This is a genomic window from Bacillus halotolerans, from assembly GCF_004006435.1.
Classification (GTDB): Bacteria; Bacillota; Bacilli; order Bacillales; family Bacillaceae; genus Bacillus; species Bacillus halotolerans.
This window is the reverse complement of record NZ_CP029364.1, coordinates 3,608,131-3,834,421: the sequence shown is the minus strand read 5'-3', so window position 1 is coordinate 3,834,421 and position 226,291 is coordinate 3,608,131. Positions and strand designations below refer to the sequence as shown.

General features: G+C 43.8%; 261 protein-coding genes, 1 tRNA gene, 3 pseudogenes, 2 riboswitches and 1 other annotated feature (1 of these 268 cut by a window edge). Of the genes and pseudogenes, 50 read left to right on the top strand and 215 right to left on the bottom strand.

The annotated features are described in order from the left end of the window. From rluB to scpA, 7 genes are all read right to left on the bottom strand, one after another. Positions 1-4, bottom strand: partial view of a 23S rRNA pseudouridine(2605) synthase RluB gene (rluB, locus tag DIC78_RS19865; protein WP_024121903.1) — the 5' end (the start) only. The gene continues 731 nt to the left of window position 1, outside the view; 4 of the gene's 735 nt are visible here — the first part of the coding sequence; its start codon is at positions 2-4; its stop codon lies beyond the left edge, outside the window. A gap of 91 nt (positions 5-95) precedes the next feature. Then, positions 96-632, bottom strand: a complete 537-nt coding sequence (gene spmB / locus DIC78_RS19860; RefSeq protein WP_010334782.1) for a spore maturation protein SpmB — start codon at positions 630-632, stop codon at positions 96-98. A gap of 4 nt (positions 633-636) precedes the next feature. Then, positions 637-1,227: a spore maturation protein SpmA gene (gene spmA / locus DIC78_RS19855; protein WP_127696810.1), complete on the bottom strand. Its 591-nt coding sequence runs from the start codon at positions 1,225-1,227 to the stop codon at positions 637-639. After that, entirely contained in the window at positions 1,215-2,363 is a 1,149-nt protein-coding gene (locus DIC78_RS19850) for a D-alanyl-D-alanine carboxypeptidase family protein (RefSeq protein ID WP_106020041.1), read from the bottom strand. Before DIC78_RS19850 ends, spmA begins: the two co-directional genes overlap by 13 nt. A 120-nt stretch (positions 2,364-2,483) precedes the next feature. Continuing rightward, positions 2,484-3,023 (bottom strand): YpuI family protein, encoded by a 540-nt coding sequence (locus tag DIC78_RS19845; protein ID WP_038954213.1) that lies wholly within the window; start codon positions 3,021-3,023, stop codon positions 2,484-2,486. A 57-nt stretch (positions 3,024-3,080) separates the two neighbouring features. Then, positions 3,081-3,674, bottom strand: coding sequence for an SMC-Scp complex subunit ScpB (gene scpB / locus DIC78_RS19840; RefSeq protein WP_127696809.1), 594 nt, complete (start codon positions 3,672-3,674; stop codon positions 3,081-3,083). Then, a complete protein-coding gene (scpA, locus tag DIC78_RS19835) occupies positions 3,664-4,419 on the bottom strand; it encodes a segregation/condensation protein A (RefSeq protein ID WP_106020336.1) in 756 nt (251 codons plus the stop codon). Before scpA ends, scpB begins: the two co-directional genes overlap by 11 nt. A 214-nt stretch (positions 4,420-4,633) precedes the next feature. On the opposite strand from scpA, the gene DIC78_RS19830 reads away from it, so the two are divergent. Together DIC78_RS19830 and DIC78_RS19825 are read left to right on the top strand one after the other, a co-directional pair. Beyond that, on the top strand, positions 4,634-4,723 hold the full coding sequence (locus DIC78_RS19830) for a YjcZ family sporulation protein (RefSeq protein ID WP_024121909.1): 90 nt from the start codon (positions 4,634-4,636) through the stop codon (positions 4,721-4,723). An 87-nt stretch (positions 4,724-4,810) separates the two neighbouring features. Next, entirely contained in the window at positions 4,811-5,335 is a 525-nt protein-coding gene (locus tag DIC78_RS19825) for a DUF309 domain-containing protein (protein WP_127696808.1), read from the top strand. Between the two features lie 13 nt (positions 5,336-5,348). Here DIC78_RS19825 and ribT read toward each other — a convergent pair whose 3' ends face one another. From ribT to DIC78_RS19780, 9 genes are all read right to left on the bottom strand, one after another. Beyond that, positions 5,349-5,723 (bottom strand): GNAT family N-acetyltransferase RibT, encoded by a 375-nt coding sequence (gene ribT / locus DIC78_RS19820; protein WP_003223910.1) that lies wholly within the window; start codon positions 5,721-5,723, stop codon positions 5,349-5,351. Between the two features lie 111 nt (positions 5,724-5,834). Further along, positions 5,835-6,299 carry a 6,7-dimethyl-8-ribityllumazine synthase gene (ribH, locus tag DIC78_RS19815; protein ID WP_024121911.1) on the bottom strand — a complete coding sequence of 155 codons (465 nt, stop codon included), beginning with the start codon at positions 6,297-6,299 and terminating at the stop codon, positions 5,835-5,837. Between the two features lie 32 nt (positions 6,300-6,331). Beyond that, positions 6,332-7,528 carry a bifunctional 3,4-dihydroxy-2-butanone-4-phosphate synthase/GTP cyclohydrolase II gene (locus DIC78_RS19810; RefSeq protein WP_024121912.1) on the bottom strand — a complete coding sequence of 399 codons (1,197 nt, stop codon included), beginning with the start codon at positions 7,526-7,528 and terminating at the stop codon, positions 6,332-6,334. Between the two features lie 14 nt (positions 7,529-7,542). Then, a complete protein-coding gene (gene ribE / locus DIC78_RS19805; protein WP_103671742.1) occupies positions 7,543-8,190 on the bottom strand; it encodes a riboflavin synthase subunit alpha in 648 nt (215 codons plus the stop codon). Positions 8,191-8,200: 10 nt separating this feature from the next. After that, a complete protein-coding gene (ribD, locus tag DIC78_RS19800) occupies positions 8,201-9,286 on the bottom strand; it encodes a bifunctional diaminohydroxyphosphoribosylaminopyrimidine deaminase/5-amino-6-(5-phosphoribosylamino)uracil reductase RibD (protein WP_024121914.1) in 1,086 nt (361 codons plus the stop codon). 131 nt (positions 9,287-9,417) lie between these two features. Then, positions 9,418-9,565, bottom strand: a riboswitch (FMN riboswitch). A 120-nt stretch (positions 9,566-9,685) separates the two neighbouring features. Continuing rightward, positions 9,686-10,030, bottom strand: a complete 345-nt coding sequence (locus tag DIC78_RS19795) for a hypothetical protein (RefSeq protein ID WP_024121915.1) — start codon at positions 10,028-10,030, stop codon at positions 9,686-9,688. A 236-nt stretch (positions 10,031-10,266) separates the two neighbouring features. Next, positions 10,267-10,821: a signal peptidase I sipS gene (gene sipS, locus DIC78_RS19790; RefSeq protein ID WP_127696807.1), complete on the bottom strand. Its 555-nt coding sequence runs from the start codon at positions 10,819-10,821 to the stop codon at positions 10,267-10,269. Positions 10,822-10,975: 154 nt separating this feature from the next. Continuing rightward, positions 10,976-11,182, bottom strand: coding sequence for a zinc ribbon domain-containing protein (locus DIC78_RS19785; protein WP_010334793.1), 207 nt, complete (start codon positions 11,180-11,182; stop codon positions 10,976-10,978). A 465-nt stretch (positions 11,183-11,647) separates the two neighbouring features. Then, on the bottom strand, positions 11,648-12,079 hold the full coding sequence (locus tag DIC78_RS19780; protein WP_003223931.1) for a peptidylprolyl isomerase: 432 nt from the start codon (positions 12,077-12,079) through the stop codon (positions 11,648-11,650). A 257-nt stretch (positions 12,080-12,336) separates the two neighbouring features. On the opposite strand from DIC78_RS19780, the gene DIC78_RS19775 reads away from it, so the two are divergent. Continuing rightward, positions 12,337-13,209 carry a DUF1002 domain-containing protein gene (locus tag DIC78_RS19775; protein WP_106020047.1) on the top strand — a complete coding sequence of 291 codons (873 nt, stop codon included), beginning with the start codon at positions 12,337-12,339 and terminating at the stop codon, positions 13,207-13,209. Positions 13,210-13,237: 28 nt separating this feature from the next. Here the strand turns inward: DIC78_RS19775 and lysA are convergent, their stop codons facing one another. The 23 genes from lysA to ansA form a co-directional block, all read right to left on the bottom strand. Continuing rightward, complete coding sequence (gene lysA, locus DIC78_RS19770) at positions 13,238-14,557, bottom strand: diaminopimelate decarboxylase (RefSeq protein WP_024121918.1); 1,320 nt, start codon at positions 14,555-14,557, stop codon at positions 13,238-13,240. 106 nt (positions 14,558-14,663) lie between these two features. Beyond that, complete coding sequence (gene spoVAF / locus DIC78_RS19765) at positions 14,664-16,151, bottom strand: spore germination protein SpoVAF (protein WP_059293666.1); 1,488 nt, start codon at positions 16,149-16,151, stop codon at positions 14,664-14,666. Further along, a complete protein-coding gene (gene spoVAEA, locus DIC78_RS19760) occupies positions 16,096-16,713 on the bottom strand; it encodes a stage V sporulation protein SpoVABEA (protein WP_095713213.1) in 618 nt (205 codons plus the stop codon). Before spoVAEA ends, spoVAF begins: the two co-directional genes overlap by 56 nt. A gap of 7 nt (positions 16,714-16,720) precedes the next feature. Then, positions 16,721-17,071 carry a stage V sporulation protein AE gene (gene spoVAE / locus DIC78_RS19755; RefSeq protein ID WP_003230467.1) on the bottom strand — a complete coding sequence of 117 codons (351 nt, stop codon included), beginning with the start codon at positions 17,069-17,071 and terminating at the stop codon, positions 16,721-16,723. After that, positions 17,072-18,088, bottom strand: a complete 1,017-nt coding sequence (gene spoVAD / locus DIC78_RS19750; protein WP_106020049.1) for a stage V sporulation protein AD — start codon at positions 18,086-18,088, stop codon at positions 17,072-17,074. 12 nt (positions 18,089-18,100) lie between these two features. Next, entirely contained in the window at positions 18,101-18,553 is a 453-nt protein-coding gene (spoVAC, locus tag DIC78_RS19745) for a stage V sporulation protein AC (RefSeq protein ID WP_127696806.1), read from the bottom strand. A gap of 12 nt (positions 18,554-18,565) precedes the next feature. Continuing rightward, entirely contained in the window at positions 18,566-18,991 is a 426-nt protein-coding gene (gene spoVAB / locus DIC78_RS19740; RefSeq protein WP_106020050.1) for a stage V sporulation protein SpoVAB, read from the bottom strand. Then, a complete protein-coding gene (gene spoVAA, locus DIC78_RS19735; RefSeq protein ID WP_106020337.1) occupies positions 18,981-19,601 on the bottom strand; it encodes a stage V sporulation protein SpoVAA in 621 nt (206 codons plus the stop codon). Before spoVAA ends, spoVAB begins: the two co-directional genes overlap by 11 nt. A 127-nt stretch (positions 19,602-19,728) precedes the next feature. Further along, positions 19,729-20,496: an RNA polymerase sporulation sigma factor SigF gene (gene sigF / locus DIC78_RS19730; protein ID WP_024121925.1), complete on the bottom strand. Its 768-nt coding sequence runs from the start codon at positions 20,494-20,496 to the stop codon at positions 19,729-19,731. Positions 20,497-20,507: 11 nt separating this feature from the next. Further along, positions 20,508-20,948, bottom strand: a complete 441-nt coding sequence (spoIIAB, locus tag DIC78_RS19725; protein WP_010334803.1) for an anti-sigma F factor — start codon at positions 20,946-20,948, stop codon at positions 20,508-20,510. Continuing rightward, positions 20,945-21,298 carry an anti-sigma F factor antagonist gene (gene spoIIAA, locus DIC78_RS19720; RefSeq protein ID WP_010334804.1) on the bottom strand — a complete coding sequence of 118 codons (354 nt, stop codon included), beginning with the start codon at positions 21,296-21,298 and terminating at the stop codon, positions 20,945-20,947. The genes spoIIAB and spoIIAA overlap by 4 nt, the downstream gene beginning before the upstream one ends. Before the next feature lie 95 nt (positions 21,299-21,393). Further along, the gene (locus DIC78_RS19715) at positions 21,394-22,563 is read right to left on the bottom strand and encodes a D-alanyl-D-alanine carboxypeptidase family protein (protein WP_127696805.1); all 1,170 of its coding nucleotides are present in this window, start codon (positions 22,561-22,563) and stop codon (positions 21,394-21,396) included. A gap of 157 nt (positions 22,564-22,720) precedes the next feature. After that, positions 22,721-23,536, bottom strand: coding sequence for a purine nucleoside phosphorylase I, inosine and guanosine-specific (locus tag DIC78_RS19710; RefSeq protein ID WP_024121928.1), 816 nt, complete (start codon positions 23,534-23,536; stop codon positions 22,721-22,723). 12 nt (positions 23,537-23,548) lie between these two features. Continuing rightward, positions 23,549-24,733, bottom strand: a complete 1,185-nt coding sequence (deoB, locus tag DIC78_RS19705; RefSeq protein ID WP_024121929.1) for a phosphopentomutase — start codon at positions 24,731-24,733, stop codon at positions 23,549-23,551. A gap of 161 nt (positions 24,734-24,894) precedes the next feature. After that, entirely contained in the window at positions 24,895-25,785 is an 891-nt protein-coding gene (xerD, locus tag DIC78_RS19700; RefSeq protein ID WP_095713215.1) for a site-specific tyrosine recombinase XerD, read from the bottom strand. A 7-nt stretch (positions 25,786-25,792) separates the two neighbouring features. Continuing rightward, on the bottom strand, positions 25,793-26,020 hold the full coding sequence (locus tag DIC78_RS19695) for a YqzK family protein (protein WP_010334808.1): 228 nt from the start codon (positions 26,018-26,020) through the stop codon (positions 25,793-25,795). 124 nt (positions 26,021-26,144) lie between these two features. Further along, the gene (gene fur / locus DIC78_RS19690; RefSeq protein ID WP_024121932.1) at positions 26,145-26,594 is read right to left on the bottom strand and encodes a ferric iron uptake transcriptional regulator; all 450 of its coding nucleotides are present in this window, start codon (positions 26,592-26,594) and stop codon (positions 26,145-26,147) included. Positions 26,595-26,706: 112 nt separating this feature from the next. Next, positions 26,707-27,351 (bottom strand): stage II sporulation protein M, encoded by a 645-nt coding sequence (spoIIM, locus tag DIC78_RS19685; protein ID WP_127696804.1) that lies wholly within the window; start codon positions 27,349-27,351, stop codon positions 26,707-26,709. A gap of 97 nt (positions 27,352-27,448) precedes the next feature. Then, entirely contained in the window at positions 27,449-27,670 is a 222-nt protein-coding gene (locus tag DIC78_RS19680) for a hypothetical protein (protein WP_059336651.1), read from the bottom strand. A gap of 114 nt (positions 27,671-27,784) precedes the next feature. Continuing rightward, entirely contained in the window at positions 27,785-29,107 is a 1,323-nt protein-coding gene (locus DIC78_RS19675; RefSeq protein WP_095713217.1) for an NAD-dependent malic enzyme, read from the bottom strand. Between the two features lie 15 nt (positions 29,108-29,122). Then, the gene (gene mleN, locus DIC78_RS19670) at positions 29,123-30,529 is read right to left on the bottom strand and encodes a malate-H+/Na+-lactate antiporter MleN (RefSeq protein ID WP_024121936.1); all 1,407 of its coding nucleotides are present in this window, start codon (positions 30,527-30,529) and stop codon (positions 29,123-29,125) included. Between the two features lie 140 nt (positions 30,530-30,669). Further along, positions 30,670-32,097 carry an aspartate ammonia-lyase gene (gene aspA, locus DIC78_RS19665; protein ID WP_010334814.1) on the bottom strand — a complete coding sequence of 476 codons (1,428 nt, stop codon included), beginning with the start codon at positions 32,095-32,097 and terminating at the stop codon, positions 30,670-30,672. Between the two features lie 45 nt (positions 32,098-32,142). Next, on the bottom strand, positions 32,143-33,132 hold the full coding sequence (gene ansA, locus DIC78_RS19660) for an asparaginase (RefSeq protein ID WP_024121938.1): 990 nt from the start codon (positions 33,130-33,132) through the stop codon (positions 32,143-32,145). Positions 33,133-33,314: 182 nt separating this feature from the next. Here ansA and DIC78_RS19655 point away from each other — a divergent pair, with 182 nt between their 5' ends. Beyond that, complete coding sequence (locus DIC78_RS19655; protein ID WP_024121939.1) at positions 33,315-33,665, top strand: helix-turn-helix domain-containing protein; 351 nt, start codon at positions 33,315-33,317, stop codon at positions 33,663-33,665. Between the two features lie 7 nt (positions 33,666-33,672). Here DIC78_RS19655 and DIC78_RS19650 read toward each other — a convergent pair whose 3' ends face one another. After that, a complete protein-coding gene (locus tag DIC78_RS19650; protein ID WP_127696803.1) occupies positions 33,673-34,836 on the bottom strand; it encodes a TIGR00375 family protein in 1,164 nt (387 codons plus the stop codon). A gap of 2 nt (positions 34,837-34,838) precedes the next feature. Then, entirely contained in the window at positions 34,839-35,390 is a 552-nt protein-coding gene (nudF, locus tag DIC78_RS19645; RefSeq protein WP_044154761.1) for an ADP-ribose pyrophosphatase, read from the bottom strand. Between the two features lie 73 nt (positions 35,391-35,463). Between nudF and mciZ the strand changes: the two genes are divergently transcribed. Next, the gene (gene mciZ, locus DIC78_RS19640) at positions 35,464-35,586 is read left to right on the top strand and encodes a Z-ring formation inhibitor MciZ (RefSeq protein WP_010334819.1); all 123 of its coding nucleotides are present in this window, start codon (positions 35,464-35,466) and stop codon (positions 35,584-35,586) included. Between the two features lie 62 nt (positions 35,587-35,648). Further along, positions 35,649-36,569, top strand: a complete 921-nt coding sequence (locus DIC78_RS19635; protein ID WP_106020055.1) for an aldo/keto reductase — start codon at positions 35,649-35,651, stop codon at positions 36,567-36,569. A 29-nt stretch (positions 36,570-36,598) separates the two neighbouring features. On the opposite strand, the gene DIC78_RS19630 is transcribed toward DIC78_RS19635, so the two are convergent. After that, positions 36,599-36,823 (bottom strand): YqkE family protein, encoded by a 225-nt coding sequence (locus DIC78_RS19630; protein WP_101860570.1) that lies wholly within the window; start codon positions 36,821-36,823, stop codon positions 36,599-36,601. Positions 36,824-36,993: 170 nt separating this feature from the next. Here DIC78_RS19630 and DIC78_RS19625 point away from each other — a divergent pair, with 170 nt between their 5' ends. Next, positions 36,994-37,899 carry an alpha/beta hydrolase gene (locus tag DIC78_RS19625; protein WP_127696802.1) on the top strand — a complete coding sequence of 302 codons (906 nt, stop codon included), beginning with the start codon at positions 36,994-36,996 and terminating at the stop codon, positions 37,897-37,899. A gap of 36 nt (positions 37,900-37,935) precedes the next feature. On the opposite strand, the gene DIC78_RS19620 is transcribed toward DIC78_RS19625, so the two are convergent. The 7 genes and pseudogenes from DIC78_RS19620 to DIC78_RS19590 all read right to left on the bottom strand — a co-directional run bounded on the left by DIC78_RS19620 (position 37,936) and on the right by DIC78_RS19590 (position 42,116). Further along, positions 37,936-38,175, bottom strand: coding sequence for a DUF2552 family protein (locus DIC78_RS19620; RefSeq protein WP_024121944.1), 240 nt, complete (start codon positions 38,173-38,175; stop codon positions 37,936-37,938). Between the two features lie 13 nt (positions 38,176-38,188). Continuing rightward, positions 38,189-38,512: an iron-sulfur cluster biosynthesis family protein gene (locus tag DIC78_RS19615; RefSeq protein ID WP_024121945.1), complete on the bottom strand. Its 324-nt coding sequence runs from the start codon at positions 38,510-38,512 to the stop codon at positions 38,189-38,191. Continuing rightward, complete coding sequence (locus DIC78_RS19610) at positions 38,509-39,540, bottom strand: bifunctional GNAT family N-acetyltransferase/GrpB family protein (RefSeq protein WP_106020057.1); 1,032 nt, start codon at positions 39,538-39,540, stop codon at positions 38,509-38,511. The genes DIC78_RS19615 and DIC78_RS19610 overlap by 4 nt, the downstream gene beginning before the upstream one ends. Beyond that, a pseudogene (locus DIC78_RS19605) lies at positions 39,518-39,875 on the bottom strand (antibiotic biosynthesis monooxygenase family protein). Before DIC78_RS19605 ends, DIC78_RS19610 begins: the two are co-directional and overlap by 23 nt. Positions 39,876-39,887: 12 nt before the next feature. Beyond that, a complete protein-coding gene (locus DIC78_RS19600; protein ID WP_127696800.1) occupies positions 39,888-40,358 on the bottom strand; it encodes a GNAT family N-acetyltransferase in 471 nt (156 codons plus the stop codon). Positions 40,359-40,542: 184 nt separating this feature from the next. Continuing rightward, the gene (locus DIC78_RS19595; RefSeq protein ID WP_127696799.1) at positions 40,543-40,881 is read right to left on the bottom strand and encodes a YolD-like family protein; all 339 of its coding nucleotides are present in this window, start codon (positions 40,879-40,881) and stop codon (positions 40,543-40,545) included. Beyond that, positions 40,878-42,116 (bottom strand): DNA polymerase IV, encoded by a 1,239-nt coding sequence (locus DIC78_RS19590; RefSeq protein ID WP_127696798.1) that lies wholly within the window; start codon positions 42,114-42,116, stop codon positions 40,878-40,880. The genes DIC78_RS19595 and DIC78_RS19590 overlap by 4 nt, the downstream gene beginning before the upstream one ends. Positions 42,117-42,281: 165 nt before the next feature. On the opposite strand from DIC78_RS19590, the gene DIC78_RS19585 reads away from it, so the two are divergent. Continuing rightward, the gene (locus DIC78_RS19585) at positions 42,282-42,488 is read left to right on the top strand and encodes a YqzH family protein (RefSeq protein ID WP_010334838.1); all 207 of its coding nucleotides are present in this window, start codon (positions 42,282-42,284) and stop codon (positions 42,486-42,488) included. A 12-nt stretch (positions 42,489-42,500) separates the two neighbouring features. On the opposite strand, the gene DIC78_RS19580 is transcribed toward DIC78_RS19585, so the two are convergent. Continuing rightward, on the bottom strand, positions 42,501-42,779 hold the full coding sequence (locus DIC78_RS19580) for an MBL fold metallo-hydrolase (protein ID WP_127696797.1): 279 nt from the start codon (positions 42,777-42,779) through the stop codon (positions 42,501-42,503). A gap of 231 nt (positions 42,780-43,010) precedes the next feature. On the opposite strand from DIC78_RS19580, the gene DIC78_RS19575 reads away from it, so the two are divergent. Beyond that, positions 43,011-44,240 (top strand): MDR family MFS transporter, encoded by a 1,230-nt coding sequence (locus tag DIC78_RS19575; protein ID WP_127696796.1) that lies wholly within the window; start codon positions 43,011-43,013, stop codon positions 44,238-44,240. Positions 44,241-44,293: 53 nt separating this feature from the next. Then, positions 44,294-44,455 (top strand): hypothetical protein, encoded by a 162-nt coding sequence (locus tag DIC78_RS21620; RefSeq protein ID WP_024121954.1) that lies wholly within the window; start codon positions 44,294-44,296, stop codon positions 44,453-44,455. Here DIC78_RS21620 and DIC78_RS19570 read toward each other — a convergent pair. The 5 genes from DIC78_RS19570 to DIC78_RS19550 form a co-directional block, all read right to left on the bottom strand. After that, on the bottom strand, positions 44,452-44,838 hold the full coding sequence (locus tag DIC78_RS19570) for a VOC family protein (RefSeq protein ID WP_127696946.1): 387 nt from the start codon (positions 44,836-44,838) through the stop codon (positions 44,452-44,454). The genes DIC78_RS21620 and DIC78_RS19570 overlap by 4 nt on opposite strands. Before the next feature lie 5 nt (positions 44,839-44,843). Beyond that, a complete protein-coding gene (gene coaA, locus DIC78_RS19565; protein ID WP_127696795.1) occupies positions 44,844-45,803 on the bottom strand; it encodes a type I pantothenate kinase in 960 nt (319 codons plus the stop codon). A gap of 88 nt (positions 45,804-45,891) precedes the next feature. Then, positions 45,892-47,238: a D-serine ammonia-lyase gene (gene dsdA / locus DIC78_RS19560; RefSeq protein ID WP_106020063.1), complete on the bottom strand. Its 1,347-nt coding sequence runs from the start codon at positions 47,236-47,238 to the stop codon at positions 45,892-45,894. A gap of 92 nt (positions 47,239-47,330) precedes the next feature. Continuing rightward, positions 47,331-48,110 (bottom strand): SDR family NAD(P)-dependent oxidoreductase, encoded by a 780-nt coding sequence (locus tag DIC78_RS19555; protein ID WP_106020064.1) that lies wholly within the window; start codon positions 48,108-48,110, stop codon positions 47,331-47,333. Between the two features lie 5 nt (positions 48,111-48,115). Further along, positions 48,116-49,075, bottom strand: a complete 960-nt coding sequence (locus tag DIC78_RS19550) for an MBL fold metallo-hydrolase (protein ID WP_024121959.1) — start codon at positions 49,073-49,075, stop codon at positions 48,116-48,118. A 400-nt stretch (positions 49,076-49,475) separates the two neighbouring features. On the opposite strand from DIC78_RS19550, the gene proC reads away from it, so the two are divergent. Beyond that, the gene (gene proC / locus DIC78_RS19545; protein WP_106020065.1) at positions 49,476-50,312 is read left to right on the top strand and encodes a pyrroline-5-carboxylate reductase; all 837 of its coding nucleotides are present in this window, start codon (positions 49,476-49,478) and stop codon (positions 50,310-50,312) included. A gap of 47 nt (positions 50,313-50,359) precedes the next feature. On the opposite strand, the gene DIC78_RS19540 is transcribed toward proC, so the two are convergent. Further along, entirely contained in the window at positions 50,360-51,991 is a 1,632-nt protein-coding gene (locus DIC78_RS19540; protein WP_127696794.1) for a M20/M25/M40 family metallo-hydrolase, read from the bottom strand. Positions 51,992-52,161: 170 nt separating this feature from the next. Here DIC78_RS19540 and namA point away from each other — a divergent pair, with 170 nt between their 5' ends. Both namA and DIC78_RS19530 read left to right on the top strand, forming a co-directional pair. Beyond that, positions 52,162-53,178, top strand: a complete 1,017-nt coding sequence (gene namA / locus DIC78_RS19535) for an NADPH dehydrogenase NamA (RefSeq protein WP_106020066.1) — start codon at positions 52,162-52,164, stop codon at positions 53,176-53,178. A gap of 119 nt (positions 53,179-53,297) precedes the next feature. Further along, positions 53,298-54,068: an alpha/beta fold hydrolase gene (locus tag DIC78_RS19530; protein ID WP_127696793.1), complete on the top strand. Its 771-nt coding sequence runs from the start codon at positions 53,298-53,300 to the stop codon at positions 54,066-54,068. Between the two features lie 34 nt (positions 54,069-54,102). Here DIC78_RS19530 and rpmG (DIC78_RS19525) read toward each other — a convergent pair whose 3' ends face one another. After that, a complete protein-coding gene (gene rpmG / locus DIC78_RS19525) occupies positions 54,103-54,252 on the bottom strand; it encodes a 50S ribosomal protein L33 (RefSeq protein WP_003226511.1) in 150 nt (49 codons plus the stop codon). 74 nt (positions 54,253-54,326) lie between these two features. Beyond that, positions 54,327-55,250 (bottom strand): ribonuclease Z, encoded by a 924-nt coding sequence (gene rnz / locus DIC78_RS19520; RefSeq protein WP_127696792.1) that lies wholly within the window; start codon positions 55,248-55,250, stop codon positions 54,327-54,329. Positions 55,251-55,473: 223 nt separating this feature from the next. On the opposite strand from rnz, the gene zwf reads away from it, so the two are divergent. Beyond that, a complete protein-coding gene (gene zwf / locus DIC78_RS19515; protein WP_010334843.1) occupies positions 55,474-56,943 on the top strand; it encodes a glucose-6-phosphate dehydrogenase in 1,470 nt (489 codons plus the stop codon). 32 nt (positions 56,944-56,975) lie between these two features. Here zwf and DIC78_RS19510 read toward each other — a convergent pair whose 3' ends face one another. From DIC78_RS19510 to DIC78_RS19500, 3 genes are all read right to left on the bottom strand, one after another. Beyond that, positions 56,976-57,656 carry a DUF3885 domain-containing protein gene (locus DIC78_RS19510; protein ID WP_127696791.1) on the bottom strand — a complete coding sequence of 227 codons (681 nt, stop codon included), beginning with the start codon at positions 57,654-57,656 and terminating at the stop codon, positions 56,976-56,978. 64 nt (positions 57,657-57,720) lie between these two features. After that, a complete protein-coding gene (gndA, locus tag DIC78_RS19505) occupies positions 57,721-59,130 on the bottom strand; it encodes an NADP-dependent phosphogluconate dehydrogenase (protein WP_044154734.1) in 1,410 nt (469 codons plus the stop codon). 109 nt (positions 59,131-59,239) lie between these two features. After that, a complete protein-coding gene (locus tag DIC78_RS19500) occupies positions 59,240-60,484 on the bottom strand; it encodes a DNA polymerase IV (protein ID WP_044154732.1) in 1,245 nt (414 codons plus the stop codon). Positions 60,485-60,556: 72 nt separating this feature from the next. Here DIC78_RS19500 and mifM point away from each other — a divergent pair, with 72 nt between their 5' ends. From mifM to DIC78_RS19485, 3 genes are all read left to right on the top strand, one after another. Then, positions 60,557-60,844: a membrane protein insertion/folding monitor MifM gene (gene mifM / locus DIC78_RS19495; protein WP_081638334.1), complete on the top strand. Its 288-nt coding sequence runs from the start codon at positions 60,557-60,559 to the stop codon at positions 60,842-60,844. Between the two features lie 29 nt (positions 60,845-60,873). Continuing rightward, on the top strand, positions 60,874-61,701 hold the full coding sequence (locus DIC78_RS19490) for a membrane protein insertase YidC (RefSeq protein ID WP_127696790.1): 828 nt from the start codon (positions 60,874-60,876) through the stop codon (positions 61,699-61,701). Between the two features lie 127 nt (positions 61,702-61,828). After that, positions 61,829-62,557 (top strand): YqjF family protein, encoded by a 729-nt coding sequence (locus DIC78_RS19485; RefSeq protein ID WP_127696789.1) that lies wholly within the window; start codon positions 61,829-61,831, stop codon positions 62,555-62,557. Between the two features lie 49 nt (positions 62,558-62,606). Here the strand turns inward: DIC78_RS19485 and DIC78_RS19480 are convergent, their stop codons facing one another. From DIC78_RS19480 to mce, 3 genes are read right to left on the bottom strand one after another with little or no spacing between them, the layout of a single operon-like run. Further along, positions 62,607-63,722 (bottom strand): tripeptidase T, encoded by a 1,116-nt coding sequence (locus DIC78_RS19480; RefSeq protein ID WP_044154721.1) that lies wholly within the window; start codon positions 63,720-63,722, stop codon positions 62,607-62,609. Between the two features lie 17 nt (positions 63,723-63,739). Then, the gene (locus DIC78_RS19475) at positions 63,740-65,263 is read right to left on the bottom strand and encodes an acyl-CoA carboxylase subunit beta (RefSeq protein WP_127696945.1); all 1,524 of its coding nucleotides are present in this window, start codon (positions 65,261-65,263) and stop codon (positions 63,740-63,742) included. Continuing rightward, positions 65,256-65,678, bottom strand: a complete 423-nt coding sequence (gene mce / locus DIC78_RS19470; RefSeq protein ID WP_127696788.1) for a methylmalonyl-CoA epimerase — start codon at positions 65,676-65,678, stop codon at positions 65,256-65,258. Before mce ends, DIC78_RS19475 begins: the two co-directional genes overlap by 8 nt. 89 nt (positions 65,679-65,767) lie before the next feature. Between mce and prli42 the strand changes: the two genes are divergently transcribed. After that, the gene (prli42, locus tag DIC78_RS21615) at positions 65,768-65,860 is read left to right on the top strand and encodes a stressosome-associated protein Prli42 (protein ID WP_003226489.1); all 93 of its coding nucleotides are present in this window, start codon (positions 65,768-65,770) and stop codon (positions 65,858-65,860) included. A gap of 19 nt (positions 65,861-65,879) precedes the next feature. On the opposite strand, the gene DIC78_RS19465 is transcribed toward prli42, so the two are convergent. The 6 genes from DIC78_RS19465 to brxB all read right to left on the bottom strand — a co-directional run bounded on the left by DIC78_RS19465 (position 65,880) and on the right by brxB (position 70,427). Beyond that, on the bottom strand, positions 65,880-66,410 hold the full coding sequence (locus tag DIC78_RS19465; RefSeq protein WP_106020071.1) for a L,D-transpeptidase: 531 nt from the start codon (positions 66,408-66,410) through the stop codon (positions 65,880-65,882). Positions 66,411-66,461: 51 nt separating this feature from the next. Next, positions 66,462-67,430 carry an aromatic acid exporter family protein gene (locus tag DIC78_RS19460; protein ID WP_101861176.1) on the bottom strand — a complete coding sequence of 323 codons (969 nt, stop codon included), beginning with the start codon at positions 67,428-67,430 and terminating at the stop codon, positions 66,462-66,464. 71 nt (positions 67,431-67,501) lie between these two features. After that, positions 67,502-68,224, bottom strand: a complete 723-nt coding sequence (gene artR / locus DIC78_RS19455) for an arginine ABC transporter ATP-binding protein ArtM (protein ID WP_024121976.1) — start codon at positions 68,222-68,224, stop codon at positions 67,502-67,504. After that, positions 68,217-68,876, bottom strand: a complete 660-nt coding sequence (artQ, locus tag DIC78_RS19450; RefSeq protein ID WP_014664528.1) for an arginine ABC transporter permease ArtQ — start codon at positions 68,874-68,876, stop codon at positions 68,217-68,219. Before artQ ends, artR begins: the two co-directional genes overlap by 8 nt. 79 nt (positions 68,877-68,955) lie before the next feature. Next, positions 68,956-69,723: an arginine ABC transporter substrate-binding protein ArtP gene (gene artP, locus DIC78_RS19445; RefSeq protein WP_127696787.1), complete on the bottom strand. Its 768-nt coding sequence runs from the start codon at positions 69,721-69,723 to the stop codon at positions 68,956-68,958. 266 nt (positions 69,724-69,989) lie between these two features. Next, positions 69,990-70,427, bottom strand: a complete 438-nt coding sequence (gene brxB / locus DIC78_RS19440) for a bacilliredoxin BrxB (RefSeq protein WP_024121978.1) — start codon at positions 70,425-70,427, stop codon at positions 69,990-69,992. 161 nt (positions 70,428-70,588) lie between these two features. Between brxB and DIC78_RS19435 the strand changes: the two genes are divergently transcribed. The 3 genes from DIC78_RS19435 (at position 70,589) to DIC78_RS19425 (ending at position 73,683) form a co-directional block, all read left to right on the top strand. Then, positions 70,589-71,482, top strand: a complete 894-nt coding sequence (locus DIC78_RS19435) for a YegS/Rv2252/BmrU family lipid kinase (RefSeq protein ID WP_127696786.1) — start codon at positions 70,589-70,591, stop codon at positions 71,480-71,482. A 123-nt stretch (positions 71,483-71,605) separates the two neighbouring features. Further along, positions 71,606-72,775: a multidrug efflux MFS transporter Bmr gene (gene bmr, locus DIC78_RS19430; protein WP_024121980.1), complete on the top strand. Its 1,170-nt coding sequence runs from the start codon at positions 71,606-71,608 to the stop codon at positions 72,773-72,775. 71 nt (positions 72,776-72,846) lie between these two features. Continuing rightward, positions 72,847-73,683 (top strand): MerR family transcriptional regulator, encoded by an 837-nt coding sequence (locus tag DIC78_RS19425; protein ID WP_024121981.1) that lies wholly within the window; start codon positions 72,847-72,849, stop codon positions 73,681-73,683. A gap of 61 nt (positions 73,684-73,744) precedes the next feature. Here the strand turns inward: DIC78_RS19425 and DIC78_RS19420 are convergent, their stop codons facing one another. The 8 genes from DIC78_RS19420 to DIC78_RS19385 form a co-directional block, all read right to left on the bottom strand. After that, positions 73,745-75,010: a dihydrolipoamide acetyltransferase family protein gene (locus DIC78_RS19420; protein WP_127696785.1), complete on the bottom strand. Its 1,266-nt coding sequence runs from the start codon at positions 75,008-75,010 to the stop codon at positions 73,745-73,747. 21 nt (positions 75,011-75,031) lie between these two features. Further along, the gene (gene bfmBAB / locus DIC78_RS19415; protein ID WP_103672249.1) at positions 75,032-76,015 is read right to left on the bottom strand and encodes a 3-methyl-2-oxobutanoate dehydrogenase subunit beta; all 984 of its coding nucleotides are present in this window, start codon (positions 76,013-76,015) and stop codon (positions 75,032-75,034) included. A 13-nt stretch (positions 76,016-76,028) separates the two neighbouring features. After that, complete coding sequence (gene bfmBAA, locus DIC78_RS19410; protein ID WP_024121984.1) at positions 76,029-77,021, bottom strand: 3-methyl-2-oxobutanoate dehydrogenase subunit alpha; 993 nt, start codon at positions 77,019-77,021, stop codon at positions 76,029-76,031. Between the two features lie 21 nt (positions 77,022-77,042). Continuing rightward, positions 77,043-78,467 (bottom strand): dihydrolipoyl dehydrogenase, encoded by a 1,425-nt coding sequence (gene lpdA / locus DIC78_RS19405; protein WP_106022131.1) that lies wholly within the window; start codon positions 78,465-78,467, stop codon positions 77,043-77,045. Between the two features lie 19 nt (positions 78,468-78,486). Continuing rightward, positions 78,487-79,572 carry a butyrate kinase gene (buk, locus tag DIC78_RS19400; protein WP_024121986.1) on the bottom strand — a complete coding sequence of 362 codons (1,086 nt, stop codon included), beginning with the start codon at positions 79,570-79,572 and terminating at the stop codon, positions 78,487-78,489. A gap of 23 nt (positions 79,573-79,595) precedes the next feature. Next, positions 79,596-80,690: a branched-chain amino acid dehydrogenase gene (bcd, locus tag DIC78_RS19395; protein ID WP_024121987.1), complete on the bottom strand. Its 1,095-nt coding sequence runs from the start codon at positions 80,688-80,690 to the stop codon at positions 79,596-79,598. An 11-nt stretch (positions 80,691-80,701) separates the two neighbouring features. Continuing rightward, positions 80,702-81,601, bottom strand: a complete 900-nt coding sequence (gene yqiS / locus DIC78_RS19390; RefSeq protein ID WP_059293634.1) for a phosphate butyryltransferase — start codon at positions 81,599-81,601, stop codon at positions 80,702-80,704. A gap of 124 nt (positions 81,602-81,725) precedes the next feature. Next, positions 81,726-83,804: a sigma-54 interaction domain-containing protein gene (locus DIC78_RS19385; protein WP_127696784.1), complete on the bottom strand. Its 2,079-nt coding sequence runs from the start codon at positions 83,802-83,804 to the stop codon at positions 81,726-81,728. Between the two features lie 151 nt (positions 83,805-83,955). On the opposite strand from DIC78_RS19385, the gene DIC78_RS19380 reads away from it, so the two are divergent. Continuing rightward, entirely contained in the window at positions 83,956-84,198 is a 243-nt protein-coding gene (locus tag DIC78_RS19380; protein ID WP_024121990.1) for a DUF2627 domain-containing protein, read from the top strand. Positions 84,199-84,233: 35 nt separating this feature from the next. Here the strand turns inward: DIC78_RS19380 and prpB are convergent, their stop codons facing one another. The 9 genes from prpB to DIC78_RS19335 all read right to left on the bottom strand — a co-directional run bounded on the left by prpB (position 84,234) and on the right by DIC78_RS19335 (position 92,876). Continuing rightward, positions 84,234-85,139 (bottom strand): methylisocitrate lyase, encoded by a 906-nt coding sequence (gene prpB, locus DIC78_RS19375; RefSeq protein ID WP_127696783.1) that lies wholly within the window; start codon positions 85,137-85,139, stop codon positions 84,234-84,236. Positions 85,140-85,155: 16 nt separating this feature from the next. Continuing rightward, the gene (locus DIC78_RS19370; RefSeq protein WP_106022128.1) at positions 85,156-86,574 is read right to left on the bottom strand and encodes a bifunctional 2-methylcitrate dehydratase/aconitate hydratase; all 1,419 of its coding nucleotides are present in this window, start codon (positions 86,572-86,574) and stop codon (positions 85,156-85,158) included. Between the two features lie 14 nt (positions 86,575-86,588). Then, positions 86,589-87,713, bottom strand: coding sequence for a citrate synthase (gene mmgD, locus DIC78_RS19365; protein ID WP_127696782.1), 1,125 nt, complete (start codon positions 87,711-87,713; stop codon positions 86,589-86,591). A gap of 31 nt (positions 87,714-87,744) precedes the next feature. Next, a complete protein-coding gene (locus DIC78_RS19360) occupies positions 87,745-88,884 on the bottom strand; it encodes an acyl-CoA dehydrogenase (protein ID WP_024121994.1) in 1,140 nt (379 codons plus the stop codon). Positions 88,885-88,912: 28 nt separating this feature from the next. Then, the gene (locus DIC78_RS19355) at positions 88,913-89,779 is read right to left on the bottom strand and encodes a 3-hydroxybutyryl-CoA dehydrogenase (RefSeq protein WP_106022126.1); all 867 of its coding nucleotides are present in this window, start codon (positions 89,777-89,779) and stop codon (positions 88,913-88,915) included. Positions 89,780-89,804: 25 nt separating this feature from the next. Then, positions 89,805-90,986, bottom strand: a complete 1,182-nt coding sequence (locus tag DIC78_RS19350) for an acetyl-CoA C-acetyltransferase (protein WP_106020081.1) — start codon at positions 90,984-90,986, stop codon at positions 89,805-89,807. A gap of 123 nt (positions 90,987-91,109) precedes the next feature. Continuing rightward, positions 91,110-91,853: a glycerophosphodiester phosphodiesterase gene (locus tag DIC78_RS19345; RefSeq protein WP_127696781.1), complete on the bottom strand. Its 744-nt coding sequence runs from the start codon at positions 91,851-91,853 to the stop codon at positions 91,110-91,112. A gap of 89 nt (positions 91,854-91,942) precedes the next feature. Continuing rightward, positions 91,943-92,563: an N-acetylmuramoyl-L-alanine amidase family protein gene (locus tag DIC78_RS19340; protein ID WP_083244528.1), complete on the bottom strand. Its 621-nt coding sequence runs from the start codon at positions 92,561-92,563 to the stop codon at positions 91,943-91,945. A gap of 22 nt (positions 92,564-92,585) precedes the next feature. Then, on the bottom strand, positions 92,586-92,876 hold the full coding sequence (locus DIC78_RS19335; RefSeq protein WP_106022156.1) for a hypothetical protein: 291 nt from the start codon (positions 92,874-92,876) through the stop codon (positions 92,586-92,588). Positions 92,877-93,204: 328 nt separating this feature from the next. Between DIC78_RS19335 and DIC78_RS19330 the strand changes: the two genes are divergently transcribed. Both DIC78_RS19330 and DIC78_RS19325 read left to right on the top strand, forming a co-directional pair. After that, on the top strand, positions 93,205-93,339 hold the full coding sequence (locus DIC78_RS19330; protein WP_024122000.1) for a hypothetical protein: 135 nt from the start codon (positions 93,205-93,207) through the stop codon (positions 93,337-93,339). Between the two features lie 72 nt (positions 93,340-93,411). Beyond that, entirely contained in the window at positions 93,412-94,530 is a 1,119-nt protein-coding gene (locus DIC78_RS19325) for an NADH-dependent flavin oxidoreductase (RefSeq protein ID WP_127696780.1), read from the top strand. 564 nt (positions 94,531-95,094) lie between these two features. Here DIC78_RS19325 and spo0A read toward each other — a convergent pair. The 27 genes from spo0A to DIC78_RS19185 form a co-directional block, all read right to left on the bottom strand. Further along, positions 95,095-95,898, bottom strand: a complete 804-nt coding sequence (spo0A, locus tag DIC78_RS19315; protein WP_010334880.1) for a sporulation transcription factor Spo0A — start codon at positions 95,896-95,898, stop codon at positions 95,095-95,097. 275 nt (positions 95,899-96,173) lie between these two features. Continuing rightward, positions 96,174-97,451: a SpoIVB peptidase gene (gene spoIVB / locus DIC78_RS19310; RefSeq protein WP_024122004.1), complete on the bottom strand. Its 1,278-nt coding sequence runs from the start codon at positions 97,449-97,451 to the stop codon at positions 96,174-96,176. A gap of 174 nt (positions 97,452-97,625) precedes the next feature. After that, positions 97,626-99,356, bottom strand: coding sequence for a DNA repair protein RecN (recN, locus tag DIC78_RS19305; protein ID WP_069487198.1), 1,731 nt, complete (start codon positions 99,354-99,356; stop codon positions 97,626-97,628). Positions 99,357-99,391: 35 nt separating this feature from the next. Continuing rightward, on the bottom strand, positions 99,392-99,841 hold the full coding sequence (gene argR / locus DIC78_RS19300; RefSeq protein ID WP_010334883.1) for an arginine repressor ArgR: 450 nt from the start codon (positions 99,839-99,841) through the stop codon (positions 99,392-99,394). 96 nt (positions 99,842-99,937) lie between these two features. Further along, positions 99,938-100,783, bottom strand: a complete 846-nt coding sequence (locus tag DIC78_RS19295; RefSeq protein WP_127696779.1) for a TlyA family RNA methyltransferase — start codon at positions 100,781-100,783, stop codon at positions 99,938-99,940. Further along, positions 100,780-102,681 carry a 1-deoxy-D-xylulose-5-phosphate synthase gene (gene dxs, locus DIC78_RS19290; RefSeq protein WP_024122007.1) on the bottom strand — a complete coding sequence of 634 codons (1,902 nt, stop codon included), beginning with the start codon at positions 102,679-102,681 and terminating at the stop codon, positions 100,780-100,782. Before dxs ends, DIC78_RS19295 begins: the two co-directional genes overlap by 4 nt. Before the next feature lie 177 nt (positions 102,682-102,858). Further along, entirely contained in the window at positions 102,859-103,749 is an 891-nt protein-coding gene (locus DIC78_RS19285) for a polyprenyl synthetase family protein (protein WP_127696778.1), read from the bottom strand. Then, complete coding sequence (locus DIC78_RS19280) at positions 103,739-103,993, bottom strand: exodeoxyribonuclease VII small subunit (protein ID WP_024122010.1); 255 nt, start codon at positions 103,991-103,993, stop codon at positions 103,739-103,741. The genes DIC78_RS19285 and DIC78_RS19280 overlap by 11 nt, the downstream gene beginning before the upstream one ends. Next, positions 103,990-105,336, bottom strand: a complete 1,347-nt coding sequence (gene xseA, locus DIC78_RS19275; RefSeq protein WP_127696777.1) for an exodeoxyribonuclease VII large subunit — start codon at positions 105,334-105,336, stop codon at positions 103,990-103,992. The genes DIC78_RS19280 and xseA overlap by 4 nt, the downstream gene beginning before the upstream one ends. Before the next feature lie 138 nt (positions 105,337-105,474). Next, the gene (gene folD, locus DIC78_RS19270; protein ID WP_024122012.1) at positions 105,475-106,326 is read right to left on the bottom strand and encodes a bifunctional methylenetetrahydrofolate dehydrogenase/methenyltetrahydrofolate cyclohydrolase FolD; all 852 of its coding nucleotides are present in this window, start codon (positions 106,324-106,326) and stop codon (positions 105,475-105,477) included. Between the two features lie 11 nt (positions 106,327-106,337). Beyond that, positions 106,338-106,733, bottom strand: coding sequence for a transcription antitermination factor NusB (gene nusB, locus DIC78_RS19265; RefSeq protein WP_024122013.1), 396 nt, complete (start codon positions 106,731-106,733; stop codon positions 106,338-106,340). 264 nt (positions 106,734-106,997) lie between these two features. After that, positions 106,998-107,405 carry a fatty acid biosynthesis protein YqhY gene (gene yqhY / locus DIC78_RS19260; RefSeq protein WP_010334891.1) on the bottom strand — a complete coding sequence of 136 codons (408 nt, stop codon included), beginning with the start codon at positions 107,403-107,405 and terminating at the stop codon, positions 106,998-107,000. Between the two features lie 20 nt (positions 107,406-107,425). Continuing rightward, the gene (gene accC, locus DIC78_RS19255; protein ID WP_010334892.1) at positions 107,426-108,778 is read right to left on the bottom strand and encodes an acetyl-CoA carboxylase biotin carboxylase subunit; all 1,353 of its coding nucleotides are present in this window, start codon (positions 108,776-108,778) and stop codon (positions 107,426-107,428) included. A gap of 11 nt (positions 108,779-108,789) precedes the next feature. Then, positions 108,790-109,272, bottom strand: coding sequence for an acetyl-CoA carboxylase biotin carboxyl carrier protein (gene accB, locus DIC78_RS19250; protein WP_024122015.1), 483 nt, complete (start codon positions 109,270-109,272; stop codon positions 108,790-108,792). 152 nt (positions 109,273-109,424) lie between these two features. Beyond that, positions 109,425-110,075 carry a stage III sporulation ratchet engulfment protein SpoIIIAH gene (gene spoIIIAH / locus DIC78_RS19245; protein WP_024122016.1) on the bottom strand — a complete coding sequence of 217 codons (651 nt, stop codon included), beginning with the start codon at positions 110,073-110,075 and terminating at the stop codon, positions 109,425-109,427. Next, positions 110,076-110,765, bottom strand: a complete 690-nt coding sequence (spoIIIAG, locus tag DIC78_RS19240) for a stage III sporulation protein AG (RefSeq protein WP_010334895.1) — start codon at positions 110,763-110,765, stop codon at positions 110,076-110,078. Next, positions 110,758-111,378, bottom strand: coding sequence for a stage III sporulation protein AF (gene spoIIIAF / locus DIC78_RS19235; protein ID WP_044154638.1), 621 nt, complete (start codon positions 111,376-111,378; stop codon positions 110,758-110,760). The genes spoIIIAG and spoIIIAF overlap by 8 nt, the downstream gene beginning before the upstream one ends. Before the next feature lie 13 nt (positions 111,379-111,391). Continuing rightward, the gene (spoIIIAE, locus tag DIC78_RS19230; RefSeq protein ID WP_069487194.1) at positions 111,392-112,591 is read right to left on the bottom strand and encodes a stage III sporulation protein AE; all 1,200 of its coding nucleotides are present in this window, start codon (positions 112,589-112,591) and stop codon (positions 111,392-111,394) included. An 18-nt stretch (positions 112,592-112,609) separates the two neighbouring features. Beyond that, on the bottom strand, positions 112,610-113,005 hold the full coding sequence (gene spoIIIAD / locus DIC78_RS19225; protein WP_081638335.1) for a stage III sporulation protein AD: 396 nt from the start codon (positions 113,003-113,005) through the stop codon (positions 112,610-112,612). 12 nt (positions 113,006-113,017) lie between these two features. Continuing rightward, a complete protein-coding gene (gene spoIIIAC / locus DIC78_RS19220; RefSeq protein ID WP_003153142.1) occupies positions 113,018-113,224 on the bottom strand; it encodes a stage III sporulation protein AC in 207 nt (68 codons plus the stop codon). Between the two features lie 22 nt (positions 113,225-113,246). Next, positions 113,247-113,762, bottom strand: coding sequence for a stage III sporulation protein SpoIIIAB (spoIIIAB, locus tag DIC78_RS19215; protein WP_024122020.1), 516 nt, complete (start codon positions 113,760-113,762; stop codon positions 113,247-113,249). Further along, entirely contained in the window at positions 113,756-114,679 is a 924-nt protein-coding gene (spoIIIAA, locus tag DIC78_RS19210) for a stage III sporulation protein AA (RefSeq protein WP_024122021.1), read from the bottom strand. The genes spoIIIAB and spoIIIAA overlap by 7 nt, the downstream gene beginning before the upstream one ends. Before the next feature lie 75 nt (positions 114,680-114,754). Next, positions 114,755-115,036 (bottom strand): YqhV family protein, encoded by a 282-nt coding sequence (locus DIC78_RS19205; protein ID WP_010334901.1) that lies wholly within the window; start codon positions 115,034-115,036, stop codon positions 114,755-114,757. Positions 115,037-115,179: 143 nt separating this feature from the next. Continuing rightward, positions 115,180-115,737, bottom strand: coding sequence for an elongation factor P (gene efp, locus DIC78_RS19200; RefSeq protein ID WP_024122022.1), 558 nt, complete (start codon positions 115,735-115,737; stop codon positions 115,180-115,182). 24 nt (positions 115,738-115,761) lie between these two features. After that, positions 115,762-116,823, bottom strand: coding sequence for an aminopeptidase PapA (gene papA / locus DIC78_RS19195; protein ID WP_106020086.1), 1,062 nt, complete (start codon positions 116,821-116,823; stop codon positions 115,762-115,764). A 2-nt stretch (positions 116,824-116,825) separates the two neighbouring features. Next, positions 116,826-117,266, bottom strand: coding sequence for a type II 3-dehydroquinate dehydratase (gene aroQ, locus DIC78_RS19190; protein ID WP_024122024.1), 441 nt, complete (start codon positions 117,264-117,266; stop codon positions 116,826-116,828). A gap of 87 nt (positions 117,267-117,353) precedes the next feature. Continuing rightward, the gene (locus tag DIC78_RS19185; protein ID WP_069487192.1) at positions 117,354-117,887 is read right to left on the bottom strand and encodes a YqhR family membrane protein; all 534 of its coding nucleotides are present in this window, start codon (positions 117,885-117,887) and stop codon (positions 117,354-117,356) included. Positions 117,888-118,118: 231 nt separating this feature from the next. Here DIC78_RS19185 and DIC78_RS19180 point away from each other — a divergent pair, with 231 nt between their 5' ends. Both DIC78_RS19180 and DIC78_RS19175 read left to right on the top strand, forming a co-directional pair. Further along, the gene (locus DIC78_RS19180) at positions 118,119-119,072 is read left to right on the top strand and encodes a DUF1385 domain-containing protein (RefSeq protein WP_024122026.1); all 954 of its coding nucleotides are present in this window, start codon (positions 118,119-118,121) and stop codon (positions 119,070-119,072) included. A gap of 39 nt (positions 119,073-119,111) precedes the next feature. Continuing rightward, entirely contained in the window at positions 119,112-119,507 is a 396-nt protein-coding gene (locus DIC78_RS19175; protein ID WP_044154629.1) for an SA1362 family protein, read from the top strand. On the opposite strand, the gene DIC78_RS19170 is transcribed toward DIC78_RS19175, so the two are convergent. The 3 genes from DIC78_RS19170 to lipM form a co-directional block, all read right to left on the bottom strand. Further along, positions 119,504-120,379: a patatin-like phospholipase family protein gene (locus DIC78_RS19170; protein WP_127696776.1), complete on the bottom strand. Its 876-nt coding sequence runs from the start codon at positions 120,377-120,379 to the stop codon at positions 119,504-119,506. The two genes, DIC78_RS19175 and DIC78_RS19170, sit on opposite strands and share 4 nt — an antisense overlap. A 126-nt stretch (positions 120,380-120,505) precedes the next feature. After that, positions 120,506-120,934: a transcriptional regulator MntR gene (mntR, locus tag DIC78_RS19165; protein WP_010334908.1), complete on the bottom strand. Its 429-nt coding sequence runs from the start codon at positions 120,932-120,934 to the stop codon at positions 120,506-120,508. Positions 120,935-121,034: 100 nt separating this feature from the next. Continuing rightward, positions 121,035-121,871 carry an octanoyltransferase LipM gene (gene lipM, locus DIC78_RS19160; RefSeq protein ID WP_024122029.1) on the bottom strand — a complete coding sequence of 279 codons (837 nt, stop codon included), beginning with the start codon at positions 121,869-121,871 and terminating at the stop codon, positions 121,035-121,037. 190 nt (positions 121,872-122,061) lie between these two features. Here lipM and DIC78_RS19155 point away from each other — a divergent pair, with 190 nt between their 5' ends. Then, positions 122,062-122,442 carry a rhodanese-like domain-containing protein gene (locus tag DIC78_RS19155; RefSeq protein WP_024122030.1) on the top strand — a complete coding sequence of 127 codons (381 nt, stop codon included), beginning with the start codon at positions 122,062-122,064 and terminating at the stop codon, positions 122,440-122,442. Between the two features lie 34 nt (positions 122,443-122,476). On the opposite strand, the gene gcvPB is transcribed toward DIC78_RS19155, so the two are convergent. From gcvPB to gcvT, 3 genes are read right to left on the bottom strand one after another with little or no spacing between them, the layout of a single operon-like run. After that, a complete protein-coding gene (gcvPB, locus tag DIC78_RS19150) occupies positions 122,477-123,958 on the bottom strand; it encodes an aminomethyl-transferring glycine dehydrogenase subunit GcvPB (RefSeq protein WP_095713266.1) in 1,482 nt (493 codons plus the stop codon). Next, entirely contained in the window at positions 123,951-125,297 is a 1,347-nt protein-coding gene (gene gcvPA, locus DIC78_RS19145; RefSeq protein ID WP_103672264.1) for an aminomethyl-transferring glycine dehydrogenase subunit GcvPA, read from the bottom strand. Before gcvPA ends, gcvPB begins: the two co-directional genes overlap by 8 nt. Before the next feature lie 28 nt (positions 125,298-125,325). Beyond that, entirely contained in the window at positions 125,326-126,414 is a 1,089-nt protein-coding gene (gcvT, locus tag DIC78_RS19140; RefSeq protein ID WP_127696775.1) for a glycine cleavage system aminomethyltransferase GcvT, read from the bottom strand. A 173-nt stretch (positions 126,415-126,587) separates the two neighbouring features. Beyond that, positions 126,588-126,689: riboswitch (glycine riboswitch) on the bottom strand. Between the two features lie 168 nt (positions 126,690-126,857). On the opposite strand from gcvT, the gene DIC78_RS19135 reads away from it, so the two are divergent. The 4 genes from DIC78_RS19135 to sinR all read left to right on the top strand — a co-directional run bounded on the left by DIC78_RS19135 (position 126,858) and on the right by sinR (position 130,071). After that, positions 126,858-128,531, top strand: coding sequence for a DEAD/DEAH box helicase (locus tag DIC78_RS19135; RefSeq protein WP_127696774.1), 1,674 nt, complete (start codon positions 126,858-126,860; stop codon positions 128,529-128,531). Positions 128,532-128,550: 19 nt separating this feature from the next. Then, complete coding sequence (locus tag DIC78_RS19130) at positions 128,551-129,345, top strand: YqhG family protein (RefSeq protein ID WP_127696773.1); 795 nt, start codon at positions 128,551-128,553, stop codon at positions 129,343-129,345. A gap of 183 nt (positions 129,346-129,528) precedes the next feature. Continuing rightward, entirely contained in the window at positions 129,529-129,702 is a 174-nt protein-coding gene (gene sinI, locus DIC78_RS19125; protein ID WP_127696772.1) for an anti-repressor SinI, read from the top strand. A gap of 33 nt (positions 129,703-129,735) precedes the next feature. Continuing rightward, positions 129,736-130,071, top strand: a complete 336-nt coding sequence (gene sinR, locus DIC78_RS19120; protein WP_003226345.1) for a transcriptional regulator SinR — start codon at positions 129,736-129,738, stop codon at positions 130,069-130,071. A gap of 86 nt (positions 130,072-130,157) precedes the next feature. On the opposite strand, the gene tasA is transcribed toward sinR, so the two are convergent. From tasA to tapA, 3 genes are all read right to left on the bottom strand, one after another. Then, the gene (gene tasA, locus DIC78_RS19115) at positions 130,158-130,943 is read right to left on the bottom strand and encodes a biofilm matrix protein TasA (RefSeq protein ID WP_127696771.1); all 786 of its coding nucleotides are present in this window, start codon (positions 130,941-130,943) and stop codon (positions 130,158-130,160) included. 64 nt (positions 130,944-131,007) lie between these two features. After that, positions 131,008-131,592 (bottom strand): signal peptidase I SipW, encoded by a 585-nt coding sequence (sipW, locus tag DIC78_RS19110; RefSeq protein ID WP_105955579.1) that lies wholly within the window; start codon positions 131,590-131,592, stop codon positions 131,008-131,010. After that, positions 131,564-132,325 (bottom strand): amyloid fiber anchoring/assembly protein TapA, encoded by a 762-nt coding sequence (gene tapA / locus DIC78_RS19105; RefSeq protein ID WP_106020093.1) that lies wholly within the window; start codon positions 132,323-132,325, stop codon positions 131,564-131,566. Before tapA ends, sipW begins: the two co-directional genes overlap by 29 nt. A gap of 276 nt (positions 132,326-132,601) precedes the next feature. Between tapA and DIC78_RS19100 the strand changes: the two genes are divergently transcribed. After that, on the top strand, positions 132,602-132,925 hold the full coding sequence (locus tag DIC78_RS19100) for a YqzG/YhdC family protein (RefSeq protein WP_024122040.1): 324 nt from the start codon (positions 132,602-132,604) through the stop codon (positions 132,923-132,925). A gap of 42 nt (positions 132,926-132,967) precedes the next feature. On the opposite strand, the gene DIC78_RS19095 is transcribed toward DIC78_RS19100, so the two are convergent. From DIC78_RS19095 to DIC78_RS19050, 10 genes are all read right to left on the bottom strand, one after another. Beyond that, complete coding sequence (locus tag DIC78_RS19095) at positions 132,968-133,147, bottom strand: YqzE family protein (protein WP_003236949.1); 180 nt, start codon at positions 133,145-133,147, stop codon at positions 132,968-132,970. Positions 133,148-133,218: 71 nt separating this feature from the next. Then, a complete protein-coding gene (gene comGG, locus DIC78_RS19090) occupies positions 133,219-133,593 on the bottom strand; it encodes a competence type IV pilus minor pilin ComGG (protein ID WP_106020094.1) in 375 nt (124 codons plus the stop codon). Further along, complete coding sequence (comGF, locus tag DIC78_RS19085; protein WP_038954226.1) at positions 133,594-133,977, bottom strand: competence type IV pilus minor pilin ComGF; 384 nt, start codon at positions 133,975-133,977, stop codon at positions 133,594-133,596. It abuts the gene before it with no gap. Positions 133,978-134,002: 25 nt separating this feature from the next. Next, positions 134,003-134,350: a competence type IV pilus minor pilin ComGE gene (gene comGE, locus DIC78_RS19080; RefSeq protein WP_127696770.1), complete on the bottom strand. Its 348-nt coding sequence runs from the start codon at positions 134,348-134,350 to the stop codon at positions 134,003-134,005. Continuing rightward, positions 134,334-134,765 carry a competence type IV pilus minor pilin ComGD gene (gene comGD, locus DIC78_RS19075; RefSeq protein WP_044154579.1) on the bottom strand — a complete coding sequence of 144 codons (432 nt, stop codon included), beginning with the start codon at positions 134,763-134,765 and terminating at the stop codon, positions 134,334-134,336. Before comGD ends, comGE begins: the two co-directional genes overlap by 17 nt. Then, positions 134,755-135,051, bottom strand: a complete 297-nt coding sequence (comGC, locus tag DIC78_RS19070; RefSeq protein WP_010334925.1) for a competence type IV pilus major pilin ComGC — start codon at positions 135,049-135,051, stop codon at positions 134,755-134,757. Before comGC ends, comGD begins: the two co-directional genes overlap by 11 nt. A 13-nt stretch (positions 135,052-135,064) precedes the next feature. Beyond that, positions 135,065-136,102: a competence type IV pilus assembly protein ComGB gene (gene comGB / locus DIC78_RS19065; protein WP_127696769.1), complete on the bottom strand. Its 1,038-nt coding sequence runs from the start codon at positions 136,100-136,102 to the stop codon at positions 135,065-135,067. Then, the gene (comGA, locus tag DIC78_RS19060; protein ID WP_127696768.1) at positions 136,089-137,159 is read right to left on the bottom strand and encodes a competence protein ComGA; all 1,071 of its coding nucleotides are present in this window, start codon (positions 137,157-137,159) and stop codon (positions 136,089-136,091) included. The genes comGB and comGA overlap by 14 nt, the downstream gene beginning before the upstream one ends. Positions 137,160-137,479: 320 nt before the next feature. Beyond that, on the bottom strand, positions 137,480-137,890 hold the full coding sequence (locus tag DIC78_RS19055; protein ID WP_106020097.1) for a CBS domain-containing protein: 411 nt from the start codon (positions 137,888-137,890) through the stop codon (positions 137,480-137,482). 62 nt (positions 137,891-137,952) lie between these two features. After that, positions 137,953-138,906 (bottom strand): magnesium transporter CorA, encoded by a 954-nt coding sequence (locus tag DIC78_RS19050; RefSeq protein ID WP_095713277.1) that lies wholly within the window; start codon positions 138,904-138,906, stop codon positions 137,953-137,955. A gap of 143 nt (positions 138,907-139,049) precedes the next feature. Between DIC78_RS19050 and DIC78_RS19045 the strand changes: the two are divergent. Beyond that, positions 139,050-140,379: pseudogene (locus DIC78_RS19045) on the top strand (hemolysin family protein). A gap of 79 nt (positions 140,380-140,458) precedes the next feature. Here the strand turns inward: DIC78_RS19045 and DIC78_RS19040 are convergent. Further along, on the bottom strand, positions 140,459-141,298 hold the full coding sequence (locus DIC78_RS19040) for an STAS domain-containing protein (RefSeq protein ID WP_127696766.1): 840 nt from the start codon (positions 141,296-141,298) through the stop codon (positions 140,459-140,461). A 96-nt stretch (positions 141,299-141,394) separates the two neighbouring features. Here DIC78_RS19040 and DIC78_RS19035 point away from each other — a divergent pair. Continuing rightward, a tRNA-Gln gene (locus tag DIC78_RS19035) sits at positions 141,395-141,465 on the top strand. 65 nt (positions 141,466-141,530) lie between these two features. Here the strand turns inward: DIC78_RS19035 and mgsR are convergent. Continuing rightward, complete coding sequence (mgsR, locus tag DIC78_RS19030; protein WP_026014741.1) at positions 141,531-141,911, bottom strand: transcriptional regulator MgsR; 381 nt, start codon at positions 141,909-141,911, stop codon at positions 141,531-141,533. 233 nt (positions 141,912-142,144) lie between these two features. On the opposite strand from mgsR, the gene DIC78_RS19025 reads away from it, so the two are divergent. Then, positions 142,145-142,390, top strand: a complete 246-nt coding sequence (locus tag DIC78_RS19025; RefSeq protein WP_003226300.1) for a DUF2626 domain-containing protein — start codon at positions 142,145-142,147, stop codon at positions 142,388-142,390. Positions 142,391-142,429: 39 nt separating this feature from the next. Here DIC78_RS19025 and DIC78_RS19020 read toward each other — a convergent pair whose 3' ends face one another. Continuing rightward, the gene (locus DIC78_RS19020; protein WP_024122052.1) at positions 142,430-143,065 is read right to left on the bottom strand and encodes an MBL fold metallo-hydrolase; all 636 of its coding nucleotides are present in this window, start codon (positions 143,063-143,065) and stop codon (positions 142,430-142,432) included. Positions 143,066-143,221: 156 nt separating this feature from the next. On the opposite strand from DIC78_RS19020, the gene DIC78_RS19015 reads away from it, so the two are divergent. Continuing rightward, positions 143,222-143,395 (top strand): DUF2759 domain-containing protein, encoded by a 174-nt coding sequence (locus tag DIC78_RS19015; RefSeq protein ID WP_010334935.1) that lies wholly within the window; start codon positions 143,222-143,224, stop codon positions 143,393-143,395. 32 nt (positions 143,396-143,427) lie between these two features. Here DIC78_RS19015 and DIC78_RS19010 read toward each other — a convergent pair whose 3' ends face one another. From DIC78_RS19010 to DIC78_RS18955, 12 genes and pseudogenes are all read right to left on the bottom strand, one after another. Continuing rightward, positions 143,428-143,742: an MTH1187 family thiamine-binding protein gene (locus DIC78_RS19010; RefSeq protein ID WP_010334936.1), complete on the bottom strand. Its 315-nt coding sequence runs from the start codon at positions 143,740-143,742 to the stop codon at positions 143,428-143,430. A 3-nt stretch (positions 143,743-143,745) separates the two neighbouring features. Further along, complete coding sequence (locus DIC78_RS19005) at positions 143,746-144,804, bottom strand: YqgU-like beta propeller domain-containing protein (protein WP_106020098.1); 1,059 nt, start codon at positions 144,802-144,804, stop codon at positions 143,746-143,748. Between the two features lie 67 nt (positions 144,805-144,871). Beyond that, entirely contained in the window at positions 144,872-146,002 is a 1,131-nt protein-coding gene (locus DIC78_RS19000; protein ID WP_106022119.1) for a M14 family metallopeptidase, read from the bottom strand. 80 nt (positions 146,003-146,082) lie between these two features. Then, positions 146,083-147,999: an LTA synthase family protein gene (locus DIC78_RS18995; protein WP_106020100.1), complete on the bottom strand. Its 1,917-nt coding sequence runs from the start codon at positions 147,997-147,999 to the stop codon at positions 146,083-146,085. Positions 148,000-148,116: 117 nt separating this feature from the next. Further along, positions 148,117-149,082, bottom strand: coding sequence for a glucose kinase GlcK (glcK, locus tag DIC78_RS18990; protein WP_044154564.1), 966 nt, complete (start codon positions 149,080-149,082; stop codon positions 148,117-148,119). 10 nt (positions 149,083-149,092) lie between these two features. Next, positions 149,093-149,309: pseudogene (locus DIC78_RS18985) on the bottom strand (YqgQ family protein). Positions 149,310-149,435: 126 nt separating this feature from the next. Further along, entirely contained in the window at positions 149,436-150,959 is a 1,524-nt protein-coding gene (yqgP, locus tag DIC78_RS18980; protein WP_106020101.1) for a rhomboid protease YqgP, read from the bottom strand. Positions 150,960-151,047: 88 nt separating this feature from the next. Next, a complete protein-coding gene (locus DIC78_RS18975) occupies positions 151,048-151,221 on the bottom strand; it encodes a hypothetical protein (protein WP_024122059.1) in 174 nt (57 codons plus the stop codon). A gap of 66 nt (positions 151,222-151,287) precedes the next feature. Beyond that, on the bottom strand, positions 151,288-151,851 hold the full coding sequence (locus tag DIC78_RS18970; protein WP_106020102.1) for a 5-formyltetrahydrofolate cyclo-ligase: 564 nt from the start codon (positions 151,849-151,851) through the stop codon (positions 151,288-151,290). Positions 151,852-151,933: 82 nt separating this feature from the next. Then, positions 151,934-152,083, bottom strand: coding sequence for a 50S ribosomal protein L33 (gene rpmG / locus DIC78_RS18965; RefSeq protein WP_003153056.1), 150 nt, complete (start codon positions 152,081-152,083; stop codon positions 151,934-151,936). An 84-nt stretch (positions 152,084-152,167) separates the two neighbouring features. Then, the gene (locus tag DIC78_RS18960) at positions 152,168-153,253 is read right to left on the bottom strand and encodes a glycosyltransferase family 4 protein (protein ID WP_106020103.1); all 1,086 of its coding nucleotides are present in this window, start codon (positions 153,251-153,253) and stop codon (positions 152,168-152,170) included. Further along, positions 153,250-153,720, bottom strand: coding sequence for a hypothetical protein (locus DIC78_RS18955; RefSeq protein WP_223203881.1), 471 nt, complete (start codon positions 153,718-153,720; stop codon positions 153,250-153,252). The genes DIC78_RS18960 and DIC78_RS18955 overlap by 4 nt, the downstream gene beginning before the upstream one ends. Before the next feature lie 179 nt (positions 153,721-153,899). Here DIC78_RS18955 and DIC78_RS18950 point away from each other — a divergent pair, with 179 nt between their 5' ends. Together DIC78_RS18950 and DIC78_RS18945 are read left to right on the top strand one after the other, a co-directional pair. Next, a complete protein-coding gene (locus DIC78_RS18950) occupies positions 153,900-154,253 on the top strand; it encodes a hypothetical protein (protein ID WP_010334943.1) in 354 nt (117 codons plus the stop codon). Beyond that, entirely contained in the window at positions 154,250-154,711 is a 462-nt protein-coding gene (locus DIC78_RS18945) for an MltG/YceG/YrrL family protein (protein ID WP_106020104.1), read from the top strand. The genes DIC78_RS18950 and DIC78_RS18945 overlap by 4 nt, the downstream gene beginning before the upstream one ends. Positions 154,712-154,741: 30 nt before the next feature. Here the strand turns inward: DIC78_RS18945 and pstB (DIC78_RS18940) are convergent, their stop codons facing one another. From pstB (DIC78_RS18940) to DIC78_RS18900, 9 genes are all read right to left on the bottom strand, one after another. Further along, positions 154,742-155,524 (bottom strand): phosphate ABC transporter ATP-binding protein PstB, encoded by a 783-nt coding sequence (gene pstB / locus DIC78_RS18940; protein WP_024122064.1) that lies wholly within the window; start codon positions 155,522-155,524, stop codon positions 154,742-154,744. A 10-nt stretch (positions 155,525-155,534) separates the two neighbouring features. After that, on the bottom strand, positions 155,535-156,344 hold the full coding sequence (gene pstB, locus DIC78_RS18935) for a phosphate ABC transporter ATP-binding protein PstB (protein WP_127696765.1): 810 nt from the start codon (positions 156,342-156,344) through the stop codon (positions 155,535-155,537). Positions 156,345-156,364: 20 nt separating this feature from the next. Beyond that, positions 156,365-157,249 (bottom strand): phosphate ABC transporter permease PstA, encoded by an 885-nt coding sequence (pstA, locus tag DIC78_RS18930; RefSeq protein WP_127696764.1) that lies wholly within the window; start codon positions 157,247-157,249, stop codon positions 156,365-156,367. Beyond that, positions 157,249-158,178, bottom strand: a complete 930-nt coding sequence (gene pstC / locus DIC78_RS18925) for a phosphate ABC transporter permease subunit PstC (protein ID WP_024122067.1) — start codon at positions 158,176-158,178, stop codon at positions 157,249-157,251. The genes pstA and pstC overlap by 1 nt, the downstream gene beginning before the upstream one ends. Positions 158,179-158,246: 68 nt before the next feature. Next, positions 158,247-159,149, bottom strand: coding sequence for a phosphate ABC transporter substrate-binding protein (locus DIC78_RS18920; RefSeq protein WP_024122068.1), 903 nt, complete (start codon positions 159,147-159,149; stop codon positions 158,247-158,249). A gap of 154 nt (positions 159,150-159,303) precedes the next feature. Beyond that, the gene (pbpA, locus tag DIC78_RS18915; RefSeq protein WP_095713286.1) at positions 159,304-161,454 is read right to left on the bottom strand and encodes a penicillin-binding protein 2A; all 2,151 of its coding nucleotides are present in this window, start codon (positions 161,452-161,454) and stop codon (positions 159,304-159,306) included. A gap of 113 nt (positions 161,455-161,567) precedes the next feature. Further along, positions 161,568-162,860 (bottom strand): MFS transporter, encoded by a 1,293-nt coding sequence (locus DIC78_RS18910; RefSeq protein ID WP_024122070.1) that lies wholly within the window; start codon positions 162,858-162,860, stop codon positions 161,568-161,570. Between the two features lie 107 nt (positions 162,861-162,967). Continuing rightward, entirely contained in the window at positions 162,968-163,576 is a 609-nt protein-coding gene (gene sodA / locus DIC78_RS18905) for a superoxide dismutase SodA (protein ID WP_024122071.1), read from the bottom strand. 177 nt (positions 163,577-163,753) lie between these two features. Next, entirely contained in the window at positions 163,754-164,236 is a 483-nt protein-coding gene (locus tag DIC78_RS18900) for a DUF456 domain-containing protein (protein ID WP_010334953.1), read from the bottom strand. 129 nt (positions 164,237-164,365) lie between these two features. Between DIC78_RS18900 and DIC78_RS18895 the strand changes: the two genes are divergently transcribed. The 3 genes from DIC78_RS18895 (at position 164,366) to ispG (ending at position 166,780) form a co-directional block, all read left to right on the top strand. Next, positions 164,366-165,127 (top strand): DUF1189 domain-containing protein, encoded by a 762-nt coding sequence (locus DIC78_RS18895; RefSeq protein WP_127696763.1) that lies wholly within the window; start codon positions 164,366-164,368, stop codon positions 165,125-165,127. Positions 165,128-165,224: 97 nt separating this feature from the next. Next, positions 165,225-165,524 (top strand): LysM peptidoglycan-binding domain-containing protein, encoded by a 300-nt coding sequence (locus tag DIC78_RS18890; RefSeq protein ID WP_095713288.1) that lies wholly within the window; start codon positions 165,225-165,227, stop codon positions 165,522-165,524. A 137-nt stretch (positions 165,525-165,661) separates the two neighbouring features. Then, entirely contained in the window at positions 165,662-166,780 is a 1,119-nt protein-coding gene (gene ispG, locus DIC78_RS18885) for a flavodoxin-dependent (E)-4-hydroxy-3-methylbut-2-enyl-diphosphate synthase (protein WP_173400513.1), read from the top strand. 25 nt (positions 166,781-166,805) lie between these two features. Here ispG and DIC78_RS18880 read toward each other — a convergent pair whose 3' ends face one another. Continuing rightward, positions 166,806-167,195: a DUF308 domain-containing protein gene (locus DIC78_RS18880; RefSeq protein ID WP_082687864.1), complete on the bottom strand. Its 390-nt coding sequence runs from the start codon at positions 167,193-167,195 to the stop codon at positions 166,806-166,808. 132 nt (positions 167,196-167,327) lie between these two features. Between DIC78_RS18880 and DIC78_RS18875 the strand changes: the two genes are divergently transcribed. Continuing rightward, the gene (locus DIC78_RS18875) at positions 167,328-167,909 is read left to right on the top strand and encodes a hypothetical protein (protein WP_106022112.1); all 582 of its coding nucleotides are present in this window, start codon (positions 167,328-167,330) and stop codon (positions 167,907-167,909) included. A 42-nt stretch (positions 167,910-167,951) separates the two neighbouring features. Here DIC78_RS18875 and zur read toward each other — a convergent pair whose 3' ends face one another. Next, complete coding sequence (zur, locus tag DIC78_RS18870) at positions 167,952-168,389, bottom strand: zinc uptake transcriptional repressor Zur (protein WP_010334964.1); 438 nt, start codon at positions 168,387-168,389, stop codon at positions 167,952-167,954. Positions 168,390-168,530: 141 nt separating this feature from the next. Beyond that, entirely contained in the window at positions 168,531-169,412 is an 882-nt protein-coding gene (locus DIC78_RS18865; RefSeq protein WP_010334965.1) for a YitT family protein, read from the bottom strand. Positions 169,413-169,528: 116 nt separating this feature from the next. Between DIC78_RS18865 and DIC78_RS18860 the strand changes: the two genes are divergently transcribed. Next, entirely contained in the window at positions 169,529-169,783 is a 255-nt protein-coding gene (locus DIC78_RS18860) for a DUF2624 domain-containing protein (protein WP_059352365.1), read from the top strand. 33 nt (positions 169,784-169,816) lie between these two features. On the opposite strand, the gene DIC78_RS18855 is transcribed toward DIC78_RS18860, so the two are convergent. Beyond that, the gene (locus DIC78_RS18855; RefSeq protein ID WP_127696762.1) at positions 169,817-170,710 is read right to left on the bottom strand and encodes a deoxyribonuclease IV; all 894 of its coding nucleotides are present in this window, start codon (positions 170,708-170,710) and stop codon (positions 169,817-169,819) included. 9 nt (positions 170,711-170,719) lie between these two features. Further along, positions 170,720-172,036, bottom strand: a complete 1,317-nt coding sequence (gene cshB, locus DIC78_RS18850; protein WP_024122078.1) for a DEAD-box ATP-dependent RNA helicase CshB — start codon at positions 172,034-172,036, stop codon at positions 170,720-170,722. Positions 172,037-172,203: 167 nt separating this feature from the next. On the opposite strand from cshB, the gene vrrA reads away from it, so the two are divergent. Beyond that, entirely contained in the window at positions 172,204-172,911 is a 708-nt protein-coding gene (gene vrrA, locus DIC78_RS18845; RefSeq protein ID WP_103672281.1) for a VrrA/YqfQ family protein, read from the top strand. A gap of 123 nt (positions 172,912-173,034) precedes the next feature. Beyond that, positions 173,035-173,979, top strand: coding sequence for a 4-hydroxy-3-methylbut-2-enyl diphosphate reductase (locus DIC78_RS18840; protein ID WP_024122079.1), 945 nt, complete (start codon positions 173,035-173,037; stop codon positions 173,977-173,979). Between the two features lie 23 nt (positions 173,980-174,002). Here DIC78_RS18840 and DIC78_RS18835 read toward each other — a convergent pair whose 3' ends face one another. The 25 genes from DIC78_RS18835 to rpsU form a co-directional block, all read right to left on the bottom strand. Beyond that, on the bottom strand, positions 174,003-175,124 hold the full coding sequence (locus DIC78_RS18835) for a Nif3-like dinuclear metal center hexameric protein (protein WP_127696761.1): 1,122 nt from the start codon (positions 175,122-175,124) through the stop codon (positions 174,003-174,005). Further along, positions 175,117-175,785: a tRNA (adenine(22)-N(1))-methyltransferase TrmK gene (gene trmK / locus DIC78_RS18830; protein WP_240671150.1), complete on the bottom strand. Its 669-nt coding sequence runs from the start codon at positions 175,783-175,785 to the stop codon at positions 175,117-175,119. Before trmK ends, DIC78_RS18835 begins: the two co-directional genes overlap by 8 nt. A gap of 244 nt (positions 175,786-176,029) precedes the next feature. Continuing rightward, the gene (gene cccA, locus DIC78_RS18825; protein WP_003237051.1) at positions 176,030-176,392 is read right to left on the bottom strand and encodes a cytochrome c550; all 363 of its coding nucleotides are present in this window, start codon (positions 176,390-176,392) and stop codon (positions 176,030-176,032) included. A gap of 328 nt (positions 176,393-176,720) precedes the next feature. Next, positions 176,721-177,836 carry an RNA polymerase sigma factor RpoD gene (gene rpoD, locus DIC78_RS18820; protein WP_003226225.1) on the bottom strand — a complete coding sequence of 372 codons (1,116 nt, stop codon included), beginning with the start codon at positions 177,834-177,836 and terminating at the stop codon, positions 176,721-176,723. A gap of 199 nt (positions 177,837-178,035) precedes the next feature. Beyond that, the gene (dnaG, locus tag DIC78_RS18815) at positions 178,036-179,847 is read right to left on the bottom strand and encodes a DNA primase (RefSeq protein WP_127696760.1); all 1,812 of its coding nucleotides are present in this window, start codon (positions 179,845-179,847) and stop codon (positions 178,036-178,038) included. A 33-nt stretch (positions 179,848-179,880) separates the two neighbouring features. After that, positions 179,881-180,375, bottom strand: a complete 495-nt coding sequence (locus tag DIC78_RS18810) for a YaiI/YqxD family protein (RefSeq protein ID WP_024122083.1) — start codon at positions 180,373-180,375, stop codon at positions 179,881-179,883. Positions 180,376-180,628: 253 nt separating this feature from the next. After that, positions 180,629-181,441 carry a pyruvate, water dikinase regulatory protein gene (locus DIC78_RS18805; RefSeq protein WP_003237056.1) on the bottom strand — a complete coding sequence of 271 codons (813 nt, stop codon included), beginning with the start codon at positions 181,439-181,441 and terminating at the stop codon, positions 180,629-180,631. Between the two features lie 25 nt (positions 181,442-181,466). Continuing rightward, on the bottom strand, positions 181,467-182,105 hold the full coding sequence (ccpN, locus tag DIC78_RS18800) for a transcriptional regulator CcpN (protein WP_024122084.1): 639 nt from the start codon (positions 182,103-182,105) through the stop codon (positions 181,467-181,469). Between the two features lie 133 nt (positions 182,106-182,238). Continuing rightward, positions 182,239-184,278 carry a glycine--tRNA ligase subunit beta gene (gene glyS, locus DIC78_RS18795; RefSeq protein ID WP_127696759.1) on the bottom strand — a complete coding sequence of 680 codons (2,040 nt, stop codon included), beginning with the start codon at positions 184,276-184,278 and terminating at the stop codon, positions 182,239-182,241. Next, complete coding sequence (gene glyQ / locus DIC78_RS18790) at positions 184,271-185,158, bottom strand: glycine--tRNA ligase subunit alpha (protein WP_010334976.1); 888 nt, start codon at positions 185,156-185,158, stop codon at positions 184,271-184,273. Before glyQ ends, glyS begins: the two co-directional genes overlap by 8 nt. Positions 185,159-185,240: 82 nt before the next feature. Then, positions 185,241-185,415, bottom strand: a binding site (T-box leader). 39 nt (positions 185,416-185,454) lie between these two features. Further along, the gene (gene recO, locus DIC78_RS18785) at positions 185,455-186,222 is read right to left on the bottom strand and encodes a DNA repair protein RecO (RefSeq protein WP_127696758.1); all 768 of its coding nucleotides are present in this window, start codon (positions 186,220-186,222) and stop codon (positions 185,455-185,457) included. A 36-nt stretch (positions 186,223-186,258) separates the two neighbouring features. Then, positions 186,259-186,402, bottom strand: a complete 144-nt coding sequence (locus DIC78_RS18780) for a YqzL family protein (protein WP_024122087.1) — start codon at positions 186,400-186,402, stop codon at positions 186,259-186,261. 143 nt (positions 186,403-186,545) lie between these two features. Next, positions 186,546-187,451, bottom strand: a complete 906-nt coding sequence (era, locus tag DIC78_RS18775; RefSeq protein ID WP_101864543.1) for a GTPase Era — start codon at positions 187,449-187,451, stop codon at positions 186,546-186,548. Beyond that, positions 187,432-187,842: a cytidine deaminase gene (cdd, locus tag DIC78_RS18770; protein ID WP_024122088.1), complete on the bottom strand. Its 411-nt coding sequence runs from the start codon at positions 187,840-187,842 to the stop codon at positions 187,432-187,434. Before cdd ends, era begins: the two co-directional genes overlap by 20 nt. Before the next feature lie 113 nt (positions 187,843-187,955). Beyond that, complete coding sequence (locus DIC78_RS18765; protein ID WP_101864544.1) at positions 187,956-188,333, bottom strand: diacylglycerol kinase family protein; 378 nt, start codon at positions 188,331-188,333, stop codon at positions 187,956-187,958. Beyond that, positions 188,314-188,787, bottom strand: coding sequence for an rRNA maturation RNase YbeY (gene ybeY, locus DIC78_RS18760; protein WP_010334982.1), 474 nt, complete (start codon positions 188,785-188,787; stop codon positions 188,314-188,316). The genes DIC78_RS18765 and ybeY overlap by 20 nt, the downstream gene beginning before the upstream one ends. Continuing rightward, a complete protein-coding gene (pgpH, locus tag DIC78_RS18755; protein WP_081638339.1) occupies positions 188,788-190,923 on the bottom strand; it encodes a cyclic-di-AMP phosphodiesterase PgpH in 2,136 nt (711 codons plus the stop codon). Between the two features lie 71 nt (positions 190,924-190,994). Beyond that, a complete protein-coding gene (locus tag DIC78_RS18750; RefSeq protein WP_024122091.1) occupies positions 190,995-191,954 on the bottom strand; it encodes a PhoH family protein in 960 nt (319 codons plus the stop codon). Next, positions 191,951-193,147, bottom strand: a complete 1,197-nt coding sequence (yqfD, locus tag DIC78_RS18745) for a sporulation protein YqfD (protein WP_024122092.1) — start codon at positions 193,145-193,147, stop codon at positions 191,951-191,953. Before yqfD ends, DIC78_RS18750 begins: the two co-directional genes overlap by 4 nt. A gap of 18 nt (positions 193,148-193,165) precedes the next feature. Continuing rightward, a complete protein-coding gene (yqfC, locus tag DIC78_RS18740) occupies positions 193,166-193,447 on the bottom strand; it encodes a sporulation protein YqfC (RefSeq protein ID WP_024122093.1) in 282 nt (93 codons plus the stop codon). Positions 193,448-193,502: 55 nt separating this feature from the next. Next, positions 193,503-193,928 (bottom strand): YqfB family membrane protein, encoded by a 426-nt coding sequence (locus DIC78_RS18735; RefSeq protein ID WP_044154508.1) that lies wholly within the window; start codon positions 193,926-193,928, stop codon positions 193,503-193,505. Between the two features lie 27 nt (positions 193,929-193,955). Next, positions 193,956-194,951 carry a flotillin-like protein FloA gene (floA, locus tag DIC78_RS18730; protein WP_024122095.1) on the bottom strand — a complete coding sequence of 332 codons (996 nt, stop codon included), beginning with the start codon at positions 194,949-194,951 and terminating at the stop codon, positions 193,956-193,958. A 21-nt stretch (positions 194,952-194,972) separates the two neighbouring features. Beyond that, positions 194,973-196,286, bottom strand: a complete 1,314-nt coding sequence (locus DIC78_RS18725; RefSeq protein WP_127696757.1) for an NfeD family protein — start codon at positions 196,284-196,286, stop codon at positions 194,973-194,975. 131 nt (positions 196,287-196,417) lie between these two features. After that, a complete protein-coding gene (locus DIC78_RS18720) occupies positions 196,418-196,864 on the bottom strand; it encodes a GatB/YqeY domain-containing protein (protein WP_010334989.1) in 447 nt (148 codons plus the stop codon). A 14-nt stretch (positions 196,865-196,878) separates the two neighbouring features. Continuing rightward, entirely contained in the window at positions 196,879-197,052 is a 174-nt protein-coding gene (gene rpsU, locus DIC78_RS18715) for a 30S ribosomal protein S21 (protein WP_003152957.1), read from the bottom strand. Between the two features lie 172 nt (positions 197,053-197,224). Between rpsU and DIC78_RS18710 the strand changes: the two genes are divergently transcribed. Continuing rightward, the gene (locus tag DIC78_RS18710; protein WP_127696756.1) at positions 197,225-198,151 is read left to right on the top strand and encodes a Na/Pi symporter; all 927 of its coding nucleotides are present in this window, start codon (positions 197,225-197,227) and stop codon (positions 198,149-198,151) included. Positions 198,152-198,192: 41 nt separating this feature from the next. Here the strand turns inward: DIC78_RS18710 and mtaB are convergent, their stop codons facing one another. The 12 genes from mtaB to gpr all read right to left on the bottom strand — a co-directional run bounded on the left by mtaB (position 198,193) and on the right by gpr (position 212,125). Beyond that, the gene (mtaB, locus tag DIC78_RS18705) at positions 198,193-199,548 is read right to left on the bottom strand and encodes a tRNA (N(6)-L-threonylcarbamoyladenosine(37)-C(2))-methylthiotransferase MtaB (protein WP_127696755.1); all 1,356 of its coding nucleotides are present in this window, start codon (positions 199,546-199,548) and stop codon (positions 198,193-198,195) included. Beyond that, on the bottom strand, positions 199,548-200,318 hold the full coding sequence (locus DIC78_RS18700) for a 16S rRNA (uracil(1498)-N(3))-methyltransferase (RefSeq protein ID WP_106020119.1): 771 nt from the start codon (positions 200,316-200,318) through the stop codon (positions 199,548-199,550). The genes mtaB and DIC78_RS18700 overlap by 1 nt, the downstream gene beginning before the upstream one ends. Positions 200,319-200,340: 22 nt before the next feature. Beyond that, a complete protein-coding gene (prmA, locus tag DIC78_RS18695; RefSeq protein ID WP_106020120.1) occupies positions 200,341-201,276 on the bottom strand; it encodes a 50S ribosomal protein L11 methyltransferase in 936 nt (311 codons plus the stop codon). Positions 201,277-201,300: 24 nt separating this feature from the next. Further along, positions 201,301-202,428, bottom strand: coding sequence for a molecular chaperone DnaJ (gene dnaJ / locus DIC78_RS18690; protein ID WP_024122101.1), 1,128 nt, complete (start codon positions 202,426-202,428; stop codon positions 201,301-201,303). Positions 202,429-202,624: 196 nt separating this feature from the next. Next, positions 202,625-204,460: a molecular chaperone DnaK gene (dnaK, locus tag DIC78_RS18685; protein WP_127696754.1), complete on the bottom strand. Its 1,836-nt coding sequence runs from the start codon at positions 204,458-204,460 to the stop codon at positions 202,625-202,627. 23 nt (positions 204,461-204,483) lie between these two features. After that, positions 204,484-205,047: a nucleotide exchange factor GrpE gene (gene grpE, locus DIC78_RS18680; RefSeq protein ID WP_024122103.1), complete on the bottom strand. Its 564-nt coding sequence runs from the start codon at positions 205,045-205,047 to the stop codon at positions 204,484-204,486. A 72-nt stretch (positions 205,048-205,119) separates the two neighbouring features. Continuing rightward, complete coding sequence (gene hrcA, locus DIC78_RS18675; RefSeq protein WP_095713313.1) at positions 205,120-206,151, bottom strand: heat-inducible transcriptional repressor HrcA; 1,032 nt, start codon at positions 206,149-206,151, stop codon at positions 205,120-205,122. Positions 206,152-206,231: 80 nt separating this feature from the next. Next, a complete protein-coding gene (gene hemW / locus DIC78_RS18670; RefSeq protein WP_127696753.1) occupies positions 206,232-207,371 on the bottom strand; it encodes a radical SAM family heme chaperone HemW in 1,140 nt (379 codons plus the stop codon). 55 nt (positions 207,372-207,426) lie between these two features. Continuing rightward, entirely contained in the window at positions 207,427-209,262 is a 1,836-nt protein-coding gene (gene lepA, locus DIC78_RS18665; RefSeq protein WP_044154493.1) for a translation elongation factor 4, read from the bottom strand. A gap of 133 nt (positions 209,263-209,395) precedes the next feature. Continuing rightward, complete coding sequence (locus DIC78_RS18660) at positions 209,396-209,734, bottom strand: YqxA family protein (protein ID WP_024122107.1); 339 nt, start codon at positions 209,732-209,734, stop codon at positions 209,396-209,398. Between the two features lie 16 nt (positions 209,735-209,750). Further along, positions 209,751-210,956, bottom strand: coding sequence for a spore autolysin SpoIIP (gene spoIIP / locus DIC78_RS18655; protein WP_095713315.1), 1,206 nt, complete (start codon positions 210,954-210,956; stop codon positions 209,751-209,753). Between the two features lie 62 nt (positions 210,957-211,018). Next, positions 211,019-212,125: a GPR endopeptidase gene (gene gpr / locus DIC78_RS18650; protein WP_044154490.1), complete on the bottom strand. Its 1,107-nt coding sequence runs from the start codon at positions 212,123-212,125 to the stop codon at positions 211,019-211,021. Positions 212,126-212,328: 203 nt separating this feature from the next. Between gpr and rpsT the strand changes: the two genes are divergently transcribed. After that, positions 212,329-212,595, top strand: a complete 267-nt coding sequence (gene rpsT, locus DIC78_RS18645) for a 30S ribosomal protein S20 (protein WP_010335003.1) — start codon at positions 212,329-212,331, stop codon at positions 212,593-212,595. A gap of 14 nt (positions 212,596-212,609) precedes the next feature. Here the strand turns inward: rpsT and holA are convergent, their stop codons facing one another. Together holA and DIC78_RS18635 are read right to left on the bottom strand one after the other, a co-directional pair. Further along, positions 212,610-213,653 carry a DNA polymerase III subunit delta gene (gene holA, locus DIC78_RS18640; RefSeq protein ID WP_103672292.1) on the bottom strand — a complete coding sequence of 348 codons (1,044 nt, stop codon included), beginning with the start codon at positions 213,651-213,653 and terminating at the stop codon, positions 212,610-212,612. A gap of 39 nt (positions 213,654-213,692) precedes the next feature. After that, complete coding sequence (locus DIC78_RS18635) at positions 213,693-213,842, bottom strand: hypothetical protein (RefSeq protein WP_003229985.1); 150 nt, start codon at positions 213,840-213,842, stop codon at positions 213,693-213,695. Between the two features lie 40 nt (positions 213,843-213,882). Between DIC78_RS18635 and DIC78_RS18630 the strand changes: the two genes are divergently transcribed. Then, entirely contained in the window at positions 213,883-214,017 is a 135-nt protein-coding gene (locus tag DIC78_RS18630) for a YqzM family protein (protein WP_010335005.1), read from the top strand. Positions 214,018-214,055: 38 nt separating this feature from the next. Here DIC78_RS18630 and DIC78_RS18625 read toward each other — a convergent pair whose 3' ends face one another. From DIC78_RS18625 to DIC78_RS18615, 3 genes are all read right to left on the bottom strand, one after another. After that, positions 214,056-216,386: a DNA internalization-related competence protein ComEC/Rec2 gene (locus DIC78_RS18625; protein WP_127696944.1), complete on the bottom strand. Its 2,331-nt coding sequence runs from the start codon at positions 216,384-216,386 to the stop codon at positions 214,056-214,058. Positions 216,387-216,389: 3 nt separating this feature from the next. Next, the gene (locus DIC78_RS18620; protein ID WP_010335007.1) at positions 216,390-216,959 is read right to left on the bottom strand and encodes a ComE operon protein 2; all 570 of its coding nucleotides are present in this window, start codon (positions 216,957-216,959) and stop codon (positions 216,390-216,392) included. 66 nt (positions 216,960-217,025) lie between these two features. Then, entirely contained in the window at positions 217,026-217,643 is a 618-nt protein-coding gene (locus tag DIC78_RS18615) for a helix-hairpin-helix domain-containing protein (protein ID WP_127696752.1), read from the bottom strand. 83 nt (positions 217,644-217,726) lie between these two features. On the opposite strand from DIC78_RS18615, the gene comER reads away from it, so the two are divergent. Next, a complete protein-coding gene (gene comER / locus DIC78_RS18610; protein WP_024122113.1) occupies positions 217,727-218,548 on the top strand; it encodes a late competence protein ComER in 822 nt (273 codons plus the stop codon). 64 nt (positions 218,549-218,612) lie between these two features. On the opposite strand, the gene DIC78_RS18605 is transcribed toward comER, so the two are convergent. The 8 genes from DIC78_RS18605 to DIC78_RS18570 are packed head-to-tail and all read right to left on the bottom strand — an operon-like array spanning position 218,613 to position 223,623. Further along, a complete protein-coding gene (locus DIC78_RS18605) occupies positions 218,613-219,356 on the bottom strand; it encodes a class I SAM-dependent DNA methyltransferase (RefSeq protein WP_106020124.1) in 744 nt (247 codons plus the stop codon). Then, entirely contained in the window at positions 219,353-219,709 is a 357-nt protein-coding gene (rsfS, locus tag DIC78_RS18600; protein ID WP_044154484.1) for a ribosome silencing factor, read from the bottom strand. The genes DIC78_RS18605 and rsfS overlap by 4 nt, the downstream gene beginning before the upstream one ends. Before the next feature lie 17 nt (positions 219,710-219,726). Continuing rightward, positions 219,727-220,287, bottom strand: a complete 561-nt coding sequence (gene yqeK / locus DIC78_RS18595; RefSeq protein WP_024122116.1) for a bis(5'-nucleosyl)-tetraphosphatase (symmetrical) YqeK — start codon at positions 220,285-220,287, stop codon at positions 219,727-219,729. Then, the gene (locus tag DIC78_RS18590; RefSeq protein ID WP_010335014.1) at positions 220,277-220,846 is read right to left on the bottom strand and encodes a nicotinate-nucleotide adenylyltransferase; all 570 of its coding nucleotides are present in this window, start codon (positions 220,844-220,846) and stop codon (positions 220,277-220,279) included. The genes yqeK and DIC78_RS18590 overlap by 11 nt, the downstream gene beginning before the upstream one ends. Positions 220,847-220,856: 10 nt before the next feature. Continuing rightward, positions 220,857-221,147: a ribosome assembly RNA-binding protein YhbY gene (gene yhbY / locus DIC78_RS18585; protein WP_024122118.1), complete on the bottom strand. Its 291-nt coding sequence runs from the start codon at positions 221,145-221,147 to the stop codon at positions 220,857-220,859. Further along, the gene (gene aroE / locus DIC78_RS18580) at positions 221,147-221,983 is read right to left on the bottom strand and encodes a shikimate dehydrogenase (RefSeq protein WP_038954228.1); all 837 of its coding nucleotides are present in this window, start codon (positions 221,981-221,983) and stop codon (positions 221,147-221,149) included. The genes yhbY and aroE overlap by 1 nt, the downstream gene beginning before the upstream one ends. Before the next feature lie 18 nt (positions 221,984-222,001). Further along, positions 222,002-223,102 (bottom strand): ribosome biogenesis GTPase YqeH, encoded by a 1,101-nt coding sequence (gene yqeH, locus DIC78_RS18575; RefSeq protein WP_024122119.1) that lies wholly within the window; start codon positions 223,100-223,102, stop codon positions 222,002-222,004. 2 nt (positions 223,103-223,104) lie between these two features. Then, a complete protein-coding gene (locus DIC78_RS18570; protein WP_003226126.1) occupies positions 223,105-223,623 on the bottom strand; it encodes a YqeG family HAD IIIA-type phosphatase in 519 nt (172 codons plus the stop codon). A 361-nt stretch (positions 223,624-223,984) separates the two neighbouring features. Here DIC78_RS18570 and sda point away from each other — a divergent pair, with 361 nt between their 5' ends. After that, positions 223,985-224,125 carry a sporulation histidine kinase inhibitor Sda gene (sda, locus tag DIC78_RS18565; RefSeq protein ID WP_003226124.1) on the top strand — a complete coding sequence of 47 codons (141 nt, stop codon included), beginning with the start codon at positions 223,985-223,987 and terminating at the stop codon, positions 224,123-224,125. A 137-nt stretch (positions 224,126-224,262) separates the two neighbouring features. Here sda and DIC78_RS22025 read toward each other — a convergent pair whose 3' ends face one another. The 3 genes from DIC78_RS22025 to DIC78_RS18555 all read right to left on the bottom strand — a co-directional run bounded on the left by DIC78_RS22025 (position 224,263) and on the right by DIC78_RS18555 (position 226,205). Beyond that, a complete protein-coding gene (locus DIC78_RS22025; RefSeq protein ID WP_010335019.1) occupies positions 224,263-224,397 on the bottom strand; it encodes a hypothetical protein in 135 nt (44 codons plus the stop codon). A 77-nt stretch (positions 224,398-224,474) separates the two neighbouring features. Further along, positions 224,475-225,206, bottom strand: a complete 732-nt coding sequence (locus DIC78_RS18560; RefSeq protein WP_105953571.1) for an SGNH/GDSL hydrolase family protein — start codon at positions 225,204-225,206, stop codon at positions 224,475-224,477. 246 nt (positions 225,207-225,452) lie between these two features. Next, the gene (locus DIC78_RS18555) at positions 225,453-226,205 is read right to left on the bottom strand and encodes a peptidoglycan recognition protein family protein (RefSeq protein WP_127696751.1); all 753 of its coding nucleotides are present in this window, start codon (positions 226,203-226,205) and stop codon (positions 225,453-225,455) included. Between the last annotated feature and the right edge of the window lie 86 nt (positions 226,206-226,291).

Below are 226,291 nucleotides of genomic sequence, written 5' to 3'. Positions count from 1 at the left end.
CCATGTCTTTCACCTCAAGTATTATCTTACTTTTTTCAACCTGAACAAACAAGCTTTTTCAGATTTCGCATGCTTTATCTAAAAAAACGCCATTTTCAGGCGCTCCCAAATAATAACGTAACGATGATGATAGATGCAACTACACCGATTAAATCAGCAAGAAGTCCCACCTTTAACGCATCACCCATTTTTTTAATGCCAACAGCTCCGAAATACACCGTCAGCACATAAAGTGTTGTATCCGTTGATCCCTGCATCACAGATGCCAGCCTGCCAATAAAGGAGTCCGGTCCATAAACTGCAATTAAATCGGTCGTCATTCCCAGAGCAGCCGTACCGGAGATCGGACGGATCAGCGCAAGCGGAACCACCTCAGCCGGTATGCCGATGGCGGAAAAGGCCGGCTTTAAAAGATCCATAAAAAAGTCAAGCGCGCCTGATGATCTGAAAACGGTAATTGCAACAAGCATCCCGACTAAATAGGGGATAATCGAAAATGCGATCTCAATTCCTTCTTTTCCGCCTTCAACAAAGGATTCATATGTCGGCACCTTTTTGATTGTTCCATAAAGTAGAATGCCGGCAATAATGATAGGGATCATGGCTAAAGACAGCCAGTTGATAATTTCCATCGGATTACCTCCCCTTCTTTTTACGGCGGTAATAAAAATAACGGTCAATAATAATGGCGCCGATTCCAGAAATAAGTGTCGCCAAAATGCTCGGTCCGACGATATCTGTCGGCGTTTTGGAGGAATAGGCCATTCGCACGGCGATAACCGTTGTCGGGACGAGAGTAATGCACGAAGTATTAACAGCTAAAAAAGTGATCATGGAACGGCTCGCTTCCGAACGGTTTCCATTCAGCTTTTTCATTTGCTCCATTGCTTTAATGCCAAGAGGTGTGGCCGCGTTCCCGAGGCCGAAGAAGTTCGCCATGAGATTTGATAAAATGTAGCCCATTGCGGGATGATCCGGCGGTATGTCAGGGAACAGCTTAGAAATAAAAGGCCTGCACATACGGCTGAAAATATCCAGCAGTCCAGACTGTTCAGCTATTTTCATTAAACCCAGCCAAAAAACAAGCACGCTCATAAGTCCAAATGAGATTGTGACAGCTTCTTTGGCTCCTTTAAACACCGCCTCATTTACATCCTGCAGCGTTCCATTGCACATCGCAAATACTAGCCCGATCACAGTTAAGCTGACCCAGATTATATTGACCATTTTGCCCCGCCAGCCGCATTCAGAAAAATGGATTGAAACGTTTCAAAAAACTTTTTTTTCGGTTTTTGATTTCGTTCGTTTTCGTAATAGATCGGCACTTTTGCGATGGTTTCATTGTTGAACATGACTTTCATATGTCCTACAATATCCGGAATTTTTGAGACATCCTTTTCCCAGGCTTTTTTCGGTTTGAGCAGGGTAGTGTTGATTTTGACATCTTCTTTTTCTTCTTCGGTAAGCAAATAGGTGATGTCCCGTTTGATGAAAGCTTTAGACTCATAAAATGTACCTTTGAGCTTCGGAATATCTCCTTTTTTTGCGATTAAATATGTTTGATAATGATCAAATACATAGTTAAACATATTCATATGATCATCCCAATCGTCGGGGTCATTAATGGTAACGGCTATCAGATTAACGCCGTCCTTTGAAGCGGTTGAAACGAGTGTGCGTTTTGCAAGCTTGGTATAGCCTGTTTTCCCCCCTGTGCTGTATGGATACAGCATCGTCAGCAATTTATTTTTGTTTTTCCATACGCTTTCCATTGTTTCTGCTTTGTATATTTTTGTGCCGGAGATGGTTTGATAGTCTTTGAGCTTCATGGCGTATTTCGTTAAAACAGCCATGTCATAAGCTGTTGAGTAGTGATTTTCATGGTCGTCCAATCCGTGCGGGTTTTGAAAACGGGTATTCTCCATACCGATTTGTTCTGCTTTTTGGTTCATCATATAGACAAATCCATCGAGGCTTCCCCCGACATACTCAGCAATCGCAACAGCAGCATCGTTCCCGGATCTCAGCATCAGGCCATACACAAGATCCTTCAATTTTACTTTTTGCCCTTCGGTTAAATAAATGGCCGAGCCCTCTGTTCTGACCGCATTTGCAGAAACAGTCACGGTTTCTTCCATTTTTCCGGATTCAATGGCGAGAACAGCGGTCATGATCTTTGTAATACTGGCAATCCGCCTTTTTTCATGCTCGTCCTTGGCAAATAACACTCTTCCTGATGTGCCGTCAATGACAATGGCGCTCTTCGCACTGACATTTATAGCTGCATGTGCTGTGTTCACATTTACATTTGCAAATAGAAAAGAAATGATGACTATTAATACAGCTTTTTTAAAAATGCGCATGTTTGTTCACGTCCTTGTGGTGGTTTGTACAAGTTTATGCGCATGTCCATCAGTTATGAATAACAATTGTGTCTTGGCCTGCAAACATAAAAAAACTCTCCCATAAAGGGAGAGTAAGTGTTATCTGATTGATGCCATGCTAGATCCGGACGCTTCGTAATGAGCCAGTTCTTCCCTCATCTTCAGAAACGCTGCGCTCAGCGGCAATAATAATTGCTCCAGAGACTGCGGAACAGCATGGTAGAACTCAATTGCGCTGACTCCGGTATATGACGCCCGGCTGTTTTCACACCAGGTGTCTTTCTTTGGCATAAAGAACTCTTCAATGCATTGATGATACACATTGTAAAGTGTTTTTTCCGCTCTGGTTTCCTGAAATGGCTCTTGCATAAGGAGACGGCGGCATGCTTCAGCGCCTCCTTCACAAAATACTGTCATTCTTCTCAGCGTGCTCAGCACATCACAGCAGTATGCCTCTTCAACAGGCAATTCAGCCTGCATAGACGCCAGTGTGGTTTGATTTAAATAATCATTAACGGTATTGACAACCATTGATAAGAATTCGCCTGTTTTTTGAGTCTGCACTCGCACAATCGAATGTCCCATTTCGTTTGGTATCTTCCCCTCATGTCTTTGTCTCTCACATTTTGCTTCTTTCATGATAGCTACTTCTTCCTTATATCTTATGTTGATGAAAAAGCGCGATTCATTAAATCTCTATTTTATGTCTTCAAAGGTTTGGTTAAAGTTTTCAAAGAATAAATCCGCTTCTTCTTGAAGAACGTCATCTTCCGCATTTTCAGGCAGCGGCGGAAGCTCGTCCAGCGTTTTTAAGCCGAATTGCTCAAGAAAAGTCGGCGTCGTGCCGTATAAAATGGCCCGTCCCGGACCGTCAGCGCGTCCGACTTCACACAGCAGCGCCTTGGCGACAAGGCTGTGTAAAATTCTTTCTGATTTCACGCCTCTGATATCTTCAATTTCCGCTCTCGTAATCGGCTGTTTATATGAAACAATCGCCAGCACCTCCAAAGATGCCTGGGAAAGGCCTTTCGACGGTACTTCGATCAGTTTTTTCAAGTACGGCGCAAAGTCCTTTTTGGTGGAAAGCATGTACGTATCTGCATATTCAATTAGTTCAATGCCTCTTGTAGCATGACGGTAATCGTCTGCGACATCCGCCATAATGGTGTTCAGTTCAGGCTCTTCTATTTCAAGCACTGTTAACAGCTGTTTTTTGGTCAGTCCTTCATCGCCTGCCGCATATAGAAGGGCTTCCACTATAGCTTTCCAATTCACGATATCAAGCCCCATGAATGGATTCACTCCCCATAATGTAAATATCTGAAAAATTTTGCTCCTGCTCAATCAAAATCAGCTGATTTTTCATCAGTTCTAAAACCGCCAGGAAGGTGACAACCAAATGTTCTTTTTGCTCATATGAAAAAAGATCCATAAAATTGATTCTTTTCCCTTTTGATTTCAGGGTGTGCACGATTTCATTCATTCTGTCTTCGATTGGTATTTCCTGTCTTGTAATTGTTGTTTCCATCGGCCTTGTTATTTTTTTTCGCTTCAGCACTTTTTGAAAAGCGCCAATCATATCGTAGACTGTGACTGACAGCTTTTGCTCCGACTGTTTCACTTCTTTTGCATATTCGCTCAAGTCACTCGGCGGTTTCGTGAATGATTTTTGTCTTTCTTCTTCCCGTTCCTTTAATTCCTTCGCCGCGTCTTTATATTTTCTATACTCAATCAGCTTTTCAATCAGTTCCTCCCGCGGGTCTTCTTCCTCAAGCAATTCATCCTCAAACAGCTCTTCCTCTTGCTTCGGGAGCAGCATTCTGCTTTTAATACTGAGCAGTGTGGCAGCCATCACCAAATACTCGCTGGCGATATCAAGCTCAAGCACACGCATCGTATGTACATATAATAAATATTGTTCAGTAATCTTCGCCACAGGTATATCATATATGTCAATTTCAAGACGATTGATTAAATGAAGCAGCAGGTCCAATGGGCCTTCAAACGTATCAATTTTTACTTGATATTCTTCCATCATCTCACCATTTTCAAGTATCACTCTCATTGCCGGATAAACTGGCTACCCTTTAGTATAAGCCACCAAAAAGCTCTCGTCCAATACTATTTCATTTCCTGCATTTCAGGAGATTTGTGCTGAATATTCAAATAACAAGATATCCACCTACACAAAAAAGGGCAGGTGTACATAGGATGCTCGCGTAGACCACAACAAAGGAGGCTGAATGTTCATGGGAGAAAAGTGCTTCAGCGGCGGTTTCGCTTTAATTGTCGTTTTGTTTATTCTGCTGATTATCGTAGGTGCCGCTTGGATTTGCTAGAACTAAAAATGAGCAGGTCCAATGCGCTGTTTTTTCCTTTTATCTGTCCTGTGTTACACTAAAGGCGGATTAAAAGGAGGAAGCATCTTGTACCCGAAAGCTTATATCGATTATCTCGTTGAATTTCACGCAACACGGGATTATTTTGAATGCCATGAAATACTAGAAGAATATTGGAAGGAAGATCCTCCGAACAAACGAAAAATACTTTGGGTCGGCTTTATCCAGCTTGCTGTTTCTTTGTATCATCACAGAAGACAGAATACAGCCGGGGCCAAAAGATTGCTGGCAAACAGCATACGGATTCTTCAAGCGAAAAAACAAGCGGTGGAAGATTTGGGGCTTGATCATACCCGTTTACTGGAGCTTATACAGTCGGTTTACGAACAAATTGAACTGGGATCTTCCTATAAAAGCATCATGCTGCCAATTAAAGATGAGAAGCTGAAGGAAGCATGCCGCATTGAATGCAAGCGAAAAGCTTACACGTGGGGACAGCCCAGCACACTCACTGATAGATTTCTAATTCATAAACATCGTTTGCGGGATCGGACTGATGTCATCCGCGAACGCGAGAAAGAAATTGAACGAAGAAAAAAAAGCAGAGGCTGATAACAGCCTCTGCTTAATTATTGTATGAAATGTCTTGATCCTGCTGACCTTGACAGCGTTCGAAAAAGCTCTGCGTTAATTCATTCGGAACCAGTACCTGCGTTTTGAATAAATGCTTTAAAGCATCCATCATCTGTTTTCCGATTCCTTGATGGCGATGAGAAGGATTCACACTGATATGCCGGATTTCAACCTCGGAATCCTTTTTTTCAACTCCGATTGCTCCGACGATATCCTCGTCCTCTTTCCAAAGAAAGAGCTGGCGGTCTGTATCCGTTTCGTAGTCCTTAATTGTCTGCTGAAGCTGCTTAAGATCTTTTTCATTTGGCATAAATGAAAGAAGTCCCATCGCAATCTTTTCAAACGATTTTTTATAACGAATTAACATAAAAACCCCTCTATATCCTAAATGTCCAGTTCTATCAAACGGATAAGTATAGGTGATCCGTTTTCTCACATTATATCATTTTCGCCATATTTTTAAACTGTTTTCAGCAAATTATTCAAATGAACGGTTTAAATTTGCCATTTCTATGGCAGAAACAGCACAATCTACGCCCTTATTGCCCGCTTTTGTTCCAGCCCGTTCAATGGCCTGCTCAATGTTTTCCGTAGTGACAATTCCAAAGATCACAGGTACGCCTGTTGTGTTCGCTGCTTGCGCGATGCCTTTTGCAGCTTCGTTGCAGACGTAATCGTAATGAGTCGTCGCGCCTCTGATGACAGTGCCGAGTGTAATAACGGCGTCATATTTTTTTGTTTCCGCCATTTTTTTAGCAGCGAAAGGAATTTCAAATGCGCCCGGAACCCAAGCCACATCAATATCGTTTGTATCCACGCCGTGTCTGAGCAAAGCATCTTCTGCCCCGCTCAGCAGCTTGCTTGTAATAAAATCATTAAATCTTCCTACTACGATTCCGATTTTAAGACCTGTACCAACTAAATTTCCTTGTATGATATTCATATGATTCCCATCCTTTTTTGTGATTTTTGTTATTAGAAATGAAGTAAATGACCTAGTTTATTCATCTTTGTTTGCAAATATTTTTTGTTGTGCTCTTTGGCCTCCATTTGAAGCGGCACTCTTTCTGTAATGCTGAGACCATACCCTTCAAGTCCGGCAATTTTTCGCGGATTATTCGTCAAGAGCTTCATATTCCGCACGCCGAGATCGCGTAAAATTTGAGCACCAATGCCGTAATTGCGCAAATCAGGCAAAAAGCCGAGCGCTTCATTAGCTTCTACGGTGTCATACCCTTCTTCCTGAAGCTTATAAGCTTTTAACTTATTGATCAGACCGATGCCCCGGCCTTCTTGGCGGAGATACAAAAGCACTCCCCGGCCTTCTGCGGCAATTTGCGTTAGCGCGGCGTGAAGCTGCGGGCCGCAGTCACAGCGATGAGACCCAAACACATCACCTGTGAGACACTCTGAATGAACCCGGACCAATACTGGTTCTTCATTAAACGGCACATCTCCCATCACAAATGCGACATGCTCTTTTCCATCGATCTCATTTGTGTATCCGTACACCTTAAATGTGCCAAAATCAGTAGGCAAGGTAATATCGACTTCCCGCTCTACAAGTGTTGTCAAGTTGTAGCGGTACTCAATTAAATCTTTAATGGTGATCAGTTTTAATTGATGCTTTTTCGCAATTTCAATGAGCTCAGGTACCCTTGCCATCGTTCCGTCTTCATTCATTATTTCACAAATGACGCCAGCTCCCTGAGAACCGCAGGCTTCAGCAAGATCAACTGCCGCTTCTGTATGGCCCGCTCTTTTCAGGACACCTCCCTTTTTCGCAATCAGCGGAAAAATGTGCCCTGGACGCTGAAAATCTGCCGGCACTGAACCGCTGTCCAGCAAAGCTTTGACAGTAAATGATCTTTCCTGTGCGCTGATTCCCGTTTTTGTCTTACGGTGGTCAATGCTTACTGTAAAAGCAGTGTGGTGGGAATCTGTATTGTGCTCAACCATAGGATGAAGATCGAGCCTGTCAGCGATTTCCTCACTGAGAGGCGTGCAAATCAGCCCTCTTCCGTGCGTCGCCATAAAGTTAATCACTTCAGGAGTCGCATGCTCCGCAAGAGCCACAAAGTCTCCTTCGTTTTCTCTGTCTTCATCATCCACAACAATGATGACTTCGCCTTTTTTTAAAGCGTCTAATGCCTCTTCTATCGGATGAAACATGCAAATCTTCCTCTCTAAAAGCCGTTTTCGCTTAAGAAGGCTTTTGTTATGGTTTGTTGGTTCTTATTTTCATTGGCTTTATGCAAAAATCGATACATATATTTTCCGATCATATCGCATTCGATATTCACTTTAGAGCCGATTGTTTTTTCTGAAAAAATCGTTTCGCTGATGGTGTGAGGGATTAAAGAAATCGTCACGGTATCATCTGTCAGCCCGAAGATGGTTAAACTGACGCCGTCCACGGTAATAGATCCCTTTAAAACCAACGTTTTTGTTAATGACGGATCCATTTTCAAATCATAGTAAACTGCGTTGCTTTTTTCTTCAATACGCGTGATTTCTGCGGTTCCGTCGACATGGCCTGAAACGAAATGGCCTCCAAAACGACCGTTTGCCGCCATGGCTCTTTCCAGATTCACTTTGCTGCCTTTTGATAAATCGTTCAGCGACGTTGCTTTGACTGTTTCAGGCATGACATCAACTGTGAAGTGACTTTTCGTGAAATCAGTAACAGTCAGACAAATGCCATTTACTGCAATGCTGTCGCCCAAATGAACATCCTCTAATATTTTTGAGCATTTAATTGTTAAGGCCATAGAGGGGCCAGCTTTTTTCATGGATTCGATTGTGCCTGTTTCTTCTATAATCCCTGTAAACATGGTCACCATCCTACTCGTTTTTCGGTTTTGCCGTCAGTCTGATATCACGGCCAATTTGGGTTATATCTGTGAATTGTAATAAGGGGACATCTTTCATTGATTGAAAACCTTCACCGGAGATTAAGCTGGGAGCAAGCGTTCCTCCGATTAATTTAGGGGCAAAATAGTAGATGATCTCTTGAAAACAGCCTGCTTTGACGAAGCTTCCGTGAACAGCTGATCCGCCTTCCACATACACCGACATGATGCCTTCTTCCGCAAGGATTTTCAGTACATCGGAAATTGGTATACGATCTGTTTCCAGAGTAAATATTTTCACGCCAAAAGCGGAAAACCGTTTTTTCTTCTCCTCATCAGCACGTGTTGTTGTAAAAATCCAAGTCGGCGCTGCCTGATCGCAAATCACATTGGCGTCATCGGGAATCGAAAGTTCGGTATCAAGTATCACCCTGACCGGCTGTTTTGAAACATTCGGGAGCCTGCAGGTTAAGCTTGGATTGTCAGCCTTCACAGTGCCTGCTCCGACCAAAATGCTTTGATGTGATTTCCTGTATTGCTGAGCATCCTGTCTTGCAGCTTCTGATGTGATCCATTTGCTGTCACCTGTACTGGTCGCTGTTTTTCCGTCTAGGCTTGCGGCAGCTTTTAATGTGACGTAAGGGAGGCCTGTCCTCATGAAATGCAGAAATTTTTCATTCAGCTGTTCCGCCTGATCTGCCAGAATGCCTTCCTTTACTTCGATGCCGGCTTCTTCTATCATGCTGATTCCCCGTCCGGCCACAAGCGGGTTAGGATCTCTCATTGCGACAAATACTCTCTTTATCCCGGACTTGATAATCAGTTCGGCACAAGGCGGTGTTTTTCCGTAATGGCTGCATGGTTCAAGGGTGACATAAATATCAGCGTCTTTCACATGTGCGCCTGCCATATGAATAGCATGGACTTCCGCGTGAGCTTCACCGTATTTTAAATGGGCGCCCATCCCGACAATCTGTCCGTCCTTCACCACAACAGCGCCTACGAGCGGATTCGATTCGGTCTGTCCTTCACCCTGCTTCGCAAGATCCAACGCCAGTTTCATATAATACTCTTCCATCTGTTTTCCCCTCCCTTCTTTATTCATTTACCGTCAAAAAAGCCCCGAATTTAAGAAAAATTCGGGGCTTTAGGTATTTTACGCAATAGGAAATAACACTATGCATGTTGATACATTTTGCATAGCGGTTCTTCATCCTTCTCCCATCCAGACTTTCACTGTCGGCTTCAGCTTAAACTGAATCCACCGCGTACATATGTGCACACGGGTCACGGGCTCTAAAGCGCATGTCGCTTTACTACCGCCGGTCGGGATTTCCACCCTGCCCCGAAGGATACAATCTTTATTCATTTGTCCTTAATGGCTATTATAGCGATCCTTTCTTAAGTACGCAATGAAATAAACTTACAATTTGAGAAATCAAAAAAACACCCATCGTTCCGAAAGGTGTTTTTTCACTTAATCATTTACTTTTGCAACCTTGATTAAACCGTCGATCCGCTTTGATTTGCTGAAGTACGCCTTAATCTTATCGCCTTCTTTTATATCAGACAAATCTTGATTTAACTTTTTTCCGTTGAAGATGATCTTCGTGCCGTTTTCTGCTTCTCCATGATATTCGGTGCCGTCAATTTTTGTCACTTGATATTCCTCGATTGTATACTCTTCTTCTTCGGAGGACAAGGTTTGTCCAATCGCTGTCGGAACGTCTTTCAGTTCAACATCATTTATGTACATATACCCCCCTGCAAGTAAAACCAGTAGCACTAACAGAATGGTAATCTTGGTTTTTATTCTTCCCATTTTAAAAAACCTCCAGCCAATATGAATCTATTCATTCATATGAGTTATTCCTTTTTTTCATGAATAAAAAACCGTAAATTCTCGTAAATTATTAATATAACGATGCATAACGGGAATATGTTTCGCACTTCTGCAAAAATTTCTTTTCTATAGATATACGAATTTATGTTCTGGTTTTAGGGGATGCATGAGAAAAAGAATAAAAAAGCAGCTCCTTTTCAGGAAACTGCTTATACCTAGTTGGTTTTACGAATGTCGTTAAATGGGAAGAAAACAAACTTTGACGTACCCGCAATTTGTTTTTTCGTAAAGAGTCCAAGCCCGTTTCGGCTGTCCATTGAGTATCGGCGGTTATCACCCATCACAAAATATTTGTTATCAGGCACTTTGATCGGGCCGAAATCATCAGTTAGATGGTCATATCCATCTTCTTTTGCTTGCTTTTTATTTGCCTTCAAATAAGGCTCAGCCACTTTTTTTCCATTGATATAAAGCTGGTCGTTTTTCATTTCGACTGTGTCTCCCGGCAAGCCGATCAGCCGCTTGACATAGTGGACATCATCCCCGTTTAGCACGATGATATTCCCTCTCTTAAACTCGCCTATGTACTTAACTGTCATATTGACAAATACCCTTTCATGGTCATGAAGGGTAGGCTCCATGGACTCACCGTCAACGACATACGGCGCAAAAATAAAATTGCGGATGAGTAATGCCAGAACAACTGCGATAATAATCGCTTTGGCCCATTCAAATATTGATTTTTTCTTAGAAACGTTTTCCGATTTCAACTGAGTTCCTCCAATAAACAACGGTCTTCAATTTATGTTATCACGAATCAATAAGAAATCCCATTAGGACCATTGAAGCGAATTTTCACATCTATTTATTCTTTTGCCAGAATCAATTTGTTCCATTTCCTAATGAAATCGGGAGAAGAATTAATCAGCCTCCAAAGAACAAATCCAATATATTGCCGGCAGTTGAAGTTTCTTTATTATAAAACTCCGAATATCCGCATTTCTTACAGTAGACGACGAGAAAACGGTTATGCTGCACATCAAACAACTTTGACAATCCGGTTCCAGTTGTGGCAATTTCTTTTTGGCCAGCTTCAGTGCTTCCGCATTTTATACAGCCCTTGTTGTTCATCAAACGCAGCTCCTTTTCAAAAAAATGACATTGATATTGTTTCATTTTACTACAAATGCCGTTTGGGATGAAACATGTCAACTTTAAAATTTGTTTAATTTTTCCCCGATGGGTGTATCTGACTTTAAGCTATTTCATACGGTCTCTAATATGTATAAAGAGGAGAGGAGAAGAGATAGGGATGATTTTCCCATTACGATGAATCATATTGAAGGGAACAGCGTAGGCAGTGCATTTTCTATAAGCCCGCTGAACGTATCAAAATCAGTGTTTTGGTTCCGTCGGATTGAATACAATTGTGGTTGAACACTTATGACTTGAAACATAGCTATAGGATTCAACTCATATCTCTCTATGCCTCCTCGTTCTACCTTAAAAACGTCTGTTTGTTAACTGCCACAGCCAGATCAGGCTGTGAGCGAAAAGGAAAAGCTCCCTCATATCGGGGAGCTTTCTGCCTGCCTATTAGCCTTCTACGCGAACTTCTTTCATCACGTCACCGTTAGACATGTTTTTCGCGAATTCTAAACCGCTTGTTACTTTGCCGAATACAGTGTGAACACCGTTTAAATGAGGCTGCGGCTCATGGACGATGAAAAATTGGCTGCCGCCAGTATCTTTTCCTGCGTGTGCCATAGAGAGCGCGCCCGCTTCATGTGTGTGCGGGTTTCCTTCTGTTTCACATTTGATTGTGTATCCGGGACCGCCTGTGCCAGTACCGTGCGGGCATCCGCCTTGGCTGACGAAGCCTGGAATTACTCGGTGGAATGTAAGTCCGTCGTAAAATCCTTCGTTTGCAAGCTTTTCAAAGTTTGCAACTGTACCCGGTGCTGCTTCCGGATAAAGTTCAAATTCAATTTTGTTGCCGTCTTCTAATAAAAAGTAACCTGTTTTCAATTGTATGCCCACTTTCTTTATTTTAATTTTCAAAGGAGAAATTTATGTATCATCATTATGGCTTGTCTCTCCTTGTCGCGGCTATTATACCACACCTTTTTTGGGAAAACGACTCTCCCGGCTTTTCTCCAAAATAAAAATGAAACCTGAACCTCTCTATCTCCGTCTAACCTATCGGAACTGTATTTTTCATCATGATTCAGGTCCTCGCAAAGCAGCTTTAACTGCTGCTTGTGAAATGAAGGAGGTCAACTGCTTTGAAAAAAATATGGATTGGAATGCTGGCAGCGGCCGTTTTGCTGCTGACGATTCCGAAAGTCAGTCTCGCGGATGCCGCAGTCGGAGATGTCATCGTGACACTTGGTGCAAATTTGTCAGAATCAGATAAGCAAAAAGTGCTTGATGAAATGAATGTCCCTGATAATGCCACAACCGTGACCGTTACCAATAAGGAAGAACACGAATATTTAGGAAAATATATACCAAGCGCGCAAATTGGCTCAAGAGCGATTTCATCATCGTCTATTACCATTGCCAAAAAAGGCTCCGGATTAAATGTTGAGACACATAATATTAGCGGCATTACGGATGAAATGTACCTCAATGCCTTGATGACAGCCGGCGTTAAGGACGCGAAGGTTTATGTTACCGCTCCGTTTGAAGTGTCCGGTACTGCGGCTTTGACAGGCTTGATTAAAGCATATGAAGTTTCTTCTGACGAAGCGATTTCTGAAGACGTTAAGCAAGTCGCCAACCAAGAGCTTGTGACGACCTCAGAGCTTGGTGACAAAATCGGTGACGAAAATGCGGCTGCGCTGATTGCAAAAATAAAAGAAGAGTTTGCTAAAAACGGTGTGCCTGACAATAAAGCCGATATTGAGAAAAAAGTGGATGATGCGGCTTCCGATTTAAACGTCACACTGACAGACAGCCAAAAGGATCAGCTTGTATCCTTGTTCAATAAGATGAAAAATGTTGATATCGACTGGGGACAGGTCGGTGACCAGCTTGATAAAGCGAAAGATAAGATTAGTAAATTTTTAGACTCAGATGAAGGCAAGAACTTTATCCAGAAAATCATTGATTTCTTCGTTTCCATCTGGAACGCGATTGTTTCTATATTCAAATAAAAAAAGCGCCGAATTCCCGGCGCTTTTTTCATTGCTTCACACTCGTTTTAAATGGCAGATCCAGTTTTACAATATCCTCGTACGTTTCTCTTTTTACGACTAAATGAGCCTCTCCGTTTTCTACAAATACAACAGCAGGTCTTGGAATTCTATTATAATTATTGGCCATGCTGTAGCCATAAGCGCCTGTACAGAAAACAGCAAGCAGATCTCCTTCTTTTACTTCCGGCAGGTCAATATCCCAAATGAGCATATCTCCGCTTTCACAGCACTTGCCGGCAATCGATACCGTTTTATCGTGCGCTTCACCGATACGGTTAGCTGTAACAGCTTCATATTTTGCCTGATAGAGAGCCGGACGGATATTGTCGTTCATTCCTCCGTCAACAGCTACATACTGCCGGACACCCGGCACTTCTTTTTGGGAGCCGACTGTATAAAGTGTTGTGCCTGCGTCTCCTACAAGCGAGCGGCCCGGTTCGATCCAAATTTCCGGTATGTCAAATCCATAGCGGGCTGCATTTGTTTTTACTGCTTCGATAATTTTTTCTACATATTCAGTGGCATGAAGCGGTTCATCTTCTTCCGTATAACGAATGCCAAAACCGCCTCCAAGGTTCAGCACCTTTGAAACAAATGAGTAAGCTTCTCTCCATTCGTCAAGTTTTTTGAAGATTTTTTCTGCCGCTAGCACAAAACCGGCTGTATCAAAAATTTGCGAACCGATATGGCAATGAACACCCAGCAGCTGAATGTGTTCTGATTGTAAAACCTGTTCAATCGCCTGTTCAGTTTGTCCGTTATGAAGGTCAAAACCAAACTTTGAATCTTCCTGTCCCGTTGTAATGTAGTCATGTGTATGCGCCTCTACTCCGGGGGTAATCCGCAGGAGAACATCAATTGAGTGCCCAGTTTCTTTGCACAGGTCTTCAAGTATCGAGATTTCATAGAAATTATCAACCACAATGCAGCCGATACGGTGTTCAAGCGCCATTCGCAGCTCTTCCCTGCTTTTGTTATTTCCGTGAAAGTGAATGCGCTCCGCCGGAAATCCTGCTGCAACAGCTGTGTAAAGTTCTCCTCCAGACACGACATCTAAGGAAAGCCCTTCTTCCTCGGCAAGCTGAATCATCGCAACAGAAGAGAATGCCTTGCTCGCATAAGCGACCTGCGCTGTCAGCCCTGCAGTTATAAATGCCTGCTTAAAGCTTTTAGCACGCTCACGTATTAAAGCCACATCATATACGTAAAGAGGCGTGCCGTATGTTTCAGCTAAATAGAGAGCGTCCACACCTCCGATTTCCAAATGCCCATGTTGATTTTGTCTGCTAGTGCCGTGTAAGAACAATGTCATTCCCTCTTTCTCCGCTTATGGGTGAAAAGGACAGTTTTATGGACTGTCCTTTCATAATTAAGACATACATTATCATACTCTTCAGTCAGTTTCAATGCGATTATGAATTGGTAGGCTGTCTTAAGCGATTTCTTGGGTGAACAATGCTTGGTCTTACTTTCGCACCAGGTTTCGCCGTGCGAATCAGCACCTGCCACAGCGCCTTTCCGTTAAACGGAATGAGTGGCCATAGGTATGGGGTTTGAAGGGATTTTATGCTGGCCATGGCAATAATCAGAACAGTAAATCCTATAACGAGCCCTTTTACATGAAAGAGTGCTACTAATATCATAAGTGTAAGACGGGCCATTTTATTTGCCAGGCTTAATTCATAGCTTGGCGTCGTAAAGGTTCCAATAGCGGCAAGCGAGACATACAGTATGACTTCAGGAGAGAACAGCCCCACATCAATGGCAATTTGCCCGATTAGAACCGCGGCAATTAATCCCATTGCAGTAGATAAAGCGGTCGGTGTGTGAATAGCCGCCATTCTGAGAAACTCAATTCCTAAATCAGCTAAGAAAATCTGCAGAATGATCGGGATGTGCATATCTTTATTCAACCCGATAAATTTTAGATTCTCTGGCAGCAGTTCCGGTTGAAGAACAAAGAGAAACCAGATGGGGAGAAATAAAGTAGAAGCAAGAATGCCGAAAAATCGTACCCATCTTAAAAAAGTTCCCACAGAAGGAGCCTGTCTGTATTCTTCAGCATGCTGAACATGATGGAATAAGGTTGTCGGCGTTATGATCACACTCGGCGATGTATCAACCATAATCACGACATGGCCTTCAAGTACGTGATTGGCCGCCACATCGGGCCTTTCTGTATAACGGACGAGCGGAAACGGGTTGTAGCTTTGTTTGATAATAAACTCTTCGACTGTTTTGTCTGCCATTGTTAATCCGTCGACATCAATGGCGGCAATTTCTTTTTCCACGATGTCAACCAGATCCGGATCAGCAATGTCTTCTATATAACAAATGCTCAGATCCGTTTTTGAACGCTCGCCGACCTTTGTCATCTTGACGCGAAGGCGTTCGTCCCTGATCCGTCTTCTGAGAAGCGCGGTATTGACGACGATATTTTCAACAAATCCGTCTCTGGCCCCTCTGACCACCTTTTCCGTATCCGGTTCTTCCGGATTTCTTCCCGGATAGCTTCTGACATCAATGATAAAAGCAAATCCTGCACCTTCGACAATAACTGCGACTAACCCGGACAGCACCTGGTCGGTGGTTTCATCCAGCGTTTTTACTTTTTCGACCTGGGCGTTGAGCAGCCTGTTTTCAACGATATCGACCAGCTCTTCAGGGTCCTCTTTTCCTGTCCGGTTGTTAATGGCAACTAGCTCTCTCATTAAGTGAATGATAAAGGCAGTGTCACATAATCCATTCAAATAGTACAGCTGAACTTCTCTGTCTAAAATGGTAAGCTTGCGAACACCTACATCATAGCTGATTCCCATTCCGACTCGATTTTTAAAATAAGCTTCATTTTTGTCTGGATTCCGATAAACCCGGATTTTCTCTTCCTGTTTGTCCGGCATGATACCCGCTCCTTTCTAAAATAAACTCGACCGCTTTCATGGTGATTGGCGACCCTTTCGATATATCGTCTTTCCTGCCCATTTTGCCGATATCCCCGATACCAACGATAAGCGGCAGATCAAGTTTATCAAGGCAATAGACCGTATCCCCGTTCATTCTGTGTTCATCGAATTCCCTCTCTCCGATTTTATCCACGCCGTATTCTGTTATCTCTCCATTGCGGTCAATGCTTACGTCAACCCTGGTCCATTCAGCCTGATGGGTTTTCGACGCTACCGCAATCACACCGAGCACTTCAATTGCCGGATGAGTGGCCACATAGGTCAGAGCGGTTTCTCCCGGTCCCTCTCCTTGAAGGCCGGAGTCGTCAAACATGACAAATACAGGGTCATATGGTGCTGATGTAATCAGCCTGACAAGCTCGGCGCCGCTGCGGGTGGAGGGATTTCCTTTTGATTGAGAAATACATCTCCCTCCAACTCTTCTTGCAGCGTATTCAATTGTTTTAGCAGCATACACATCTCCGTCTGTTACCAGTATGACCTTGCGTTTTGTCGTCATCTCGGCATTATCCTTTCGGTTTAAAAATAACAGCGACGATAAAGGCGAATAGAATGGCGGCTGAGATACCGGCAGATGTCAGCTCGAATATCCCCATACCGATTCCGATAAATCCGTGTATATGCGCTTGATGCATGGCACCGTGCAGAAGGCTGTGGCCAAAGCTGACAATCGGAACCGTGGCGCCTCCGCCAGCAAACTCAATAAATTTATCGTAAATGCCAAAACCATCTAAAATCGCCCCGATGACGACAAAGGATGTCATGACGTGGGCAGGCGTCAATTTAAATATGTCCAGCAGCAGCTGCCCGACAATACAAATGGCGCCTCCGCAAACAAAAGCCAAAAGATAGTCCACTTAAGATGCACCTCCTGCACGTTCAAATACAACCCCGTGTGCGATGGTCGGAATGGTTTGTTTTTGCTGGATCATAGTCGGGCTTAACAGCGCCCCGGTTGCTACTACAAACACACGGTTTAATTTTCCTTCTTTCAGCTGCTTGAAAATATGTGAGTAGGTTACAACCGCAGAACAAGCACAGCCACTTCCTCCGGCAAATACCTGCTGATCCGGGGTGTAAATCAGAAGCCCGCAATCATCATGTTTTGTGCCGACCGGATATCCCTCTTCTTTCAAGATATCTTTGACAATAGGAGATCCGACGCCGGAAAGGTCTCCCGTCAGGATCAGATCGTAGTCGTCTGCTGTGCGGTTCATGTCTTGAAAGTGCTGTTTAATGGTATCAGCAGCAGCAGGAGCCATGGCTGATCCCATATCAAACGGGTCGGTAATTCCTAAGTCAGCTACCTTCCCTACAGTTGCACTTGTAATTTGAATATCACTCGGTGTCTGACTGATAACAACCGCACCGCTCCCAGTTACAGTAGATGTCGCAGTATCCGGTTTTTGCCCGCCGTATTCCGTCGGATAGCGGAACTGTCTTTCGGCTGTGGCATTGTGACTGCTTGTAGCAGCAATCGCCCGATTTGCAAATCCGCCGTCGACTAAGGCAGATGCAACAGCAACTGTTTCCATTGATGTTGAGCATGCGCCAAACATGCAAAGAAACGGGATTTTCAGATGCCTTGCCACATAGTTGGCTGTGACATTTTGATTCAACAGATCGCCTGCAAGCAAAAGATCAATATCATCTTTTTTCAAATTGTTTTTTTGCAGCACGGTATTGATGGCGTCCTCCATTAGCTGCCTTTCAGCCATTTCCCAGCTTTTTTGATTACAGTGCATGTCGTCATAGGTTTTATCATATAAAGACCCGAGCGGACCGTCTTTTTCCTTAGGCCCTACTGCTGTTCCCGCTGCATTGACAAATAAGGGATGCTCAAACACCCAGGTTTGCTTTCCTGTTAATTTCATTTCTTTCTCCTCCTATGACATCAGTTTCTCAAAAGCAAACCGAATCATTCCGACGATGTAAGCAGCAACAACACCGAATACGATGACGTTTCCCGCCAGTTTAAACATGTTTGTCGCTACTCCCAATACTAAACCTTCGCTTTTATACTCAAGAGCCGCGCTTGCCATACTGTTGGCAAAGCCGGTGACAGGTACAGCTGATCCTGCGCCTGCAAACTGACCGATTCTGTCATAAATGCCGAATCCGGTGAGCAACGCTGACAATAGGATCAGCGTTGCCGCCGTAGGGTTTCCTGCTGTTTTTTCGTTAAAATCAAAAAAATGGATATAAAAATTCTGCAGACCTTGTCCGATCATGCAGATCAAACCGCCTACAAGAAAGGCTTTTACACAGTTCCATACGTAAGGCGGCTTTGGCTGATATGTTCTTACTTTTGATTTGTAGTTTTCTTTTATGTTTGTCATATTAAAACCTCCTTATGAATGATGAATAAAATACAGCCAATGAAATAAAGATCCCGCGATTTTTCCAATGACAATGGCCATTAATAAAATAATGATTTTACTTCTGAGGCCGATTCGTTTAGCCAAGATCGGCAGGACATTTAACACTTCTGTCAGCGCGGCTGCAAGCATCCCGACAAATACTCCGGCCAACAGCCCGACCGGCACGGCAAGCCATTTTGATAAAAAGAGATGGTGCATATGCAGTGTTTCCCATCCCCCGCAAACCGCACCGAGAATAACAGCCGCTTCATAAGCTTGAACAAATCTCATCGTTTTGGTGAGCTGCATCAGACGCGGAATGATTCCCATCACGGTTAAAAAAGCCACGAAACCAGCCCCGACCGTGATGCCCCCGCCGAGCCCGACAAAAATGATGAACAATACACTAACGATCATGCAGGTCCTTTATTGTTTCTTCATTTTCATGCATGGCCACATATTGATCGAGATCAAGCTGATAGTTAAACATTTCAACCTCCAGCGGGCTAGGCTCTTCATTAAGGCGCTTTTTAAAAATGTGGTTAAAAAACACAATCATCCCCAGTCCCAAACCGATGCTGTAAGGGATTTGAAGTAAATATGGATAGTCATTCCGCTCTCCGGTTATGATTTCATATAGTGCAATATGAACATCCCCCATGCTGACATCCTCATGGAAATTCATGATGGCAAGGCACGATCCGATAAACAGCAACAGCCAGACACCAATAAAGAGAACAGTTGATATGTGCCGTTTCTGATATTGAATTTCAACAATGGTTTCAGCTCCGCCCACAGTTTGAACATCAAGTGTGGGATCCTGCTGATGAATGGCTTTGAGCACTTTTATGATATCCAGAATTACGATATTTTTATCTTTTTCGCTCACCTGATAAAGCGGCATAGCCGAGAGTTTCTTTTTCAGCAGGTGCTGCCCTTCTATTTGCGCGGCATCCCCGACCGTTATGATATCCCCCGGATGTGCCAAAACGCGGTGGCGAAGCCTGATAAATAGTCGTCGTTCCATCATTGATCACCATCTTTCGGTGGTTATATATGTAGTATGTGGTTCGATTTTGTTCTCATTCATCCGCTTGAAAAGACCATAAATTACCACGCTTTCGCAAAACAAAAAGCCAGCCTGCAGTGACAGACTAGCTTTCCGTATGATCCATTTGAACCTTGATCTGCTTTAATATTTTCTTTTCAAGCCTGGATACCTGCACCTGGGATATCCCCAGCCGCTCAGCAACTTCTGACTGCGTCTGATCTTTATAATACCGAAGATAGACGATTAATTTTTCTCTTTCTTCTAAATCGCTTATGGCTTCTTTCAGCGCAATTTTATCAAACCATTTCTCTTCTGAGTTATCGGCGATTTGGTCAAGCAGGGTAATCGGATCTCCGTCATTTTCATAAACTGTCTCATGAATCGAAGACGGGGCTCTTACTGCCTCTTGGGCAAGCACGACATCCTCAGCTTCAATTTCCAAGTGTTCGGCGATTTCCTGTACGGTCGGCACCCTGCCCAGTGTTTTTGAAAGTTCATCTTTCGCTCGGCGGATTTTGTTGCCAAGCTCTTTTAATGATCTTGACACCTTGACAGTTCCGTCATCACGGATAAAACGCTGGATTTCGCCGATAATCATCGGCACTGCATATGTCGAGAAGCGCACATCATAGGTTAAATCAAATTTATCAACAGATTTTAACAGCCCGATGCAGCCAATCTGAAAGAGGTCATCAGGCTCATATCCTCTGTTTAAAAACCGCTGTACGACAGACCAAACAAGACGCATGTTTTTTTCTATGAGGAGGTCTCTTGCCTGCTGGTCGCCATCTTGGCTCTGTTTGATTAATTCCTTTACTTCATGGTCCTTCAGCTGAGCGTTCTTACCGTTTTTCTTAACCTCCACATCCATAACAAATCTCCTTAATTACAAAGCGCTTTGCTTTTTGATAAGTGCTTTGTTAAGCGAATCGTCGTTCCCATTTCGGGTGATGAATCGATACTGACATCATCCATGAAATTTTCCATAATGGTAAAGCCCATTCCAGAACGCTCCAGTTCAGGCTTTGTTGTGAATAAAGGCTGCCGGGCTTCTTCCAGATCTGTAATGCCGAGCCCTTCATCACGGATGGTCATATATACGACATGATCTTCCAGCGTCACCGAGATATATACTTTTCCATCGCCATTTTCTTCATAACCATGGATGATGGCATTCGTCACCGCTTCTGATACCACAGTTTTGATCTCGGTGAGTTCATCCATGGTCGGGTCAAGCTGTGCAATAAATGAAGCAACTGTCACACGCGCAAACGATTCATTTTGGCTGAGGGCGGAAAATTCAAGGTGCATTTCATTTTTCATGATGCCACCCCCAGTGTGAGCAGTGCCTGCTGCTCAGATTGTTCAAAGCGAATAATTTTAAACAGGCCAGACATATCAAACAGCCGTTTCACTGCCGGAGAGATGGCGCAAACGACCATTTCCCCGCCAATTTGCTTAATTTGTTTGTATCTGCCTAAAATAACGCCAAGCCCCGAGCTGTCCATAAAGGAAAGGTCCTCCAGATTCAGCACGATATGACGAATATCATCCTTTTCCAATGATTCCGTTACTTTTTGTTTCAGCGTTTCAGCCGTATGGTGATCGAGTTCGCCTGTTAATCGAATACAAAGCACTGATTCTTTGACATGCATGTCAATTCCAAGGCTCATGCTCATTCCTCCTTGATATGATCGGATAATGAGTGTTTCGATTTCGCAGGAATGAATTCCTTCACCGTGACAAAACTAGTGATCATTCGGCATAATTACTTAAATTTTGTCCAATCTCCCATTGCCCTCTTTAAAAACGTTAAATATCCGGCTTTTTCCATATCATCTTTGGCGACGACAGGACTTTCAGCAAGCACTTTTCCGTCCTTTTTCAGCACCAGCGTGCCAAGCTCTTGGCCCTTTTGAACCGGAGCGCTTACATTGTTGTTCATTTTAATTTCTTTTTTCACATGTTTCATATCCTCGCCTTTTTTCGTCAATACAGAAATCGGCTCAGAAGTGGTGAGTTCTATCACTTTTTGTTTGCCTTTTTTGACCTTTGCTTTTGCTACCGTTTCATTTCGTTTGTATAAAGGATGTGTCTCATATTGGCTGAAAGCATAATCAAGCATCTTTGTGACTTGCGCATTTCTTTCCTTAGGTGTGCTTGCCCCGAACACAACGGCAATCGCCCGCATGTTCCCTTTTTTAGCCGAAGCGGTCAGGCAGTATTTCGCTTCTCCTGTATAGCCTGTTTTGACGCCGTCTACACCGGGATAAAATTTGATAAGCCTATTTGTATTCACTAACCAAAACTTTTTATCTGTGTTTTCACGTAAATAATCCTCATACGTACCTGTAAACTTGGTGATTGATTCATATTTCAATAATTCCTTAGCCATAATTGCCATGTCATAAGCCGAGCTGTAATGCCCTTCCTCAGTCAAGCCAGTCGGGTTTTTAAAGGATGTATCTTTTAATCCCAGCTCTTTCGCTTTTTTGTTCATTTTTTTCACAAATTCATCCTCGGAGCCTGAAATAAATTCAGCCATCGCTACGGATGCGTCATTTCCTGATGCAATCGCAATGCCCTTCAGCATTTCTGTAACTGTCATTTCCTCCCCGGGCTCAAGGAAAATCTGTGATCCGCCCATTGAAGCAGCATGTTCGCTCGTACGGACCTTATCACTCATCTTGATTTTTCCTTCGTCTAAGGCTTCCATGATTAAAAGCATCGTCATGATTTTTGTCATGCTTGCAGGCGCCAGTCTCTCACTGCTGTTCTTGTTGTAAAGCACTTTTCCAGTATCACGTTCAATCAGCACCGCAGACTTGGCTTCATGAGCAAGCTCCGATGTATGTTTTCCGTCTTGTTTTGCAAATGCGGACGGTGCAAATGTAAGCAGCATCATACCAATCAACAAAGTGGATAAAAGACGTTTCATCTCAAAAGCCCTCCATTTCATAATCCTTTTTATTTTTTCCAAGCTGAATGGTTTTATACACCACTGTTGGAAAATGTTTCAGGACTTTTTCGACATAAAAAAAGACAGCTGTTTCGATTAGAAACAGCTGTCTTCTTATTTTTTCTGAATTCCATTTTTATTCGTACTTAGCAACTACCGCTTTCACAAGCTGCAAGAATCCGGCTTTCACCTTTTCTGTCACTTCCATGACCTCATCGTGAGATAAAGGCTGATCCAAAATTCCGGCTGCTGCGTTCGAAATGCAGGAAATGCCGAGTACGCGGAGACCCGCATGGTTTGCCACAATCACTTCCGGTACGGTAGACATGCCGACTGCATCAGAACCCATTGTTCTTAAAAAGCGCACTTCCGCCGGTGTTTCGTAGGAAGGACCTGTCACAGCGGTATACACACCTTTTTGAATTGGAATGTTAAGGTCTTTCGCCATTTTTTCAGCCAGGCTGGATAGATCTTTATCATAGGCTGAAGACATATCAGGAAATCTGGCGCCGAAATCTGCTTCGTTTGGCCCGATTAATGGGTTTGTCCCCATAAAGTTAATGTGATCTGTAATGATCATTAAGTCTCCCGCACGGAATTCAGTGTTTACGCCCCCTGCCGCATTTGTCACGATCAAAGCCTCGACTCCGAGCGCTTTCATGACGCGAACAGGAAAAGTGACTTTTTCCATTGAATAGCCTTCATAGAAATGAAAGCGGCCCTGCATGGCGATGACGGTAACTCCCTCAAGTGTGCCAAGCACAAGCTGTCCGGCGTGTCCCTCAACCGTTGATACCGGGAATTCCGGGATATCCTCATATTTCAGCTTAACAGGATTTTCGATTTCATCAGCCAAAATACCAAGACCTGAGCCTAAAATAAGGCCGATCTTTGGTGATTCAGGCAAGTTTTGTTGAATAAAAGCGGCTGCGCGTTCGATTCTGTCTTTCAAGAAACAATCCCCCTATTGTAATAAAGATAAAAAGCTTTTACCGTATTTCGGTTTTTTTGTTTGGAAGTTATCGGCGATGGTTGCGCCGATATCGGCAAATGTATCTGCGAGCGGCAGCATTTGCGCTTTCTCATGTTTTTTGCTGTATGCAAGAATCGGCACATACTCACGTGTATGGTCTGTTCCGTGATGAATCGGATCATTGCCGTGATCGGCTGTAATGATTAACAGATCATCTTCTTTCATTTGTTCGAATACTTCCGGAAGACGAGCATCAAATTCTTCAAGCGCGCGTCCGTAGCCTTCTGGATCACGGCGATGGCCGTATAAGGCGTCAAAATCAACAAGGTTTGCAAAGCTCAGACCCGTAAAGTCTTCTCCGAGCGTGTCAACCACCTTGTCCATTCCATCCATATTGGATACCGTTCTGCGGGAAGACGTAATTCCTTCTCCATCATAAATATCAGAAATTTTTCCGATTGAAATGACATCTAAGCCACTGTCTTTCAATTCATTCATCACAGTGCGGTCAAACGGCTTAAGCGCATAGTCGTGGCGGTTTGGTGTCCGTTTGAAATGTCCCGGCTCGCCGACGAACGGCCGTGCGATAATACGGCCTACCATATATTTCGGATCAAGCGTCAGCTCTCTCGCCGTTTCACAAATGCGGTACAGTTCTTCAAGCGGAACAACTTCTTCGTGAGCGGCAATTTGCAGAACAGAGTCAGCTGAAGTGTACACAATTAAAGCGCCTGTCTCCATATGCTCTTTGCCGAGTTCATCCAAAATAGCTGTGCCAGAAGCCGGCTTGTTTCCAATAATTTTGCGGCCCGATCTTTTCTCAAGCTCCTGAAGCAGTTCATCAGGAAAGCCTTCAGGGAACACTTTAAACGGTTTATCAATGTATAAGCCCATGATCTCCCAATGGCCTGTCATTGTATCTTTGCCGTTTGACGCTTCTTGCATTTTTCCAAAGTACGCGAGCGGCTGTTCTGTTTTTTCAACGCCCTTGATATCACCAATAAGGCCAAGGCCGAGTTTTGCCATATTCGGCATATGTAATCCGTTCATGTGCTCGGCAATATGCCCGAGCGTATTGGCGCCTACGTCATTAAAGTCGGCGGCATCAGGCGCTTCGCCAATTCCGACTGAATCCATTACGATTAAAAACACGCGATTATATTTGTATGCAGGCATCATAAAAGCCTCCTTTTTTTCTATACGTCTATTGTATCGCCTAGAGGTCTGACAACTCAAGTATAAACCGTTTTCATTCCTGTTGACAATGCATTTGAAAATAATGAGAAACTTCATTATTTTCTGTCTGGCCTAAAGAAAAAAGCCGCAGCCTGCTGCGGCTAGGCACGCGGATGGTACTGCTTGTACACATCCTTCAGCCTTGTTTTCGTCACATGCGTATAGATTTGCGTCGTAGATATATCCGCATGGCCGAGCATTTCCTGCACCGCTCTTAAATCAGCCCCGTTTTCAAGCAGATGCGTTGCAAAGGAATGCCTGAGTGTATGCGGGGTGAGCTCTTTTTTGATTCCGGCTTCGAGCGCGATTTTCTTCAGATTTTTCCAAAACCCCTGGCGGCTGATCTGCTTGCCGTGATGATTTAAAAAGAGTGCGTCAGACACTTTGTTCTTCAGCAGTTTCCCCCTGGCTTTCATCATATATTCTTCAATAGCAGAAGCAGCGGTTTCACCGATCGGCACAATCCGCTCTTTCCTTCCTTTTCCGAAGCAGCGGACAAATCCCATTGACAAATGGACATCTGTCGTTTTCAATTCAATCATTTCACTGACTCGGATACCTGTGGCATAGAGCAGCTCCAGCATCGCCTTATCCCGATAGCCAAAAGGACTCGTAAGCTTAGGCGTGTCCAACAGCCGCTCAACCTCGTTCAGCGCCAGCACCTTCGGAAGCGTCCGTTCTGTTTTTTGTGTTTCGATATGTACGGAAGGGTCTTTGTCCGTCACCTTTTCCCTAAGCAGAAATTGATGAAAAGAGCGAATCGATGCCAAATGCCGCGCTGATGTCTTTCCGGATTTCCCCGAGTCCTTCAAGTGCTTCAAATATTGGATAATATGTATACGGGTCACATCGTTCCAATTGTTGATATGAAGGGTTTCTGTTAAGTAAAGAGAATAGCTTTTCAAGTCACGCTCATAGGAGACCACCGTATTTTGAGAAAGCCCTCTCTCTACCATGACATAGTGGATGAAATCCTTTATTTGATCTTTCACTCTAGATCTACTCCCCATTTTGGTAAAAAAAGATTAACCGGTCAAACCATCCGCCTTTTTCTTCCGCATCCATTTCAACAACTTTTACGGCAGAGCCTTCCGGTTTATCGTACCGATGATAGTTTTCATACTCTTGATTTACCCATATCATAGCATAATAGAAGAGAGCGGTAAAACCTGTGAACAGAATAAAAACCTTCAATGTATCAACAGCCGTTTTCAGGAATCTTCCCATGTCCCAATCGATCCTTTCTCTATGGTTCCAGTTATTTAAACCATATGCCAAATCAGAAAGGAATTATACGTCGAAACAGCAAAAAACCCTTTCCTCAAGAGAAAAGGTTCGAGCCCGGCATCGTCTATTCAGTTTCTTTTCCGTTACAGCGGTGGCAAATGCCGTGAAACGTCAATCTATGATCTTTGATCTTAAATTTCCAATCACGTTCAATGACTTCTTCTACGTCTTCAAGCAAATCTTCTTCAATTTCATCAACGGCTCCGCACTCCATGCACACCAAGTGGTGATGAAAGTGAGCTGCCCCCTCCTTACGAAGATCGTAACGGGACACGCCGTCTCCAAAGTTAATTTTATCAACGACTTTTAATTCAGTTAGTAATTCAAGCGTACGGTATACTGTTGCGAGACCGATCTCAGGAGATTTCTCTTTTACGAGGAGGTATACATCTTCTGCGCTTAAATGGTCTTCTTCATTTTCAAGCAGCACTCTTACTGTCGCTTCACGCTGAGGCGTAAGTTTGTAGCTGGATGAGTGCAGCTGTTTCTTAATTCGATCAATACGGTTTTCCATGTCTTTCCCTCCTACGCCGCATTCCATGACTCATTATAACAAAATAAGCGCGGAGTTCCAACTATAATTATTATAAACTGATAAATAAAATGATTTTCTTTTAATAATATTTTTAAAAAAGTCGCGATGTCAGCTTTTCCATCAAAACAGGCGACATGTATGCTTCAAAGAGAGACGAGATCAGCGCTAAAAATAAAATGATCAGGAGAACAACAGCATATCGCCCGAACCACTGGATCGGCGCATCATGCAGACTTCGTTTGACGAACAGCTGCCTGATCAGCTTTAAAGAAAATGCAATCGCACACGTGCCCATAATGAGGTAAGCCGGAATAAGCAGCACATTTTGCGGCAAAACCGAGACAAAGGATAAGAAAAAACCGCTGATTCCCATCTGGTTGACGAGAAATCCCACAGTAAATCCGACAACAATTCCTTTTAGAAAGATCATAATGAAAATGATCGGCATACCAATCACAGAAATGCCTAAAATCCACATCAGCCCTAAATACTTTACATTATGAAAAATGCTTTGCCAAAACATATCGGATGAGCTGGCCTGCTTTCCGTCTGATAGCTGTCCGAAAAATTGGCTTAAATAATAATATAAATCTTCTTTCTGACTGATCGTCATGCTGTTGACAATAATAGCGCCAAAAATCACACCCATGAAAAACAGGACAGACACAAATATATAAAGAGAGAGATGAGCCTTTACATGCCCGAGAAACATGTCCTTATAAGAAATTTTCCGCATATCGTTTCCTCCCGCCCGCTCTATTGATTTGATTTAATAGATTGTATGAAAGAAACGAAAAAACATGCTCTTTTTCAAAAAGAAACGATAGAGATTGCTAGGCGGCTGTTTCGGGCATAAAAAAATCCCTATCATCAAAGGCATTATGATCATAAGGATTTTTGTGTTTATGCTTTCTTTTATTCAATATGTCTTTTTTGCTTTTTGTCATTCTTTCATGGGTGCTGAAGGATGGAGAACTGCCTCTTGATAATAAGGCGTCCCGTCCGCTGTTTCTAAGCAGATGCTCCCGTTTTCTTTTCGCTCGGCTTTTTGCCATGCTGATCACTCCCTGTTTCATTTTGATTCATGATAGCAAATGGAACATGTTATTAAAATGTTTTGAATCTGTCTGAAAAAAACAGCACCTGTCGTGCCAGGTGCTGTTTTCATTTTAATGTTTGACTGCTGTAAGAGCTGCGCGTTCAACGGCGGCTGTCACTTCGTGATGGACCTTTGAATCCAGCGGCTGCGGAACCACATCGCCTGGCTTTGTGCAGGCTGCAATGGCCTCTGCTGCCGCCACAAGCATATCGTGATTGATCTCCTTGCTTTTGGCATTCAGTGCTCCTCTGAATATACCCGGGAAGCCAAGCACATTATTCACAGACCGCCCGTCAGCCGCATACGCTGCGCCGGCCTGCAAAGCAGCCTCAGGCTCAATTTCCGGCTTCGGATTGGATAATGCCAATATGACCTGACCAGATCGTACGAATTCAGGTTTAATTAAACCAGGAACTCCTGTTGTGGCAATGACAATATCACATGTTCCCATTAACTCTTCGATGCTGTCAGCTGTCTGTCCGCCGTATTGCTCAAGACGACTCATCGCCGCCTCTGATTTGTCTGTACCGCATACAGCTTTGACGCCGTAAGCCATAAACATCCGGCAGATGGCTACGCCCGCTGCGCCGAGGCCGATCTGCCCCACTTTTGCTTCTTTCAAGTCAACGCCCGCGCTTTCACATGCCGAAATGGCAGCTGCCAGCGTGACGACAGCTGTCCCATGCTGATCATCGTGCATGACAGGGATATTGAGCTCCTCTTTTAGGCGATCTTCAATTTCGAAGCAATGCGGTGACCCGATATCCTCAAGCAGGATGCCGTTAAATCCTGGTGAAATATGTTTTACCGTATTGATAATTTCTTCAGGATCACTTGTATCCAGCAAAATCGGGATACCGCTGATCCCTGCCAGCTGATCAAACAGCGCTGCCTTTCCTTCCATAACAGGCATTCCCGCCACAGAGCCGATGTTACCAAGGCCGAGAATCGCTGTTCCATCGGTTACAATTGCGACCGAGTTGCTGATTGTTGTGTAGATATCAGCCTTCTGAGGTTCTTTCTCGATCAGTCTGCAGACGTCTGCTACACCTGGGGTATAGACACGCCCGAGCTCTGCCAGCGAACGGATTGGCATTTTGCTTTTCATTTGGATTTTTCCGCCTTCATGAGCAGACAGGACTTCATCAGATACCGTGTGAAGCCTGATCCCTTCGCCAAGAGCCTGAACAGCCATGATCACTTCCTGAAGCTGTTCTTCATTTTCCACTTGTACAGTAATATTGCGCATCGTGTAATTGGGTCCGACTTTTACCGTCTCCACATCACCAATGTCTCCGCCCAGAAGGCCGATTGCTGTAGCCACTCTTCCGAGATTTCCGGGAACCGAAGGCGTTTCTATCATCAGTGTCCGAATCATGTGTTTCGCTATCATTCAGTGATCCTCCCCTTAGCCTAGTTTTTCAGCTTGAGCTGTATCGTTTTTCGTATACCATATACATTTTCCTGTATAACCATAGATAATGGCAAGACCTATTGCGACAAAACTGAGCCACATAAATGGCAGATAAGAGAAGGTAGAAACTCCTAAAATCCCGGCCATGTAAATGCCGTTATCAGACCAAGGGACCATACCTGAAGTCAAAGTTCCCCCGACCTCTGAATTACGGGATAGAACTCTTCTGTCCAGATGCAAACGGTCATAGCTGTCTTCCATAATCTTCGGTGTCAAAATAAGAGATACATACATGGCACACCCGAAGATGTTCGCCAAAAATGCTACAATCAGCGTAGATAATGTCACATTGCCTGCTGATGTTAATTTCTTTTCAAAAGTAGAGACAATCACTTTTAATACACCGAGTTTTTCAAGCAATCCGCCAAAGCCGAGACCAAAGATAATCACGACGAGAGAGTCAAGCATACCGACGATGCCTCCGCGGTTTAAGAGGCCGTTTAAAAACTCAACATCTGTTTTAATAGAGAATCCGTTGTACGCAGTTGCAATCGCATCGGCGATATTCATGCCTTGGAAAATAGCAGCCCAAGCAGCACCAAGCAATGCACCAATTACGATAACCGGCATAGAGGGCTTTTTCATCGCTAATAAGACGATTACGACAACAGCCGGAATCAGCATCCAAATATGAATGTCAAATGTATTCTGCAATGAAGATTTCAAAAATTCAACTTTGTCGAGATCAATATTTTTCCCGCCGTACATAAATCCAACAGCTGTAAAGAGAATAGCCGTAATCACATATGCTGGTATTGATAAATAAAGCATCGCTCTGACGTGAGCCAATACATCCACTTTTGATAATGAAGAAGCCAGGACTGTGCTGTCAGACAGAGGAGACAGCTTGTCCCCGAAGTAAGCTCCGGAAAGAATGGCTCCAGCTACAAGAGGAAGCGGGATTCCGAGGCCTTCACCAATTGCGATCATGGCGATGCCGGCTGTTCCTACTGTTCCCCATGACGTTCCTGTTGCCACAGACATAATAGAACAAATAATTAATGTTGCGAGTAAAAAGATACTAGGATGAATAAATTCTAATCCATAATAAATCAAGGTCGGCACGACGCCTCCGGCAATCCATGTTCCAATGAGCGCTCCGACTGAAACGAGAATCAGAACAGCTTCAAGACCATTAGATATCCCATGAACAATCGCGTTTTGCAGATCTTTATATGAATAACCCAGTCTGATTCCGAGAATCATTGCAATAAACCAAGAAACAAAAAGCGCTAGCTGTATTGGCAAGTCTAAAAAGACTGTAAACGACAGAACAAGTGCTAAAAATGCTCCTAGTACGATAATAATTTCAAATAGTGTTGGCAATCTTACATCCTTCAAAAGAAGTCCCCCTTAATGAAAAAGCTAAAACGCTTTCAATAAATAGTGCAACACGTATACTATACTTCCTCATCCCTATGCTTGTAAACAGCTTATTCACCGGCTATCCAGAGGTGAATAAGCTGTATTTTGTTTAAATTTTATTTTTCTAATAGCTCTTTTCCAGCAATCCCTGGCTTTGTCATCTCGTATGGATTTAAAATGATATCCAATTCTTCTTCTGTCAGCACATCATGCTGAAGGCAAAGATCACGGACGGATTGGCCTGTCATAATCGCTTCCCTGGCGATTCGGGCAGCCGCTTCATAACCAAGATGCGGATTCACAGCGGTAATAACGCCAGCGCTTTTTTCTACGTATTGTTTCAAGCGTTTTTCATTAGCTTCGATGCCTTTTAAGCAATAGTCAGTGAAGGAACGGAAACCATTGTTCATAATGCTGATTGATTGCAGCAGATTAAAGACGAGCACTGGCTCCATAACGTTTAACTCAAGCTGACCTGCTTCTGAAGCTAGGCAGATGGTATTATCGTTTCCAATCACCTGGAACGCAATTTGGTTAATGAGCTCCGCCATAACCGGATTGACTTTACCCGGCATGATGGAAGATCCCGGCTGGCGGGCAGGCAGAGAAATCTCCGCAAGTCCGGCGCGTGGTCCCGATGCCATTAAACGAAGGTCGTTTGCGATCTTCGACATGTTCATCATGCAGACTTTTAATGATGCAGAAACTTCTGTGTAAGCATCTGTATTTTGCGTTGCATCGACAAGATGGTCAGCGCCGACAAGAGGCAGTCCGCTAATATCAGCAAGGTGTTTAACGACTTGTTTGATATATTCCGGATCGGCGTTCAGGCCAGTGCCGACTGCAGTAGCGCCCATGTTGACTTCATACAGGTGCTGCCGGGATTGTTTAATGCGTTTAATATCACGCTCAAGAACACGGCTGTATGCTTCAAATTCCTGGCCGAGACGAATCGGAACAGCGTCTTGGAGGTGAGTCCGTCCCATTTTAATGACAGAATCAAATTCCTGCGCTTTTTGTTTAAACACACCATGCATGTCTTCCATCGTCTTAAGCAGTTTTTCCAGCAGATTCAGTGTGGAAATATGAATGGCTGTCGGAAATACATCGTTTGTTGACTGAGACATATTAACGTGTGTGTTAGGGCTTAAGTGGATGTATTCTCCCTTTTTATGACCCATGATTTCGAGCGCGCGGTTTCCGATGACCTCGTTCGCATTCATGTTCATGGATGTACCAGCGCCGCCTTGAATCGGATCGACGATAAACTGGTCGTGCCACTTGCCTTCCAGAATCTCGTCTGCGGCTTGTACGATAGCTTGGCCAATTCCTTCATACAGCCGTTTTACATCCATGTTTGCAAGAGCGGCAGCTTTTTTTACAATCGCCAGCGCGTTAATCATTTCTTCATGGATTTTATATCCCGTAATCGGAAAGTTTTCTGAAGCACGCAGCGTTTGGATGCCGTAATAGACATCTGCTTCAATTTGTTTTTCTCCAAGGAAATCTTTTTCCACGCGGTATTCTTTTTGGCCGTTTAACATAATCTTTAACCTACTTTCTCTATAATGGTTATAGTTTTAGCTTTTTTACAGGACAACGTCATCGGCAATCGGTGTTTCCATAATTCTTTTTACGACCGGCAGATCTGAGGATTGGCCGAGTGCCCACATTAATTTAGGAACGATTGCTTCAGTGTTCATGTTTCTAGAGCGGATAATCAAGTCCTGATTGACTCTGCGGCCGACTTCGTAAATACTCATATCTTCGCCTTCTTCCAAGCATTGAGTCGTAATGACGACAACGATGCCGCTTTCAATCAGCTCATTTACTTTGGACAAAATGTCTCTGCCTTCAAACGGAACGCCTCCGCTGCCATAACTTTCGATGACAATTCCTTTGTACATGCTTTTCAGAGCGTCCAGCATTTCCGGCTTTAAGCCCGGATGCAGCTTAAGCAGACAAACATCTGTGCATAGTGACGTGTCAACCGTGAAGGAGTCGTTCTCAGGTTCCGTTACTTGTTTGTTGTATTCAATCCCGTCTTCTGTAATAAAAGCGATATATGGATAATTGATGCTTTCAAACGCGTCATAGCTTTTCGTTCTTAACTTGATCGCACGTGTTCCTTGAATGACTCTGCCGTCAAACACAACATAAACCCCACCTACGCCTTCACAGGCAAAGCGAATGGCATCTGTAATATTTTTTTTGGCGTCTGTCTTTTGAAAGGTAATCGGAATTTGCGAGCCTGTAATCACAATCGGCTTTTTAGCATGCTGCAGCATATAAGATAATGCGGCAGATGTATAGGCCATTGTATCTGTACCATGGGTAATAACAAACCCGTCATAGGCATCATAATTTTCCTTAACGGCTTCCGCTATCTCTACCCAGTATTCAGGCTGCATATTGGTGCTGTCTATATTCATAAGCGATTGGGTTTCCATCGTGTAATCGTTATCAAGTTTTGATACGTAACTTAACAACTCGTCAGCCTTCACCCCCGGGGCAAGCCCGTTTTCCCCTTCAACTGAAGCGATCGTTCCCCCAGTTGTCAACATCAATAATTTTTTCATACCATACACCTCTTCACTATATCTAAAGATGGGTTTGCGAGAAGGCATTCGCTTTTCGCATACTTTTAATGCAATTATAGACACGGAAAATAAAATACGCAAGACATTATTATTCAATTCGCGTACACTTCCGAATACCTATATGATATAATCAGCTCAAGTTGAAAAAGGAGCGGAAGTCCATGAATTTAGATCGTTTAACTGAATTGAGAAAAAAGAAAAATTGGTCGCTTCAATATACGGCTGACCTCCTGGGCATTGCAAAAAGCACATACGCGGGATACGAGTCCGGCTACCGCCGCCCTTCACTTGAGGCGCTGGCAATGCTGGCAGACCTTTTTGACACAACCTGCGATGACCTCTTAGGCCGCCCAAAGCAAAAGCAGACTGCTCCTCAGACCATTGAATTGACCACGTGGAGCAGCCTTGACATTGATATTGCTGTTGACGGCAAGCCGCTGTCTGAAGACGAAATTATACAGCTGATCACCTTTATCCGGACAAAGAGAAAAGTCCAGGAGGAACTGAGTTAATTTTCACTCACGACTTAACTTTCCCGTAGGTTCCTCCTCCTCCGGCTTTCAGTTCAAGCTTTCCTGACCTCGCTTTCACAATAAGAGCGGCGGTTTTCGGCGGAACAACCCGCGCCAGATCCTCCTCTGAAGTCTCATGGAGAACAGCCATTTCTGTGCCAAAGGCAGTCTTCAGCTTGTCAAGGGTTTTCGGTCCGACACCCGGAACAAATTGCAGCGGTATCTGATGGACATATCTAGGACGTGTTATGCCTTTTCCAGACTGATCACTCAGTTCGCGCAGTCTCTGGCTGACACCCTTTGTCAATCTGGCACTTCCGCATTCCGCGCACGCCGTTGCCCCGCTCACTGTACGCTCCCCGCATACTTCACAAGCCGTTTGATAATACTTCCCCAACAGCGGATCTAATCCGTAATTTGCAGTAATTTTCCTGTTGTCCTTCCCCTTTAATGCAAGAGCAAACTCAGAAAAATCAGCTGACTGCACATATATTTCATTATATTCTCTGCCAATCTTCCCTAAGGAATGCGCATCAGAATTTGTTAAAAATGAATATTTATTTAATTCGGAAACCCGTGAAGCCATAGGTGTGTCACAGCTTAAACCAAGCTCGACCGCATCTATCATAGAAGAATCAAAAACTTCAGTTAAACTTGACTTAACCCCTTTTCCGTACAAGCTTTTGTGGGGCGTGAAAATATGGGCGGGGATAAACAATCCGCCCATTTCCTTTACTTTTTTTTGAAGGTTCAAGCCTGTTTCGTATATCCGCTGCGAGCTTAAGTGAATATTTTTCATCCGCGCTGAAAGCCAGACTGAAAATTGTTTCATATCAGCGAGTGTCGGCATAAAAGCGAGCACATGAATCGGCCCGCTGCAGGCTTCATCGTAAATCTCCAGCTCGCTTCCCAATAAAAGAGTTGTGCTGCGATAACGGATTCCGCCGCCCTCAAGCTCGTGATACCTGCCTGAAGCAATGCCTTCCTCAAGCTCTATTATGACTTCCGGGGAATGGCAGTCAATAATCCCGAGAAGTTCAATCCCTTTATATTCACTGGCCTCAACCAAAATCCGGTCCAGCGTCAGGGTTTTTGCACCTGTTATTTTGACAGCCCTTCCTGTATAGGTCCGGCCGATATGAATGTGTAAATCCGCGTAAATCTTTTTCATTTTTATGCTTGCAGCGCTTCTTTCAGCTGAAGATATTGAATCGCATAGGCTGTTTTTGCGTCATATACCTCACGCGACTCAACCAGCTTCAGTGCGTCTTCAAGCGTCACCTCCATCACTTCAACAAACTCGTCCTCATCAAGCTCCCGTTTTTCTTCAAGCACAGACAGCTCTTCCGCAAGAAAAACGTGGACAATTTCATCGGCAAAACCGGGCGATGTATAGAATGCTGTGATTTTAGTCAGCTTTTTCGCTGTGTATCCTGTTTCTTCTTCCAGCTCCCGAAGCGCCGTATACTCCGGCTCTTCTCCTTTTTCCAGCTTTCCGGCCGGTATTTCAACGATCGTCCGCTCCAGCGGCTTCCGGAATTGTTTCACCATTATGATTTTCCCTTCGTCTGTGACAGCCAGCACCGCTACCGCACCCGGGTGTTTTACAATTTCGCGTTTACTCGTTTTTCCGTTTGGGAGCTCGACGTCCTCTACATAAAGATCAATAACTTTACCCGAAAAAATCTGTTCTTTAGCAATTGTTTTTTCTTCTAAGTGTTTCATTTCTTCATCTCCCGTTCTGTCTCTATATCATGCCCCATACATTTTATCATACTAGAGAAAAGGGGGCTTCTTTATGAAAGTGTACCGTATGCAAAAGGGCGTCGTTTTAGTGGGAAAAGCGTGGGAGGTGCGGGCGAAGCTCAAGGAATACGGGCGCACATTCCGGTATGTGAAAGATTGGATTTCCGAGCCGTAAAAGTTGAAAACTCCGCTCCTTTATATTACGGTCATTACAAAGCCTAAAAAAGGAGTGTGCACATGAAAAAGCGCAAACTAGGTTCATCTGATATAGAAATAAGCGAAGTCGGACTTGGCTGTATGTCCCTTGGAACCGAAAAAAATAAAGCGCTGTCGATCCTTGATGAAGCCATTGAGCTTGGCATCAACTATCTGGACACAGCTGATTTGTATGACCGCGGCCGCAATGAAGAAATCGTCGGCGAAGCGATTCAAAACAGACGCCAGGATATCATTTTGGCCACAAAAGCCGGAAACCGCTGGAGTGACGAAAGTGAAGGCTGGTATTGGGACCCTTCAAAAGCTTACATAAAAGAAGCTGTGAAAAAGAGCTTGTCACGTCTGAAAACGGATTATATCGACCTGTATCAGCTTCACGGCGGCACAATAGAAGACAACATTGACGAAACGATTGAAGCATTTGAAGAATTAAAACAAGAAGGTGTCATTCGTTATTATGGAATTTCTTCTATTCGCCCGAACGTCATTAAAGAATATGTGAAAAAGTCAAACATCGTCAGCATTATGATGCAATTCAGCCTGTTTGACAGACGGCCGGAGGAATGGCTCCCTCTTTTAGAGGAACATCAGATCAGTGTCGTAGCCAGAGGACCTGTCGCTAAAGGGCTGTTGACTGAGAAACCGCTTGAACAATCGGCTGACAGTATCAAACAAAACGGGTACTTATCCTATTCGTTCGAGACACTGACAAATGCCCGCAAAGCGATGGAGAATGTCGCGCCAGATCTGTCTATGACAGAAAAGTCGCTGCAGTATCTGTTAGCACAGCCTGCTGTCGCCTCAGTGATTACAGGCGCCAGTAAGATTGAGCAGTTACGGGAAAACGTTCATGCTGCAAACGCACGGCGTTTAAGTGAAGAGGAAATCAAAGCGCTCCAATCTCATACGAAACAAGACGTTTACGAAGCGCACCGTTCATAAAGAAAACCAGCACCTGACCGGGTGCTGGTTTATTTGTATTGATGCCAATCGAGCTGGCTTTCATCGAGGAGCTGTTCAAAGCTTTTGTTTTTTTCGATCTCCTTTTTCTTTCTGATCTGTTCCGCTTTTTCTCTTTTCTGTCTCTCCTGATCCTCTTCCTTCAATTGGCTTTTCATCTGCATCAGCTTTTCTTTTATATCGGATTGAAGATCGTCTTTTAACTGGTGTTTGTCAGCGGATTTTTGTTTTTTCATGCTCGCTTCCCCCGTGTTTTGTTTTGAAGCCAGTTTATCATGGAGATTCAGGCTGAACAAGCAGACTCTCTTCGGAAAAACGCTGTCATATTTTTCTGCCGGCTCAGCAGCGTTTAGGTATAATGGTTTTAGAAGGTTATCCATAATAGAGTTGAAAGGTGCTGTGTCTTTTGAAAAGATTCCTTTTAGCCGTCGGCGCTGTCTTGGCAGCTGTAGCTGCTATCGGTATTTGCTTCACAAATATCATTATGTTTATAAAGAAAAAAACCGACGAAGAGATTATGAAAAGAGAAACAGATGACGGGCATGATGTATTTGAATCGTTTGAACGCATGGAGAAAACGGCTTTTGTGATTCCATCGGCTTACGGATATGATATAAAAGGCTACTATGCTGCACCGCACGATACATCAAATACAATGATCATCTGCCACGGTGTGACCGTGAATGTATTGAATTCTCTCAAATATATGGATTTATTTCTTGATCTCGGCTGGAATGTACTGATTTACGATCATCGCCGGCACGGACAGAGCGGCGGAAAGACTACAAGCTATGGTTTTTATGAAAAGGATGATTTAAACGAGGTCGTCAAATGGGTGAAAGAAAAAAACGGTAACCTCGGATTGGTCGGAATTCATGGTGAATCAATGGGAGCAGTGACTGCTCTGCTGTATGCAGGCGCACATCCTGACGATGGCGCTGATTTTTATATTGCCGATTGTCCGTTTGCAAGCTTCGAGGAACAGCTTGCGTATCGTCTGAAAGCGGAATACCGGCTGCCTTCCTGGCCGATTCTTCCCATTGCCGACTCCTTTTTGCGGTTCAGGGACGGCTACCGAGCACGCGATGTATCTCCGCTTGCCGTCATCGAAACGATCGAAAAGCCGGTCCTCTTTATTCACAGCAGGCACGATGATTATATTCCTGTTTCTGCAACCGAGCGGCTTTATAAAAAAAAGCCCGGTCCAAAGGAACTCTATATTGCTGAAGCTGGAGAACACGCCATGTCGTATACAAAAAATCGGGACACGTATCGAAAAACCGTGCAAGCCTTTTTAGACAAAATAACGTAAAAAGCGAAAGGCCCCTTTCGGCCTTTCGCTTTTCCATCATAAAACGTCGGTGATGCCATCCATATTTTCACTGATCCATTCAATCGCAAGGTCTATCGTAGTAAACTCCTGCGCTTCAAATGTCATTTCATCCTGCAAAAGCCAAACATCCTTCTCGACGGATTGCGCTCCTCCGATTGACCAATGCAGCAGGGTGTAGGGATGGTTTTTGTTCAGAAAGGATACCCACGTTTTATTCTGTGCTGTATTCTTAATTGACTTCAGCTTTTGTTCCACGTTTCGTGTCTCCCTACTTTACTAATATGCTCATTCTTGGACTGAGCATTTGAGCCGGACTTTTCAGCGCCAGCGTTTTGGCTTTTTCATTGTAATCGATTGTCATTTGATCGTCAAAAAACACTTTTTGCGACGACTGGATATATAGCGGAATGCCGTTCGTTTCCAGCTGCTCACACTGTCCCGCTAATTCCTCTGTCACCCAGATGGTCGGTACACCGCTTACTGCGCAGCCGCATCCTTCAGCGTCATAACGGAGCTGTGCCTTTTTTCCCGGGTTGGCGTCAAGCGCCTGCTGCAGTGCCTGTTTTGCTGCATCTGTCACATGAATGTTCATAAGGTGAAACCCCCGTTTTTTTCATTTTCGCTATTGTAGCACACCACGCGTCCGTTCGCATTGTTTCTGCCTTTTTTCCACCGCTTCGCTTTTTCTTCTGCAGCTTTGATCCAATCGGTTTTTCCCTGTATGTACGGCTTGATATTGTCCGGGTACTGGGCCGCCAGCTGTTTTTTGAGCGCGGCGTATTCATTCGCTATTTCCGGATGAGCTGTGAGATAATCTCTGAACACCAAATGCCTTTCAATAGCAGGATGCCCTCCCTCATAAATATGGACATGATGGGTATGCTTATTTCCGCCCTTTTGAAAATAGCGTCTGCCAATAATGCCGTTTTCTCCTTTCGGCATATAGCCGAGCTCCGCCATTTTCGAATCATATTGGTTCACGGCCGCGATATCCTTTACTGCAATCAGGATATCAATGACCGGCTTTGCCGCCATATTTGGTATCGATGTGCTTCCGACATGATGCACGTCAATGATCTCCGGGCCGAGCACAAGCTTCAGACGATCTTTTTCCTCACTGAACAGCCTTACCCATTCTTCATTGTAGTGAACGACTTCAACCTTTCTTTTCGGATAGAGATGAAAGACTGACAGAAAAAGCCCCTCTGACGCTTTGACGGTTTTCGTCTTTACAAATCCTGCCTGCGTATACAGGGACACGGCCGGGCTGTTTTTCTCGGCTGTTACTACCTCGATTTTCTCAGCGTCTTCGTTCTGATCAATAACAAATTGCACGAGTGCTCGTCCGATGCCTTTTCTGAAACCGTCTGGATGCACAACAAGCCTGCAAATAGTCAGCTCATGCATAAACTTCTCGTATGAAATGACACCGAGCAGTTTCCCGTCTTCCCGGTATCCCGCAAATCGCTCCTGTGAGGCTCTGATATCCTCGGCTTTTTCGTGTAAAGCAGGGATTCCGTCAAAACCGATAAGCTCCGCTTCTTTTACATAAGCTGGCTTTTGAACGTCAATAATCTCACGCGATACAGCCTCTTCCTTATGCTGAAGAAATGCAATCATTTGTTTTCTCCTGAAAACAGCCGCTGCTTTTCGACTTTAGCGATGCGGATCGCATACGATTCATACCATACGCTTTTTCCTTTTTCTTTCGCTGCCTGGTGTTCGGTGTGATGCTTCCAATGATTGATTGCGTCCATACTCTCCCAATAGGAAACTGTGATGCCGGTTCCATCCGCTCCGCGAACGCTTTCCACACCTAAAAATCCGGGCTGGCTCGCCGCAAGCGAAACCATCCGCTCTGCTGTTTCTCCATATGCTTCGTCATTTTCACTTTTGACAGAAGAAAAGATAACAGCATAATAAGGAGGCTCAGGTGTTTTTGTTAAAAAATCCATAGCGGTTCCTCCTCATATGTTTTTCACAAAAAGAACCCTGTCTTGGCCCGGTCCATCGTAATTTGCAAATACTGAGATGCCATTCACTGTTTTGCCGCCTTTTTCAATTTCAAAACCCAGTCTTGTATGATACGCGATTGACACCTTATTTACCGGGGACGTCACGCACTTTACCCGGGTGCATCCCCTCTTCTTAACTGCTTCAATAAACACATCGTATAATTGTTTTCCAATTTGCATTTTTCTGAAATCCGGATGCACACCGGAAAAATGGATGTATGCCGTTACAGGATCTGATTGCGATTGAAATCCGATTAAAAATCCAGTCATGCTGTTATGTTCATGTGTGATAAAGCTGGTGTCCTGAAAATGTTCAAAAAATAATCGCGGGAGCTTTTCTTTCAGCTGCCTGCCGCCCCACCATTCATTCATTACAGACGTTACCATTTCATAATCTGAAGACGTGATTGTTCGAATATCCATTACGATTTGATCTCCCTCCGTCTGGCAAAACGAATGTCTCTTTTTTCTCACAATATAAAAATTATATTTTGCCTGACTGGAATTGTAAATGCCTTCTTTTCTGTATCATACGTTTCCAGACTGCTGACGGAACAATGTTTGCTATTTTTCACATCTAGTTCTCCCCCTCCAGGAGGGGGAACATTTACAGAAAAATATCAAGCACCTGATCAAGTCTCAGCTTACAGAGCTTGCCGGCGTCTCCTTTTATCCACACTGTTTTTTCAAATTCCTCATAGCGGCAGATTTTCCCGCTGCAGGTGACAATTTCGCCATCTTGAAAGCAGCTGACAGTAATATCCTGAGCAAATTCCATTGCCATGCAAAACGTTTGGTTCATCTCCTCCAGCTTATCCGAATCAAGGATTGGCCTTTGCAGCTTCTGTTTATGGCGTTTTCTCTCAAGCAGGCTTTGTTTATGTTCAGGCAGAAACATCCGGCTTCCTTCCCACAGCAGATTGCCTCTTTTTAAATGCTCATTCATTTATAATGCCCTCCTATTTTAGCCGCTCGTTCAAACGCCTGGCCTGCCGCTGTCAGTGAGGCCGCCCTGATGATCGCCGTGTCGCCGAACCGGTTTTTAATCCCGTCCATCACATAGCCGAGGCGCATCTTCTTTGCATAATCCTGAAATAAATTAAGCTGCCATACTTCATCAGATGAGAGCTGAGAGAGATTGACCCCGAGGCGGCGGACAGGCTTCCCGTCCCAAAACTTGAGAAACAGTCTGCATACAGCCTGGTACACATCCTGCGTAGAATTGGTCGGTTCCGCCAACTTCACTTGCCGGTTGAAGCCGGTCGGCAAATCAAAGTCAGCCCCCCTGCAGCTCACCGAAACCGTCTGCCCCATCAACCCGGCGTTTCGGCTTCGCCTGCATACCTCTTCACTCAGCTCCAGCAGAACGACCTTTATTTCTTTGTCAAAGTGTTCATAGTCTTTCGGGAGTGTCATTCCGTGGCCAATCGCTTTTTGTCCGTCCAGCGATGCGGTTGACACAGGAGAATAGTCGATTCCGTTCGCCGTCATCCACAGCACGTGTCCGTTAATGCCCCATTTCTTTTTTAAAAGCTCGAGCGGAAAAACCGCAAGCCCGCCGATCGTGCTGATGCCCATTCGATTTAAATGATGTTTCATCCGGCTCCCGACGCCAAACATACTCCCCACCGGAAGCGGCCACATCTCGGTTTTCATATTTTCTTTCGTTAACGTGAAAATACCGTTCTTATTCTTTTTGGCAAAATTGTCACACGCAATTTTGGCAAGCGCTTTATTAGGGCCGATTCCCACCCGGGCATAAATGCCGACCTCCCGCATGATTCTGTCCTGAATGCTTTTAGCAATCTCCTCGGGCGCCCCAAACAGCTTCTGGCTGCCTGTGATATCCATGAACTGCTCGTCAATGGAATAGGGTTCCACAAGATCTGTATATTCCTCTAAAATGGCGGTGATTTGCAGCGATACATCAATATACCGCTGCATACGAGGCCGGAGCACAACAGCTTCAGGGCACTTTTCCTGCGCTTCCCACAGGCGTGAGGCATTGGCTACCCCTTTTTGTTTCGCCAGCGGGCATGCAGCCAATACAACTCCGCCCCGCCTTTCCGGATCACCCGAAACAATCACCGGCTGATTTTTCAAATGTGGATTTTCCGCTTTCTCTACAGATGCATAAAACGATTGCATGTCAACGAGAAAAATCACTTTTTCTTTCATCATACACACCTCTAAAAAGAACTTATGTTCGCTTTCATATTATATGCGAAAATATGTTCGATTTATACTGGTAAATGATTCTTGTCTGACAGAAAATATGATGCAAGGGTTTGAGAGAGGTAAAACTTTTAGTAGAATGAAAGCGAGCATAAAGATAGGAGAGTCAATATGGAGAAATTTGTCGAAAAAATGTTGGGACAGGCATTGCGCCAATACGGCCGAAATGTTGCCATTGATCCGTTAAGCCCGTATGAAAAACAAAGCCTGAAAGCTGCTTTAGAGGAAAGACAAAATGAAGATCCAGACGAGGACCTGCATGCGCATATAGAGGATATCATTTATGACTACGTCACAAACCAAGGGCTGTTTTCTTAGTGACATGCACCTTCATTGTTGGAGAAATTTCGTATATCTGTTTTCGTATGGCCAGAAGGGACGCGGCTGATATCGACGGGAAGCGCCCCTTCTCATATACGGGCGCTCAAGCCCGTCAGCATAAACTTTAATCTGATGCCCGGTCTCACTCAGCATTTCAGGAACCCCGCCGATATGATCTACAGCCTGATGGGTCAACGTCTTCGAACGGAAATCCGTTTGCTTCTCCCGCCTTCCTAATGTCTTTAAACTGACCGGGCATTTCCTGCTCAATGAGAATTGCACTTTCATGATATAAGCGCCGAACAAAAATCCGTGTACTTCACCCTCCACTCAACGGCGTAAACGCCATCGTCAACGTGAAACATGAACCATTCAAAAAACAAAGGTCATCCTGCGCACACATAGTGTAATACAATCCCATATAAACCAGTAAGTAAAAAAATTTAATCCCCCGTTGGATAAGGAAATTTTTTCATGTATGATAGAAAAAGATCTTACTAACAGGAGAGAACAATAAACATGAAGACATGGAAAGATATCCACCCAATCAGCTGGACAATTATTATCGGAACCATTTTCGGCAGAATGGCAACATCGATGAGCATTCCGTTTTTAGCGATTTATTTAACAGCTGTCCAAGGCGCATCAGCGTCCTACGCGGGGCTTGTCATTGCGGCGAGCTCATCAGTCGGAATCATTGCAAGCTTTTATGGCGGATATATCTCGGACAAATTCGGCAGAAAGAACATGATGCTTGTATCCATTTTCGGCTGGATGCTGGTGTTTGCAGGGTTTGCGGCCGCTTCTCACCTCTGGGTATTTTTTGTGGTAAATGCGTTAAACGGACTTTGTAAATCACTGTTTGAACCTGCATCAAAAGCTTTGCTGTCAGATATGACAGAAGAAAAAACAAGATTGCTGGTTTTTAATCTACGGTATGCAGCCATTAATATCGGCGTTGTCTTCGGCCCTGTGCTGGGTCTGTACTTTGGTTCATCACAATCTACCGCTCCTTTTTTGGTGCCCGCAGTGATTTATGGGATGTACGGTGTGATCCTTGCCATCCAATTTAAAAAGCATCCACCCGCGACATTAGAACAATCCAGAAATATGAACGTTCGGGAAGCGTTTATGGTAACGCAAAAGGATCGTCTTTTTACAGTTGCTCTTATCGGCATTACACTATCCATCTTCGGCTTTTCGCAGTTCAGCTCTACATTCCCGCAATATATGGCGCAAAATCCTTTTATCGAAGATGGGACAAAATTGTACGGCTGGATGCTGACATTAAACGCAATTGTTGTTTTGGCAACACAGTTTCCCATCGTCTACCTTGGTAAACGGTTTTCGCCGCTTTGCTCCCTGATGCTCGGCAATATCATGATCAGCGCCAGCATGATGATCCTTACCATGTCACACGGCGTTTCTTCACTTGTTATCATTGTGGTTGCATTTACAGTTGGAGAAGTGCTCTTATTCTGTATGATGGATTTGTTTGTAGACCAGATTGCAAAACCCGGATTAAAAGGAACGTATTTCGGAGCGATCGGCTTTTCGCAGTTTGGGAATGTGATTGGCCCTTGGGCAGGCGGCTTATGTATCGATATATTTGGCGCCGGGCATCCAAGTTCCATTTTTTCTGTCCTTAGCGGCATCACCCTGCTTGGCCTGCCGTTTTTAGTGTTTGCCTATCGGAGGATGAAAGCGGAAATCACTGAGCAGCAACCCGGACTGGGGAAGCCGCTTTAACACAAGAAGAGGGGAGAGAATCGCTCTCTCCCGCAAAAACGAGGTGATGAAATATGAATATAGGTGATATTATGTTTCAGCTGATCGTATTTTTCATGTTTGCCGCTGTTATCTCGGCGGCTGTGATCGGCTCTACATATGCGAAAAACCGTAAAGCACAGCTGGACCGAATCGAAAAAAAGCTTAACAGCATGTCCGAAGACCAAAACGATTAACCGCTTGGGGCAACGAGCTCTACCTTAATCCGGTCAGGGTCCTCACAATAGACTGCATAATGCCCGTCTCCTCCGGCAAAAGGATGCCGGTCTCGGTACAGCACACGATAGCCTTTTGCTATCAATTTTTCAGTCATCAGGTCGACTTGAAGCTTGGATTCAGCATGAAACGCGAGATGGTTCAGCCCGACACGGCACCTGTGATATTTCGGCTCTAGACATTCTTCTTTTGCCTGAACAATCACAAGGTAAAAGTGATCTTTCTTCCAGCTGATGCCGGAACTCCATTTTTGAAACTCTTTATAGCCAAGCTCTGCTAAAAACCATCCCCAAAACCGCTTAGACGCTTCCAAGTCGGAGACATACAGCTCAATATGGTGCATCATGATCACACCCTTCTCACTAACACTTCTTCTACCTTATGCCGGTCTCCCTTTCGCAATATTAAATCTGACCTGAATTTAGTCGGCAAAATATTTTCATATAAATTAGGGCGGTTGACACTCTCCCAAATCGAGGTTGCCATCTTGTCAGCCTCCTGGTCAGACAAGTCTTTAAATTTATGAAAATACGAGTCCGGATTTTGAAAGGCCGTTTCCCGAAGAAGGCGGAAACGCTCTAAATACCAGGTAAGAATCCGGCTTTCGTCCGCATCTACGTAAATTGAAAAATCAAAGAAATCGGAAACAAAGATGCGGGGATTTTCCCGGTCATCCTCCAAGGTCGGCGATTGAAGAACATTAATTCCTTCGATGATCACGATATCAGCCTGTTCTACAACCTCAAACACACCTTCCTCACGGTCATAGGTTAAATGAGAATAGACCGGGGCCTTTACTCTTTCTTTTCCTGACTTTACGTCATTCAAAAATTCGAGGAGCGCTTTCACATCATAGCTTTCAGGAAATCCTTTTCTTGACAGCAAGTTTTTCTTCTTCAGCTCAGCTGTAGGAAATAAAAAGCCGTCTGTCGTGATCAGGCTGACCTTGGGCCGATCCGGCAAACGTGAAAGCAGCTTCTGCAAAATCCGCGCTGTCGTGCTTTTCCCGACAGCGACACTGCCGGCAATGCCGATGATAAACGGAATTTTGGCTGAATGAGGGTGCTTCAAGAAGACATTCACATGCTTATTTCGTTCGGCAGCGGACTTGACATGCAAATGAAGCAGGCGAACAAGCGGAATATAGATCGTCTCCACTTCCTCTACGGATAGATGATCATTCAGCCCTTCAACAGCTTTTGCCTCTTCTTCAGAAACAGCAATCGACAAATGGCCCCCAAATCCTGACCAAGACTGCCGGCTGTGCTGTGTATATAAAGTATGTAAATTAAGCTCTTTATTTTTCACTGTTTACACCTGACTCTCTGTAGCTTTAAACAAACGCTTACAAAGATTGTAACGGAAAACATTCCTACTGTCTGCTTATTTTTTCAATTTACCTTTTTAACAAGTCAGCACCGATTCGGTTATATGCAGCCATTTCTTCTTTCGGAACCATACTGCCTCCCGTTCCCCAGACAACATGTACGGCATTTTTCATGCTGTGACGCAGATCATTTTCAGACATGTCGTGTTTCCCGGTATCCGATAAAAACAGCTGAACAGGCCCGAACATGCCGGCAAGCGCAGACGGCTCTAAATGCTTATTTTCAGATAAAGCCAGCAAATGAAGCAAGGTATACAGCGTTTCGTCTTCAATTGTATAACAGCCGCTCAGCAAAGGTTCTATCAGATTGCCGACAAATCCTGACGGACGCCCTACGGCAAGCCCGTCAGCAGCCGTTACATTATCCAAGCCGATATCCTGCACAGAGATCTGGTCATGCAAGCCGGAATATAGACCTAAGAGCATAGACGGTGAATGGGTAGGCTCCCCGAAAAATACATGGACATGGTTTCCGTACAATAGCTTCAGTCCAAATGCCACACCGCCCGGCCCTCCGCCGACTCCGCAAGGCAAATACACAAACAGCGGTGTTTCAGGACCAGGCTCGATATCCATAAAGCTGAGCTGTGTTTTTAAACGACTGGCCGCTACCGCATATCCTAGGAACAGCTGGCGGGAATGTTCATCATCAATAAAATAACAGAATGGATCTTGTTCCGCCTGCCGCCGTCCTTCTTTAACCGCTTCACTGTAATCTGATTCGTACTCGATTACGGTGACACCCTTTTTGCGAAGTAAATCCTTCTTCCACTGTTTAGCGTCGGAGGACATATGCACCGTCACTCGAAAACCTAGTTTGGCGCCAATGATGCCGATGCTTAAACCAAGATTGCCTGTTGAGCCGACAGCAATGGAATAGCGTGAAAAAAATGAAGTGAACCGCTCTTCGTGCAAGATGCTGTAATCATCTGTTTCCTTAAGCATTCCTTCTTGAAGCGCAAGCTCCTCCGCATGTTTCAGCACTTCATAAATACCGCCGCGTGCTTTAATCGATCCCGAAATCGGAAGCTCATGATCGCACTTTAAAAGCCATCTCCCCGGAAACGTTTCGCCATACACTTCCTCCAGCTTCTTTTTCATATGGCGTATTTCAAAAAGCGGCGATTCAATCATCCCTTCGGCAGCTTTTGTTTCCGGAAACGCCTCGGCAATATAAGGAGCAAACCGCCGAAGTCTTTTGTCCGCCTCGGCTATCTCGCTTTCCCACTCAGCCGCTTGTAATACCATCCCCTCTTTCTTGCCGGGATTAGCCCAGAATACCGGTCGTGCATCAATCAATTTCTGAATAAATGGATCTTTTATCAGATTACGCAAAGTTTCTTGATTTATCGACATCAGCCATTTCTCCTTCCTTTAACAAATGTATATCTTTATAAAAAACTGCCTGCAAACACACTAAAAGGCGCCTCACACAGGCAGTTCCATGCTTATTTTTTCATGAACACCCGTCCAGCCAGCTTTTCCACAAGGGCTGGAAACAGCTGATATAGCTTTGTGCCGGCATTCATCAAACGAGGAAGGTTGATTTCACGTTTGTTCGTCATAATGACAGACGCGATTTGTGCTGCCACATCATCTGGGTCAAGCATCCAGCGTTCGACATTTTTGGCATAGTCTCCGCCTTTATCAGCAATAGAAAAAAAGTCAGTCTGAATCGGCCCTGGATTGACTGTCGTCACATAGACGCCCGTGCCCGCCAGCTCCATACGCAAAGCGTTTGAATAGCCGAGCACAGCGTGTTTTGTCGCTGAATAAAGGCTGGATTTCGGCGTGGCAATTTTCCCTGCTTGAGAGGCAATATTGATGATATGGCCGCTTTTTTGCTCAAGCATATGCGGAAGAACAGCTTTTGTACAGGCGATCAGACCGAAAACATTGACATCAAACATTGATTTCATCTCATCAAGTGTAGAGTCTAAAACCGTTTCAAAAATACCGAAGCCTGCATTATTGATCAGCACATCAACCGGACCGATCTGATCACGGACGAGGGTGATATCTTCAAGACGGGAGACATCCAGAGGGAAAATATCACACTGTCCGCTCCATTCCTCGGTCATTTTTCTTTTGATTTCCTTCAAACGATCCTCACGTCTTGCCGACAGCAAAACATGGGCTCCTTCAGCCGCACATAAATAAGCGATTCTTTCACCAAGCCCTCCTGAAGCACCTGTAATCCAAATACGCTTGCCAGCTATATTTTTCAACCTGTTCACCTCTCTATTGCTCTAAAGTATGCGGTATTTCCATCCCAATATGACGTGATGCCTGCTTCGGCTGCCAATATATCAAGATGCCCAACCGTTTCTGACATCGTTAAAAACAACTCTTTTTCATAAACTGCAGGAAAGAGCTGCTGACAGACCTGAAAAGCGGTAAGCGGTTTTTCCGACAGCATATGACGCACATCCTCGGTTCGGCTGCTCTGCTTGTCAAACCGCTTCTTGATCAGTGCTCGTACATTGCCAATCGTCTCGCCATGACCGGGAAACACTGTGTTCGGGGCAAGTTCAGACAGCCTCCGCAACGACCGCTGATAATCCAGTAAAGGCTCCGATCTTTTTTCTCCCGTTTTTGGCGCTTCAAGAATCGGGTTAGACGAGCTGTTCGCCAGCAGCAAATCACCGCCAAGCATTCTTCCGGTCTTTTCATGAAAGAGAACAATATGCGACTCTGCATGTCCGGGCATTTCCAGAACAGTCCAGTCACCCATCCCGTCAATTTTCATCCCTTCCGTAACCGTTTGGGTCAAGGATCTTGTACAGGAAAATGCGTACGCCGACCGGATGAGCCTTTCTGCTTTCACATCATCAAATGGAACGCCTAACTCAGGCAGCAGCTTTTGAAAAAAATGTTTTTGCCACTCCATAAATGCCTTGTCTCTGCTGATATATGGTTCGTTAAACGGATGTCCAATCACTTTAATATCATCAGAAAAAACATCAAGCAACCCCGCATGATCCGCGTGATGGTGAGTCAGCACGATCTGCTCAATATCTGACATTTCTATATGTATACTAGCAAGCTGCTCTTTTAGGACTTCAGCTGCTTCTTTAGTGTTCGGTCCGGCATCGATCAGTGTCAGCGCGTCACCTTTCACTAAGTAAACGATGACATCACCGACGGCAAACGGTGTCGGGACGCGAATCGGAATGATATCTGCAGTTGTCATTCTTTTGCTCCTTGTCTTCATTCATTACTCATATTTTAGCTTTTTCTCGGTCCTGTGTCATTATTGCCGTATGAGAATGTCCCTTTTTGAAAAAGCTATTGACATTAGCTTATCCCCCATTGCATAATGAACAACAACTAAAATGAGAACCATTGGAACGCTATGACGAGGAATAGTATACAGGCAATGGCCAGAGAGAGCGATATCCCCAGGCTGAAAGGTATCGCGGCCCGCTTGTTTGTAGAACCTGCCCTCAGAGCGGTTAGGAAAACCTAAACGTTTCCCGCGTTACGGGATTTGAGCTGAGCACAAGTTGTGCTAATGAGGGTGGTACCGCGAACCTTTTCGTCCTTTACGTGATGAAAAGGTTTTTTGTTGTTCTGATAGAAGGAGGATATCCATGAAAAAGATAGGATTTGTCGGCGCCGGGTCCATGGCTGAAGCAATGATCAACGGCTTTTTGCAAAGCGGCATTACAAAACCTGAAAATATTTATATCACAAACAGGTCAAACGAAGAGAGACTCAATGAATTAAAGGAAATGTACGGCGTGCGTCCATGCAGGGATAAGAGCGAGTTTTTCACACAAACAGATATCGTCGTTCTCGCTTTTAAGCCTAAGGATGCGGCAGAGAGCATTGACAGCATTCGTTCTTACATGAAGGATCAGCTTGTCATTTCTGTGCTTGCAGGCCTTACCATCGAAACCATTCAGCATTATTTCGGCAGAAAGCTTGCTGTCATACGGGTGATGCCGAATACTTCAGCTGCCATCAGAAAATCAGCAACCGGATTTTCCGTAAGCGCTGAAGCAAGCCAAGACGATATCACGGCGGCTACAGCATTGCTAGAAACAATCGGAGACGCCACATTGGTTGAGGAGCTGCACCTTGATGCCGTTACCGCGATAGCAGGCAGCGGTCCCGCTTACCTGTATCGCTATATCGAAGCGATGGAAAAAGCGGCGCAAACGGTCGGTTTAGAGGAGGAAACGGCTAAAAAATTGATCCTGCAGACAATGGCCGGCGCTACAGACATGCTTCGTCAAAGCGGAAAACAGCCTGCACAGCTGCGCAGGGAGATTACGAGCCCCGGGGGAACAACAGAGGCAGGCCTTCGCGCTTTAACGGAAGCCCGCTTTGAAGAAGCGATCATTCATTGTATTGAAGAAACAGCCAAACGAAGCGCTGAAATCAAAGAGCAATTTGCCGGAGCCGCCATAGAGAAGCATTTATAGAAAAAAACACAAGACAGAAGGCAAAGCGCTTTCTGTCTTCTTTTATCTTAAGGCTGGCTGGCAGCTTCTGATTGTTTTAATAATGCAGAGATTGTAAAGGACAGCAAGTCGGGAAGCACCTCAAAGGAATAAGGCACATGCAGTCTTTCTGTCCATTTGTGCGGGTCTTTTCCAGCCGGGCCGACATTTAATACCGGGACATACAGCGCCTTGTCTTTACTGCTGGGAAGTGAATATCCTCTGTTAAAGAGCGGCATATTGCTTGTGTATGCACCAACCTCCTGTTTTTCCAGCTGAAGATAGCTCAAATCCGAGAGTCCTGGGAAATACTGAACCTCCCGTAAAGCAATGCCGTACCTGTCAGCTGCATATTGAATGAGCTTGCCAGCAGTATTCTTGATTACCTGATCGTTCTTTGATGACACTGCCGGATAAAATGGAGGGCTGTAAAAGAGAACAATGAGCGGCGCATCTTCCTTACACAGCGCTGCGAGCTCAGATACAATTCTAGTCGAAAAATCCCTGTCTCCAAGATCTCCCCTGTTTGCATAAGTGAAATTCAGCACCCGTTCTGTTTCTGAGCTTCCGACACGCCTTTTCGCACGTGCAAGCAGCTCATCAAATGTAAAAACAGAGACAGTTCGTTCAATTGGATGAAATGGCTCAAACTTCTGGAAATCACGTGTTTTTTGCTGAATATGGTTTGAAATCTTCTCTGCCGCCTGCTCTGCGGTTCTCCGCAGCATGTTATGCAGCTCACTCGCAGAGCGCTTCATTGTCAGTACATTAAATAACGTAACGGCCGTATGCGGTGTTTGGACGGAATATGCCTCCTTCAAGTCCTTTTGCATTAAGTTTACCGGCGGCGGGGTGACTTCCCCGTCAGCCATTTCGCAGTAATTCACGTTCAGTTCCAGCAGACGGTTGATCTCAGAAACCATTAAATTTGCATTTAAACCGGAAAACGGCTCTCCGACATGCGTCTCTATCCCTTTGCAGAAAAACCCTGCGAGAACCTTGCCGATGCTTCCTGAATACACATATTGCTGCTGGTCGCCCGGAAACTTTTCAAACATCGGTTCGCTATTCAAACAAGCAGTGTATGTAAGATGATATTTTTTCTCCATTTCTTTCAGCGCAGGAACGGCTTCGATCATTCCCCTTGAGTTCACTTCCTCGTCAGGAACCGTAATCAAAAGCACATTCCCATCAAAATGACCATTCATTGCCCGCTCAAGCATCGACAGCTGAACAGCCAGCCCCGCTTTCATATCCATCGTGCCTCTCCCGAACAGCCAGTCGCCGCTTTCCGCGTCTGTTCTCACACGTTCAGGAAGCAACTCTTTTTTCTCTAAAAAGGAGTTCAAAAGCTCAGCCGGCTTACAAGCCATATGCTTGAATTCTCCGTAGTCCTCTATGTCCACGACGTCAAAATGGCTCAGCAAGAGCACCGTCTGTTTGACATCTTTCTTTTTGACAAGCGCTGTCAAAAACGTTCTGCCGTCTTCCATCGGATGGAGTGTTACATGATCAGGGTTATTTTGAAAATAAGGCTTGTCCTTTAAAAGATAATAAAGATATTCTGCAAGTGCGGCCTCCCCTTTTGAACCGGTGACACTTTCATACTGGACAAGAGAAGTTAAAAGGGTAAGCAAATCATCCTTAGTCTGCCAATTCATCATTTCCGCCCTCCTATGTATAAAAACGATTTGATCCTAAAAAATAAAATGATTCCCTGTCTATTATACAGAAATGTTTGACAAATTCGGATCGTTTGAGCAGTTTATATGACGTGAAAGAAATGACTTGTTATAATCAATCTCTAAAAACCTTACGGGAGGCGAAAGAAATGGCCAGAAAATTATTCACACCTATTACGATTAAAGATGTAACGTTAAAAAACCGCATTGTGATGTCACCAATGTGCATGTACTCTTCTCACGAAAAGGACGGAAAATTACAGCCGTTCCACATGGCTCACTACATAACGCGCGCAGTCGGCCAGGTCGGATTGATTATTGTGGAAGCATCAGCGGTAAATCCTCAAGGACGAATCACAGACCAAGATTTAGGGATATGGAGCGACGAGCATATCGAAGGTTTTGCAAAGCTGACTGAGCAGGTAAAAGCGCAAGGCTCAAAAATCGGAATTCAGCTTGCCCACGCAGGACGTAAAGCAGAGCTTGAAGGCGATATTTTCGCTCCGTCTGCGATTGCGTTTGACGAGCAATCCAGCACACCGGTTGAAATGACAACTGAAAAAGTGAAAGAGACCGTGCAGGAGTTCAAACAAGCAGCAGCCCGTGCAAAAGAAGCAGGCTTTGATGTGATTGAGATTCATGCGGCACACGGATACTTAATTCATGAATTTTTATCTCCGCTTTCTAACCATCGCACAGATGAATACGGCGGCTCACCAGAAAACCGATACCGTTTCTTAAGAGAAATCATTGATGAAGTCAATCAAGTGTGGGATGGTCCTTTATTTGTCCGTGTATCGGCTTCTGACTATACAGACAAAGGCTTAGACATCGCGGATCATATCGGTTTTGCAAAATGGATGAAGGAGCAGGGCGTTGATTTAATTGACTGCAGCTCAGGTGCCCTTGTTCATGCAGACATTAACGTATTCCCTGGCTATCAGGTCAGCTTTGCCGAGAAAATCCGAGAACAGGCTGATATGGCGACTGGTGCTGTCGGAATGATTACAAATGGTTCAATGGCTGAAGAAATTCTTCAAAATAACCGTGCAGACCTCATCTTTATCGGCAGAGAGCTATTACGCGATCCTTACTTTGCAAGAACTGCCGCAAAACAGCTCAATACAGATATTCAAGCCCCTGTTCAATACGAAAGAGGCTGGTAATCTTGAGATTCGAGATATCCGCGGCTCCGCCGCCGGATATCTCTTTTTTTATTTTTGGAGAAACGATCAGCTGACGTTCTCCGTCTCCCTAGTAGAACCAATTAGAGGAGATGACTCCAATGAATGCAGCATGGATCGAAAGGACCTATACGGTTGACGGTTGTGAATTTCATACAAAACACCGAAAAGGATTTAGCGGTGTAACCATTGTCTTTGAAGCCGGCTATGGCACTTCTTCAGAGACGTGGAAACCACTAACAGCGGACATTGATGACGAATTTGGCATATTCACATATGATAGAGCGGGCATTGGGAAAAGCGGACAAAGCAAGGCAGAACGAACAGCCGACCAAAAGGTGAGAGAATTAGAAAGCTTGCTTAAGGCAGCAGGTATAAGACCGCCTTATCTGGCTGTTTCACATTCATACGGATCGGTTATCAGCAGATTATGGGCCTGTAAAAACCGACAGGATATTATCGGCATGGTGCTCCTTGATCCCGCTTTAGGAGATTACGGCAATGGCGGCTTTACATTTATTCCTGAAGAAATGCATACAGCATACAGAAAGCAGATGATGCTCGAGGAGACACATGCAGACTTTTCGAAAAGTCTGCGGCAGTTCAAACAGCAGCAAGTCCATTTAGGGAACATGCCGCTTATTGTCCTGTCATCAGGTGAACGCACTGAGAAATTCGCCTCCGGTGAAGAGGACTGGAGAAACCTGCATAGCAGCATTTTGTCTCTATCCGATCAAAGCGGCTGGATACAAGCTAAAAACAGCTCACATAACATTCATCATGATGAACCTCATATCGTCCATCTGGCGATTTATGATGTTTGGTGTGCGGCCTGCCAGCAGGCCGCCCCGCTGTACCAGGCAGTCAATTAAACAAAAAACCCGGCTAAAGCAGCCGGGTCTTTTATTATTTTGTTTCGCGATGAAGGGTATATTTTTTTAACCGCGGTGAGTATTTTTTCAGCTCTAAACGATCAGGATTTGTGCGTTTATTTTTGGTTGTGATGTAGTTTCTGTCCCCTGTTTCAGTGCAAGCCAAAGTAACATTTACTCTCATGTTTAACATCTCCTTATAAAGCGTAATGATTACGTTTTATTATACAGCTAAATAACAGATTGTCAAACACCTTCTCAGCCTCTTGGAACTTGTACCTCTAAGAAATCATAAGCCGTGATGCTGTTCGGAAAAACGGCTGCCGCTTCTTTCTGAAGCTCCAAAGAAGCCTCTCCCTGATATCTCGCGCTGATATGAGTTAAAATGAGCTGCTTCGCCCCAGCTTCTTTGGCAGTTATAGCTGCTTGTTCTGTTGTACTGTGAAAATAATCAAAAGCAAGCTTCACATCATCCTTAGCAAAGGTGGCTTCATGCACAAGCACATCACAGTCCCGCGCAAGCTCTTTTATCTTATCGCTCACTCTCGTATCCCCGGAAAACACGACAGCTCTTCCCTTTTTAGGAGGCTCCAGAAAATCCTCCCCATTTATGGTGCGTCCGTCTTCAAGCGTCACGATTTCACCTTTTTTTATTTTCGAATATACAGGTCCAGGCGGAATATTCATTCCCTTTAATAACGCCGCCTTTAAAGAACCAGGCACATCTTTTTCCTGTACGCGGTACCCGAAGGCCTCTACACCATGAATCGCGGATACAGCTGTGACGATAAACTGATCGTCCTCAAATACCGCTCCCTCTTCAATCTCTTGTATCACAAGCGGATATGTTAGGTGAGTTTTCGTGACGGCAAGACTTGTTTCAATAAACGCCTTGATGCCTTTCGGTCCGTAAACCGTCAGCTCGTCCTCACCGCCCTGAAAAGAACGGCTGCCAAGAAGCCCTGGAAGACCGTATACATGATCGCCGTGCATGTGAGTAATGAAGATTTTTTCTATTTTTCGAGGTTTAATCGATGTATGTAAAATTTGATGCTGTGTGGCTTCCCCGCAGTCAAACAGCCATACAGATCGCCTTTCTTCAAGCAGCTTTAATGCGATCGACGTCACGTTTCTCGACTTAGCGGGAATTCCGGCTCCCGTCCCTAAAAAAAGTAATTCCACATTTCCTTCCTCCTACTAGAACTAGTTACCTACAAGAATACAGGATCATGCGTAAAATGTGAATCTTACCTCTGATTCGGGCAATCCTTTCGTTCTAGAAATATTTTTGCGCCATTCTGCAAAAAAAGGTCTTAAATGTTTGCTTTCGTTGAATTTTAGATTTAAAATGAAGGAAATATGCGGGGTACTAAAATAAAGCTTCGAATAAAGTGAGGTACTTTTAGTGAAAACAAACCAACAACCAAAAGCAGTAATTGTCATATTCGGTGCAACGGGAGATTTAGCAAAACGAAAACTCTATCCGTCCATTCACCGTTTATATAAAAACGGACAAATCGGAGAAGAGTTTGCAGTTGTAGGAGTCGGAAGAAGACCCTGGTCCAATGAGGATCTTCGCCAAACCGTCAAAACATCTATTTCCTCAGCTGCTGATAAACATATAGATGATTTCACGTCTCATTTCTATTATCACCCGTTTGACGTGACAAACCCTGGTTCTTATCAAGAGCTTAACGTACTGCTCAACCAGCTGGAAGATACATATCAAATCCCGAACAACAGAATGTTCTACTTGGCAATGGCCCCAGAATTCTTTGGGACAATTGCAAAGACATTAAAATCAGAAGGTGTTACAGCAACTACAGGCTGGTCCCGCCTTGTGATTGAAAAGCCGTTTGGCCATGACTTGCCAAGCGCGCAAGCATTAAATCAAGAAATTCGTGAAGCATTTACAGAAGATCAAATTTACAGAATCGATCACTATTTAGGAAAACAAATGGTGCAGAATATTGAGGTCATTCGATTTGCCAATGCGATTTTCGAACCGCTATGGACAAATCGCTACATCTCAAATATCCAAATCACATCAAGCGAATCACTTGGTGTTGAAGACCGTGCTAGATATTACGAAAAATCAGGCGCCCTTCGCGACATGGTCCAAAACCATATTATGCAAATGGTTGCGCTTCTCGCAATGGAGCCGCCGATTAAACTGAACACAGAAGAAATTCGCAGCGAGAAAGTGAAGGTGCTGAGAGCCCTCCGCCCTATTGCAAAAGACGAAGTGGATGAGTATTTTGTGCGCGGACAATATCAAGCCGGTGAAATTGACGGTCTGCCAGTCCCTGCTTATACAGATGAAGATAACGTCGCTCCTGACTCAAATACAGAAACCTTTGTTTCTGGAAAGCTTCTGATCGACAACTTCAGATGGGCTGGTGTTCCATTCTACATTCGTACCGGAAAACGAATGAAAGAAAAGTCTACAAAAATTGTCGTTCAATTTAAGGACATTCCGATGAACCTGTACTACGGCAATGAAAACAACATGAATCCGAACTTACTCGTCATTCATATTCAGCCTGACGAAGGCATTACACTGTACTTAAACGCTAAAAAACTCGGAGGGGCAGCACACGCGCAGCCAATCAAACTGGATTACTGCAGCAATTGCAATGATGAGCTGAACACTCCTGAAGCATATGAAAAATTGATTCACGACTGTCTTCTTGGCGATGCGACGAACTTCGCACACTGGGATGAAGTGGCCCTTTCTTGGAGCTTTGTCGATTCCATTTCTGAAACATGGGCAGCCAACAAAACCCTATCGCCAAACTACGAAGCAGGTTCTATGGGTCCAAAAGAATCAGATGATCTTTTGGCGAAAGACGGCTTGCATTGGTGGAATATATAAAGAAAAAGGCTGAAAGTGCTTGTAAAGCATTTTCAGCCTTTTATTGATGTACCAAGCTCTCTGCTTCTAAGCGGCTCAAAAAGACAATTGATTTTCTCTCTGTCGTAATCTAATATCCAACTGTTATATGTTTCATACATATCCCGTATTGTTTCAGCTGCAGCAGCTAAAATATCGCAGCCTTGATCATCATAAAGATGAAAAATGGTTCTCTTTTTTATATTGATAAAGTAAATATCTTGAGAAATGCTTGGTTTTATCCCCATATCTTGATTACATATCGCTCTCAGCATTGAAATATATCTTACATCACCAGCTTTGCATCTAAGAAAAAATCTATGCGTTTTATCATCATAATCATCAGAACAAGTATAAGGAACAGCAATGTGCTGCAGTTTTTTCAACACAGCTTTTTCTCGAATGTACCGTGAGAAAATATACAATTTGCTCTTATATCCCCTTCCCCCTTCAAAACCAACAGCATCAGCTATAACAAATATATCATCATCTTCGGCATGTAGAGATTTAAATAAAGTGACAGCTCTCTTATATGCGTTATCTACATAAGGGCCGTGTAGATAGGCATCGTTCACATTATACCCTACACCTATTTCAAACCGGATTCCGATCTGCCAGTTATAAAACAAAGGAGGCATAAGTCGTAAACCAGGAAAATTTTCAAGTAGATACTCATTTACAGGCAAAATATACATCCTTTCGTCGGCACTCTATTTCAAAAAAATCCCGCAGCTGTCAGGCTGCGGGATTTCCACATCATTATTTCATCCATTCCGTATGGAAGACACCGTCTTTGTCTGTGCGCTCATAAGTATGGGCGCCGAAGTAGTCACGCTGCGCTTGGATTAAGTTTGCAGGCAGCACGGCTGTGCGATAGCTGTCATAATAAGCTAGTGCGCTTGAGAATGAAGGTACCGGCACGCCTTGGGCAACTGCAAGTGAAATCACTTGGCGAAGCGCTCCTTGGTAGCTTTCTGCAATGTTCTTGAAGTGGCTGTCAAGCAGCAGGTTATCAAGCTCAGGATCGCGGTCGTAAGCTTCTTTGATTTTCTGCAGGAATGCCGCACGGATGATGCAGCCGCCGCGGAAGATCATAGCGATTTCACCGTAATTGAGATCCCAGTTGTATTCTTCAGAAGCTGCTTTCATTTGGGCAAATCCTTGGGCGTAAGAACAGATTTTGCTCATGAACAGCGCTTTTCTGACTGCTTCGATCAGCTCTTCTTTATTTTCTGTAACAGGCTTCACTTCAGGCCCTGAAAGAAGGCCGCTTGCTTTCACACGCTCATCCTTCATCGCTGAAATAAAACGTGCGAATACAGATTCAGTGATAATCGGAAGCGGAACACCTAAGTCAAGTGCACTTTGGCTTGTCCATTTTCCTGTTCCTTTTTGACCCGCTTTATCAAGAATTACATCAACAAGCGGTTTGCCTGTTTCTTCATCTTTTTTCGTGAAGATATCAGCAGTAATCTCGATCAGATAGCTGTCAAGCTCGCCTTTATTCCATTCAGCAAATACTTCATGAAGCTCATCAGCTGAAAGGCCGAGTACCTGCTTCAGGATGAAATAAGATTCAGAGATCAGCTGCATATCCCCGTATTCAATACCGTTGTGCACCATTTTTACATAATGGCCGGCACCGTCCGGACCGATATATGTCGTACACGCTTCACCGTCAACTTTTGCAGAAATTGCTTCAAGAATTGGCTTCACAAGTTCATGAGCTTCTTTTTGTCCGCCAGGCATGATAGAAGGCCCTTTAAGCGCTCCTTCTTCTCCGCCTGAAACGCCTGTGCCGATAAAATGAATGCCGCTTTCAGCAAGCTCTTTGTTTCGGCGCTGTGTATCTTTATAATATGTATTTCCGCCGTCAATTAAAATATCGTCCTTCTCTAAGTGAGGAAGAAGAGATTGAATTGTCGCATCTGTAGCAGTTCCCGCTTTAACCATTAACAAAATTTTGCGCGGTGTTTCCAAGGATTGAACAAATTCTTCAATGCTGTAGGTGCCAACAACGTTTTTGCCTTTAGCCTCCTGCAAAAATTCCTCGGTTTTGCTGCTTGATCTGTTGTAAACAGAAACAGAAAATCCTCGGCTTTCAATATTTAAAGCCAGATTTTTACCCATTACCGCAAGTCCGATAACTCCGATTTGTTGTTTTGACATATTCTAACGTCCCTTCTGCAAACGTTTAACCATTTTAAAATTTACATTAAAATAAAATGATATTTATACTATTGAAATTACCATACTTCACCCCCTTATTTCAAGACATTCAGCTTTTCTTTTCATCTTGAAAAAAATCTTTATTAAAGCTTGTTCCGCTTGTTTTGCTCTCGTCTTTTTTAACCTTTGCACCTTTTCTGATCAGCTTGGAACCGTACTTTTCATTCAGTTTTTCCATCATCTGCTGAATCGGTTCATCCTTCGCATCCTCTGTATAGCTGAACAAATCGAGCTGCTTATAGGCCTGCTCTTTTTCTACCAAATCCGTTCCGGTAATGCCGAGCAGCCTGATGGGGTTTTTGTTCCAATGCTTAAAGAAGAGATGTTCTGCTTCATTATATATCTCGTTTTTTTGATCTATCGGATTCTTCAGTGTGATGCTTCTCGTAATCGTTTTCCAGTCCGCATATCTGATCATAATAAACAGCTTTGAAGCCATTACTTCCTTACGCTGCAAACGGCCGCTAACTGATGCGGACAGTTTGCGAAAAACAGCTAACAGCTCATCCTCATCGGCAGAATCATGAGAAAGTGTGGATGAATTGCCTACGCTTTTAAATTCATAAATGCGCTCCGGATCAACAGGGGCATGGTGAATGCCGTTCGCTTTATTTTTTAGACGGGGCCCGTTGATGCCAAGCAGCCGTTTCAGCGCGTGTTCGTCAGCGGCCGCTAAATCTCCAATCGTATCAATACTGAGCCCGTTCAGTTTTTCCGCCGTCTTTTTGCCTACGCCATGCATTTCTCCAACGGGGAGAGGCCAAAGGATATCAGGCACTTCTCTTTTTCTCAGGATGGTGATCCCAAGCGGCTTTTTCATATCGGATGCCATTTTGGCGAGAAATTTATTCGGGGCGATTCCGATGCTTGACGGAAGCAGCAGCTCTTTCTGCAGTCTGCTTTGTATTTCTTTTGCCGTCTCATAGGCATTGCGGCTGTATGGTGTATCCGTCATATCCATATAGCCTTCGTCGATGGATACAGGCTCCACCAGATCTGTATATTCACGAAGGATGCTAAACATCGCTCTTGAAGAGCTTCTGTACCGGTCAAAGTTCGGCGGAAGGACGATGAGCTCAGGACAGTTACGCTTTGCTTCCCAAACCGGCATGGTTGTTTTCACGCCGTGCGCCCTTGCTTCGTAGCTGCATGTGACGACGATGCCTTTGCGTTCTTTGACGTTTCCGGCAACTGCAACCGGCTTTCCTCGGAGAGCCGGGTCATATGCCATTTCCACCGATGCATAGAAACTGTTCATATCAATATGGAAAATAATTCGGCCTTTCCCCGGCATAAACATATCTCCTTTCCGTTCATTAGACAACGGCTTGTACATATAGTAAAATGAAGGTATTGAATGGATGTGATTACAATGTTTGTGGAATCGATAAATGACGTTTTATTCTTAGTCGATTTTTTCACAATTATTCTTCCGGCTCTGACCGCCATCGGAATTGCTTTTCTCTTGCGAGAGTGCCGAGCCGGCGAGCAGTGGAAATCAAAACGAACAGATGAACATCAGACGGTCTTTCGAATAAACCGAACAGACTTTCTTATTATTATATATCATCGCATTACAACTTGGATACGTAAAGTCTTCCGCATGAATTCACCTGTAAATGATGATGAAGACGTCAGTTCCCTTCTTTTATAAACCGCATTTATAAAAAGGAGGAGAACAAATTGTTAAAAACATATCAGAAACTTTTGGCTTTAGGGGCCTTTTTGATCGTATTATGCTCGGGCAACGCAGCTTTTGCTGCAACAAATCAGGTGGGAGGCCTCAGTAACGTCGGTTTTTTCCACGACTATTTAATTGAGCCGTTTTCCTCGCTGCTGAAAGGCGTTGCCGGACTGTTTCACGGAGAATACGGGTTGTCTATCATACTTGTAACCGTTATTGTGCGCGTTGTGGTACTGCCTTTGTTTGTCAATCAGTTTAAAAAACAGCGTGTGTTCCAAGAGAAAATGGCAGTCATTAAACCGCAAGCAGACAACATTCAAGCCAAAATCAAAAAGACAAAGGACCCGGAAAAACAGAAAGAACTTCAAATGGAAATGATGAAGCTGTATCAGGAGCATAATATCAACCCGCTTGCGATGGGCTGTCTTCCAATGCTAATTCAGTCTCCGATTATGATTGGGCTTTATTACGCGATTCGCTCAACACCTGAAATTGCGTCACACTCGTTTCTATGGTTCAGTTTAGGACAATCTGATATTCTCATGTCCCTTAGTGCAGGGATTATGTATTTTGTCCAAGCTTATGTCGCTCAAAAGCTGAGCGCGAAATATTCCGCTGTCCCGCAAAATCCGGCAGCGCAGCAATCTGCAAAGCTAATGGTGTTTCTCTTCCCTGTGATGATGACGATTTTCTCGCTTAATGTACCTGCGGCCCTTCCGCTGTACTGGTTCACCAGCGGCCTGTTCTTGACAGTACAAAACGTCGTACTTCAGATGACACACCATAAACATAAAAAAACAGCCGCTTTTACAGAGCCGGTGAAATAAAAAAACAACTCCGGCTTTTGTTCGGAGTTGTTTTTTTATTTCCATCACTTTTTAGAACCTGCATCCGTTTAAAAAGAAGAAAATCGGGAATACCTTTACTCACATCCAAAGGAAAGGAGCTGGTGTCGTGACGGAACAGTCTCAACAAAAAAATATTTCTGTGCCTGAGGGAATTTGGATCATGAAACAAACATGGAATGATGTCTTATTTGCTCATTGGCCGGTTGATTACTCTACCCTTCGAGCTAAGATTCCGCCGATATTGGACATAGATACATATAACGGACAAGCTTGGGTCAGCGTGCTTCCCTTTATGCTCACAAACCTTCGCGCGCGTTTTCTCCCTCCTATTCCCGGAGCCCAGTCCTTTCCAGAGCTTAACCTGCGCACTTATGTCACCTATAAAGGCAAGCCGGGCATTTATTTCTTCAGCTTAGATGCTGATCATCGGCTGGCAGTTCAAGGTGCACGGACTTTCTTTCATTTGCCTTATTTTTACGCCGATATGAAAGCCGAAAAAAATGGGGCTGATATGGAATATAGAAGCAAACGGAGAGACGCCGGAAAAGCAGAATTCGGCGCCAAGTACCGGCCGCTCTCTGCGCCTTTTACAGCGCAAGAGGGTTCGCTTGATTACTGGCTGACGGAGCGCTACAGACTCTACACCGCCCATCGTGACAAGCTCTATTATGAGGACATTCACCATCATCCTTGGCTTCTTCAAAGAGCCGAGGCCCAGTTTTCAATCAATACAGTGGCTGATGCTCACGAAATCACTTTACCAGACTCAGAACCGCTGCTTCATTTTGCCAAAAAACAAGACGTGTTATTTTGGCCGCTTCGACAATGGCACTGACTGTCAGAAAAAAACCCGAATGCCAGATCCGCACTCGGGTTTTTCTTCATTATTTTGCTGCTTCTTCAATAATGGCAACAACCATTTCTGCTGTTTTCACCAGCTCTTCAATCGGCATTTTTTCGTTCTTCGTATGAATTTGCTCATACCCGACAGCAAGATTGACCGTTGGGATGCCATGGCCTGCGATTACGTTTGCGTCGCTTCCGCCGCCGCTCGTTTGCAGCTCGCTTGTGCGTCCGATTTTCGCAGCTGCTTTTTTCGCGATTTCAACGACTTGGTCGCCATCTTGATATTTAAACCCTGGATACATGACTTCGATTTCAACTTCTGCACGTCCGCCCATATCAGCTGCCGCCTCTTCAAAAGCAGCTTTCATTTTTTGAACCTGCGCTTCCATTTTTTCAGGAACTAAAGAACGCGCTTCAGCGAGAATATGCACTTCATCGCACACAATGTTCGTTTGTGTGCCGCCTTCAAACCGGCCGATGTTTGCTGTTGTTTCTTCATCGATGCGGCCCAATGGCATTTTTGAAATCGCCTTGCTTGCGATTGTAATCGCTGATATACCTTTTTCTGGTTCAACTCCAGCGTGTGCAGTTTTACCGTAAATCGCCGCTCTTACCTTCGCCTGAGTCGGTGCCGCAACAATGATATTGCCGACTTTTCCGTCTGAATCAAGAGCATAACCGTAGGATGCTGTCATCATGGAACGGTCAAGCGCCTTTGCCCCGATAAGACCTGATTCTTCACCTACAGTGATGATGAATTCAATCGTGCCATGCTCAATGTTTTCTTCTTTGAGCACTTTAATTGCTTCAAACATGGCAGCCAATCCGGCTTTGTCATCGGCGCCTAAAATCGTTGTGCCGTCTGTTTTGACATATCCGTCCTCAACAACCGGTTTTACGCCGTTTCCGGGTACGACTGTGTCCATATGAGATGTAAAATAAATTGTATCTGTCTTTTTCGTCCCTTTTAATGTGCAGATCAGGTTACCGGCTCCGTGGCCAGTGATATCCATCGTATCGTCTTCTTTTACGTCTACACCTAAATCAGAAAATTTTTGTTTCAGCACTTTGCAGATTTCAGCCTCGTGCTTTGTTTCTGAATCGATTTGAACAAGCTCTAAAAATTCTTCCAGCAGGCGTTTTTCATTCACCATTTGTAAGTCCCTCCATGTTAAAGCGGTATGTTACCGTGCTTTTTTTTCGGTCTCTCTTCTGTCTTATGTGCAAGCATGTGAAAAGCTTGGATGAGTCTATTCCTGGATTCTTCCGGCAAAATGATGTCATCGATCATTCCGCATGCCGCCGCTTTGTAAGGGCTGGAGTTTTGTTTTTTGTATTCAGCTGTTTTTTCGCGTTTTGTCTTTTGCGGGTCAGCTGACGCTTCAATATCCTTATCATACAAAATAGATGCCGCACCTTCAGCACCCATCACTGCGATTTCGGCATTTGGCCAAGCAAACACGAGATCCGCTCCGATGGATTTGCTGTTCATGGCGACATACGACCCGCCATACGCTTTTCTGATAATGAGCGTTACTTTCGGGACCGTCGCTTCTGCATAAGCAAACAGCAATTTGGCTCCGTGTCTGATAATGCCGTTATGCTCCTGCTGAATGCCGGGCAAAAACCCCGGAACATCTTCGACAGTTAACAGCGGGATGTCAAAGGCGTCACAAAACCGGATAAATCTCGCTGCTTTATCAGCCGCGTCAATCGTCAGGCTTCCTGCTAAATGTTTCGGCTGGTTTGCCACAATTCCGATCGTTTTTTGGCCAAGCTTTGCAAATCCGATGACTATATTTTTCGCAAAATACGGCTGAATCTCAAAAAAAGACTGCGGATCAGCCAATTCCTGAATCACCGCCCGAACATCATACGGCTTTGTGCTGTCAGCCGGCACGAGGCGGTTTATTAACGAGCTGGAGGCCTCATCCACAGATGAAGGTAGTGATATCTGTTTGTCGAGCGGCAAATAAGACAGCAGCTTCTTCACTCCTGCCAGAACCTCCTCTTCCGTTTTTCCGGAAAAGTGGGCATTTCCGCTGACGGCATTATGTATTCCCGCTCCTCCTAAGCTCTCCGCATCAACCTGTTCTCCTGTTACTTTTTCAATGACCTTCGGACCGGTAATAAACATTCGGCCCGTCTGTTCTGCCATAAAGATAAAATCAGTAAGTGCCGGAGAGTACACAGCGCCTCCAGCGCACGGCCCTAATATAACCGAGATTTGCGGAATGACTCCGGAATATAAGACGTTTCGGTAAAATATGTGACCGTATCCATCTAATGATACCACACCCTCTTGAATTCTCGCACCACCTGAGTCGTTCAGCCCGATAATCGGTGCTTTATTTTTTGCTGCAAGATCCATCAGTGAGGTGATTTTTTTCGCATGGGTTTCGCCAAGCGCCCCGCCGAATACGGTAAAATCCTGCGCAAACACATATACAGAGCGGCCGTCAATCGTCCCGTAGCCCGTCACGACTCCATCTCCCAATATACGCTGCTCCCTCGTTAAGCTTCGGCTCTCCATGAAAGGATATAATTCGATAAAACTATCCTCATCCAGGAGATAGGCGATCCTTTCCCGCGCTGTGAGCTTTCCCTTTTTCCGCTGTTCAGCCTGCTTTGCATGTCCCCCGCCTTCTTCCGCCTGCCTGCGCCTGTTGTATAGATGACCGATATGTTCATTCATGTTCAATGTCTTGATCTCCTTTCGGTTCACAGAGCTCTACAAGCACGCCATTTGTTTCCCGCGGAGAAATAAACGCGATCTGTTTCCCGTTTGCTCCCTGTCTCGGCTGCCTGTCTATTACATCAATTTGCCGGTTTGATAATGCTTGAAGCTGATCTGTTAAGCCGCTGCATAGAAACGCAACATGGTGCAGCCCCTCTCCTTTTTTATCTAAAAATGTACGGACAGGGCTGTCAGGCGTTAACGGCTCGATCAGCTCCAAATAAACGCCTCCCGCTCGGAAAAGAGCAATGGTCACCTTTTGCTCTTCAACCGTTTCTTGATGAAGAAACGTTAATCCCAATACATCTTCATAAAAAGCTCTGGCCTTGTTTATGGAATAAACGGCAATCCCAATATGGTCAAGTCCGGTCATTTTCATCCCTGCTTTCCGGCAATAGATATCGCTTGTCCGCCCATACAAAACACGATAAAATATAATCAGATTGTCTAAGGAGTGAAACCATGTCTCAAAAACTGATGAAAAGCGTTTTAATCGTGATTTTGGGAGTTTTTATTCTTTCAACAGTACTCTCAGGAATCGTTATGTTTTTATAATGATAAAAAAGCAGGCGGCCTATTGAACAGGAACAACCTGCTTTTTTATCAGGGCTTTATGCTCAATGGCAATCTCCTCAAAAGACCGGGAGTCTTTCGTGATCAGCACTCTCGTCCCCACCGGAATCTCTTGAAACAGATGGACAACTTCATCGTTATGCATTCGTATACAGCCGTTAGATACAAATTGACCGATAGATTCTTCCCGGTTTGTTCCGTGAATACCGTATATCCGGCCGTCTGTCCTTCTCGCATCAAACCCAATCCATCTTGCCCCAAGCGGATTCTCAGAAGCTCCGCCTTCAATATTTTTCTTTCTGTAATAAGGATTCGCCGCTTTTACTGTAATCGAAAATTCTCCCTCAGGCGTCAGATCATCCGACTTTCCGGTTGCCACACGATAAACGCCTTCAATTTTGTTGTCGATGATGACAGCAAGCTCATTTGTTTTCTTGTTGACAATAACATACGGGTCACCTGGAAGCGGATTTTCGCCAAGAGGCCATATCGGAGAAATAATCATCAATATTGAACATAAGAAAAAACGCATAAGCTCCTCCTTTTCCATTAGGTTGACCAATGGAGGATGAGCTCATGCGAGTTAAGCGAGCGATTTTTCTGCTTTGATTCCTTTGAAATAACTTTTGATCACTAAATATTGCTCCATTTCCCCAAGAAGATGAAAGAGTGCGGCTCTCGCTTCAAATTCTTCTCTTGTCGCAGGAAGCGGCATCTCTTCGAATTCTTTTCTCATGTCAGCAAGTCTTTTCAAAAATTTGTAGGCTGTATTCCCCGGGTGAATTGCTTCCCGCAGATCACGAAGAAATTCAGCAATCATTTTTCCCTGATCCACCGTAATGGAGATGGATGTCACTTTAGGAAGAAGACGCTCGATGATTTCAAATTGTTTTTCTCTCATTTTAAAATAATGATAGTGCTGATTTTCGTGGCGCAGAATGTGGTTTTGTACATCTCGGTACGCCAGGTTTTTGGCTTCAGTGATTAACTGGTGTGTTTCCGGAATTTCTTTTCCTGTCCAATCTTGCTCACCAGTTAACAAATACCGTTCGATTTCTGCGAAAATGACAGCAAAATTGTCCTCTATCTTTTTTCGATAGGCGATCAGCTTCCGGTCAAGGCTCGGCATATACAGATTCATTAAAAGAGCAACGCCGATTCCCACCGTAATTAACTGGACTTCATTCCAGATGAATTGGGGCGTAATGCCGCCGGACATATACAGATGAAGGATAATAACAGAGCTGGTGACGATACCTTCGTTGATTTTTAATACAACTGTTGTCGGGATGAAAATCAGCAAAAGCAATCCAATGACAAATGGATGATAACCAATCAGTTCGAAAAAGAGATAGGAAAAGAGAATTGCCAGACAGCATGCTGCAAATCGGGCCCATGACGCTTGAAGCGACCGTTTTTGTGTGATTTGTATGCACAAAATGGTGATGATTCCTGCTGATGCGAAGTTTTGCAAATGCAATAGCTGGCTTAAATAAATAGCCAGAGCTGTTCCAAGTGCGGTCTTTATTGTGCGGTAACCAATTTTAAACATGTCGGACTCCATTCTATTTGTTTCTTCAACAAAAAAGAAGAAGCACAAGCCTTCTCCTTTTTCCCTATATTCTATAATATTTTTTCTAAAAAGTCCTGCGCTCTTTTGGATTTTGGCGAAAGAAAAAATTCTTTCGGGTTGCCGTCCTCGACGATCATTCCTTCATCCATAAATAACACGCGGTCGGCCACTTCTTTTGCAAAGCCCATTTCGTGTGTAACGATTACCATGGTCATACCGGTTTCGACCAGTTCTTTCATGACCTGGAGCACTTCTTTGACCATTTCAGGGTCAAGCGCGGACGTTGGCTCGTCGAACAGCATGATTTCAGGATTCATTGCCAAAGCACGAGCGATGGCGACACGCTGCTTTTGTCCGCCTGATAAACGGTTTGGATAGTCATTTCGCTTTTCAAACAATCCGACTTTGCGCAGCAGCTCTTCGGCTTTTCCCTGTGCAGTCTGCTTGGATTCTTTTTTGACATTTACAGGCGCGTACATGATATTTTCGAGAACCGTTTTGTGCGGAAAAAGATGAAAATGCTGAAATACCATTCCGATGTTTTCCCGTACCTTTAATGTATTGGTTTTCGGCTGCGTAATCTCTTTGTCTTTAATTGTGATGGTTCCGCCGTTAGGTTTCTCCAAGAGATTCAAACAGCGAAGAAATGTTGATTTGCCTGAGCCTGAAGGGCCGATGACGGCAACAACCTCACCTTCAGCGATGTTTGTTGAAATGTTTTTTAATACTTCATGTTTCCCAAATGATTTTGACAGCTTTTCAACCTTAATCATTGGATTTCAGCTTCCTTTCTACAGCCTTGCCGATAAACGTTAAAATAAGGACAAGCACATAATAAATCAATCCGGCGATAATCAGCGGCTCAAGGTAATTGTAAGTGGCGGCGCCAGCTTGATACGCGCGTCTCATGACATCGCCAAGACCAATAACTGTAACGATCGCCGATTCTTTTGTTAACGTAATTAATTCATTTACAATGGCAGGTGATATATTTTTGAAGGCCTGCGGCAAAAGCAGATCCTTCATCATTTTGCCGTACGGAACACCCAGTGCGACAGCAGCCTCTTTTTGCCCTTTATCAATTGCGTTGATTCCCGCTCTGATAATTTCCGATACATAAGCAGCGGAATTCAGTGACAATGCGACAACCGCCGCCCAAAACTGGTCAATTTGAAAGCCGAGCAGCTGCGGGAGCCCGAAATAAACAATCATAAGCTGCAGCACTAAAGGCGTGCCGCGAAATACTGATGTGTAAAAATCAGCAATCCAGATCAGCGGGCGGAATGTGCTGATCTTGCATAAGCTTAGCACAATCCCTAATATAAGTCCGATAATAGCAGATACAACAACAATTTTTAATGTGATTGCTAAGCCTTCTAATATAAAAGGAATTTGGGGAATCGTTGCTGAAAAATCCAAATTCATAGCCTTTGTCTCCTTTTCTTACAGGAAAAAAGATTTCCTATTCAATAAAAAGGCTCAACGAAAAAGTTGAGCCGCTTTTTTACTTCTCGCCAGTGAACCATTTTTTCTTCAATTTTTCGAGCTCTCCGTTATCTTGCATTTCTTTGAGCGCTTTATTGAATTTGTCCGTCAGCTCACTGTCTTTTCTGAAAGCAATCGCAGAACCGGCTTCTTCCGCTTTCGCATCAGGAATCACGAAGCCCTGCAGGTCATCATTTGATTTGAAATACCCTTCTGCCACCATGTCTTCAATAATCGCGGCGTCAAAGCGGTCAGATTTGATTTCCTGCACCAAATCAGAAATTCTGTTGCGGTCTTCTGTTTTAAAATCATATTCCGGAGAAAGCTCTTTCCCCTTCTCTTCCTGAATGGAGCCAAGCTGAACGCCGACTGTTTTTCCTTTGAGATCTTTTAAAGACTTAATGCCGCTGTCTTTTTTGCTGACAATCATATGATTCGCTGTGTAATATACATCGGAAAAATCAACTTGTTTTTTACGATCAGGCGTCGGTGTCATTCCTGACAAAACCAAATCAACTTGTTTTGATTTCAGTGCTGTAATTAAGCTGTTAAAGTCCATATCCTGCACTTCAATTTCGTAGCCGGTTTTCTTCGCAAGGGCCTTTGCCAAATCTACATCAAAACCGACAATGTTATCGCCATCTTTATATTCAAACGGTTTGTAATCCGCCGAAGTTCCCATAACTAATTTTTTCTTGCCGCTTTCTGAACCTGAACTGCTTGAGCCGCAAGCAGATAATGCAAAGGTGATGCACGCAGCTACCAGTAATAAGAGCCATTTTTTCATGATCCATTTCCCCCATATTCATTACTTTTATCATATTTGAATATTTATTCGTTAATTTGTATTTTAAACACTTTCTTATTTTTATGCAATACTATTTTTAAAAATTATCTCGAAGCTTATTTTTCCAGCAATCTCTTCTCCTATCACTAGGCAAAAGGACATCTTTTATAGCGCATCCATTGAATAAACTCTAATATTTATTCATCATGACTTAGAATTTTATGCACAAAAAAACCCCGTGCCACTCGGGCATCCGGGGTTTTATCTTATACTTCTTCGCAATATTCCTCGAAGGCTTCCTGCAGTTTTGAGACAACTGCCATTGGCTCATGTCCTTCAATTTCATGACGCTCGACCATTTTCATGATCTTTCCGTCTTTTAGAATAGCAAATGACGGAGAGGATGGCGGATATCCTTCGAAATATTCGCGCGCTCTTGCCGTCGCTTCTTTATCCTGTCCCGCAAACACAGTCACGAGCTGGTCAGGTCTTTTGTCATAATGAACGGAATGGTATGCAGCCGGTCTTGCGATCCCGCCCGCGCATCCGCAGACAGAGTTGACCATGACAAGCGTCGTTCCTTTTTTCGTAAGTGCCTCGTCCACCTCTTCAGCTGTTTTCAGTTCGGTATATCCGGCAGCTGTAATTTCTTGTCTCGCTTGGCGGACAACATCATTCATAAATAAATTAAAGTCCATGTTCAATGAAGACCTCTCCTTTTTCATCATCTGTTCTTATGATAGCAAGGAAACCGCCTTATCGGCAAATGCCACCGCTTATATCGGAGGATTTTTTGCTTTCCGTTTACTCCTTACAAGATAAGGGAATTATATAATCAGATGTATAAATAAAGGAGCAGTTTTGTATGAGCCACAGGAAAGCTTTACTTATTCATAACGGAAACGCCGGCAACAAAAATATAGAAAAAGCATTAGGAGCTGTTGTGCCGGTGTTATCACAATCGTTAGATGAGGTGATCATTAAACAGACAAAGAAAAAAGACGATGCCTATCATTTTTGCCGTTCAATAGATGATTCTATCGAGACTGTCTTTATTCTCGGCGGCGACGGTACAGTCCATCAATGCATCAATGGCATCAGTTCTTTAGAAAGAAAGCCAGCTGTCGGTATTTTGCCCGGCGGAACGTGCAATGACTTTTCAAGAGTGCTGGGCATTCCTCAACATCTTGCAAAGGCAGCCGAAGCACTCGTCTCAGGAAAAAAATCCAAGGTTGATGTATGCCAGATGAACGATCGTTATTTTTTGAATTTCTGGGGGATCGGCCTGATCGCAGAAACATCGAATCAAATCAACGAAACGGAAAAAGCGCTATTAGGAAAAATCAGCTATTTTACAAGCGCGTTACGGACCGTCTCATCTGCTGAATCCTTTCCTATTTCATTGACAATCGATGGGCAAGAGATAAAAGATGAAGCCGTTATGCTTCTTGTCATGAACGGACAGTACATCGGAACGAATCGAATTCCCCTGCCGGATGCCAGTATATGTGACGGATTACTTGATATCCTCATTTGCCGCAGCACCAATCTCTCCGCTTTGCGCGAGCTGATGAATATGGAACAGGGCACAACAGAGCGGTTCACCGGTGAGCTGTCCTATGTTCAGGCCTCTCGCGTCGAAATTGAAACGGATACCGTCAAAAAGGCTGATACAGATGGAGAAGTGTACACACATACACCCGCTGTGATTCAAGTCCTTCCGCAGCACATTGACATGCTTATTCCCAGCAATGAATAACTGTCCGCTGGTAAAGGACGTTTATAAAGTGCGAACAGCTTCATAGAAAGAAATCCGTTGACTCTCCCCTAAGAGGAGGTCTTACAGTATAAGGGATACACTTTCGTAAAAAGGGGAAGTCACATGAAGAAACAGAACATCACATTAGCTATATTATTAACCAATTTATTCATTGCTTTTTTAGGGATCGGGCTTGTGATTCCGGTAACGCCCGCGATTATGAATGAATTGCATTTATCCGGTACCGCGGTCGGCTATATGGTTGCATGCTTCGCTGTTACGCAGCTTATTGTGTCACCAATCGCCGGACGCTGGGTTGACCGCTTCGGACGCAAAATTATGATCGTGATTGGCCTGTTGTTTTTTAGTGTTTCAGAGTTTTTATTCGGCATCGGAAAAACAGTTGACATTTTATTTATATCCCGTATGCTTGGCGGCATCAGTGCTGCTTTCATTATGCCCGGGGTCACGGCTTTTATCGCCGATATCACTACTGTTAAAACACGGCCGAAAGCGCTCGGCTATATGTCAGCCGCTATTTCAACAGGTTTTATTATCGGCCCCGGCATTGGCGGATTTTTAGCGGAAATCCATTCCCGTCTGCCTTTCTTCTTTGCGGCAGCCTTTGCGTTAATAGCAGCCATTTTATCGATGCTAACGCTTCGGGAACCGGAGCGAAATCCTGAGAATGAGAAAATAGAGGGCCAAAAGACAGGATTCAAGCGGATTTTTGCACCTATGTATTTCATTGCTTTTCTCATCATTTTAATATCGTCTTTTGGATTAGCATCGTTTGAATCTTTATTTGCGTTATTCGTTGATCATAAATTCGGATTTACGGCCAGTGACATTGCCATTTTGATAACTGGGGGAGCAATTGTCGGAGCCATCACGCAAGTCGTCTTATTCGACCGCTTCACAAGGTGGTTTGGGGAAATCCGTTTAATCCGCTACAGCTTAATTCTCTCAACAAGTCTTGTGTTTTTGCTGACCATCGTAAATTCATATGCTGCGATTTTATTAGTTACCTTCACCGTATTTGTCGGATTTGATCTTATGCGCCCGGCAGTAACAACCTATCTGTCAAAAATTGCGGGAAATGAACAGGGATTTGCCGGCGGGATGAATTCAATGTTTACGAGTATCGGCAATGTGTTCGGCCCCATCATCGGGGGAATGCTATTCGATATTGACTTAAACTATCCATTCTATTTTGCAACAGTAGCTTTAGCCATAGGCATTGCGCTGACTATTGCCTGGAAAGCCCCTGCCCATATAAAAGCCAGCATGTAAAAAAAGCGTATTCTTTGTGTACTGCAAAGAATGCGCTTTTTTATTATACTGATCTTAAGGGGAGTGATGGCATGAAGGACTCGTTTTACTCAATTGGACAAGTTTCAAAACTGGCAAATGTGTCGATTAAAGCGCTTCGTTATTACGATAAGATTGATTTATTTAAACCCGCCTACGTCGACCCGGATACGAACTACCGCTATTATACTGACTCCCAGCTCTATCATCTTGATTTGATCAAATCATTAAAATATATCGGCACACCTTTAGAAGAGATGAAAAAGGCACAGGAATTAGAGATGGAGGAACTGTTTGCTTTTTATACAGAGCAGGAAAAGCAAATCAGGGAGAAATTAGATTTTTTATCAACATTGGAGCAGACCATTTCTCTGGTGAAAAAGCGAATGAAACGGCAGATGGAATATCCTGCGCTCGGTGAGGTGTTTGTTCTAGATGAAGCAGAAATACGGATTATACAGACAGAGGCAGAGGGAATCGGGCCTGAAAACGTGCTCAACGCCTCATACAGCAAACTAAAAACATTTATCGAATCAGCTGATGGTTTTTCGAACAATAGCTACGGTGCTACTTTCTCGTTTCAGCCGTACAACAACATTGATGAAATGACTTACCGTCATATTTTTACGCCTGTCTTAACGAATAAACAAATTTCTGCGATTACGCCGGATATGGAAATCACAACAATACCAAAAGGCAAATATGTTTGTATCGCTTATAATTTCTCGCCAGAGCATTATTTTCTCAACTTACAAAAGCTGATCAAGTATATCACGGACCGTCAATTAACGGTTATCAGTGATGTTTACGAGTTAATCATACCGATTCATTATTCTCCGAAAAAACAAGAAGAATATCGGGTTGAAATGAAAATCCGAATCGCAGAATAATGGTACATAGAAAAAGAGCATTTTTTGAAGTTATCGTTCAAAAAATGCTCTTTCTGTTTGTTTAGTAGACAGAGGTTTTCTCATCTATCGATTCTAAAATTTCTTTGACACGTGCCAGGAATCTTCCGCACACGAGGCCATCAAGCACTCTGTGATCTAAAGACAGGCACAGATTGACCATATCTCTGACCGCAATCATGCCATGATCCATGACAACCGGGCGTTTGACGATCGATTCCACTTGAAGAATCGCAGCCTGAGGATAATTGATGATTCCCATCGACTGAACAGATCCGAACGAACCTGTATTGTTGACGGTAAACGTTCCTCCCTGCATATCGTCTGCTGACAGTTTTCCGTCTCTTACCTTTTTGGCAAGGTCGGTAATTTCTCTCGCAATGCCTTTAATCGTTTTTTCATCAGCGTTTTTGATCACCGGAACAAATAAAGAATCTTCCGTGGCAACCGCGATTGAAATGTTGATATCTTTTTTCTGAATGATTTTGTCCCCCGCCCACATGCTGTTCATTTGCGGGAATTCCTTTAACGCCTGAGCGACCGCTTTTACGAAAAAAGCGAAAAAAGTTAAATTAAAGCCTTCTGTTTTCTTGAAGGAATCTTTTATACTGTTTCGGTATGCCACCATGTTTGTGACATCGACTTCCATCATCGTCCAAGCGTGAGGAATTTCTGTTTTGCTTCGTTTCATATTTGAAGCGATTGCTTTTCTAACAGCTGTGACAGGAATTTCTTTATCCCCGGCTGCTGAAGCAGGATGAGAAACGTTTTCTTTCGTCTCCTGTTTTTGCACTGGTGCAGGAGCTGCTGCTTTTGGCTCTTCAGTCTGTTCTGAAACGCCGCCTGAATCAATGATACGCTGAATATCTTTTCTCGTGATCCTTCCGCCGGCGCCCGTTCCTGTCACTTGCTCAAGGTCAATGCCATGCTCTCCGGCCAAACGAAGTACGGCTGGAGAAAAACGTTTCTTATTGGCCTGACTGGCTGCTTCAGTGCGGCTTTCAGGAGCAGCTTGCCCGGCAGTTGGCGCTTCCGCCTGATCTTGTTTTTGTTCAGCCGGCTTTGCGCCTTCTGTTTCGATTTTGCAAATCACTTCTCCGACTTGCAGGGTCTGGCTTTCTTCTCCCACAAGCTCTGTTATTGTACCGGTAAAAGAGGACGGAACCTCCGCGTTTACCTTATCTGTCATGACTTCCGCAATCGGATCGTATTTGTTCACCTTATCTCCAGGGGCGACAAGCCATTTGCTGATCGTGCCCTCTGTTACGCTTTCGCCAAGCTGCGGCATCGTCATTTGTTCTATTGCCATGATCGTATCCTCCTTACGTCTTTAAAACTCCGCTAATTCTCTCATCGCCGCTTCTACTTTATCAGGGTTGACCATAAAGTATTTTTCCATTGTCGGCGCATAAGGCATAGCCGGAATATCAGGACCTGCAAGCCGTTTGATCGGCGCGTCTAAGTCGAACAGACAATGCTCGGATATAATGGCAGCCACCTCACTCATGATACTGCCCTCTTTTGTATCTTCTGTGACCAAAAGGACCTTTCCGGTTTTGGATGCCGCTTCGATGATCGCTTCTTGATCAAGCGGGTATACCGTTCTTAAATCCACCACATGTACAGAAATGCCGTCTTTTTCGAGACGTTCTGCAGCCTGTAAAGCAAAGTGGACACAAAGCCCGTATGTGATCACCGTGATGTCGTCGCCTTCCCTTTTTACATCAGCCTTGCCGATAGGAAGTACATAATCATCTGCCGGAACCTCTCCTTTGATCAGACGATACGCGCGCTTGTGCTCAAAAAACAGCACCGGGTCTTCATCACGAACTGCGGCTTTTAAGAGTCCTTTCGCGTCATATGGCGTTGAAGGCATCACAATTTTCAGTCCGGGCTGATTGGCGAAAATCGCTTCGACTGATTGAGAATGATAAAGCGCTCCGTGCACGCCGCCACCGTACGGCGCTCTGACAACGATCGGGCAGCTCCAGTCATTGTTGCTGCGGTAGCGGATTTTAGCAGCCTCAGAAATAATCTGGTTTACCGCCGGCATAATAAAATCAGCAAACTGCATTTCGGCAATCGGCCTCATGCCGTACATAGCCGCTCCGATACCGACTCCGGCGATCGCTGATTCAGCAAGCGGCGTATCCATGACACGCTCTTCTCCAAATTGTTCGTACAGACCGGCTGTGGCTTTAAATACCCCGCCTTTTTTTCCTACATCTTCCCCAAGAACGAAGACACGTGAATCTCGTTCCATTTCTTCTTTCATTGCCAAATTGATCGCATCAATATATGACATTACTGACATTTGTACTTCCTCCCTACTTCGCATACACATAATCGAGCGCTGACTCAGGAGCTGCATAAGGAGCGTTCTCCGCTTCATCTGTCGCCTCGTTTATGATTGCCATGATTTCGTCCAGCATGGTTTGTTCTATCTCTTCGGTCAGCAGGCCTATTTCCTTTAAGTAGGCTTGATAAGTAAATAGGGGATCACTTTTTTTCGCTTCCTCTACTTCTTCACGGCCTCTGTAGCTGCTGTCGTCGTCATCGCTGGAATGCGGTGTCAGGCGGTAAGAAATCGTCTCAATTAAGGTAGGGCCTTCTCCTCTTCGCGCCCGTTCACGCGCTTCTTTCACCGCTTGATAAACTTCGAGCGGATCGTTTCCATTCACCGTTACGCCAGGCATTCCATAGCCTACGGCACGATCTGAAATATTTTCACATGCTACTTGCTTATCGTAAGGGACCGAAATCGCGTATTTGTTGTTTTCACACATAAAAATAACCGGAAGCTTATGAACAGCGGCAAAGTTTGCCCCTTCATGGAAATCGCCTTGGTTTGAAGATCCTTCTCCAAATGTGACAAAAGCCGCAATGTCTTTTTTCTCCATTCGTCCAGCCAGCGCAATGCCGACCGCATGCGGCACTTGCGTTGTTACCGGAGAAGACCCCGTCACGATCCGGTTTTCCTTTTGACCGAAATGCCCCGGCATTTGGCGGCCTCCTGAGTTTGGATCTGCTGCTTTGGCAAACCCGGACATCATTAAGTCCTTCGCAGTCATGCCAAACGCAAGCACGACACCCATGTCTCTATAGTAAGGCAGCACATAATCCGTTTCACGGTCAAGGGCGAAAGCTGCTCCTACTTGTGCTGCTTCCTGTCCTTGACAAGAGATAACAAACGGGATTTTACCAGAGCGGTTTAACAGCCACATTCTTTCATCGATTTTTCTAGCTAACAGCATCGTTCTATACATATCAACGGCTTCCTGATCAGTCAGCCCTAATGCTTGATGTCGGTTTGTACTCATTCGAGCGCCTCCTTTATGCTTTTAAAAATGAATGGCTTTGCCATCTGCAGCAAGCGCTGCTTCTCCAATCGCTTCAGACAGCGTCGGGTGCGGGTGGATCGTTTGTCCGACCTCCCATGGCGTCGCATCCAGCACTTTTGCAAGACCTGCTTCTGATATCATGTCAGTGACATGCGGGCCTATCATATGCACGCCGAGAATATCATCCGTTTCACGGTCCGCCACGATTTTTACAAATCCGTCGCTTTCTCCATATACAAGCGCTTTTCCAATTGCCATAAATGGGAACTTGCCGATCTTGACATTATGCCCATTCGCTATTGCCTCATCTTCTGTTAAGCCGACACTGGCAGCTTCAGGGCTTGAGTAAATGCACTTCGGTACAAGTGTTGGATCAAGCGGATGCGGATTGAGACCCGCAAAATGCTCAACGGCAATGATTCCTTCATGCGATGCAACATGAGCTAACTGAAGGCCACCGATTACGTCTCCGATTGCATAAATATGAGATTCCTTCGTTTGGCAGCTTTCATTTACTGAAATGACGCCGTTTTCAGTGACGATATCGGTGTTTTCTATACCGATTCCTTCGATATTTGCCTGTCTGCCGATGGAAACGAGCATTTTTTCAGCAGAGTAGGTAACGGTTTCTCCGTCTTTTTGCGCCTGTATGCTGATTTCGCCTGATGATTTTTTCAACGTATCAGGCAGCACTTTAGCTCCTGTGACAAACTGAATTCCTTTTTTCGTAAGAAGGCTTTGCATTTCTTTTGAAATGTCCTGGTCTTCAGTCGGCAATATCCGGTCCGCATATTCGATAACCGTTACGTTTACGCCAAAGTCATGAAGCATGGATGCCCATTCGATTCCAATGACCCCTCCGCCGACGATGATCATCGATTTTGGAAGCTCCTCCATTTGGAGCGCTTCATCCGAGGTCAAAACAAACTCTCCGTCCGCTTCCAGACCCGGAAGCATTCTCGGCCTTGAACCTGTAGCTATAATGACCTGCTTCGGGATCAGCATGTCATTTTCTTCGCCATTTCCCCGTTCAACAGAAATCGTTCCCGGCAGCGGAGAGAAAATAGACGGTCCGAGGATGCGCCCATATCCGTCATACACGTCAATTTTTCCTTTTTTCATTAAATGATTGACGCCTGCTGCAAGCTTATCAACAACAGCCTGCTTACGGTGCTGTACCTTTTCAAAGTTGAGGGAAACGCCGGACGTTTCGACTCCGAATTGATCGGCTTCACGGGCTGTCCGGTACACTTCCGCGCTTCTCAGCAGCGCTTTACTCGGAATACAGCCTTTATGCAGGCATGTTCCACCGAGCTTTTCTTTTTCTACAACGGCTGTTTTTAAGCCGAGCTGCGCCGCTCTGATCGCCGCGACATAACCGCCTGTACCGCCGCCCAGAATGACTACATCATACTCAGTTGCCATCTGACTCACTCCTGTCTGTCTATTCAATGCGATATTGTTTGGATTGCTCTTCGCCCTGCAATACCCTGAGCGCCCCTTGTGCCAGAGATTGCAGTTCGTTTTCTCCCGGATATACTAAAACGTCCGAAATCCAATCTATGTATGATCTGATGCTGGAAACAAAGCTTTTGCCGTAAGCCAGACCTCCTGTCAGAACAATGGCCTCGACTTCGCCTTTTAAAACGGCGCTTGCTGCTCCGATTTCCTTCGCTACCTGATACGCCATGGCGTCAAAAATTAAGCGGGCTTTTTCATCGCCCTCCTGAATCATTTGTTCTACTTTCACAGCGTCATTTGTACCGAGATAACCGGAGAGCCCGCCGGTTCCCACCAGTTTTTTCATCATTTCTTCTTTTGTATATTCTCCTGAAAAGCATAAATCGACGAGATCCCCCGCAGGCACTGTTCCTGCGCGTTCAGGACTGAACGGTCCCTCTCCGTGAAGGCCGTTGTTGACGTCCACCACCCGGCCCCGGTCATGTACACCTATTGTAATGCCGCCGCCCAAATGAGTAATGATCATTTTCATATTCTCATATCGTTTGCCAAGAGAGTCTGCCGCCTTACGGGCGACAGCTTTTTGGTTTAAAGCATGAAAAATGCTTTTCCGTTCAATTTCCGGCATGCCTGATATTTTAGCGAGCTCTGACATTTCGTCAACTACAACAGGGTCTACAATATAAGATGGAATGTTGAGGCCATCAGCAATTTCTCTTGCGATAATGCCTCCTAAATTGGAGGCATGCTGTCCTGCATAACCGCTTTTCAAGTCCTCAATCATATCGTCATTCACTTCATATGTCCCGCCTTCTATCGGACGGAGAAGACCCCCTCTGGCACAGACAGCATCAAATTTTGAAATATTGATGCCCTGTTCATGAAGCGATTCGAGGATATGCTTTTTTCGAAACTCATACTGGTCAATAATATGGTCGAACTGCTGCAGCTCTTCTATGTCGTGTCTCAGTGTTTTTTCAAAAATACTGCGTTCATTATGAAAAACACCGATTTTCGTTGAAGTTGAGCCTGGATTAATGGTGAGAATGCGTTTTTCATCATGTAGCATTTCAAAACCTCCAGATCAATTTCTTAGCGTCTGCTTAATATATGGTGGCCGTTTTGCAAAAACTGGCTTCTTGAGCGGCGATTGCGTTCAATTCGTTCTTCAGCCAAGCGGTCAGCCGCTAAATACGTCGGAATGCCGTCACGCTGGGAAATGTCAAGGACACGTTCAATGTTAGCGTAAATGCCCTCAACCTTTTTCAGTGCACGTTCCGCATTATAGCCATAAAGCTCATCCGCAACGTTGATAACGCCGCCCGCGTTGATGACGTAGTCCGGTGCGTAAACAATGCCCATTTCGTGAATTTGATCGCCGTGGCGAGTTTCTTTCAGCTGATTGTTAGCCGCGCCTGCAATCACTTTAGCTTTCAGCTGCTTAATAGTATCGTCATTGATGGTTGCACCAAGAGCACACGGCGCATAAATATCGCAGTTCTGAGAATAAATATCTTCTGGATCAACCGCACGAGCGCCAAAATCTTGTACCGCACGTTCAACTGATTGCTTGTTGATATCCGTAACGATTAAGCTTGCTCCTTCTTCATGAAGGTGGCGGCATAGATTGTAAGCCACGTTGCCAACACCCTGTACAGCGATGGTTTTTCCTTCAAGAGAGTCCGTGCCGAATGCAGCTTTAGCGGCAGCCTTCATGCCTTTATACACCCCGTAAGCAGTAACAGGAGACGGATTTCCTGAAGAGCCGAATGCTGGGGAAATACCTGTGACAAAATCTGTTTCATCATGAATGATATCCATATCCTCAACCGTTGTGCCGACATCCTCAGCCGTAATATATCTGCCGTTAAGCCCTTGAATATAACGGCCGAACGCGCGGAACATTTCTTCATTTTTATCCTTGCGCGGATCGCCGATGATAACCGTTTTTCCGCCACCCAGGTTTAAGCCTGCCGCCGCGTTTTTATAGGTCATGCCTCTTGCAAGTCTCAGTGCGTCTTCAATCGCAGCTTCTTCATTTTCATACGTCCACATTCTCGTTCCGCCGAGCGCTGGTCCCAGTGTTGTATCATGAATTGCGATAATTGCCTTTAATCCTGATTGTTCGTCTTGGCAGAAAACCAATTGCTCATAATCGTATTGCTCCATATATTTAAAAAGTTCCATATCAGTTCCTCCTAAAGTGTGTATTCTTCAGATGCGCATAATGCCAGCGCGATCGAATACAGTTTGTTTTCAGCGGAATCCGCTCTGCTCGTTAATGCAATCGGCGCTTTGGCCCCCGTAATGACAGCCGCCACGTGTGCTTTCGCAAAATAAATCAGTGATTTATATAAAATATTTCCCGCTTCAATCGAAGGGACAAGAAGGATATCGGCGCTGCCCGCTACGTCTCCCGAAATCTTTTTCTGAGCCGCGGCAATTTGCGATACTGCGTTATCCAAGGCAAGCGGTCCATCTACAATGCACCCTTTAATCTGCCCTCTTTTGCACATTTGGGCGAGAGCAGCTGCATTGACCGTCGCTTCCATCTTCGGATTTACCGTTTCTACCGCTGCAAGGGCAGCCGCTTTTGGCATATTGTTCCCTACTGCACGCGCGACATGAACAGCATTTTGAAGAATCTGCTGAAGCTCCTCCAGCGAAGGGGCAATATTCATAGCCGAATCTGTCACAAACATCAGTCTCTCAAAGTCAGGAATATCAAACACGGCCACATGAGAAAGGACACGGGATTTCCGCAGCCCTTCCTGTTTGTTTAATACCGCTTTAAGCAAAACAGAAGTCGGCACATTCCCTTTCATTAAGACGTCTGCTTTTTTTTGATGAACAGCGCGAACCGCTAGCTTCGCCGATTCCTCCGGCGTATTGGCATGAATGATTTCCACTTGATGCCCTTGCATGGAGGATGTCAGGTCGTTCAGTTTTTTGCTGTCGCCCACTAATAAAAAACGGACGGACAAATGCTCGGCTGCCAGTTTCACAGCCCGGATCACTTCCTCATCCTCAGCATGAGCAACCGCAATGGTCTTGTTTTTGTACATCGACGCTTTGCCGATCAAATCTTTCAGCTTCATCAGTTACCACCTTTCGTGTCTCGACTCCGCTTTTTATTATGCAAGTTCTATGCCAGCTCGGTGCGATGCTGTCATGATGGATGCGAAGAAAGATTCGTGCAGACGTTTGCGCTTATTCTGCAAATTATTGCATGCCTTCATTTGCAAGGCCGTATTTATCCATTTTGTAATATAAATTTCGAATGCTGACGCCGAGGGCTTTCGCTGTTTTCGTACGGTTAAAATGATGCTTTTCCAGCGTTTGCTGAATCAAGTGCGCTTCAAATTTTTCAACGGCCTTAGACAGCTTTTCGCCTTCGATGTCAGGAAAGTCAAACCCGGCTACCTGTTCTGCGCTGCTTTCTTTTTGTTCTATTTCAAATACAGGCAAATGCTCTTTTTCAATCCATTCCATGTGCGGCTTCAGAAAAATCATTGCTCGTCCAAGGACATTTTCCAGCTCGCGGACATTCCCCGGCCAATGGTAAGCCGACAATGCCCGCAAAGCCTGCTGGGTCAGTCCCTTTACATTCCGGCCGTAATCGCGGTTAATTTTTTGAATGAGCCTTTCACTGAGCGCTTCAATGTCTTCAATCCGCTGACGCAAAGGGGGGATAGAGATGGGATAGCGATTGATGCGGTAATACAGATCTTCACGGAACGTCCCATCCGCCATTGCTTTTTCGATATTTACATTTGTGGCTGCAATAATTCTCACATTAACAGGGATTGCCTTCGTGCCTCCCACTCTGACGATCTCTTTTTCTTGAAGGACGCGCAGCAGTTTCGCCTGCATATTTTGCGTCAGCTCGCCGATTTCGTCTAAGAAAATGCTGCCGTTATTGGCTTCTTCAAATAAGCCCTTCTTGCCGCCGCGCTTCGCTCCCGAAAACGCGCCTTCCTCGTAGCCAAACAGTTCTGATTCCAGAAGATTTTCTGAAAGAGCGGCGCAATTTACGCGGATGAATTTATTGTATTTCCTGTCGCTTTCGTTATGGATGGCATGGGCAAACAGCTCTTTGCCCGTGCCCGATTCTCCGCGCAGCAAAATCGTTGCCGGCGTTTTCGCTCCAAGCTTCGCCTGCTCAAGCGCAACCAGTATTTGCTCACTTTTGCCGATAATATCGTCAAAGGTATATTTCGCTTCGAGCGTGCGGATAATCTGCCTGGCCCTGTTAAGCTCCGCGGTCAGCATTTTAATTTCTGACACGTCATGGATCACTCCGACACTGCCTTTTAAAATGCCATCCACAATCACCGGCGCTACATTGACGATGACCTCTTTTTTATTCGGGCCGACCTTCATTCTGACGCCGCGCACTGGGCGTCTTGTCTCAAGCACCTTTAAATGCATGCTTTCCCCTTCAGAAATATCAGTGCTCGCCGGCTTGCCGATGACTTCTTTTTCAGAAAGCCCAGTCATTTTTGTGTATGCTTTATTGATCAACAGGCCAATGCCGTTTTCATCAACGACAGAAATCGCCTCGTCGGAGGATTGTATAATCGCCTCCAGCATCGTGCGCACCTGTTTTAAATTTGTCACTTCCTCCGCCAGCTCGACTGCATCTGTAATATCCTTAAATACACTGAGTGCTCCGAGCAGACGTCCGCCTTCATCAATGATCGGCAGCCTTGTTGTTACAATTTGCAAATTTTCACCCAAGAGCTGTTTTTGATTGTATTCAGGCTCTCTCGTTTTTAAAATCCGAGGCATCTTTGTGCTCGGGATGACTTCTTTGATCGGGCGTCCAATGACTTCCTCACGTTGTTTTCCCACCATATTTTCAGCCATATGATTAAACAGAATGATCTCTTCATTGATATCAATAAAAATCATTCCGTCGTGGGTGGAATTAAAGATTCGGTCATGTTTGTATGTTTGTTCTTTTAGCATTTGAATCAGCTGCTGTTTTTCTTCCATAAGCTGAAACACAATGTAAGCCATCTTTCCCGGCATAACAATGGTCTGCTCATGTTTTTCCTGAAGGAGTTCGTCAAGTACAGCTTGATCACCCGTTGTATGAATGACGATATCCGGCTTTTGTTGTATGTATGGTTTCCAATCAGATGAAACGGCAATTCCATAATGTTTTGCTTCTTTTAATCCCGGCGCTTCGGGGTTTTTGTCAACCACGGCAATAATGTCTATGATGGCTGTTTTAATGAGAATTTGTAATAACGCCGTTCCCCTTTTACCGGCACCTACGATCAGTACCTTCTGCATCCCGATACCCCTTTGTATGAAAAAATTTGCATACCTGTTTTTTCCGTTGCAATAATTTGCACAACCCTATGTTACCACGTTTTCTTCTCTTGACAAAATATTTTTTCCGCTGGACAATAAAGGAAATGAAAAATAAAGGGGTTTTCTGAACATGAGCCGACTTCTTGCGCTTTTGATTTTAGTGCTCCCCGGCGCCATTTCTGCTTTAGGCATTAAACTGATGAGAGATATGCTTTTCGGCCATACGGTAAAGCCATTTTCTTCTCTTTGGCTCCAAGGTTTATCAGGATTAATCTTTTTCGTTTTCGGCCTGTATGTGCTGGCCGGGTTCATCTTGTACAGAGACAGAAAACGCAATCAAGTCAGTCCGCGATTCAGAAAACAAAAGATGTAAAAAAGCCGGAGAATGCTCCGGCTTTTTTGTTCGCATTATTTATCAGGCAAGACGGTCTTGGCAATCGTTTTGTCCAGCGCTTCATAATCATAATAAGAAATCGTTTCATACAGCTCCTTACGCGTCTGCATATCATCAAGCCCTTCTTTTTGCGATCCGCGCTCCCTTATCAAGCTAAACATCCGTTCATAAGCCTTTGCCGCAGCTCTGAGCGAGGTGACCGGATAGATCACCATCTGAAACCCCATAGCAGCAAATTCATCTGCATGATAATACGGGGTTTTCCCAAACTCAGTCATATTGGCAAGAAGCGGGACAGGGATCTGTTCAGCAAACTGGCGAAATTCGTTTTCTGTTTGAAGCGCTTCAGGGAATATTGCGTCCGCTCCCGCCTCAATGTATGCCAAAGCGCGTTTTATTGCGGATTCAAGTCCTTCCTGCGCTCTTGCATCTGTACGGGCGACAATCACAAGTGATGGTGCCGCTTGTTTAATGGCTTTTATTTTTTGCGCCAATTCCTGAGCCGGGACAAGCTGTTTGCCATTCAAATGCCCGCATTTTTTCGGAAGCTGCTGGTCCTCTATTTGCACAGCTGCCACCCTTGCTTCCAGCATCTCGCGGGCGGTGCGGGCAGCGTTTAATACCCCGCCAAAGCCCGTATCGATATCAACGAGCAAAGGCAGGTCTGCTGCGCGGACAAGATCTTTTGCCCGTTCGGCCATTTCTGCCGACGTAACAATTCCGAGATCAGGCAGCCCCCTGCTGGCCGTATAAGCCGCACCCGATAAGTATAAGGCAGAAAAACCGGCCTCCTTCGCAAGCAAGGCGGCCATCCCGTCATGAACACCGGGAATTTGCAATATTTCCGGCGCACACATCAGCTTGCGGAAGCGTTCAGCAAGCTCTTCTTGTGACGATTGCTTATTGACGATCCAAGCCAAGATATGAATCCTCCTTTCACATACAGAACATATCGACAAAATCGTTTACACGCATCGTTTGTAATGTTTCAGAGCTGGTGCAGCGCTTGTAAATATGTTTTTGCTGCTTCTCAGAAAAATGGGTTTTGAGATTCGCAGAAAACTTTTCTAACAATTTTGGCACAGCCTCGCCTCTTCGAAAACGATGGCCCAGCGGAAATTCACATTCAACCATCTCTGTACTCGTTCCGTCTTTAAAATAAATCTGAACGGCATTTGAAATGGAGCGTTTATCTGGTTTGAGATAATCTTCCGTATATGCTTTGTTTTCAGTCACTTCCATTTTTTCTCGAAGTTTATCTATTCTTGGATCACTTGCCGTATCAGCCTCATAATGCTGTGCAGTGATATCACCGAATATTAAACCAATCGCTGTGATGTATTGCAGACAATGATCGCGATCCGCGGGATTATGCAGCGGGCCTTTTTTATCAATGATGCGAATAGCTGATTCATGCGTTCTGATAACAACACGGTCAATTTCATCGATACGGTCTTTGACCTGCGGATGAAGAATGACGGCACACTCTGCCGCTGTCTGGGCGTGGAATTCCGCAGGATAAGAGACTTTGAACAACACATGTTCCATGACATAAGCGTCAAGCGGGCGGGCGATCTTGATCTCTTTCTTGTTGAATAATACGTCTTGAAAGCCCCAGCCCGGAGCTGTCAAAGCTGTCGGGTAACCCATTTCCCCTTTTAATGCCATCAGTGCGAGATGAACGCCCCTGCTGGTCGCATCTCCTGCGGCCCACGATTTGCGCGAGCCTGTATTAGGCGCATGCCGGTATGTCCGCAAGGCTGCATTGTCAATCCAAGCATTCGAAAGCGCATGATTGATTTCTTCCCTTCCTCCGCCCAGCAGCTTTCCGGCTACAGCCGTCGTTGCCACCTTGACAAACAATACATGGTCAAGCCCGACACGGTTTAAGCTGTTTTCTAAAGCCAGCACACCTTGAATTTCGTGAGCCTTGATCATCGCTTCAAGGACGTCGCGAACCGTTAATGGCTCTTTTCCTTCAGACAGCCTCACTCTTGATACATAATCAGCCGCCGCAAGAATGCCCCCCAAGTTATCTGACGGATGCCCCCACTCCGCCGCAAGCCACGTATCGTTGTAATCAAGCCAGCGGATCATACACCCTATGTTAAATGCTGCCCGTACAGGATCAAGAACATATGACGTTCCCGGCACTCTGCTTCCGTTTGGCACAATGGTTCCGGGGACAATCGGGCCGAGCAGCTTGGTGCATTCGGGATAGCGGAGCGCTAAAATCCCGCAGCCGAGTGTATCCAGCAAAACGTGACCTGCCGTTGTAAACGCTTCTGAACTCGTAATCTCTTTCTCAAGCACATAGTCTGTTATTTCTTCAATGACATGATCCGTTTTCAGCATTCGACCAATTCCTTTCATGATTTGGATGTGTTCTCATATCGCGTGCCGGTATAGCGGACACGCGGGCGGAACAAGCGGTTATTGGTATGCTGTTCAATCACATGTGCGCATAAGCCTGCCGTTCTCGCACTGAAAAAGACAGGTGTATACAACGGAATTGGTATACCAAGCATCCAATACACCGGGGCGGCGTAATAATCCAAATTCGGATAAAGCCCTTTTTCCCGCTCCATCAGCTGCTCCCCTGCTTCACACATTTCGTATAAACGGTGATCTCCGGCTCGATCGCATAATTGCTGAAGCGCTTCTTTCATCATTAGCGCTCTCGGGTCCATTTTTTTCATGTACACTCGGTGGCCGAAGCCCATGATTTTTTCTTTTTTTCTCAGTTTTGATAACAGGATTTGTTCAAAATCAGGCTTTGTTTTAGCCTCCAAAAGCATATACATGACCGCTTCGTTTGCGCCTCCATGAAGATTCCCCTTCAAAGAAGCTACAGCTCCTGTCAATGCGCCATAAAGATCCGATTGTGTTGAAGCAATCACCCTGGCCGTAAAGGTTGAATTCGGCATCTCATGCTCACTGTACAGAATGAGTGAACGGTCAAAGATCCGCTCTTCCAATGCGGACGGTATTTTCCCTGTCATCATGTATAAGAAATTCGCGCTGTAGGATAGGTGCTGAAGCGGGGGAATCGGTTTTCCTTTATTTATCTTTCTATAGCTGCTTGCTGTGAGCGCAGGCATTTTCCCTAAAAGCTGATAGGCGCGTTCCTTGTTTGCAGAAGGCGACCGATCGTCAATTTGGCGGTCGTAGCCGGCAAGAGCCGATACCCCGGTTCGCAGACAATCCATCGGATGAGTATGTTCAGGCAGCAGCTCAAGAAGACGGACAATGTCAGCCGGCAGGTTTGAAGCGCTGTTGACCTTCCTTTTGACCGTTTCCGTTTCATTTTCATCCGGCAGCCTTCCCTCCAGCAATAGATGCACCAGTTCTAGATAGCTTTTGGTTTTTGAAAGATCAATTAAATCATAGCCTCGAATCAATATCTGGCTGTACTGTGTGTCAAGATAAGAAATATCCGTTTCTGCCGCGACAACCCCGTCCAGACCTGGAGAAAAATGCTGTTTACCATCCATATTCTCAACCTCCGCTTTGCGTTATTATCTGTCAGATTGCGCCAAGCAGGTGCTTGGAAATAATGAGTCTTTGAATTTCATTTGTACCTTCATAAATTTGTGTTACCTTTGCATCCCTAAGCAGCCGTTCGACCGGATAATCCTTCATATAACCATATCCTCCATAAATCTGGACTGCCTCAAGGGCAGCCTTCACCGCTGAATCGGAAGCAAATTGTTTAGCCATGGACGCTTCCTTTCCGCAGGCCAGGCCGCGGTTATGGAGATCTGCCGCATGATAGACAAGGTGCCTTGCCGCCTCTGCTCTTGTCGCCATATCGGCGAGCTTAAACGATATGCCTTGATTGGCTGCGATAGGCCTGTTGAATTGGACACGCTGTTTCGCGTAAGCAACCGCATATTCTAGGGCAGCCTCTGCGATTCCCAGCGCTTGTGCTGCAATGCCGATGCGCCCCACATTCAGATTCGCCATCGCAATTTTAAATCCATCGCCCTCTTCGCCCAGCAAATTCTCTTCCGGCACTTCCGCATTTTCAAATATCAGCTCTGTTGTATTGGACCCGTGAAGCCCCAGCTTTCTTTCTTTTTTGCCGACTGTAAAACCCGGTGTGTTCTTTTCAACGATAAAAGCCGAAATCCCGCTCCTGTTTTGGCCTGGAGCAGTTAAAGCAAACGTAATATAGAGGTCAGCGGCACCGCCGTTTGTTATGAAAATTTTCGATCCGTTTAAAATATATTTGCCGTTCTTTTTGATTGCTGTGGTGCGAAGGCTCCCGGCATCCGATCCAGAGTAAGGCTCAGTCAGCGCAAATGCACCCAAGTAGTTGCCTGAGGCGAGTTTCGGTATATATTTCACTTTTTGCTCTTCGTTTCCGAAGTACAAAATCGGATTTGTGCCCACTGAGGAATGAACCGAAAGAATGACACCGACCGCCGCGCTGATTTTAGAAATCTCATGAATGGCCAAAATATAAGAAACAACGTCCGCTCCAGCGCCGCCATACTGTTCCGGCACTGGTATTCCCATCAAGCCGTGTTCACCCATTTTCTTCATTAGCTGAAATGGAAATTCATCTGTTTTCTCCATGACCTCCGCAGCAGGAGCAATTTCTTTTCGGGCAAAATCACGCACCATCTTTCGCATCATGACTTGCTCTTGGGTTAAATGCAACTCGGCCACCCCCGGATTGGAATTGACTTCAGGTATTCTTCTCCTCGCCGTAATGATAAAAGCCGCGTCCGCTCTTTTTGCCGAGCCACCCTGCTTTGACGTACTTACGAAGCAGCGGGCAAGGACGGTACTTGGAGTCTCCAAGCCCGGAGTGAAGGACTTCCATTATCGACAAACAAGTGTCCAGCCCGATAAAATCAGCTAATTTAAGCGGACCCATCGGGTGATTCATGCCAAGTTTCATGACCTGATCTATTGCGTTTGGCTCAGCTACCCCCTCATAAAGACAATAGATGGCTTCATTAATCATTGGGAGAAGCACACGGTTGGAGACAAATCCGGGAAAATCATTGACTTCGACCGGTGTTTTCCCCATTTTTTCCGCTAATGCCGTAATGGTTAATGCCGTTTCATCTGATGTCGCCAGGCCGCGAATGACTTCAACCAGTTTCATAACAGGGACGGGGTTCATAAAATGCATGCCAATGACATGTTCTGGACGATTTGTGACAGCTGCAATTTCTGTTATAGGCAAGGAAGATGTATTGCTGGCCAAAAGCGTATGAGCCGGGCAAATATGATCAAGGTTTTTGAACAATTTAGTTTTTGCCGTCATGCTTTCTGCAATTGCTTCAATCACAACATCCGCATGCTGCGCCTCCTCCAGTGCGGGGGAAAGCGAAATACGGCTGATAACAGCCTTCACTTCAGCTTCCGTCTTTCTTCCTTTTTCAGCAGCGCGGTTCAAATGCTTTTTTACGTGCTGAAACCCAGTTTCCGCTGCCTCCGGATTCAAATCATACAGCCGCACATAAAAGCCGGCTTCAGCCGCTGTTTGGGCAATTCCGCTTCCCATCTGTCCGGCGCCGGCTACCATGATATGTTTGATTTCCATGCAAATCCCCTTCTCCGTCAATGTTTTAATGAACTTGAACCAAGACAGCGTCTCCCTGAGCCGCCCCGCTGCAAATAGCAGCAATACCCAGTCCGCCTCCCCGGCGCTTTAATTCGTACACAAGTGTCATCAAAATTCTCGCACCGCTAGCGCCGATCGGGTGGCCCAGCGCAATCGCTCCGCCATTCACGTTTACTTTTTCAAGATCAAACCCGACGATTTTTTCACATGTTAATACAACAGAAGCAAATGCTTCATTGACTTCAAAAAGGTCAATATCCTGTAAGGTAAAGCCGGTCTTTTTCAGCAGCTTGTTTATTGCGTATCCCGGAGCAGCCGCAAGCTCATGCGCTTGCATTCCGGCTGTTGAAAAACCAAGAATGGTTGCAAGAGGAGGCTTTCCAAGTTCAGCGGCTTTTTCCTCAGACATTAATACAAATGCACCCGCTCCGTCGTTGACTCCCGGCGCATTGCCGGCTGTAATGGATCCGTCACTCGAATAAATCGGGGAAAGTTTCGCAAGCTGATCGAGAGTGGAATCGCGGCGAATCGCTTCATCTTTGTCAACAATGTTTGTTTTTCCTTTCCGGCCAAGCCAGCTGACAGGAACAATTTCTTCATCAAACTTTCCTTCATCGGCCGCCTCGGCCGACCGCTTGTGGCTTCGAAGGGCCCATTCATCCTGCTCTTTACGTGAAATTCCATATTCCTTGGCCGCCGTATTTCCGTGAACGGCCATGTGCACTTCATCAAAAGCGCACATTAATCCGTCATAAACCATTAAGTCCCTTAGCTCACCGTTACCCATCCGCGCGCCCCAGCGGCCAGCGGGAACAGCATACGGAATATTGCTCATGCTCTCCATGCCTCCGGCAACAAGAATGTCCGCATCATGCGCCCGAATCATTTGGTCACATAGAGTGACAGCGCGAAGGCCGGAGGCACAAACTTTATTCAGCGTTTCCGATGGCACACTCCAAGACAGTCCGGCTATACGGGCAGCTTGCCGGGAAGGTATCTGGCCCGCACCGGCTTGGACAACCATACCCATGACCGCGCCTTCCGCCTGATCTCCAGAGACTCCGGCACGCTTTAACGCTTCTTTCATAGCAGCGCCCCCGAGTTCAGCAGCTTTTACTTCTTTTAATGCCCCGCCAAATTTACCAAACGGGGTTCTCGCAGCACTTACAATAACTGTTTTCCTCATAGTGTCACCTCAAATCAGAAGATAGACAGCGCTTACATTTCTTGATGTCTTCTATGAATGTATGCTTTGAAACAGGTATGAATGAATGAAAAAAGAAGGCTGCTCCGGCAGCCTTCTTGAAAACTAATTTCTTCTATTCAATTTCTTAGCGATGGCAGCAGCCCGCTCCGGAAAATCTGTGAAAAGGCCGTCTGCTCCCATTTTCATCAAATGCTCCATATCGTCTGGCCGATTGACTGTAAAAGGCCTTACCTTAATCGAACTGTTCCGCATTTGCTCCAGCATTTCATCCGTTACCGCCGGACTATGCAGCTTTGGGTGGTAGCCGGCTGCCGGAATAGATTTTACATATTGATCAGCCTGATAAAGCACATCTGAGGTTAGTACCGCCCGCTCAATATGGGGTGCCAGCCGACCGCATAACGCTAAGCTTTCATGATTAAATGCGGACAGAATCGTTCTTTCTTCTATTTTAAATCGCTTTACTGCCTCAAGCACTTTTTCTTCCATTCCTTCATAGTGGATCACGCTATTTTTCAATTCAATGTTAATCAGAAAATCCTTTTTTTCAGCCCACGAGAGCACGTCTTCAAGCAGCGGCACCCTTACATCGCCGACTGTTTGATGATGACCGGCAGCCGCATCCGCGGATTTCAAGACATCGTACACCGTGTCCTTTACGAAACCTTTTAAGGATGTCGTCCGGTCGAGCCTTTCATCATGAATAACGGCAATACGTCCGTCTTTTGTCAGCTGAACATCAAGCTCGATACCATCCGCTCCGTTTTCAATCCCTTTTTCAAATGCAATCATTGTATTTTCGGGATAATGACCTGATGCCCCCCGATGCGCAAAAATCTTTGTCATTGTTTCACCTCAAGCCTAAAGTTGCCCGTTTTCTCCATTATACTGATTTTGGCCTTGTCACTCTAGAATTAAGGTTTCTTGTACTCAGACTATTGCGCGTAATAAGAATCGATCCCCGCGACAATCGCGTCTGCAGCTTTTTCCTGATATACTTCACTCCCAAGCTTGTCCGCATCAGAGCTGTTTGTAATAAATCCAAGCTCAGCCAGCACGCTCGGCATTTGTGAATATGTAATGACATAAAAATCTGATTCTTTCACACCCCTGTCTCTTGTTTGCAAGGATGATACCAGCTCTGACTGAATATCCGATGCCAGCCGCTGACTGTTTTCCGCTTCATAATCAGACTGAAAGTACGTTTCCGTGCCTGAAGCGGAGGAAACGCCCGAATTCACATGAATACTGACAAAAAGATCGGCATGGTTTGCACTTGCTTTTGCCACTCTTTCCTCCAAGGTCAGAAAATGATCATCTGTCCTTGTAGCGACAGGATTCGCTCCTTCCGCTTTCAGCTTGTCCACAACATGACGGGAGACAGCCAAATTAATATTTTTCTCTAAGAGCCCGTTTCCGACTGCCCCGCTGTCTTTGCCGCCATGGCCGGCATCAATATATACCGTCTTCCCTGCTACCGGCTCTGCCGCTTGCGCACAGGGTGCGAGCATAAAAGCCAATCCGCATATCGCTAAACTCCTCCATAACATTCTCAACGTTTCTCCCTCCGGTCTGTCATTACGAATTCTTTTGCTGAATATCTTCCAGATGTAAGGTTCCGTTCTCTTTTTTTATATATTTCACCTGGACATTTGTGTGATCTGGCAGATCCTCACAATCATCGCGCTTGTCTCTTGGAACTTGTATCATGGTTTCTTCTCCGTTAAGGGAAACAGCGATTGTATGAGGATCGGCCGAGCCGATGTATTTGCCCTCTTCTGTAAACCTCGGGGCTGATTCATCCGCGCTTGCAATACTGCATCCGGAAAGCAGCAGTACAGTAAACAGAAATAGACCAGCTTGTTTCACATGATCACCTCTTCCTGATGTTTGGCTTTTATCTTTGACCAGATTGGCGGATTTGTAAAGCTTGCACAAAAGCCGGCACAACGTTTCCATGATTTTCAAAAGGGCTATCTGACCTGCTGATTTCCTGTTGTTAGAAAGAAAGCAAGCGGATCTGTCTATGAGGATGTCTCTAAAAGAGCAGCATTTTAGAAAAAATTAGCTGAAAGAAGCAACTTTATATTCATTTTAAAAAAAATTGATGAATACGGTGAGCAGATGGTTTGACGGAAGGGTTGGGCAGGCGTAAGCTTTTAAAGAATATTTACTTTACAGAAAGAAGTTACAGCTCATGAAAAAATTCGTTCTGCTGCTAGCCGCGGCGGTCATCACTTGCTCCATTGGCCATCAAATCAAAGGCGGCTACAAAAGCCCCGAAAAAGAGCGAAGAAAACCACATTCGGCACTCAAGATATTCAGCCGGTGAAGCAGATTGATTGCATCAAATTTTACATATAGGCTAGAATATGTGCGAATCCAAACGAAAGAAGATGATCTTATGAATCCAAAGTACAAACCGCTCTTTGAATCATTTACATTCCGAAGCGGCGTTACGATTGACAACCGGATCGCGGTTGCCCCAATGACCCATTATTCTTCCAATGAGGACGGTACGATTTCTGAAGCGGAGCTGGACTATATCATCCCCCGTTCAAAAGAAATGGGAATGGTGATTACAGCATGCGCAAACGTCACACCTGATGGAAAAGCATTTCCCGGACAGCCAGCCATCCATGACGACTCACATATTGCCGGGCTAAAAAGATTAGCGCAAGCCATTCAAGCACAAGGGTCAAAAGCGATTGTGCAAATTCATCACGGCGGAATTGAATGCCCTGCTGAGCTCGTTCCGAATCAGGATGTTGTCGCGCCAAGCGATGTGTCTGATAACGGCAAACAAATGGCCCGCGCCTTGACAGAAGCAGAGGTTGAAAACATTGTGAAAGCTTTTGGAGAAGCGACAAGACGCGCCATTGAAGCCGGCTTTGACGGTGTCGAAATTCACGGTGCAAACGGCTACTTAATTCAGCAGTTTTATTCCCCAAAAACAAATCAGCGCACAGACCGCTGGGGAGGAAGCGATGAGAAACGATTAGCCTTCCCGCTTGCTATTGTGGATGAGGTGAAACAAGCAATTGCCGATCACGCGAAGGGTGCATTTTTAGTCGGCTACCGCCTGTCTCCGGAAGAGCCAGATACACCGGGACTGACAATGACAGAAACCTTCACGCTTGTTGATGCCTTAGTAGAAAAAGAACTGGATTACCTCCATATTTCATTGATGGACGTCAACTCCAAAGCGCGCCGCGGGGCAGACCCGACACGTACGCGCATGGACTTATTGAATGAACGTGTCGGACACAAGGTGCCTCTGATTGCTGTTGGTTCCATCCATTCTGCTGATGACGCGCTTGCTGTGATTGAAAACGGTATTCCGCTGGTGGCGATGGGGCGTGAAATTTTAGTTGATCCTGATTGGGCTGTAAAAGTAAAAGAAGGACGCGAAAAACAAATTGAAACAGTAATAAAAGGGACAGACAAAGAAAAATATCACTTGCCTGAGCCGCTATGGCAAGCGATTGTGAACACACCTGGATGGGTTCCTTATAAAGATTAATTTGATGTGACTGCCGGAATGTTTCGGCAGTCTTTTTGATAAAAAAAGACCCTTAGGAAAGGGTCCTTTTCGTCAATCGAATAGTTTGTGCACATATTTAAATGGCAAAATGAGAAGCTGACCAATTCCTTCGGTTAGAAAATCGAACAGCAGTCCGTCATGTTTTCTCTTTTTCATGATATGTCTCCTTTATACCTCAATTGCTCTTTTTACTACGAACATACAGTGGAAAAGGTTTCAATCCGTTTTTGACTTTCTGTTTCTCATGGTCCAACCAACGAATATACATACGACCATTGCAGCAAATGAAATGAAGTCAATCAGCATACCTATTTTGTGTGACTCCACGATGATGTTTGAATTGACACAAAGCGAAAGGATAAATATAGCCATCAGCAGCCCGTACTTTTCACACATTTTCGATCACTCCAAGCGTATAAACAAATATTCACCCATCTACCGCATTCATTATAACAGATTTATCCAAAAACAAAACGCCTCCTATTTATCAGCGGAAACCAATAAATAAAAGACGTTTGATTTAAGTGCTTTTGCTGATCATGCTTAAGAAGCCTTATGCTCTAATCTCAGCTTATCCGCAACCATCGCAATGAACTCTGAATTTGTAGGTTTTGCCTTCGTCATGCTGACTGTATAGCCGAACAATGAGGAAATGGAATCAATATTCCCTCTGCTCCATGCCACTTCAATCGCGTGGCGGATCGCTCTTTCTACACGGCTAGCGGTTGTGTTGAATTTTTTGGCGATGTCCGGATAGAGGACTTTTGTAATACTGCCGAGCAGTTCGATGTCGTTGTACACCATTGAGATCGCTTCACGCAGATAGAGATAGCCTTTAATATGTGCAGGGACGCCGATTTCATGGATAATGCTTGTGATGCTCGCGTCGAGATTTTTCCTTTTTGGTTCAGGCTGGCTGCTGCGTATAATGCTGCTTTGTGATGACGGCGCGCGATGCGTCACACTGCTGGCATTTCCGCTGACCTGGCGAATATGGCCGACAAGGTTTTCCATATCAAACGGTTTGAGAATAAAGTAGGACGCTCCTAAATCGACGGCCTTTTTCGTGACATCTTCCTGCCCGAAGGCTGTCAGCATGATGACGTTTGGCTGTTTTTTCAGATCGGATTCTCTCAGTCGCTCTAAAACAGCAAGTCCGTCCAAATGAGGCATAATAATATCCAAGACGAGCACATCAGGATCTTTTTCTTTAAATAGCGACAGGCATTCCTGTCCGTTATAAGCAACTCCGATGACTTCCATGTCTTCCTGTCCTTCTATATATTCACTCAACAGGCTTACCAGCTCTCGATTATCGTCAGCAACACAAACTTTAATTTTCTCCACGTTTCTTCCTCCCCAAATGTAGTTAACAGGATTCCACCTTGCTACATGTTTACATTCGACAAAACCGCTATATACCCTCTAAAAAAAATCATAACTAACAATAATAGTGGCATATCTTCGTTATTCTATGTTTTTCTCTATTTTTCGACTAAAAATGAAATTTGACAAATAAGGAAACGTGAATTTGTCGAAAAATCTTCTTTTGTTCATTTTAACGTATGTATGATGAGAAGTGAAGAGGGAGAAAAGCAAAAAAACTGCCGGAGATCCGGCAGTCAGCTTGCTTTTTCTTTTCCGTAAATATCGATTCCTGCTTCAGACAGCATCCATTCAATATGCACACCGTAACCGCTTGTCGGGTCGTTGACAAACACATGGGTGACAGCGCCGACGACCTTTCCATTTTGAATGATTGGGCTCCCGCTCATGCCTTGTACAATGCCGCCTGTTTCCTTCAGCAGTCTCGGATCGGTAATTTTTAAGACCATTCCTTTTGTAGCCGGAAATTTTTGCGGTGTCGTGCTGACGATTTCGATATCAAATTTTTCTACTTTATCATCATCAATGACCGTTAAGATTTCCGCAGGCCCTTTTTTCACTTCATTTGAAAAGGCAACCGGCAGCGCCTTATCTGATATTTTGTTTTTAATCGGCTGATGTAACGTGCCGAAGATTCCAAATGGGCTGTTTCTGTTAATGTCCCCGATCGTTTTGCGTTCAGAGGAAAATCGCGCCAGTTTTTCTCCAGGATTTCCGCCTGTCCCTTTTTCAATTGATGTCACAGTCGATTTGACAATTTCTCCATCTTCCACGACGATTGGTTTTTTCGTATCCATATCGGAGATCACGTGGCCAAGCGCTCCGTATTTTTTTGTTTTCGGCTCATAAAAAGTCATCGTGCCGATGCCCGCGGCAGAATCCCTGATATATAAACCGATTCGGTATTTGCCTTCAGCTTCATCCTTTTGAGGAATCAGCTTTGTTTTGATCTTCTGTTTATCACGTTTGATCAGCAAATCAAGTGACTCTCCGGTGTTTCCCGCCTTTTGAATAAACGGGGCAACATCATTCATTTTTTCAATTTTCTGTCCATTCATCTCAATAATAATGTCGCCTGCTGTAATACCTGCCGATTCACCAGGGGATTTTTTCCCTTCGCTTGTGTTAATTTGATGAAATCCGACGACAAGGACTCCCACGGAATGAAGTTTGACACCGATGGATTGCCCGCCCGGTATGACTTTTAAATCCGGAAGAACTTGCACTTTTGTTTTTTTGATTGGAAATCCGGCAAGATCATATACTAATTCTGACTGGCCTGATTTTTTGCCTGTGACTTTGATTTCATGCGGGTCTTTCTCAACTGTAAACGCTTCTGATGATTTTTCCTGGGCGTTTACCGATAAACTCGTTTCAATGGCTTGTGTTTGGGTTTCAAATACTCTCATTTGCGTTGGAATCAGTAAATACTCTTTTAATGGTTTGCATAAACCTACACTTAATAACGAAACAAGGAGAATTAAACCTATTGCTTTTCTGATGTTATCCGGCATTCACTACTTCACTCTCCTCGCTCCTACCCCACACCTTCTTTATGAATTGCTGCTACATCATTACTTTTGCCTTCTCAGCCCTTATTTATAACTGTCTTATAAAGAAAAACATTGGATATACTGATGAACGAATGGATGTGTATACAAAAAAATAAGCTGCGCATATCGCGCAGCTTACCCAGTTGTTTTGACTTGATCCGCTTGTTTTAACAGCTCTTTCGCATGGCGTTTCGTCAAGTCTGTGACTTCGACTCCTGCTATCATGCGTCCGATTTCCGTCACCTTCTCTTGTTTAGTCAGCGGCTTTACACGCGTCGTCGTTCTTCCGTCTTTTAATTCTTTCGCAATGTAAAGATGGGTATCGGCCATGGCTGCTACCTGAGGCAGGTGCGTAATGCATAGCACTTGTGATCCCATCGATACTTTGTGAATCTTTTCAGCAATAGCCTGAGCGACCCTGCCGCTTACGCCTGTATCTACCTCGTCAAATATAATCGAGGTAACGTCCTGCTGTGAGGAAAAAATGCTTTTAATGGCAAGCATGACCCTCGACAGCTCTCCGCCGGAAGCGACTTTAGAAAGAGATTTCAGCGGCTCGCCCGTATTGGTGGAAATTAAAAACTTCACCAGATCAATCCCTTGTTCAGTGAGCTGAACAGGCTGTCCGTTTACGACCGGCGCTTCCTCACCGCGGGTCGCCGTTCTGACCTTAAACTCCGTATCGAAAGTCGACTTTTCCATATATAAGCTTTTCAGTTCACGATGGATTTCCTCAGCCAGCTTTTTCGCCCACGTTTTTCGGATTCGGGAAACGTTTGCCGCTTCCACTGCAACATCTTTACCAACCGAATCCAGCTCCTGCTTCAGGCTTTGCAGATGGCTGTCTCTGTTTTCAATTTGATCAATCTCTTCTTCAATTTTAGAAGCATATTCTAAAATATCCTCAACGGTTGCCCCGTATTTCCGCTTCAGCTGCTTGATCTCATTAAGACGCGTCTCAATAAAATTCAAGCGCTCCGGGTCATATTCAAGCTCATCCAGCATATTTCTCATCTGAAATGTAGCGTCCTCTAAAAGGTAGTAGGAGTTCGAAACACTCTCAGAAAGTTTTTGCAGCGGTTCGTTAATATCGGATAAATCTTCAAGCTGAGACGACGCCATTCCGACCCAGTCCAGACCGCCCTGCTCGCTGCGCAGCGCGTTATAAGCATTTTGCAGTGATTCAAATATTTTCTCGAAATTTGAAATTTGCTGGCGCTCTTCTTGCAGCTGCTCATCTTCGTTCAGTTCGAGCTTTGCTGATTCGATTTCTTCCAGTTGAAATTGAATCAGATCAAGCCGGTGTGCCATTTCCTGCTCACTTTCAGAAAGCTGCTTCAACTTTTTAAGCAGCTTCATATATCGCTGATAGCCTTCCTGATACGCTTGAAGTGCGCTTTCCACTTCGGCTCCCGCAAACTTGTCCAAAAGCTGAAGATGGTTTTCGTCCTCCATTAACAGCTGGTTATCGTGCTGCCCGTGAATATCTAATAAAAGCCTGCCGATTTCTCTAAGCGACGCAATCGTTACAAGTTTGCCATTAACCCGGCATACGCTTTTTCCGTTCGTGCTGATATCCCTTCTCATGACGATCATTTCATCTGAAACGTCAATCCCCTGTTCAGCACAAACGTCAAAAACGGGATGGCCGCTATCTAACAGAAACAGCCCTTCAAGCTCGGCTTTTGTTTCTCCATATCTGACAAATTCAGATGAACCGCGGCCACCGACCAAAAGTGAAATGGCATCTATGATGATGGATTTGCCGGCTCCGGTTTCTCCTGTTAAAACCGTAAGCCCGCGTTCAAAAGAAACCGTCAGTTCCTCAATAATGGCAAAGTTTTTAATCGATAATTCAGCTAACAAACAGCATTACACCTCTTATCTTTGTTAGATTTCCTTTACAGCAGCTCTAGGAGCCGGCTTTTTACGCCGTCGGTATCTTCAGGAGTCCGGCAAATTATTAAAATGGTGTCATCTCCGCAAATGGTCCCCATAATTTCGTCCCAGTCCAGATTGTCCATAAGCGCTCCGATTGCCTGGGCATTGCCCGGCATGGTTTTCAGCACAATCATATGGCTTGCTGAGTCTATTTTCACAAAAGCATCCATCAGTGACCGTTTCAGCTTAGACAGCGGATTGAAACGCTGGTCCGCCGGTAGGCTGTATTTATATGAGCCGTTATTTGTCGGCACCTTCACAAGGTGAAGCTCTTTAATATCACGTGAAACCGTGGCTTGTGTCACCTTGTATCCATCCTGCTTCAGCATGTCGACCAATTCATCTTGGGTTTCGATTTCATTGCTTGTAATGATTTCTCTGATTTTGATATGCCTCTGGCCTTTGTTCATGTAAGCACCTCTATTTCCAGCTTATCTGTTCTTATATGGTATATGATTCTCCGCAAAAAGTACATGAATGCAGAAAAAAGGAATAATAGCGCCCTATTATTCCGGTACATCTGCTTTTTTTTCTTTTAACGTCTTATGTGCTTCTTCCACTATACGGCTGATTTCCTCCTCAGGCAAACCTGCACCTTCTTGACCTTCTCCCAGCCAGTGCAAATGAAGGAGAAATTCAATATTTCCGTCTCCTCCCGTAATTGGAGAAAATGACAGGCCTTTGCAGATATAGCCCTCGCCAGCCGAAAAACTGACCATACGCCGCAGGACATCCGCATGCACCTTCGAATCTCTGACAATGCCTTTTTTGCCGACAGATTCCCGGCCTGCTTCAAACTGAGGCTTGACAAGCGCAATACAATCGCTGCCCGGTACAAGCAATGTTTTTAAAACGGGCAGGATCAGCCGAAGTGAAATAAAGGATACATCAATCGTAGCAAACTCCGGCATGCCTTTTGTGAAGTCTGCCGGAGTCGCATAACGGAAATTCGTGCGTTCCATCACGACGACGCGTTCGTCCTGTCTTAGCTTCCACGCAAGCTGATTATAGCCTACATCCACCGCGTACGACTGTTTTGCGCCGTTTTGCAGAGCACAGTCTGTAAAGCCGCCGGTGGAGGAACCGATATCAATCATAATTTTGTCCTGAACAGAGACAGGAAATTCTTTCAGCGCTTTTTCAAGCTTTAAGCCGCCTCTGCTCACATATTTCAGCGGGTTTCCTTTGATGGTCAACGGAAGCTCGCGGTCAATTTTTTCTCCAGGCTTGTCCAAGCGGTTTTCATTCGAATACACGATCCCTGCCATAATGGCCCGTTTCGCTTTTTCCCGCGTTTCCGCAAGCCCTCTTTCCACTAGTAATACATCTAATCGTTCTTTCTTAGCCGTCATGATCCAATTCCTTTATGTGTCTTCGGCGGTGCCAGCAATCGAATTCGGTCTGCCACCTGCTGTTTCGTTAATCCTATTTCTTCAAGAAGCGCCGTTACGCTACCATGTTCTATAAATCGATCCGGTATGCCCATTCTGTCGATCGGCGTATGATACATTCCCTGATCATGAGCGAATTCTAAAACCGCGCTTCCGAATCCGCCTTCTAAGACCGCTTCTTCAATCGTTAGAATCGGCAAGCCTTCATTTAGTATATCCTTCATCATCTTTTCATCAATCGGCTTAATGAATCGCGCGTTGACGACGCGTACGGAAAGGCCTTCTTTTTGCAGCTCTTCAGCAGCTTCAAGCGCCATTTCAATTGTTGTTCCAAATGTTAAGATGACCGCGTCGCTACCCGGACGCAGCACCTCCCACGTGCCGATTGGGATCGTTTTAAGCTGTTCATCCATTTTGACGCCGAGGCCGTTTCCGCGCGGAAAACGCATGGCGATCGGACCGTCGTCATAGCTGAGCGCTGTATGAACCATATGCTGCCCTTCATTTTCATCCTTTGGCATCATTAAGACCATATTTGGAATGTGGCGCATAAACGCGATATCAAATACGCCTTGATGCGTCTCGCCATCTGCACCGACTAATCCGGCACGGTCAATTCCGATAAACACATTGGCGTTTTGACGGCAGATGTCATGAACAACCTGGTCATATGCACGCTGCAGGAACGTTGAATAGATAGCCAGAAACGGCTTCATCCCTTGTAATGCCATAGCGGCGGCCATTGTAGCGGCATGCTGCTCTGCAATTCCGACATCGAACATTCGGTCAGGAAATTCCTGCGCAAAGCCTTCAAGCTTCGAACCGACAGGCATTGCCGGTGTTATCGCCACGATTCGCCCGTCCTCACGTGCCATTCGCTGTACTGTGCCGCTGACAAGGCTGCTCCATGCAGGCGCTGCGGCTTTTGGTTTTACAAAGTCACCTGTATTAATTTTATATGGGCCGGTTCCGTGCCACGTACCGGTCGTATCGGTTTCAGCAGGTTTGTACCCTTTTCCTTTTTTGGTGATCACATGCAGCAGGACAGGGCCTTTTGTTTTTTTAGCGTATTGAAGATTCTCAATCAGCTCATGATAAGAGTGTCCGTCCACAGGGCCTAAATAAGTAAATCCGAGTTCCTCGAAAAACATGCCTGAGACAAGCATATACTTCAGGCTGTCTTTGACACGTTCTGCCGTGGCGGCAAGCTTGCCCCCAACAGCCGGAATCTTCTTAAACAGGTATTCAAGTTCATCTTTCACCCATTGGTATTTCCCGGCTGTTCGCAGCCGTCCGAGCATGGAATGAATAGCACCGACATTCGGAGCGATACTCATTTCATTATCGTTGAGGATAACAATCATGTCTTTTTTCTCGTCACCGATATGGTTCAGCGCTTCAAGCGCCATTCCGCCGGTCAGCGCACCATCACCGATAATCGGAATGATAAACTCATCCGTTCCTTTAATATCGCGAGCGGCCGCCATCCCCATCGCACCTGACAAGGAAGTTGAACTGTGACCGGTTTCCCATACGTCATGTTCGCTTTCGCTCCGCTTCGGGAATCCGCAAAGCCCTTTATACTGACGAAGGGTCTCAAATTCTTTTCCCCGTCCCGTCAGCAGCTTATGGACATAAGACTGATGGCCTACATCCCACAAAAACTTGTCTTTCGGGCTGTTAAATTCCTTATGCAATGCAACGGTAAGCTCAACGACACCCAAATTAGGGCCAATGTGACCGCCAGAAGCCGATAAAGTCGTAATCAGAAACTGACGGATTTCATCACTTAATTTCTCTAATTCATCAATGGACATGTTTTTTAAAAACGACGGGTCCTGTATTGATAAAAGATCCAAAGCGGATCAACTCACTTTCAGCATGAATTTCTGCATTGATATATGTCTTAAATGCCGAGCTGAACTCAGATCATTTCTCAGGCATAAAAAAAGACAAACGCGCTCTTCCTTTTGATTTTCATCGAAACTGCTTACATTTTACCATATGTCGTGCAGCCGCTTCAAATAAGGATCGTTTTAGTGGTCTCTTGCCGCAATTAAATCACAAAGCTCATACAAAAGGTCTTTTTGAAGAGAGAGCCCGTCGATCAAGCGCTTTGCTTCTTTTATGTGACCGTCCAATTTCTTTTTGGCCCCTTCCAGTGACAGAAGTGACGGATAAGTCGATTTGTCGTTCGTTGTATCCGAGCCGACACGTTTGCCGATTTTCTCTTCACTGCCTTCTACATCTAAAATGTCGTCTCTGATTTGAAAACCGATTCCAATGTGGCTGCTGAAGACGCGCAATGTTTCAATTTCTTCCTCAGGCGCATCCGCCAAAATAGCGCCGGCGATGACGCCAAAACCGAGCAGTTTGGCTGTTTTCCGTTCATGAATGGATTCAAGTTCTTCAAGCGTGACCTGACGGTTTTCTGCTTCCATATCGGCGATCTGCCCCCCGACCATGCCCTCGGTTCCCGCTGCTGAAATCAGTTCATTCACAAGACGAAGCCGCTTTTCTGCGGATACTTCGTCTGACACATGTGATGTAATCAGCTTAAAGCTTTCCGTAAGCAGCCCGTCTCCCGCTAAAACAGCCGTGGCTTCACCAAATACTTTATGGTTTGTCGGCTTTCCGCGGCGCAGATCATCATCATCCATGCAAGGCAGATCATCATGAATTAATGAATACGTGTGAATCATTTCAACAGCGCACCCGACTGGGATACCGTCTTTTTCACTTTTTCCGTACGCATTCAAAACCGTCAGCACGATGAGAGGCCGCAGCCGTTTCCCTCCGGCCTCAAGGGAATACAGCATAGATTTTTTTAATGAATCCGGGATATTAAGGTTTTCTGTATATACAAAGAGCTGTTTTTCAACCGCTTTTTTACGCTCCGCCAGAAAGCTAGCTAATTTATTTGTCACCTTCGTCTTCCTCCTGAACACTAAAAGGTGCCAGTTCGCCGTCTTCTTTTAAAATGAAGTCCATTTGCTTTTCTACTTTTTGAAGCTTTTCATGGCACATTTTTGAAAGAGCCATTCCTTCTTGAAAGTAGTTAATTGCTTGCTCCAGAGGCACATCGCCTTCTTCAAGCTTTGATACAATGCTTTCTAAGCCTTTCATCGCTTCTTCAAACGTCATGCTTTCATTTTTTTTCATGTCTGTCATTTTTCTTCCCCTCTCTTATTTAATACTTCACAGGTCAGCACGCCATCCTTCAGCTTTACCTCAAGCTGGTCTTTCTCTTCTATCTGACTGACGCTTTTTATGAGTTCATCTTCTTTATAAGCCAAGCTGTATCCTCTTTCCATAATTTGAAGGGGACTTAGCGCGTTCAGCTTGCCAAGAACGGTTTGAAACTGAGAATGCAGCTGCTTGATTTGGATATTCATATTTTTTTTCAGCTGATTCGTCTGATCCTCATACCGTTTTCTCGCCTGTTTCAGCTGTTCATGGGGATGCAGCGCCTCTAATCTGTATGTTTCGCGCTCAAGCTGTCTGCTTTTCCGGTCCAACAGCGCGGTAAGCTGAGCTTGAAACTGCTGGTATGCAAGGTCAAACTGCTGCTCTTTTTGCTCAAACAGCCGCTTAGGAAAGCGAAATGCATATGAGGATTGAAGTGTTTGAACCCGTTCTTTTTTTTGGATGAGATGCTGCTGCATCGCTCTTGTCATTCTGACTTCCGCCGTTTTCGTCCGTTCAATTAAATCAGTGGTATGGGGCACTGCAATCTCAGCTGCTCCTGTAGGTGTCGCCGCTCTGATATCCGCAACAAAATCACTGATGGTAAAATCCGTCTCATGCCCGACTGCCGAAATGATCGGTATGTTGGAAGCAAAGATCGCACGCGCTACGATTTCTTCGTTAAACGCCCACAGTTCCTCAATCGATCCGCCGCCTCTTCCGACAATTAATACGTCGCACGCCTGTTTTTCATTCGCCTCTTCAATGCGCCTAACGATTGATCTGCTCGCATTTTCACCCTGAACGAGCGCTGGAAGAACAATGACTTTTACAAGGGGATATCTTCTTTTTAGAGTTGTAATGACATCTCTGACAGCAGCACCTGTGGGTGATGTCACAACCCCGATTGTGGCTGGAAATGCGGGGATTTGTTTTTTGTAGCGTTCGTCAAATAAACCTTCTCCGGCTAGCTTCTTTTTTAATTCTTCATACGCTAAATAAAGCGCTCCGACCCCGTCAGGCTGCATTTCTTTTGCATATAATTGATAGTTTCCGCTCGGTTCGTATACGGAAATTCCGCCTCTCACCAGCACTTTCATACCGTTTTCAGGTTTAAAAGGAAGACGCTCGCTCTGTCTGGCGAACATGACCGACTGCATCCGGGCGTTTTCGTCTTTTAACGTGAAGTAAATATGGCCTCTCGTGTGTATCTTTACATTCGATAATTCGCCTTTAATCCAAATATTTTCAAGGTGAGGATCTACATCGAATTTTCGTTTTATATACTTTGTCAGCGCTGAGACAGTAACATACGCTGTTTCACCCATGTCTCAAACTCCTCTCGTAAGCATTCCTGCACCATAACTAAAGAAAACCCGCTCTGGCTTAAGGAGCCTGAAGAAGCGGGTATCGTGCTCATTATCCAGAGGCAGGGTTTTAGCCTGTCTCTGAATATCTCCAAAGATCTATGATAACGTACGTTTCGCAGATTTAACAGTATTATGCGCAAGCATCGTGATGGTCATAGGACCGACTCCGCCCGGAACAGGTGTAATAAAGGATGCTTTTTCCTTCGCACCTTCAAACTCAACGTCTCCGCAAAGCTTTCCGCTTTCCAAACGGTTAACGCCGACGTCAATAACGATGGCGCCTTCCTTCATCTGGTCAGCAGTGATGAAGTTGGCTTTACCGACCGCCACCACCAGGATGTCCGCTTTTTTCGTATGTTCAGATATATCTTTTGTTCTTGAATGACAGTATGTCACTGTCGCGTTTTCATTTAATAAAAGCTGGCCGACAGGTTTACCGACAATATTGCTTCGGCCGACTACAACAACCTCTTTACCGGAAAGGTCAATATTGGTTTTCTTCAAAAGCTCAACAATTCCGTGCGGCGTGCAAGGAAGAAATGTATCTTCGCCAAGCAGCATTTTCCCTACATTTAACGGATGAAAACCGTCTACATCCTTATCAGGAGAAATACGTTCAATCACCGCTTTTTCAGAAATATGGTCTGGAAGCGGAAGCTGAACGAGAATTCCGTGAAACTCAGGGTCTTCATTGTATTTGTCAATAATCGAAAGCAGTTCAGCTTCTGTGAGGCTGCTGTCGAATTGATCAAGCTTAAAATTCATGCCCATTGTTTCTGCTGCTTTTTTCTTTCCCCGCACGTAAGAATGAGAAGCTGGGTCATCTCCAATCAAAATAACCGCCAGGCCGGGAGTGACGCCTTGCTTTTTAAGCTCTTCTACTTCTTTTGCCAATTGTTCGCGTTTTTCTTTTGCCGTTTCTTTTCCGTCGATGATTGTTGCAGTCATTTTCTTTCCTCCTATGATTGTTCAATATCAGATTTAATGTTAGAAAGAACCCCGTTTACAAATTTTGTCGCTTTGTCATCTCCAAACCGTTTCGCCAGCTCAATCGCTTCGTTCATGGAGACATTTACCGGAATGTCTTCGGCATATGCCATTTCGTATGCTGCCAGACGCAAAATAGCACGGTCAACATTGGCAATCCGGTCAAGCTTCCAATTCACCAGATGTTTCGAAATCATTTCATCCAGCTGAACCTGGTGTTCAAGTACACCGTATACAAGCTTTTCAAAGAAAGGATCTGTCTTTTCTTCATCTAATGCGTGTTCAATGGCTTCATTCACTGCAATATCGCTGACATCAATTTGAAATAGTGCCTGCAAAGCTTTTTCTCTTGCTGTTCTTCTTTTCATTTTCTTTCTCCTTTGATCCTCTTTATCCGCTTGTCGTTAAGCCATAAAGAGATCATAACATATTTTTTTCGTATCCGCATATTGAAATCAAGGTTTTTCGACCCTATTACCGAATATTTTTACACACCTTCATATGATCATTCGGATTTCACGATCATGAAGAAACTCGGCTGCCTCGAGCCGGCTTTCTTCATGCTTTGAAATAAAGGGTAACGTGTAAAAAAACCAAAGGGCCGCCCTCCCCTTGGTTTTCTGTTAAGCCATTTACATTTCTTCGTCGATTTCGACTTCCTGGGCTTTTGTGTCAAATTGAATGCCGACGATGTGAATATTGATCTCGTTAATTGAAAGAGACGTCATATTTAATAAGGTTTGACGAATGTTTTCCTGAACGGCCGCTGCGACTTTCGGAATGGAAACGCCGAATGCGACAACACAGTAGACATCGATCGTAATTCCGTCATCCGCCAAGTCGACTTTTACGCCTTTGCCGTGGTTTACTTTGCCGAAGCGCTCGACGACCCCTGTCGCAAAGTTCCCGCGCATTTCAGCAACGCCGTCAACTTCAGAAGCTGCGATACCCGCAATCACCTCAATGACTTCCGGCGCGATCTCAACCTTACCTAAATGCGTGTCTTCATGATCCATTTTAAGCAAGCTGTTGTCTTTCATTCAATTCACCTCCGTAAAAATTATGAGCCCATTACATCATATGTTTCTAAAAACTTCGTATTAAACTCTCCGCTGACAAATGTTTCGTGTTCAAGCAGTTTGATGTGGAACGGGATTGTTGTTTCTATGCCTTCGATGACGAATTCGCTTAATGCGCGCTTCATGCGGGCAACCGCTTCATCTCTCGTTTTTCCGTATGTGATTACTTTCGCAATCATGCTGTCGTAGTACGGAGGGATGGTATAGCCCGGATACGCGGCTGAATCTACACGGACACCTAAACCGCCCGGCGGCAGATACATTTTAATTTCACCAGGTGACGGCATGAAGTTTTTGCTTGGGTTTTCCGCATTAATTCGGCATTCGATGGCCCAGCCTTCAAATACAACATCTTCTTGCTTGAGGCTGAGTTCCATTCCTGATGCGACTCTGATTTGTTCCTTAATCAGGTCTGTTCCTGTCACCATTTCTGTGACCGGGTGCTCTACTTGAATTCTTGTGTTCATTTCCATGAAGTAGTAGCGCTGTTCTCTGTAGTCATAAATAAATTCAACTGTGCCCGCGCCTGTGTAGCCAACTGCTTTTGCAGCCTTAACCGCTGCTTCACCCATCTGCTCTCTGATTTCTGAATCAAGCGCAGGAGATGGTGATTCTTCCAAAAGCTTTTGAAGGCGTCTTTGAATCGAGCAGTCGCGTTCGCCCAAATGAATGGTATTTCCATAATTATCGGCAAGCACTTGGATCTCAACATGACGAAAATCCTCTATGTATTTTTCGATGTAAACTCCAGGATTTCCAAATGCAGTTGCAGCTTCCTGCTGAGTAATCTTAATGCCGTTAATCAATTCCTCTTCGGTGCGCGCAACCCTGATTCCTTTTCCGCCTCCGCCTGCGGTGGCTTTTATAATTACAGGATACCCAATTTCATTAGCCAGCGAAACCGCTTCTTCCACATTTTCTATAATTCCTTGTGAACCTGGAACGATCGGCACGCCCGCCTGTTTCATCGTCTCCCGCGCAACGTCTTTTGTTCCCATTTTTGAAATGGCCTCAGCGCTAGGTCCGACAAACGTGACATTCACTTCTTCACATAATTCCGCGAAGTCGGCGTTTTCAGCTAAAAATCCGTATCCTGGATGGATAGCATCTGTGCCGGTAAGCTTGGCGACACTTACGATATTTGTAACGTTTAAATAGCTGTCTTTTGATGCTTTCGGTCCGATACAAAAAGCCTCATCAGCCATTTGCACATGCAGGGCATCTTTATCAGCTTCTGAATAAACAGCGACAGTCTCAATGCCGAGCTCTTTGCAGGCTCTGATGATTCTGACAGCAATTTCTCCTCTGTTGGCGATCAATAGCTTTTTTATCATGTTAAGTCTCCTTACTCTGCTTTTACAAGAAATAGAGGTTGTCCATACTCAACCAGCTGGCCGTTTTCAACTAATACTTCAACGATTTCGCCTTTTACTTCCGCTTCGATTTCGTTGAATAGCTTCATTGCTTCCACAATGCAGACAACTGTGTTTTCATTTACTTTAGAGCCTGCAGTTACATAAGGACCGGCTTCCGGTGATGAAGAAGCATAAAATGTTCCCACCATCGGCGATTTGATTTGATGCAGGTTTTCATCTTGTTTCGGCGCCTCTTGTGCAGGTGCCGGCGCTGCTTGCTGCGCTTGAGGCTGTGCCGTTTGCGGAGCCGCTGCTTGTACAGGTGCTGCCGGTGCTTGCTGCATCACTTGCACAGTACCCGCTTCGTGTTTTTTCAGTTTTAGGGAAACACCTTCATTTTCATATACGAATTCATCAATTGAAGATTCGTCAATTGTTTTAATCAGCTCATGGATTTCTTTAATGTTTAACATTCCATCGCACTCCTATGTATTGAAATTTCTTTTTTATAGGTTACTACTAAAAGTACATACTATGTTTATCTTACAGGAGCGGACTTTTGAATTCAACTCTAATATGATTGGCATGCAAAAAGCCCGCGTTTCAGCGGGCGGTTGTTCATTAACTATTTGGAAGGCTCAAATGTGACAGCAACGTCTTTCATCGTTTTAATTTCTTTGGCAACAAGGTCTATGATGGCTGTAGCTTTAGATTTGGAGTGTTTGTCAGACTTGACTGTGATGTTGATTTTGTCTCCTTCCGCATTTACGAGGGCATCTTCATAGCCTTGTGTTTTAATCAGTGTTTCAAGCTGTTTTTCTGTTCCTTCCGCTTCACTGAGGGCTGTCATTTTATCATATGCTTCGCTCTTTTCCTTTGCTGTTGCATCGTCGCTGGATACGATCGCATTCAGTTCTTCCCTTTCCTTGCTTCTGGCATCCTCTAAATCAAGGCGGTACGTTGTGAAGAGATCATCATCGGCGGTTTCGGTCACAACTGTTCCTTTTTCACTCGCTTCAGCGGAAGTTTCTTTGTCTGATGAAGAATCTTTCGTACCCTTTGTTCCGTCTTCTTTCTCTGTTTCAGCACCGTTTTTTTCCTTTGTGTCTTCCTTGGCAGGTGTTTTTTCAGTTGCTACCTCACCGCTGTCTGACGGGCTTTTTTCACTTTGCATCTGCACCGCGTTTTTACTTTCCGGCGACATGATATAATAAACACTTAACACCACAACAAGACTGAGCATTGTTAACAGCCAAACGGTTTGTTTTTTGAGCATTTATGAATCCTCCTTTATTTTTTTAGGGGCAACCGCAACCCGGTGGCTTGGAACATCCAGGACCCGTGTCACCGCTTCAATAATGGTTTGTTTTATTTGAACGTTGTCCACTCCTTGAGCAACAACGAGTACACCGCGTATATCAGGTTTTTTCGTTTGAACGACAACAGGGGTTTCTTTATCCCCATTCCTGATCATGACGATTTCTTCCTCTGATGTTTGATCCGTCACACTTCTAGTTCCGCCTTCTTTGTCTGTTTCCTCAGTTGTTGTATTTTTGCTTGATTTGTTTTTTTCATAAACCTTCAGTGACGTTGCGTCTACATTGACCACAACCGAGACATCCTCCACGCCGATAATGGTTTCAAGAATTTCCTTCAGCTGGTTTTCATATTCTTTTTCATAATCGCCAATAGAGTTTTTAGGATCATCAGATTTAGAGGCTTTAAACACTTCAGCTGTTTTCTCTTTGCTGTCCGCCGAATCAGCTGAAGCCGGTGCTGTTATGGTCTGGGCGTTTTCCGTTTTCTCCGGTGAAGAAAAGAGCTGGCTGACAAGCATAAAGGAGACGCCGAGAACAAAAACGAACAGAAAGTAATGATATTTGGTCAGCTTCGGTTTTTCGCCGTCCTTCGATTGCCCCGGAAGAAACTGCTTTTTCAATACGTTCCATAATCCGTTTTTATTCATTGCCGATCCTCTCCCCGCCTTCCATATGAACCGTAATTTTCTCACTGCCGATTTCCCAAATGTCCGCAAGCTTTGTCTCAATCTGTTTAGCTTCTTTTTGTTCCGCTTTTTCTTTCGTGACGTATGCATGATCCGTATTAATGTCGATCGGCGCGACCGTTTGGACCGTTTTTTCAGAAGACGGGGCCATATACACGCTGATTGTTTTGATATCCTCTTCTGAATCTACTTTTTCTCCTGCCGTGATCTTGATTTGGTCTACTTTATATTCGTCATGACTGAACATCTCCTCCGCTTTCTTTTTTAGTTGGACAGCCATTTCTTCTAAAATATATGCGCGCTGGGAAGCTTGTATTTCTATTTTTTTTGAATTGATCTGATTTTTTATTTCGGCAGATTCCGATTGCCCGTTTTTTGTGAGGTATTCAAAGATGACTTCGGGGTCTGTTTTGAAAAGCTTAAAGATTGGAGTAAGCATGACGACGATCAGCAGCAGGCTGACTACCATTTTTGCGTACTTTTGCATGCTGGAGCTCGGCAGCAGCATATCAATCACGATTGCAAATAGGATAAATAAGACGATGCTGGTAAGCCATTCAGTTAAAAAACTCATCCGTCAGCCTCCTTTATTTCATCATCATCGTGAGGTTTCCGGCAGTAATAATGACGGTAAGGCTTAAAAAAAACATGAGAGACACAATAGCGAGAGCCGCAAAAATATAAATGACGCTTTTGCTGATGACATCGAGACAGGTAATGACCGGACCGCCGCCGAGCGGCTGGAGAATCGCGGCTGCCAGCTTGTAAATAAAAGCGAGAGAAAGCACTTTGATTGCCGGGAAAGCCGCAATACAAATCAAAATGGCGACACCTAGGATTCCTACCGTATTTTTCAGCAATAAGGAAGCGCTGATCACCGTATCCGTTGCGTCAGTAAACATTCTTCCAAGAACAGGGATGAAGTTACCGGTAATAAACTTAGCCGTCCTGAGCGTAATGCCGTCTGTCACTGCCGCCGAGGCACCCTGCACAGAAATGACGCCGAGAAACACAGTGAGAAAGACTGCCAGCGCTCCGATGGCAATATTTCTGAGAAGATTGGATAGCTGCGTTACTTTGTATTGTTCAGTCATTGTACTGACGATGCTCAGAATTGCTGATAAGAAAATCAGCGGCATGACGATATTTTGAATCAGCAGACCGCTCGTATTCATTAGAAAAAGAATAACAGGATGAAAGAAGGCCGCAGATACAGCTCCTCCAGAGGAAGCCAAAAGCGCCAGCAGGAGAGGAATGAGAGCCAAAATAAAACTGGTCATCGTCTGAATCGCCTCTGTCGCATAATTGATCGCTACATGAAAGCTGTTCAGTGCAAGGATAATCAGCACCATATAAACAATTGCGTAGGCAACCTTGCTGACTGTGCTTTGCTGAAATGCATTTTGCAGAAGCTGAAGAATGACGCAAAAAATCGTTAGCAAAATCAACGTGCCGAGAAGCTTTCCATTGGCAAGCACTTCATGAAACAAATAAGAAAAGAGAGCCTTCAGCCATTCTTGCGGTGAAAAAGATTTATCGCCGTTTATAAACTCAAGCAAACTTCCTTTTTGACTTTCCGGCAGAAGCCCGCCGTACTCCGTCATTATGTCATTCCAAAATTCACCGATCTTGTCTGTTTCAAGCGACTCTGCCGTTTTTTCAGCCAATTGCTCCGGTGTTTCGGTATGTTCTTCTGTTTGGACCGAATCGTCTGCTGCTTGTACAATTTCTGTGCAGCCGAATACGAGCAGCACCGCAAGAACCAACGCCCATCGAAAACGCTTCAATCTGCCGCCTCCTTTCGGTTATGACATGGAAGGTATAAGTCCGAGAATCGTTTCAATAATCACGGTTAAAATAGGAACAGCCATAACGAGAATCAGAATTTTCCCCGCCAATTCTATTTTCGAGGCGATGGCCCCTTGACCGGCATCCTTGGTGAGCTGCGCCCCGAATTCAGCAATATAGGCGATTCCGATAATCTTTAAAATCGTTTCAACATATACCATGTTGACATTGGCGTTAACGGCTATTTTTTCAATCATTCTGATAATGTCGTAGATTTGATCTACCAAATAGAGAAAAATAACACATCCGGCAAATACGACAATTAAAAAGGCAAATGTCGGCTTTTGTTCTTTTACGATCAAAGAAAGGAAGGTGGCGATCAGCCCTAAACCTACAATTTGAACAATGTCAATCTGTAAGCCCCCCTATCCTTGAAATAAAAACACAGCTTTTATCTTTTTAAAGAGGTCATCCACAATGGTGGCGACCATAAATAAAATATAGATAAAACCTAACAGCGTCACCCACTGGGCGTATTCTTTTTTTCCCATCTGATCCAAAATCGTGTGTAAAAAAGCGACCACGATTCCCACTCCGGCGATTTGAAAAATGACATTAACGTCTACTCCCATTTTATTTTTGCTCCCCTCACGTTTACATCAATAGAAGAATGAGTAACAAGCCCGCTAAAAAGCCTAAACTTTTTATCATCTTTTCATTTTTCGCTTGTGCCTGCTCAGCATCCGCTTCTGATGCCTCTAAGTGTGTAAGTGCCAGCTTGATATGTTTTTGCTGTGAGATTCGATCGTGAATCCCAAGCGTCTCGCCGAACTGCTTCAGCACATCATATTCGGCTTTTTTCAGTGACATGTTGTCCCACACTTTTTTTAAGCTTTGCTCCCATGCCGTTTTAGCGGAATCACTGCCTTTCTCCAGCTGTTCGCTAAAACTGAGAAACAGAGCCGAAACAGGCTGTGCAAGCTGTTTTGCGATCTGCTGCGAAGCGGTGTGAAGCGGTGTATGGCCGTACATAATTTCCGCCTCGAGAGATTGGAGCGCCGCACGCAGCTGACGGATTTGCCTTGGCCGTTCTGTATAAATTTTCGCCGTCTCGAAACCTGTCCATGTTGTCGCAGCTACAATGAATACAGCGCCTAACAGCTTCAGCATGTTTTCACGTCCCTCGTTCCAGAAAGCACGTTTCCGTCTTTGTCATAAATACGGCTTACCGTGCCCGGCCCCTTCGTTCTGGATAATTCCAAATAGCGGTCAAAGGCTTTTTCTTCCCACAGACGCTTTAATGAAGGCCGCTTCATCAGATCAGAAATACTCCAGCCATGCGCGGATACGATGACCGAAACACCGGCATGCAGCGCCTCGAGAAGTGCTTCTGTATCCTCCGTTCTTCCGATTTCATCAACAATTATCACCTCGGGACTCATTGACCGGATCATCATCATCAGCCCCTCAGCCTTCGGACAGGCATCTAACACGTCAATTCTCTGTCCGAATTGATGCTGCGGAATGCCGCGCAGGCACCCGGCAATTTCCGACCGTTCATCGACAATGCCTGTCTTTACGGGCGGAATGCGGTTCTTGCCGCTGCTCGCAAGTCTGGCAATATCACGAAGCAGCGTTGTTTTACCGGTTTGCGGCGGACCGATAATCAATGTATTCAGCCAGCCGTTTTGATGCAGATAAGGCAGCAGCGGTTCTGCAATTCCAAGCTTTTGCCGGGCAATTCGTATATTAAAAGACGCAATGTCGCGGAGGCCCTTCACCCCTCCGTTTTCTGTAATGACTCTGCCTGCAAGTCCGACTCTGTGGCCGCCCCTGATGGTGACATACCCTTTCTTCAGCTCTTCTTCGAGCGTATACATACTATAATTGCTCAGCCGGCTGAGGATCAGGTGGGCATCCTCGGCCGTGCCCGCATAGGACAAAAAAAGAGGTTGTCCTTTTCGTATCAGTTCAACAGGGCGGTTAACCCGAATTCTGATTTCTTCGATTTCCAGCCATTGATGTTCCGGTATTTCAGAAAGGGCGTTTTTCATGGATTCAGGGAGAACGTCAGCAATTTCATTCAACAGAGTCTCCTCCTTTCTACCGATCGGCTTCTTTAAAATGTATGATGTGAGGCAGACTTTATGACAAGCCTCTCTTTATTTGTGGACACCCGCTAAAATCAACACGACACCCGTAAAAATCAAGATCAGTTTTGCATATGACAGCTGCCCGGCAATTTGGTAGATTCCCACAGTCATGGTGATGATAAAAATCAGCGGACCGACAATAGCAAGAATGCTGTTGACCACAACCGCTTTGCGGACATCATTTGTCACAAGCATCACAATCGCGGCCGTCAGCTCAATCATGGAGGATAAAACTCGCAATCCGGCCATTGTCAAAACAGTAGAATTGATATTTCCAAGAAAAAATTTCATAGCACTCTCCCAACCTCCCATTTTTTTATATGATATGCTCTAGCTGTCGGAAGTAGTCTTGCCATTTTCGTATAAAAGAAAGATTCTGTTTTTGCGCACAAAAAAAGCCTGCTCCCAATTGGGAACAGGCCTCTTTTTTCTCCTTACGCTCTTGAAACGTAAGAACCATCTGATGTGTTGACTACAAGAGTGTCGCCTTCATTGACAAAGAACGGCACGTTTACAACAAGACCAGTTTCGGTTTTCGCAGGTTTTGTACCGCCTGATGCCGTATCACCTTTAATACCAGGTTCAGTCTCTACCACTTTCAGCTCAACCGTGTTCGGAAGTTCGATACCGAGTGTTTCATCTTGGTACATCATGATGTGTACAGACATATTTTCAAGCAGATATTTTAATTCCTCTTCAATTTGAGTTTCACTCAGTTCAAGCTGTTCATAAGAACTTGTATCCATGAATACGTGCTGGTCTCCGTTTGCATATAAGTATTGCATTGTTTTTGTTTCGATTTGCGCTTTTGCCACTTTTTCACCAGCACGGAATGTTTTTTCCTGAATCGCGCCAGTACGCAGGTTGCGAAGTTTAGAACGGACAAATGCCGCACCTTTACCCGGTTTTACGTGCTGGAAGTCAACGACGCGCCAAATGCCGCCATCCACTTCGATTGTTAATCCTGTACGGAAATCGTTTACTGAAATCATGTTTAATGTCCTCCTATATTCCAATCACAAAATAATGAGTTCTTTTGGGGAATGGGTAATTGTCCGGTTGCCGTTTTCTGTAATCACGATGTCATCTTCAATTCGGACACCGCCTGTTTCTGGTATGTAAATGCCCGGCTCCACTGTAACCACCATGCCCGGTTCAAGGATAGCTGAAGATCTGACGGACAGCCCCGGCGACTCATGAACTTCCATGCCGAGCCCATGCCCGGTTGAATGGCCGAAGTACTCGCCGTAGCCTTTTGCAGCGATATGATCCCTAGTCAGGGCGTCAGCCTCTTTGCCTGTCATGCCCGGCTTAATATGTTCGACGCCGAGTGCCTGAGCATCAAATACGACCTGATAAATTTCTTTCAATTGATCACTAGGCTGGCCTACAGCGACCGTTCGGGTAATGTCAGAACAATATCCTTTATAGTAAGCGCCAAAATCCAGCGTAACAAGATCCCCGCTCTCAATCAGTTTGTCACTTGCCACTCCATGGGGAAGGCTTGACCGAAGGCCCGAGGCGACAATCATATCAAAAGAAGAGCTGTCCGCTCCTTGGCTTCTCATATAAAACTCCAATTCATTGGCAACAGCTATTTCAGAAATGCCGGGTTTCATAAACGTCAAGATATGGCTGAAAGCATCATCTGCAATCTTCGCAGCTTCCTCTAATATCTTAATCTCTTCATTAGACTTAATCAAGCGCAACTTTTCCACGGATTCAGCCACAGGCACTAATTCAGCCTCACTGACAACCGCGTTGTAGGACGCGTATGTGCCGTAGGTCATCCTGTTTTGTTCAAAACCGAGGCGTTTGATGCCGAACTTTTCAATTGTGTCGGCAGTGGTTTGAATCAGGCTGCCGCCGTGCTCAATGATTTCAAAGCCCTTTACCTGAACCTTCGCCTGCTCCGTATAACGGAAATCTGTAATAAACGCAGCCCTGTCTCCGGATATGACAGCTAAGCCCGCTGACCCTGTAAAACCGGTCATATAGCGCAAATTGATGCTGCTTGTAATCAGCATTCCGTCTATCCCCAGCTGTTCGAACAAGTTTCTTAATTTCTCAAGTTTCATCTTTATTCTCCCCCTTGCCGGCTTAATAAATAGCGAACAGCAAGCTTGTAGCCTTCAGATCCGAGGCCGACAATCTGCCCTTTCGCAACAGGAGCGATCACTGACTGATGCCTGAATTCTTCTCTGGCGTATAAATTTGATAAATGCACCTCAACCACAGGAGGGCTGATGCTTGAAACAGCATCCCTGATTGCATAGCTGTAATGGCTCAGCGCGCCCGGATTCAAAACAATTCCGTCATATTGTTCCTCAGCCTCGTGTATGGCGTCTATCAAATCGCCTTCATGATTAGACTGGAAAAAAGTAAGCTGAATATGTAAGGCTTCAGCAAATTGAAAAAGATCTGTTTCAATATCTGTCAGTGTGTGACGCCCAAATACATCCGGCTCACGCTTCCCCAGCCGATTGACATTCGGGCCGTTCAAAATCAAAAAATGAGGCACATGGCTCTCTCCTTTTCGCGAGGGTTTCTCATGTAAAAAATGTTCACTTCTCGTGAACATTTTATCATAACAAAAAAGGATAATACACTATTCTCTCTGTGTTCCCAGCGCACGTGCCAGCTTTTCCGAGTTTAGCTCATTATATTCAAATGAAATTGAATATCCGACAAACAGCCCGTAAAGCAGATAGATGCAAATTGTTGTAATAATCGTATCTGATTTCAATTCAGTTACGGCGCGCACATCCTGGAAAATCGGATTAAACACAAAAAACACGAGCAGCCAAAGCAGCAAGCCGTATAACATACCAGGCCACATCGTTTTCAAGCGTTTCAAGAGAAGATAATAAAGAAACGCCCCGCCAATCGAAATGATGCCAATCACAATGATGCTGATAATCGTTCCTAAACCATGTTTTTTCCACTCTCCGAGTACAAACGGCTGCAATATCATATTGGGGCTGATTTCGGAAAAATGAAATAAGTAGGCGATATAACCGACGAAACTCCATAATACGCCTCCGCAAAAACCCGTCGCCGCTACCCTGCCGCCCATTGGCACAGGCGGTCCCTGATCCTCTTTTGTTTGTTCGTTTTGATCTGTATTTTTTTCACTTGTCATAACGGCCACCTCCTTGTTAAAGTGTGCCCAAAAAATGAAATGTCAATAAAAAAGCTCACACATTTTGACAGCAGCGAGTAAAATTTGAAAATAACGGGTATACTGCATGTAGAAAAAGCAAGGCTCTGGCAAATTTTCAGCCCGTCAATCTAGAGGTTTCGCGCTGTTTCCTGTACAATAGAGTGAAAGGAAATAGTTAGCAATCCTAAAGAAATAGGCAGGTTGATGAATATGTCAAAACATAAAATTCCGCCCGCTTACGGCGGGCAGGCGGTTGTGGAAGGCGTTATGTTTGGCGGAAAACACAATTACGTTACGGCCATACGAAGAACAGACGGAAGCATTGATTTCTTCAAGCTTCCCCGGAAACACAATCCGAAGCTGAACAGGGTAAAAAAAATACCATTTATAAGAGGGATCGCGGCTATTATTGAAGCGAGCGCTAACGGCACAAAGCATTTGAATTTCTCGAGTGAACGCTACGGACTTGATCCGTCTGAGGACGAGACGCTTAAGGAAGAAAAAAAAGCCTCGGGGCTGTCAATGTATCTCAGCCTTGCAGTGATCGGCGTCTTATCATTTTTGTTCAGTAAATTCGTATTTACATTGGTTCCTGTTTTCTTAGCTGAACTGACAAGACCGGTTTTTCCATCGGACACAGCGCAAATCGCAGTTGAAAGTCTATTCAAATTGATTTTGCTGCTCGGTTATATTTATTTTTTATCCATGACACCGCTGATTAAAAGAGTGTTTCAATATCATGGAGCCGAACATAAGGTCATAAACTGTTATGAACAGAAATTGCCAATTACTGTAGAGAACGTTCAAAATCAATCACGGCTTCATTACCGCTGCGGGTCCAGCTTTATTTTATTTACCATTATTGTCGGTATGTTTGTATACTTGCTTGTTCCAACAGATCCGCTTTGGTTGCGTGTTATAGATCGTGTCGCTCTCATACCGGTTGTACTTGGGATTTCCTTTGAAGTGCTGCAGCTGACAAATAAAGTGCGTGATATTCCCGGTTTGAAATGTCTCGGGTACCCGGGCCTCTGGCTTCAGCTGTTAACGACGAAAGAACCTAAGGATGACCAAGTTGAAGTTGCAATCGAAAGCTTTAACGAGCTTCTCAGACTCGAAGAAAGATCTGAACAAAAAGAGCAGCCTTCTCACAACGTCATCTAATATCCGTTGCCCTGCTATTACTTTCGGAGGTGGACAGTTATGAATCATCGTGTACAACCTATTATTGCTGTATTAATTGCGCTGGGAGCGTTCGGTTTCCTCTATGTGCTGGTAACCAATCCCGGAGAAATGGCAAAAATGGCGATAACCGTCATCTTGGCAGGTATCATTATTTATTTTATTGTGAAATATGTAATGAAGCGAAATACTGGCAGTGAAGGAGCGGCTTTTAAAAAAGCGGCCAAACAATCGCGGCGCCGGCTGAAAGAACAAAAAGCAAAGCACCGCGCCGGGCATAAAGGACGGGTGAGCCATCTGCGAAGCGTTCCGAGCGCCAGCAAACCTAAGCCGATGATTCTCAAGAAAAAAAGCCAGACGCAGCTGACTGTCATAGAAGGGAAAAAAAATAAAAAGAAAAACAGAGCGCTTTTTTAATAGGTCCACTGCTTTAAAAACTGCTCTGTCCGACTTTTACCTAGCTCAATCAGGGCTAGTTTTTTTTGTTGTGTTAAATGAAATTCGGTCGCCATCACGTTGTCAACCGGAAGAAAAATGATATTTTGCTCATAGCGTGACGCGATATGTCTTGCGTCATGCGCATCCTTCATCGTTTCAAACAGAGCGCCAAACAGTTCGAAAGCGTTTCCGATATTTTTTTTCGGCCGCTCCCTTTCATTCGGCGCAAGCGTCACACCGATAACAGGTCGTTTTCTTTCTTTAGAAAACAGCCATATGGGAAAATTGCTTAAAACGCCCCCATCCACTACGGTGGCAGTTCCTGTATCTGTTTTTAATTTTATTGGTTCAAAAAAATAGGGAATGCTGCAGCTCATTCTTACCGCTCTGGCAACCGGAAACATATCCGGATTTAACCCGTAGCGGGCCAAGTCGTCCGGCAGCACGATCATTGTACCGTTTGTCAGATCCGAAGCGATGAGCCGCAAAGAGCCTTTTTTCAAATCGCCAAAGACGCGTACGCCTTTCGCTCTTAAAAGGTCGGCGATCCACTTTTCTAATGTGTCTCCTTTAAACAAGCCCAAACGCCAGTAAATGGACACCCATTGGAGCATTTTTAAGGGGAGAAATGAGTATCGCTGGTCCAGCAGCCTCTCTCCGTCCACTTCTTCAATCAAAGCGTGAATTTCCTTGCTTGAATAACCTGATGCAATAAAAGCGGCAATAACGGCGCCGGCGCTTGTGCCGGCAAGCCGTGCAAAGCGGAAGCCTTTTTCCTCAAGCGCTTCATAAGCGCCGGCAAGCGCCACGCCTTTTACCCCTCCGCCAGAAAACACACCGTCAATATACATCCCATACCCTCCCCCTCCATCCAATGGCTTACTATCATTTTAAGAAAAAACGCGAAGAAATAGACCAATGAATGAAGCAGGACGCATTTCATCAAAAAAAGGCGGCCTCCTTTGAGACCCGCCTTTTTACTGATTATGATGTTCTGTTTTCTTTTGGATTGATTTCAGCTCTTTTTTACGCGCATCGTCTTCTTCAAAATATTGAACAAGATCACCGATGCGATCAATGCTGTTCCAGCTTAAATGATGCTCGATTCCTTCGACATCGTTATATATTTTCTCTTCATCAACACCAATGATTCTTAAAAACTGCTCAAGCAATTCATGTCTGTATACTAGCCGTTTGCCTATTTTCTTTCCTTTAGACGTTAGCACGAGACCGCGATATTTTTCATAAATTAAATATTCGTCTTTATCTAGTTTTTGAACCATTTTTGTTACAGAGGAGGGGTGGACTGCCAATGCTTCCGCGATATCAGAAACCCTTGCATATCCTTTTTCTTCAATCAGCATATAAATCTGTTCAATATAATCTTCCATACTTGGTGTCGTCATCGAAACCCTCCCAAAAAGCACCTTAACTTTATAAATCATTACAAGTTTACACTAATGAACTTGAAAAAACAAGGATGCTCTGCAGGCCAAAAAGCCCTTTTTACCGCTTATAATTCCATTCATCAGAAGCATATTTTGTTTCTGCCAAGTCCTGAACAAAATTAAGCTCTTCCTGGGATAATTCGTACGGCTCCAAGTGAATATTCAAGCCGGTTTCAAATCCGGATTTAAAAGCCTTGCGTGCATCGTCCATCGTCACCGGGTGATCGGTGAGTTCATTAATCGCAACCGCTTTATTTTTAAAATTGCGCTGCATCCGCTCTCTGACTCTTTCACTCGGATACAAAAACAGATCAAACAGCTTGTCCTCATCCAAATCAAGCAGAATGGAGCCGTGCTGAAGGATGACGCCTTTTTGTCTCGTTTGCGCGCTTCCCGCCACCTTGCGCCCCTCCACAACAAGCTCATACCAGGACGGCGCGTCAAAACAAACGGATGACCGCGGGTTCTTTAAGCTTTCTTTTTCTTTTTCGGTTCTCGGAATGGCAAAATAAGCGTCCAGACCAAGATTTCTAAAGCCTTGAAGTATGCCTTCTGAAATAACCCGATATGCCTCGGTTACAGTCGCCGGCATTTCCGGATGATCCTCAGAAACGATTACGCTGTATGTCAATTCCTGATCGTGGAGCACCCCTCTTCCTCCGGTCGGGCGTCTGACAAATCCAAGATTATACTTATGTACTGCTTCAAAATTGATTTCCTTTTTAATATTTTGAAAATAACCTACAGAAAGCGTCGCCGGATTCCAGCCGTAAAAACGGATGACCGGAGGAATTTTCTTTTCACTGTGCCAATATAAAAGCGCTTCATCAAGCGCCATATTGAAAGCCGGGCTTGCATTTCCTGAGTCTATAAACCGCCAAGTTTCTTTTTCCATTTTGAGACCTTCCTTACCGTTTTAATAGAATCAGTTTAACAAACTGCCGGGAAAATGAAAAATATTTTAGTTCCATTATGGATGACAATCGCGCCGTGCTTTACTATAATAGTATTTGTCGAAAACGTCTCTATGCCCTTGTTTAAAGAAGCAGGGTTTTGATTTTATACGTTAAAGGAGTAGAATCACATTGTCTAATATGATCGTTTTAATTATTTTTGCTGCGTTTATCGTCTATATGATTGCTTCATATGTCTATCAGCAGCGAATTATGAAAACACTTTCGGAAGAAGAATTCCGCGCTGGTTACCGCAAAGCGCAGCTTATCGACGTTCGTGAACCGAATGAATTTGATGGCGGACATATTTTAGGCGCCCGCAACATTCCGCTTTCTCAGCTGAAACAGAGAAAAAATGAAATCCGGCCGGACAAGCCTGTCTATCTGTACTGCCAGAACAGTGTCCGCAGCGGACGCGCGGCACAAACCCTGCGCAAAAACGGCTGCACTGAGATTTATAACCTTAAGGGCGGCTTTAAAAAATGGGGCGGAAAAATCAAAGCCAAAAATTAAAAAAACAGCTGTCTGATATCAGACAGCTGTTTTTTTATTTTACAAGTTCGCTGCTTACGTTTTTCTCGTATCTAAGTACAGGCTGTCTGGCTGCTTTTGTTTCATCCATTCTTTTGACGATTGTTGTATGCGGAGCCTCCTGTACGAGCTCCGGAGTTTCCTCTGCTTCTTTCGCAATTTGGATCATAGCATCAATAAATGCATCCAGTGTTTCCTTGGATTCTGTCTCTGTCGGCTCAATCATGATGCACTCCTCAACATTAAGCGGAAAATAAATTGTAGGCGGATGATAGCCGAAATCGAGCAGCCGTTTTGCAATATCCAGCGTACGCACCCCAAGCTTTTTCTGGCGTTTCCCTGACAATACAAATTCGTGCTTGCAATGGCGGTCAAACGGCAGATCGTAATAAGGGGCAAGCTTTCTCATCATATAGTTGGCGTTCAGCACCGCGTTTTCAGTAACGGCCTTTAACCCGTCCGGGCCCATAGAGCGGATGTACGTATACGCTCTGACATTGATGCCGAAGTTGCCGTAATAAGGCTTAACACGGCCGATCGCGTGAGGGCGGTCATAGTCAAAAGTAAATCGCCCTTCTTTTTTGATTAAAACGGGTTTTGGCAGATAAGGAATCAGATCTTCTTTTACGCCAACCGGACCTGAACCCGGACCGCCTCCGCCGTGAGGCCCTGTGAAGGTTTTATGCAAATTAAGATGCACCACATCAAATCCCATATCACCGGGTCTCGCTTTACTTAACACGGCATTTAAATTAGCGCCGTCATAATACAGCTTTCCTCCGGCTTGGTGAACGATTTCCGCCATCTCGGTGATCTGTTCCTCAAATAATCCGAGTGTATTCGGATTCGTCAGCATAAGAGCTGCGGTTTCTTCATTCACCGCTCTTTTTAAATCCTCTAAATCAACAAGCCCGTTTTCATTCGATTTCACCGTCACCGTTTCAAAACCGGCAACTGTTGCAGACGCAGGATTTGTCCCATGAGCTGAATCGGGGACAATGACCTTTGTCCGTTTCATATCTCCGCGCGCCTCATGATAAGCGCGGATCATCATCAGTCCCGTCCATTCGCCATGCGCACCCGCCGCGGGCTGAAGCGTGACCTCATCCATTCCCGTAATTTCTTCGAGATGCTTGCTTAAGTCATATAAAAGCTCCAAAGCGCCTTGCACTGTGTCTTCGTCCTGAAGAGGATGAATCGCGGCAAAACCGGGAATCCGCGCGATTTTTTCATTCAATTTCGGATTGTATTTCATTGTACAGGAACCGAGCGGGTAAAAGCCCGAATCAACCCCGTGGTTCCGTCTGGACAATGCTGTGTAATGCCGCATAATATCCAGCTCAGAAACCTCCGGCAGCTCTGCGTCCTCATCACGGATATAGCTGTCTGACAAGAGGTCCTCCACTTCCATTTCCGGTATGTCAAGCTCCGGCAGACTGTAGCCGACACGGCCTTCTCTTGAAAGCTCAAAAATAAGTGCCTGATCCTGATTATTCATGGCGATCCCCCAATTCCTGAATGAGTGCGTCAATTTCTTCTTTTGTTCTCAGCTCTGTTACGGCAATAAGCATATGGCGGTCAAGCTCCGGGTACGTCAGACCCAAATCGTAGCCGCCGATGATTCCATTTGTCAACAATCTTTTGTTTACCGATTTCACAGGTTCATCAAGTTTGATGATGAATTCGTTAAACATCGGCCCGTCAAACATCACAGTGAGCCCCGCTTTTTTCGCTTCTTGCTTAGCATAATTGGCTTTTAAGAGATTTTGGCGGGCGATTTCTTTTACGCCGTTTTTCCCGAGAGCCGTCATGGCGACGGAAGCGGCCAGTGCGTTTAATGCCTGGTTCGAGCAGATGTTTGAGGTCGCCTTATCCCTGCGAATATGCTGCTCTCTGGCTTGCAAGGTAAGCACAAAACCTCTTTTTCCGTTTTCATCCTCCGTTTGTCCGACGAGGCGGCCCGGCACCTTTCTCATTAATTTTTTTGTGACGGCAAAAAATCCGCAATGGGGTCCGCCGTATGCGGAAGGAATCCCGAATGGCTGTGCGTCGCCAACCACAATATCGGCCTGAAAAGCGCCCGGCGGGGTCAGAAGTCCCAATGCAAGCGGATTGGCTGAGACAATAAACATGGATTTTCCCTGATGAGCGATCGGCTCAATATCCTTCAATGGCTCAACCAGACCAAAAAAGTTCGGGTACTGCACAATGACTGCCGCCGTATCGTCACAAACGGTTTCGCGCAAAGCATCAAGATCAGTCACTCCATTTGCGGCAGGGACTTCAACAACTTCAATATACTGTCCTTTTGCATATGTTTTCAGCACTTCTCTCGATTCAGGGTGCACGGTTGTTGACACCACAATTTTTTTCTTTTTCGTATGTCCGGAGGCAAGCATCGCAGCTTCCGCCAAGGCTGTTCCGCCATCATACATAGAAGAGTTGCTGATATCCATGCCAGTTAATTCACAAATCATCGTTTGAAACTCGAAAATCGCCTGAAGCTCCCCTTGAGAAATTTCCGGCTGATATGGTGTATAAGCTGTATAAAACTCAGACCTTGAAATGACATGATCCACAATAACCGGCTGATAATGATCATATACACCGGCGCCTAAGAAAGATGCGTATTGAACGGTATCACAGTTTTTAGACGCCAGCTTTGTCAGTTCTTTTGTTAATTCTGTTTCTGATTTTGCCTTTTTGAATTGATACTCTTTTTTGAATCTGACGTTCTCAGGTATATCGGCGAATAAATCATCGATCGTGTTTGCGCCGATGGCATCAAGCATTTCCTGTTTATCCTTTTCTGTCGCGGGCAAATAGCGGTGCTTCATGTGTTGACCCCTCTCCAAAGAAAAATTTTTAGCGTTTATAAAATGGTGTTTTAACTACCTTTGCTTTCACTAATTTTTTGCGAATCTCCACTTCTACAACAGTTCCGATCTCACTCGCTCCAGCATCAACCAAGGCAAGGCCCACGTTTTTCCCCAATGTCGGTGACTGGGTGCCTGTTGTCACCTTTCCGACGGACTTGCCGCTTTGAAACACTTCATATCCGTGTCTCGGTATTCCTTTTTCAATCATTTCAAGACCGACGAGCTTTCGTTTCGCCCCGTTTTCTTTCTGTTCACTCAATACAGACTTCCCGAAAAAATCAGATTCTTTTTTGTGTTTTACGGCAAAGCCTATACCTGCTTCAACCGGCGTGATATCCCGAGTCAGCTCCTGGCCATAGAGCGGGAGCTTCGCTTCAAATCTGAGCGTATCACGCGCCCCTAGCCCGCATGGCATAAGCCCATGTTCTTCACCCGCTTCAATGATTTGTTTCCAAATTCGGACTGCGTCATCAGCGCGGCAGTAAATTTCGAACCCGTCTTCACCCGTATAGCCGGTGCGCGAAATGAGTGCTTTGCAGCCGCTGATATCAGCTTCATCAATAAATGCAAATGGTTTTAAAGCAGACACATCTGAAGCTGTCAGATTTTTTAAGATTGTTTCTGCCTTCGGGCCCTGCACGGCCAAAAGCGCAATCTGATCTGACAAATTGTCAATCTGGACCTCTCCTGCTGCGTGTTCTTTGAGCCAAGCAAGATCTTTATCTATATTTGAAGCATTTATGACAAGCAAATAGCGGTTTTCAGCTTTTTGATAGATGAGTAAATCATCAACGGTGCCGCCATCCGGATAGCACATCGCGGTATATTGCGCACGGCCGGTTTTTAACGCGGATACATCATTTGTCATCAGCTTTTGTAAAAAAGACAGACTGTCATCCCCCGTGATTTCGACTTCCCCCATATGAGATACATCAAACAGCCCGGCTGCTGTTCGGACAGCCTCATGCTCTTTTTTGATTGAAGAAAATTGAACAGGAAGCTCCCAGCCTCCGAAATCAATCGTTTTCCCTCCATATTCCTTATACAATTCAAATAACGGTGTTCTTTTCAGCATCAAATTCCTCCCCTTTTTCAACGGCGCAGCTAAAAAAACATACAAAAAAGGACAGAGAAACACCTCATATTAAATGAAGGTTCTCTGTCCTGGCACCTGAAAGTTTACTTTGCAATAGCAAAGACGTCCCCTTTGGTGGCTTGCGCATTTCACACAAACACTCTCCAGAGTTGCGTCGAGCAAGAGTTCTTTTGCCTGAGAGATTCACTCCGCAGTTTGCTCCTTCGGCGCCTGTATCCCGGTTTTCTCGGTCAGGTCTCTCCCCTTGCTGTCATTCGCTCATATTTTCATGCTGTTATGGACATACTATAGCAATATCTTACATCAAATACATACTCATATCCTACCATCATCACTATATGCGGGGCAACAGCAATTTGGGCGGATTTTTCTTATATTGTTCATTTAAAAAATTGAAGAATATGAAAGGCGGTTTCACAGCAATGAATGCAGAAATCACATATGACACAAAATGGCCCGAAGAATTTGCCGAAAGACTGAAAAACGACGGTCCATGGTCAAACTGGGAGCTGTACAAGCTTTCATCAGAAATCCAGGAAACATTGGCGATTCCTGAATTTGAAGGCTTGCGTGCCCCATTATATCTCCCTTCCTTCACGCCGCTTCCCCATCAGCTTGAGGTTGCGCAGAAGGTTGTTGAAAAAATGAACGGAAAAGCGATTTTAGCAGATGAAGTGGGGCTCGGCAAAACTGTTGAAGCCGGACTGATTCTAAAAGAATATATGATTCGCGGGTTAGCCAAAAAAATTCTGATCCTTGTGCCAGCTTCTCTTGTTTCGCAGTGGGTGAAAGAGCTTCAGGAAAAATTTTTGATTCCGGCTGTTGAGCAAAAGAAAAGCTATGTGTGGGAGCAGTGCGATATCGTCGTGTCCTCCATCGATACGGCAAAGCGCTCGCCCCACCGGGAAATTGTGCTGTCAATCCCATATGATCTCGTCATTATTGATGAGGCCCACAAGCTCAAAAATAGCAAAACAAAGAACTATGAATTTGTCCGGAATCTTGTGAAAAAATACTGCCTGCTGCTGACTGCGACGCCAATCCAAAACCGGGTTGAAGAAATATTCAATTTGGTTTCATTATTAAAACCTGGTCATTTAGGCAATCAGAATCACTTTCAAGAAATGTTTTCTAAAAAGAAATCCAGCTTAGAAGCGCATGATCATTTAAAAGATCTAGTGAATAAAGTCATGATTCGCAACAGGCGTCATGACACCGGGCTGAATTGGAAGCAGCGCCGCGTCGAAACAGTGCCGATTGAATTTTCTCCATCAGAGCAGGCGCTTTACGATGAGATTTCCCGACTGAAAGAAAGCATTAACAAACCGGCCAGCATGTTCTCCATTATGACACTCCAAAGAGAATGCTGTTCAAGCAGGGAAGCTGTGTACATGACATTGAAAAAAATGCTCGACCAAAAAGAAAAACAGGCACCAGCCATTGATGAAGACACCATTTCTATATTAATGGACCGCATCAATCAAGTGACACAAAATTCTAAAGCGAATCAAGTCATCGATCTGATTAAAAAGATAGACGATAAAGTCATTATTTTTACAGAATACCGTGCCACTCAAATTTATCTGCAGTGGTTTCTTCAGCAACACGGCATCAGCTCTGTGCCGTTCAGAGGCGGATTTAAACGCGGGAAAAAAGACTGGATGAAGGACCTTTTCCGCGGGAAGGTTCAAGTGCTGATTGCAACTGAAGCAGGCGGCGAAGGGATCAACCTGCAGTTTTGCAATCACATGATCAACTATGATTTGCCATGGAATCCGATGCGGCTTGAACAAAGAATCGGAAGAATCCACAGGCTCGGGCAGGAGCGTGACGTCCATATTTATAACATGGCTACCAAACATACAGTGGAAGAGCATATTTTAAAGCTTTTATATGAAAAAATTCATTTATTTGAAAAAGTGGTCGGCGAGCTTGATGACATTTTAACAAAAATTCAAGTCAACAATTTTGAAGAGCACCTGCACGATATTTTGTACCATTCGGCAACCGAAGAAGAAATGAAAATTAAAATGGACAACTTAACCTCATTTTTGTCTTATAAAAAACAGCAGCCCGCTGAAAAAAGAGGTTCTTAGCCGCAAGGAGGTTTTACAAGTGAGACAGCAAGAGGTTCACCAATTTCTGCTTCGTTTTTTCCAGGCAAACAGCTGTCCGATCATCGACCAAGGACCCGGTTACATGACGGTTCAGCTTACAGTTGAAATGGACAAACAGATCATGAATCGGCCTTTTTACTGGCACTGGCGTGAGAAGACCGGCGGCGACCCGAATCCGATGAAAATGACGTTCATTACAGATAAGGAATCTACTCCAAAAGACCTAGAAGGCGAATTTATTTACTTCGGGGCGCCACGCCTTTTTCAAATATTTAAAGCAGTTAAACAAAATGGGAGATTTACCAGAATGTATGAGAAAATTGAATCAGCCGGAGCGAAAATTCCGCTTCAGCCTTGGCTTGGTATAAATGTCATGATTTCATACCAGTCCGACATGAAAAAGGATAAGCTATTGTCACTAGGTCTTCACCTTGTCTCTGGAACCATGATTGAAGATTTTCAAAGTAAGCTCGTACAGCTTTCATTGACATCACAAATATGTGACTATTGTTTCACCATATCGCCTATGATCAAACCTGAAAGCGGTCTTAAGCGGATGGAGAGCTACATTACCCAAGCCGCTATGCAAGAACCGTCAGACTGGGCAGAGCAGGCGGTAAACAGGTGGCAAAACGATATGAAATTGCTTGATCAGTTTTATGAGCATACAGAAGAAAAACCAGAAGAGTACCATCTTGAAAAACAAGCGTTAAAAGCCTTGTATCAACCAAAGATATCAGTTCAGATCGAAAATGGCGGATTATTTTTTCTGCAAAATAATATTTCGAGCTAACTTTTTTCAGATTCGACATCGTTCTCGTTTTTTTTGGAAAAATGCTATTATAATAAAGGTATATTGGAAAAAAATTCTGGCTATTCAATTGGCAAATGACTTCCAGAGACCACAGAAGGCGTACAATGGTCATGGCCGGACTGGCTGAAATACATAAACAAGTATTTTAGGAGGAGAAACTGCATGAAAAATGCAAAACAAGAGCACTTCGAATTAGATCAAGAATGGGTTGAATTAATGATAGAAGCCAGAGAAGCAAATATCAGCCCTGAGGAAATACGCAAATATTTACTTTTAAACAAAAAGTCTGCTCATCCTGGTCCGGCAGCCAGAAGTCATACCATAAATCCTTTCTGAATGTGCTATAATATCACAAGGAAGGTGATGACATTGATTGGCCAGCGTATTAAACAATACCGTAAAGAAAAAGGCTACTCACTATCAGAACTAGCAGAAAAAGCTGGGGTAGCGAAGTCTTATTTAAGCTCAATAGAACGAAATCTACAAACGAACCCCTCCATTCAATTTCTCGAAAAAGTCTCCGCTGTTCTGGACGTCTCGGTTCATACTTTGCTTGATGAAAAACATGAAACCGAATACGATGGTCAATTAGATAGTGAATGGGAGAAATTGGTTCGCGATGCGATGACATCTGGGGTATCGAAAAAACAATTTCGTGAATTTTTAGATTATCAAAAATGGAGAAAATCCCAAAAAGAGGAGTAGTGCCTGAGCAGAGGCACTTACTCCTCTTTTGTCAATGAACATAAGAATGGCTCAGTACGCATGTACTGAGCCACCTCTTTTTTCTATTAATGTTTATCCTCGCTATGCGCTTTTTCATTTTCTTTAATATAACCGTCTTTATCAGTATGTTCCTTTTTGATTGTCAAGCCATTCCACTGTGTTGCTTCAAATGAGAATTGAAGCTGTAATGAGTTGCCTTGATATTTATTTTGAACCATTTGTCCCTTTTCATCTTTTGTTTTATCGTCTTTAAATTGAATTTCCATTTTAACCTGGTCAAAATCAGTCGGCGTTTTTGGAACACCGTCATATTCAGGAGCGGTTTTACCGTCAATTGTCGCTATATTGACTTTTCCGCTTGCGTTTAAGAATTTAGGATCAATTTGTTTTTTAATTTTATCAGTCGCCGCAACATCATTCTTAGAAGACATTAAATATAAGTCTTTAAGGTTGGCATCATCTAAAATGATGTTTTTCGGATAGCCATTGCCTCCCTCTTTGCCGACTGTCAATAATGTAACCTCAAATTGGCTGAGAAAATCTTCTGGGGATGTATTACTTCCCCCGTTTGCTTTAAATTCTCCATAACTCAGCGCCATTAATACCTCTTTGATCGCAAGTGAGCCGTTATTTTCGAATTGGAAATCTTTCGTCAATTTATCTCCCGGCTTTAGATTTGATAAGTTGACACTGGCTGAATTTTCTTTCGCTGCTAAATCAAGCGTGCCTGATGCAAAAGTAGCATCCGTTGATTTAATGTCGTTAAATGCTGCCCATGTTCCTCCTCCTACTAAAGCTAACCCTAGTGCTGCTGATGCAACTCCTAAACTCAATTTCTTTTTCATACCCATGGTAAACTCCCCTTTTATTGAATGATTATATTATCGAAACCTGTTGCCAGGTTTACAACTGATGTTAAGTGGACATCGTATTGTCCTTTGTCTCTGTTTCCAAGGCTTTCGTCTTTCTTTCAATCTCCCTGATCGCACTGCTGATTGTCACAAAGGAGTAGATCAGCAGCATAACGCCGGGAACAATCAGTAAAATAGCAGTGCCGATCGGCTGACTGGCAAAATGAAGCATGTAGCCGGCATAAGGAAGCTGAAAACCTGTATATTGCGCGCGGACATTTTCATCCGACACAGGCGCAGAATCAGCTGCGGCGTTATTATCCCCTTTTGTTTGGAATAACAAATGATCGCCTTGCTTTTTCATATCAATAATTCTATGGGTCACCGCTGTGTCTGCATCCTGCATAAATGTGATCACGTCGCCCTTTTGGAGCTTTTTCACATCCGTGATTTCTTTAACAAGAATTAATGAGCCCGTTTTAAATTCAGGGTCCATTGAGCCGGACAGTACTGATTTCAGCGTGTATCCGAACACTGCCGGCTCTCCCCCGGATGAACGTGTTGAAATGACAACTAGCGTTAACACAATAATCAGAGTAAAGATGATTACGTAAAGGATATTACTGATCAGCTTTAATGCTTTCTTCATCCTCTTCCCCGCTTTCCTTCTGAACTGGTTGATTTTCTTTGTCTTCAGTTACGGCTTTGTCAGCTGTTTTTTCTTTATCTGTTTTGTCTTTTCTGTCACTGTCTGCTTGATTGTGCTGTTTTTTCACAGCCGGCTGACTTTCCTTTTTCGGTGTCGTCGGTTTTTCGTCACACTTCACAATTGTCATTGGATCCGACCACTCAGACTTGCTTCCGTCCGCCGGATAGCCGGCCGGTTTATATACTTTAAACACATAAATGCCGGATTTCACTTTTTTCTTTGTTTCAATTTTGTAAAGTGATTCGCCTATTTGGGTGGAAACGTATCCTTTATCTATTACGTTCCCGTCTTTTAGCGGTTTGCGGGTGTTTGCCAGTTTATGAAGCTCCCACTTCCATTTCGATTTCTTAAGTTTCTCGCCTCTGTTTTCCAGCTCGGCAAATAGACGAACAGGGGAACAGACAGTACCTTTTGTATCTGTTTGATTCACCACGTGTAAATCACTTTGGTCCCACCGTTTATCGTAATGACAGTTTTTATCTGTATGCTGAAAGTTCTCACACGTTTGAAGCGAAACATCAAAGTTTTCAATATCATAAAAAGCAGCGCTTGTATCTCCGGTAAATTGTAAGCATATAGCGGCTGTCAGACTGAATATGGCTGAAAGCTGAAAAACAAGCAGCACTCTTAATTTTGTCTTAGCCTTATGCTGATTGCGGAACAATCGAAACATACCTTACCCCCTGTAAAACACTGTAACTTGACGTGACAATCGTTCTTTTTTAAGAACCACACAAACTGAGTATAATTAACGATCGAAGGATTTAAAAACACCAAAATCCGCCATTTTGTTCGTTTAAAAGAATGTTTTCATCATATTGCATAGTCTTACTCAATATTGCTCACCTTTTTAAGCTTTTAGAATTTTTTAGGATTGTTATGTGAGAAATTAAACGCATATCCGGTTAACATTTGGCAATAATAAACAACAAAGAAAGGGTGACGGCTTATGATCAAACAATGTGTGATTTGTCTGTCTCTTCTCGGTTTCGGCACCAGTGCCGCTCAAGCAGAAGAAGGGCCGCTTGTAACCGCCCGCCACATGTCAAAATGGGAAGAGCTTGCTGTAAAAGAAGCAAAAAAAAGGTACCCTCTCGCACAGGTACTGGTTAAACAAAAAGTTTGGGACCGCAAAAGAAAAGACGAAGCTGTGAAGCAATATCATTTAACCCTGAGAGAAGGCTCAAAGGAATTCGGCGTGTTTGTCACAATTTCTTTCGATCCTCATAGTCAAAAGGTGAATAAAATTGCAATTTTAGAAGAATATCAATAAGGTCCTCCATGTGAAGGACCTTGTTCGTCATATTGGTACAATTTATTTTTTTCTTTTCAGCCATAGCCTAAAACCATAAGGTAAAATACCGAACCAATGCTGAGAAGCAGGCGTTTTTGTTTCTTTTCGAACCTCTTTTCGTTCTTTTCGCTCATCTTTCGGAGTGTCTATATATTTCACAAATTGCTGAGTCATATATTTGACATAATCATTCGTTTTCACGTGATCACCTCATCATTCAGTTATTATGAAGTGTTGGCTCACACGACTTTTTTTATACACATACCGCTGGTTTATTCTGTCCAGCTCAGCAGTTTTTTCTGATTTTGATCGAACAGCAGCTGAGCGCTTTTTTCTGTTCCCGACTCTGTGATGGCTTTAAGAGTGATTTCTTGCTGTTCTTTTATGGTTGTTTTGCGAATGTCATAAGATACATGTCCATATTGAAACTGCTGTGAACCCTTTCGGCCTGGTCTGTGCTCAAGTATATGCCTGATGGATAGAAGCGCGCCATTTTGCAGCAGATTTTCTCCTGTGTAATACTCTTTTGTTTCCTGCTCAAACATATGGCGTGAAACAAATTGAGGGGCGGTGAAATTCACAATCAGCATCACAAGGGCAAATGTAAAAAGAACGGCCGGATAGATAAACCCTTTTGAGTAGTACATTCACCCACCCCCTAACGACGTATATACCGGAAAAGCGGTTTGATACTCTTTATCATTCTCATTCTTGACTTTCAGCCAAAGCATCCCGTTTTTAACCCCGGCTTTCATTGTTTTAATATGATCAAGAATCGGAACATGCCCTTTTCCGTCTACTCTTTTTCTGATCATTGAATGGTAGATTTCAAAACGGACCTCTTGCCCTGACAGATTTCTGCAGATTAAGACGCTGCCATGCTCATCTGTCTGCACTGTCTGCGACTGCTTGCACTCATTCATGATCTGCTCTACCGAAATGACCCATTCCCGCTGCATGAAGCCCTCATTCTCCTGTTGACGTGACAAAAATAGATGAAAGAATATCGCTAACGATCCTGATATGAGCAAATAAGCAGAGAGCGAAAATAATACATTAAGAAGCGTATAGCCAGTCTGTCCGCAAAATGCTGAGGCAAAATGGCTTGTCTTTATAGGCGTCTGATGTGATGCATACGTTTTGATACTCTCCCTCCTCCTCCCATGTCATCGAGTATTTGCTATTGTTCATCGAAACAGTTTGTGACGAATTTCCTGCTCCTGTCAGCATATATTTGCCTATGCTTTCATTAACAAGCTGATAACCAATTTCTCTCGACTCCGCTATATGTTCATCAGCTATCAGCTTGTTCCACAACGGCACGATCGTCAGAAGCATAAAGAGCCATATGCTGAGGGCAGCCATTGTTTCAATTGTAGAAAAGCCTTTATTTTCTCTCCACATTCACTCTTCCGCTCCCTAAATAAACTGTTATGTCATAGGCGGCACGCCCTTTTATACGGATTTTCCCGCCTATATTCGGGTGCCCTTTCTCGTTAAATTCCAAGCGGTCTTTTAATGTCAGTGACTCTGCAAAAAGACCATGATGATACGTACGGTCTATAACAGTGTCACCTATGATTAATTGATATTTTTTCTCTTGAAAAAGAATTTTTGTTCTTTGATGATTGGAAATTGCGGTCTGCTGCGCAAGTAAAATATCGTTTTTCAGCTGGGATACTGTCTGCCGTAATGCTGTATTTTCATAAACAGGAGGAAGCGTGGTAAACACCGCAATCAGCATAATAGAGGCGAGGCTTAAAACAAGCAGGCTTTCTAAAAGGGTGAATCCAGCTTCCCCTTTTAATTTAATGTTCAACCTTAACCTCCCCGCCGGTAATGATAATTTGCTTTCCATTTGGACAAACAGCATCTTTTTTCACATAACCTTCTGCCTGTAAATCGCCGAGGCTTGGTGTCTTCCCGTCATGATCGAGTTCATATGCTGTTACCTGCGCCTTTATCATGTTTTGCAGGCCTTCACAGCCCTTTTTCTGAATGGTTTGATTATGTTTTGTTACATTCGGTATGGTGATCAATAGCAAAATAGAAATAATAAAGAGCACGATCAGCATTTCCACAAGTGTAAACCCTTTCTCATTCATCCGCCTCTTCCTTTCACATTTGATTCATCATCTGATACATAGGCAGGAGCATCGATAGATAAACAATTAAAATCATTCCTGCGACAAATCCGTAAATAATGGGCTGAAGAATGCCTGTCCATTTTTGTGACTTGTCCTCAAGCCGCTGCAATATAAACTGGCTGTATGTGAAGAGTTCCCGATCCAAGCGGCCGCTTAGCTGGCCATGAGATAACACTTTTGAAAAATCATTTTCGTAAAAAGGCCGTTTGCATAAAGCAGCTTCAATGGTTTCACCGGCTTTTAACCGTTCAATCATTTGTTCAGCTTCATGGCGGTAAAAAGGGAGAAACGTTTGCTTCCTAAATGCTTTCAAACTTTCATAAATAGAAAGACCTGATGCAAGCAGACTGCTCAGCTGTAAAGAAAAAAAGTAGCTGTTAAACAGCCTGACCAGCTTTCCAAACAAAGGAATGCTTACGCAAATGAGCATTTGATGGTCAGGGGATTTTTTCTTGAACACAAACCAATAATAAAGACCTATTCCTGCAGCCAAAATGGCCATTAATATGAACACAGCATCAAGGTGCTGAAAAAATGCAAAAATGATGTCTGTTGTGCGTGACGTTTCTACATTCATCGATTGATAAATACCGGAAAACTGAGGGATGATGATGTATTGCAGCATATAAAGCATGACACCAACGGTAAAGATGAGGAAAAAAGGATATCGCAACACCCTTTTTATCTGTTCTGCCTGACCTGCTTTTCGTTCCAGCAGCTCTCCGCTCTGAATCATGGAAGCCGGCAATTCCCCATGTGTTTCAGCAAAATAACAAATACCGACGGCTTCCTTATGAAATGACAAGCTCTTTAATACATGGTAAAACGATTCCCCTTCTCTCAACCGGCTTATTGCGTTAGCCAAGTCCGCCAGCTGCCTTTTATTCATTTGCAGCTGCATCAGGCGCAATCCGTCTAAAAGACTGTATCCGCCCGCTGTCATTTCACCCAGCCTTTTCAGTAAATAGGCTTGATCCTTTAACGGCCAAACTTTTCTAATCTGTTTCATGATAAACCCACCGGTCATAGTTGTTTGTCGTTAAATAGCCGAGCGCAATCCCTTTTCTTATAATTTGACGCAGCGTTTGATATTGGTAATTTGCATTGTCCCCTTTCGCTTCCTGGATACACCGCTGAAGGTTTTTCCCGTAAAGCAGCTCGTATACGCTTGCTCTCCTGACATTTCGTGACAGGCGGCAATACACTGATGAACATCCGTCTTCACAAAACGGGCAAGCCAAATCAACTAAACGCTGAGCCGCTATCGCAATAACCGTTTGCTCGATTTCATTCATATTAATGCCAAATTCAAGCAGCCTGTAAATCGCGCCCTTCGCATCTCTCGTATGAAGGCTCGTCAGCACTAAATGACCAGTCATCGCTGCCCGCACCGCAATTTGGGCTGTTTCAGCGTCTCTAATCTCACCTAAGATGATCATATCGGGGTCATGGCGCAAAATAGCCTTCAGCCCTGTGGAATATGTGACACCGGCTTTTTCATTCACCTGCACTTGAAGAACATCTTCATCCCTCGTTTCCACTGGATCTTCAAGTGTGACAATGTTTCGATTAAAATGTTTTTTTGCATATTGGATCAGAGAATATAATGTTGTTGTTTTCCCAGAGCCTGTTGGTCCGGTAAAAATCAGCATGCCGTGGGAGTGTTTTAAAAATGATAGCAAGGTGGCTCCTGTCTTTGGGAATAAAGACAGTTTGTCAATCGAAGGGATATTATACTGAGGCATCACTCTGATGACGAGGCTTTCTTCGTTAATTGTCGGGAGCGTTGACATCCTTAAGTGAACGTCACCCTCTTTTAATTTTAGAGTAAGAGATCCATTTTGCGGCTTTCTTCTTTCCCCTATGTCCATAGCTGAGAGAAACTTAAAATGAGAAATGAGTCTTACACACTCTTCTTTTTTCATGTTTCGCTTTTTCAGCAATGCATGGTCAACCCGAAAATGAATGATTGCGTCCCGTTCCCTCGGCACAATGTGAATGTCAGAGGCCTTCGTCCTATATGCCTCTTCAATTAAAGTTTTGCTTATTTTTTCTATCGAATCCAATTTGATTCCCTCTCCTTTCAAAGCGTATTGTAGAAAAAGAAGACATGGTAATCAAACAAAGAAAATGTGATTTTCTGATGTATTTACAACCTAAAAAACATTTCGCCCCTACCAAAAATAGAAATTCAGCTATATGTATCACATCATTTTCAATTTTAATAAGGATTTGAAAAGAGATTGATGGACAGATGTACGCAGTCCGGCTCTGGCACCCAAAGAGGGATTTATAAATCGGAGTTTGATGCTTTCTAAAATTGGCGAATCAGTTTATTGTATACAAAATAAAAAGGAAGAGGCAGTTACCTCTTCCAAACTGTTTGTTATGCTGATTTAGAAATTTCACTTAATGCTTTTCCGGCTTTCTGGTCTGTGTCTTTCTTAACGGAAAGGTCGCCTAGCGCAACAATACCCGTTAAACGTTCATTTTCAAGAATCGGTAAACGGCGGATTTGATGCTCTGCCATGAGCTGACTCGCTTCATCAGCAGACATATCAGGATGACCGGAAATGATTTCGGTGCTCATGATATCACTTGCTTTCGCTTCTATTTGATCTTCAGCTAAGCTTCTGGTGACAATGTCCCGATCAGAAACGATGCCTTGAAGTCTGCCGCTTTCACAAATTGGAATAGAACCGACATTGGAGTCTTTCATCTTTTTGGCTAGTTCAGTGACTGATGCGGTTGGCTCACAGCATTCTACATTCGCAGTCATGATATCTCTTACTTTCATTTCAATTCCTCCTTTACCGTGTTCTATTTATTCTTTATCCGCTGCACAAAAAATGAAACATTCTACAGGATCCGCCGTTTTCGAGATTTCTTTTTATCCTTCCGTTCCTGCAGCATATCTCCCGTCCAGCCTTTCTTCTTCAAATATAGGTAGATTAAGACTGTAGAAGTGATAATCAATAAGAGAGAAAAGACATAACCGTATTTCCAATTCAGCTCAGGCATCACGGAAAAGTTCATCCCCCAGAGGGCACCGAGTGCTGTAACCGGCGTAAAAAGCGTCGTGAAAATGGTCAGCGCTTTGAATATTTCATTTCCCCTGTGAGAGGTAATGACTTCCTCTGAATGCAACAGACTATTAAGCTCCCCTTCAAATTCGCTGATGTATGTGAACCCCCTGTCAATTTTGAGTTGTATCCGCTGATAAACCTTTTTACTATCATTTTGGAGCAAAAAGGTTTCTTTCAATGCCATTTCAATTTTTTTAGCGCTTAGGATTAAGTTTTTCCAGACCATCAGCTCATGGTGCAGGAGATGAACACGGTTTAAAATGCTTTTGCTATTGTCGTCTTTGATTTGCCATCTGAGCTTTCTCAGCTTTACTTCAAATTCATCTACACCGATTAAATACGCATTCATTAACTCGCCGAGAAGGATCAAAAATCCCTCCATGGTACTATCCGCTCTCTCCATTTGCTGGACAACTTGTTTTCCCTTAATCCCCTCCAAAATCGCAAAATCAAAGTTAATTGTGAAAAAATATTGCCTAGTAATATAGAAATGAAAAACGGTATGGTCTTTTTCCTCGCCAAGCCCCTGATCATATACGATCGAGCCAAATACCGCTTCATTCTCAGCTTCTGTTGTATCCACGCGCAAAAAGTTAATATGATGATTATTTTCGAACCACTTTTCACATTGCGGCCAATGAGAAAAATGGATCAGATCTCTTGCCTTATCTCTTTCCTGAGGCCCCATTTGGTACCAAAACCAATCCCCACCTGTATGTACCTTCATGTTACGATCCTCCAGACTTTTATTCTTTTGTTCTTTAATTGCCCAAGGAGAAGCATTCCTAAACCATTTAGGCACTTCATCACATGTTTTGTGAGCTTTTGCCGGTGGTATGGAATGTAGAAAGACATCGGAAAGGGAGGTGCATGCCTTCCTTGGAGAAGGCAGTTTATTTTGGAATTTATCAATTTATTAGCAGTCGCGTTTTTAATTTTGTTAACGGGATTTTTTGTCGCCGTAGAATTTTCGATCGTAAAAGTCAGGCGATCCAGAATTGATCAGCTTGTCGCAAAAGGCAAAAAAGGCGCTAAAGCGGCAAAACATGTGGTCACACATCTTGACGAATATTTATCAGCCTGCCAGCTGGGCATCACGGTCGCAGCTTTAGGACTCGGCTGGCTGGGTGAACCGACTGTACAGACTCTGCTTCGTCCGCTCTTTCATAAGGCAGGTTTAAACGAGTCGCTTACCCATCTTCTTTCCCTTATTATCGCCTTTTTAGTGGTCACGTATTTAAATGTCGTCATCGGGGAACTGGCACCGAAGAGCTTCGCGATTCAAAAAGCAGAAAGCATTACGCTGATGCTCGCGAAACCATTAATCTGGTTTTATAAAATCATGTTTCCGTTCATTTGGCTCCTTAACCAGTCTGCCAGAATGATCACAGGACTTTTTGGGCTGAAGCCGGCATCAGAGCATGAACTGGCTTATACGGAGGAAGAGCTTAGAGTACTGTTAACCGAAAGCTATAAAAGCGGAGAAATCAGAAAAAGCGAATTAAAATATATGAATAATATCTTTACATTTGATAAACGAATGGCAAAGGAAATTATGGTCCCGCGAAACGAAATGGTCAGTTTGTCTATTGAGGATGACTCGATTCCAAGCATGCGGGAAACGGTTAAGCAGACCAAATATACCCGTTACCCTGTTGTAAAGGAAGATAAAGATAAAGTCATCGGCGTGATCAATATGAAAGAAGTGCTGTTTTCATTGCTGACGAAAGATTTTTCTTTTCAGAAGCACAAAATTGAACCCTTCATACAGCCCGTCATTCATGTCATTGAGACCATTCCGATTTACAAATTACTCATCAAAATGCAAAAGGAACGCACTCATATGGCGATTCTTATTGATGAGTATGGCGGAACTTCAGGATTGATCACCGTCGAGGATATTATTGAAGAAATTGTAGGAGAAATACGCGATGAATTTGATGCAGATGAAGTGCCTCATGTTCGTGAGCTGGGAAAAGATCATTATTTATTAAATGCGAAGTTATTAATCAGTGACGTGAATAACCTGCTTGGAACTGATTTATCAGATGCTGAAGTCGATACGCTCGGAGGCTGGTTTCTCACACAAAACATAGACGCCGAGCCTGAAAGTGTCATTGAATATGACGGCTACTCATTCAAGGTAAAAGACATCGACAGTCACCATATTTTGTTTATCGAAGTAAAAAAAGCTGAATAGCCCTAGCACAGGCTGTTCAGCTGTTGCTTCTCTTCATTGTTGAACGTACTTCAAAAAAATACATCCCTTAAGGGACATCTTAAGATTCTTCTATCTTAAATCCTTTGTTGGCTAAAGCTTTAGCAAGACTTTGCTCTGTTTTCACATTCGAAAAATCTAATCCGAGCTTCACAACAGTCTGGGCGATTTCAGGCCTGATTCCTGAAATAATCGTCTCAATGCCCAGCAGTTTGGTGCTGTCAATCACTTTAAAGATTTGATAGGCAACCATCGTATCGACGATGGGAACACCGGATATATCTAAAAATAAATATGAAAGCTTTAACGCCGAGCATTGGGCCAAAACGGATTCCAAAATGGTTCTCGCTCTGTACGTGTCAATTTCACCAACAAGGGGAAGAATCCCAATCTCTTTAGAAATCGGCATAATCGGTGCGCTCAATTCATTGATCATTTCTTTTTGCGCATTTAATTGGATCACCGTGACCTGATGATATTCTTCTGTAAATACCTCGATAATCTCATCAATCGTTTGATTCAAAATCTTGCTCCACTCAAATATCTCCTGAATGCCGATTTCTTGGGAAGAAGCGGCATCGCTGAAGTCTTGAATCCATTGCCACATGATGTGCCTGAAAGCGTTAAACTGACTGACACTTTCCGTCACGGTCACTTCATGAACAGCACGGTCTCTGGCACATTGAAGTGACCATTGGTTAAGCTGATCCTTCACCTCTTCTTTTCTAATGGATTTTGCTACAATGGCTACCAATGATTCATGCTGCTCTTTTAATTTTCGTTCTAATTTTTGCTGATCTTTTGCAGAATACAGCAAACTTCCTTTTAACGTGCATGTTTCCAGCCATTGGAGTGTAATGTCTTCTTTGTGCTCTGTTAAATACTGTTCTAGAGCTTTCATTTCAATCGGTTACCTCCTGTGAAGTTTATCTTTCAAAAAGTGTATGATTGATATGTATAACTTGTCTCACGTTACACATACTATTTTTATATTCAATGGGCTATAGCCAAGCGGTAAGGCAATGGACTTTGACTCCGTGATCGTTGGTTCGAATCCAGCTAGCCCAGTTTCTGAACCGTGAAAAACCGAAGATAAGCTGATTCAAGCAAATCAGCGGATCTTCGGTTTTTCATCATGCAGATTGATGAACCGTTTTCTTCTTCGATAACTTTAACAGTTCTCCCGGATTGTATCCGATAACAAGCTTCCTATTGTCCACGAGAATCGGACGGCGCAAAAGCTTCGGTTTCTCAATTAAAAGTTCCAGCACTTCGTTTACAGTCATATCTTCAATGTTTAAATTTAAATTTTTGAAGGTTTGGCTTCTTGTTGCTAAAATTTCGTCAATTCCTTCTGTCGTTAAAGATAAAATATACTTTAATTCATCCATCGTTGGAGTTTCTCTGAATAAGTGCCGTTCGTTAAATTCAATCTGGTGCGCTTTGAGCCAATGTTTTGTTTTTCGGCATGACGTGCAGCTTGGGTATGAGTAAAAAGTTAATTGTTCCATTATGTTTTTTCCTCCTCCAGTTAACCATCTCTTTGTAGAATAACTACCCGTAACAATTTTTCTTTAAACCATTTATTGAACTTTTTTTCGGGTTATTTCTAAAAAACCGCACATATAATAGAAAACGCAATCAAAGGGTTAAATACCATTTTTCATATTAATAATGAAAATGTTTACATTTTTGTCCGTGATCTATTATAATAACAGTCAGAGGGACTCTCGGGAGGGGATAAAAAATGAATCGCATGTTCCGGGTGTTAGGATTTTGGACGGGAATATTTGCAGTCATGTTTTATTTAGGTGATATGAAAGATGCTTCCCTTTTATTTTTTGGGCAGACGATCTTATTTGTGTTTCTATCGTATTTGAATTTAACAGAACGGATGTACATTTATATCTTTGGCGCTTATTTAACCATCTTCTTTGCCGGCTTCACATACTATTCCATTTTTATTATGGTACCAGGCGGCGGAGGACATTAAAGCCAAAAAGAGACAAACCTCATCGGTTTGTCTCTTTTTCTATAATGAAAAACCATTTAAAAACGGATTTTGATCCTGCTCAGTCTGCACGTCAGTTTCAGGGCCATGTCCGCTTAACACCAATGTGTGCTCCGGCAGCGTAAGCAATTTTTCATGGATAGACGTCAGCAGCGTTTCTTGGTCGCCTCCATGTAAATCTGTACGGCCTATCCCGCCTTGAAACAGGACATCACCGGAAATCACCAGGTCGGCATCCTTCACGTAATATGAAACGCTTCCCGGGGAATGTCCCGGTGTAAATAGCGTCTCCAGATGGAAAGGCCCAATATTCAGCTCACCGTCCCCTTCAATCAAATGATCTGCCGGCTTAGCTGTCACTTCTATCCCTCTCAGCATTCCTGAGCCGTTTAATGAGGCATCTGTAAGCCAATTCTTTTCATTTTGATGCAGATAGACAGGAATATCCCATCTGTCTCTCACGTCATCCAGCGCCCCAATATGGTCAAAATGGGCGTGTGTCAGTAAAATGGCTAAAGGCGTTAATCCTTTTTCTTTTATGTATTGGTTGATTTTATCTCCTTCGCCGCCCGGATCAAAAATCAGGCATTGATCATCACTGATTAAAAAATATGCATTCGCTTGAATCGGTCCTACAGGCATTCTTCTCCATTTCACTTTTCTCACCTCTTTCCTTTTTATGCTCCTATTATGAGGGTTTTTGAAAAAAGATTCAAACAATCGCTATGAAAACGCTATCGACAAACACACTGAAAACGGGTAGAATAAAAATGGAAAGAATTGCAGGTTTTTCAATGTAAAGGGGGCTGCGTAATGTTACTTGTCGTGATTTTCGGCCTTGTCGCTCTTTTCGCTTTATGGGGAGTCTTGCGTTCTGTGAAAAACAAAAATATACTTGGATTTTTATTAGCCGGAGCCACCTTGTGTGTGTTTGGCTGGTTTACAGTGATGACGGTGATAAACAGCGGTTATCCTACTGCACATTAAAACCTGTATCCAATGGGATACAGGTTTATTTTTTATTGCTGTAAATGTTTATTCACGCTTTCTATTTTACTTTCAAGCGTCGTTTTTTTGTCCCGTCTGTCATCGATGCGAATGTTGGTCGCCACTCTGTGAAGCCCTTTTTGGAACGGCGCTTCGTGAATCGCCTGAATCACAGTAAAAAGGTCGCTGAGTTCGCCTTCAATCAGTGTGTTCATTGGTGTCAGCTGATATTTGATTTTCCCTTCTGCCTTGTAGCCCTCTAAAATTTTCTGCACATCCGCCACGTAGGCGCTCACACTAGGTGTTTCTGTTCCGATTGGGATAATGGTTACATCTGCGATAGCCATTAATTATTCCATCTCCTTTTTATCAATGATGATTGGCTTCATTTCATGTGATATTAATGAAATTATGCGCTCAAAATGAAAACCGTACAACGCATATTTTCCATTCGGGGATACTTGGATCGGCTCCATTTCAGGCAAGGTAAGAATATCCTGCGCCTTTCCCGATTTCATATCGATCGCTGACAGCTTATATGCGTCCCCGCTTTCTTTAAACGTGTAAAACAGACCGCCAGCCTCATCAAAATCATACTCCATCGGAGCCAGACTTGTATATTTGGTTTGGAGCGGCCATTCTGCTGTAACTGCTTCACCATTCAATTGCGGTGATGTAAATTTATACAAGCCGTTCTCTCCGGAATCTGCTTTGACGGTAAAGTTCATATTATGAAAAGAATCAAAGTAAAGGACATCCTCCTCCAGCTTTTTCTCCTTTTCAGAAGTAATATCATACGTATACAAAGGGCCTTCTTTATCGTTTCTTCCCTCTTTTAGATAGTCAAATGTGTCTTTTGAGGTCCAATGGACAAACGGTACCTGTATTCGACTTAAAGCAGACTTGTCTTTTTTGGCATCCACGTGATATGTATTGAAGTCCCAGTTTTCAGTGAATACCGTGACCATCATTTGATACGGATCATACTGATTCCATGCTGCCTCCAGCTCGTACGTTTCGTATTCTTTCTGGTACAGCTTCTCCCCTTTTTGATTCAGCAAAACTACTGCTGTCTGTTGGCTATGCGTGATCTGCAGCAGAATCATCTGTTTCTTGGGATTGATTTGAACATCAACGATTTGACCATCCGTCTGATAGAGCTTTTTCGTTTTGCCATTAAAGATTTGATATGCAAGAAGCTCTGTTTTTGTCGGATCTGAGGCTGTATACAGAATGGTGTTGTTATTGAGCCAGCCTTCCGCTCCGTCCGCTTTTCCTGCTGGCAGCGGAACAATCTCTTTTTCCTCACTTTTTGCCATCGCTGCCTGTTTTTGCTGCTGATGAGATGGTTCGCATGCCGATAAACAAACTAGCAATGCTGACAGCAGAATCAAACAAACTGATCTCATCAGCCTCCCCCTCCGATCATATTTATTGTCCCATATTTGATACGGCACGAAAAAGAAAAAGTTTCAGTTATTCAAGAAAAAATAACGACCTCCATAAGATCCCGCTTGTCGCCTGAAAAATATGTGAAAACTGCTCAAACGGCAAGGGATTTTGGCCTTTTCCAAGCTCCACCGTATAACCTTCCTTAAAATAGTGATGAATAAACCAGTCGCGAAATCCCGCATAGCTGTCAATATCCTTGACTCCTTTATAAATGTTTCCGCTTATCGTCTCAAAATCCTTTATTACTGCAGCCGATTCTTCGGACTCAAGGCCTTTATATCCCCAATAGATTTCTTCTCCTTGAGTGTGAAGGGCCACCAGCCTGTCAGGCGGATCCGCTGTTATCAGCTGCTGCATCGCAATGGATTCCGGCTCTGTGAGCGGAGAAGTTCCGGGAAAATCTCGGTAGCTGGGCGTTTTTGGTTTGCGGTATTTTTCAATTTCCCATAAAGACGGGAATTGTTTATTTAAATCAACTCCGTTAATATTTGCTTTCCATTCATTAAAATTCGGACGATGGCAGTTTAGTCTATCAAGTTCATCTCTCCTGTCTCCCATGCCCGCTGATCCGTGTAAGACAAGATCAACGCCATCCGGATTCACAAGAGGAACAAGAGACAGAGAGGTTCGGCTGAACAGCTCCAAAGGAGTAAAACCAAAGAAATTCGTATTATGACATAAAGAAAGGCAATATTCCTTCAGCCACTTCAGCAGTACAGACGTGGTAATCCACTCATTTGCATGAAACGATGCATTCATGTGAACTTTTTTGGAGGTATGCTCTCCCCCAACTGCCAGCTCCCAGATCGGCCTGCCCAAAACGGAACGTCCGATTTCCCGGCATGAAACAAACGGAAACACATTGATTATTTTTTTAATTTCCTCTTCGGCAGCAAGAAAGTCATAGATTTTTTCTTGCTCCAGCCAGTCATCAGCAGGCTGCAGCTGCAGCGGGTGTAAAAAGCGCTTTACTTCCTGAATGGATTGAAGCTCCTTATCAGTACTTTCTTCAATCTTATAACCCGGACAGTACAATTGATGTTTCTGTGCTGTTTGATTGGCACTTCTAAGCAATGTCTCATCTATCTTCAGTTCTCTTGCCAATAAAGCCAAATTGTATTTGATCTCAGGTTTTATCGTAATAAACGCCATCATCATCCCCCTTTTTGTTACTATATGACGGCGTTTTTTAAAAAAGAAAGCCTCCCCATTTTTTGATACGGGAGACTTTGTGATCATGAGGCCTGATCAAGAATTTGTTTTTCTTTTCTTTTTGACGAATTGTCCAGTCTTTCCTGATCATAAAATCGTAACAAATCTCCGTAAATGATTTCATCGGAAAGTGAAAGCTCCTGTTTCGCTTTATCTGCAAATGTTTCACATTGTTTTGCCTCTTTCAAAGGCTTTCCAGTCGCTTTGTCATAACATAGACCGTCAGTATACACGATCTGGTCTGTGATAAAGCTTCCGTCCCGCAGCACTGTAAAGTCCAGTTTGTCGTCAGAAAGCAGATCGTTGCCGAATTGAATGAAGTTCTTTGTATCAATACCTAACAGATTCATCAGCGTCGGCCGGATATCGATTTGTCCGCCTACCTTATCAATCGTTTTCGGCTTCTTGTCTGTAATTCCAGGAATGTGAACGACAAACGGCACTTTTTGGAGCTGCACTTCTTCAAATGGTGTAATTTCTTTCCCTAAAAACTGCCCCATCGCTTCATTATGGTTTTCCGATATCCCGTAATGGTCACCGTATAAAACAATAATGGAGTTATCATATAACCCGTCTTCCTTCAGCTTTTCGATAAATCGTTTCAGCGCCTCATCCTGATAGCGAACAGTTGGGAAATACTTGTTTAACGTTTGGCTGCTTGAATCATATTCCTCAATCAATTTGTCCTCTTCATCAAGGTCAAACGGAAAGTGGTTCGTGAGTGTGATCAGCCTGGAGTAAAACGGGTGAGGCAGGTTTTTCATCAGCTCTGAAGACTGTTCAAAAAATTCTTTATCCTTCAGCCCCCAGCCGACTGAATTATCGTCATTGACATCATACGATTCAATATCAAAAAATGAATCATACCCAAATGAATCGTACATTAAGTCGCGATTCCAAAAGCTTTTATTATTGGCATGGAGCACCGCTGAATAATATCCGTTATTTTTGAGTATCTCCGGCGCGGCCATGTATTGATTGCCCGCATTTGTAAAGAACACAGCGCCTCGTCCAAGCGGATAAAGTGAATTGTCAACGATAAATTCAGAATCAGAGGTTTTCCCCTGCCCGGTTTGGTGGTAAACATTACTAAAGTTATAGCTTTCTTTTATAAAATCATTCAAAAACGGGGTGATTTCTTTTCCGTTCACCTTTTCATTGATCACAAAGCTTTGTGTCGACTCCAGAGATACGAGTATGACGTTTCTGCCTTTTGCGGCGCCAAATAAGTTCTTATTGGCATCTTTCGCATTGGCTGTGACATAGTTTTCAATTTCCGTCAGGCTGTTGCTGTCAGCCAGCGCTCTTTGTGCGGATTGCTTCGACTGAAGTACTCCGTCATAAATATGAAAATTAAAAAGGCTGATATTTTTAACGAGCATTTCTCTGTCAAATGAGCGTGTCAATAACTGCGGCCGTTCTGCCTCAGACAGACCTAAGTTGAAGAAATAAACGGAAGCCACAAACAAAAAATATGCCGCCCGTTCATTTTTCGTGGAGGGGATGTCTGATTGAAAGGCTTTTTGACGCATATAAAGCCATATTAAAATCACGATATCTACAGCCAATAGGAGGTCTGTCGGCTCAAGAAGCGTTCCGATGCTGCTTCCCAGATCGCCCATATTGCTTGTTTGAAAAAGAACCGGAATCGTTAGGAAATCATTGTAAAAACGATAAAAAACCATATTCGCCAGCAAAACAAATGTGACAATACAACTCATGGCAATAATGTAACGATTTCTGTTTCTTCCCTTTAAAAACAGGCTGAAGCCAAAAATAAGCAGCAAAAAGCTCAATGGGTTGATAAACAGAATAAATTCCTGCGTAAGATTGTCAATTTTAATATGAAAACTGGTTTTGTAAACAACATACGTTTTCAGCCACATCATTAAAATGGCAATCAGCATAAATGAAATCATCGAAAAAAACGTTTTTCGCATTTCAACCTCCTATGCAAGCACGCTCAAATAAATCAGTCTATTCACAACATTCTCATTAACACATCAAATTAAATCTTAACCTGAACATAACAAAAAATCAATTTCATTTTCACAAATTTAACAATTTTGGTGTTTCAGCCATTCATTCTTAGCAATCCAAGCCCCTCCGATAACGCCCGCATCATTTCCAAGCGCCGCAATAGATATATCAGCCGCTTCCGCAGCGCGCGGAAAGGCACATATACGGAATGTTTTCTCGACTTTGGATCTCAGCAATTCTCCGGCTCTTGAAACGCCGCCGCCGAGAACAATTTTTGACGGATTAAGCGAGCTGGCCAGATTGCCAAGCACCAGGCCGAGATGCTTAGCTACATAATCGACAACTTCAAGAGCTAATTCATCATTTTCATTTGCTGCTTCAAATACATCTCGTGCCGTTAAATGATCAGATGCTTTTAATTGAGTCGGCTTTTTAGCTTTTGCAATTTTCTCTTTTGCAATTCTAACAATGCCAGTTGCTGACGCGATGGTTTCAATACAGCCTGTTTTACCGCAGTTGCACGGCGCCCCGCCTTCAGGGATGCTGCAAATATGGCCGATTTCTCCGCCAGCGCCATTTATCCCGTGCACAATCTCCCCATTCACAATAATACCGCCGCCAACTCCTGTGCCTAGAGTAACGAGAATGACGTCTTTTGCGCCATCACCCGCACCCTTCCACATTTCTCCGAGCGCGGCAATATTCGCATCATTTTCTATAACCGCAGGGATGCCTGTTTCCGTTTCCAGATGATTTTTTAAAGCATAGTTTTTCCAGCCCAGATTTACCGTTTCATAAACGACCCCAGTTGCCATATCTACTGGCCCCGGTGCGCCCATTCCTATATATTTGACGATGTGCTTCGGTTTATGAAGCTCATCCAGCTTGCTGTCAATCGCTTTTGCTATTGTCACGGTAATGGTGTCACCGGACTTATCGGTCGGCACTTCCCATTTATGCTGAATCTCTCCATATTGATTAATAAATGCGAGTTTTATCGTCGTTCCTCCAAGATCGATTCCCGCAAACCATATCTCATCCATTTTTATCACCTTAACCTTTACGTAAATCTCTTCCGTTTTTTTGTTTGTTCCAGCTCTTTATGAAGGACAGCTGCCGCTTTAGCCCACTGCTCCTTCTCAATCATATGATTTATATATAGTTCCTTTAATTCATCAAGCATAAACTCAATTTCAAGCTCTCTGTCACCAAAGTAAACAATGTGTCCAAAAGTTTTTAACAGCTGCTGTACATCATAAAATGTATTCATATTCCTCACCATTCTTGATCTTAACTATAAATAGCGTAGTCATAAAGAACCGGCCAGTCAAGAAGAAAACGCTGACAAAAATACCCGGGATTCATTCCTTGGCAAATTCAACGTTTTCTCATCCAGTCATTTATTTTTATTATTTTCAATTTGCTGCTGCAGTTCTATGTAACGCTTCTCCTTCGGCTTCAGCTTTACAGCGGTCCTGATTGCCTCGTCAGCTTGACCAAGTTCATTTTTTTCCGCATACAGCAATGCCAAATAGTAATAGGACGCATGGTCTTTAGGCTCTTTTTGCACAGCTCTTTCCAAAAGAGAAATCGCCTGATCATATTCACTGATTTGAATATCAGAAACGGCCAGGATTTTCAGAAGATCAGCTGAAGCGTCTTTCTGCTCTGCTTCACCGTTCAGCAATTCGGTTACTTCTTTATATTTCCCTTCCTGGTAAAGCTCATTTGCCTGCCGGATCAGCGCTGTCTCCTGATGGGACGGTGAATGCAATCCGTAAGAGAGAAACCCGCCGGCCAGGGCAGCCAGCAGAATCGCTGACACCAGTTTTTTGCCCCAGTCTTTTGCTTTTGGCAAACCCAGTGCTGCCGCAGCAAGAAAACCGCCGGCCAAGCCGCCAATATGCCCCGAATTATCAATATTTGAGACCGCAAAGCCAAAACCCAGGTTTATCAGGATAATAACAATAATATTTGTGCCTATCGTTTTTAGAAACATTTTTCGGTTTGACACAGCTACATACAGCAATGCGCCTAAGCATCCGAATATGGCGCCTGAAGCACCGGCTGAAGGATACGGACTGAACACGAAGCTGGCGATCGATCCCGTGATACCCGCCGCCAAATAAATCAGCAAAAATCTGCCTGATCCATACATGCGCTCAACAGCGGTTCCAACCGACCATAAAGCCAGCGTGTTAAAGGCTAAATGCGCAAGGCCGATGTGAAGCACAATCGGCGTCAGCAGGCGCCACCATTCTCCGGCTGCAATCAGGCCGTTTTCCTTAGCACCGAAAGCAACAAGCGTCTCCGTATTGGTGCTGCCTCCGTTTATTTCGAGCAGGAAAAACATCACGAGCTGCAACGCGATGAACAAATATGTAAAGATCGGTTTTCCGTTCTGGAAAAACGCCGCTTCTTTTTTTCGCTGTTCCTCTTGTTTCTGCACTAGTGAAAAAAAGCGTTCTTTCGCCATTTGCGCGTGTTCCAATGAGTCTCGGTCTTCCGTCCATTCAACAGCATCAAGTGAGGGAAAAACTGCCTGCAGATCTTCATGAAGCGAAGTGCCAGTCACAAGTGCCGTTTCAACGGATACCTGTCCTTTTTCAAAAGGCTTTTCAGCGATTTCCTCCCAGTCATCGACAGGGGCTTCCGCTGTAATCAGCACATTCAGCAGCTTCAAATGCCGCTTGCCGATAGACTTCCTGACATGCTCTACTCGCTCCGCCTGCACTTCTATGTCCCTTGCAATTTCTTGGCGAAAATCAATATTCTGTTTAAAGAGGCGAATCAGATCATGAGAGGATTTGTCCGGTGCTTCCAGCCATATTTCATCAGATTCACCGGATTGTATGACGCCATACCCTCTTCTTACTAAATGCGCCGCGATCTTCCAATATGTATACTCCAACAAATACATGTTTACCGCTCCAATGGTTTTTTTTCATTATAACAGCTGGTGCTCTTGACGCCTACTAAAAGCAAAAAATCCCGTGAAAACGGGATTTTTAAAAAGCTTGCTGTATAAACTTATTGCGGATAAACGGAATTCTTAAAAAAAGATGAATAAAGGACCGTCTGATTCCCGGCTGGCTGAGCACGGTATTCATGAGACGGTAACGGTTTTGGTAAAACATCACGGCAGAAACAGCACAAATGGCATAGATCATAAATTTTTTCATTATATCCCTCCTGCCATTAGGGTTTGTTATTCTTTCTTATTTATTCTTGACGGAGGGACGAGAAAGCTATGAAAAGCAAGAAATGATTCGATCCTCAGTAACCAGCATTTGAACCGGGATATCATGTGACAGATGCGGCACGTGATCATACAGCTGGCATTCTAAAAGCAAAGAAACTGTGTTCCCTTTATAATCACTTAAATAACGATCATAATAACCGCCGCCAAAGCCAATCCTATAGCCGTTGGCATCGAAACATACGCCAGGCACGATCATCAAATCAATCTGTGATTGGATCACTTCATTCGTTTTCTCAATCATTGGCTCCTGAAGTCCGGCGTAAACCGTTTCAAGCTGATCATCCGCTTGGAAAGTGCGGAACTGCATTCTTTTCGTGTCGGAATCACACTTTGGAATACAAACTTCTTTCCCTTCGCCCCAGGCTTTTTCGATGATCGGCCGTGTCGGTACCTCCAGCCCTCTTGAAATGGTGACGGCTATGGTGCTGGCATTTTGCCATTCTTGGAGAAAAAATAAATGCTCGTTGATACGCGCAGTTTTCTTAGACAGTTCTTCATTCGATATCGCTGATAACGTTTCTATTGTTTTTTTTCTTAATTGTGATTTCATTTCCATCCCCCTCGGAATAGAAAAAAGCCAGAACCTTTTTCAAAGCTCTGGCTTTTTTCTTACACCTCAAACAGCTATGCTGTTATTTTGTTTCACGGTGTAACGTAGATTTTTTATCACGTGGGCAATATTTTTTAAATTCAACGCGGTCTGGATTGTTGCGTTTGTTCTTTTTAGAAATATAGTTACGCTCACCACATTCTGTGCAAGCCAAAGTAATATTAACGCGCATTGTTTTCCCTCCAAACTAAATATCATTTACTTATTCAGACTTATATATAATACCACTATAATGCACGGAATGCTAGGATGTTTTTCAATGAAATGATGAATTATTGGATAGACGCTGATAAAGCTGCAAATATGATGCTTGGATGATCCGTGGATGATGCAGTTTCATCACCTGTTCTCTGCCCGCTTCTTTTATCCGGCGGGCCTTTTCTTCATCTATTAATATGTTGTGAAGCCTATCGGCCGCTTCCCGTTCTTGCGAAAAATCAGCAGCAATTGCAGTTTTGTCATGAACGGCAAAGTCACAAAAACCGCCCGACTGTGAAACAGCTGTCAGCACGCCTTGTTCCATGCTTTCTTGTGCAGCGAGCCCAAAGGGTTCATAAAAGCTTGGGAAAACAGCCATTTCACATTGAGACAGTAACGTCACGATCTCTCTTCTATTTAAAAAAGGATAAAACATTACACTTTCCTTTATGCTCAATTGCTCAGCCAGTTTCTTATAGGCAGCCAGAAACGGGCCTTGTCCAGCTAGCACCAACTGAAGGTCAGGCCGGCATTTGTTCAGAATAGAAAATACCTTCAACAGCTGTGAAAACCCTTTTTCCGGAACAAACCTTCCAAACGAAAACAAGTATCTTTTATGAATGATCCTTTCAGCTAGGCCACTTTTTGCCTGCAGAGACAGAGGGCTTGGGATGACGGTTATTTTTTCACGAAACGGATACGCCTTATTCATCGATCTCTTCATAAAACTGCTTAACACAATCAGTTCGTCGGAAATTTCAAGGAGGAGCCTCTCCGTCAGCAGCCTGTACGGATGAGGCGTTTCTTTGCATGCACGCTTCCTTCTGCTTTCAAGCCCGTGGATCGTTGCAGCAAGCGGAATGCCAAGCTGCTTTTTCAAATAATGAGCGGCAGGAGCCGTCATGTCATCATGGGCATGAATCAGATCAAAGCGTTCATTGCATGACAACACTTGTTGAACCATTCTGACATTGACATCAGCTATAAAGTCTTCAACATTCGCATTGGAACATAGCTTACCGCTTGGAACGCATACCGTTATTTTGATATGCGGATTTAAATAAGAAATAAGACGGCTCAAATGAACGCCAAGCCCGCTTTTCGGTTTATTAGGATGCTCGAATGAAAGCATAAGGATGTTCATTTCCCTTTTCCCTCAGTGCGATAGCAGGTATAAGCAGAAAATTGCTCCTCCCACCTGGTATGTATTTCTGCATTGCGGAAACTGTTTATGTCGCTGACACCGTTTTCTGCAAGAAAGATGTCCTCTGTTTCAGCTAGTTTGAGAGAAACATTCATTGAATTCAGTATTCTGCATTCTGCGCGATATAAAGCATGACCAGGCACCTGAACAATGATCCATTTCCCTTTGCCCCGTTTTATGCGTTTCGTCCTGACAGCTTCTATACCGTTTCTTTTCACGAAAATACGGATTTCTTTTATCATGTCCGGCGCTTTTTCGAAAAGCACGGTTTCCGCCAGTTTCATCGTCTCAACTGAAAGATTCCATCGGACTGTCAATGTGTGAGAGTTTTGGATGTTCATGTCGAATATGTCCCTAAAAAAAGGAATCCCGCTTCGAATGTTATGGGGAAATGAGTGTTTGTCCATAGGCTTCTCACATTCTCCTTTCCTTCCATTGGCTCGGTGATCCTATTAAACCATTACCCATAAAGGAAGAAAAGAAAGATTTCTCGACAAAAACTCGTTTTTTTCGCGAATTCCTTTAGAATCCACTTGTTTTATGGTATAAAAAAGAAGGATAAAAAAAGAATAGAAGGTGATGAAACGTGGAAATTGCTATTATTGCGTTGTTTATCGTCAGTATAGCGCTAATTGCATTCTCATATTCTCAACGAGATCCGATGAAAGATGTCGAGCAGGAGCTTGAAACATTGCAGCTTTCTGCTATGCAGGAAATTTATAAGCTCAAAAAGAAAATGACAGTGCTTGAGGAAGAATTACTTGAAACAAACCTTGTGATCCGCAAAGCAAAGAACAGCGGCATCAATCAAAAGATCGCCAAACAAATACTTTCTAAATATAATAACGGCATGTCAGCTGAAGCAATTGCTAAAGCTGAGCATGTATCAGTAGAAGACGTGAATACGATTATAAAAGATAATGAGAAGGTGCTCGTATGACAAAACGAGGCATTCAGGCATTTGCCGGCGGTATCATATTAGCGACAGCCGTTCTCGCAAGTGTTTTTTATCTGACAGATGAAGATCAAGCCGCTGCTGTAAAAGAACAAAAAACAGTAACCGAGCAGGACGTGAACAATTATCTCGATTCTAAAAAAATGGTTTCTGTTAACCGTGATGAATATCAAAAGCTTCTCGACTCAAAAGAGAAATCTCTGAGCGATGACAGCAGCTCAGACTCGAAAAACAAAGTAAAAACGTACAAGCTCATCATTAAAGACGGCATGAGCACCGCAGATGTATCAGCTATTCTTGAAAAAGAAGGCATTATTTCTTCAGCTAAGGACTTTAATGACTACGTGATCGACGCTGGGTATCACAAGGAGATTCGTGCCGGAGAATTTAAAGTTAAATCAGATATGACCTTCAAAAAGATCGTTAAAACATTAACACGATAAAAAAACAGGCTATGTAACAGCCTGTTTTTTTTATCCGAATTTCCCTGTAATATAATCGAGTGTTCTTTGATCTCTCGGCTGAGAGAACATTTTATTTGTATTGTCGCATTCAACAAGCTCACCCATGTAGAAAAATGCAGTTTGATCAGAAACCCTCGCTGCCTGCTGCATGTTGTGCGTCACGATAACGATGGTGTATTTATTTTTCAGCTGAAGAATGAGCTCTTCAATTTTTCTCGTCGAAATTGGATCTAGCGCAGATGTCGGCTCATCCATCAGCAAAATATCAGGATTTGTCGCAAGAGCTCTGGCGATACAGAGACGCTGCTGCTGGCCGCCTGATAATGAGAGTGCAGATGAATGCAAACGATCCTTCACCTCATCCCACAGCGCCACGTCTTTTAATGACTTTTCTACAATGTCTTGCAGCTTCTTTTTATTTTTGATGCCGTGAACTCTCGGTCCGTAAGCAACATTATCAAAAATTGATTGCGGAAACGGGTTTCCTTTCTGAAATACCATGCCGATATTTTTGCGTAGATCTACGATATCGACTTTATCCTTTAAAATGTTGCTGCCATTATAGTTCAGCTCACCCGCAAGCTTTACATTCGGCGTCATCTGAATCATTAAATTCAATGTTTTAATAAATGTCGATTTGCCGCATCCTGACGGCCCGATAATCGCCGTGACTTCGTTTTGATTAATGCTCAAATTGATATTTTTCAAGGCATGGTTTTCCCCATACCATAAATTCATTCCGTTGACTTGATATACTTCCTGTTTCTTTACAGCTTCGGTAGCAATACTCATTGCCAGCCTCCTATCCGAATTTCCCGTTAATGTAATCCTCTGTTTTTTGCTGCTTCGGACTTGTGAAAATTTGTTCGGTTTGTCCGTATTCAACGATCTCGCCGTTTAAAAAGAAAGCCGTCCGGTCAGACACCCGCAAAGCCTGCTGCATATTGTGAGTGACAATAATAATTGAGTATTCGCTTTTCAATTCCGTAATCAATTCTTCTATTTTCGCATTCGAAATCGGATCTAGCGCTGAAGCAGGTTCATCAAGAAGAAGAACGGCCGGCTTCATCGCGAGCGTTCTGGCAATACATAAACGCTGCTGCTGACCGCCTGATAACGAAAGTGCAGATGAATGCAAACGGTCCTTTACTTCATCCCAGAGCGCCGCTTTTGTTAAGCTTTCTTCCACGATGTCATCGAGCACTGATTTGTTCCGCTCTCCGGCATATTTTAATGCATGCGTGATATTATGGTAGATCGATTTTGGAAATGGATTCGGCTTTTGGAAGACCATGCCGATTTCTCTTCTTAAGCTGACAACGTTAATATTGCTTCCCAGTATATTTAATCCTTCATACAAAATTTCACCTTCGCTTCTTGCAGAAGGAATTAAGTCATTCATGCGGTTAATATTTCTAAGAAAAGTAGATTTGCCGCATCCTGACGGCCCGATCAAAGCAGTCACCGCATTTTTTTCAATCTCCATATTCACGTGACGAACGGCCTGTTTGTTTCCGTAGAAAATAGACAGATCCTTCACCTCGAGCACATTTTGCTGCTGAGGAAGCATAACCGCACTCTCAGGCTTTTCTTTTACCATTTGTTCAGACATTGTTTTCGCCTCTTTCCGGTCTAATTTGCCGTAAGCTTTTTATAGATTATTGTTCCAAGCCATCTCGCCGCGAGATTGAAGACTAGGACTGAAATCACCAGCACTGCAGAACCGCCGTTGGCAATCGCTTCAGCATCCGGAATCATCCCTTGCGTATTTACGTTCCAAATGTGGACCGCAAGTGTTTCAGCGGGTCTGAAAATATTAAGCGGCGATGTTTCAGAAAACGGATTCCACTCTGCAAAATTGAGGCGCGGCGTTGTAAGCCCTGCTGTAAATAATAAAGCCGCCGCTTCCCCGAACACCCTTCCTGACGCTAAAATGGCACCTGTAATGATGGAAGGGATCGCACTTGGTATTAAAACAGTTTTTACGGTATGCCATCGAGAAACACCTAAAGCGAGCGATGCTTCCTTCAAATCTTTAGGGACTGAACGGACCGCGTCTTCTGTCACACGCACCATAACAGGAAGATTAAAGACCGTTAATGCCAGCGCCCCGCCTATGATCGTATATCCCCAGCCTGTCAGGTTAACAAACATCAGTAAGCCGAACATTCCAATGACAATTGATGGAAGAGATGAAAGGACCTCAATACACGTTCTGATAAAATCTGTCACTTTGTTGTTAGGCGTGTATTCCGCCATGAACACTCCGCCGCCCACTCCGAGCGGGATGGTAATCAGCATCGTGATAAACAGAATATAAAAGGAGTTAAACAGCTGGTCTCGTATCCCGCCTCCTGCGGCAATGGCGCTTGATTTTGTCGTAATAAAATCAAAGCTGAGCTGAGAAACACCGTTAATAATAATATAGGAAAACAGACCGACTAGAATCGCGGCGATAATGGCTGCGCATAAACCGAACATTCCAGTCGCCAGTTTATCTGTTAATTTGCGGTTCATTACACTTTCCTCCTAGATGACAAGTAGCGAATAAGCAGGATGAATAAGAATGACATCACCAGCAGAACAAGTCCCATTGACCACAGTGTATTATTTTCAACGCTTCCGTATGTGGTATGGCCCATATTCAGCGTAATAATGGTTGTCAATGTTCCTGCGGTGTCAAACAGACTTTCAGGCAATACTCTTGTATTTCCAATGACCATTTGGACAGCCAGAGCCTCACCAAACGCACGCGCCATACCTAGGACAACGGCAGTCATTAATGTCGGAAAAGCTGCAGGGATGAGCACTTTTCTAATGGTCTGCCATCTTGTCGCACCGAGAGCGTAAGAACCTTCTCTTAAGCTTTTCGGAAGTGATGCCATCGCATCGGCTGAGATAGATGTGATCGTCGGCAGAATCATAATGGAAAGCACAATCGTTCCCGCCAATAAACTGTGTCCTGTTCCGCTCGTTTTGAACTGAGCAATAAAAGGCACCAATACTGTAAGACCTATGAATCCATAAACAACAGATGGGATGCCGACCAATAATTCGATCACCGGCTGCAGCACTTTCTTCCCCCAATTCGGCGCAATTTCTGTCATAAAGATCGCACCTGCTATGCCGAGCGGCGCAGCAATGAGAGCGGAGAGAATCGTTACTGCAAATGAGCCAAAGATAAAAGGCAGCACTCCGTATTTCGGATCAGAATCTGTAGGGTTCCAATTCAGACTCGTTAAGAATTCAATTGGGCTTACACCATTTACAAGAAAAGATTGCAGCCCCTTAATGCCGAGGAAAATAGTGATCGCCACAGATGCCGCTATCATTATAAGCGCGCAGGCTGTCACGATCATTCTTCCCCGAACTTCATCCAATTGCCTATTTTGCCTAGAGCTGATTAAACGTTCGCTCACAGACATATTTTCTCTATTGTTTATCATTGTTTTACACTCCTATGAATGTGTTAAGAGGAGAAACGGAAGTCTCCGCACTCCTCTTTTTATTTAGATCAGCTTTGCTTCCCTTTGGCATCGCGAGTCACTTTCATATCAGTCACCGGAATGTACCCTTGGTCAGTTACAATGCTTTTTTGAATGTCTTCACTCTTTAGATAATCAAGAAATTCTTTCGCTAGATCTTTCGCTTCGCCTTTTGTATAAGAATGCTGATAAGCCCAGATTGGATATTCTCCAGTAGTAACGTTTTTCGCTTCCGGCTTCACACCGTCAATAGATAAAGCTGTTACCTTGTCATCTGTTAAATATGAGAATGCAAGATATCCAATCGCTCCCGGAGTATCAGCAATGATTTTTTTCACAGTGTTGGAAGAATCCTCAGTAATGCCTTCTGCTGGTTCTTCTCCGTCAAGCGCGTATTTTACAAATGTAGCACGTGTACCTGAAGAATCAGGACGGTTTACAAGCGTAATTTTTTGGTCCTTCCCGCCAAGCTCTTTCCAGTTTTTGATTTTGCCAGTGAAGATTTTTTTCAATTCATCTTTTGAGATATCTTTTACACCTGTATCAGGGTTTACAGCCGCTGCCATACCGACTACTGCAACTTGATGATCTACAAGCGCTTTTGCGTCGATACCTTCTTTTTCTTCAGCGAAAACATCTGAATTTCCGATTTGAACAGCTCCTTCAGAGACTTGAGAAAGCCCTGTTCCAGACCCCCCTGCTTGTACCTGTATATCAGCATCAGGGTTTTCTTCCATAAATTTTTCTGCAGCTGCAAGTACTAATGGCTGCATGGCCGATGAACCAGAAATGGTTAAAGAACCTGATGCCTTTTCTTCTCCTTTTGCAGAGCCGCTATTTGTTTTTTCACTTTCTCCTGCGTTTCCGCATGCAGCTGCAATCATCATAAAAGCAGCCATCAGAAGCATAAGCACCAATTTGTTTTTTTTCATTTCCTGAATTCCCCCTGCGTATAATGTGTAATTTGTCCTACACGTATAGAGTAAAGGTTCTATGTAAAATAGGTTTAAATCGAATGTTAAGGTTTTGTAAATCCGTGCATTTTTTTGTATAAAAAAAACGCCCACATGATGTAGGCGTTTCTGTTTAGTTATCAGAAGACGTTGTGTTTTCTGCTTTTTCTTCAATTTTGTCTTTATTTTTTTGCTGAGTATCTTCTTTGTCCTGCTTCGATTTCAGCTCAAAATATTTATCCAATACTTCTCTGCCGATTTCGTTCGTAATGGTATATTTAGCGCTGTAATCTACATAAGCCCAAGGAACTACAACAGAGATGGCAACCTCAGGGTTATCAGCAGGCGCATAAGCAACAAGTGTTGTATTATAAGTACTTTCACCTGTTTTTGATTTATTTGGTCCGTCATAGAACGATTGTGCTGTTCCTGTTTTAGCAGCAGGTTTATAAGATGCTGAAGCAAATTGACTTGCCGCAGTTCCTTTAGTCGCGACTCGTCTAAACCCGGCTTGAACCTCTTTAATATAATCGCTTTTCATGTCCACTTTATTCAGCACTTCAGGCTGAACAGATTGTACGACCGCCCCGATTCCTTTTTCTGCATCAGGTTCCCTTACTTCTTTTACAAGCTGAGGTTTCAAGCGGTAGCCACCATTTGCGATTGTTGATACATATTGTGCTAGTTCGAGCGGTGTATACGTATCATATTGGCCGATAGCATAGTCTAGCAAGAATCCCGTCAATCTGCTTGTTCCTTTATAGCCTGTCATTTCATTTGGAAGGTCAATCCCAGTTTTTACACCAAGTCCAAATTGACTGAAATAATTCCGAAACGTATCAAAAGCCGTCGTATCAATCGGTAAAGCTTGATGCGGTTTATATTCACCTTTTCCAAGTGCGATTGCAGTTTTAAACATGAATACGTTTGAAGACTGCTCTAAGGCTCTTTGAATATTAACAGGTCCCAAAGTAGTCCACGATTTTTTGCCGTTTTTATCCTGGCCAATATATAATGGTTCATCTTGAAAAACGGTATTCAGATTGATGGCACCGGTTTGAAGACCTGTCAGTACAGTTGCACCTTTGACAGCTGATCCCATAGCATAAGATGATGTCATATTCCCTAGTGCGTAATCATCAATTTTATATTTCCCGTTTTCTGTTTTAATCTGCTTACCTGCCATCGTCAGCACTTCACCGTTTCTCGGGTCCATCATGACGACAAATGCCCGGTCTAACAATTCAGTACTTGGTCTTGCTTTAGCAGATTTGAGATTTTTCTCGATAATTTTTTCAACTGATTTTTGCAAGTCAATATCAATTGTAAGCACGAGATCTTTACCGGCTTTCCCTTCAGAAACGGTCTTCGTTCCCGTTACATTGCCGTTTGAATCTGTGATATTTTCCACCTTCGCTTTTTGCCCCTGCAAAAGGCTTTCGTATTGATATTCCAGATAACTTTTACCAACCCTGTCGTTTCTGCTGTAGCCGAGCGATAAATAATGGTCGAGCAGATTTGACGGCAATCCTTCATCAGAGCTGGAAACACTTCCGAGCACTGAGCGGAGAAGATTTTTATACGGATATTCACGTTCCCAGTCTGATGTGACATCAACACCCGGTAGTTCATCTAAATGTTCACTTACAACTGCCATTTCTTTCGCTGAAACATCTTCATTTTTGATGTATTGCGGTGTTAACGCATATCCGGAGTCCATCTGTCTTTTAATGGCGAGAATCTGCATGTCTTTATCAGTCAATTCATTCAGCTGCTTATCAGTAATCCGTTTTAGCTGGAGCTGGTATAAATCATCATCTGATAATTTTTTATTTTCTACCTGCTGTCTTTCCTTAGAAGTAATCAGCTTTTTCGCTTCTTTTGGTCTAGTCAAAATCCAATAATCTTTTTTATCCCGTTCTGTTACTTTTTTTGTGTCGACTTTAATCATATCTGCCAGCTTTTTTGCGATTTTCAAACGCTGTTCTTGCGTTGTAGATTTAGATCTGGTGTATGTAATCGCATTTAAAGCCTTATTTGTTACAATGGCATTAAAATTCCGATCATAAATTTTCCCGCGCGGCACCGCCGAGCTGACTTCACTTTGTTCCTGCTGATTGGCTTGATTTTTGTAATCATCGCCTTGAACGATCTGCTTAATGCCAAGCTCCACAATAATCCAGGTGAATATAACAAAAGCGGCCAAAAATAAAATATTCAGCCGGATTGGAAGCGACTTCTTTTTCTCTTTATGATTTTGCTTTTTTTGTTTATTTCTCCTCATAACATCACCTTTTTCTATTTACAGAAAGAAAAGACACTCAAGTAAGAGTGCCATTTTTCATTTTAAAGGTTTTTTCGACTTTTTTCTACAGATAACCCCTTATTGCCAAAAAATTATCTTTCGCCTTTTAAAAGGTTCGGTTCAGTCACCCGTTTGTGGCCGTCTTCTTCCATAGTTTCATTTTCCTCTTCTTTCTCTTTAAAACGAATATCCTTGACAAAGTAATAAATGAGCGGATGCCCGATGCCCAAGATGGCAAGCGACAACGGTATACCCATATCTTCTTTAAAAAGGGCCACGATAAGGAGAAAGCATAAAATCGAAACAATTCTGCCGGCGTTTAAAAACATTTCTCTCAGCACGATATATTCAATTCTCGCTTTTCTGGCATGTCTGGCCCGTCCTATGACATCATATGTAAGCGATACATAAGGCACGAGCAAAAGAGGATAGCCGATCGCAATAAACACGCCGTACGTCAATAATGTCGTAAAGCTCATATGAAAGAGTATCAAAAACAGCGCACCATACAAAATAAGGCCGCCCAGCAAAATTGATTTTTTACGGGCCTTTTTCTTAATCAGCCTTGATGCAAAATAATAGGCAAAAAAGGAAACAGCGGAGTTGACGAGACCAAAGGTTCCGAGGGCCAGTTCGCTGTTTGTCTCAATAAACACAAAAACACTGATTAAAAAGACGAAAATCCCTTCTCTCAAGCCCTGAAAAAAATGCGCATTTGTAATTCGCCGCCAGTTCATATTAGTGTGGCGTTCTCCAAATACCTTACTCAGCATAAATTGGCCCTTTGATTCTCTCCGTTTTAGGAAGAAGCTCATCACGACAGCCAGTGCAAATAAACTGAGGGAGAGACTGAAAATGACAGTGTAACCCGTATTATTTTCAAGCCTTGAGATGACAAATCCTGCAACAATCGGACCAATCATTCCTGCGGATGAGGACAGGATGCCCATAAAGCCGTTGAAAAAATCCCGCGTATCAGGCTCTGTTATTTCAAAGGTGAGCACATTAAACGCGAGCCAGTAAAATCCATAGCCTACTCCGAGCACCGCTCCGATGAGAACAAGACGTGATGCTGCAGTTTCTCCAGCCAGCAGCACACTTAAATAAAATGCTGCTAAAAAAATCACTCCAAATCTAAGAATGAAAACCCGGTCTATTTTTTTGGCTAAACGGCCAGCTAAATAAAATGTTATCGGCTGCATCGTCACAATCGATAAGTTGTATATCGCCAAATCAATAAATTTTCCTGACTGCTTCCAGAGATACACATTCACAAATGTATTGGAAAGCGCAATTCCTAACGAGTAAAGACCGCCAACGGTCAGCAGAAGAAGTAATCCTTTATTTACATTTACATCTCCAATTACCTTTTTTAGTTTGCTCATTACTGACTCCCCTTTACTACCCCTTAGTCTGTCTCACTGAAACCGAGATATGTAAAGAGAAGACATAAAAAAACAAGGCCCTTTTATGAGGGCCTTGTTTTGCGTTATTATTTTGCTGCGCTGTAAAGACGAGCAACTTCGTCCCAGTTTACCACATTCCAGAAAGCTGAAATGTAATCAGGACGGCGGTTTTGATAGTTAAGGTAGTAAGCATGCTCCCAAACATCAAGACCTAGGATAGGCGTTTTGCCTTCAGAAAGCGGAGAATCTTGGTTTGGCGTGCTTGTGATTTCAAGTTTGCCGTTGTTTACAACAAGCCATGCCCAGCCTGAACCGAAACGTCCAGCTGCTGCTGCAGCGAATTGTTCTTTGAATTTGTCCAAGCTTCCAAATACACTGTTGATCTCTTCAGCAAGCTCGCCAGTTGGCTCGCCACCGCCGTTTGGAGATAAAAGTGTCCAGAATAATTTGTGGTTCGCGTGTCCGCCGCCATTGTTGCGGACTGCTGTGCGGATGTTTTCAGGAACAGAATCTAGATCTGCAACAAGCTCTTCAACTGATTTGTTTGCAAGAGCAGTGTTTCCTTCAACCGCTTTGTTTAAATTTGTAACGTATGTGTTATGGTGCTTCGTATGGTGAATATTCATAGTTTCCTTGTCGATATGCGGTTCTAAAGCATCGTACGCATAAGGTAATTCTGGAAGTTCGTAAGCCATGATAATTCCTCCTTAGTATATATGTACTGAAATGCCGCTTCACAGCGAGCCTTTCTTCATTCAATGTAACAAAAGAACGCCGTGTAATCAATGAAAAAGCTCACAATTTGGCTATTTCAGCAGACATATTTCACTTTAACCGTTAGATTGCCCCCTTAAACCTCCTGACAGCAATTCTTACAGGACAGTCCATAAAAAATATCCGATCATTAAAAGCTGAATAATTCCCTTTGCAATGACCCCCGTTAAAAAGCCGATCAATGAGCCTAGCCCAATTTTAAACGCTGATTTTACATCTTTTTGATGTACGATAAGCTCTGCGCAAACAGCTCCGATAAACGGCCCTAAAATAATCCCCGCAACCGGGATCACAAAGGGACCGATCAACAACCCGATCGTACTCCCCCAAATAGCAGCTTTGCTTCCGCCGAACCTCTTTACACCAAGCAGGTTGGAAACGTAATCTGCGGCGAATAATACTGCGGCGAATACAGCTTCAACCAGCCAGAACATATAGGAATACGGACTGAAAGAAAACAAAAATCCGTATAATACAAAACCGGCAACGATAAATACAACACTTGGAATAACAGGATACACAAGCCCGATAAAAGCGATGATAAATAGTGCAGCGATCAACAGCCAATACAAAATATCCATAGAATCCATCCTCCTCATAATGCTTACTTCTCTGATCTTACACTTCTGCCAATGCAGGTCTTCCTTGTATTCATACGCAGGCAACGATACAATAAGCAACATATATTGTATAGCTAGGAAGTGAAGACAGTGAATGTATTTCAGCTTTTCATCAAAAGTACATACTCTCCACGGGATATTGCAAAAACAAGATTTCAAGGAATCGGAAAAGCGATTCTTTATGTATTTTTGCTTTCTGTCCTTTTTGCGATCCCCACTGCTTATTATGTAAGCTCAGGGACCGTCCAATCTATGAACGGCTTTAAATCCGTTTTAAACAAAGATTTCCCTGATTTCACAATTTCAAACGGCAAACTTCAGATGGATGAAAAAAAAGCCACAGAATCAAAGGCAAACGGCTTTGTCATTGTGTTTGATCCGACGGATGCATATGGCACGGAACAAGTCGAAGCAAAGCAAAACGCAATAGGTATACTTCAGGATAAGTTTGTTTTGGCCATTGACGGACAGGCCCAAGAGATGGCTTACTCAATGATGCCGTCAGATTTAACCAAAAAAGATGTCACTACAGGGTTAAACCAAAATAAAACAATGATCGTGACTGTTCTCTCAGTACTCATTTTCCTCGTGACAGCGGCGGGAAAATTTATTGAGGTATCATTCTTGGCGCTTATCGGGCTAATCATAAAGAACGCTCAGCAAAAGCAGCTGTCCTACCAGCAGCTATGGAAGCTTTCTGCTTACTCCATTACCCTTTCAACAATATTTTTTACGATTATGCGTGCGTTAGAAACAACGGTGCCAAGTGAATTTTTAGTCAACTGGTTTGTTAACTTTGTCATCCTGTTTCTCGTATTAAAAGAGCTCCCGTCCAAAAAAGCTGTTGCTTAATTCAGAGACTGCCTTCGCAGTCTCTTTTCTTTTGTCATGAATCAACACGGACAAGCATACAATGTTATAAAAATTTTGTATGCGGGAGGCAAAATCAATGAAACGTCTCACTTTTGTATTCAGCATTCTCTTTATCCTTTTTATTATTTTTTATGATCTTAAAATTGGAACGATCCCCATTCAGAACCTCCCTGTCTATAAAGCATCGGCAAAAACAGCTGTACAGGAAACAGCGTATAAAACGGTGACGGTAAAACCGGGTGACACGGTCATGTCAATTGTCGGGTCTGCAAGTTCCCCTGACGATATTGTAAAGGATTTTGAAACGCTTAATCCAAGTGTAAAAGCCAATACGATTCAAGCAGGAACAGCATACAAATTCCCGGTCTACCCATAATTAACGTTAATTTCTTGTCAGTTCGGCGAATACACTGTTACAATATAATTTGTAAAATACATTGACATACACCATACTAGGTTTATTCTATCTAGAAGCGGCAACTACAATTAAGGAGCGATTGACAAGTGAGTGAAATCACCCATCGTACAAAAACGCGTCCCGTTAAAGTGGGACCTTTAACAATAGGCGGTAACAATGAAGTCGTTATCCAAAGCATGACAACAACCAAAACACATGATGTAGAAGCAACGGTTGCGGAAATTAACCGGCTGGCTGAAGCCGGATGCCAAATCGTGCGGGTGGCTTGTCCGGATGAACGGGCGGCAAACGCCATTGCGGATATTAAGAAACGCATCTCCATTCCGCTCGTCGTTGACATTCATTTTGATTATAAGCTTGCGTTAAAAGCCATTGAAGGCGGCGCAGATAAAATACGAATCAACCCAGGCAACATCGGCCGCCGTGAAAAAGTCGAAGCGGTCGTTAAAGCGGCAAAAGAAAAAGGGATTCCAATCCGAATTGGTGTAAACGCAGGTTCATTGGAAAAACGGATTTTAGAAAAATACGGATATCCGACAGCAGACGGCATGGTAGAAAGCGCTCTTCATCACATTAAGATTCTTGAAGATCTAGATTTTCACGATATTATCGTCAGCATGAAGGCTTCTGACGTAAACCTTGCCATCGAGGCTTACGAAAAAGCGTCAAAAGCATTTGATTACCCGCTTCACCTCGGAATCACCGAGTCAGGAACGCTGTTTGCCGGTACAGTAAAAAGCGCAGCAGGACTTGGCGCGATTTTAAGCAAGGGCATCGGTAACACCCTGCGTATCTCATTAAGCGCAGACCCGGTTGAAGAGGTTAAAGTAGCGAGAGAGCTATTGAAATCCTTTGGTTTGGCCTCTAATGCTGCAACCCTCATCTCATGCCCGACTTGCGGCCGTATCGAGATTGATTTGATCAGTATCGCCAACGAAGTGGAAGAATATATTTCTAAAGTGAAAGCGCCGATTAAAGTCGCCGTTCTCGGATGTGCGGTAAACGGCCCGGGTGAAGCAAGAGAAGCTGATATCGGCATCGCTGGAGCACGCGGTGAAGGCCTTCTGTTCCGAAAAGGTAAAATTGTCCGTAAGGTTCCAGAAGAAACAATGGTTGAAGAACTGAAAAAAGAAATCGACATACTTGCTGAAGAGCACTACGCAAAACTTGAGGCTGAAAAAGCGAAATTAGATGAAGAAACACAAAAAGCTTGACGGAAACCCGTCAAGCTTTTTTGTATTAGAAAAATGGAATAATAAATATTCCAAGCACTAATGAAACAACACCAATCCCCATAGCCCATGCACCCAGGCTTTGGGCTCCTCTTCTTCTTGCGATATAGCCGACAATAATACCGGCAGCTCCCAACAAAACAGGAAGAACAAACAATGAAATAATGGACAAGGCTAAAGCGATATACCCTATCCCCCGTCCTTCATTGACATTTCCGCCGCTGCGGTCATTCTCTTGGTCACCGCTGCGGTCAGAAGCACGGAAAGGCTCTGCAATTTCAGCAGCCGTTTCCTCAAAAAAACCATCATTGTCGCGGGTAATATTTGTTCCTTCAGAACCATGATCTACATAGTAACTGTTGTTATCACGTTTTTCGTAATCGTTTGCCACCTTCAATTCCCCCTTCTGTTTTATTAAAGGAGCTTTTATAGTTTGATCCATTTTTGCTGATTCATGTTTGCTAAACTTTTCTGGTAATGTTAATTGTTTATGTTACACTTGAAAGGATGAAACTGAAGGAGTGTGGGCATGTTACGGTTAGGAATAGATATTGACGGCACAATCACGGCTCAGGATACATTCGTCCCTTATTTAAACCGCTCGTTTAATCTTTCCATTTCATTAAACGATATGACGGATTATGATTTAACAAAACTGTTACATATTACACAGGAAGAATTTTGGGATTGGATGAATCAAAATGAAGCAATCATATATAAAGAAGCACTTCTTGCGCAGCATGCAAAACAGTCCCTTGACCTCCTCAAAGAGGAGCACCGGCTGATTTATATTACGGCGAGAAGGACTCATTTAAGCGATGTTACGTTCGAATGGTTTGACAGACAAAACATCCATTATGACCACATAGAGCTCGTGGGCGGGCATCATAAAGTCGAAGCGGTCAAAAAACATGACATCGACTTGTTTTTTGAGGATCATCACGGAAACGCAAGGATGATTGCAAAAGAAGCCGGTATACCGGTGATTTTATTCAATTCGCCTTATAACCAGCTTCCGATCGATTCAAATATCATTAGAGTTAACAACTGGCTCGAAGCGGTTCAATGGATAAATGAAAATAAACATTATTTCATACGTGTGAAAAATTAAAAAAGGAGCCTGATCAGGCTCCTTTTTCTCTATCCTTAACTCTTACGCAGAAGGTTGATCTTGCTTTTCCTGTTCACAGCTTGGACATGTCCCGTAAATCTCAAATTTATGCCCGCTGATTTGATAGCCATCTAGGTCATCATAGAGCTTATCCATCGGACAAGACTCAATTTCCTTTGTTTTGCCGCAAGCCAGGCAAATAAAGTGATGGTGATGATGAGTAAATGAGCATTTAAATCGGAACAGCTTTTCACCGGAGAGCTCAGTCGTTTCCAAAATACCTAGCTCTTCATATAAAGAAAGGTTTCTGTAAATTGTATCAAAGCTTAAACCGGGATAATCATCATTTAGTGCAGACAGTACATTTTTAGCGGTCAGATACCTGTCCGAATCAGCAAAAAGCTGAAGCATATCTTCCCGTTTGCTTGTATATTTATATCCGTTTTCTTTCAGTAAGTTCAGCGCTTCTTGTACGTTCATGAAGGGCCCCCCTTTTCGCTTTGCTTAAGAACGAACGTATCTTATATATCAAAAAGAAAATGGCAGCTGTCTGACCAGCAAGCCATTTTCTTTACTACTGATAAAATTATACCCATAAAATGAATAAAAGTAAATGAAAGCCTAGTGGATTGCGGTTTTGAATTTACCGCCTCTTGTTTCATGAGTATTCATAATTGTAATAAATGCATTATCATCGACTTCAAACACAATGGATTTGAGCTTGGTCACTTCCAGCCTTGTGACAACTGCATAAATCACATCTTTTTCCTCGTCTGTATAGCCGCCTTTTCCCTTCAGCTTCGTTGTTCCGCGTCCGAGACGGTGTAATATAGCGTCAGAAATCTCATCATACTGGTCCGAGACAATAATCACAGCTTTTGTTTCATCCAGCCCTTGGATGACCGCATCAATGGTTTTCATGGCAATGTAGTAAGTCATGAAAGAATACATAGCTTGCTCAGGACCGAACACAAAACCGGCCCAAATAAAGATAAATACATTGATGAGCATCACAAACTCACCAACTGAAAACGGCAGTTTTTTCGTTAGAAGGATACCGAGAATTTCTGTGCCGTCCATTGAACCACCGTTTCGAATTACCAGCCCGACACCAAAGCCGAGCAAAAGACCTCCGAATACTGTAGCCAGAATAGGCTGTGTCGTAATGGCTTCTACGTGGTGAAGCGAGGATTCGATTAAGGCAAGGCCGACAATCCCGATAACAGTAGAAACGAGGAAGGTCTTACCGATATATTTATATCCGAATATCATAAAAGGAATGTTTAAGATGACAACGAATACAGCGAAATTCAGAAAGGGGTTTGACATAAAGAGGTGGTCTAAAATAAGTGATACACCGATAATGCCTCCATCAATAAAATCATTGGGGACTAAAAATAATTCAATACTTACCGCCGCAGACGCAGCTCCAATCAGAATCATGATGACCCTGAATATAAAATGGGTAAATGATTCTCTTTTGTGTTGTTTTGTTGGGGTCATAAAATCTCCTTTCCTGCAATAACTATTTTAAATAGACTATGACTCTATTTTACCATGAAATGCTGACACATTTTACTGATTTGCCCATACATTATGTCTGAGAGGTGGAATGTTCGATGATATTATTTCAAAGAATTATTTTGCAGAGGCTCAATCAAGCCACTGCTGAAGATTTATTGAAGTACTCTAAGCAATACGGAATCAGTCTGACAAAACCGCAGGCAGTTGAAGTAGCAAACCTGTTATACGGGAAAAATGTGAATATTTTTAATGAGCAGGAACGTACGCGGCTGCTGAAACAAGTAGAATCCATTACTTCAAAAGAAACAGCCCAAACCGTTCATGAACTTTTCAAACAGTTCACAAGCTGAAAAAAGGGGGGGAATTCAATCCCCCCCTTTTTTTTATTGCTGTAAAATCTTTTCGAGTAATTTGTTGTCAAATTGCTTTTCTTTCAGCATTTGAATTTCAAAACGGTACGGCGGTTTTTTGTTCTTTTTATCTTCACCGACATACGGCGTTTCAAGGATTTTCGGAATGTCTTTTAACTGCTCATGATGAACGACATATTGCAATGCGTCAAACCCGATTTCCCCGAAGCCAATATTTTCATGACGGTCTTTTCTCGCGCCTTTGATATTTTTGCTGTCATTGATATGGAGCACTTTGATTCTGTCAATACCGACAATTTTATCGAACTCATTCAGCACTCCGTCAAAATCTTCGACAATATTGTAGCCGGCATCATGTGTATGGCATGTGTCAAAGCATACAGACAAATGCTCATTGTGTGTAACGCCATCAATAATTTGCGCAAGCTCTTCAAAGCTTCTGCCGCATTCAGATCCTTTGCCTGCCATTGTTTCTAATGCAATCTGCACATTTTGATTCGGATCAATGACTTCATTTAAACCTTCAATAATTTTTTTAATGCCTTCTTCGGCTCCCGCGCCAACATGAGCACCCGGGTGAAGGACGATTTGCTTCGCGCCGATAGCAGCTGTCCGCTCAATTTCAGAACGGAGAAAATCAACACCAAGCTCAAAAGTAGCCGGATTGGTCGTATTGCCAATATTAATAATATAAGGTGCGTGTACGATAATCTCGTCGATCCCGTTTTCCTGCATGTGAGCGCGGCCGGCTTCTATATTTAAGTCTTCAATTTTTTTTCGGCGCGTATTTTGCGGCGCACCTGTATAAATCATAAACGTGTTCGCCCCGTAAGAGACTGCTTCCTGACTCGCAGCCAGAAGCATATGTTTTCCGCTCATAGAGACGTGTGAACCTATTCTCAACAACCGGTTCCCCTACTTTCTTTTTTTAGATTGATTTCTTCGCTGTTTTTTCTTAATTTTCTCCATCTCGTAGCTCATTTTCTTTTTATAACCCGGCTTAACCTTCTTCGGCTTTTTCACGAGACGATGGGCGATTTCATCTGCTTCGTTTGGCGTCTTTTTACGCTTTTGGCGGCGCTGGCGGTCATCGCCTTTTTTCCATTCGCCTTTTTCAATCTCCAGGTAATCAAACTCAATACCCATTTTCTCAAGCTTCACCAATGCATCCTCATCAGAAAGCTCATAAATTGTCATGGCCTGTCCTGAAGAACCCGCGCGCGCTGTTCTGCCCACACGGTGAACATAGAAATCAAGATCATCAGGCAGCTCATAGTTGATGACATGGCTGACACCTTTAATATCAATGCCTCTTGCGGCGAGGTCAGTTGCAATTACATAAGTGAATTCCAAATCATTAATCTGCTTCATGACTTTTTTCCGCTCACGAGGCGTTAAGCCGCCGTGCAGAAGTCCGATTTTCATACCTTTGCCCATCAAATATTTGGCAATATGGTCGGCAGTGTTTTTCGTATTGGCAAACACAATGCCTAAGTATGGGTTCAGATTAGACATGATATCGAAAAGGAGCTTGTCCTTATCACGGTGCTTTGAAGGAATAAGAATATGCTCAATTTTTGCAGCAGTGACCTGTTTCGGCTCTACGTGGGCATATTTCGGATTTTCCATATATTTTTTCAAAAACGGTTTCAGCTTTTCCGGAATAGTTGCAGAGAACACAAGCATCTGCAGATTCTCCGGCATGCGTGAACCAATGTAATCAACGTCTGCAAGGAACCCCATATCCAGCATTAAATCCGCTTCATCAATAACAAGAGACTCAGCTTTATGAACACTTAATGCCTGTTCTTTGATTAAATCCGCAATCCGTCCCGGCGTTCCGACGACTAGATGCGGCTGCGTTTTCAGTTTATCAATGGCTTTCTGCTTATCTGTTCCTCCGATAAAACATTTCGAACGGATCGAATCGCCTTCTGCACCCTGCGTGATTTTCAGCGCTTCCTGATAAATTTGGTTGGCAAGCTCGCGCGTCGGAGCCGTGATGACCACCTGAACGACATCCTTAGCAGGATCAATTTTATTTAACAAAGGAAGTAAGTAAGCGTGAGTCTTTCCGGTTCCCGTCTGAGACTGTCCGATGACGCTTTCTTTTTTTAATACAGCAGGAATCAGCCTTTTTTGAATATCAGTCGGTTCATAAAAACCAAGGCGATGTACTGCATCTATAATAAACGGTTTCAATTCATACACATCAAATTTAGTTTCTTTCATTTTTCCCAGCTCCTTAAAGCGGCACATTATGTGTCCATCATCACATTATACCCGATTTACCTTAAAAACACCACGTTTGGAAGGCGTTTGTTTATTCAGATAAGGAAAGCAAATACCGAAACCCATGCATATTGTAATAGCAGAGAGAGCTGAAAGGAGGTACAAGTATGTTTTCACAGCAGCAGCCAATGAGAAACTATCCGCAGCCCGGTCCGCCCCGCCCTATGCAAAACCAGCGCATGATGGGAAGAACAGCGCCTGAAATGCGAAGACCTTCATTTGGTCCGCCGCAGCAAGGTTTCCAGCAATCAGGGCAGCAATTTCTTCCTCAGCCAAACGCTGGAGCAAGAAATGGGGCGGGCACAGGCTTAAAAGGGATGCTGTCCAAATTTTTGCCCGGCGCAGGAGGCACAGGGGCCCCCGGAGCAGCCGCAGGCGGAGGAGCAGGTCTGCAAGGCATTCAAAATCTCGCCAATCCGGCATCGTTATCCAGTATGCTCAACAATGTGCAAAAAGTGCTCGGCATGGCGCAGCAAGTCACCCCAATGATCCAGCAGTACGGACCCTTAGTCCGCAATCTGCCGGCAATGATAAAGCTTTACAGTCAATTAAGCAAAAACGATGATACAGAGGGCACTGAAGAAGAAACGAAGACAGAATCGGAAGAAAGTGCAGAAACAGAAAAGAAAACTGCGTCCAACGACTCTGCCGAAAAGAAAAAATCAAAAGCAAGCAGTTCATCACCTGCAAAAAAAACAGAAGCACCGGACTTGAAGGAACAAGAATCAAAAACATCTGTCTCAAAGAAAAATGAAACGCCCTCTCCTTCCCCGAAAAAAACATCAGGCAGTTCAAAGCCGAGATTATATATTTAACATTCTTTGATATCTGGAGTGAGTTTGGCTATAATGGAGATCAGAAGAATGCAAGATTAGAGCCGTTTGATTACGGCTTTTTATATTGCCTTTACTCACTTCTGTATTGGAGGACAACCGAAAATGGACGTAATTAAAATTTCGCCGCGCGGCTATTGCTATGGTGTTGTTGACGCTATGGTAATCGCTAAAAACGCGGCACTGGATAAAAGCTTGCCAAGACCCATTTATATACTCGGGATGATTGTTCATAATAAACACGTCACTGATGCGTTTGAGGAAGATGGCATTTATACATTGGACGGCGCTAATCGACTGGACATCCTGAAGCAGGTTGACAAAGGAACTGTCATTTTCACAGCGCACGGCGTTTCTCCCGAGGTTAGACGAATCGCCGAAGAAAAAGGATTAGTCGCAATAGATGCTACATGTCCGGATGTAACGAAAACCCACAATTTAATCTTAGAAATGAAAGAAAAAGGATACCACGTAATCTATATCGGCAAAAAAGGCCATCCGGAGCCGGAAGGAGCGGTTGGCGTTGCGCCTGATATCGTTCACTTGGTTGAAACGCCGGAAGATGTCAAAAATCTCGATACCCAAGCTGAAAAATTGATCGTAACAAACCAAACGACAATGTCTCAATGGGATGTTCACGATATTATGGAGCTTGTGAAGGAAAAATATCCTCACGTTGAATATCACCAAGAGATTTGCCTGGCTACTCAGGTACGGCAGGAAGCTGTATCGGAACAGGCGAAAAAAGCGGACTTAACGATCGTTGTCGGCGACCCGAAAAGCAACAATTCAAACCGGCTCGCTCAAGTGTCAGAGGAAATAGCCGGAACAAAAGCGTACCGAATCGGCGATCTAAGCGAATTAAAATTGGAATGGCTTAAAGGCGTAAATACCGTTGCCGTTACTGCCGGAGCTTCAACACCGACACCGATCACCAAAGAAGTGATTCGCTTTTTAGAACAGTTCGATCATGAAGACCCATCAACTTGGACAATCGAACACAATGTTCCACTCAAAAAAATCCTTCCGAAAGTGAAAGCAAAAAACTGAGGCCCTCACAGCCTCAGTTTTTTTTATAGAAAAGTAAATGGATTTGTATCCGTTTCAGAAATAAAGATATTGACGTCTACTTTTTTATCCTTACACATTGACGTCAGTTTTTTTGTGACGCCTTCTTTCATGATTTTTTCAGCGTAATGGCCTGGATCAATGACATTCAGACCAAGCATCATCGCATCATGGGCAACATGGAAATATAGATCACCTGTAACGTAAACATCTGCGCCTTTTCGTTTTGCCTGGTGGATATACTTGTTCCCGTCTCCTCCGAGAACAGCTACTTTCTTCACCATGCTGTCAGCCTGTCCCACCATTCTGACGCCGTTCACTTGAAGCTTGTCTTTCACAAACAAAGCGAATTCCTGAAGCGTCATTTCATTTTTAAGTGTTCCGACACGGCCTAGCCCTTTTTCAGCTGGTGACTGTTCGACAGGATAAACATCATAAGCCACTTCTTCATATGGATGGCTTTTTATCATTGCGTTTATAACGGCTTTTTCTATGCTTTTAGGAAACACAGTCTCCAGTCTGACTTCATGAACGAGCTCAAGCTCTCCTACCTCTCCGATAAAAGGCTGTGCGCCGTCCAGTGGCTTAAAGCTGCCAATGCCCTCAGATGAAAACGCACAATGGCTGTAGTCACCGATATGGCCTGCTCCCGCATTTCCCAGCGCTCCTCTGACCTGCTCCTCATATTCTTTCGGCACGTATACGACCAGCTTTTTAAGAGGATCGGTATAAGTAGGGGCCAATACTTCAGTTTCACTCAGCTCCAAGGCCTCAGCAAGCAGATCATTTACGCCGCCATCAGCAACATCTAAGTTAGTATGAGCCGCATAGACAGCAATATCATGCTTTAAACACTTTTCAATCAGCCTTCCGCCGGGCTGATCAGTTGAAATATGCTTTAGCGGCCGGAAAATAGGAGGATGGTGCGCAATGATTAAATCAACATCTTTTTCAATCGCTTCATCGACAACGCTTTCCAATACATCCAGCGTAACCATCACATTTTTAACCGGTTTATTTAAACTGCCGATTTGCAGACCGATTTTATCGCCCTCAACTGCATAGGTTTTCGGAGAAAATTGTTCAAACAGCTGGATGACTTGCTGTCCGTTTACCGTTTTAGCCATGATCGATAACCTCCTTTAATAGCTTCATTCGATCGGTTAGTTCCTTCAATTTCTGTTTGTTATCTTCAGATGTTGCAGCACGGCTGATCTGTTCATATATGTTTTGAGTATGCTGAAGCTCTTGTGTCCATTTTTTCAAAAATACAGCATTCTTTTCTTTTGCCAAAAATGGGCCTACGAGCATTCCGGCCGGCAAAGAAATTCCTGCATAAGCTGCATCTCTGTCTCCGGATTCGGCGACAAGTACCTCATAGCACTTTCCGTCTTCCTCAAGAATCACTTCATCAATAAGTGCGTATCCTTCTTTATACAGCCACTCTCTAATATGAAAGGCATGAATATTCGGCTGTAAAATAAGCCGTTCTTTACCTGTCAGTTTTTCTTTGCCTGCTTCTAAAATATGAGCGATCAGTGACCCGCCCATCCCGGCAATTGTTATGGCGTCAGCCTCACCTTTCTGAAGCACTTCAAGGCCGTCTCCTTGTCTTACCGTTATGTGTGCGCTTAAGCCCGATTTTTCGACCTGCCGTTTGGCAGACAAGAATGGACCGTCTGTTATTTCTCCAGCAATAGCTTTGCTGGCTTTATGATTCAGCACCGCATAACAGGGAAGGTAAGCATGGTCAGAACCAATATCCGCTACTACTGCTCCATCCGGTATGTACTCCGCTACTGTTTGTAATCGTTTTGATAATTTTAATTCGTTCACTAGTCATCACAACTTTTCTCAATCATTTTTTCCTTTTCTATCATATAAAAAATCAGCCCGGAATCCAAGCTGAGCGAATGATTTTCAGTTTATTTCTTTGCAGGAACAACATCAAGTATGGGATGACGGACAAAAATAAAAGGCTGTCGAGAACATCTCGGCGGCCTGAGAACGTATAAAGAGAAAGATACATCCTTTATTTAATTTTAGACACCCATTCTGCCATGTCATCAAGCTTATCAGCCGGAACAAGACCGGAAGGCATTCCATTACCGCCTTTTTCAATCTTTGTTTTGATTTCAGCGACATCCTTCTTATCCCCTACACCTTTTAAACTCGGACCCGAAACCCCTTCATAATTTTCCCCGTGACACGCGATACAATTTGCCTTGTAAATGTCTTCCGGTGAAGCGTTCGCATCATCTTTTTCAGCAGACTTGCTTTCTCCCCCGCTCGCAATCTCACGAGAGTCATCAAGCCCCTTTACTGATAAAAAGAAAGTCAGACCAATTCCTAAAACAGCGATCAGTAAAAATGGAATAAGCGGATTCCATTTCATTTCCCTTCCCCCTTTATGATCCTTCCCCCTATGTAAACACTTCTAATTCTAACTTATTTTTACAAAAAGTAAATGGATTGGCATACAAAAGTTTTTTATTCACACTTTATACAAAATTGAATCAAAACATGCCTATTTCTCTAACATTCCTTTTATTCTATTGTATAATGTATTGTATACGCTTACAATAGAAAATATGGATTGGTATATTGAAATTTTTCATCACAATGTTCATTTGCAAATGACACCATTTTTCAGTAAAATAAAGGCATATTATCCATATATCTTTTTAAAAAAAGAAGAACGGATCTGCAAGACCCGTTCCATCTTATTCTAGAAAATCTTTCAAACGTTTACTTCTGCTAGGATGTCTTAGTTTCCGCAGCGCTTTCGCTTCGATTTGTCGAATACGCTCTCTCGTAACTCCAAATACCTTGCCGACCTCTTCCAATGTTCTTGTACGTCCGTCATCAAGACCGAATCGAAGCCGCAATACATTTTCTTCACGATCTGTTAACGTATCAAGCACGTCTTCAAGCTGCTCTTTCAATAGCTCGTATGCCGCGTGATCTGAAGGTGAAGTAGCCTCTTGATCTTCGATGAAATCACCAAGATGGGAATCATCCTCTTCACCGATCGGTGTTTCAAGAGACACTGGCTCTTGTGCTATTTTTAAGATTTCACGTACTTTTTCAGGTGTTAAATCCATGTCTTCCGCAATTTCTTCAGGTGTTGGCTCTCTGCCTAAGTCTTGCAATAGCTGACGCTGTACGCGGATTAATTTATTAATGGTTTCAACCATATGAACGGGGATCCGGATCGTTCTCGCCTGATCGGCAATGGCGCGTGTAATCGCCTGTCTGATCCACCACGTAGCATACGTACTGAATTTATAACCCTTACGGTAATCAAATTTCTCAACGGCTTTCATCAGACCCATGTTACCTTCTTGGATCAGGTCAAGGAACAGCATTCCGCGTCCGACGTACCGTTTGGCGATGCTGACAACAAGCCGCAGGTTCGCTTCAGCCAATCTGCGTTTGGATTCTTCATCACCTTCTTCAATTTTTTGCGCATAGGCGATTTCTTCCTTTGCAGAAAGAAGGTTAACCCGGCCGATTTCCTTTAAATACATACGAACTGGGTCATTGATTTTGACACCAGGCGGTACACTTAGGTCATTAAGGTCAAATTCTTCTTCGGCTTTGGCAAGCTGCTGAATATTAGGATCTTCTGTTTCTTCATTCTCACTAATTAATTCAACACCTTGTTCACCTAAAAATTCATAATACTCATCCATTTGGTCTGATTCAATCTCAAAGCTGGACATACGCTCAGCAATTTCTTCATATGTCAAAACGCCACGTTTTTTACCAGACTCGGTTAATTGTTCTTTCACTTGGTCGAATGTTAATTCAGTTTCGTGGGTTTGTTTATCAGCCATTATGGATCCCTCCTTCCAAAGCTTGCAACGAATTCTAAAAGCGGTATGATTCTTATTCGGTCCATTCAGGCGTTTTCTATGTGAACTGCCTTTAACAATGTGCGAATAATGAAATGACAATTCATGATGAGGTCAAGCGATCTATTTGCTCCTCCGCAAGGAATCATTGCCAATGAAAGCTCCTCATCAGTTGTCCCGGTTATTTTAAAGATCGGTTCAAAGTAACGATTTCTTGAGCCAGAGATGCCGCTCTCAAAAAATCTTTTTGCCTTTCGGCTTCGGCTCTTTCCGCCTCTTTTTCTTTTATCATTGACCATTTTCTGTGATTCAACACTTTTTTCACATAATCTGATAACTCGGCCTCGCTGAGTTCTTGATTAATCTGAAGCATTAAAATATCAGACAGTACCTGGCTTATATGATCATCCGTTACCCTGGCCATAATATGCTGAGGCGTCAGCTCGGCACCCTCTTCATAAAAAGCGTACAGATAGGCTGCCAAAGCGCGGTGTTCATCAATATTAAATTCAAACCCGACCCGGTCAATGACTTTTTTTATGACGCCCCTGTCACGAAGCATATGCGCCAGTAAAAGCCTTTCTGCATTTTCATACGCCGGGCGCAGCCGTTTTTGCCTTGCCTTAGTTGTCAAATGCGCTCTTCTTGTTTTCGTTTCACCGCTGCTGTCAGCAGGTTTGTTTTGCCTGCCGAATACAGTCAGCTGCTCAGTTAATGACTCCTGGGAAATCGAAAATTCGGAAGCAAGCTGTTTCACATAGACTTCCTGTTCAAGTGATCCTGACAGCGCGCTGATTTCTTTAAGCACTTCTTTAATGTAGGCTAATCGATCGCCTTCATCGGACAGGTTCTTTCCTTTCCGGAAATATTGCATTTTAAACGCCATTACCGTAACGCTTGCATCGACAATGTCGTTTTTGAATTTTTCTCCGCCGTACTGTTTAATGTAATCGTCAGGGTCCAATCCGTCAGGGATCATTGCGACTCTGACTTTACAATCTTTTTTCTGAAGAAGCTCTGCAGCTTTCAAGGTGGCTTCATATCCGGCTTTATCAGAGTCATAGCAAAGAATGATCTCCTCCACGTTTCTTCTCAGAATCTTTACATGATCATCTGTCAGAGACGTGCCCATCGTCGCTATACTCTCTTTTACGCCTGAGTTTACCGCTGATATGACATCGGCGAATCCCTCGAATAAGACAGCTCTTTCCTGCTTTCTGATATGAAGCCGGGCCTTGTGAAAATGATAAAGCAGCTTGCTTTTATGAAAAAGCGGCGTTTCCGGACTGTTCATATATTTTGGCTGCTGGCTGCCAAGCGCTCGGCCTGAGAAAGCCACCACAGCTCCATGATGGTCATGGATCGGAAACATGATCCGGTTTCTGAAACGGTCAAAATATCCGCTTCCGTCTTCGCGTCTGATTAGCAGACCCGCTTTTTCCATTTGCGTTTCACTGAAGCCCCGCTTGACGAGAAATTTTGTTATGAAATCCCAAGAATCAAGAGCATAGCCGATCTGAAATTCATCAATCAGCTCTTTTGTAAACCCTCTTGCAAGCAAATAATCCAGCGCTTCTTGACCTTCTTTTGTATTTATTAACAAATGATGGTAAAATTTCTTCAGAAGCTCATGAGCCTCCGCCATTTTTTGTTCTCCGGAGGATTCTGGCCGGACTGCGGTGTGAACCGTTATATCATCTGGAAAATCAATGTGGTATTTGTCCGCAAGGTGGGAAACCGACTCAGCAAACGAATAGCCCTCCATCTGCCTCAAAAAGGAGAAAACATTGCCGCCCGCTCCGCAGCCGAAGCAATGAAAAATCTGTTTGTCTGGCGATACGGAAAACGAAGGTGTGCTTTCTCCGTGAAAAGGACAGAGTCCAAAGTAGTTTCGGCCTTGCTTCTTTAATTGAACATAATCACCTATGACTTCAACGATATCTGCCGACTTTTGCACCTTGTCTACAATTTCATCTGGTATCCGATTTCCCATCTTATAACACTCCGTCGTACATTATTCGATGTTTTAGTGCAAAATCCCTTCATCGTTCGACAGGATTTTTTGCAGCAGTGTAACAAATCGTTCTCGATCTTCATGATTCAATTTTTTAGGCCCTTTGGCATATATGCCTTTTCTCCTTTGTTTGCCGGAAACATGACGGCCTTCAAGGGCAAAATCAATCGTATCTTCCTTGTAAAGACGCCCTCTCTCCGACATGACGGTGACATTCCTGTTCACAAGCAGGGATGCTAAACCAATATCCTGCGTCACCACGACATCTCCCGGTTTTACATGATTTGCGATATATAAATCAGCAGCTTCTTTATGAGGATCAACATACTTCCATTTTTCTTCCTGACTTCTGGAAAGCTGGTAATGTTCAAATGAAGCGACAAAAAGAACTTGAACTTCATAATCGGATGCTGTTTGTAAAATTTCGTCTTTTACGGGACAAGCATCAGCATCGACAAAAATCGTCTTTTCTTTTTCATTAAGAAGAGTAATTCTCCATCCCTCCATTAAACTCCTGCATAAAAGCAAGCAAAATCGCACACCCTGCAAAAATGCGGGTGTATATGAATTTGTCGAAAAATTTCCGGGAGAAATTCTTGACATCTTACCCATAATAGTTTATTCGTATCACACTAACCTTAAACCTAAAATTAATCATTTTATCACAATTTTTTATTATAATACAAACTTCACAAAGATGCTATTGTTTTTCATTATTCCCTTTTGGCAAAGTCAAAAACCCAGGATAGAGCGTCCTGAGTTACATGTTTTTCGTTTTGAGATGATGGATAATATTTGCTGTTTCTTCTACTGCTTTATTTGAAACATCTACAACCTGGCAGCCGATTCGATCCACGATCTTTTCGAAATATTCCAGTTCCTCTTTAATTCTGTTGATATTTGCATAGATGGCCTTGTCATTGAGGCCAAGCGATTTTAACCGTTCTTTTCTGATATGATTCAGTTTATCCGGACTAATCTTCAGGCCGATGCATTTTTTCGGGTCAACATTAAAGAGCTCTTCCGGCGGGTCAACCTCCGGAACAATCGGAACATTGGCAACCTTCAGCCGCTTGTGGGCAAGATATTGAGATAACGGTGTTTTAGAGGTTCTCGATACACCGATCAAAACGATATCAGCTTTTAAAATGCCTCGTGGGTCACGCCCATCATCGTATTTAACAGCAAATTCAATCGCTTCGACCTTTTTGAAATAATCTTCATCAAGCTGGCGGACCCGTCCCGGTTCATATTTCGCCGTTAAACCGTAGGCTGTTTCCATTTTATCAATTAACGGGCCGATAATATCATAATATAAAACATTTGCTTTTTCCGCTTCGGCAATCAAATATTCTCTTATTTCCGGCACCACAAGTGTAAAACAGATAATGCCTCCATCTGCTTTTGCAAGTGAAATCACTTCATTGATAGTGCCAATGTCTTCAACATAAGGAATTCTTCTTACATGTGTATCATCCGCTGAGCCGTTAAATTGGCTTAATGCAGCTTTGACTACCAATTCGGCCGTTTCACCGACGGAATCCGATACAACATAGATGATGCGGTTATTCATATTATCCCCCCGTTAGTCTGCGCTCTTATAGGATTTCATTTTCTGATAAACTGACAAGTATTTTGGTCATATTTGTTTTCGTCACTCTGCCGATCACTTCATATCCTTTATCGGTATCTTTGATGACAGGCAGCGCATCGATTTGTTTTTCAATTAAGTGCTTTGCAATGTCCATCACATAATCCTCGCGTCTGCACACTGTAATATTCGGCATTCTAGTCATAATAATGTGCACAGGGACAGAAGTAAGCTCCTGCTGGCCGATGCTGGCTCGTAGTAAATCCTTTCGTGAAAGCACTCCGACTAAAACAGCATCACGGTCCACTACAAACAGAGTACCTACATCTTCTAAAAACATGGTGCAAATCGCATCATATACAGAAACGTTCTCGTGAATAACAACGGGGATAGATTGAAAGTCTTTCACCTGAAGCTTTTTCAGTTTATCTGCCAAAAGCTGCGTGCCGGTTTTTCCAGTATAGAAATAACCGACTCTCGGGCGCGCCTCAAGGAAACCTGACATGGTGAGTATGGCTAAATCCGGACGCAGTGTTGCTCTTGTTAAATTCAGCTGTTCGGCAATATGCTCCCCTGTAATCGGTCCGTTTTCTTTTACAATCTGCAAAATATGTTCTTGCCGTTTATTTAGTTCGATCGTACTCACCACCTTTTCACTTCGTATCTATGTAAAGAAATAATAAACCATATTATAACGTAAATGCTTTGTAATCAAACAAAAAAACTTTCAAATGGGGAAAAGACGATTACCGATCACACAGCAACCGCCTTTTCTTTCTTTATTTTACAATAAGGGCATTCATATTAGCAAAGGACTTGATCTGATCCGCCAAGCTTACCATTTGCGCTAATCGGTTTGCCTTTAATGTCTCATTATCAGCAATAACCATCGTATGGTCGAAATAAGCATCAATCGGTTCCTTCAAGGCCGCAAGGGAAGTAAGTGCCGCCTCATAATCCTTTTTGCTGAAGCTTTCCTGCAGATTTTGTTTAGCAGTTTGATAAGCTTCGTACAGCTTCGCTTCGTATTCATTTTCGAATAAATCAGGCTGAATTTCCGCGCGAACTCCTTTTTTGCTGATAGAAATCACTCGGCCTAAAGCTTCTGCTGTTTCCTTAAAGCCTGGCGCACCCAGTTTTTGTTCCAGCACTTGTGCTTTGTGGAGCGCCGAATATGGCTCAAGCTCAGAGCTTTCCAGCACGGCATCTATTACATCATGTCTGATCTGCTCCGCATTTAAGACGTATTTTAGACGCTGAGTGAAGAAATCTAACAGTTCGGTTTCTTTTTCGGTTTGTACGAAAGTCAGCAGCTCTTCAAACGAAATGCCCCAGTTCCGGTCAAGCAGAATAGCGACAATCCCGCTCGCTTGGCGGCGCAAACCGTAAGGATCCTGTGAACCAGTCGGAATGACGCCAATAGAGAAGAAGGATGCGATTGTATCCAGCTTATCCGCCATGGCAACTACCGCCCCAGTGAAAGTGGAAGGCGTTTCTCCGCCTGCAGATCTAGGCATATAGTGTTCGTTGACAGCTGCGGCTACAGCATCATGTTCGCCAAGCATTCTCGCATACTTTTCACCCATAATTCCTTGAAGCTCAGGGAACTCATATATCATGTGTGTCACAAGGTCGAATTTAGAAATTTCAGCAGCACGTTTCACATGTTTTAATGTATCTTCATCAGCTTGAAGACGGACAGCAAGCTTCTCTGCGATCGCTGTTACTCTTCTTACCTTATCAGCAAGAGAGCCAAGCTCTTCATGGAACACAATGTTTTCAAGCTTCTTCACATTTTCATCAATGTTCAGTTTCTGGTCTTCCTTGTAGAAGAAAGAAGCATCTGACAAACGAGCACGCAGCACTTTTTCATTGCCTCGTGCGACATTTTCGATCGCGTGGCTGTTTCCGTTACGGACTGTGATAAAGTAAGGCAGCAAATCTCCGTTTTTGTCTTTAACAGGGAAATAGCGCTGATGCTCTTTCATTGTCGTTACAAGCACTTCCTCAGGAATGGACAGAAACTCAGATTCAAATGAGCCGTAAAGAGCCGTCGGATATTCTACTAAATGATTGACTTCATCAAGGAGATCCTCGTCAACCGGAATACTCCAATTGTTTTCTTCGGCCATTGCTTCCAGCTGCGATTGAATCATCTGTTTGCGAACATTTGGATCAGCAATAACATGCTGCTGTTTCAGCTGTTCTTCATAACTTGAAGGTGATTCAATAGACACTTCATGCCCCAGGAACCGGTGCCCCTGTGTCGTCCGGCCTGACTCAACATTTGTGATTGCAAACGGAATGACATCCTGGCCAAATAAAGCGACAATCCATTTAATCGGACGGATATAACGCAGATCTTCATTTCCCCATCTCATGTTTTTCGGGAAATGGAGGCTTGTAATTAAGCTGTTCAGTTCAGGCAGAAGCGTTTTGGTTTCTTGTCCTGCTTGGAATTTTTGCACAAAAACATATTCCGTGCCTTTTATTTCTTTCATGTACAAGTCTTCCACGCTGGCACCTTGGCCTTTTGAAAACCCAATCGCCGCTTTTGTCCAGTTGCCGTCAGCATCAAGGGCGATTTTTTTTGCAGGCCCTTTTGCTTCTTCTTTTATATCATCCTGCTTTTCTGCTACACCCTTTACTAAAACAGCAAGGCGTCTCGGTGTATTAAAAAGCTTCACTTCACCGTGTACAATATTTTTTTCTGCAAGCCAGCCTGTCAGCTTTTCGCCCAGCTGAACCATGCTTTCATTCAAAAAGCGCGCCGGCATTTCCTCTAATCCGATCTCTAAAAGTAAATCCTGTTTACTCATGAGAAGAACCCTCCCCTTTAAGCATTGGGAACCCTAGTTTTTCTCGTTCCTCATAATAGGTTTTTGCGACTTTTCTTGCTAAATTCCGCACTCTTCCGATATAGCCTGTCCGCTCTGTAACAGAGATTGCCCCTTTGGCGTCAAGAAGGTTGAATGTGTGCGAGCATTTAAGCACGTAGTCATATGCGGGATGCACAAGACCGTTATCCATTTGCTTGATCGCTTCTTTTTCATACGTGCTGAATAATTGGAACAGCATATCAACGTCAGATGTTTCAAATGTATAAACGGAATGCTCGTACTCAGCCATCATAAATAAATCTTTCACAGTAAACCCTGACGTCCACTCAAGATCAAATACATTTTCTTTATCCTGTATATAAGAGGCCAGACGCTCAATTCCATATGTAATTTCCACGGAAACAGGCTTACACTCAAGTCCCCCAACCTGCTGGAAATACGTGAATTGTGTAATTTCCATTCCGTCAAGCCAGACTTCCCAGCCAAGACCCGCACAGCCTAAAGACGGATTCTCCCAGTTGTCCTCAACAAAACGGATGTCATGCTCAAGCGGATCAATTCCGAGAGCGCGCAAAGAGTCTAAATACAGCTCTTGAATGTTATCAGGTGATGGTTTAATGATGACCTGAAATTGATGATGCTGATAGAGTCTGTTCGGGTTTTCTCCGTATCGGCCGTCAGCTGGGCGTCTTGACGGCTCAACGTAAGCCACTTTCCACGGCTCAGGACCGATACTGCGCAAAAATGTATACGGGCTCATCGTGCCGGCCCCTTTTTCTACATCGTATGCCTGCATGAGCACACAGCCTTCATTAGACCAATGCTTCTGCAGGGTTAGAATCATGTCTTGAATATTCATTTCAAGCACCTCCACTTTTCTTTCATAAAATTGCTGCGGCAGCAACCAAAAAACTCCCGTCTCTATGCTTGCCAGCCGCAAACATAGGGACGAGAGTTCTCCCGCGGTTCCACCCTAGTTGCTGAGAACAAAATCCCAGCCTCTTTTTTAAAATTGCTCAAGAATGCCTTTCGTTGCGCGCTCATCCTTAGCTTACACCGTCCTAAGGTCGCTTTTATGAGGTAAACGCAAGTACTTCTTTCTCTCACTGCAACATATTTTATAATAAATGATCATATAAAAAGATGGGCCATATGTCAACTTTTGTTTTCACCCATAAGATGTTTCATGCTCTCCATTTGATCTAAAAAACGCTTCGATTTCAGATAAACCCCTGAATATTCTTCGTAGTACAAGTCAATAACTTGCTTTAATTCATTTTTCGTTTCCTGCTTTAAAGATACATTGCCAATCCTTGAAAGATCGAAGTAATAAAACAGTCTCAAAAGCCTTGCCGTTTGCGGTTTAATCGGCACCTTGTAAGGGTCTTTGTCAAAGCAGCGGTGGCAAATAAAACCGTTATCGCGAACAGAAAAATGGAATGTCCCATCCTGGCTTTTACAATGCACACAGTGATTAAGCTCAGGATACAGTCCCATCACAGCAAGCATCTTCATTTGAACAATGAAGGTAATAACATCCGGGTCTGTTCCTTCGTCAAGCTGTTTAAAGGATTCTAAAATAAATTCAAACAAATAGGGATTTGGTTTTTTTTCTTCTGTGCCTTTGTCAACGAGCTCAGCAATAAAAGCTGCATATGCAGTTAAAAACAAATCCTCTCTGATGCCTCTCATGCTGAGGATCATTTCACCCTGCTGAAGGGTTCCGAGGCCTGTTGTTTTCTGCATTAGGAATGAACCATACAAAAAGGACTGGCTGACTGCTGATAAACGGCTGTTCGGTTTTTTGGCTCCTCTGGCCATAACACCTATTTTTCCGTGTTCTCTTGTCAGTAAAGTAACAATTTTATTCGTCTCTCCGTAATCATTGGTACGAAGAACGATTCCTTCACATTTTGTCAGCATTTCCGCACCTTCCTAAAACAGGAGCGGTCAAGAGGTCTATAAAATTGGAAAATCAAATCGGGCTAGCTCATCTTCTAGTTCTTCGGGTCTTTCCATGTTCTCTTTTTCCAGTTCTTTAAAAAGAAGATACGTATCAACATTTCCTGTTTGAGAAAATACGTTCCAGGTAAAATTCAACACAAGAAACCCACCTTTCTGTAGTTAAACTAGCTTACCTAAACTCCAAATTCTTACCTTTATCTTGACCAGATGTCCTCCATTTCATGTTAAACAAAATTTGCTAATGTATCCCTGTTCATGTGAGATAATGACACAGCAAGTGATTAATATTCATCCTCTTTAAAGCCGAAGTCGCGAAGCTGGGACATTTTGTTACGCCAGTCTTTCTGCACTTTTACCCACAATTCTAGATAGACGCGAGAACCTAAGAGGGCCTCGATATCCGCTCTCGCTCTTTTTCCGACTTCTTTCAGCAGGCTGCCTTTTTTCCCGATGACAATGCCTTTTTGAGAATCCCGTTCGACCACAATTGTTGCCGCCACGTGCACGGATCCGTTGTCCTGCCCTTTAATCGATTCGATGCTTACCGCAATGCTGTGCGGGATCTCTTCCCTTGTCAGATGCAGCACCTTTTCCCTGATCAACTCAGAAATGATAAAGCGTTCCGGATGATCGGTCACCTGGTCACTCGGATAAAACTGCGGACCTTCAGGCAAATATGCTTCAATCTGCGCCAGCAATGTTTCAATGTTATTTCCCTCTAATGCAGAGATCGGAACAATTTCCTTAAAAGGATATCGCCTGCGGTATTCGTCAATTAGCAGAAGCAATTGATCAGGATGGATCTTGTCAATTTTGTTTACGATTAAGAAAACAGGTGTCGAGGTATTCTGCAATTTCTCAATAATGAACTCGTCGCCCTTGCCATAGCCTTCCTCAGCATTGATCATAAATAAGATCAAATCGACTTCTTTTAATGTATTTTGCGCCACTTTCATCATAAAGTCTCCAAGCTTATGCTTAGGCTTATGAATTCCTGGTGTGTCAATAAAAATCGTTTGTGATGTGCCTGTCGTTAATACCCCTTGCACCTTATTTCTTGTTGTTTGGGGTTTATCACTCATGATCGCGATTTTTTGGCCGATCACTCTGTTCAAAAAAGTAGACTTTCCTACGTTTGGTCTTCCGATAATGGATACAAATCCTGATTTAAAGCTTTCGTTCGTCATGTAAATCCTCCGATGAAAATGCGCCTGGCAATAATTCTTCTGCAGTCATTTCTTGTATTTGTCCTTGTAAATTGGTCAGCACGATAATAACGTCCTTTGTGCAGAGCTCAGAAATCACCTGCCGGCAGGCTCCGCACGGTGATACTGGGCCCGGGGTGTCAGCAGCTACTGCCAGCATCTGAAACTCAGTATCGCCTTCAGAAACAGCTTTAAACAAAGCGGTACGCTCAGCGCAGTTGCACATGCTGTATGCCGCATTCTCTATATTGCAGCCTCTGTACACTTTTCCATCTTTGGTAAGAAGAGCGGCTCCTACTTTAAACTTGGAATACGGTGCATATGCCATGTCACGCGCTTTTAAAGCTTCTGTTATCAATTTCTGTCTGTTCATGTGTACATGTTCCTCTCTTACCTATAATGGTACCGCTATCACTTTATATTTTACATAATGGCGCTCCTTTTTTCACGCCCATTTCTAAAAATGTAAAATAAATGTAAGAATTTTCAGCCATACAGCTTTGGCAAAAAAATAAGTAAACCAATAATACACGAAATCACGGCAAAAACGCAAACAGCCCCGGCAGCAGCGTCCTTAGCCGCCTTAGCAAGCGGGTGATGTTTATCTGTTACTAAATCAACCGTGTGTTCAATAGCTGTATTTAAAAGCTCCAGTGAAAGCATTCCGCCAATCAAAAGAAAAATAATAGCCCACTCTGTCAGGCTGAGATTAACGAGAAAACCGCAAATGATAACGGCGCAGGCAGCCGCGGCATGAAATTGAAAATTCCGCTCCGTCCGCGCCGTTCTCCATATGCCCCGCCCTGCGTGCACGAAGCTCATTAGGAATCGCTTCAGCTCATTTCTATGATCTCTTGAGTCCATAGGCGTCCAGCAAATCCTTTTGCTTAGTAAACATCTCCTCTTCTTCCTCTTTCGTCATATGGTCATATCCTAAAAGATGCAGGAATCCATGTACCGCTAGAAAGCCAAGCTCTCTCTTGAAAGAATGGTTATATTCTTCAGCCTGCTCTCTTGTACGATCTGCACTGATGATAATATCACCTAGAACCGGCGGCATTTCAGCACCGACAATTTCAACTTCGTCTTCTCCCTCTTCTTCAAGAGCAAAAGAGATGACGTCTGTCGGCGTATCCTTTCCCCGATACTCTTTATTGATCTGCTGAATGTCTTCATTGGTAACGATCGTGACAGAAACCTCAGCCTGGTCCTGAACTCCTTCGCGCTCAGCGGCAAATTGAAGCAGATTTTCTACTTCTTTAAGCATCTCTTCAGAGACACTTCCGGTTTCATCTACGATATCAATCAATAAACTCATCTATTTCACCTTCTTAGTAGCCTCCGGATATTCAATCCGGGAGTGGAAAATTCCTTTTAATGTTGCACAAAGCGTTTTTGCGATTGTATCAAGCTCTTTAAATGTCAAATCGCATTCACTAAACTGTCCGTCCTGAAGCTTATCGGATATAATGCCCCTGACAAGCTTTTCAATTCGTTCAGGATTTGGATTATGCATCGATCTGACAGCCGCTTCGACACTGTCTGCCACTGATATAATCGCGGCTTCTTTCGACTGCGGCTTCGGCCCCGGGTAACGGAATTCTTCCTCTGTAATCTGATCGCCTTTTTCCTTCGCTTTATAATAAAAGAATTTCAAAAGAGAGGTCCCGTGGTGCTGCTCAGCAATATCCACAAGCTCCTTTGGAAATTTATAGCTTCTCAGCATATTCGCCCCGTCAGTGGTATGCGAAATAATGATATTTTTACTGAGCTGCGGAGAAAGCTTATCATGCGGATTGTCAATATTCATTTGATTTTCAATAAAATATTGCGGCCGCTTTGTTTTTCCGAGGTCGTGATAATACGCACCGACTCTTGCAAGCAAACCATTTGCCCCTACCGCCTCGCAGGCGGCCTCTGACAAATTGGCGACCATGACGCTGTGGTGATATGTACCTGGTGTTTCTGTCAGTATTTTTCGAAGCAGCGGATGGTTAGGGTTGGACAGCTCGATCAGCCTCATTGTGGACAAAATGCCGAAACCTGTCTCAAAAAACGGCATAAGTCCGATAATTAATACGGAGGAAGCAAAACCCGACACAACCCCCATCAGCATGAGCGTCCCGATTTCCAAGCCTGACAGCGCGGTGTTTTGGATCAATAATAGAGATAGAACCACAATCATATTGATAAACGCCACAAAAAGCCCGGTCTGCAAAATTTTTGATCTGCCATTGTGTTTTCCTAAAAACAAAACACCGGAAATACCGCTGATCAAATAATAAATACCAATGACATAATTAAATGTTCCTGTCACACCTTGATTAAACATCATACTTCCGCAAATCGCAAGAATGATACTTCCTAAAATAGCGATCCGTTCATTCATCAGCAGCTTGATTAAGATTGCACCGGCCGCAATGGGAACAAGATAGCCAATATTGTTATATTCCATCTTTTGAAATAAACTGACAACCTCCATAATAACAAGCAAAAGCGTTGTAATAATGGAGAATAATAGGATCGACTTGTTTTTGAATTTCAGATTTTGATTCTGTTTTTCGAAATAGTAAACGAGTGTAGCAATGAAAAGCCCGATCATAATCAAAAGGCCGCTAATCGGTTTGAACAAATTGGAGTTATTTAACAATCCGGTCAGCTCAAGTTTTCTGTACACTTCCCGATCAATGAGGTCATTTTCTTCCACGAGCACCTGCCCCTGTTTGATCTGAACCTGCTGAACATTGTCTGACGCTTCCTGGCGTTTTGCCTCTGTTGCTTTTGGATCGAAGACGTAATTCGGAATAATGGCGTAACGCCCGATTTCCGTGGCGGCTCCTAAATATTTAGACGGGATAGAATTACTCTTCAGTTCTTTTTGCACTTTATCTTTTGCTTCAGATAATTTATCCGACGGGATTTCACTGCTCATCACTGAGTTTACTGCTGTTATGACAGTATCTCTGACAAATGAAAAATCTTCATGGTCCGCCTTCAGCAAAGTCTTGATGGCATCCTCTGATATAGAATCATTCACATCTGACGTCAGCTTATTTTTCACCGACTTAATCATTGTTTTTTCTGATGGTGAACTGCTGTCTTCTTCTGCTGATTTTTTCACTTCACTGATACTGTCGAATATCGATGACACAAGATCAATTCGATTGTCTGTATAATCTTTCTTTAAGGTATATTGATCTTCGACCGCATCCTCAGCAGCTTGCTTTTTTTCCTCTGTCGCTTTTTGATCTTCCACGGTTGCCGGAGCATAAATGGTCTTGTCGCTGACTGAAAACAGGTCTAAATCAAGCGTTTCCGGCTTCACATGTACAAAAAGCAATGCGAACATAATCGCAGCCAGTAGAAGATACAGCAGTACATGCATGGAGCGGGCATTTTTAAAGCCGCGCCACTTTTTTGAGCCGCTTTTGGTCTTCCCCTTCTTTTTCAACACAAGAACCTCCTCTAGAAAATCAAGCTCATAAGCAAAAATGACCCGATAACGCGCGATCGGGTCATTCAGGATTAATTTTGCTTATCGTATGCTTCAATAATTTTCGCAACAAGCGGATGTCTGACCACGTCTGTCTGGTCCAGTTCAATCACAGAAATGCCGTCGATTTCTTTCAGCATCTCTCTCGCTACTGCAAGTCCCGATTTGACGCCTTTCGGCAGATCAATTTGGCTAACGTCACCTGTAATGATCATTTTAGAGCCAAAACCCAGTCTCGTCAAAAACATTTTCATTTGGGCAGGCGTAGTGTTCTGTGCTTCATCAAGTATAACATAGGCGTCATCAAGCGTCCGGCCTCTCATATAAGCGAGCGGAGCGATTTCAATGACTCCTCTTTCCAGCAGCCGTTCTGTATGATCTGTTCCAAGCACATCATGAAGAGCGTCATACAGCGGGCGCAGATAAGGATCTACTTTCTCTTTCAGGTCACCTGGTAAAAAACCGAGGCTTTCACCGGCTTCTACCGCAGGTCTTGTTAAAATGATTTTTTTAATATGTCCGTTTTTCAATGCGTGGACTGCTTTTACGACAGCAAGGTACGTTTTTCCAGTTCCTGCCGGGCCGATGCCAAATACAAGATCATCTCGTTTCATGGCGGCTACGTATTCCCGCTGTCCCATGGTTTTCACACGGATCGATTTGCCTTTTGCGTTTTTTGTAATTTCTTCTTCGTACATGCTTTCAAAATATTCAAGTTCATTCTTTTTTGCCATCTTGATGGCGGAAATCACATCACGTTCAGAGATCTCTATCCCCTTGCGAATTAATGCGAGAAGTGATCCCAGCAGCCTGTCGGCAATCTGAAACGATTCTTCATCGCCTGAAATATAAATCGTTTCGCCTCGCGTAATGATATTTACATCCAGATCTTTCTCCATCAGTGTCAAAAAAGAATCTTGATTCCCGAACAGTGAAAGCGCTTCGTCCGGGCTTTTCAGTTTTTGATTCATCGCAAGTAAATGTTCTGTCATTCTTCAGTCTCCCTGACAATAGGTGTGGTTTGAACGATATCTTCTATAACTTGGTAGAGAATAATCAACTTTACTTTACCATTCTCGACTGTCTGGTGCAAAACTTTTTCACTTTTCACCTCGCCGTCCTCGCCTATTTTACTCTCTACATCCCGTTTACCCATTTTGATTCCTTCTTGAACTGCTTCTTCTTTCGTATATTTTCGCAAAGCCTCTTCACTTTCTCTCGTTTGCTCTTTGATATAAGAAACAGGGAGCTCCAAACCGAGAAAATGAAGCGAATGCTTCTCTTGTTCTGTTTTTGGATGTTTTAATTCTTCTTTTTTAAGCGTTATCCCCCAGATTGGGAAAGCCCATGAGCCAAAAGAAAGCTTGTGCTTTGTCCTTACTTTGCCCGTATAGACGTTAAATAATGTTTCAAGGGGCACCGTTACTTCAGATCTGTACCAGGTCTCGCCGTAAATTTCAGCTTTAGAGGCGACTTCCTGCTGCTCATCTTCGCTTCCGATTAAGCCGGAGACAAGCATTTGCCCCTTTTCCACATGATCATGGATTGCGGCCATGGGCTGGCCTTTCTGGACAAACATTCTTGTAATGGTTGCTTTCTTTTTGGCGACAATGTGGCGCGGACTGACATACTTTTCTTTTTCAGGCTCATTTTTCTCCACAACTTTCATGTGGATGGTCGTGCCTTTCAAATCGACTCCGACCCAAGTGATATTGTCTATTCCGTTGGTTAACGATTTTTGTATTTTTTCGGGAGACTGCATTAAAAATTGCAATCGCCCTTTTTTGACGCCGATTTCCTTCAAATGCTGCATCATTTGGTGCTCCGTTTCAGGCTTTGCACCAGTCACTTCAATTTTCCACACCATATTGGAGAGCAAAAACAATAGGATAAAAAAAAGCGCAAAACCAATGGTAAAACCTAAATTCAGTTTGGATTTCAGCAATAAGAACGGGAAACCTTTTCGATTGATAAAACGGGCTTTACAGTCAAATTCTCTTCTGACACGCCGAAAGGCATGTACATCCTGAAGCTGTATATATAACAAGACGGCTTCTTTCTTTTTTTTCAGATGAAAGATTGGAATCCCTCTTCTTGTGCATTCATTAAGGAGCCGTTCAATGCCTCGTCCCGTCACTTCAAGCTGGACCTTACCACCAAAAAAAGACAGCCATTTATTTTTCACAACATTTCCCCCTCGGCTTTATGACTCAACATATCGAACGACATCAATCGTACCCTCCAAAAGTATTTCTTCCGGAAGAATCGCTTTGATAACAAAGTTTTTTCCTGATATGATGCACTGGCCCTGCTTCAGCATCAGCCTCACTTCATTCTCACTGAACAGCAGAAGGCCTCTGTGGTTTTCTATGTAGATATGAAGTCTGCCGACCATTGTGATCCGCGGCAGATCCATCATAACGTCCGGGGGAATTTCCAATGCTCTTGTCAGCCAAGCTTTTAAACGATTCTTTCTTTGCCCCATACAAAAAGAACCCCCTTTCATCTCATATGTATGATTTGAAAGAGGGTTCTAACACTTAATTTTTGCGGGCTGCTCGCATTGTGTGATGAGGTTTTTTTGCCCTTGGCGGACCGAATACCTCGCCTAAGACAATGCCTTGCACCACAGTGTCTTTATTGACCTGAAGCAGTTTTTGCTTGGTATACACAGCTTTATGTTTGGCGGCAGTAAGATCCCGCTCAAGCCCTTTCAGGTTTCTTTCCGTTTCCTTCCGTCTATCTTCAGCTTCTTGTCTCATCTGTTCCAAGCGGTTTGGAATAGGTGCTGGCGTTTCTTCAGCTGATTGTTTATTTTGAACAGAAGCAGGTTTCATTGTCTGCGGCTTTTTTCTTTTTTGATTTTGATTGTTTTTTTCTTCTTCTTTTTTCACTTTGCCGAAAATCGTGGAAATAATTCCGATAATCGCTGCAATAACAAGCGGATTCGTCAGTATATCTTCCATCACTATTCTCCCTTCTGCATAGAGAGATTATGATTTGCGGTCTTCATCCGATTGGTCTTTCGTTAATTTACCGAATGAATCACGCATATCTGTGTCTGCATCAATGTTTTTAATATTCATGTAGTCCATGACGCCGATATTTCCTTCGCGCAGGGCTTCGGCCATCGCAAGCGGCACTTCCGCTTCGGCTTCAACCACTTTAGCTCGCATTTCTTCTACACGTGCGCGCATTTCCTGTTCTTGAGCAACAGCCATTGCACGGCGTTCTTCGGCTTTGGCCTGTGCAATATTTTTGTCGGCCTCTGCCTGATCCGTCTGCAAGATCGCCCCGATGTTTTTACCAATGTCAACATCAGCAATATCAATCGAAAGAATTTCAAAGGCGGTTCCTGAATCCAGGCCTTTACCGAGAACCGTTTGAGAAATCATATCAGGGTTCTCCAGCACTTTTTTGTGATTTTCGGATGAACCGATTGTAGAGACGATCCCTTCGCCTACACGGGCTACAATCGTTTCCTCACCCGCACCCCCGACGAGGCGGTCGATATTGGCTCTTACTGTAATTCTCGCTTTCGCCTTCACTTCAATTCCGTCCATAGCAACACCTGCAATAAACGGTGTTTCAATGACCTTCGGATTAACGCTCATTTGCACGGCTTCCAATACATCACGGCCGGCAAGGTCGATGGCTGCACAGCGTTCAAATGTAAGCTCAATATTAGCACGCTGAGCTGCGATAAGTGCGTTAACGACTCTATCTACATTCCCTCCGGCAAGATAGTGGCTTTCAAGCTGGTTTGTTCCAACGTCGAGTCCCGCTTTATGCGCTTTAATCAGCGGATTAACCACCCGGTTCGGTATGACGCGGCGAAGCCTCATCCCTATTAGAGTGAAAATGCTGATTTTAACTCCAGCTGCTAAAGCTGAAATCCAGAGCATAACAGGTACAAATGTAAAAAATACAGCTAAGACAATGATCCCTACTACGACAATAGCCAGTATCATTAATGTTGATGGGTCCATGCTACTTCTCCTCGTTTCTGTTTAAATTTCTCTCACGACAATGCGCGAGCCTTCCACTTTGATTACTTTTACTTTTTTATCTTTCTCTGTAAATAATCCTTCAGATACCACATCAAGACGTTCGTCATCGATAATGACGGTTCCCGCGGGACGCAGCGGCGTAAAGGTCACGCCCTCCTTGCCGATTAAGTCCGTTCGCGTTTGGTTTGATACATAACCGCTCTCTGTATTTGTAGAATCATTTAATATAAATTTCTTAAAGAATTTCATACGCTTTCCCAACACCCTTGTCAGTAAAATGAAAGCTGTAATGGAAACAGCTGAGGCGATCAAGAGAGAAACCGCCATGACTGTGAAGCTTCCCACGGCCAAAAATAAGCTCGCAACAATTGCTCCCAGGCCAAGTAAACCAATAATTCCTCCGGGGAGGAATATCTCCATCAGGATCAGAATCACCCCTGCTATAAAGAGGAGAACCGTTTCATATCCGGCAAGACCCGTTGCAAGATGTCCGTAAAAAAACAGGATCAATGCGATAAATCCTGCTGTTCCAGGCAGACCGACACCAGGAGAAAAAAGCTCAACAGTAAGACCTAAAAAGGCAATTGTCAATAAAATAGGAACAACAATCGGACTGGTCAGCCACCTTGCTGCCTTTTCTGCAAAGCTTTCCTCAGCATAGCTGATATGTGCATCTTCGTATCCAAGCTTCTTCACAAGCGCGGAAAGATTGTTAACTGTTCCTTCTGAATAGCCTACGTCAACAGCTTTTTCCGCATTCAGCGTAAGCAGATCTCCCTTCGGCGCGCCCGCTTCTCTTGCATCTACATCAGGGTCTGCCATGGCACGCGCATATTTTGGATCACGGTTGTTTTTTGCTGCGGCATCTTCCAGCTCCGCAAGCCAGAATGATTCAGCTTTTTTGTCAGCAGCATTGCCTTTACCGTCTATGATCGCCGCGGCTCCCATCTTTCCTCCGGGCGCCATATAAATGGCGTCAGCCTGTAACGCGATATATGCACCAGCAGACAATGCCCGTTTGTTTACATAAGCAGTTATCGGGATATCCGTTTCGTTGATCGTGTCCGCTATATCAATAGCTGATTTCACCAGTCCTCCCGGTGTGTTAATATCAAGAATAATATGGTTTGCATGCTGAGCCTCTGCATCTTGTAGCGAACGTGACAAAAACGAGGCGAGACCCTGTTCGACATTTTTTTCAACGGGAATGACGTAGACGGTTTGTTTTTCTGCTTTTGTGTGCAGCTGAACTCCTAATAATGATAGTAGAAATATGCTCAAAAGAGCCGCTCGGAATCCTTTTGTTTGAAGCAAGGGCGATGTATCCCTCCTTCCTCGTATAGTAAGTGCCTTCTCTTCATACGTAACAAATGTATCAAAGGTTTCATTTTTTTATGTATAAAAAAAAGACATCTCTCTTAGAAAGATGTCCTTTTCTTTGCCATTTAAGACAGTTGACTGCTCACAAGCTTATTAATTAAACTTCCGTCAGCTTTACCTTTTACTTTAGGCATAATTGCCCCCATCACTTTGCCCATGTCCGCTTTTGAGCTCGCACCGACCTCCGCAATGGTTTCATTTACGATTGTACGCAGCTCTTCTTCTGATAGCTGCTGTGGTAAATAAACTTCTAAAATGTCCAGCTCTTTTTGAACTTTATCTACTAAATCTAAACGATTAGCGTTTGAAAATTCCTGGAGGGAGTCTTTACGTTGCTTAAGTTCACGAGAAAGGACAGTGAGTTCCTCATCCTCGGTCAAACTGTCTTTCTTAAGCTTAATTGCTTCGTTTTGAAGTGAAGCCTTAACCATTCGAACGACAGTCAGTTTGTCTTTCTCACGGCTTTTCATATATAGCTTCATATCTTGGTTAAGTCGCTCAAGAAGACTCATAAATCCACCCTCTTTTAGAATTTGCGTTTTCTAGCAGCTTCAGACTTTTTCTTGCGCTTTACGCTAGGTTTTTCATAAAATTCGCGCTTTCTTGCTTCTTGCAAAGTACCTGTCTTTGATACACTGCGTTTGAAGCGACGAAGAGCATCTTCAAGCGATTCGTTTTTTCTAACGACCGTTTTTGACATTCTCTTTCCCTCCCTCCGAATACACCAATCGACTACCTTTAAGTTACACATATAAACATGTACTTTGACATTATAATATAAGCCTTCAGTCAGGTCAACTAAGTGAGTTCACTTTTCCGTCATGAGCGGGACTGCCTGTCTATATAATGATAGAAAGGGGTTGGTGAATAAAATGTTGCTTCTGATTAGTTTTACTGCTCTTATATTATTCTTTCTCGCAGGAATGAACATGCTTCGGAAAGGTTTAATTTCGCTGACGTATTCAAAAATTGAAGAGCAGCTGCTGATTTTTACGGATCATCCATTAAAAGCATTCCTCATCAGTATTGTTTTTACAGGATTTCTCCAAAGCAGCTCCGCCTTTATGGTAATTGTCATCGGATTTGTAAGTGCGGGGGCCCTTTCTTTCAAACGGACAATACCGATGATCCTTGGAACAAATGTCGGATCTACCTTTACAACCGAATTTCTTGCAATCAAAATGGATGTGTTGATTTGGATTCTATTGATTGGCGGTTTGCTGTTTTTTCTGACGGGCAGGTATCCGTTCAAACAGCTGGGAACAAGCTTCCTCGGACTCGGAATTATCTTTTTTTGCATCAGCGGCTTCAGCCGTCTTGCAGAACCGCTTACTCAGCTGAAAACAGGTGCAGGGATTCTTCATCATGTAAACGACTCAAACTGGTCTGCTTTGCTTATCGGCATGGTGTTAACTGCAATCATTCACTCAAGTTCTGTCTGCATCGGCATTTTAATGAGCTTTATGAATGAAGGCGTTATTGGACTGACACAGGCAATGAGCGTTGTGCTTGGATCAAACATCGGGACATGCATTACAGCTGTCATGGCTGCTGTATCCGGCGGATATGCCGCAAAACAGACAGCGTGCGCCCATGTTTTGTTTAACATAATCGGCGTAGCAATTGTATTCCCGTTTTTGGCGGCAGCTACCGGCTTTGTTGAACAGCTCTCGGCAGACCCTGCCCAAAGAATCGCCCATTTCAGCCTGCTATTTAATGTCGTATCAGCTCTTTTGTTTTTACCGCTTACCAACTTGTTCTACAGCTTTATTAACCTGCTTATCCCAACTAAAAACTGAACATAAAAAACCGGCACATTCAGATGCACCGGTTTTTCAGATTAAGAAGACATACGCATTTGTTCTGTTATGTCATCCTCAACAATACGGACAAACTGTCCTTCATTGTATGGATAGCCTGCTTTTAGTATTTTTACTTTCACGATTTTGCCGATCATGTCTTCCGTACCTTTGAAAACAACTTTCATATAGTTGTCTGTGTAACCGACATACATGTTTTCTTCATCTGATTCTTTAAATGCTTCCTCAGGGATAATTTCAAGGACTTCATTTTCATAATCAGAGGCATATTCCTTCGCAAGCTGGTCAGAAAGTGCAATCAGGCGGTGTACACGTTCGTTTTTGACGTTTTCATCCACTTGGTCTTCCATACGCGCAGCTGGCGTTCCCGTACGTTTGCTGTAAGGGAAAACATGCAGTTCAGAGAATCTGTTTTCTTTGATAAAGTTATAGGTTTCCATAAATTCTTCTTCTGTTTCGCCAGGAAAGCCTACAATGACATCGGAGGTTACGGCTAAGCCCGGAAGTGCTTTTTTCAGCTTATTTAAACGGTCAGCGAAAAATTCCATAGTGTATTTGCGTCTCATCCGTTTAAGCACTGTGTTTGATCCGGATTGAATCGGAATGTGCAAATGGCGCACAATCTTATCTGAACGGTCTAAAACTTCAATCACTTCGTCTGTGATCTGGCTTGCCTCGATGGACGAAATTCTAATTCGTTTCACGCCTTGAACACGGGCGTCAAGTTCTCTCAAAAGCTTGGCAAAGTTGTAATCTTTCATATCTTCACCGTAGCCGCCTGTATGAATACCAGTAAGTACGATTTCTTTATAACCCGCATCAACCAGCTGCTGTGCTTGTTTAATAACTTCCTCCGGGTCACGTGAACGGAGAAGTCCGCGCGCCCACGGAATGATACAGAACGTGCAGAAGTTATTGCAGCCTTCCTGTATTTTTAATGACGCTCTTGTCCGGTCTGTAAAAGCCGGTACATCAAGCTCTTCATATACTCTAGCTTTCATAATGTTGCTGACGCCATTGATCGGCTGACGCTCTTCACGATATTGAGCGATGTAGCCGAGCATTTTTTCACGATCCTGAGTTCCGACTACAATGTCAACACCCGGGATTGCCATAATCTCAGCTGGCGAGGTTTGCGCATAACAGCCTGTGACGCAGATGACGCCGTCAGGATTTTGACGAATGGCGCGTCTGATCACTTGGCGGCTTTTTTTATCTCCCGTATTTGTTACCGTACATGTATTAATGACATATACGTCAGCTGTTTGTTCAAAGTCTCTTCTTTCATAGCCCGCATCTTTGAAAAGCTGCCAGATTGCTTCTGTTTCATAATGATTGACTTTGCAGCCAAGCGTATGGAACGCAACAGTTGCCATTATTGATCACCTCTTAATAACTCTGTATGATAAGAAATTGCGCTCAGCGCGTATAGCGGAGCGGTTTCTGTCCTTAAAATTCTCGGTCCGAGGCCGCACGGAACAGCGTTTTTCGCCGTGAGCCGCTCAACCTCCGCTTCTGTTAAACCGCCTTCGGGACCGAATACGATCAAAAGGGATGATCCTTTCGGAAGGCTGCTTACAACTGCGCTGAACGAGCTTGTTTCTCCTTGCTTCGATGACTCTTCGTATGCAACGACACATTTATCGAAATTCTGCACCTTTTCAAGAAGCTGCTGAAAGGAATGGATATCCAGCACTTGCGGCACTTCGTTTCGGTACGATTGCTCCGCCGCTTCCTTCGCAATTTTTGTCCATCTTTCCCGCTTTTTCTTCGCTTTCTTGTCATCCAGCTTGACAACAGAGCGTGCGGCTTGCAGAGGAATAAAGGCATGAGCTCCCAGCTCAGTCCCCTTTTGGATAATCCATTCAAGTTTATCCCCTTTCGGGAGGCCGCTTGCAATATAAACCTTTATCGGAAGCTCTCTGTTTTCATTCGTCCATTCTATCATAAGACAGGACACTTTTTCTTTGGAAACAGATTGAAGTTCACATTTTGCTTCGAAGCCGTCCTGAGAGCAGCAGATAATTTGGCCTCCCTCGTTCATTCTCATGACATTGACAATATGATGAACATCTTCTCCGGTAATTGAAATAGCCGGCGCTTCCTCCATTTGCTGCTTCGTGAGCTCGATAAAATATCGTTGCATACGCTGTGACACCTACTAACTGTTATTTTTTTGCAATAATGCTGACCCAATCTTCCATTGAGAGGATTTCCACAATGGTAAAACCAGCCTGTTCCAATGCTTCTTTTACCTCTTGCTTTTTTTGGCCGATAATTCCTGAAGTAATAAAGTGCCCGCCGTCTTTCAGCAGATGATAAGCCTGTGAAGTAAAACGAAGGATGACTTCAGCCAAAATGTTGGCAACGATCACATCATGTTCTCCTGAAATCCCGTCTAACAAATTATTTTGTTTGACTTGAGCTATATCGCTAACCTTGTTTAACTTCAAATTGAGACGTGCGCTTTCTACAGCAACGGGATCAAGATCATAGGCATGAACCGATTCAGCCTCAAGCATTGCAGCCGCAATACTTAAAATTCCGGAGCCTGTGCCTACATCAATCACCTTATCACCCTTTTGCACAAAGCGTTCAAGCGCCTGAATACAAAGTACGGTTGTCGGGTGTGTGCCTGTTCCGAATGCCATTCCCGGGTCCATTTCAATAATCAGCTCATCCGTATGTACCGGCGTATATTCCTCCCACGTCGGCACAATCGTAAACTTTTCAGAAATTTTCACAGGGTGGTAATACTTTTTCCAAGCAGTCGCCCATTCCTCTTCGTTCACTTCGGAAATGGTGATATGGTTTCTGCCCAAATCAATATCATAAAGAAGCAGATTATTAATTGTTTCTTTAATGCCCTCTACCGTTTCTCCAAGAAAGCTGTTGACCGGCAGATACGCTTTGACAATGACACCCTCGTTCGGATAATCATTGGGGTCGAGCTGGTAGATTTCCCCGTACACATTCTCACGTTCTTTAATTAAATCAAGCGGGTCCTCTATCACAACCCCACTCGCACCAGCTTCATGCAAAATATTTGAGATAGGTTCGACCGCTTCATGTGTTGTGTGAATGCTTAATTCGGACCATTTCAAAACTACCAACTCCTCATCCAATAATTAATCGCCTTTAAACGCGCGTTTTACCTTATCAAAGAAACTCATTTCCTGTTCATCAGGCAGGTTTCCGCTGACTTCGGCAAATTCGCGGATAATATCTTTTTGTTTATCTGTCAAGTTTGTCGGAGTGACAACGCGGACGACGATATGCTGGTCACCCTGTCCATAGCCTCTGACATTTTGAACGCCTTTGCCTCTTAATCTGAATTTTGTTCCTGTTTGTGTACCGGCAGGGATTTTCAATTTCACTTTCCCGTGAAGCGTCGGAACTTCCACTTCATCTCCAAGCGCGGCTTGAGCAAACGTTAACGGCATTTCACAGTAAATATCATCTCCGTCGCGCTCAAAGAATTCGTGGGCGCGCACGTGGAATACGACAAATAAATCCCCGGCAGGGCCGCCGTTTACGCCTGGTTCACCCTGTCCTGAGAGACGCAGCTGCTGCCCGTCATCTACACCGGCAGGAATTGTGACGTTGATTTTTTTGCGTTTTTTGATTTTTCCTTTGCCGCCGCAATCCGCACATTTGTTTTTAATGATTTTACCTGTACCTTCGCAGTGGTGGCAGACTCGTCTGTTGACAACTTTACCGAACGGCGTGTTTTGCTCCACATTTAGCTGACCGGAGCCTCCGCAGTGTGAGCACGTTTCCGGATTTGTACCAGGTTTCGCCCCTGAGCCTTTACATGTATCACACGTTTCCTCACGTGGAATCTCGATGGTCGTTTCTTTTCCGAAAACGGCATCCTCAAATGACAAAGTCATCGTATATTGCAGATCCGCCCCTTGACGCGGTGCATTCGGATCTCTTCGTCTAGTGCCGCCGCCGAAAATACTTGAGAAAATATCATCGAAACCAAAACCGCCGAAGTCGCCGCCGCCAAAACCGCCGCCGCCGAAGCCTTGGTTAGGATCAGTATGGCCAAATTGGTCGTAATGAGACCGTTTTTGGTCATCAGACAGCGTTTCGTATGCTTCTTTGACTTCTTTAAACTTTTCATCTGATCCGGCTTCTTTGTTAATGTCAGGATGATATTTTTTTGACAGCTTTCGATAAGCCTTTTTTATTTCATCCTTTGAAGCGCTCTTACTTACACCCAGCACTTCATAGTAATCACGCTTACTCATCTACTTCACTCTCCCGAATTTCTCACATAAATTAGATTGTATCATTTTGAATTATGATTTTTCAATTCCTTTTATCCCGGGCAAGAAAAAAAGTCAAAGCCAAGAGATGCCTGACTTTGACTTTCTAACCATTGAATCAGATTATGAAATATGTTCTTTTCAGCCAGCCCAAAAGCGGGCTGACTCAGAAAGAAACTTATTTTTTGTTTTGGTCGTCGTTTACTTCTTCGTATTCAGCGTCGACAACGTTGTCATCAGCTTTGCCTTCAGCGTTTGCTCCGTCTTGAGCTTGCTGTGCTTTAGCAGCTTCTTCATAAAGCTTCATAGAAAGCTCTTGAACGATTGCTTGAAGCTCATCTTTTTTCGCTTTGATCTCTTCAAATTCGTTTTTCTCAATCGCTGCTTTTATGGCGTCTTTGGCATCGTTGGCTTTTTTCACTTGTTCTTCGTCCACTTTGCCTTCAAGATCTTTTAATGTTTTCTCAGTTTGGAAAACAAGCTGATCTGCTTCGTTGCGGACTTCGATTTCTTCTTTTTTCTTCGCATCAGCGTCAGCATTTTCTTCCGCTTCTTTTACCATGCGTTCGATCTCATCATCAGAAAGACCTGAAGAAGATTTGATTGTGATGTTTTGTTCTTTTCCTGTGCCTAAGTCTTTTGCTCTTACATTTACGATACCGTTTTTGTCAATATCGAAAGAAACTTCGATTTGAGGCACGCCGCGCGGTGCTGGCGGGATATCAGTAAGCTGGAAGCGGCCGAGTGTTTTGTTGTCGGCAGACATTGGGCGCTCACCTTGAAGAACATGGATATCAACAGCTGTTTGGTTATCAGCAGCAGTTGAGAACACTTGTGATTTGCTTGTCGGAATTGTTGTGTTGCGGTCGATCAGTTTTGTGAACACGCCGCCCATTGTTTCAATACCGAGAGAAAGCGGTGTAACGTCAAGAAGAACAACGTCTTTTACGTCACCAGTGATAACGCCGCCCTGAATTGCAGCACCAAGCGCTACAACTTCATCCGGGTTTACGCCTTTATGTGCTTCTTTTCCAGTTTCTTTTTTGATTGCTTCTTGTACGGCAGGAATACGAGTTGATCCGCCGACAAGGATGACTTTGTCGATTTCGCTTGCAGAAAGTCCTGCATCTTGAAGCGCTTGACGGACAGGGCCCATTGTGCGCTCTACTAAATGAGAAGAAAGCTCTTCGAATTTAGCGCGAGTTAATGTAAGTTCAAGGTGAAGCGGTCCTGCTTCTCCAGCTGTGATAAACGGTAAAGAAATTTGCGTAGAAGATACGCCGGAAAGATCTTTTTTCGCTTTCTCAGCTGCGTCTTTCAAACGCTGAAGCGCCATTTTGTCTTTTGACAGATCAATGCCGTTTTCTTTTTTGAATTCAGACACAAGATGATCGATGATGACTTGGTCAAAATCGTCTCCGCCCAGACGGTTGTCACCGGCAGTTGAACGAACTTCGAATACACCGTCGCCAAGTTCAAGGATGGAAACGTCGAATGTACCGCCGCCAAGGTCGTATACCAGGATCGTTTGATCTTCATCTGTTTTATCAAGTCCGTATGCAAGCGCTGCTGCAGTCGGCTCGTTGATGATACGTTCTACTTCAAGACCTGCGATTTTACCAGCGTCTTTTGTCGCTTGACGCTCAGCATCGTTAAAGTATGCAGGAACTGTGATAACTGCTTTTGAAACTGTTTCGCCAAGATAGCTTTCAGCGTATGATTTAAGGTGTTGAAGGATGATAGCAGACACTTCTTGAGGAGTGTAATCTTTTCCTTCAATTTCAACTTTGTAATCTGTACCCATATGGCGTTTGACAGACATAATTGTGTTAGGGTTTGTGATAGATTGGCGTTTAGCCACTTCCCCTACTTGGCGTTCGCCGTTTTTGAATGCGACAACTGATGGAGTTGTGCGGTTTCCTTCAGCGTTAGCAATAACTTTAGGCTCGCCGCCTTCAAGTACTGCCACACATGAGTTTGTTGTACCTAAGTCGATTCCGATAACTTTACTCACTTGAATAACCTCCTGCTATGTAATTATTGATTCACTTTTACCATGGAAGGGCGAATGACGCGATCCTTCAGCTTGTAGCCTTTTTGCATTTCCTCAACGACAATGTTGGAGCCGTAGTTTTCATCTTCAGCCTGCATAACGGCTTGGTGAAGGTTCGGATCAAATTCCTGTCCTACAGCTTCGATTGCTTCTACGCCTTCTTTATTCAAGGCTTCTACGAGCTGGCGGTGGACCATTTCCATTCCTTGGAGCAAACTTTTCGTCTGTTCATTGTCGGCTTCAACCTGAAGCGCTCTTTCAAAGCTGTCAAGAGCCGGCAGCAATTCAGTAACGATGTTTTGAGAACGGTATTTCTGTGACGCTTCCATTTCTAAGCGGCTGCGTCGTTTATAGTTTTCAAAGTCTGCTTGAACACGCAAAAGTTTGTTTTCCTTTTCCTCAAGCAAACCTTGCAATTCGTTAATTTGATTTTGAAGAAGTTCGCTTTCGTTTGTTTCTTCCTGCTGTTCTTCAGCGGCAGCTTGTTCTTCGATTACTTCTTGCTCTTCTGTTTCGTTTTGTTCCGCGGTTTGTTTTTCTTCTGACATTGTGTTCACCTCCCTCAAAAGTGTAAGGAGAAGGGCGGGTGATGCCCTTCGATAAAATTTGCCAAATTTCCCTTACTCATCATACAAACTTGTTAATGCTTTTGACAAGTCTGAAGTCACATGCTGAAGCAGACTGACCACCCGTGAATAATTCATACGGGTTGGTCCGATGATCGCAATTGAGCCTATTTGCTTCTTATCTACTGAATAAGAGGCTGTAATCAGGCTGCAGTTTTCCATCTCTTCATAGTCATTTTCTTTTCCGATTTTAATCGAAATGCCTGTATCTGAAGATTGGACGAGCTTCAAGACGTCCTGCTCCTTTTCGATTAGAGAAAGCAGCGACCGCACTCTGCCGATATCATGGAACTCGGGCTGGTTCAGCATATTGATTTTCCCGCCGAAAAACAATTTTTCAACGTGACTTGTCGAATGAAATGTTGAGCGCAGCGCTTCAAGGATGTTGTCGTAGTTCTTAATGTGCTGCCTTAAGTACATGACAACTTCTTTAAAAATGCGTTCATTCAGTTCATCCATCGGAACACCGGTTAAACGGTCGTTCAGTATATTTACCAGCTTTTCAATATCAGACAGATCCATTTTGGTTGGAAAATTAATCGTTTTATTTTCCACATGCCCCGTATTGGTTACGAGAATGGCTACCGCTTTATCGGGCTGAATCGGTATGATTTGAATCTGTTTAAGATAATTCTCGCTCAACTTCGGCCCGAGTACGATAGACGTATAATTCGTAAGATCGGACAAAATTTGTGCTGATTTTTGAACTGTCTTTTCCAGCTCGAATATTTTTTCTTTGAAGATCGAGTGGATTTGGTCTAGGTCGGTTTTTGTCAGTTTGACGGGCGACAGCAAATGATCAACATAATACCGGTACCCTTTTTCCGACGGAACACGTCCTGAGGAAGAGTGGGTTTTCTCAATAAAGCCCAGCTCCTCCAAGTCAGCCATCTCGTTTCTTATTGTTGCAGAGCTAAATGTGATTTCATCTTTTTTCGAAAGAGTTCTAGATCCGACCGGCTGCGCCGATTTAATAAAATCGTTGATTATGACCTGAAGGATCAGCAGCTGACGATTTGTTAACATCATCATCACCTCTGTTAGCACTCTCAACAAGCGAGTGCTAAATCTATAACAAAAGTATCAAACCACAAGAAAAATGTCAATTATAACTCACCCAAAAAAGCGCCAAAAACTTCATTACCCAATAATTTTCCCTGATGAGTCAAACAAACGGCAGATTCTGTGTTAAGAATCAGTTCCTTTTCAGACAGCTCTTTTAAAACGCCGGGAAACAGTTTATCAAGAGAACGACCGTATTTCTCTTCAAACCGTTTTTTGCTGACTCCGGATGTTTTTCTTAATCCTAAAAACATCTCTTCTTCAATTTGTTCTTCCATCGTCACTTCATGTGTATCGCGATAAGGAAAACCTTTTTCAGCTATCAGGTCAATGTAATGCTTAACAGGTCCGACGTTTACCGTTCGAATTCCGCCGATATACCCGTGGGCTCCTGCTCCGAAACCGAAATATTCCTCGTTGCTCCAGTACGTCAGATTGTGCTGAGATTCCATGCCTTGCTTTGCAAAATTGCTGATTTCATATTGATGAATACCGGCAGCTTCCATCCGGCTCATCACCGTTTCGTACATTTCGGCTTCCTGTTCCTGCGCCGGCAGATGAAGCCGCCCTTTTTGCATCAAATTATAAAATACCGTTTTCGGTTCTACAATGAGAGAGTAAACGGAATAATGCTCTGCGTTCAGGGATAAAGCAGTTTTTAAAGAATGATCCAGATGTTTAAGCGTTTGTCCGGGAAGACCGAACATCAAATCGAGACTGATATTTTCAAAACCAATTTCCCTTGCACGCTCAAAAGATGCAAATACGTCTTTTTGTTTATGCACCCGTCCGATTTTTTCTAGAAGGTCGTCTTCAAATGTTTGCACACCGAAACTTAAACGATTAACGCCCGCTTCTTTGAGTATTTTCAATTTTTCTGCTGACAGGTCGTCAGGGTTCGCCTCAACAGCGAATTCTTTTAAAGAGTCTGAAGGCTTCAGCACACGGCTGACCATGTCCATCAATTTTTTGAGTTGGTCCTCAGAGAGGGATGTCGGCGTGCCTCCTCCGATAAAAATCGTATCCAAATCAGGCTGCCCCGTTTTTTCTATCGTATTTATTATTTCCTTCTCGAGTGCGTTTAAATACTCGCCGACGGGCTGGCTTTGAATAAAATATTTATTGAAATCGCAGTAGTGGCAAATATGCTCACAAAATGGAATATGGATATAAGCTGATTTCAATGTATTCACCTTCTTTACAGAAAGAAGCCGCAGTACAGGACTGCGGCGGCTTCTATTATTTTTTCGGACTGTCGTCCATTTTCAGGACCGCCATAAATGCTTCTTGCGGCACTTCAACTGAGCCAACCTGCTTCATTCGGCGTTTTCCTTCTTTTTGTTTTTCAAGAAGCTTCCGTTTCCGCGAGATGTCTCCGCCGTAACATTTAGCCAATACGTTTTTACGCATCGCTTTAATGGTAGAGCGGGCCACGATTTTTTGGCCGATCGCCGCTTGAATCGGTACTTCAAAGTGCTGGCGCGGAATGAGCTCTTTCAGTTTTTCTACAATTACTTTTCCGCGTTCGTACGCGTAATCGCGATGCACGATAAATGAAAGGGCGTCGATTTTTTCTCCGTTCAGCATTATGTCCATCTTGACAAGTTTAGACGGTTTGTAGCCGATCAGTTCGTAATCAAAGGACGCGTAGCCTTTTGTGCTTGATTTCAGCTGATCAAAAAACTCATAGACGATTTCCGCTAATGGCATGTCATAGACAATGCTGACACGATTTGCGTCTAAATATTGCATGTCGATAAAATTGCCCCGTTTTCCTTGGCAAAGCTCCATCACCGCACCGACATAATCGTTCGGCACCATCATTGTCGCTTTTACATACGGCTCCTCGATTCTTTCGATCTTTTGTGGGTCAGGCATGTTGGACGGGTTGTCGACAACAACCTTTTCGCCGTCTGTCATATACACATCATAGATAACACTCGGTGCCGTTGTGATCAGGTCGATTTTAAACTCACGCTCAATCCGCTCCTGGATGATTTCCATGTGAAGCATACCTAAAAATCCACAGCGGAAACCGAATCCGAGCGCTTGGGATGTCTCTGCTTCATATTGAAGCGATGAGTCATTCAGTTCAAGCTTCTCAAGAGCTTCCCTTAAATCGTTGTATTTGGCCGTATCGATCGGATACAAACCGCAATACACCATCGGGTTCAGCTTGCGATATCCAGGCAATGCTTCGGCAGCTTGATTGGCCGCGCTTGTTATCGTGTCACCGACGCGTGTGTCACCGACATTTTTGATCGCAGCAGTTAAAAAGCCTACATCGCCGACGGTCAGTTCATCTGTCGGAGTTGCTTTCGGCGTGAACACACCGACTTCTGTCACTTCAAACTCTTTGCCGGTTGCCATCATTTTGATTTTTTGCCCCGGCTTTACCGTTCCTTCAACGACTCTGATATAAGCCACGACACCGCGGTAAGCGTCATAAAGCGAGTCGAAGATCAGCGCTTTAAGCGGCGCCTCTGGATCTCCGGTCGGAGCAGGCACCTTTTCTACGATCTGCTCTAATATCTCTTCAATCCCGATCCCGGCTTTTGCTGAAGCGAGCACGGCTTCCGATGCGTCAAGGCCGATGACATCCTCCACCTCTTGGCGAACTCGTTCCGGCTCTGCGCTTGGCAGATCGATTTTATTAATGACTGGAAGAATTTCAAGGTCATTATCAAGTGCCAAGTAAACGTTCGCAAGCGTCTGCGCTTCAATTCCTTGCGCCGCATCCACGACAAGTATCGCTCCTTCGCAGGCAGCAAGGCTTCGGGATACTTCATATGTGAAATCGACGTGTCCCGGTGTGTCAATCAGGTGGAAAATATATTCCTCTCCGTCTTTCGCTTTGTATTTAAGCTGAACAGAGTTTAATTTAATGGTAATGCCCCGTTCGCGTTCAAGATCCATAGAATCAAGCAATTGTTCTTTCATTTCTCGTTGAGTGATTGCCGACGTTTTTTCTAAAATTCGATCCGCTAAGGTCGATTTTCCGTGGTCAATATGGGCGATGATGGAGAAATTCCGAATTCTCGACTGCCTCTCTAAACGCTTTTCTTTATCTGTCACAATCTATCACTCCTACTATTAAACGCAAAATACACTAGCTTAGATTATATCAATAGGATTGTAAAGATTCAATGTAAAACAAGAAAGAGAAAAGTTCCCTCTCATACTGGGGCTGCTTTTCTCTTTCAAGCACTTATTTTCTCATATCCCGTATCCATTCATACATCGATTGGGCTGTGTTTGTCACTGTGTCAGAAAGCGTTTTTCCGGCTTTAGAGAAAACGTTAAAGGTTTCCACCTGTTCCAGCTCTTTTTGTTTTTCTTCTAAATCTTTCGAGGTTACTGTTTCCCCTAAAACGGTCGCTTCTTTTTCATTATTTTCTCCGTCTGTGAGCGTAAACGCGCCTTTCAGTGAAGGATCATGATAGCCTTTCATGCTCAGCATGCCGTTATTCGCCTGCTGCATGCCGAACAGGACGCCTATAAACATCATCGCCACAAGAAGCAAGCATTTGCCAAGATATGCAATCAACTCGACCACCTATTTCTTATTGTTTTTTCGTCTCGCCGCTTTCAGCGTTAACCTTTTCAGCATCCCAGTACATTTCGCTGAATACGTCAGCGGTTGCGTCAGCCGCCCGCTGCAGCTCTTCGAGATTGTTATCCACTCCGCCGAATTCAAGCAAAAGCGCTCTGTCGTTTAAGTCTTGGTTGTAAACTCCGTTATCGCCTGGTGAGCCTTTAGAAAAGACCCCTGTGCTGAGTCCTGGGTATTTTTTCTCCATCAGCTTGTGAAGCTCACTTGCAATTTTGTAGTTTTCTTCGAAATTCTTGCTTTTTTTGCCGACCACAAACGCCACCCGGGCATAGCTTTTCCCTTTAATGGTTGCCGTCGTATTTTTCTTGCGCCTGGAGTCTCTATGGATGTCAATGATATATTGCAGATTTTTATTTGACGCAAGGGCTTCCTGCACGACCGGCCTTGATTCATCATAGGATCTGGCATAATTCAACCCTTTTTTGCTCAGTTTTGCCTGTATATCCGTTTTATTAACTGTGGCTCCGATACCTTGAGATTGCAGCGCTTTTCCGAACATGTCTCCCACGAGGGTGACGTTTGCTTTAGAATGACGCGCCATATCGGGGTCGGTCTCACCTTTTAATAACGGGAGATAAGATTCTGTATTGTGCGTGTGATAGATAAAGACAACCTTCTTATCGCCGGTTGTTTGTTTTGGCGGGTCTTTTTTCGTATTGTCTGTTTGCGTCTGCTGTTTTTCAATCTCCGCCAAATTCGCTTCTCTTTCTTCCTGCATCACCTTTGAAGGCGGCGGGGATTCCGACGGCATGTTTGTATAATCGGTGCCTTGTCCCGCTAAAAGAATCTCTGTGTCAAATTGCGCAAACCCAGGCAGCTCGCGTCCAAGAAAACTTCGCGGATCTTCGAGATTAATACTTGTCGCCAGCTTTAAAGAAAGACGTGATAGATGAAATGAGCTGTCGGTTTGAGAAAGGTCAGAAGCGAAATAATGGTTTTCCATCCGCAGCAAGTGTGCAAATACGTCACCCGGCAGTTCGTCGGCAATCCCGTAAAAAGAGTCAGACGAAGGCCTGAGTTCCGGCCGGAGAGACGTCAGCACACCAGATAAAACAAAAATCACTACTAGGCTTGCGATAAATAGAAAGATCGCCTTTATCGCTTTCCCGCCATTCACTGCAACAACAATTTGTCTGTTTCTGCGTTTATTTCTCATTGAATCCCTCCAGCGCTTGTCTAGTAATTACTCTATGAACAAGCTAGAGGAAGTAGAACCGTTTAGTGATTATAGGAGCCTTTGTTTTCTTGAGACACCTTTTCATGAAGCGCTGTATTTAATCCGTTTGCCAGCACATTTGCCATATCGTCAATAAATGAATCGACTTCCTTCGGCGTGACCATCAAATTATGGCCCAGAGGCGCCAGCACCTCATGAATGAGCTGCCGCTTTTCGTTTTCTTCAAGAGTCCCGACAATGCCGAGAAACGATTGACGCTGTTTTGGGTCGGGAAGATCCTCTTCAGTAAGCACTTTCTTTTTCCCAAACGTCATTCCCGCCGGAACAAGCGATCTCGACGGACTGTCATCTCTCATTTCTCTGCCAAAATGCTTTAATATGTAGTCAACCGTATCGCTGGCAATTGTTACCGCGTCAACGACTGTCGGTACACCGATTGCAATGACAGGTACGCCCAGGGTGTCCTTGCTCAAGTCTTTGCGTTTATTTCCAACGCCTGACCCCGGGTGAATTCCTGTATCTGATATTTGAATGGTTGTGTTGACCCTTTCTACCGCACGCGCCGCAAGTGCATCAATGGCAATCACAAAATCAGGTTTTGACTGTTCGATTACCCCTTTAATAATGTCGCTTGTTTCGATGCCTGTAATTCCCATGACACCAGGAGCAAATGCGCTAACTGGCCTGTAGCCCTCCTGCACATTTTCAGGCTGGAGTTTAAATAAATGTCTTGTCACCAATAGATTTTCTACAGCCATCGGACCGAGCGCATCAGGTGTCACGTTCCAGTTGCCGAGGCCGACAATTAAACAGCTCGCATCCTTTGAGATCTTAAGGCTTTCCAAAAAAGCTGAGAATTCTTCCGCAAATACAGCAGATACTTTCTCTTGCATTTCCGAGTCATTTTCTCTGATTCCTTGAGCCTCAATCGTTAAATAACGTCCTTCTTTTTTTCCTGAAAGCTCAGCGCCTTCCTTCGTGATATCAACAGTGCGGATTTTTATTCCGCCATGATCGCGTTCTTTTTCGATAAAACCTTTTATCTCTTTTGCAGGCACAGCCTGCTGATTAGCCATGGCTTCCTTCGTTTCAACCGCTAAATCCGTACGTACCAAATACTGATTTACATCCAGCTCACTCTTTTTCATACAGGGCCTCCTTCGATATTCAGTATCCATATTGTTTCCATTTATAAAATGAATCATGCTTAAAAGCATTCCTTCAATGAAAAATACTTTACATTTATATTGCAATCTAAAGGTGTGTTTGATAGAATACAATTTGTTCTATTGTGAAGAAGATTTAACCTTAAGACACTGTGCTACAGGTTGTATCTTAGGAGGTGAAACACATGCCAAACATTAAATCAGCGATTAAACGTACAAAAACTAATAACGAACGCCGCGCTCATAACGCGACAATCAAATCTGCTATGCGTACTGCAATCAAACAAGTTGAAGCTTCTGTTGCAAACAACGAAGCTGACAAAGCGAAAACTGCTCTTACTGAAGCAGCTAAACGTATTGATAAAGCAGTGAAAACAGGTCTTGTACACAAAAATGCCGCAGCTCGATACAAATCAAGACTAGCGAAAAAAGTGAACGGACTTTCTGCATAAAACAAAAACGATCCTCAATGATGAGGATCGTTTTTTTCATTTCTTTTTAACAGCTGCAAGAGAAAAAGCTCTAGTAAAAGCTGCTTGTCCTTTTTCCCGGTTTTCATCTCATAGTCCATAACGGCAAGCTGTTCAACAATAGACCGAAGCTCGGCTTCTGAAAAAAGTCTCGCTTGATCCATCGCCAGCTTTACCCGGAATGGATGCACCTTTAAATTAGAGGCAATCTGTTTTTGGCCGTACCCTTGTTCCGCGAAATATTTCGTCTGCAGGATCAGCCGGAACTGGTTCGATATAAGAGCCATAATTTTGATCGGTTCTTCATTTTGTTTGAGCAAATCATAAAAAATTTGCAGACTCTCAGTTCGTTTCCGATTGACGATTTTATTAATCAGTTCAAAGATATTTTGTTCCAGGCTTCTCGCCACAAGCATTTTCACATCATCCAGCGTAATTTCTTCACGGTCTCCAATAAACGTGCAGAGTTTCTGAATCTCCTGAAAAAGAGATGACAGATGCCCGTTTACAAGCAAAACCAAATGCTCTGCCGCCTCGGTGCCGATCGTTTTCTGCTCGGTTCTCGCCAGATTGATCGTAAAGTCTGTCGTTTCCTTCGCGTTTAATTCCTTTGCCTCCATCATGAACGCCTGCTTTTTTAGCGCTTTGGTCAGTTTTTTCCGCTCATCCAGTTTTTCATAAGGCGCAAGCAGAACAAAGACCGTATATGGTGCCGGTGATTGTATATACGATTCAAGCGCACTGACGTTGTGCTCAACTTTTTCTTTCTTTTTCTCACCCGTTAAAAAATATGGATTTTTCACAATGACAAGGCGCCGCTCCCCCATAAACGGGAACGTTTCAGCGTCGGCAATCGCCTGATCAAGCGGGTCTTCCTCCAAATCAAAAACAGACAGGTTGAAATCTTTCGTCTCTTGATCAATCACCGTCTGTCTGATCCTGCTGACGGTTTCCTGGAGCAGATACGTCTCTTTTCCGTATAAACAATAAACCGGATGGACTTCTCCTTTTTTCAGGCTTTTCCACACATCAAATACCATTGTTGTACGACTTCCTCTCTTTCATCATCCCCTTCTATCCTAAATTGAGTTTGCAAAATAGTAAAGAGGAAGCCTGACAGCTGCTTCCCCATTTATATTAAACGCCTGTTCGCAAGCCCCCGGGACAGCTTGTAAAAAGGCGATAATCACCAGAACAGAAAACGTTACCTTAGCTTCTAGATTTTTCAAAACGATTCCATTATACTTAAGTCAGTCAGGGGGGATGAAATTGAATGATTTTGAAAAAAACGTTCAAAGCAAACGAAATGATGCTGTAGATTCAGCGGTTGGTTTTGTTGTGTCCTTCGGATTTTTCGCCTTATTGTTTGTCATGGCAACGGTTATTCACCTGGTTGGTTCATAACACGACTGCCCGGGCTGCTGATTTCTCGGCAGTCTTTTTTAATTCGTCTCTGTCATATCTGATGTATCATATGGAGGATAAACAGAAAAGGTTCCAGATCCGCTTTTGTACGTGTATTGGATCGTGCCGCTTTGATCAGTGCGCAGCACACGAATGGATCGGCTCTTTAACAATTGAAGAACTTCTTGATGCGGATGATGGTACCTATTGTTTTCACCCGCTGAGATGACCGCCGTTTTGGGCTGAAGCTGTTTGATGAATTCTTCACCGGTCGAGCCCTTGCTTCCATGATGCCCCACCTTTAACACATCCGCTTTTATATTTGGGAACACATCGATAACCTCCTGTTCCCCCTCTTTTTCCAGATCACCCGTCAGGAGCCAGCTGATCCTGCCTGTTTTCATCCATAGAACGAGAGAAGAATTATTTTTACTTGCCGGATCAGGCGTTTCCGGTGACAGCACATGAAACTGTAAGTCCTTTATTTGCAATACATCACCCCGCTTCACCTCTTCAATTGCCACACCCTCCTGTCTGGCAGTCCGCAGCACTTTCTCATCATGAGGTTCAGAAACAAACCCTTTCGGAATGATGAGACGCTTCACTTTATGATGCTTCAGCAAAACCTCTGCCTCTCCGATATGGTCTTGATCTGCGTGCGTCAGTATCAGCGCATCAAGCTGCTTGATGCCCTTTGCCGTTAAAAAAGGGATCAGCACCTTTTCCCCCAGTGAAAAAGGATGCTGTTTTTCCCGCCAAGGCTCTGACGAATAAGACAAAGTGCCTCCCGTATCAATTAAAACACGGCCTTTCTGATACGGTGCACTGACAAACATACTGTCACCTTGTCCGATATCAATCATATCTACTTCTCCCTCGGAACTAACATAAGGGGAAACAAAGAGCAGGATAAGCGTTGCACAAAAAAGGCCTGTGGACACTGTCAGCCGGGGAAATGAGGGTTTCTCAATACTCATAAGCAATATGATGACAGTGAGCGTGAATAAGAGAAGAAGAGCAGGTGCAGCGCGAGAGATGATGATTGTGAATATTTCTATATCAGCGATTTTAGTGATCAGTCTGTTGATCCAGGTCATCATTACATCAAACCAATAGAACAGAAATTGACCGACGGACGCTGAAAAAAATAATAGAATAACTCCTATAATAGCAGCCGGTAAAATACAGAATGTATAAAAAGGCACCAACACCATATTCATTGGAATGCTAATGATAGAAAACTGCTGAAAATGATACAGAAGAATGGGTAGTGAGCCTAGCTGGGCAATAACAGATACAATCGTCAGCTGTCCCAGACTCGTTTTGATATGCTGAAAAATAGACAATGAGAGAATTAAAGAAAAACTGACCGCAAATGAAAGCTGAAATCCAGCTTCAAAAAGGTAGTAGGGATTAAAAAGCAAGAGGACAATATACGAAAGACAGATTACCCCGGCAGAATTCACCCGCTGCTGAAAAAGGCTTCCCGCTAAGTAGATGCCGGACATCAGAGCGGCTCGGAGAACAGAAGGCGCTGCACCTGTCAAAATAACATAGATCGGCAGAAACAAAAGCAATAGGATTGACGCATTTTCTCTTGTTATGCCCAGACGGATCATTGCGTAAAATAGGCCTGCTGTCAAAATCCCGATATGGAGTCCTGAGATGGCTAACAGATGGACAACACCTAGACTTTGGTAAGCATTAAGCACATCGTCATCTAAATAAGATCTTTCACCTACTGTAAGCGCCTGTACGATTCCTGCTGAATCTGGCGGAAGCTGCGTGTTCGTAAATGATACGATGTATTTTCTCAAACTGAGAAGCTTATACCGGACATCTGAAGGCTCGCTGCAATTTCCAATAGATGTGACAGAATAGCTCCAATGAATATGCTGCCGGTAAAGATACTGTTGATAATCAAATGTTCCCGGCACTGTTGCTTGTTTTGGCTTCTCCAAAGTACCAGTCAATTCGCATGCCATACCCGGCTCTAGATGTGACAGTTTGTCTTTTTCAGCTAAAGACTGAATCCGATAAGAGGCAGCCCATTTTTCGCCATCGGGCGTCTTGATCAGCATAGACATCCGATCCCCGTCAATTTTAGGAATACTATGAATAACCGCCTTGAAGTGATAGCTGCCCTGCTGATACGAAGAAGTATTTTGAGAATCTGTGATCTTAAACAGGGCAACATTGAGTACAAAAGAGAATAAACAAACAAAAATGAGTGGAGCGTGCCTTGTTTTGATTGACACAATAAGAAGAAAGAGGAAGAAGAGAAAGACAGCGGAGAAATAAGAGGCGGCAGCAATTCCAGCCGTTGCTGAAGCTGCCGCCAAAGGCAATAATAGACGCGAATTCCGCATCAATCACACATAACTCGTAAAAAGTTTATTAGCCTGTTCATGTATTTTCTTCAAATCTTCCTCTGCAAGACCGGCATCCGCTAATTTTTCTAAAAGCCCCGCTACAAATGAAAGCTTTTCTCTGTTTTTCAGATCAACGATCATTTCATCGAGTTCAACCTGTTCAACCGTAACGCCTGATTGCTCAAATAGCTCCTGGGCATACGGATGTGTTTTATAATCCTCAGCGTAATATACTGTTTTGATACCGGCTTGAATGATAGACTTACAGCATTGAATACACGGATAGTGCGTGACATATATCTCCGCTCCATCTGTCGGCACTCCAAATTTAGAGCATTGAAGAATCGCATTCATTTCCGCGTGAATCGTTCTCGCGCAATGATCGTCTATCATTAAGCATCCTTCGTCCGCGCAATGTACGCCGCCTGCGATTGATCCGTTATAGCCTCCTGCAATCATGCGTTTATCTCTGACAATGGTAGCGCCGACAGACAATCTCGGGCAGGTGCTGCGCAGTGCCAGTAAATGGCTTTGAGCCATAAAATATTGGTTCCATGAAATTCGTTCCACGTTGTTCCCTCCAAATGTTGTGTTGCCTGTTCTTTAGTTTACCTATCCTCATGCATGACCGTCAATTCACTTTACTGTAATGGAAGACTTTATTTTTTCAAAAGATTTTTCGCCAATTCCCGAAACCTTTGTGATATCTTCGATTGTCTGGAAACGCCCGTTCTCTTCCCGATACGCAATAATCGCTTCGGCTTTTGAAGGCCCTACTCCCGAAATGTTTTGTAAATCCTCTAATGTTGCTGTGTTGATATTGACCAAAGTCTCCTTCCCCGTACTGCTTTGTACAGCACCGCCGGCCGCTTGCTGTGCCGCCTCTTCTCCCTTACTCGGTATATACACCACTGTACCGTCCTGTAAAAGTTCCGCCAAATTCACTTGCGTTTCATCTGCTTTTTCACCAATGCCGCCTGCTTTCTCAATAGCCTGCGATACTCTGTCTCCCGTATGCATTTCATAAACGCCGGGATGCTTAACAGCGCCTTTTATATCGATTACAATATTTTCTTCCGCTTTGTCTTTTGTTGCTTCCTGCTTGACCTCCTCATTTTCCTTTTCACTAGATACAACTTGTTTTACAGGCTCTTTGTTATTTCCGCTGAAAAAAAAGAGGCAAAGAACTGCAATGAGAACAGCAGCAGAGCCAACTGACATGATTATCGTTTTATGTTGATTCAACCAATTCAACTTGCATGCGCCCCGCTTTCGTCATATTTTGTTTCTTTATCACATATGGTTTAGAGGATAATAGCTCAAAGGAGGGGAAATCATTGAAGATTGGCTTTATCGGCACTGGAAATATGGGTACGATCCTTATAGAATCATTTATTGAATCACAAGCAGCCGATCCCTCAAACATCACAATCACAAACCGCACAATTGAAAAAGCGTTGAAGATAAAAAACCGCTACAACAGCTTAAACGTAACAGAGAGCCTTGAAAAGCTTGTTGCAGAAAATGAGATCATTTTCATCTGTGTAAAGCCGCTTGATATATATCCATTATTGTCAAGGGCAGTCCCTTATTTAACAAAGGATCACATTCTCATTTCAATTACAAGCCCGCTTCAGACTGATCAGCTGGAACAGTATGTGCCATGTCAAGTGGCACGAGTTATCCCGAGTATTACAAACCGGGCGCTTGCTGGCGTTTCTCTTGTCACCTTCGGTAAAAGCTGCGGGGAGGCAGCAAAAACAAAAATCAACGAGCTGATGAAGCACATTTCTAATCCGCTGCAAATTGAAAGTGACATCACAAGAGTAGCGTCAGATATCGTAAGCTGCGGACCCGCTTTTATGAGCTATCTGGTTCAGCGGTTTATAGATGCAGCCGTTACGGAAACGTCAGTGTCTAAACAGGACGCTATACTCATGTGTAAAGAAATGCTTGTCGGGCTGGGGAAACTGTTAGAAACCGAATTGTATACCCTTCCTGCATTACAGGAAAAAGTTTGCGTAAAAGGCGGCGTGACAGGAGAAGGCATTAAAGCACTCGAAAGCGGTGTACAGGATATGTTTCATCGGGTGTTTCAAAATACGCATTTGAAGTACGAAGAGGATATTTCCGCGGTGAAGAAGCAGTTTCATGTGTAAACGAGTATGTCATAGCCGTCTGTTGTATGCAAAAGGGTAAAAAGGCATTTTAAAAACCATCGTCTTAGTAAACGATGGTTTTTGATTTCTGTGCTTTAAAGAACAGGCGCTCAGATTGTGGTGACGGCGCTGAATCGGTAAAATCAGCGGTAACCTTATGAAGCTGAAAGCCGCAGCTTGCCAGCATTTCTTCGTATTCATCCACTCGGAACGTTCTTTGCTCATGTGTTTCGTCGAGGCGGTCGTACGCCTCTCCGTTCCAAACAAAAAACGACATATCATGAATGGCGGAAAGCTCTTCACTTCCGGCAAAGCTTTGCCAAATATAGCTGATATCTTCGTCCTGATCAGCAAACGTGCTCCCAGGAAAAACCTCGGTTATTTTATATGGTGAATGAACATCAAACAGCAATATGCCGTCCGGCTTCAGCACCTGAAATACACTTTTAAAGGTATTCATTACGTCATTTTTCGTTTTTAAATAGTTCAAGGAGTCACAGCAGATCACAACCGCGTCAAACTGGCCTTCAAATCCGGTAATCTCTCTCATGTCCTGCTGAAGGAAAAGAATCGGCTGTTTAGCTGGTACTTTTTGCTGGGCGTAAGAAAGCATTTCTTCACTGAGATCAATCCCGGTGACTTCAAAGCCTTTTTCGGCAAGCCGGATTGAAATTTCTCCGGTGCCGCATGCCAAATCGAGAATACGGCCTTTTTCCGGTAGAGATGCTTCAATCCACTTTGTCCATTTGTCGTAAGGTGCGTGAGACATTAACTCGTCATACACGCTTGCAAAGCCTTGGTAAATCATTGGTTCAATCCAAGTTCCAGGTCTGCGAGCGGAGCGTCTCCCCACAGTTTTTCTAGGTTGTAATAGCTTCTTTCATCCTTATGAAACACATGGGCAATGACATCCCCAAGGTCAACTAATACCCATCTTGCTTCATCGAAGCCTTCCATCTTTTTGACTTCAATGCCGTTTTCTTCAGCCTGGTCCTTGATTTCACGCGCAATGGCCTGCACTTGTTTGTCTGAATTACCGTGGCAGATCAGAAAATAATCCGCAACCAGAGAAATTCCTTCCATATCTAGTGCTAAAATATCCTCTGCCCGCTTATCGTCGCAAGCCGCAGCTGCAATCTTTAAAATGGACGTTTGATTCATTCACATATTCCTCCTGTTCATTTGCCAGACACAAGCCAGTTATAAGTTAAACATGTATCTGGGAAAACCTGTTGATTTTTTTTCATTAGAAAAATCATTGTATTTTTGATCGACTGAATCAACGCTTGATTCAAATCCGTTTCTGCAAGTTCACGCACCTCATCGACACCGGGAAATTTACGGCCTGGTTCAATATAATCAGCAACGTAAATGACTTTTTCCAAAAGCGTCATGCCCGGACGCCCAGAGGTATGATATCTGATCGCGTCAAGAATATCTTCGTCATGAATTCCCGCTTCTCTCTGGACTAGGTAAGCGCCGACCGGAGCATGCCACAGTTCCGGGTTGTGATCCAACAGATGCGCGGGCATTTTTTCTCTGGCTATAATTTGTTTCATTTCTTCTTTCGGGCGGAATTTGGCGTAATCATGAAAGATAGCCGCCGTTTCCGCTTTTTTGGAGTCGGCGCCAAAGCGCTCCGCAAGTTCAATCGCCGTGTTCATTACGCCAATTGTATGGATATATCGATGCTCGGTCAATTGCTGCTTGACGCAGGCAAGTGCCTCCTCACGATTCATATAAACCATTCTCCTCTACATACTTCTTCACTTTATCAGGGATTAAGTAGTCAGTGGGCTTCTTGCTTTTAAACCGTTCCCTTATCATAGTCGATGATACCTCAAACTCCGGAACGTCTGCAAAGAGAAGCGGATAAGGGGTTTCAACATGAAAACCGGGGCGCTTTACTCCGATAAATTGAATAAGATTCAGCAGCTCGTCCAGCTTATACCATTTCGGCAGGTATTCAATCATGTCAGCACCGATAATAAAGAAAAGCTGATCATTCGGATATCGCTGCTTTAGTAAAGAAACGGTATCAAAGGTATATGACGGCCCTTCTCTTTCCATTTCAGCCAGCTGCAGCTTAAAGGATGGATTAGACTGAATAGCAAGCTTCAGCATTTCCACCCGATGAGTGCTGTCTGTATAGTCTTCATCCTGTTTATGCGGAGGAATTTGATTGGGCATAAACCAAATTTCGTCGAGCTCCGCCTGATACAGCACCTCATTCGCCATTAAAAGGTGACCGTTATGCGGAGGATCAAACGTGCCTCCGAAAATTCCGATTTTCTTCATTTCAACCACCTTAAGGAAGCTCGATTTGTTTATTTTCCTTTGATTCCTTATATAAAACAATTGTATTGCCGATCGTCTGAACCAACTGTGCGCGGCTTCCTTTTACAAGAGCTTCCGCAACATCATTTTTATCGTCTTCGCAGTTTTGAAGAACGCTGATTTTAATCAGCTCTCTCGCTTCAAGCGCTTCAGAAATTTGTTTAATCATGTTGTCATTGACTCCGCCCTTTCCTACTTGAAAAATCGGGCTTAAATGGTGCGCTTTTGAACGCAAGAAACGTTTTTGTTTTCCTGTTAACATTATTTTCCTCCTAATTTCCCTACTACAATAGATCTCATTTTTTCAACATCAGGCTCATGTCCCGTCCACAAGCGGAAAGACAATGCCGCCTGCTCAACAAACATGCCGACTCCATCCAGTGTTTTCAGACCTTTTTGCTTTGCTTCTTTTAATAGTGAAGTCTGAATCGGATTATACACGATATCGCAAACAACCGCACTGCTTGCAGCACGCTGCAATGAAAGCGGAATATCTTCCACGTTTGGATACATGCCTACAGATGTTGTATGGATAATTACATCATACTGCTCAAGCCGTTCTTCTGCTTCTTTTATGCTTAACACTTCTACATTGCGGAACGAGGGAGCAGATTCTGCGAGCTGTTTGGCTTTTTCTATCGTTCGGTTGCAAATATCAAACTTTTCCGGATTGTCGCGGACGATCGTTGTAAAAATCGCTCTGGCTGCCCCGCCCGCGCCGATCATTAAGAAAGACAGTTCGGAGACTGGTTTGTCCAAAATTCTCATTAAAGATTTCACAAAGCCTTCTCCGTCTGTATTATATCCGACAAGCTTGTCTCCTTCTCTTCTGACAGTGTTAACGGCACCAAGCACTTTTGCGCTCTCATCAATATGATCGAGATGATCCATGATGGAAACCTTGTGCGGAACAGTCACATTGATGCCTTGTACACCAAGAGCTCTTATCCCTTTTACCGCATCTTCCAGACGATTCTCTTCCACCTTAAATGCATGGTAGTGTCCGTCCAAACCAAGATCCTTCAAAGCCGCGTTATGGATATCCGGCGACATGGAATGCGCAATCGGATTTCCGATAACCCCGTACAGCTTCTTCATACTCCTCTCCCCTTTTTGTTAAATTAATGAGCGCCGAACAAATACGTGAACGCCTTTTGGCGCATAAGCCGTTATTTTTTTATTCGCGTCATGCACCGTTACCCAGCCTAACCCAGAGAAAACGATATCTGTCTTTTGCTCTTTCATCGTAAACGTATGGGCAACCAGCTCTGGAAACTCATCCATATCATCTTTTCCCGGCGGTGTGAGCAATTCTCCTGCGTGCTTTTCATAAAGCGCGTCTGCATTTTCTAGTTTCGTTCTGTGAATCATTAATTCATTCGGCATATAGCAGACAAAGGCAGCTCTTTCACCTGAAACATAATCAAACCTTGCCAGTCCGCCGAAATACAGCGTTTGCTGATCGTTTAGCTGGAATGTGCGCGGCTTCAGTTCCTTTTTGGGCGAGAGTACTTTTAAATCCTTTTTGTTTACATAGTGCGCCATTTGATGATGATTGATGATTCCCGGCGTATCATAAAGCGCTGAGCCGTCATCTAACGGAATTTCAATTGCATCAAGAGTTGTACCCGGGAATTGAGATGTCGTGATGATGTTGTCTTCACCGGACACTTCCTTGATAATCCGGTTAATGAACGTTGATTTCCCTACATTGGTACAGCCGACAACGTAAACATCCTTGCCGTTACGGTAATGCTCAATCGCATCAATGACTTCTCTGATTCCCTGGCCGCGTCCCGCACTGACCAAAAATACGTCAATCGGTTTTAAGCCAAGCTCTTTCGCTTCGCGCTTCATCCACTGGATCAGCCGTTCTCTTTTGAGCGATTTAGGCAGAATATCCGCCTTGTTTCCGACTAACAATATAGGATTGCCTCCGACTAAGCGCTGCAATCCATTAATCCAGCTGCCGTTAAAATCGAAAATATCAACAATTTTAACAACGAGAGAATCAGTTTCTCCAATTCCATGAAGGATGTTTAAAAAGTCATCATCCGTTAAGGAAACGTCTTGTATTTCATTGTAGTTTTTCAGTCTGAAGCAGCGCTGGCAAATCACACTTTCTTTAGAAAGCGAAGCCGGCGGCGCGTATCCCAGACCATTTTTGTCTTCGGTTTGGATTGTGACTCCGCACCCGATACAAACAACCTTTTCCATTCTTACTCCTCCCACTGAATGTGCCCTTTTCGTTTGAGAGCACTCAGTATTCTGCGTTCGACCTGGCGGTTAAAGCGCGTAATAAAGCCATCCGAGGAAGCGACAGGCACGACCAGGATCGTATGGTAGCCGTTACGGTTCCCGCCGAGTACATCAGTCAGCAGCTGGTCTCCGATGACAACACAGTCCTCTTTTTTCAGCTCCATATTGCGCACTGCTCTATTAAAGGCTTTGCCCATCGGTTTTCTTGCTTTATAGATGAATGGTATGCCGAGCGGTTCCGAGAAAAGTTTTACTCTTCGCTCATTATTATTAGAGACAATCGTCACTTTAATGCCGTGCTCTTTCATTTCTTCAAACCACTCGATCAATCGCGGCGTCGCGTTTGGTCTGTCCCATTCAACAAGTGTATTATCCAGGTCAGTGATAATTCCTTTTACATTTCGTTCCTTTAATTTTTCAGGTGTAATATGAAAAATATTTTTAACAAACTCGTCAGGTAAAAAAAACTTTTTTAACAAAACCCGCACCCTTCCCTTTTCTTTCTCTTAAAATTCATGTCGAAAAAAATCGAACTTGCGCTTAAAGAAAAACTGAGCAAAAAAATTTCGACAAAAATTGGGTTTCTTCACCAGGTGTGGATAAATTTACACACACTATCCACTCTTATTACATCACTCTTTAGACAAATTATAAACACGATACTCACAAGTTATCCACTTTTTGGTGTGGATAACAGAACGATTGTTCTTATATGCAATTCATGGTAGATTAAAGATAATCTTCAGCTTCAGATGAACGCAACCTATAAATGTATGTCACAAAGTCATGAATGATTCCAACTATGAAGGAGGTGTCTCTCCCATTAATTGGGTTCCTAGCATGAGAAAATTGTCTGATGAATTATTAATAGAATCTTATTTCAAAGCCACCGAAATGAATTTAAATCGTGACTTTATCGAGTTAATCGAAAACGAAATAAAAAGAAGATCGCTCGGACATATTATTTCCGTATCTTCTTAATAGGAATTTGTCTATTTTTTCCGGGCGTATTTCCTTTTTTTACTCAGATGACTGATATTATATCACTTCAGTTACGCGCTTTACTACTGTTTTCAGCAAAAAACACCCCTAAAAAGAGGTGTTTCCAGGGCTGGATTTCATGTGAACCAATACACTCCGCCCACAATCAGGAGAACAACAATCAAAACAACGATAAAAGCGTATCCGTATGCTCTGCTTGCGCCATATGGCCAGCCGCCGAAAGGATACGTGTATAAATAACCGCTGTACATGTGAAGCGCGCCTCCTTAAAAATGTTTCTATAACAGCCTATGTAGGAGAAATAAAACGGCTTAGGTCTTTGTCCGGATCAGCGCTTCAGGACCTGCCCATCTTGTATTCCTTCATAAACTATCCTTGCCCCTTTAGGTGTCATATGATTGCCTGAAGGATCTATCAAGCCGGATTGGATAAGTGCTTCATCAGTAGCTTTTCCGCCGTCTGCTTCTATAAAGTGCTTCCAGTTGTCTACGAGAGGCACATTCATATGTTTCGCGACATCTCTTGTAATATCATTGTATGAGTTATGCCACTTTCTCGCCCCGCCTTTTGATTCAAAAGCAGCCGCTTTATACCTGGAATAGTAAAAGAGGTGATGCTTCCCGTTTCCTTCAATAATAGGGATACACGTCATTAAAACAGGCTTGATGCCGTGTTTTCTGCTTTCTTTTATAAAGTAAACCAGATTCTCTCTGAAACGCAGCTTTGACACTCTTGGCTTTCCTTCAGCCAGAATCCCAGCGTCATTAGTGCCAAACATAATAAAAAGATGCTTAGGTTTTTGATCGAGTACATCTGTTTGAAACCGTAAACGGGCATCTTCAGTCGTTTGTCCTCCAATTCCTGCGTTGAGGATATCAAGATTCCCGCGTTCAGCCGTTTTTAAAATATTGACCCACTGCTGCGCTTTTGGATAGTCACGATAATCCCAATTAGAGCCGCGTGTATTGCTGTCACCAAATGCTACCACGTCTTCGTATCCCTTTCCTTCACATCCTGCTGTAACGAACAGCAGAAGGAAAAGGATGAACATATACTTCATCTTTACACCCCCAAAAGCTTCATCTTTATGTTATACCTCTGTTCTGTTTCATTCAACGCAGAGTTTTTTCGTTATAGCGTTCTCTCTATTGTTAACGTGTCCCTCTCAACTAAAATCATTCTATTTCCAGTAAGGGATGAGATATCTATTTCAGTTCCCGACTTTTTCTGCGAAAAAACACTTCAAAGAGTTGAATGCAATAACCTGCTTCCGCCAGAGGAAACAGGCTACTGATTACCTCTGCATTTATTTTAATTTCGCTTTAAGCTTGGCCTTTGTTTTTGGTCCGTAGATACCATCAGCTTTTAATCCATTCATCAGCTGAAAACGTTTCACGGCATTTGCTGTTTTCGGTCCATAAATGCCGTCAATACCGTTATTCTTCGCGCCTTTATCGGGGTAAAAATGAAGGGCGGCTAAAGCCTTTTGCAGCTGAAGAACTTTAGTGCCTTTTCTATAAGGCGCAGTGAGTTTTATTACTCCTGAAGGCAGAGGATAAGATTTGGGTGATTCTTTAGATGGCGTATCAGAGGAAGAAATTCCGTTTTTGAAAGCACTCCATTGATGTAAGAGTTTGCGGGGACATTCTTTTCCAGACCATTTTTTGTGGGGAACAACACGATCCAGCGAAATATTGTGATCCTTCATTAATTTTTTGATCAGCCACTGCGCATTAGCTACTGCTTTGTCAAAATCGCCGTCTGCATTTTCACAGATTTCAATCCCGATTGATTTGCGATTCCCTGTCCCATTGGTGCCGTCGCCAGCATGCCACCCGTTTTCAGTAAGAGGAAGATGCTGATAGATGTCTGAATCGTCTACTGTAAAATGCCAGCTGACAGATGTACTTGGGTTTTTCACATAATCAGCGTGCATTTTTGCATCGGCACCTTTGGCGGTATTTGCTGTATTGTGCACGGTAATATATACAGGTGTCATCGCATAGCCGGGACGGTTATCGTTTGATTTTGGTATAGAATCCTTTTTTATCGCTACCATTTCTATCCCTCCCTACTATTAAAGAATGCAGCAACAAGAGAAATGGACAGCCTATTTTACTAGATAAAAAAGAATTGTATTTCCCC

Excerpts from the sequence above, each read along its gene's own strand:
- spmB (WP_010334782.1), bottom strand. The coding sequence starts at position 632 with ATGGAAATTATCAACTGGCTGTCTTTAGCCATGATCCCTATCATTATT.
- spmA (WP_127696810.1), bottom strand. The coding sequence starts at position 1,227 with ATGGTCAATATAATCTGGGTCAGCTTAACTGTGATCGGGCTAGTATTT.
- DIC78_RS19850 (WP_106020041.1), bottom strand. The coding sequence starts at position 2,363 with ATGCGCATTTTTAAAAAAGCTGTATTAATAGTCATCATTTCTTTTCTA.
- DIC78_RS19845 (WP_038954213.1), bottom strand. The coding sequence starts at position 3,023 with ATGAAAGAAGCAAAATGTGAGAGACAAAGACATGAGGGGAAGATACCA.
- scpB (WP_127696809.1), bottom strand. The coding sequence starts at position 3,674 with ATGGGGCTTGATATCGTGAATTGGAAAGCTATAGTGGAAGCCCTTCTA.
- scpA (WP_106020336.1), bottom strand. The coding sequence starts at position 4,419 with ATGGAAGAATATCAAGTAAAAATTGATACGTTTGAAGGCCCATTGGAC.
- DIC78_RS19830 (WP_024121909.1), top strand. The coding sequence starts at position 4,634 with ATGGGAGAAAAGTGCTTCAGCGGCGGTTTCGCTTTAATTGTCGTTTTG.
- ribT (WP_003223910.1), bottom strand. The coding sequence starts at position 5,723 with ATGTTAATTCGTTATAAAAAATCGTTTGAAAAGATTGCGATGGGACTT.
- ribH (WP_024121911.1), bottom strand. The coding sequence starts at position 6,299 with ATGAATATCATACAAGGAAATTTAGTTGGTACAGGTCTTAAAATCGGA.
- DIC78_RS19810 (WP_024121912.1), bottom strand. The coding sequence starts at position 7,528 with ATGTTTCATCCGATAGAAGAGGCATTAGACGCTTTAAAAAAAGGCGAA.
- ribE (WP_103671742.1), bottom strand. The coding sequence starts at position 8,190 with ATGTTTACAGGGATTATAGAAGAAACAGGCACAATCGAATCCATGAAA.
- ribD (WP_024121914.1), bottom strand. The coding sequence starts at position 9,286 with ATGGAAGAGTATTATATGAAACTGGCGTTGGATCTTGCGAAGCAGGGT.
- DIC78_RS19795 (WP_024121915.1), bottom strand. The coding sequence starts at position 10,030 with ATGGGAAGAATAAAAACCAAGATTACCATTCTGTTAGTGCTACTGGTT.
- DIC78_RS19785 (WP_010334793.1), bottom strand. The coding sequence starts at position 11,182 with ATGAACAACAAGGGCTGTATAAAATGCGGAAGCACTGAAGCTGGCCAA.
- spoVAF (WP_059293666.1), bottom strand. The coding sequence starts at position 16,151 with ATGCCGGACAAACAGGAAGAGAAAATCCGGGTTTATCGGAATCCAGAC.
- spoVAEA (WP_095713213.1), bottom strand. The coding sequence starts at position 16,713 with ATGACGACAAAACGCAAGGTCATACTGGTAACAGACGGAGATGTGTAT.
- spoVAD (WP_106020049.1), bottom strand. The coding sequence starts at position 18,088 with ATGAAATTAACAGGAAAGCAAACCTGGGTGTTTGAGCATCCCTTATTT.
- spoVAC (WP_127696806.1), bottom strand. The coding sequence starts at position 18,553 with ATGACAAACATAAAAGAAAACTACAAATCAAAAGTAAGAACATATCAG.
- spoVAB (WP_106020050.1), bottom strand. The coding sequence starts at position 18,991 with ATGATCGTTAGTGTATTGTTCATCATTTTTGTCGGGCTCGGCGGGGGC.
- spoVAA (WP_106020337.1), bottom strand. The coding sequence starts at position 19,601 with ATGGAACGACGACTATTTATCAGGCTTCGCCACCGCGTTTTGGCACAT.
- sigF (WP_024121925.1), bottom strand. The coding sequence starts at position 20,496 with ATGGATGTGGAGGTTAAGAAAAACGGTAAGAACGCTCAGCTGAAGGAC.
- spoIIAB (WP_010334803.1), bottom strand. The coding sequence starts at position 20,948 with ATGAAAAATGAAATGCACCTTGAATTTTCCGCCCTCAGCCAAAATGAA.
- spoIIAA (WP_010334804.1), bottom strand. The coding sequence starts at position 21,298 with ATGAGCCTTGGAATTGACATGCATGTCAAAGAATCAGTGCTTTGTATT.
- DIC78_RS19715 (WP_127696805.1), bottom strand. The coding sequence starts at position 22,563 with ATGAAACGTCTTTTATCCACTTTGTTGATTGGTATGATGCTGCTTACA.
- deoB (WP_024121929.1), bottom strand. The coding sequence starts at position 24,733 with ATGCCTGCATACAAATATAATCGCGTGTTTTTAATCGTAATGGATTCA.
- DIC78_RS19695 (WP_010334808.1), bottom strand. The coding sequence starts at position 26,020 with ATGGGAAGATTCCTGAAAACGGCTGTTGATACATTGAAGGTTTTTATT.
- fur (WP_024121932.1), bottom strand. The coding sequence starts at position 26,594 with ATGGAAAACCGTATTGATCGAATTAAGAAACAGCTGCACTCATCCAGC.
- spoIIM (WP_127696804.1), bottom strand. The coding sequence starts at position 27,351 with ATGCGGAAAATTTCTTATAAGGACATGTTTCTCGGGCATGTAAAGGCT.
- DIC78_RS19680 (WP_059336651.1), bottom strand. The coding sequence starts at position 27,670 with ATGGCAAAAAGCCGAGCGAAAAGAAAACGGGAGCATCTGCTTAGAAAC.
- DIC78_RS19675 (WP_095713217.1), bottom strand. The coding sequence starts at position 29,107 with ATGATAGCGAAACACATGATTCGGACACTGATGATAGAAACGCCTTCG.
- aspA (WP_010334814.1), bottom strand. The coding sequence starts at position 32,097 with ATGTTAAACGGCCAAAAAGAATACCGCGTGGAAAAAGATTTCCTTGGA.
- ansA (WP_024121938.1), bottom strand. The coding sequence starts at position 33,132 with ATGAAAAAATTATTGATGTTGACAACTGGGGGAACGATCGCTTCAGTT.
- DIC78_RS19655 (WP_024121939.1), top strand. The coding sequence starts at position 33,315 with ATGAATTTAGATCGTTTAACTGAATTGAGAAAAAAGAAAAATTGGTCG.
- DIC78_RS19650 (WP_127696803.1), bottom strand. The coding sequence starts at position 34,836 with ATGAAAAAGATTTACGCGGATTTACACATTCATATCGGCCGGACCTAT.
- nudF (WP_044154761.1), bottom strand. The coding sequence starts at position 35,390 with ATGAAACACTTAGAAGAAAAAACAATTGCTAAAGAACAGATTTTTTCG.
- mciZ (WP_010334819.1), top strand. The coding sequence starts at position 35,464 with ATGAAAGTGTACCGTATGCAAAAGGGCGTCGTTTTAGTGGGAAAAGCG.
- DIC78_RS19635 (WP_106020055.1), top strand. The coding sequence starts at position 35,649 with ATGAAAAAGCGCAAACTAGGTTCATCTGATATAGAAATAAGCGAAGTC.
- DIC78_RS19630 (WP_101860570.1), bottom strand. The coding sequence starts at position 36,823 with ATGAAAAAACAAAAATCCGCTGACAAACACCAGTTAAAAGACGATCTT.
- DIC78_RS19615 (WP_024121945.1), bottom strand. The coding sequence starts at position 38,512 with ATGAACATTCATGTGACAGATGCAGCAAAACAGGCACTGCAGCAGGCG.
- DIC78_RS19610 (WP_106020057.1), bottom strand. The coding sequence starts at position 39,540 with ATGATTGCATTTCTTCAGCATAAGGAAGAGGCTGTATCGCGTGAGATT.
- DIC78_RS19600 (WP_127696800.1), bottom strand. The coding sequence starts at position 40,358 with ATGGATATTCGAACAATCACGTCTTCAGATTATGAAATGGTAACGTCT.
- DIC78_RS19595 (WP_127696799.1), bottom strand. The coding sequence starts at position 40,881 with ATGAATGAGCATTTAAAAAGAGGCAATCTGCTGTGGGAAGGAAGCCGG.
- DIC78_RS19590 (WP_127696798.1), bottom strand. The coding sequence starts at position 42,116 with ATGATGAAAGAAAAAGTGATTTTTCTCGTTGACATGCAATCGTTTTAT.
- DIC78_RS19585 (WP_010334838.1), top strand. The coding sequence starts at position 42,282 with ATGGAGAAATTTGTCGAAAAAATGTTGGGACAGGCATTGCGCCAATAC.
- DIC78_RS19580 (WP_127696797.1), bottom strand. The coding sequence starts at position 42,779 with ATGAAAGTGCAATTCTCATTGAGCAGGAAATGCCCGGTCAGTTTAAAG.
- DIC78_RS19575 (WP_127696796.1), top strand. The coding sequence starts at position 43,011 with ATGAAGACATGGAAAGATATCCACCCAATCAGCTGGACAATTATTATC.
- DIC78_RS21620 (WP_024121954.1), top strand. The coding sequence starts at position 44,294 with ATGAATATAGGTGATATTATGTTTCAGCTGATCGTATTTTTCATGTTT.
- DIC78_RS19570 (WP_127696946.1), bottom strand. The coding sequence starts at position 44,838 with ATGCACCATATTGAGCTGTATGTCTCCGACTTGGAAGCGTCTAAGCGG.
- dsdA (WP_106020063.1), bottom strand. The coding sequence starts at position 47,238 with ATGTCGATAAATCAAGAAACTTTGCGTAATCTGATAAAAGATCCATTT.
- DIC78_RS19550 (WP_024121959.1), bottom strand. The coding sequence starts at position 49,075 with ATGACAACTGCAGATATCATTCCGATTCGCGTCCCGACACCGTTTGCC.
- proC (WP_106020065.1), top strand. The coding sequence starts at position 49,476 with ATGAAAAAGATAGGATTTGTCGGCGCCGGGTCCATGGCTGAAGCAATG.
- DIC78_RS19540 (WP_127696794.1), bottom strand. The coding sequence starts at position 51,991 with ATGAATTGGCAGACTAAGGATGATTTGCTTACCCTTTTAACTTCTCTT.
- namA (WP_106020066.1), top strand. The coding sequence starts at position 52,162 with ATGGCCAGAAAATTATTCACACCTATTACGATTAAAGATGTAACGTTA.
- DIC78_RS19530 (WP_127696793.1), top strand. The coding sequence starts at position 53,298 with ATGAATGCAGCATGGATCGAAAGGACCTATACGGTTGACGGTTGTGAA.
- rpmG (WP_003226511.1), bottom strand. The coding sequence starts at position 54,252 with ATGAGAGTAAATGTTACTTTGGCTTGCACTGAAACAGGGGACAGAAAC.
- DIC78_RS19510 (WP_127696791.1), bottom strand. The coding sequence starts at position 57,656 with ATGTATATTTTGCCTGTAAATGAGTATCTACTTGAAAATTTTCCTGGT.
- gndA (WP_044154734.1), bottom strand. The coding sequence starts at position 59,130 with ATGTCAAAACAACAAATCGGAGTTATCGGACTTGCGGTAATGGGTAAA.
- DIC78_RS19500 (WP_044154732.1), bottom strand. The coding sequence starts at position 60,484 with ATGCCGGGGAAAGGCCGAATTATTTTCCATATTGATATGAACAGTTTC.
- DIC78_RS19480 (WP_044154721.1), bottom strand. The coding sequence starts at position 63,722 with ATGGTGAATGAAAAACGCCTGCTGGAAGAATTTTTAGAGCTTGTTCAA.
- DIC78_RS19475 (WP_127696945.1), bottom strand. The coding sequence starts at position 65,263 with ATGAATGAACATATCGGTCATCTATACAACAGGCGCAGGCAGGCGGAA.
- mce (WP_127696788.1), bottom strand. The coding sequence starts at position 65,678 with ATGACCGGACTTGACCATATTGGGATTGCCGTTTATTCCATAAACAAG.
- prli42 (WP_003226489.1), top strand. The coding sequence starts at position 65,768 with ATGTCTCAAAAACTGATGAAAAGCGTTTTAATCGTGATTTTGGGAGTT.
- DIC78_RS19465 (WP_106020071.1), bottom strand. The coding sequence starts at position 66,410 with ATGCGTTTTTTCTTATGTTCAATATTGATGATTATTTCTCCGATATGG.
- DIC78_RS19460 (WP_101861176.1), bottom strand. The coding sequence starts at position 67,430 with ATGTTTAAAATTGGTTACCGCACAATAAAGACCGCACTTGGAACAGCT.
- artR (WP_024121976.1), bottom strand. The coding sequence starts at position 68,224 with ATGATTAAGGTTGAAAAGCTGTCAAAATCATTTGGGAAACATGAAGTA.
- artQ (WP_014664528.1), bottom strand. The coding sequence starts at position 68,876 with ATGAATTTGGATTTTTCAGCAACGATTCCCCAAATTCCTTTTATATTA.
- artP (WP_127696787.1), bottom strand. The coding sequence starts at position 69,723 with ATGAAAAAATGGCTCTTATTACTGGTAGCTGCGTGCATCACCTTTGCA.
- DIC78_RS19435 (WP_127696786.1), top strand. The coding sequence starts at position 70,589 with ATGAGCCACAGGAAAGCTTTACTTATTCATAACGGAAACGCCGGCAAC.
- bmr (WP_024121980.1), top strand. The coding sequence starts at position 71,606 with ATGAAGAAACAGAACATCACATTAGCTATATTATTAACCAATTTATTC.
- DIC78_RS19425 (WP_024121981.1), top strand. The coding sequence starts at position 72,847 with ATGAAGGACTCGTTTTACTCAATTGGACAAGTTTCAAAACTGGCAAAT.
- DIC78_RS19420 (WP_127696785.1), bottom strand. The coding sequence starts at position 75,010 with ATGGCAATAGAACAAATGACGATGCCGCAGCTTGGCGAAAGCGTAACA.
- bfmBAB (WP_103672249.1), bottom strand. The coding sequence starts at position 76,015 with ATGTCAGTAATGTCATATATTGATGCGATCAATTTGGCAATGAAAGAA.
- bfmBAA (WP_024121984.1), bottom strand. The coding sequence starts at position 77,021 with ATGAGTACAAACCGACATCAAGCATTAGGGCTGACTGATCAGGAAGCC.
- lpdA (WP_106022131.1), bottom strand. The coding sequence starts at position 78,467 with ATGGCAACTGAGTATGATGTAGTCATTCTGGGCGGCGGTACAGGCGGT.
- buk (WP_024121986.1), bottom strand. The coding sequence starts at position 79,572 with ATGCTACATGATGAAAAACGCATTCTCACCATTAATCCAGGCTCAACT.
- bcd (WP_024121987.1), bottom strand. The coding sequence starts at position 80,690 with ATGGAACTTTTTAAATATATGGAGCAATACGATTATGAGCAATTGGTT.
- yqiS (WP_059293634.1), bottom strand. The coding sequence starts at position 81,601 with ATGAAGCTGAAAGATTTGATCGGCAAAGCGTCGATGTACAAAAACAAG.
- DIC78_RS19385 (WP_127696784.1), bottom strand. The coding sequence starts at position 83,804 with ATGCAGAAGGTACTGATCGTAGGTGCCGGTAAAAGGGGAACGGCGTTA.
- DIC78_RS19380 (WP_024121990.1), top strand. The coding sequence starts at position 83,956 with ATGAGCCGACTTCTTGCGCTTTTGATTTTAGTGCTCCCCGGCGCCATT.
- DIC78_RS19370 (WP_106022128.1), bottom strand. The coding sequence starts at position 86,574 with ATGCTGAAAACGGATCATGTCATTGAAGAAATAACAGACTATGTGCTT.
- mmgD (WP_127696782.1), bottom strand. The coding sequence starts at position 87,713 with ATGGATGGTAAACAGCATTTTTCTCCAGGTCTGGACGGGGTTGTCGCG.
- DIC78_RS19355 (WP_106022126.1), bottom strand. The coding sequence starts at position 89,779 with ATGGAAATCAAACATATCATGGTAGCCGGCGCCGGACAGATGGGAAGC.
- DIC78_RS19350 (WP_106020081.1), bottom strand. The coding sequence starts at position 90,986 with ATGAGGAAAACAGTTATTGTAAGTGCTGCGAGAACCCCGTTTGGTAAA.
- DIC78_RS19345 (WP_127696781.1), bottom strand. The coding sequence starts at position 91,853 with ATGACAAAGATTTTTGCGCATCGGGGGGCATCAGGTCATTATCCCGAA.
- DIC78_RS19330 (WP_024122000.1), top strand. The coding sequence starts at position 93,205 with ATGAAAAAATTCGTTCTGCTGCTAGCCGCGGCGGTCATCACTTGCTCC.
- DIC78_RS19325 (WP_127696780.1), top strand. The coding sequence starts at position 93,412 with ATGAATCCAAAGTACAAACCGCTCTTTGAATCATTTACATTCCGAAGC.
- spoIVB (WP_024122004.1), bottom strand. The coding sequence starts at position 97,451 with ATGCCGGATAACATCAGAAAAGCAATAGGTTTAATTCTCCTTGTTTCG.
- argR (WP_010334883.1), bottom strand. The coding sequence starts at position 99,841 with ATGAACAAAGGCCAGAGGCATATCAAAATCAGAGAAATCATTACAAGC.
- DIC78_RS19295 (WP_127696779.1), bottom strand. The coding sequence starts at position 100,783 with ATGACGGCTAAGAAAGAACGATTAGATGTATTACTAGTGGAAAGAGGG.
- DIC78_RS19280 (WP_024122010.1), bottom strand. The coding sequence starts at position 103,993 with ATGACAGACATGAAAAAAAATGAAAGCATGACGTTTGAAGAAGCGATG.
- xseA (WP_127696777.1), bottom strand. The coding sequence starts at position 105,336 with ATGGGTGAAACAGCGTATGTTACTGTCTCAGCGCTGACAAAGTATATA.
- folD (WP_024122012.1), bottom strand. The coding sequence starts at position 106,326 with ATGACTGCAACAATCATCGACGGAAAAGAAACGGCAAAAGAAAAACGC.
- nusB (WP_024122013.1), bottom strand. The coding sequence starts at position 106,733 with ATGAAAAGAAGAACAGCAAGAGAAAAAGCTTTGCAGGCACTATTTCAA.
- yqhY (WP_010334891.1), bottom strand. The coding sequence starts at position 107,405 with ATGAAAGACAACAGCTTGCTTAAAATGGATCATGAAGACACGCATTTA.
- accC (WP_010334892.1), bottom strand. The coding sequence starts at position 108,778 with ATGATAAAAAAGCTATTGATCGCCAACAGAGGAGAAATTGCTGTCAGA.
- accB (WP_024122015.1), bottom strand. The coding sequence starts at position 109,272 with ATGTTAAACATTAAAGAAATCCATGAGCTGATTAAAACAATTGACGAA.
- spoIIIAH (WP_024122016.1), bottom strand. The coding sequence starts at position 110,075 with ATGCTCAAAAAACAAACCGTTTGGCTGTTAACAATGCTCAGTCTTGTT.
- spoIIIAG (WP_010334895.1), bottom strand. The coding sequence starts at position 110,765 with ATGAATAAAAACGGATTATGGAACGTATTGAAAAAGCAGTTTCTTCCG.
- spoIIIAF (WP_044154638.1), bottom strand. The coding sequence starts at position 111,378 with ATGAGTTTTTTAACTGAATGGCTTACCAGCATCGTCTTATTTATCCTA.
- spoIIIAC (WP_003153142.1), bottom strand. The coding sequence starts at position 113,224 with ATGGGAGTAGACGTTAATGTCATTTTTCAAATCGCCGGAGTGGGAATC.
- spoIIIAB (WP_024122020.1), bottom strand. The coding sequence starts at position 113,762 with ATGCTGAAGCTGTTAGGCGCTGTATTCATTGTAGCTGCGACAACATGG.
- DIC78_RS19205 (WP_010334901.1), bottom strand. The coding sequence starts at position 115,036 with ATGAAATTTTTTCTTGGAAATATCAATTCTACTGTTTTGACAATGGCC.
- efp (WP_024122022.1), bottom strand. The coding sequence starts at position 115,737 with ATGATTTCAGTAAACGATTTCCGTACAGGATTAACAATCGAAGTGGAT.
- papA (WP_106020086.1), bottom strand. The coding sequence starts at position 116,823 with ATGAAACTTGAGAAATTAAGAAACTTGTTCGAACAGCTGGGGATAGAC.
- DIC78_RS19185 (WP_069487192.1), bottom strand. The coding sequence starts at position 117,887 with ATGACAAGTGAAAAAAATACAGATCAAAACGAACAAACAAAAGAGGAT.
- DIC78_RS19180 (WP_024122026.1), top strand. The coding sequence starts at position 118,119 with ATGTCAAAACATAAAATTCCGCCCGCTTACGGCGGGCAGGCGGTTGTG.
- DIC78_RS19175 (WP_044154629.1), top strand. The coding sequence starts at position 119,112 with ATGAATCATCGTGTACAACCTATTATTGCTGTATTAATTGCGCTGGGA.
- DIC78_RS19170 (WP_127696776.1), bottom strand. The coding sequence starts at position 120,379 with ATGTATATTGACGGTGTGTTTTCTGGCGGAGGGGTAAAAGGCGTGGCG.
- mntR (WP_010334908.1), bottom strand. The coding sequence starts at position 120,934 with ATGACGACACCAAGTATGGAAGATTATATTGAACAGATTTATATGCTG.
- lipM (WP_024122029.1), bottom strand. The coding sequence starts at position 121,871 with ATGGAAAAAGAAACTTGGCGGTTTATAGACTCAGGAAATGCAAGCCCG.
- gcvPB (WP_095713266.1), bottom strand. The coding sequence starts at position 123,958 with ATGAATAATCAGGATCAGGCACTTATTTTTGAGCTTTCAAGAGAAGGC.
- gcvPA (WP_103672264.1), bottom strand. The coding sequence starts at position 125,297 with ATGAAGCACCGCTATTTGCCCGCGACAGAAAAGGATAAACAGGAAATG.
- gcvT (WP_127696775.1), bottom strand. The coding sequence starts at position 126,414 with ATGCTGAAAAGAACACCGTTATTTGAATTGTATAAGGAATATGGAGGG.
- DIC78_RS19135 (WP_127696774.1), top strand. The coding sequence starts at position 126,858 with ATGAATGCAGAAATCACATATGACACAAAATGGCCCGAAGAATTTGCC.
- sinI (WP_127696772.1), top strand. The coding sequence starts at position 129,529 with ATGAAAAATGCAAAACAAGAGCACTTCGAATTAGATCAAGAATGGGTT.
- tasA (WP_127696771.1), bottom strand. The coding sequence starts at position 130,943 with ATGGGTATGAAAAAGAAATTGAGTTTAGGAGTTGCATCAGCAGCACTA.
- sipW (WP_105955579.1), bottom strand. The coding sequence starts at position 131,592 with ATGAAGAAAGCATTAAAGCTGATCAGTAATATCCTTTACGTAATCATC.
- tapA (WP_106020093.1), bottom strand. The coding sequence starts at position 132,325 with ATGTTTCGATTGTTCCGCAATCAGCATAAGGCTAAGACAAAATTAAGA.
- DIC78_RS19100 (WP_024122040.1), top strand. The coding sequence starts at position 132,602 with ATGATCAAACAATGTGTGATTTGTCTGTCTCTTCTCGGTTTCGGCACC.
- comGG (WP_106020094.1), bottom strand. The coding sequence starts at position 133,593 with ATGTACTACTCAAAAGGGTTTATCTATCCGGCCGTTCTTTTTACATTT.
- comGE (WP_127696770.1), bottom strand. The coding sequence starts at position 134,350 with ATGTGGAGAGAAAATAAAGGCTTTTCTACAATTGAAACAATGGCTGCC.
- comGC (WP_010334925.1), bottom strand. The coding sequence starts at position 135,051 with ATGAATGAGAAAGGGTTTACACTTGTGGAAATGCTGATCGTGCTCTTT.
- comGB (WP_127696769.1), bottom strand. The coding sequence starts at position 136,102 with ATGAAACAGATTAGAAAAGTTTGGCCGTTAAAGGATCAAGCCTATTTA.
- DIC78_RS19055 (WP_106020097.1), bottom strand. The coding sequence starts at position 137,890 with ATGAAAGTAAGAGATATCATGACTGCGAATGTAGAATGCTGTGAGCCA.
- DIC78_RS19050 (WP_095713277.1), bottom strand. The coding sequence starts at position 138,906 with ATGAAGGTACATACAGGTGGGGATTGGTTTTGGTACCAAATGGGGCCT.
- DIC78_RS19040 (WP_127696766.1), bottom strand. The coding sequence starts at position 141,298 with ATGAAAGCTCTAGAACAGTATTTAACAGAGCACAAAGAAGACATTACA.
- DIC78_RS19025 (WP_003226300.1), top strand. The coding sequence starts at position 142,145 with ATGAATCGCATGTTCCGGGTGTTAGGATTTTGGACGGGAATATTTGCA.
- DIC78_RS19015 (WP_010334935.1), top strand. The coding sequence starts at position 143,222 with ATGTTACTTGTCGTGATTTTCGGCCTTGTCGCTCTTTTCGCTTTATGG.
- DIC78_RS19010 (WP_010334936.1), bottom strand. The coding sequence starts at position 143,742 with ATGGCTATCGCAGATGTAACCATTATCCCAATCGGAACAGAAACACCT.
- DIC78_RS19005 (WP_106020098.1), bottom strand. The coding sequence starts at position 144,804 with ATGAGATCAGTTTGTTTGATTCTGCTGTCAGCATTGCTAGTTTGTTTA.
- DIC78_RS19000 (WP_106022119.1), bottom strand. The coding sequence starts at position 146,002 with ATGATGGCGTTTATTACGATAAAACCTGAGATCAAATACAATTTGGCT.
- DIC78_RS18995 (WP_106020100.1), bottom strand. The coding sequence starts at position 147,999 with ATGCGAAAAACGTTTTTTTCGATGATTTCATTTATGCTGATTGCCATT.
- glcK (WP_044154564.1), bottom strand. The coding sequence starts at position 149,082 with ATGGATGAGATATGGTTTGCGGGAATCGATCTTGGAGGAACGACGATA.
- yqgP (WP_106020101.1), bottom strand. The coding sequence starts at position 150,959 with ATGTATTTGTTGGAGTATACATATTGGAAGATCGCGGCGCATTTAGTA.
- DIC78_RS18975 (WP_024122059.1), bottom strand. The coding sequence starts at position 151,221 with ATGAAAAAATTTATGATCTATGCCATTTGTGCTGTTTCTGCCGTGATG.
- DIC78_RS18970 (WP_106020102.1), bottom strand. The coding sequence starts at position 151,851 with ATGAAATCACAATTAAGAAAAAAAACAATAGAAACGTTATCAGCGATA.
- rpmG (WP_003153056.1), bottom strand. The coding sequence starts at position 152,083 with ATGCGCGTTAATATTACTTTGGCTTGCACAGAATGTGGTGAGCGTAAC.
- DIC78_RS18960 (WP_106020103.1), bottom strand. The coding sequence starts at position 153,253 with ATGAACATCCTTATGCTTTCATTCGAGCATCCTAATAAACCGAAAAGC.
- DIC78_RS18955 (WP_223203881.1), bottom strand. The coding sequence starts at position 153,720 with ATGGACAAACACTCATTTCCCCATAACATTCGAAGCGGGATTCCTTTT.
- DIC78_RS18945 (WP_106020104.1), top strand. The coding sequence starts at position 154,250 with ATGACAAAACGAGGCATTCAGGCATTTGCCGGCGGTATCATATTAGCG.
- pstB (WP_024122064.1), bottom strand. The coding sequence starts at position 155,524 with ATGAGTATTGCTACCGAAGCTGTAAAGAAACAGGAAGTATATCAAGTC.
- pstB (WP_127696765.1), bottom strand. The coding sequence starts at position 156,344 with ATGTCTGAACAAATGGTAAAAGAAAAGCCTGAGAGTGCGGTTATGCTT.
- pstA (WP_127696764.1), bottom strand. The coding sequence starts at position 157,249 with ATGAACCGCAAATTAACAGATAAACTGGCGACTGGAATGTTCGGTTTA.
- pstC (WP_024122067.1), bottom strand. The coding sequence starts at position 158,178 with ATGATAAACAATAGAGAAAATATGTCTGTGAGCGAACGTTTAATCAGC.
- DIC78_RS18920 (WP_024122068.1), bottom strand. The coding sequence starts at position 159,149 with ATGAAAAAAAACAAATTGGTGCTTATGCTTCTGATGGCTGCTTTTATG.
- pbpA (WP_095713286.1), bottom strand. The coding sequence starts at position 161,454 with ATGAGGAGAAATAAACAAAAAAAGCAAAATCATAAAGAGAAAAAGAAG.
- DIC78_RS18910 (WP_024122070.1), bottom strand. The coding sequence starts at position 162,860 with ATGAGCAAACTAAAAAAGGTAATTGGAGATGTAAATGTAAATAAAGGA.
- sodA (WP_024122071.1), bottom strand. The coding sequence starts at position 163,576 with ATGGCTTACGAACTTCCAGAATTACCTTATGCGTACGATGCTTTAGAA.
- DIC78_RS18900 (WP_010334953.1), bottom strand. The coding sequence starts at position 164,236 with ATGGATATTTTGTATTGGCTGTTGATCGCTGCACTATTTATCATCGCT.
- DIC78_RS18890 (WP_095713288.1), top strand. The coding sequence starts at position 165,225 with ATGAAACGTCTCACTTTTGTATTCAGCATTCTCTTTATCCTTTTTATT.
- DIC78_RS18875 (WP_106022112.1), top strand. The coding sequence starts at position 167,328 with ATGTTACGGTTAGGAATAGATATTGACGGCACAATCACGGCTCAGGAT.
- zur (WP_010334964.1), bottom strand. The coding sequence starts at position 168,389 with ATGAACGTACAAGAAGCGCTGAACTTACTGAAAGAAAACGGATATAAA.
- DIC78_RS18865 (WP_010334965.1), bottom strand. The coding sequence starts at position 169,412 with ATGACCCCAACAAAACAACACAAAAGAGAATCATTTACCCATTTTATA.
- DIC78_RS18860 (WP_059352365.1), top strand. The coding sequence starts at position 169,529 with ATGATATTATTTCAAAGAATTATTTTGCAGAGGCTCAATCAAGCCACT.
- cshB (WP_024122078.1), bottom strand. The coding sequence starts at position 172,036 with ATGAAAGAAACTAAATTTGATGTGTATGAATTGAAACCGTTTATTATA.
- vrrA (WP_103672281.1), top strand. The coding sequence starts at position 172,204 with ATGTTTTCACAGCAGCAGCCAATGAGAAACTATCCGCAGCCCGGTCCG.
- DIC78_RS18840 (WP_024122079.1), top strand. The coding sequence starts at position 173,035 with ATGGACGTAATTAAAATTTCGCCGCGCGGCTATTGCTATGGTGTTGTT.
- DIC78_RS18835 (WP_127696761.1), bottom strand. The coding sequence starts at position 175,124 with ATGGCTAAAACGGTAAACGGACAGCAAGTCATCCAGCTGTTTGAACAA.
- cccA (WP_003237051.1), bottom strand. The coding sequence starts at position 176,392 with ATGAAATGGAATCCGCTTATTCCATTTTTACTGATCGCTGTTTTAGGA.
- rpoD (WP_003226225.1), bottom strand. The coding sequence starts at position 177,836 with ATGGCTGATAAACAAACCCACGAAACTGAATTAACATTCGACCAAGTG.
- dnaG (WP_127696760.1), bottom strand. The coding sequence starts at position 179,847 with ATGGGAAATCGGATACCAGATGAAATTGTAGACAAGGTGCAAAAGTCG.
- DIC78_RS18810 (WP_024122083.1), bottom strand. The coding sequence starts at position 180,375 with ATGGAGGGATGGAGAATTACTCTTCTTAATGAAAAAGAAAAGACGATT.
- DIC78_RS18805 (WP_003237056.1), bottom strand. The coding sequence starts at position 181,441 with ATGAATAACCGCATCATCTATGTTGTATCGGATTCCGTCGGTGAAACG.
- glyS (WP_127696759.1), bottom strand. The coding sequence starts at position 184,278 with ATGAGTAAACAGGATTTACTTTTAGAGATCGGATTAGAGGAAATGCCG.
- glyQ (WP_010334976.1), bottom strand. The coding sequence starts at position 185,158 with ATGAATATTCAAGACATGATTCTAACCCTGCAGAAGCATTGGTCTAAT.
- recO (WP_127696758.1), bottom strand. The coding sequence starts at position 186,222 with ATGCTGACAAAATGTGAAGGAATCGTTCTTCGTACCAATGATTACGGA.
- era (WP_101864543.1), bottom strand. The coding sequence starts at position 187,451 with ATGACGAACGAAAGCTTTAAATCAGGATTTGTATCCATTATCGGAAGA.
- cdd (WP_024122088.1), bottom strand. The coding sequence starts at position 187,842 with ATGAACAGACAGAAATTGATAACAGAAGCTTTAAAAGCGCGTGACATG.
- DIC78_RS18765 (WP_101864544.1), bottom strand. The coding sequence starts at position 188,333 with ATGGACTCAAGAGATCATAGAAATGAGCTGAAGCGATTCCTAATGAGC.
- ybeY (WP_010334982.1), bottom strand. The coding sequence starts at position 188,787 with ATGAGTTTATTGATTGATATCGTAGATGAAACCGGAAGTGTCTCTGAA.
- DIC78_RS18750 (WP_024122091.1), bottom strand. The coding sequence starts at position 191,954 with ATGACAGAACATTTACTTGCGATGAATCAAAAACTGAAAAGCCCGGAC.
- yqfC (WP_024122093.1), bottom strand. The coding sequence starts at position 193,447 with ATGGGGCAAAGAAAGAATCGTTTAAAAGCTTGGCTGACAAGAGCATTG.
- DIC78_RS18735 (WP_044154508.1), bottom strand. The coding sequence starts at position 193,928 with ATGGAAGATATACTGACGAATCCGCTTGTTATTGCAGCGATTATCGGA.
- floA (WP_024122095.1), bottom strand. The coding sequence starts at position 194,951 with ATGGACCCATCAACATTAATGATACTGGCTATTGTCGTAGTAGGGATC.
- DIC78_RS18720 (WP_010334989.1), bottom strand. The coding sequence starts at position 196,864 with ATGAGTCTTCTTGAGCGACTTAACCAAGATATGAAGCTATATATGAAA.
- rpsU (WP_003152957.1), bottom strand. The coding sequence starts at position 197,052 with ATGTCAAAAACGGTCGTTAGAAAAAACGAATCGCTTGAAGATGCTCTT.
- DIC78_RS18710 (WP_127696756.1), top strand. The coding sequence starts at position 197,225 with ATGTTGCTTCTGATTAGTTTTACTGCTCTTATATTATTCTTTCTCGCA.
- mtaB (WP_127696755.1), bottom strand. The coding sequence starts at position 199,548 with ATGGCAACTGTTGCGTTCCATACGCTTGGCTGCAAAGTCAATCATTAT.
- DIC78_RS18700 (WP_106020119.1), bottom strand. The coding sequence starts at position 200,318 with ATGCAACGATATTTTATCGAGCTCACGAAGCAGCAAATGGAGGAAGCG.
- dnaJ (WP_024122101.1), bottom strand. The coding sequence starts at position 202,428 with ATGAGTAAGCGTGATTACTATGAAGTGCTGGGTGTAAGTAAGAGCGCT.
- grpE (WP_024122103.1), bottom strand. The coding sequence starts at position 205,047 with ATGTCAGAAGAAAAACAAACCGCGGAACAAAACGAAACAGAAGAGCAA.
- hrcA (WP_095713313.1), bottom strand. The coding sequence starts at position 206,151 with ATGTTAACAAATCGTCAGCTGCTGATCCTTCAGGTCATAATCAACGAT.
- spoIIP (WP_095713315.1), bottom strand. The coding sequence starts at position 210,956 with ATGAGAAATAAACGCAGAAACAGACAAATTGTTGTTGCAGTGAATGGC.
- gpr (WP_044154490.1), bottom strand. The coding sequence starts at position 212,125 with ATGAAAAAGAGTGAGCTGGATGTAAATCAGTATTTGGTACGTACGGAT.
- rpsT (WP_010335003.1), top strand. The coding sequence starts at position 212,329 with ATGCCAAACATTAAATCAGCGATTAAACGTACAAAAACTAATAACGAA.
- holA (WP_103672292.1), bottom strand. The coding sequence starts at position 213,653 with ATGGTATTTGATGTGTGGAAAAGCCTGAAAAAAGGAGAAGTCCATCCG.
- DIC78_RS18625 (WP_127696944.1), bottom strand. The coding sequence starts at position 216,386 with ATGCGGAATTCGCGTCTATTATTGCCTTTGGCGGCAGCTTCAGCAACG.
- DIC78_RS18605 (WP_106020124.1), bottom strand. The coding sequence starts at position 219,356 with ATGATTTACCAAGGCTTTGCAAGCGTGTATGACGAGTTAATGTCTCAC.
- rsfS (WP_044154484.1), bottom strand. The coding sequence starts at position 219,709 with ATGAATCAAACGTCCATTTTAAAGATTGCAGCTGCGGCTTGCGACGAT.
- yqeK (WP_024122116.1), bottom strand. The coding sequence starts at position 220,287 with ATGAATCGTGAGGAGGCACTTGCCTGCGTCAAGCAGCAATTGACCGAG.
- DIC78_RS18590 (WP_010335014.1), bottom strand. The coding sequence starts at position 220,846 with ATGAAGAAAATCGGAATTTTCGGAGGCACGTTTGATCCTCCGCATAAC.
- yhbY (WP_024122118.1), bottom strand. The coding sequence starts at position 221,147 with ATGTTAACAGGAAAACAAAAACGTTTCTTGCGTTCAAAAGCGCACCAT.
- aroE (WP_038954228.1), bottom strand. The coding sequence starts at position 221,983 with ATGAAGAAGCTGTACGGGGTTATCGGAAATCCGATTGCGCATTCCATG.
- yqeH (WP_024122119.1), bottom strand. The coding sequence starts at position 223,102 with ATGGAAAAGGTTGTTTGTATCGGGTGCGGAGTCACAATCCAAACCGAA.
- sda (WP_003226124.1), top strand. The coding sequence starts at position 223,985 with ATGAGAAAATTGTCTGATGAATTATTAATAGAATCTTATTTCAAAGCC.
- DIC78_RS22025 (WP_010335019.1), bottom strand. The coding sequence starts at position 224,397 with ATGTACAGCGGTTATTTATACACGTATCCTTTCGGCGGCTGGCCATAT.
- DIC78_RS18560 (WP_105953571.1), bottom strand. The coding sequence starts at position 225,206 with ATGAAGTATATGTTCATCCTTTTCCTTCTGCTGTTCGTTACAGCAGGA.
- DIC78_RS18555 (WP_127696751.1), bottom strand. The coding sequence starts at position 226,205 with ATGGTAGCGATAAAAAAGGATTCTATACCAAAATCAAACGATAACCGT.